188 protein-coding genes and 1 pseudogene (1 of these 189 running past the window's edge) are annotated in these 230,686 nt (G+C 72.3%); 124 read left to right on the top strand and 65 right to left on the bottom strand.

Annotated features, from left to right (window positions below; all coding sequences use genetic code 11):
* Window positions 1-55 precede the first annotated feature (55 nt).
* On the top strand, window positions 56-1,285 hold the full coding sequence (locus tag BLV05_RS31350) for an IS256 family transposase (protein ID WP_083421475.1): 1,230 nt from the start codon (window positions 56-58) through the stop codon (window positions 1,283-1,285).
* A 68-nt stretch (window positions 1,286-1,353) separates the two neighbouring features.
* Window positions 1,354-2,040, top strand: a complete 687-nt coding sequence (locus tag BLV05_RS31345) for a transposase (RefSeq protein ID WP_083421447.1) — start codon at window positions 1,354-1,356, stop codon at window positions 2,038-2,040.
* Between the two features lie 49 nt (window positions 2,041-2,089).
* Here BLV05_RS31345 and BLV05_RS31340 read toward each other — a convergent pair whose 3' ends face one another.
* Window positions 2,090-2,641 (bottom strand): hypothetical protein, encoded by a 552-nt coding sequence (locus tag BLV05_RS31340; protein WP_152691174.1) that lies wholly within the window; start codon window positions 2,639-2,641, stop codon window positions 2,090-2,092.
* A 163-nt stretch (window positions 2,642-2,804) separates the two neighbouring features.
* Between BLV05_RS31340 and BLV05_RS31335 the strand changes: the two genes are divergently transcribed.
* The 7 genes from BLV05_RS31335 (at window position 2,805) to BLV05_RS31305 (ending at window position 10,455) form a co-directional block, all read left to right on the top strand.
* The gene (locus BLV05_RS31335; protein WP_083421331.1) at window positions 2,805-4,211 is read left to right on the top strand and encodes an IS1380 family transposase; all 1,407 of its coding nucleotides are present in this window, start codon (window positions 2,805-2,807) and stop codon (window positions 4,209-4,211) included.
* A 303-nt stretch (window positions 4,212-4,514) separates the two neighbouring features.
* Entirely contained in the window at window positions 4,515-5,702 is a 1,188-nt protein-coding gene (locus BLV05_RS31330; RefSeq protein ID WP_046773052.1) for a polysaccharide pyruvyl transferase family protein, read from the top strand.
* Between the two features lie 209 nt (window positions 5,703-5,911).
* Window positions 5,912-6,595, top strand: a complete 684-nt coding sequence (locus tag BLV05_RS31325) for a response regulator transcription factor (protein WP_046773051.1) — start codon at window positions 5,912-5,914, stop codon at window positions 6,593-6,595.
* Between the two features lie 4 nt (window positions 6,596-6,599).
* A complete protein-coding gene (locus tag BLV05_RS31320; protein ID WP_046773050.1) occupies window positions 6,600-7,895 on the top strand; it encodes a sensor histidine kinase in 1,296 nt (431 codons plus the stop codon).
* A gap of 85 nt (window positions 7,896-7,980) precedes the next feature.
* Window positions 7,981-8,574 (top strand): PepSY domain-containing protein, encoded by a 594-nt coding sequence (locus BLV05_RS31315; protein WP_052763224.1) that lies wholly within the window; start codon window positions 7,981-7,983, stop codon window positions 8,572-8,574.
* Window positions 8,575-8,635: 61 nt separating this feature from the next.
* On the top strand, window positions 8,636-9,160 hold the full coding sequence (locus BLV05_RS31310) for a SigE family RNA polymerase sigma factor (RefSeq protein WP_046773049.1): 525 nt from the start codon (window positions 8,636-8,638) through the stop codon (window positions 9,158-9,160).
* Window positions 9,157-10,455, top strand: a complete 1,299-nt coding sequence (locus tag BLV05_RS31305) for a WD40 repeat domain-containing protein (RefSeq protein ID WP_046773048.1) — start codon at window positions 9,157-9,159, stop codon at window positions 10,453-10,455. Before BLV05_RS31310 ends, BLV05_RS31305 begins: the two co-directional genes overlap by 4 nt.
* Before the next feature lie 21 nt (window positions 10,456-10,476).
* Here BLV05_RS31305 and BLV05_RS31300 read toward each other — a convergent pair whose 3' ends face one another.
* The 5 genes from BLV05_RS31300 to BLV05_RS31280 are packed head-to-tail and all read right to left on the bottom strand — an operon-like array spanning window position 10,477 to window position 15,834.
* Window positions 10,477-11,352 (bottom strand): SDR family oxidoreductase, encoded by an 876-nt coding sequence (locus BLV05_RS31300; protein WP_046773047.1) that lies wholly within the window; start codon window positions 11,350-11,352, stop codon window positions 10,477-10,479.
* Window positions 11,353-11,392: 40 nt separating this feature from the next.
* Entirely contained in the window at window positions 11,393-11,833 is a 441-nt protein-coding gene (locus BLV05_RS31295; protein WP_046773046.1) for a nitroreductase family deazaflavin-dependent oxidoreductase, read from the bottom strand.
* On the bottom strand, window positions 11,796-13,907 hold the full coding sequence (locus BLV05_RS31290; protein WP_046773045.1) for an iron ABC transporter permease: 2,112 nt from the start codon (window positions 13,905-13,907) through the stop codon (window positions 11,796-11,798). Before BLV05_RS31290 ends, BLV05_RS31295 begins: the two co-directional genes overlap by 38 nt.
* Window positions 13,908-13,920: 13 nt before the next feature.
* Window positions 13,921-14,955 (bottom strand): ABC transporter substrate-binding protein, encoded by a 1,035-nt coding sequence (locus BLV05_RS31285; RefSeq protein ID WP_046773044.1) that lies wholly within the window; start codon window positions 14,953-14,955, stop codon window positions 13,921-13,923.
* A 42-nt stretch (window positions 14,956-14,997) separates the two neighbouring features.
* Window positions 14,998-15,834, bottom strand: coding sequence for an ABC transporter ATP-binding protein (locus BLV05_RS31280; protein WP_046773043.1), 837 nt, complete (start codon window positions 15,832-15,834; stop codon window positions 14,998-15,000).
* Between the two features lie 576 nt (window positions 15,835-16,410).
* On the opposite strand from BLV05_RS31280, the gene BLV05_RS31275 reads away from it, so the two are divergent.
* From BLV05_RS31275 to BLV05_RS31260, 4 genes are all read left to right on the top strand, one after another.
* Window positions 16,411-17,606, top strand: a protein-coding gene (locus BLV05_RS31275; RefSeq protein WP_407717070.1) for an IS3 family transposase whose coding sequence is annotated in 2 segments (ribosomal slippage) — window positions 16,411-16,672 and window positions 16,672-17,606 — 1,197 coding nt in all. Because the reading frame shifts where the segments join, the coding sequence is not laid out codon by codon here.
* A gap of 159 nt (window positions 17,607-17,765) precedes the next feature.
* Window positions 17,766-19,334 (top strand): 3-hydroxyacyl-CoA dehydrogenase family protein, encoded by a 1,569-nt coding sequence (locus tag BLV05_RS31270; RefSeq protein WP_046772985.1) that lies wholly within the window; start codon window positions 17,766-17,768, stop codon window positions 19,332-19,334.
* Window positions 19,335-19,453: 119 nt separating this feature from the next.
* A complete protein-coding gene (locus BLV05_RS31265) occupies window positions 19,454-20,074 on the top strand; it encodes an HNH endonuclease family protein (RefSeq protein WP_046772986.1) in 621 nt (206 codons plus the stop codon).
* A gap of 12 nt (window positions 20,075-20,086) precedes the next feature.
* On the top strand, window positions 20,087-20,320 hold the full coding sequence (locus BLV05_RS31260; RefSeq protein WP_046772987.1) for a hypothetical protein: 234 nt from the start codon (window positions 20,087-20,089) through the stop codon (window positions 20,318-20,320).
* Window positions 20,321-20,454: 134 nt separating this feature from the next.
* Here the strand turns inward: BLV05_RS31260 and BLV05_RS31255 are convergent, their stop codons facing one another.
* The 11 genes from BLV05_RS31255 to BLV05_RS31205 form a co-directional block, all read right to left on the bottom strand.
* On the bottom strand, window positions 20,455-21,378 hold the full coding sequence (locus BLV05_RS31255; RefSeq protein ID WP_052763213.1) for a carbohydrate ABC transporter permease: 924 nt from the start codon (window positions 21,376-21,378) through the stop codon (window positions 20,455-20,457).
* On the bottom strand, window positions 21,362-22,240 hold the full coding sequence (locus tag BLV05_RS31250; protein ID WP_046772988.1) for a carbohydrate ABC transporter permease: 879 nt from the start codon (window positions 22,238-22,240) through the stop codon (window positions 21,362-21,364). The genes BLV05_RS31255 and BLV05_RS31250 overlap by 17 nt, the downstream gene beginning before the upstream one ends.
* A 38-nt stretch (window positions 22,241-22,278) precedes the next feature.
* On the bottom strand, window positions 22,279-23,622 hold the full coding sequence (locus BLV05_RS31245) for an ABC transporter substrate-binding protein (protein WP_046772989.1): 1,344 nt from the start codon (window positions 23,620-23,622) through the stop codon (window positions 22,279-22,281).
* Between the two features lie 69 nt (window positions 23,623-23,691).
* Window positions 23,692-24,663, bottom strand: coding sequence for a dihydrodipicolinate synthase family protein (locus BLV05_RS31240; protein ID WP_082155860.1), 972 nt, complete (start codon window positions 24,661-24,663; stop codon window positions 23,692-23,694).
* Window positions 24,664-25,453: 790 nt separating this feature from the next.
* On the bottom strand, window positions 25,454-26,185 hold the full coding sequence (locus BLV05_RS31235; protein ID WP_046772990.1) for an amidohydrolase family protein: 732 nt from the start codon (window positions 26,183-26,185) through the stop codon (window positions 25,454-25,456).
* Window positions 26,182-27,063 (bottom strand): amidohydrolase family protein, encoded by an 882-nt coding sequence (locus BLV05_RS31230; protein ID WP_046772991.1) that lies wholly within the window; start codon window positions 27,061-27,063, stop codon window positions 26,182-26,184. Before BLV05_RS31230 ends, BLV05_RS31235 begins: the two co-directional genes overlap by 4 nt.
* Window positions 27,060-28,166 carry a mandelate racemase/muconate lactonizing enzyme family protein gene (locus tag BLV05_RS31225; RefSeq protein WP_046772992.1) on the bottom strand — a complete coding sequence of 369 codons (1,107 nt, stop codon included), beginning with the start codon at window positions 28,164-28,166 and terminating at the stop codon, window positions 27,060-27,062. Before BLV05_RS31225 ends, BLV05_RS31230 begins: the two co-directional genes overlap by 4 nt.
* Window positions 28,163-28,921, bottom strand: coding sequence for an amidohydrolase family protein (locus BLV05_RS31220; RefSeq protein ID WP_046772993.1), 759 nt, complete (start codon window positions 28,919-28,921; stop codon window positions 28,163-28,165). The genes BLV05_RS31225 and BLV05_RS31220 overlap by 4 nt, the downstream gene beginning before the upstream one ends.
* Window positions 28,922-28,928: 7 nt before the next feature.
* On the bottom strand, window positions 28,929-29,669 hold the full coding sequence (locus BLV05_RS31215; RefSeq protein ID WP_046772994.1) for a creatininase family protein: 741 nt from the start codon (window positions 29,667-29,669) through the stop codon (window positions 28,929-28,931).
* Window positions 29,666-30,676: a Gfo/Idh/MocA family protein gene (locus tag BLV05_RS31210; RefSeq protein WP_197683421.1), complete on the bottom strand. Its 1,011-nt coding sequence runs from the start codon at window positions 30,674-30,676 to the stop codon at window positions 29,666-29,668. The genes BLV05_RS31215 and BLV05_RS31210 overlap by 4 nt, the downstream gene beginning before the upstream one ends.
* Before the next feature lie 77 nt (window positions 30,677-30,753).
* Window positions 30,754-31,566, bottom strand: coding sequence for an IclR family transcriptional regulator (locus BLV05_RS31205; RefSeq protein WP_046772996.1), 813 nt, complete (start codon window positions 31,564-31,566; stop codon window positions 30,754-30,756).
* A 104-nt stretch (window positions 31,567-31,670) separates the two neighbouring features.
* Here BLV05_RS31205 and BLV05_RS31200 point away from each other — a divergent pair, with 104 nt between their 5' ends.
* From BLV05_RS31200 to BLV05_RS31190, 3 genes are all read left to right on the top strand, one after another.
* A complete protein-coding gene (locus BLV05_RS31200) occupies window positions 31,671-32,135 on the top strand; it encodes a RidA family protein (RefSeq protein WP_046772997.1) in 465 nt (154 codons plus the stop codon).
* 104 nt (window positions 32,136-32,239) lie between these two features.
* Window positions 32,240-34,729 carry a hypothetical protein gene (locus BLV05_RS31195; RefSeq protein ID WP_152691141.1) on the top strand — a complete coding sequence of 830 codons (2,490 nt, stop codon included), beginning with the start codon at window positions 32,240-32,242 and terminating at the stop codon, window positions 34,727-34,729.
* 9 nt (window positions 34,730-34,738) lie between these two features.
* Window positions 34,739-36,505, top strand: a complete 1,767-nt coding sequence (locus BLV05_RS31190; protein ID WP_046772999.1) for an FG-GAP repeat domain-containing protein — start codon at window positions 34,739-34,741, stop codon at window positions 36,503-36,505.
* Window positions 36,506-36,726: 221 nt separating this feature from the next.
* Here BLV05_RS31190 and BLV05_RS31185 read toward each other — a convergent pair whose 3' ends face one another.
* Both BLV05_RS31185 and BLV05_RS31180 read right to left on the bottom strand, forming a co-directional pair.
* On the bottom strand, window positions 36,727-38,133 hold the full coding sequence (locus BLV05_RS31185; RefSeq protein WP_083421331.1) for an IS1380 family transposase: 1,407 nt from the start codon (window positions 38,131-38,133) through the stop codon (window positions 36,727-36,729).
* 860 nt (window positions 38,134-38,993) lie between these two features.
* Window positions 38,994-40,265 (bottom strand): coiled-coil domain-containing protein, encoded by a 1,272-nt coding sequence (locus BLV05_RS31180; protein ID WP_160312843.1) that lies wholly within the window; start codon window positions 40,263-40,265, stop codon window positions 38,994-38,996.
* Window positions 40,266-40,612: 347 nt separating this feature from the next.
* Between BLV05_RS31180 and mce the strand changes: the two genes are divergently transcribed.
* From mce to BLV05_RS31155, 6 genes are all read left to right on the top strand, one after another.
* Complete coding sequence (gene mce / locus BLV05_RS31175) at window positions 40,613-41,047, top strand: methylmalonyl-CoA epimerase (RefSeq protein ID WP_046772892.1); 435 nt, start codon at window positions 40,613-40,615, stop codon at window positions 41,045-41,047.
* Between the two features lie 28 nt (window positions 41,048-41,075).
* Complete coding sequence (locus tag BLV05_RS31170) at window positions 41,076-42,245, top strand: acetyl-CoA C-acetyltransferase (protein WP_046772893.1); 1,170 nt, start codon at window positions 41,076-41,078, stop codon at window positions 42,243-42,245.
* A complete protein-coding gene (gene meaB / locus BLV05_RS31165) occupies window positions 42,242-43,204 on the top strand; it encodes a methylmalonyl Co-A mutase-associated GTPase MeaB (RefSeq protein ID WP_231948642.1) in 963 nt (320 codons plus the stop codon). Before BLV05_RS31170 ends, meaB begins: the two co-directional genes overlap by 4 nt.
* Window positions 43,205-43,306: 102 nt before the next feature.
* Window positions 43,307-43,459: a hypothetical protein gene (locus BLV05_RS36760; RefSeq protein ID WP_169790522.1), complete on the top strand. Its 153-nt coding sequence runs from the start codon at window positions 43,307-43,309 to the stop codon at window positions 43,457-43,459.
* A gap of 10 nt (window positions 43,460-43,469) precedes the next feature.
* Window positions 43,470-44,168, top strand: a complete 699-nt coding sequence (locus BLV05_RS31160) for a PH domain-containing protein (RefSeq protein ID WP_052763193.1) — start codon at window positions 43,470-43,472, stop codon at window positions 44,166-44,168.
* Between the two features lie 11 nt (window positions 44,169-44,179).
* A complete protein-coding gene (locus tag BLV05_RS31155) occupies window positions 44,180-44,686 on the top strand; it encodes a MarR family winged helix-turn-helix transcriptional regulator (protein WP_046772894.1) in 507 nt (168 codons plus the stop codon).
* Here the strand turns inward: BLV05_RS31155 and BLV05_RS31150 are convergent.
* Window positions 44,676-45,284, bottom strand: a complete 609-nt coding sequence (locus BLV05_RS31150; protein WP_046772895.1) for a TetR/AcrR family transcriptional regulator — start codon at window positions 45,282-45,284, stop codon at window positions 44,676-44,678. The genes BLV05_RS31155 and BLV05_RS31150 overlap by 11 nt on opposite strands.
* A gap of 102 nt (window positions 45,285-45,386) precedes the next feature.
* Between BLV05_RS31150 and BLV05_RS31145 the strand changes: the two genes are divergently transcribed.
* Window positions 45,387-46,394, top strand: a complete 1,008-nt coding sequence (locus tag BLV05_RS31145; RefSeq protein ID WP_046772896.1) for an ABC transporter permease — start codon at window positions 45,387-45,389, stop codon at window positions 46,392-46,394.
* 334 nt (window positions 46,395-46,728) lie between these two features.
* Here the strand turns inward: BLV05_RS31145 and BLV05_RS31140 are convergent, their stop codons facing one another.
* Window positions 46,729-47,184, bottom strand: a complete 456-nt coding sequence (locus BLV05_RS31140; protein WP_046772916.1) for an RrF2 family transcriptional regulator — start codon at window positions 47,182-47,184, stop codon at window positions 46,729-46,731.
* A gap of 71 nt (window positions 47,185-47,255) precedes the next feature.
* On the opposite strand from BLV05_RS31140, the gene BLV05_RS31135 reads away from it, so the two are divergent.
* The 3 genes from BLV05_RS31135 (at window position 47,256) to trxA (ending at window position 50,195) form a co-directional block, all read left to right on the top strand.
* Entirely contained in the window at window positions 47,256-48,965 is a 1,710-nt protein-coding gene (locus BLV05_RS31135) for an acyl-CoA mutase large subunit family protein (protein WP_046772897.1), read from the top strand.
* Window positions 48,966-49,033: 68 nt separating this feature from the next.
* The gene (locus BLV05_RS31130) at window positions 49,034-49,213 is read left to right on the top strand and encodes a hypothetical protein (protein ID WP_046772898.1); all 180 of its coding nucleotides are present in this window, start codon (window positions 49,034-49,036) and stop codon (window positions 49,211-49,213) included.
* Between the two features lie 46 nt (window positions 49,214-49,259).
* Window positions 49,260-50,195, top strand: coding sequence for a thioredoxin (gene trxA / locus BLV05_RS31125; protein ID WP_046772899.1), 936 nt, complete (start codon window positions 49,260-49,262; stop codon window positions 50,193-50,195).
* Here trxA and BLV05_RS31120 read toward each other — a convergent pair.
* Window positions 50,192-52,318 carry an alpha/beta hydrolase-fold protein gene (locus tag BLV05_RS31120; RefSeq protein ID WP_052763194.1) on the bottom strand — a complete coding sequence of 709 codons (2,127 nt, stop codon included), beginning with the start codon at window positions 52,316-52,318 and terminating at the stop codon, window positions 50,192-50,194. The genes trxA and BLV05_RS31120 overlap by 4 nt on opposite strands.
* Before the next feature lie 383 nt (window positions 52,319-52,701).
* On the opposite strand from BLV05_RS31120, the gene BLV05_RS31115 reads away from it, so the two are divergent.
* The 13 genes from BLV05_RS31115 to BLV05_RS31055 are packed head-to-tail and all read left to right on the top strand — an operon-like array spanning window position 52,702 to window position 66,924.
* On the top strand, window positions 52,702-53,700 hold the full coding sequence (locus BLV05_RS31115) for a LacI family DNA-binding transcriptional regulator (protein ID WP_046772900.1): 999 nt from the start codon (window positions 52,702-52,704) through the stop codon (window positions 53,698-53,700).
* Window positions 53,697-54,635: a carbohydrate ABC transporter permease gene (locus tag BLV05_RS31110; protein ID WP_046772901.1), complete on the top strand. Its 939-nt coding sequence runs from the start codon at window positions 53,697-53,699 to the stop codon at window positions 54,633-54,635. Before BLV05_RS31115 ends, BLV05_RS31110 begins: the two co-directional genes overlap by 4 nt.
* On the top strand, window positions 54,635-55,471 hold the full coding sequence (locus BLV05_RS31105) for a carbohydrate ABC transporter permease (RefSeq protein ID WP_046772902.1): 837 nt from the start codon (window positions 54,635-54,637) through the stop codon (window positions 55,469-55,471). Before BLV05_RS31110 ends, BLV05_RS31105 begins: the two co-directional genes overlap by 1 nt.
* Window positions 55,472-55,499: 28 nt before the next feature.
* Window positions 55,500-56,804 (top strand): ABC transporter substrate-binding protein, encoded by a 1,305-nt coding sequence (locus tag BLV05_RS31100; RefSeq protein ID WP_046772903.1) that lies wholly within the window; start codon window positions 55,500-55,502, stop codon window positions 56,802-56,804.
* Window positions 56,804-57,760 (top strand): ADP-ribosylglycohydrolase family protein, encoded by a 957-nt coding sequence (locus BLV05_RS31095; RefSeq protein WP_046772904.1) that lies wholly within the window; start codon window positions 56,804-56,806, stop codon window positions 57,758-57,760. The genes BLV05_RS31100 and BLV05_RS31095 overlap by 1 nt, the downstream gene beginning before the upstream one ends.
* Window positions 57,757-58,860 (top strand): ADP-ribosylglycohydrolase family protein, encoded by a 1,104-nt coding sequence (locus tag BLV05_RS31090; protein WP_063932661.1) that lies wholly within the window; start codon window positions 57,757-57,759, stop codon window positions 58,858-58,860. Before BLV05_RS31095 ends, BLV05_RS31090 begins: the two co-directional genes overlap by 4 nt.
* Window positions 58,857-60,002: an ADP-ribosylglycohydrolase family protein gene (locus BLV05_RS31085; RefSeq protein WP_046772905.1), complete on the top strand. Its 1,146-nt coding sequence runs from the start codon at window positions 58,857-58,859 to the stop codon at window positions 60,000-60,002. The genes BLV05_RS31090 and BLV05_RS31085 overlap by 4 nt, the downstream gene beginning before the upstream one ends.
* Window positions 60,002-61,351, top strand: a complete 1,350-nt coding sequence (locus BLV05_RS31080) for an ADP-ribosylglycohydrolase family protein (protein ID WP_046772906.1) — start codon at window positions 60,002-60,004, stop codon at window positions 61,349-61,351. Before BLV05_RS31085 ends, BLV05_RS31080 begins: the two co-directional genes overlap by 1 nt.
* A complete protein-coding gene (locus BLV05_RS31075) occupies window positions 61,348-62,232 on the top strand; it encodes a ribokinase (RefSeq protein ID WP_046772907.1) in 885 nt (294 codons plus the stop codon). The genes BLV05_RS31080 and BLV05_RS31075 overlap by 4 nt, the downstream gene beginning before the upstream one ends.
* Entirely contained in the window at window positions 62,232-64,148 is a 1,917-nt protein-coding gene (locus tag BLV05_RS31070) for an SUMF1/EgtB/PvdO family nonheme iron enzyme (RefSeq protein ID WP_046772919.1), read from the top strand. The genes BLV05_RS31075 and BLV05_RS31070 overlap by 1 nt, the downstream gene beginning before the upstream one ends.
* Window positions 64,145-65,332, top strand: a complete 1,188-nt coding sequence (locus BLV05_RS31065; protein WP_082155851.1) for a CaiB/BaiF CoA transferase family protein — start codon at window positions 64,145-64,147, stop codon at window positions 65,330-65,332. Before BLV05_RS31070 ends, BLV05_RS31065 begins: the two co-directional genes overlap by 4 nt.
* The gene (locus BLV05_RS31060; RefSeq protein ID WP_046772909.1) at window positions 65,329-66,150 is read left to right on the top strand and encodes an HpcH/HpaI aldolase/citrate lyase family protein; all 822 of its coding nucleotides are present in this window, start codon (window positions 65,329-65,331) and stop codon (window positions 66,148-66,150) included. The genes BLV05_RS31065 and BLV05_RS31060 overlap by 4 nt, the downstream gene beginning before the upstream one ends.
* A 12-nt stretch (window positions 66,151-66,162) precedes the next feature.
* On the top strand, window positions 66,163-66,924 hold the full coding sequence (locus BLV05_RS31055) for a putative protein N(5)-glutamine methyltransferase (protein WP_152691135.1): 762 nt from the start codon (window positions 66,163-66,165) through the stop codon (window positions 66,922-66,924).
* Between the two features lie 275 nt (window positions 66,925-67,199).
* Here BLV05_RS31055 and BLV05_RS31050 read toward each other — a convergent pair whose 3' ends face one another.
* A complete protein-coding gene (locus tag BLV05_RS31050) occupies window positions 67,200-69,728 on the bottom strand; it encodes a M14 family zinc carboxypeptidase (protein WP_046772911.1) in 2,529 nt (842 codons plus the stop codon).
* A 297-nt stretch (window positions 69,729-70,025) separates the two neighbouring features.
* Between BLV05_RS31050 and BLV05_RS38325 the strand changes: the two genes are divergently transcribed.
* Window positions 70,026-72,755, top strand: coding sequence for a S8 family serine peptidase (locus BLV05_RS38325; protein ID WP_052763195.1), 2,730 nt, complete (start codon window positions 70,026-70,028; stop codon window positions 72,753-72,755).
* A 199-nt stretch (window positions 72,756-72,954) separates the two neighbouring features.
* Window positions 72,955-74,328, top strand: a complete 1,374-nt coding sequence (locus BLV05_RS31040; RefSeq protein ID WP_172860667.1) for an IS4 family transposase — start codon at window positions 72,955-72,957, stop codon at window positions 74,326-74,328.
* 39 nt (window positions 74,329-74,367) lie between these two features.
* On the opposite strand, the gene glgB is transcribed toward BLV05_RS31040, so the two are convergent.
* Window positions 74,368-76,236: a 1,4-alpha-glucan branching protein GlgB gene (gene glgB / locus BLV05_RS31035; RefSeq protein ID WP_082155221.1), complete on the bottom strand. Its 1,869-nt coding sequence runs from the start codon at window positions 76,234-76,236 to the stop codon at window positions 74,368-74,370.
* A 43-nt stretch (window positions 76,237-76,279) separates the two neighbouring features.
* Here glgB and BLV05_RS31030 point away from each other — a divergent pair, with 43 nt between their 5' ends.
* Window positions 76,280-77,293 (top strand): hypothetical protein, encoded by a 1,014-nt coding sequence (locus BLV05_RS31030; protein ID WP_152690743.1) that lies wholly within the window; start codon window positions 76,280-76,282, stop codon window positions 77,291-77,293.
* Window positions 77,294-77,302: 9 nt separating this feature from the next.
* Here the strand turns inward: BLV05_RS31030 and BLV05_RS31025 are convergent, their stop codons facing one another.
* From BLV05_RS31025 to BLV05_RS31005, 5 genes are all read right to left on the bottom strand, one after another.
* Window positions 77,303-77,575 carry a hypothetical protein gene (locus tag BLV05_RS31025; protein WP_046768775.1) on the bottom strand — a complete coding sequence of 91 codons (273 nt, stop codon included), beginning with the start codon at window positions 77,573-77,575 and terminating at the stop codon, window positions 77,303-77,305.
* A 9-nt stretch (window positions 77,576-77,584) separates the two neighbouring features.
* Window positions 77,585-79,597 carry a hypothetical protein gene (locus BLV05_RS31020; RefSeq protein ID WP_046768776.1) on the bottom strand — a complete coding sequence of 671 codons (2,013 nt, stop codon included), beginning with the start codon at window positions 79,595-79,597 and terminating at the stop codon, window positions 77,585-77,587.
* Window positions 79,598-79,645: 48 nt separating this feature from the next.
* Complete coding sequence (locus BLV05_RS31015; RefSeq protein ID WP_052762445.1) at window positions 79,646-81,046, bottom strand: maltokinase N-terminal cap-like domain-containing protein; 1,401 nt, start codon at window positions 81,044-81,046, stop codon at window positions 79,646-79,648.
* Entirely contained in the window at window positions 81,043-82,767 is a 1,725-nt protein-coding gene (gene treS, locus BLV05_RS31010; protein ID WP_046768777.1) for a maltose alpha-D-glucosyltransferase, read from the bottom strand. Before treS ends, BLV05_RS31015 begins: the two co-directional genes overlap by 4 nt.
* A 232-nt stretch (window positions 82,768-82,999) precedes the next feature.
* A complete protein-coding gene (locus BLV05_RS31005; protein ID WP_082155222.1) occupies window positions 83,000-83,668 on the bottom strand; it encodes a DUF305 domain-containing protein in 669 nt (222 codons plus the stop codon).
* Window positions 83,669-83,861: 193 nt separating this feature from the next.
* Here BLV05_RS31005 and BLV05_RS31000 point away from each other — a divergent pair, with 193 nt between their 5' ends.
* Both BLV05_RS31000 and glgP read left to right on the top strand, forming a co-directional pair.
* The gene (locus BLV05_RS31000; protein ID WP_046768864.1) at window positions 83,862-85,373 is read left to right on the top strand and encodes an LVIVD repeat-containing protein; all 1,512 of its coding nucleotides are present in this window, start codon (window positions 83,862-83,864) and stop codon (window positions 85,371-85,373) included.
* A gap of 216 nt (window positions 85,374-85,589) precedes the next feature.
* Window positions 85,590-88,139, top strand: a complete 2,550-nt coding sequence (glgP, locus tag BLV05_RS30995; protein WP_046768779.1) for an alpha-glucan family phosphorylase — start codon at window positions 85,590-85,592, stop codon at window positions 88,137-88,139.
* 19 nt (window positions 88,140-88,158) lie between these two features.
* On the opposite strand, the gene BLV05_RS30990 is transcribed toward glgP, so the two are convergent.
* The 3 genes from BLV05_RS30990 to glgX all read right to left on the bottom strand — a co-directional run bounded on the left by BLV05_RS30990 (window position 88,159) and on the right by glgX (window position 92,033).
* Complete coding sequence (locus BLV05_RS30990; RefSeq protein WP_046768780.1) at window positions 88,159-89,235, bottom strand: hypothetical protein; 1,077 nt, start codon at window positions 89,233-89,235, stop codon at window positions 88,159-88,161.
* 110 nt (window positions 89,236-89,345) lie between these two features.
* Entirely contained in the window at window positions 89,346-89,822 is a 477-nt protein-coding gene (locus BLV05_RS30985; protein WP_172860732.1) for a COG4315 family predicted lipoprotein, read from the bottom strand.
* 90 nt (window positions 89,823-89,912) lie between these two features.
* Window positions 89,913-92,033, bottom strand: coding sequence for a glycogen debranching protein GlgX (gene glgX / locus BLV05_RS30980; protein WP_046768781.1), 2,121 nt, complete (start codon window positions 92,031-92,033; stop codon window positions 89,913-89,915).
* Between the two features lie 88 nt (window positions 92,034-92,121).
* Between glgX and BLV05_RS30975 the strand changes: the two genes are divergently transcribed.
* Window positions 92,122-92,907, top strand: coding sequence for an enoyl-CoA hydratase/isomerase family protein (locus BLV05_RS30975; RefSeq protein ID WP_046768782.1), 786 nt, complete (start codon window positions 92,122-92,124; stop codon window positions 92,905-92,907).
* On the top strand, window positions 92,904-93,854 hold the full coding sequence (locus BLV05_RS30970) for a class I SAM-dependent methyltransferase (protein WP_046768783.1): 951 nt from the start codon (window positions 92,904-92,906) through the stop codon (window positions 93,852-93,854). Before BLV05_RS30975 ends, BLV05_RS30970 begins: the two co-directional genes overlap by 4 nt.
* A gap of 4 nt (window positions 93,855-93,858) precedes the next feature.
* On the opposite strand, the gene BLV05_RS30965 is transcribed toward BLV05_RS30970, so the two are convergent.
* Window positions 93,859-94,428: a GNAT family N-acetyltransferase gene (locus BLV05_RS30965; RefSeq protein WP_052762447.1), complete on the bottom strand. Its 570-nt coding sequence runs from the start codon at window positions 94,426-94,428 to the stop codon at window positions 93,859-93,861.
* Between the two features lie 66 nt (window positions 94,429-94,494).
* On the opposite strand from BLV05_RS30965, the gene BLV05_RS30960 reads away from it, so the two are divergent.
* The 8 genes from BLV05_RS30960 to BLV05_RS30925 all read left to right on the top strand — a co-directional run bounded on the left by BLV05_RS30960 (window position 94,495) and on the right by BLV05_RS30925 (window position 104,869).
* A complete protein-coding gene (locus BLV05_RS30960; RefSeq protein ID WP_046768784.1) occupies window positions 94,495-95,184 on the top strand; it encodes an acyltransferase in 690 nt (229 codons plus the stop codon).
* Between the two features lie 229 nt (window positions 95,185-95,413).
* Complete coding sequence (locus BLV05_RS30955; RefSeq protein ID WP_157524355.1) at window positions 95,414-97,849, top strand: choice-of-anchor G family protein; 2,436 nt, start codon at window positions 95,414-95,416, stop codon at window positions 97,847-97,849.
* A 729-nt stretch (window positions 97,850-98,578) separates the two neighbouring features.
* Complete coding sequence (locus BLV05_RS30950; protein WP_052762448.1) at window positions 98,579-99,988, top strand: choice-of-anchor G family protein; 1,410 nt, start codon at window positions 98,579-98,581, stop codon at window positions 99,986-99,988.
* Between the two features lie 151 nt (window positions 99,989-100,139).
* Window positions 100,140-100,904, top strand: a complete 765-nt coding sequence (locus BLV05_RS30945; protein ID WP_046768786.1) for a DUF5819 family protein — start codon at window positions 100,140-100,142, stop codon at window positions 100,902-100,904.
* Window positions 100,901-101,980: an HTTM domain-containing protein gene (locus BLV05_RS30940; protein ID WP_046768787.1), complete on the top strand. Its 1,080-nt coding sequence runs from the start codon at window positions 100,901-100,903 to the stop codon at window positions 101,978-101,980. The genes BLV05_RS30945 and BLV05_RS30940 overlap by 4 nt, the downstream gene beginning before the upstream one ends.
* A 29-nt stretch (window positions 101,981-102,009) precedes the next feature.
* Window positions 102,010-102,795 (top strand): DUF5819 family protein, encoded by a 786-nt coding sequence (locus BLV05_RS30935; protein ID WP_052762449.1) that lies wholly within the window; start codon window positions 102,010-102,012, stop codon window positions 102,793-102,795.
* The gene (locus BLV05_RS30930; RefSeq protein WP_046768788.1) at window positions 102,792-103,808 is read left to right on the top strand and encodes an HTTM domain-containing protein; all 1,017 of its coding nucleotides are present in this window, start codon (window positions 102,792-102,794) and stop codon (window positions 103,806-103,808) included. Before BLV05_RS30935 ends, BLV05_RS30930 begins: the two co-directional genes overlap by 4 nt.
* A gap of 110 nt (window positions 103,809-103,918) precedes the next feature.
* Window positions 103,919-104,869 (top strand): type IV toxin-antitoxin system AbiEi family antitoxin domain-containing protein, encoded by a 951-nt coding sequence (locus BLV05_RS30925; RefSeq protein ID WP_046768789.1) that lies wholly within the window; start codon window positions 103,919-103,921, stop codon window positions 104,867-104,869.
* Between the two features lie 300 nt (window positions 104,870-105,169).
* Here BLV05_RS30925 and BLV05_RS30920 read toward each other — a convergent pair whose 3' ends face one another.
* Window positions 105,170-106,459 (bottom strand): glycosyltransferase family 4 protein, encoded by a 1,290-nt coding sequence (locus tag BLV05_RS30920; RefSeq protein WP_046768790.1) that lies wholly within the window; start codon window positions 106,457-106,459, stop codon window positions 105,170-105,172.
* Window positions 106,460-106,684: 225 nt separating this feature from the next.
* On the opposite strand from BLV05_RS30920, the gene BLV05_RS30915 reads away from it, so the two are divergent.
* From BLV05_RS30915 to BLV05_RS30895, 5 genes are read left to right on the top strand one after another with little or no spacing between them, the layout of a single operon-like run.
* Complete coding sequence (locus tag BLV05_RS30915; RefSeq protein ID WP_046768791.1) at window positions 106,685-107,470, top strand: electron transfer flavoprotein subunit beta/FixA family protein; 786 nt, start codon at window positions 106,685-106,687, stop codon at window positions 107,468-107,470.
* A 9-nt stretch (window positions 107,471-107,479) separates the two neighbouring features.
* Window positions 107,480-108,433 carry an electron transfer flavoprotein subunit alpha/FixB family protein gene (locus BLV05_RS30910; RefSeq protein ID WP_046768869.1) on the top strand — a complete coding sequence of 318 codons (954 nt, stop codon included), beginning with the start codon at window positions 107,480-107,482 and terminating at the stop codon, window positions 108,431-108,433.
* Window positions 108,434-108,445: 12 nt separating this feature from the next.
* A complete protein-coding gene (locus BLV05_RS30905) occupies window positions 108,446-109,651 on the top strand; it encodes a cysteine desulfurase family protein (protein ID WP_046768792.1) in 1,206 nt (401 codons plus the stop codon).
* A 2-nt stretch (window positions 109,652-109,653) separates the two neighbouring features.
* Window positions 109,654-110,748 (top strand): tRNA 2-thiouridine(34) synthase MnmA, encoded by a 1,095-nt coding sequence (gene mnmA / locus BLV05_RS30900; protein WP_046768793.1) that lies wholly within the window; start codon window positions 109,654-109,656, stop codon window positions 110,746-110,748.
* A gap of 34 nt (window positions 110,749-110,782) precedes the next feature.
* Window positions 110,783-111,421: an arsenate-mycothiol transferase ArsC gene (locus BLV05_RS30895; protein WP_152690746.1), complete on the top strand. Its 639-nt coding sequence runs from the start codon at window positions 110,783-110,785 to the stop codon at window positions 111,419-111,421.
* Here BLV05_RS30895 and BLV05_RS30890 read toward each other — a convergent pair.
* Genes BLV05_RS30890 through BLV05_RS30880 form a run of 3 tightly spaced genes read right to left on the bottom strand, consistent with a single transcriptional unit; the run spans window position 111,411 to window position 113,719 of the window.
* Window positions 111,411-112,298: an alpha/beta fold hydrolase gene (locus BLV05_RS30890; RefSeq protein ID WP_046768794.1), complete on the bottom strand. Its 888-nt coding sequence runs from the start codon at window positions 112,296-112,298 to the stop codon at window positions 111,411-111,413. The genes BLV05_RS30895 and BLV05_RS30890 overlap by 11 nt on opposite strands.
* A 32-nt stretch (window positions 112,299-112,330) precedes the next feature.
* Window positions 112,331-112,945 (bottom strand): TetR/AcrR family transcriptional regulator, encoded by a 615-nt coding sequence (locus tag BLV05_RS30885; protein ID WP_046768795.1) that lies wholly within the window; start codon window positions 112,943-112,945, stop codon window positions 112,331-112,333.
* 51 nt (window positions 112,946-112,996) lie between these two features.
* A complete protein-coding gene (locus BLV05_RS30880) occupies window positions 112,997-113,719 on the bottom strand; it encodes a VIT1/CCC1 transporter family protein (protein WP_046768796.1) in 723 nt (240 codons plus the stop codon).
* A 273-nt stretch (window positions 113,720-113,992) separates the two neighbouring features.
* On the opposite strand from BLV05_RS30880, the gene BLV05_RS30875 reads away from it, so the two are divergent.
* Both BLV05_RS30875 and BLV05_RS30870 read left to right on the top strand, forming a co-directional pair.
* A complete protein-coding gene (locus tag BLV05_RS30875) occupies window positions 113,993-114,796 on the top strand; it encodes a GAF and ANTAR domain-containing protein (RefSeq protein WP_052762450.1) in 804 nt (267 codons plus the stop codon).
* On the top strand, window positions 114,793-115,521 hold the full coding sequence (locus BLV05_RS30870; RefSeq protein WP_046768797.1) for a GAF and ANTAR domain-containing protein: 729 nt from the start codon (window positions 114,793-114,795) through the stop codon (window positions 115,519-115,521). The genes BLV05_RS30875 and BLV05_RS30870 overlap by 4 nt, the downstream gene beginning before the upstream one ends.
* A gap of 17 nt (window positions 115,522-115,538) precedes the next feature.
* Here the strand turns inward: BLV05_RS30870 and BLV05_RS30865 are convergent, their stop codons facing one another.
* From BLV05_RS30865 to BLV05_RS30850, 4 genes are read right to left on the bottom strand one after another with little or no spacing between them, the layout of a single operon-like run.
* Complete coding sequence (locus BLV05_RS30865) at window positions 115,539-116,357, bottom strand: carbohydrate ABC transporter permease (RefSeq protein ID WP_046768798.1); 819 nt, start codon at window positions 116,355-116,357, stop codon at window positions 115,539-115,541.
* Window positions 116,354-117,214, bottom strand: coding sequence for a carbohydrate ABC transporter permease (locus tag BLV05_RS30860; protein WP_046768799.1), 861 nt, complete (start codon window positions 117,212-117,214; stop codon window positions 116,354-116,356). The genes BLV05_RS30865 and BLV05_RS30860 overlap by 4 nt, the downstream gene beginning before the upstream one ends.
* Before the next feature lie 19 nt (window positions 117,215-117,233).
* On the bottom strand, window positions 117,234-118,535 hold the full coding sequence (locus BLV05_RS30855; protein ID WP_046768800.1) for an ABC transporter substrate-binding protein: 1,302 nt from the start codon (window positions 118,533-118,535) through the stop codon (window positions 117,234-117,236).
* A 1-nt stretch (window position 118,536) separates the two neighbouring features.
* Complete coding sequence (locus BLV05_RS30850; RefSeq protein ID WP_052762451.1) at window positions 118,537-119,382, bottom strand: MBL fold metallo-hydrolase; 846 nt, start codon at window positions 119,380-119,382, stop codon at window positions 118,537-118,539.
* A gap of 137 nt (window positions 119,383-119,519) precedes the next feature.
* Between BLV05_RS30850 and BLV05_RS38320 the strand changes: the two genes are divergently transcribed.
* Window positions 119,520-120,392 carry a LysR family transcriptional regulator gene (locus tag BLV05_RS38320; RefSeq protein WP_046768801.1) on the top strand — a complete coding sequence of 291 codons (873 nt, stop codon included), beginning with the start codon at window positions 119,520-119,522 and terminating at the stop codon, window positions 120,390-120,392.
* Window positions 120,393-120,527: 135 nt separating this feature from the next.
* Window positions 120,528-121,541, top strand: coding sequence for a methionine synthase (locus BLV05_RS30840; RefSeq protein ID WP_046768873.1), 1,014 nt, complete (start codon window positions 120,528-120,530; stop codon window positions 121,539-121,541).
* Window positions 121,542-121,545: 4 nt separating this feature from the next.
* Here BLV05_RS30840 and BLV05_RS30835 read toward each other — a convergent pair whose 3' ends face one another.
* The 8 genes from BLV05_RS30835 to BLV05_RS30800 form a co-directional block, all read right to left on the bottom strand.
* Window positions 121,546-125,664 carry a glycosylhydrolase-like jelly roll fold domain-containing protein gene (locus tag BLV05_RS30835; RefSeq protein WP_063932548.1) on the bottom strand — a complete coding sequence of 1,373 codons (4,119 nt, stop codon included), beginning with the start codon at window positions 125,662-125,664 and terminating at the stop codon, window positions 121,546-121,548.
* A 9-nt stretch (window positions 125,665-125,673) separates the two neighbouring features.
* On the bottom strand, window positions 125,674-129,672 hold the full coding sequence (locus BLV05_RS30830; RefSeq protein ID WP_152690749.1) for a family 78 glycoside hydrolase catalytic domain: 3,999 nt from the start codon (window positions 129,670-129,672) through the stop codon (window positions 125,674-125,676).
* Between the two features lie 99 nt (window positions 129,673-129,771).
* Window positions 129,772-131,223, bottom strand: coding sequence for an L-fucose/L-arabinose isomerase family protein (locus BLV05_RS30825; protein WP_046768802.1), 1,452 nt, complete (start codon window positions 131,221-131,223; stop codon window positions 129,772-129,774).
* Between the two features lie 16 nt (window positions 131,224-131,239).
* The gene (locus BLV05_RS30820) at window positions 131,240-132,223 is read right to left on the bottom strand and encodes a substrate-binding domain-containing protein (protein ID WP_152690750.1); all 984 of its coding nucleotides are present in this window, start codon (window positions 132,221-132,223) and stop codon (window positions 131,240-131,242) included.
* A gap of 101 nt (window positions 132,224-132,324) precedes the next feature.
* Window positions 132,325-133,395: an ABC transporter permease gene (locus BLV05_RS30815; RefSeq protein WP_052762453.1), complete on the bottom strand. Its 1,071-nt coding sequence runs from the start codon at window positions 133,393-133,395 to the stop codon at window positions 132,325-132,327.
* Window positions 133,385-134,401 (bottom strand): ABC transporter permease, encoded by a 1,017-nt coding sequence (locus BLV05_RS30810; RefSeq protein ID WP_052762454.1) that lies wholly within the window; start codon window positions 134,399-134,401, stop codon window positions 133,385-133,387. The genes BLV05_RS30815 and BLV05_RS30810 overlap by 11 nt, the downstream gene beginning before the upstream one ends.
* Window positions 134,398-135,933: a sugar ABC transporter ATP-binding protein gene (locus BLV05_RS30805; protein WP_052762455.1), complete on the bottom strand. Its 1,536-nt coding sequence runs from the start codon at window positions 135,931-135,933 to the stop codon at window positions 134,398-134,400. The genes BLV05_RS30810 and BLV05_RS30805 overlap by 4 nt, the downstream gene beginning before the upstream one ends.
* 159 nt (window positions 135,934-136,092) lie before the next feature.
* A complete protein-coding gene (locus BLV05_RS30800; protein WP_160312741.1) occupies window positions 136,093-137,370 on the bottom strand; it encodes a sialidase family protein in 1,278 nt (425 codons plus the stop codon).
* A 154-nt stretch (window positions 137,371-137,524) separates the two neighbouring features.
* Between BLV05_RS30800 and ligA the strand changes: the two genes are divergently transcribed.
* The 4 genes from ligA to BLV05_RS30780 all read left to right on the top strand — a co-directional run bounded on the left by ligA (window position 137,525) and on the right by BLV05_RS30780 (window position 145,790).
* Complete coding sequence (gene ligA / locus BLV05_RS30795; RefSeq protein ID WP_046768805.1) at window positions 137,525-139,780, top strand: NAD-dependent DNA ligase LigA; 2,256 nt, start codon at window positions 137,525-137,527, stop codon at window positions 139,778-139,780.
* Window positions 139,781-140,366: 586 nt separating this feature from the next.
* Window positions 140,367-142,892: a ThuA domain-containing protein gene (locus BLV05_RS30790; RefSeq protein WP_052762457.1), complete on the top strand. Its 2,526-nt coding sequence runs from the start codon at window positions 140,367-140,369 to the stop codon at window positions 142,890-142,892.
* A 165-nt stretch (window positions 142,893-143,057) separates the two neighbouring features.
* The gene (locus BLV05_RS30785; RefSeq protein ID WP_046768806.1) at window positions 143,058-143,471 is read left to right on the top strand and encodes a hypothetical protein; all 414 of its coding nucleotides are present in this window, start codon (window positions 143,058-143,060) and stop codon (window positions 143,469-143,471) included.
* A gap of 204 nt (window positions 143,472-143,675) precedes the next feature.
* Window positions 143,676-145,790, top strand: coding sequence for a RecQ family ATP-dependent DNA helicase (locus tag BLV05_RS30780; RefSeq protein ID WP_046768807.1), 2,115 nt, complete (start codon window positions 143,676-143,678; stop codon window positions 145,788-145,790).
* A gap of 76 nt (window positions 145,791-145,866) precedes the next feature.
* On the opposite strand, the gene BLV05_RS30775 is transcribed toward BLV05_RS30780, so the two are convergent.
* Window positions 145,867-146,988, bottom strand: coding sequence for an alpha/beta fold hydrolase (locus tag BLV05_RS30775; RefSeq protein WP_082155227.1), 1,122 nt, complete (start codon window positions 146,986-146,988; stop codon window positions 145,867-145,869).
* Between the two features lie 44 nt (window positions 146,989-147,032).
* Between BLV05_RS30775 and BLV05_RS30770 the strand changes: the two genes are divergently transcribed.
* The gene (locus BLV05_RS30770; protein ID WP_046768808.1) at window positions 147,033-147,638 is read left to right on the top strand and encodes a TetR/AcrR family transcriptional regulator; all 606 of its coding nucleotides are present in this window, start codon (window positions 147,033-147,035) and stop codon (window positions 147,636-147,638) included.
* Window positions 147,639-147,663: 25 nt separating this feature from the next.
* Here BLV05_RS30770 and BLV05_RS30765 read toward each other — a convergent pair whose 3' ends face one another.
* The 4 genes from BLV05_RS30765 to BLV05_RS30750 all read right to left on the bottom strand — a co-directional run bounded on the left by BLV05_RS30765 (window position 147,664) and on the right by BLV05_RS30750 (window position 151,568).
* Window positions 147,664-148,347 (bottom strand): ACT domain-containing protein, encoded by a 684-nt coding sequence (locus BLV05_RS30765; RefSeq protein ID WP_046768809.1) that lies wholly within the window; start codon window positions 148,345-148,347, stop codon window positions 147,664-147,666.
* A gap of 53 nt (window positions 148,348-148,400) precedes the next feature.
* Window positions 148,401-149,048, bottom strand: a complete 648-nt coding sequence (locus BLV05_RS30760; RefSeq protein WP_046768881.1) for a response regulator transcription factor — start codon at window positions 149,046-149,048, stop codon at window positions 148,401-148,403.
* 41 nt (window positions 149,049-149,089) lie between these two features.
* Window positions 149,090-150,826 (bottom strand): ABC transporter substrate-binding protein, encoded by a 1,737-nt coding sequence (locus tag BLV05_RS30755; protein ID WP_082155228.1) that lies wholly within the window; start codon window positions 150,824-150,826, stop codon window positions 149,090-149,092.
* Window positions 150,827-150,971: 145 nt separating this feature from the next.
* A complete protein-coding gene (locus BLV05_RS30750) occupies window positions 150,972-151,568 on the bottom strand; it encodes a PadR family transcriptional regulator (protein ID WP_046768810.1) in 597 nt (198 codons plus the stop codon).
* Window positions 151,569-151,817: 249 nt separating this feature from the next.
* Here BLV05_RS30750 and BLV05_RS30745 point away from each other — a divergent pair, with 249 nt between their 5' ends.
* From BLV05_RS30745 to BLV05_RS30675, 15 genes are all read left to right on the top strand, one after another.
* Window positions 151,818-152,105 (top strand): hypothetical protein, encoded by a 288-nt coding sequence (locus BLV05_RS30745; RefSeq protein ID WP_046768811.1) that lies wholly within the window; start codon window positions 151,818-151,820, stop codon window positions 152,103-152,105.
* Between the two features lie 9 nt (window positions 152,106-152,114).
* On the top strand, window positions 152,115-153,125 hold the full coding sequence (locus tag BLV05_RS30740; RefSeq protein WP_197683418.1) for an MvdC/MvdD family ATP grasp protein: 1,011 nt from the start codon (window positions 152,115-152,117) through the stop codon (window positions 153,123-153,125).
* A complete protein-coding gene (locus BLV05_RS30735; RefSeq protein ID WP_052762461.1) occupies window positions 153,122-154,327 on the top strand; it encodes a methyltransferase domain-containing protein in 1,206 nt (401 codons plus the stop codon). The genes BLV05_RS30740 and BLV05_RS30735 overlap by 4 nt, the downstream gene beginning before the upstream one ends.
* A gap of 233 nt (window positions 154,328-154,560) precedes the next feature.
* Complete coding sequence (locus BLV05_RS30730) at window positions 154,561-155,220, top strand: ABC transporter ATP-binding protein (RefSeq protein ID WP_063932550.1); 660 nt, start codon at window positions 154,561-154,563, stop codon at window positions 155,218-155,220.
* 204 nt (window positions 155,221-155,424) lie between these two features.
* Window positions 155,425-155,610: a hypothetical protein gene (locus BLV05_RS30725; protein WP_046768812.1), complete on the top strand. Its 186-nt coding sequence runs from the start codon at window positions 155,425-155,427 to the stop codon at window positions 155,608-155,610.
* 15 nt (window positions 155,611-155,625) lie between these two features.
* Complete coding sequence (locus tag BLV05_RS30720; RefSeq protein WP_052762462.1) at window positions 155,626-156,567, top strand: MauE/DoxX family redox-associated membrane protein; 942 nt, start codon at window positions 155,626-155,628, stop codon at window positions 156,565-156,567.
* Window positions 156,564-158,414: an ABC transporter ATP-binding protein gene (locus tag BLV05_RS30715; protein WP_046768813.1), complete on the top strand. Its 1,851-nt coding sequence runs from the start codon at window positions 156,564-156,566 to the stop codon at window positions 158,412-158,414. The genes BLV05_RS30720 and BLV05_RS30715 overlap by 4 nt, the downstream gene beginning before the upstream one ends.
* On the top strand, window positions 158,398-161,223 hold the full coding sequence (locus tag BLV05_RS30710; protein ID WP_046768814.1) for an ABC transporter permease: 2,826 nt from the start codon (window positions 158,398-158,400) through the stop codon (window positions 161,221-161,223). The genes BLV05_RS30715 and BLV05_RS30710 overlap by 17 nt, the downstream gene beginning before the upstream one ends.
* A gap of 240 nt (window positions 161,224-161,463) precedes the next feature.
* Window positions 161,464-163,347 (top strand): LamG-like jellyroll fold domain-containing protein, encoded by a 1,884-nt coding sequence (locus tag BLV05_RS30705; protein ID WP_046768815.1) that lies wholly within the window; start codon window positions 161,464-161,466, stop codon window positions 163,345-163,347.
* Window positions 163,348-163,529: 182 nt separating this feature from the next.
* Window positions 163,530-164,396, top strand: coding sequence for a glycerophosphodiester phosphodiesterase (locus BLV05_RS30700; protein ID WP_046768816.1), 867 nt, complete (start codon window positions 163,530-163,532; stop codon window positions 164,394-164,396).
* Between the two features lie 229 nt (window positions 164,397-164,625).
* Entirely contained in the window at window positions 164,626-165,651 is a 1,026-nt protein-coding gene (pstC, locus tag BLV05_RS30695; RefSeq protein WP_082155230.1) for a phosphate ABC transporter permease subunit PstC, read from the top strand.
* A 10-nt stretch (window positions 165,652-165,661) separates the two neighbouring features.
* Window positions 165,662-166,915 carry a phosphate ABC transporter permease PstA gene (gene pstA / locus BLV05_RS30690; RefSeq protein ID WP_197683417.1) on the top strand — a complete coding sequence of 418 codons (1,254 nt, stop codon included), beginning with the start codon at window positions 165,662-165,664 and terminating at the stop codon, window positions 166,913-166,915.
* Window positions 166,912-168,729: a phosphate ABC transporter substrate-binding protein PstS gene (locus BLV05_RS30685; RefSeq protein WP_046768817.1), complete on the top strand. Its 1,818-nt coding sequence runs from the start codon at window positions 166,912-166,914 to the stop codon at window positions 168,727-168,729. Before pstA ends, BLV05_RS30685 begins: the two co-directional genes overlap by 4 nt.
* A complete protein-coding gene (locus tag BLV05_RS37345) occupies window positions 168,729-171,392 on the top strand; it encodes a hypothetical protein (RefSeq protein ID WP_046768818.1) in 2,664 nt (887 codons plus the stop codon). The genes BLV05_RS30685 and BLV05_RS37345 overlap by 1 nt, the downstream gene beginning before the upstream one ends.
* A 155-nt stretch (window positions 171,393-171,547) precedes the next feature.
* The gene (locus BLV05_RS30675) at window positions 171,548-172,648 is read left to right on the top strand and encodes a substrate-binding domain-containing protein (RefSeq protein WP_046768819.1); all 1,101 of its coding nucleotides are present in this window, start codon (window positions 171,548-171,550) and stop codon (window positions 172,646-172,648) included.
* A gap of 94 nt (window positions 172,649-172,742) precedes the next feature.
* Here BLV05_RS30675 and BLV05_RS36750 read toward each other — a convergent pair whose 3' ends face one another.
* Complete coding sequence (locus tag BLV05_RS36750) at window positions 172,743-173,021, bottom strand: hypothetical protein (RefSeq protein ID WP_160312742.1); 279 nt, start codon at window positions 173,019-173,021, stop codon at window positions 172,743-172,745.
* A gap of 109 nt (window positions 173,022-173,130) precedes the next feature.
* On the opposite strand from BLV05_RS36750, the gene BLV05_RS30670 reads away from it, so the two are divergent.
* The 10 genes from BLV05_RS30670 to BLV05_RS30625 all read left to right on the top strand — a co-directional run bounded on the left by BLV05_RS30670 (window position 173,131) and on the right by BLV05_RS30625 (window position 184,179).
* A complete protein-coding gene (locus BLV05_RS30670; RefSeq protein ID WP_160312743.1) occupies window positions 173,131-174,498 on the top strand; it encodes an Ig-like domain-containing protein in 1,368 nt (455 codons plus the stop codon).
* A 354-nt stretch (window positions 174,499-174,852) separates the two neighbouring features.
* Window positions 174,853-175,641, top strand: a complete 789-nt coding sequence (locus BLV05_RS30665; protein WP_046768820.1) for a hypothetical protein — start codon at window positions 174,853-174,855, stop codon at window positions 175,639-175,641.
* Window positions 175,642-175,665: 24 nt separating this feature from the next.
* Window positions 175,666-176,760, top strand: a complete 1,095-nt coding sequence (locus BLV05_RS30660) for a type 2 periplasmic-binding domain-containing protein (protein WP_152690751.1) — start codon at window positions 175,666-175,668, stop codon at window positions 176,758-176,760.
* A gap of 18 nt (window positions 176,761-176,778) precedes the next feature.
* Window positions 176,779-176,961, top strand: coding sequence for a hypothetical protein (locus tag BLV05_RS30655; RefSeq protein WP_152690752.1), 183 nt, complete (start codon window positions 176,779-176,781; stop codon window positions 176,959-176,961).
* Complete coding sequence (locus BLV05_RS30650) at window positions 176,958-178,085, top strand: sortase (protein ID WP_152690753.1); 1,128 nt, start codon at window positions 176,958-176,960, stop codon at window positions 178,083-178,085. The genes BLV05_RS30655 and BLV05_RS30650 overlap by 4 nt, the downstream gene beginning before the upstream one ends.
* Window positions 178,086-178,112: 27 nt before the next feature.
* The gene (gene pstB, locus BLV05_RS30645; protein WP_082155232.1) at window positions 178,113-178,976 is read left to right on the top strand and encodes a phosphate ABC transporter ATP-binding protein PstB; all 864 of its coding nucleotides are present in this window, start codon (window positions 178,113-178,115) and stop codon (window positions 178,974-178,976) included.
* The gene (locus BLV05_RS30640) at window positions 178,973-179,746 is read left to right on the top strand and encodes a lytic transglycosylase domain-containing protein (protein WP_052762466.1); all 774 of its coding nucleotides are present in this window, start codon (window positions 178,973-178,975) and stop codon (window positions 179,744-179,746) included. Before pstB ends, BLV05_RS30640 begins: the two co-directional genes overlap by 4 nt.
* Before the next feature lie 2 nt (window positions 179,747-179,748).
* Window positions 179,749-181,689: a Stk1 family PASTA domain-containing Ser/Thr kinase gene (gene pknB, locus BLV05_RS30635; RefSeq protein WP_046768822.1), complete on the top strand. Its 1,941-nt coding sequence runs from the start codon at window positions 179,749-179,751 to the stop codon at window positions 181,687-181,689.
* On the top strand, window positions 181,686-182,957 hold the full coding sequence (locus BLV05_RS30630; RefSeq protein ID WP_046768823.1) for a hypothetical protein: 1,272 nt from the start codon (window positions 181,686-181,688) through the stop codon (window positions 182,955-182,957). Before pknB ends, BLV05_RS30630 begins: the two co-directional genes overlap by 4 nt.
* 100 nt (window positions 182,958-183,057) lie before the next feature.
* A complete protein-coding gene (locus tag BLV05_RS30625; protein ID WP_046768824.1) occupies window positions 183,058-184,179 on the top strand; it encodes a lysylphosphatidylglycerol synthase domain-containing protein in 1,122 nt (373 codons plus the stop codon).
* A gap of 1 nt (window position 184,180) precedes the next feature.
* On the opposite strand, the gene BLV05_RS30620 is transcribed toward BLV05_RS30625, so the two are convergent.
* Window positions 184,181-185,623 carry an MFS transporter gene (locus BLV05_RS30620; protein ID WP_046768825.1) on the bottom strand — a complete coding sequence of 481 codons (1,443 nt, stop codon included), beginning with the start codon at window positions 185,621-185,623 and terminating at the stop codon, window positions 184,181-184,183.
* A 135-nt stretch (window positions 185,624-185,758) separates the two neighbouring features.
* Between BLV05_RS30620 and BLV05_RS30615 the strand changes: the two genes are divergently transcribed.
* Complete coding sequence (locus tag BLV05_RS30615; RefSeq protein ID WP_046768826.1) at window positions 185,759-186,319, top strand: TetR/AcrR family transcriptional regulator; 561 nt, start codon at window positions 185,759-185,761, stop codon at window positions 186,317-186,319.
* 574 nt (window positions 186,320-186,893) lie between these two features.
* On the opposite strand, the gene BLV05_RS30610 is transcribed toward BLV05_RS30615, so the two are convergent.
* From BLV05_RS30610 to BLV05_RS30600, 3 genes are read right to left on the bottom strand one after another with little or no spacing between them, the layout of a single operon-like run.
* Window positions 186,894-188,105 carry a sensor histidine kinase gene (locus BLV05_RS30610; protein WP_046768827.1) on the bottom strand — a complete coding sequence of 404 codons (1,212 nt, stop codon included), beginning with the start codon at window positions 188,103-188,105 and terminating at the stop codon, window positions 186,894-186,896.
* The gene (locus BLV05_RS30605) at window positions 188,102-189,400 is read right to left on the bottom strand and encodes a sensor histidine kinase (protein WP_046768828.1); all 1,299 of its coding nucleotides are present in this window, start codon (window positions 189,398-189,400) and stop codon (window positions 188,102-188,104) included. The genes BLV05_RS30610 and BLV05_RS30605 overlap by 4 nt, the downstream gene beginning before the upstream one ends.
* Window positions 189,397-190,371 (bottom strand): hypothetical protein, encoded by a 975-nt coding sequence (locus BLV05_RS30600; protein WP_046768829.1) that lies wholly within the window; start codon window positions 190,369-190,371, stop codon window positions 189,397-189,399. The genes BLV05_RS30605 and BLV05_RS30600 overlap by 4 nt, the downstream gene beginning before the upstream one ends.
* A gap of 219 nt (window positions 190,372-190,590) precedes the next feature.
* Between BLV05_RS30600 and BLV05_RS36275 the strand changes: the two genes are divergently transcribed.
* From BLV05_RS36275 to gatB, 11 genes are all read left to right on the top strand, one after another.
* Entirely contained in the window at window positions 190,591-190,755 is a 165-nt protein-coding gene (locus tag BLV05_RS36275) for a hypothetical protein (protein WP_157524353.1), read from the top strand.
* Window positions 190,752-190,841 (top strand): K(+)-transporting ATPase subunit F, encoded by a 90-nt coding sequence (gene kdpF / locus BLV05_RS30595; protein ID WP_046768830.1) that lies wholly within the window; start codon window positions 190,752-190,754, stop codon window positions 190,839-190,841. The genes BLV05_RS36275 and kdpF overlap by 4 nt, the downstream gene beginning before the upstream one ends.
* Entirely contained in the window at window positions 190,841-192,502 is a 1,662-nt protein-coding gene (gene kdpA, locus BLV05_RS30590; RefSeq protein WP_046768831.1) for a potassium-transporting ATPase subunit KdpA, read from the top strand. Before kdpF ends, kdpA begins: the two co-directional genes overlap by 1 nt.
* Window positions 192,499-194,616 (top strand): potassium-transporting ATPase subunit KdpB, encoded by a 2,118-nt coding sequence (gene kdpB, locus BLV05_RS30585; RefSeq protein WP_082155234.1) that lies wholly within the window; start codon window positions 192,499-192,501, stop codon window positions 194,614-194,616. Before kdpA ends, kdpB begins: the two co-directional genes overlap by 4 nt.
* Before the next feature lie 34 nt (window positions 194,617-194,650).
* A complete protein-coding gene (kdpC, locus tag BLV05_RS30580; protein ID WP_046768832.1) occupies window positions 194,651-195,223 on the top strand; it encodes a K(+)-transporting ATPase subunit C in 573 nt (190 codons plus the stop codon).
* Window positions 195,220-197,736, top strand: a complete 2,517-nt coding sequence (locus BLV05_RS30575) for a sensor histidine kinase (protein ID WP_046768833.1) — start codon at window positions 195,220-195,222, stop codon at window positions 197,734-197,736. The genes kdpC and BLV05_RS30575 overlap by 4 nt, the downstream gene beginning before the upstream one ends.
* On the top strand, window positions 197,733-198,416 hold the full coding sequence (locus tag BLV05_RS30570; protein WP_046768834.1) for a response regulator: 684 nt from the start codon (window positions 197,733-197,735) through the stop codon (window positions 198,414-198,416). The genes BLV05_RS30575 and BLV05_RS30570 overlap by 4 nt, the downstream gene beginning before the upstream one ends.
* A 789-nt stretch (window positions 198,417-199,205) precedes the next feature.
* Window positions 199,206-199,505 carry an Asp-tRNA(Asn)/Glu-tRNA(Gln) amidotransferase subunit GatC gene (gene gatC, locus BLV05_RS30565; protein WP_046768895.1) on the top strand — a complete coding sequence of 100 codons (300 nt, stop codon included), beginning with the start codon at window positions 199,206-199,208 and terminating at the stop codon, window positions 199,503-199,505.
* Window positions 199,502-201,028, top strand: a complete 1,527-nt coding sequence (gatA, locus tag BLV05_RS30560) for an Asp-tRNA(Asn)/Glu-tRNA(Gln) amidotransferase subunit GatA (protein WP_046768835.1) — start codon at window positions 199,502-199,504, stop codon at window positions 201,026-201,028. The genes gatC and gatA overlap by 4 nt, the downstream gene beginning before the upstream one ends.
* Entirely contained in the window at window positions 201,028-201,249 is a 222-nt protein-coding gene (locus tag BLV05_RS30555; protein ID WP_046768836.1) for a hypothetical protein, read from the top strand. Before gatA ends, BLV05_RS30555 begins: the two co-directional genes overlap by 1 nt.
* Window positions 201,246-202,745: an Asp-tRNA(Asn)/Glu-tRNA(Gln) amidotransferase subunit GatB gene (gatB, locus tag BLV05_RS30550; RefSeq protein ID WP_046768837.1), complete on the top strand. Its 1,500-nt coding sequence runs from the start codon at window positions 201,246-201,248 to the stop codon at window positions 202,743-202,745. The genes BLV05_RS30555 and gatB overlap by 4 nt, the downstream gene beginning before the upstream one ends.
* Before the next feature lie 7 nt (window positions 202,746-202,752).
* On the opposite strand, the gene BLV05_RS30545 is transcribed toward gatB, so the two are convergent.
* The 3 genes from BLV05_RS30545 to BLV05_RS30535 all read right to left on the bottom strand — a co-directional run bounded on the left by BLV05_RS30545 (window position 202,753) and on the right by BLV05_RS30535 (window position 205,274).
* Window positions 202,753-203,592, bottom strand: a complete 840-nt coding sequence (locus tag BLV05_RS30545) for a phytanoyl-CoA dioxygenase family protein (protein ID WP_052762468.1) — start codon at window positions 203,590-203,592, stop codon at window positions 202,753-202,755.
* 63 nt (window positions 203,593-203,655) lie between these two features.
* A complete protein-coding gene (locus tag BLV05_RS30540) occupies window positions 203,656-204,510 on the bottom strand; it encodes an AraC family transcriptional regulator (protein ID WP_157524351.1) in 855 nt (284 codons plus the stop codon).
* Window positions 204,507-205,274, bottom strand: coding sequence for a GntR family transcriptional regulator (locus tag BLV05_RS30535; RefSeq protein ID WP_052762469.1), 768 nt, complete (start codon window positions 205,272-205,274; stop codon window positions 204,507-204,509). Before BLV05_RS30535 ends, BLV05_RS30540 begins: the two co-directional genes overlap by 4 nt.
* Before the next feature lie 179 nt (window positions 205,275-205,453).
* Here BLV05_RS30535 and BLV05_RS30530 point away from each other — a divergent pair, with 179 nt between their 5' ends.
* The 9 genes and pseudogenes from BLV05_RS30530 to BLV05_RS30495 all read left to right on the top strand — a co-directional run bounded on the left by BLV05_RS30530 (window position 205,454) and on the right by BLV05_RS30495 (window position 213,600).
* Window positions 205,454-206,281, top strand: a complete 828-nt coding sequence (locus BLV05_RS30530) for an N-acetylglucosamine kinase (protein WP_046768839.1) — start codon at window positions 205,454-205,456, stop codon at window positions 206,279-206,281.
* On the top strand, window positions 206,278-207,489 hold the full coding sequence (locus BLV05_RS30525; RefSeq protein ID WP_046768840.1) for a hypothetical protein: 1,212 nt from the start codon (window positions 206,278-206,280) through the stop codon (window positions 207,487-207,489). The genes BLV05_RS30530 and BLV05_RS30525 overlap by 4 nt, the downstream gene beginning before the upstream one ends.
* A complete protein-coding gene (locus BLV05_RS30520) occupies window positions 207,486-208,235 on the top strand; it encodes a sugar isomerase domain-containing protein (protein ID WP_046768841.1) in 750 nt (249 codons plus the stop codon). The genes BLV05_RS30525 and BLV05_RS30520 overlap by 4 nt, the downstream gene beginning before the upstream one ends.
* Before the next feature lie 8 nt (window positions 208,236-208,243).
* Window positions 208,244-209,629 (top strand): hypothetical protein, encoded by a 1,386-nt coding sequence (locus BLV05_RS30515; protein ID WP_046768842.1) that lies wholly within the window; start codon window positions 208,244-208,246, stop codon window positions 209,627-209,629.
* A gap of 12 nt (window positions 209,630-209,641) precedes the next feature.
* The gene (locus BLV05_RS30510; RefSeq protein WP_052762470.1) at window positions 209,642-210,385 is read left to right on the top strand and encodes a M50 family metallopeptidase; all 744 of its coding nucleotides are present in this window, start codon (window positions 209,642-209,644) and stop codon (window positions 210,383-210,385) included.
* A 95-nt stretch (window positions 210,386-210,480) separates the two neighbouring features.
* A pseudogene (locus BLV05_RS38915) lies at window positions 210,481-210,747 on the top strand (DUF4279 domain-containing protein); the annotation flags it as partial.
* A gap of 94 nt (window positions 210,748-210,841) precedes the next feature.
* Complete coding sequence (locus BLV05_RS37970) at window positions 210,842-211,081, top strand: hypothetical protein (protein WP_231948641.1); 240 nt, start codon at window positions 210,842-210,844, stop codon at window positions 211,079-211,081.
* Complete coding sequence (locus BLV05_RS37965; RefSeq protein ID WP_046768843.1) at window positions 211,078-211,764, top strand: hypothetical protein; 687 nt, start codon at window positions 211,078-211,080, stop codon at window positions 211,762-211,764. Before BLV05_RS37970 ends, BLV05_RS37965 begins: the two co-directional genes overlap by 4 nt.
* A 27-nt stretch (window positions 211,765-211,791) precedes the next feature.
* Window positions 211,792-213,600, top strand: a complete 1,809-nt coding sequence (locus BLV05_RS30495) for a TNT domain-containing protein (protein WP_052762471.1) — start codon at window positions 211,792-211,794, stop codon at window positions 213,598-213,600.
* A gap of 3 nt (window positions 213,601-213,603) precedes the next feature.
* Here BLV05_RS30495 and BLV05_RS30490 read toward each other — a convergent pair whose 3' ends face one another.
* The gene (locus BLV05_RS30490; protein WP_046768844.1) at window positions 213,604-214,743 is read right to left on the bottom strand and encodes a mandelate racemase/muconate lactonizing enzyme family protein; all 1,140 of its coding nucleotides are present in this window, start codon (window positions 214,741-214,743) and stop codon (window positions 213,604-213,606) included.
* Between the two features lie 189 nt (window positions 214,744-214,932).
* Here BLV05_RS30490 and BLV05_RS30485 point away from each other — a divergent pair, with 189 nt between their 5' ends.
* Genes BLV05_RS30485 through BLV05_RS30450 form a run of 8 tightly spaced genes read left to right on the top strand, consistent with a single transcriptional unit; the run spans window position 214,933 to window position 227,192 of the window.
* On the top strand, window positions 214,933-215,922 hold the full coding sequence (locus BLV05_RS30485) for a LacI family DNA-binding transcriptional regulator (protein ID WP_046768845.1): 990 nt from the start codon (window positions 214,933-214,935) through the stop codon (window positions 215,920-215,922).
* Window positions 215,923-215,976: 54 nt separating this feature from the next.
* Window positions 215,977-217,362 carry an ABC transporter substrate-binding protein gene (locus BLV05_RS30480; RefSeq protein WP_160312744.1) on the top strand — a complete coding sequence of 462 codons (1,386 nt, stop codon included), beginning with the start codon at window positions 215,977-215,979 and terminating at the stop codon, window positions 217,360-217,362.
* A gap of 17 nt (window positions 217,363-217,379) precedes the next feature.
* Complete coding sequence (locus BLV05_RS30475; protein WP_046768847.1) at window positions 217,380-218,327, top strand: carbohydrate ABC transporter permease; 948 nt, start codon at window positions 217,380-217,382, stop codon at window positions 218,325-218,327.
* Window positions 218,324-219,193 (top strand): carbohydrate ABC transporter permease, encoded by an 870-nt coding sequence (locus tag BLV05_RS30470; RefSeq protein ID WP_046768848.1) that lies wholly within the window; start codon window positions 218,324-218,326, stop codon window positions 219,191-219,193. Before BLV05_RS30475 ends, BLV05_RS30470 begins: the two co-directional genes overlap by 4 nt.
* A 50-nt stretch (window positions 219,194-219,243) precedes the next feature.
* On the top strand, window positions 219,244-221,547 hold the full coding sequence (locus BLV05_RS30465) for a hypothetical protein (protein ID WP_046768849.1): 2,304 nt from the start codon (window positions 219,244-219,246) through the stop codon (window positions 221,545-221,547).
* 11 nt (window positions 221,548-221,558) lie between these two features.
* Window positions 221,559-223,880 carry a hypothetical protein gene (locus BLV05_RS30460; protein ID WP_046768850.1) on the top strand — a complete coding sequence of 774 codons (2,322 nt, stop codon included), beginning with the start codon at window positions 221,559-221,561 and terminating at the stop codon, window positions 223,878-223,880.
* Complete coding sequence (locus tag BLV05_RS30455; protein WP_046768851.1) at window positions 223,880-226,087, top strand: FAD-dependent oxidoreductase; 2,208 nt, start codon at window positions 223,880-223,882, stop codon at window positions 226,085-226,087. The genes BLV05_RS30460 and BLV05_RS30455 overlap by 1 nt, the downstream gene beginning before the upstream one ends.
* A 37-nt stretch (window positions 226,088-226,124) precedes the next feature.
* Entirely contained in the window at window positions 226,125-227,192 is a 1,068-nt protein-coding gene (locus BLV05_RS30450; protein ID WP_046768852.1) for an NAD(P)-binding domain-containing protein, read from the top strand.
* 21 nt (window positions 227,193-227,213) lie between these two features.
* Here the strand turns inward: BLV05_RS30450 and BLV05_RS30445 are convergent, their stop codons facing one another.
* The gene (locus BLV05_RS30445; protein WP_152690755.1) at window positions 227,214-228,719 is read right to left on the bottom strand and encodes an HNH endonuclease signature motif containing protein; all 1,506 of its coding nucleotides are present in this window, start codon (window positions 228,717-228,719) and stop codon (window positions 227,214-227,216) included.
* A 314-nt stretch (window positions 228,720-229,033) separates the two neighbouring features.
* On the opposite strand from BLV05_RS30445, the gene BLV05_RS30440 reads away from it, so the two are divergent.
* A complete protein-coding gene (locus BLV05_RS30440) occupies window positions 229,034-229,873 on the top strand; it encodes an LLM class F420-dependent oxidoreductase (protein ID WP_197683415.1) in 840 nt (279 codons plus the stop codon).
* Window positions 229,874-229,939: 66 nt separating this feature from the next.
* On the top strand, window positions 229,940-230,326 hold the full coding sequence (locus BLV05_RS30435) for a hypothetical protein (RefSeq protein WP_046768854.1): 387 nt from the start codon (window positions 229,940-229,942) through the stop codon (window positions 230,324-230,326).
* Between the two features lie 10 nt (window positions 230,327-230,336).
* On the opposite strand, the gene BLV05_RS30430 is transcribed toward BLV05_RS30435, so the two are convergent.
* On the bottom strand, window positions 230,337-230,686 hold the 3' end of the coding sequence (locus tag BLV05_RS30430; protein ID WP_046768855.1) for an ABC transporter permease. It continues 1,468 nt past the right edge of the window; 350 of the gene's 1,818 nt are visible here — the last part of the coding sequence; its start codon lies beyond the right edge, outside the window; it ends in the stop codon at window positions 230,337-230,339.

The raw sequence follows: 230,686 nt of genomic DNA, 5'->3' as shown, positions 1-230,686 counted from the left end.
CTTTGTGTCGGAGCAGGAGAAGGTTGTCGATTCCTCGGATGAGGCAGCTCGTCGGTTGGCGGCGGTGTTGCCGGATGAGGCGATTGATAATCTGTTGGCGGATGCCGAGTCGTCCGGGACACCGGTTGATGGTGTTCATGGGTTGTTGAATCGGTTGACGTCGAGAGTTCTGGAGCGGGCGTTGGAGACCGAGATGACCGATCATCTCGGTTATGAGCCCGGTGATCCGGCTGGGCGCGGATCGGGGAACTCCCGGAATGGGCGTTCGGCCAAAACGGTCGCGACGACGGCCGGCCCGGTGAACGTGACCGTGCCACGAGACCGGAATTCGACATTCGCCCCGCAGATCGTGCCGAAACACTCCCGGCGTGTCGGCGCGATCGAGGACATCATTCTGTCGTTGTATGCGCGCGGGCTATCGACCCGGGAGATCGAGGCGCACCTGAAGGAGATCTACGACATCAACACGTCGCCGGCGCTGATCTCCAAGATCACCGACGTGGTCGTGGACGAGATCACACTGTGGCAGAACCGGCCGGTCGACGAGGTCTACCCGATCGTCTACGTCGACGCCATCCGGATCCGGGTCCGCGACCGCGGCTCGGTCACGCTGAAGTCCGCACACCTGGTCGTGGGCGTCGACGTCGACGGGTTGAAGGACGTGCTGGGGATCTGGATCGCCGCGGAGGAGGGCGCGAAGTTCTGGGCGCACGTGCTCACGCAGCTGCGCAACCGGGGCCTGCGCGACGTCCTCATCCTGTGCTGCGACGGGCTCACCGGGCTGCCTGACGCCGCGCGCAGCGTGTTCGACAAGGTCACCGTGCAAACCTGTGTCGTGCACGTCATCCGCAACACGATGCGATTCATCTCCTACGGCGACCGGAAAAAGGTCGCCACGGCGATGCGTCACATCTACACCGCTCCCGGCGTCGCCGCGGCCGAGATCGCGTTGAAAGAATTCGAGCAGAACTTCGGGCAGCAGTATCCCGGCGCGATCGAGGTGTGGAAGAATGCGTGGAACGAGTTCATCCCGTTCCTGGATTACCCGGCCGAGCTACGCCGAATCGTCTACACGACGAACCTGATCGAATCAATCAACTACCAGCTGCGGAAGATCACCAAGACCCGCGGCCACTTCCCCGACGATGACGCCGCCATGAAGCTGCTCTTTCTCGGGATCCGTAACATCAGCCGGAAACGAGGAGGAGCATCAGGCACCGGAACCCATGGATGGAAGAAAGCACTCAACTTCCTGGTCGTGGAATTCCCCGGAAGACTCACCTAGAAAAGTCACATCAAGGTAAAGGTTTGCCCTGTCTTACACGAAAAACTTGACAGGCCGACTTCCCCGCCATGAAGATCCTCGACGACGGCTCCTACCTGTCAGTGATCACCGCGCAACGCTACAAGAAGCGCTGGCGCACCGCCGCCCGGCGGGGCTGGCCGGAGCCTCCGATGCCCGGGCACCCGGTGCGTATCGTCGACTACCGAGTCACCACCCACGTCGGCGATACCGTCACCATCAGCGATATCAGGCTCGTCACCACCCTGCTCGACCCGGCCGAGGCGCCCGCCCGAGCCGTCGCCGAGGCCTACCACCAGCGGTGGGAATCGGAGAACAGCTACCAGGAACTCAAGACCCGACTGCGTGGCGCCGGGTTCATCCTGCGCTCGAAGTCACCCGACCTCGTCGATCAGGAGATCTACGCCCTGCTCGTCACCTACCAAGCCCTCTGCACCCTGAGAACCGACGCCGCGGACACCGTCGGCGTGGACCCGCGCCGGATCTCCTTCACCATCACCATCCGCGTCACCCGAGACACCATCACCGCCGGCCGACTCGACCAGAACACGCGCGTCCTGGCCATCGCCGCCATCAGCAGCGACCTCAACCCGCCACGACGAGCCCGCGTCACGCAGCGCGTCAAGAAACCACCCCGGAACACCTTCAAAGCCAAACGACGAGACCAGACCCGCCCACCCAGCCACGCCACCCACAAGATCAAAGTTCGCCGGGCCAGCAAAACCGCCCTAACTTAACGGCATTGCGTGATAGCAGCACGAAAGGTTGATGATCATGGGGCGCGGGTCAGTCGTCGGTCTTCTGCTCGATCTCGGGTGTGACGACGCCGTCGATGCAGCGGAGGCGGACCTCGACCTCGACGTCGTCGCCCTCGAACTTGATCTGGGGGTGGTCGTCGCGCTCGTCGTCGTCGCTGTCGACCTCGAAGCCCTGGTTCGCAATGGCGCTGACGACGGTCACCGTGCCGTCGGCGTTGCACCGGGCGATGACGGTGCCGGCACCGTCGGCGGGGATGCTGACCGGTGCGGAGACCGCGGGGGTGGTCGGCTCCACCTCGGGCTCATCGGACGGCGGGTCCGTCGGCGTGGGGGCCGGGGTCTCCGAGCCCGACGGGGACGGTGACGGAGACCCCGACGGCACACCGGCCGGGTCGCCGGTCGGGTCGGGGGTCGCGAGCCGTTGCTCGACCTCGGCCTGGGTGAGCGGCTCCTGGGACGACCCGAAGATGTCGCTGCCGATCATGCCGACTGCCGCCATGCCGACCGCCGTCGCGGCGGCCGCGGCGGCGAGCCACAGCAGCACACCGGTCCCGATGCGCACCGTCCGTGTCCTGACCACCTCCCCACTATGCCTGCCGGCCGGTTAAGGGATCCCTAAGCCTCGATCCACCGACAGGTGGAGTGTCGTGGTAGGGCGTGGGAGCGTGAGAATGCGCTTCTGAGCTGGGAGGATACGACTTGTCTAAGGCACGTATCGCCAGCTCAAGAAGGGCATCTCGTAGATGCAACTCTCTCACACCCGACCGGTCGTCTCGGCGGCCTTCGATGAGCCCAACCTCGTGTCGTCGGCGGGCCTGGTCCCGGCGATGGCCCTGGCCGGCGAGGCACGGCTGCGCGAGCTGGGCGATGAGCACCTGAGCGTGCCGACGGACAAGGGCGCCAACGCCGGGCTGAAGCTGTCGGGCCTGGTCGCCGGCATGACCGCCGGCGCGGACAGCATCGACGACATGGCCCTGCTACGCCACGGCGCGATGGGGAAGGTCTTCGCCGGCATCTACGCCCCCTCCACACTTGGCTCGTTCCTGCGCGCCTTCACCTTCGGCCATGTCCGCCAAGCCGACGCGATCGCCTCTCGGTTTCTGATCAACCTGACCCAGCGCACGGCCCTGCTGGGCGAGACCGCAGACACCGCGACGGTGATGGTCGACATCGACGACACCATCGTGGAGGTACACGGCTATCAGAAGCAGGGCGCGGGGTTCGGGTACTCCGGGGTGCGGGGCCTGAACGCCGTGCTGGCCACCGTTTCCAGCCAGACCTTCGCGCCGGTGATCGCCGCCCAGCGCCTGCGCAACGGCTCGGCCGGGTCCCCACGCGGGGCGACGCGTCTGGCCACCGACGCCCTCGCCCTGATCCGCCGCACCCACCTGGCCGGCCGAGACGTGCTGGTCCGGGCGGACTCGGCGTTCTACTCCCACGCCCTGGTCACCGCAGCGTTGAAGGCCGGCGCGAACGTCTCGATCACCGTGCGGATGGACCCGGCGGTCAAACGCGCCATCGCCGGCATCGCCGAGACCGCCTGGACCACGATCAAATACACCGACGCCGTCTACGACGAGACCACCAGAACATGGAACTCTCGTGCCGAGGTCGCCGAGGTTCCCTTCACCGCGTTCACCTCCAAGAACAAGACCGACCAGATCCCCGGCCGGCTCGTGGTCCGCCGTATCCCCGATCTCAACCCCCGCAACAGCGAAGGCCAGGACACGTTGTTCGATTCCTGGCGCTTCCACGCCTTCTTCACCACCACCGACACCACCGAGATGGACACCGTCGCCGCGGACCAGACCCACCGGGCCCACGCGGTCATCGAGAACGTCCACGCCGACCTCAAGGCCTCCGCGCTGGCCCACCTGCCCTCCGGGGTGTTCAACGCCAACGCGGCCTGGCTCGTCTGCGCGGTCATGGCGTTCAACCTCACCCGCGCCGCCGCGACCCTGACCAAGACCCCCACTCTGACCAGGGCGACCACCGCGACGATCCGCCGCAAACTCATCACCGTCCCCGCCCGGATCGCCACCTCCGCCCGGCGTCTGACCCTGCACCTGCCGACCAACTGGCCCTGGCAGACCGCGTGGTCCACGCTCTACAACGCCCTCTTCCCCCGGCCCGCCACGACACACACCTGACCACCAGCCCCCGCCGGCACGAGAAGGAACCCCAGTGGAAAGCCGGGCAGACCGGCAACTCACTCACACCCAACGTGATCACAACCACCTCGCCTGAAACCAGACGACGTCACCAAGCTGGTCGGTGGATCGAGGCTAAGGCGAGGCAGTGGTCTTCCCATCCGGCGCCTGCGGTAGATTCAATTCACGAAACGACTATTTCGCTTGGTGATAGATGGCGGCAGAACACGCCGTCTCGTCACTCGGCTCGTCTCCGGCTAGCTTGACACGGTCATCGGTTCGGTGGAATCGAAGGGGAGCGACATGAAGGTCGGGATCATCACCCTTCCGTTGAACGTCAACTATGGCGGCATCGTTCAGGCATTCGCGCTGAAGAGGGTGTTGGAACGACAGGGTCACGATGTCTGGTTCATCGACCGGGACGGCTGGCCGAGATTCCCGGCCACGAAGAAGCCGATGGGCTACGTCGACGGACTGCGCGCGGCCTACCTGCTCAGGAAGAAGCTCTCGTGGCGCGGCCTCCGGGAGCGCGACGACCTGGTGCGTCGCACGCGCGAGAACACCCGGCGGTTCGTCGACGACCACCTCGAGCAGAGCGTCGCGCTGGCCGACCTGGACCCTTCGGGGCGGGACGGGTTCGACGCGCTGGTGGTCGGCAGCGACCAGATCTGGCGCCCGGCCTACGAGATCGTGACGTCCCAGTCGTTCGACAACGTCTTCTTCTCGTTCGCGGAGAACTGGGACGTGACGAGGTTGTCCTATGCGGCGTCCTTCGGCGTCGACGAGTGGGAGTTGTCCGAGAGCCAGACCCGGCGGTGCTCCGAGCTGCTTCAGCGATTCGACGCCGTGTCGGTCAGAGAGCAGAGCGGGGTCGCGCTGTGCCGCGACCGGCTGGGGGTGATCGCTGAGCAGGTGCTCGACCCGACGATGCTGCTCGATCCGTCCGACTACGCCGACGTCATGGCGGACGACGCGCCCTCCGGCGGGGGCCGGGTCTTCACCTACGTTCTCGACGCCAACGAGGACAAGGACCGGGTCGTCGGCAAGGTGGCGGCCTTCGTCGGCGCGGAGGTCGCCGGCCTCGAGATCGGCCGGGTCTCCGAGCGGCTGAACTACGCCGTCCGCATCGGCCTCGACCGGACCGGGCCCGGCGCGGCGACGTGGGACTCGATCGTGGTGCCCCCCATCGAGACGTGGCTGGCCGCGTTCCGGGACGCGAGCTTCGTGGTGACCGACTCGTTCCATGGCAGCGTCTTCGCGATCCTCTTCCGGAAGCCGTTCATCGTGTACGCGAACGGGAACCGCGGCCTGACCAGGTTCAAGTCCCTGCTGGGTCTCTTCGGGCTGGAGGACCGGCTGATCACGTCGTCCAGCGAACTGAGCGACGCGAAGCTCGCGGACGAGATCGACTGGGTCAAGGTCGACGAAGTGCTCGGCAAGGAGCGGGACCGGTCTCGTCGCTTCCTGGACGCTGCCCTCCGGCCGGGTTAAGGGACGGCTAAGGCAACCTCAACGGACGCCCCGGGGAGGGGCGAACCGGCAGGTGAGCGGCCGCCGGTGGCTTAGGGTCGCTGTGGAGGGCCTTGCACACCGGCGATGACCGGGGGCCGGAGGCTCCCGCGAGTCGTCGGTCGAGACCGCAAGGCGTATGGAGAGCGGAACGGGTCGTGCGAGGCCCGACACGTAGAGGATTGTCTGCCATGGCCCAGGTACTCGTCGTCGAGGACGATGCGACGATCAGGTCCGCGCTGATCCGCGGGCTGACCGAGCGCGGCCACGCGGTGCGATCGGCGCCGACGGCGATGGCGGGGCTCGAGCAGGCGGTGGGGGACCGGCCCGACGTCGTCGTGCTGGATCTGGGGCTGCCGGACCTGGACGGGACGGCGATGCTGCGCATGCTCCGCGGCGTCAGCGATGTCCCGGTCATCGTCGCCACGGCGCGGGACGACGAGAGCGAGGTCGTCGCCGTCCTGGACGCGGGGGCGGACGACTACGTGACGAAGCCGTTCGGCGTCGCCCAGCTGGACGCGCGCATCCGGGCCGTGCTCAGACGCGGCGGCGAGGAGCAGCGCGACCAGGCGGTCACCGTCGGCGGCCTGCGGGTCGACCCGCGCTCCCGCGAGGCCGCGCTCGACGACACCAGCCTCGAGCTGACGCCGCGCGAGTTCGACCTGCTGCACTACCTGGCCGCCCGCGCCGGCGAGGTGGTCAGCAAGCGCGAACTGCTGACGGAGGTCTGGCAGCTCCCCTACGGCGGCGCCGACAAGACCGTCGACGTGCACCTGTCCTGGCTGCGCCGCAAGCTCGGCGAGACCGCGCAGGAGCCCCGCTACCTGCACGCCGTCCGCGGCGTCGGGGTGCGGCTGGCCGCGCCGGAGGACTGAGCAGGTGCGCCGCCGGCTCCTCGTCCTCGTCGCCGCCACCACGACGCTGGTCCTGGTGGCCTTCCTCGTGCCGCTGGCGCTGCTGGTCAACGACGTCGCCGCCGACCGCGCGGTGCAGGCGGCCACCGTCGAGGCGCAGGCGCTGACGTCGGTGGTCGCGACGGCGGAGGGGGACCCGCTGGCGCTCACCGTCGCCCAGGTCGACGCGACGTCCCGGTTCGACGTGACGGTGTTCCTGCCTGACGGTGAGCGGCTGGGCGCCGAGGCGGACCGGTCGCCGCTGGTCGAGCTGGCCGAACGCGGCTCCAGCGCGTCCGCCGAGGCCGACGGCGGTCGCGAGATCGTGTTCGCCGTCGACGGACCGGACAGCACCAGCGTCGGCGTCATCCGCACGTTCGTCCCGGACGCGGAGCTGCGCCAGGGCGTCGCCCGCGCCTGGCTGGCGCTGGCCGGGCTCGGCGTCGCGTTGCTGCTGGTCGGCCTGGTCGTCGCGGACCGCCTCGGCCGGCGGCTGGTGCGCGGCGCGACCGACCTCGCGGCGGTGTCGCACCGGCTCGGCCGCGGCGAGCTGGACGCGCGCGCCGACCCGTCCGCGCCGGGCGAGCTGGGCGTCACCGCGACGGCGCTGAACGGGCTGGCCGGGCGCATCACCGACCTGCTGCGCGAAGAGCGCGAGACCATCGCCGACCTCTCGCACCGCGTCCGCACCCCGCTGACGACCCTGCGGATGGACGCCGAGGCGCTGCCCGCCGGCGAGCAGTCCGAGCGCATCGTCGCGAGCGTCGACGCCGTCGACCGGGCGGTCACCGACGTCATCCAGCAGGCCCGGCGGCGCGGCACAGGCCCGGAGGGGGTGACGGCCGACGCCGCCGACGTGGTCCGCGAGCGGGCCGCGTTCTGGGCGGTGCTCGCCGAGGACACCGACCGCGAGCTGACGGTGGACGTCGCGCCCGGCCCGCTGCCGGTCGCGCTGGCCCGCGGCGACCTGGAGGCGTGCGTCGACGCGCTGCTCGGCAACGTGTTCGCGCACACCCCGAACGGGACGGGGTTCACGGTGCGGCTGGAGCCGCGCGACCGCGGCGGCGCCCGGCTGGTCGTCGCGGACGAGGGGCAGGGGCTGCCGTCCGGCCAGACCACAGGCGTGCTGCGGCGCGGCGTCAGCGGGTCCGGGTCGAGCGGCCTGGGGCTGGACATCGTCCGGCGGACGGCCGAACAGTCCGGCGGCGGTGTGCGGCTGGACAGCCCGCCGAGCGGCGGCCTCACCGTCGTCGTCGACCTCGGCACCGGGCCGGAGGCTTAGCCGGGCGTTAACCGTCGCCCAGCGCGGCGCTAGGGCGGCCGGCGGGAACGTGGTGGCATCGCACCGCACTAGGAAGGAAGCCATCATGAACCGGAACCGACTGGTCTCCGCCGCCGCTGCCGCGGCCGCCCTGCTCATCACCGGCGGCGTCGCGTACGCCGTCAGCACCGACGACGTCGACAGCGGCCCGCGCTCGTCGGTCACCGACACGCCGTCGCCGTCCACGACGCCGGACGACTCGCCCTCGCCGTCGGCCTCGGCCACGCCCTCGGCCACGCCGGACGACACGCCGTCGCCGTCGGCCTCCGCGACGCCTGACGACTCGCCGTCGCCCGACGACACTGCCACCAGCGCGCCGAGCACGGGCGCCGAGATGGGCAGCGGCGAGGCCGAGCAGATCGCGCTGGCGCACGTCGGCGGCGGCACGGTCACCGAGGTCGAGCGCGAGTGGGAGCACGGCCGGCTGGAGTGGAAGGTCGAGATCCACCTCGACGGCGTCGAGCACGACGTCCGCGTGGACGCGGTCTCCGGCGAGATCACCCGCGTCGACGTCGACGACGACCGCGACGACCGTGACGATGACGACCACGACGACAACAGCGGCCGCGACGACGACCACGATGACGACGACCGCGACGATGACGACCACGACGACGACAAGGGCGGCGACCGCGACTGACATAGTGAACCCCTGCTCGTGCGTCTGTGAGTGAGGAAGCAGCGCCGACGAGAGGGACGAGATGGATTCTCGAGCCGAGAGCGAGTTCCGGGAATTCGTCGAGTCCCGCTCGTTGGCGCTGCGGCGTACCGCCTACGCGCTGACCGGTGACCTGCACGTGGCCGAGGACCTCGTCCAGGGCGCGCTGGTCAAGCTGGTGCGCCGCTGGCACAAGGTGGATAACCCGGAGGCGTATGTCCGGCGCACGATCTATCACGACCACGCCAGCCGCTGGCGCCGCCGGAAGATCGTCCGCGAGGACACGGTCGCCGACCTGCCGGACCGCTCCGTCGGCGACGGCGCCGGCCAGGTCGACGACCGGCTCGACCTGCGCCAGGCGCTGCTCCGGCTGACGGCCCGGCAGCGGGCCGTCCTGGTGCTCAGGTTCTACGAGGACCTGCCCGAGCGCGAGGTGGCCGAGATCATGGGCTGCTCCGTCGGCACGGTCCGCAGTCAGACCGCCCGGGCGCTGGCCCGGGTGCGCGTGCTCGCCCCTGAGCTGGCCGCCGACGCCGCTCTGCCCACTCCTGAGGAGGCCTCAGCATGATGCTCGAAGACCAGATGCGCGATGCCCTGGACGATCTCGCGCTGCGGGTTCCGCCCCGAGCCGGCCTCGCCGACACCGTGCTCCGTGAGGCGCGCAGGCGCCGGGCCAAGGTCCGGCTTGCGACCGCCGGCAGCACCGTCGTCGCCGTCGCCGCCGGGACGATGTTCGTCGTCGCCGACCCACTCGCCACCGACGGCCCCGACCTGGACACCGTCGGCCCGGCGGCCGGCGAGCCCGCAGAGGACCAGGGCCAGGACGCCCCGGCGGGGCCCATCACGGTCGATGTCGACCAACTGCCCGCGGGGCCCGCGCCCTCGGTGCCCTGGTACGCCGACGGCGTGCTGCACAGCGGCGACGTCGAGGTCCCGCTCGAGGGCGACTTCAGCGGATTCCGGGCGTTGTCCGAGGTCGCAGGCGGCTTCGTGGTCCTGTTCGTCGAGTCCGGCGTCGACAACACGGACGGGAACCAGCTCGCCCTGATCTCGCGCGACGGTCAGCGGACCGTCCTGGACGACGGCGCCGTCTACGACGTGGCCGTCTCCGGAGACGGCACCATGATCGCCTGGGCGGTGCACGACTGGGCCACCCATGGGCCCGGCGACGGCCCGGGGCGCACGCTGCTCCGCGTGGCCGACGCGCGGACGGGGGACGTGGTGTACGAGCGCGAGCAGACGGGCGCCGAGGGCTCCGTCGGCGTGGCGAAGGGCTTCCTCCCCGACGGCCGCATCGTGCTGGACAAGGCGACGAACGCACCGGGGGGCATCTTCCTCTGGGACCCGGCCGCCGACACCGTCACTCCGTGGACCGACTACGGATTCACCAACACGGTCGCGCCCGGCGGCGAACTGGCCGTGCTGACGCCGCCGAACGAGGCCGCGGACACCGCGCCGGGCGTTGTCGACACCCTCACCGGCGAGCTGCTCTGGACGGTCTCGCCGGACCACTACGTCGGCACCCAGGCCTTTTCGTCGGACGGGCGGCACCTCGCGGTCATCGCCGCACCGGGTCTGCCCGGCGCAGAGGAGTTCGAGGACGCGGAGAGGATCGGCGCGGGGGTCGACGGCGAGCTGGACGTGCCGCGCTCGGTCGTCGTACTCGACGCGCGGTCCGGCGAGCCAGTGCTCACGGTCGCGGACACCGGGCCCGGGAACATCACCTGGGAGAGCGACGGCAGCCTCGTGTTCGAGGTCTGGGACGAGGCCAGCGCCACCCACAGCCTGGTGCGCTGCTCGCTCGACGGACGCTGCGAGCTCGCGGCCGCGACGGGCCAGGTCGTCTGGGGCGGGACGCCCTGATCGGCGCCGGCGCCTGAGTGGTCAGAAGACCGGCTTGCCGCCGGTGACGCCGAGGACGGTGCCGGACACGTAGCTCGCGTCCCGCGGGGAGGCGAGGAAGACGAAGGCCGGCGCCACCTCGGCGGGCTGGCCGGCCCGGCCGAGCGGGGTGTCCTGGCCGAGCTTCGCGACCTTCTCCGGCGGCTGGGTGGCCGGCTGCAGCGGGGTCCAGATCGGGCCGGGCGCGACGGCGTTGACGCGGATGCCGCGAGGGCCGAGCTCGGCCGCCAGGTTGACGGTGGCGTTGTTGATCGCGGCCTTCGTTGAGGCGTAGTCCAGCAGCGACACCGACGGGTCATAGGCCTGGATCGACGAGTTGTTGATGATGCACCCGCCGGCCTTCAGGTGCTTCACGGCCTCCTGCGTCATCCAGAACAGCGCGTAGAGGTTGGTCTTGAAGACGCGGTCCAGCCGCTCGGGGTCGATGCTCTCGATGCCGCCCTCGCGGGCCATCTGGTAGCCGGCGTTGTTCACCAGGACGTCCAGGCCGCCGAGCTCCCCGACCGCCCGCGCGACGACCTCGACGCAGGCGTCGTGCGTGCGCAGGTCCGCGACGTAGGCGAACCCGCGGCGTCCGGCGTCGTGGACCAGCCCCACCGTCGCGTCGGCGTCGGAGCGCTCCTCGGGCAGGTACGTGAAGGCGACGTCGGCGCCCTCGCGCGCGAACGCGAGCGCGACCGCCCGGCCGATGCCGGAGTCGCCGCCGGTGATCAGAGTGCGCAGCCCGGTCAGCTTCCCGGAGCCCTGGTAGCTCTGCTCGCCGTGGTCCGGCGTCGGGGTCATCGCCGCGGTCGAGCCGGGCGGCTCCTGCTGCTGCGGCGGGAACTCGGTGGGGCGGTCGGCCTGGTCGGTGGTCATGGCTGGCTCCTACCCGCCGGCCGCCGGAGGAAACGCCCCGTCAGTCGACCAGCCGGGTCAGCACGAACACCGGAATGACCCGGCTGGTCCTCGTCTGGTAGCCCGCGTAGTCGGGCCACACCTCGAGGGCGCGCGCCCACCAGAGGGCGCGCTCGTCGCCGGTCGCCTCGCGGGCGAGGTAGTCGTGCTTCTGGTCGCCGTCCTGCAGCTCGACATGCGGGTTGGCCACGAGGTTGTGGTACCAGACGGGGTGCGCCGGCTGGCCGCCGTCGGAGGCGACGACGGCGTACTCGCCGTCGTGCTCGACCCGCATGAGCGGCGTCTTGCGGAGTTTGCCGGTCTTGGCGCCGACCGAGGTGACGATGATGACCGGCTGACCCCGCAGGGTCTCGGCCACGGTCCCGCCGGACTCCTCGTACAGCTCGGTCTGCTTGCGGGACCGGCTACGCGTGCTCGGTACGTACTCTCCGCTGAGTGGCATGTCCACGCCAACTCAGCCGCCGCGGCGCGGTATTCCCCCGTACCCGGGTGCGGTAGAGCAGCCAGACGAAGTACGGCGCGCCGACGATCGCGGTGACCAGCCCGGCCGGCAGCTGGGCCGGCGCGATCACCGTCCGGCCCAGCGCGTCGGCCAGGCAGACCAGTGACGCGCCGAGCAGCGCGGCCACCGGAAGCATGCGCCCGTGCCGCCGCCCGACGAGCGCGCGGGCGGCGTGCGGCGCGACCAGCCCGACGAACCCGATGACGCCGACGCCGGCGACGGCCGCGCCGGTCAGCAGGACGGCGCCGGCCAGCAGCGCCAGCCGGGCCCGAGGCACGTGCACGCCGAGGACCCGCGGCGTGTGGTCGTCGACGGAGAGCAGGTCCATCGTGTGCCGCATGCCGTACAGCAGCGGGATCACCGCGACGACCGCCAGCGACATCGGCACCAGGTGCTCGAACGAGCGCCCGTAGGTCGACCCGGCCAGCCAGGTCAGCGCCTTGGTCTCGTTCCACGGGTCGGTGAGCGTGATGAGCACGACGATCAGCGACTGCGCGCCCGCCGACACCGCGACGCCGATCAGCACCAGCCGGTCGCTGGCGAAGCCGCCCCGCGCGGCCAGCGCGAACACCAGCGTCGCGGCCAGCGCCGCGCCGGCACCGGCCGCCCCGGCCAGCGCCCAGAAGCCGGCCAGCGGCACCAGCGTGATCATCGTGACGGCGCCGACGCCCGCGCCGCCGGCCACGCCGATGATGCCCGGCTCGGCCAGCGGGTTGCGGGCGACCGACTGGATGATCGCGCCGGCCAGCGCCAGCGAGGCGCCGGCCAGCAGCCCGGCGACGACGCGGGGGAGCCGGGTGTCCATGACGGTGCTGACGATCGGCCCGGCCTGCCCGGACAGCCAGTTGACGACGTCGCCGAGCAGCAGCACGGAGTCGCCGAGCAGCGTGCCGCCGACGGTGACGGCGATCGTCACGACCACCATCGTGCCCAGCACCAGGCCGAAGCGGCGCCGCGTCACGCCGCCGCGCACCCCTGCGGCGGGCGGCTCGCCGACGGTGTCGGCGGCGCGGATGCGCCGGGCCAGCGCGATGAGGAAGATCGCCCCGAGGATCGTGGTGACGACGCCGGTGGGCACCTCGAGCGCGCCCTGCGACCCGATCGCGGCCCGCAGCCCGACGTCAGCCGCGAGCAGCATGAGCACGCCGGTCGCGGCCGACACCGGCAACAGGACGGCGTGCCTGTGCAGCCCGGGCACGACCGGCGTGGCCAGCCGCACGACGGCGGGCGCGGCGAGGCCGACGAAGCCGATCGGCCCGGCCAGCGTGACGGCGCAGCCGGACAGCATGACGGCGAGCACGATCGAGCCGGCGCGGACCCGGCGCACGTTGACGCCGAGCATGCGGGCGTGGTCGTCGCCGATGAAGACGAGGTCGAGCTTGCGGCCGAGCAGCAGCAGCCCGGCCAGCACGACGGCGACCACTGGCGCGATGGTCTGGACGCCGCCGAGGCCGTTCTGCCCGAGCGATCCCTCGCCCCACGCGAACAGGCCGCGGGTCTCCTCGGAGAACAGGATGATCATCGCGCTGGTCGTCGACTGGATCGCCAGCGCGATGGCGGTGCCGGCCAGCACCAGCCGCACCGCGCCGGAACCGCCGAGCCCGGACAGCGCCAGCACCAGCGCCGCCGCGCCCAGGCCGCCGATGAAGGCCAGCCCGGCCCCGCCCAGCAGCGGCAGCGTGACGCCGGCCGTCGCCGCGGCGACCAGAGCGAAGTGCGCACCGGCGTTGACGGCGAGCGTGTCGGGCGAGGCCATGACGTTGCGCGACACCGACTGCATGACCGCGCCGGCGGCACCGAGCGCGACCCCTACGACGATCGCGGCCAGCAGCCGCGGCAGCCGCGAGGCCAGCACGATCGCGCCGGCCTGGTCATCGCCGCCGCGTCCGGCCGCCCAGCGCAGCACCTCGCCGGCGCCGACCTGCGCGGTGCCCTGCATGAGGTGGACGACCGCCAGGCCCGCGATCAGCACCGCGAGCCCGACGGCGACCACGCCCAGGCGGCCGGACCTCACTTGCGGGACCGTCTCAGCCGAGCGCGTCGACGGCGGCGTCGACGTACTGCATCATCGACGTCGGGCCGCCGAACTGCCACAGCGAGTCGGGGAACCGGACGACATTGCCGGCCTGGACGAACGGCAGCGCCTCCCAGATCGCGTTGCCGGCCAGGCCGTCGGCGAACGGGTCGCCACCGTCGGCGGAGTTGGCCATGTACCAGAAGCGGACGTCCGCCGGCAGCGCCGTCAACCCCTCGACGTCGGCCTGAGCCAGGCCGTAGGCGGGGTCGCCCTCCAGGCCCCACGGGTTCTCCAGGCCGATCTCGGCGAAGACGTCGGAGACCAGCGAGCCGTCGGCAAACGGGCGGACGCTGACGTTGCCGGCGTCGATCCAGCCGTCGGCGAAGGCGACCTGGTCGCCGGTGGCGCCGGCCGCCTCGACGGCCTCCGCGCCCTCCTCGACCTTCGCGTCGAACTCGTCGCGCAGTTCCTGGGCGCGGTCCTGGGTGCCGGTGAGCTCGGCGATCAGGTCGAGGTTCGCGAACATCTGCCCGATGTTGTCCTGCACGTCGCCGCCCGGGATGACGACGACCGGCGTGGTCGCCTCGACCTGCTCGATGGCGCCCTCGATCAGGCTGTCGGTGACCACCACGAGGTCGACATCGAGGGTGGCGAGGGTGTCCATGCTCGGCTCGCCGCGGGTGCCGATGTCGGTGACGGTGTCGTCGAGCGGCGCGCTGCTGACCCAGTTGTCGTAGCCCTGGATGTCGGACACCCCGACCGGCATGACGCCGAGCGAGACGAGGTTCTCGACGGCGTTCCACTCGGTGGCGGCGACCCGCACGGCGGGCTCGTCCAATGTGACCTCGACGCCGCGGGCGTCGGTGACGGTGATCGGCCCGCCGGCGGTCTCGCCGCCGCCGGGACCGCCGTCGCCGTCGGACGTCGGGTCGCTGGTCGTCCCGGCTTCAGTGGAGTCGTCGGACGAGTCCTCCGTCGTGCCGCAGGCGGTCGCGAGCAGCACGAACGCGACGGACAGGCCCGCGAGGGCGCGCGCTCTTCTCATGGTGTACCTCGTGATCGTGGGTTCGATGGGGTGGAACGGGCCTCAGGCCGTCGCGCGCGGCCGGACGTCGTTGTGCCGGCCGACGGCGCGGGTGGAGATGCGGCCGTCGACCGGATCGACGTCGACCTCGACGCGGATGCCGTACGCGCGGCTCAGGTTCTCGGGGGTCAGCACCTCGGGCGGGGGACCGTCGGCGGTGACCGTGCCGCCCTCGAGCAGCAGGACGCGGTCAGCGATGGCGGCCGCCTGGTCGAGGTCGTGCAGCACCAGGCCGACGCCGATGCCGTGGTCGTCGGCCAGCTCGCGCACGACGTCGAGGATCTCGATCTGGTAGCGCAGGTCGAGGAAGGTCGTCGGCTCGTCGAGCAGCAGCAGGCCGGTGTCCTGCGCCAGGCAGCTGGCCAGCCACACCCGCTGCGCCTGCCCGCCGGACAGCGCCTGTACCGGCCGCTCGGCCAGCGCCTCGATGCCGGTGAGCGACATCGCCCGGGCGATGGCCTCGTCTGCGCCCGGGTCGCGGCCGCTCCACCGCGCGCGGTGCGGGTGCCGGCCGTACTCGACCAGCTCGCGGACGGACAGCCCGCCGGGCGTGCTCCGGCTCTGCGCGAGCAGCGTGACGCGCCGGGCCAGCTCGCGCGGGTCGAGGCTGAGGACGTCGGTGCCGTCGTGGAAGCTGATGGCGCCGGCGGACGGCAGGTGCAGCCGGGCCAGCGCCCGCAGCAGCGTCGACTTGCCGCTGCCGTTCGGCCCGATGAGCGCCGTGACCATGCCGGACCGCAGCTCGATCGACGCGGCCCGCACGACAACGTCGCGCCCGTACGCGAGGTCGACGTCGCGCGCGGCGAGCCCGTCGACGGGCAGAGTGGGCGAAATGGTCACCGCAGCAACGTAAGGTACGCCTAAGCTAATTCGCAACCTGCGGAACCGCCGGATGCGTCACGCCGTCGCGCCCGGGTGTTCGCCGCGTTCGCGGCGTTTCCCGTCCCCTGATGCCCGATTTTCTTGGCCGTGGGGTCGCGCCTCAAGTCCGCGCCCGGCTGCTGGGTGCTCTTGGGTTGTGGTCAGGGGGCTTGGACTTGACCCGCGACCCCACGGTCAAGCGCGGGCATCCATCAGGGGGACGGGGGGAGTGTGGCGGCGGTCCGCGGCGGCGTGGTGTCTTTCTGGGTGGCGTTCGTTGGGCTGGCGAAACGATGTGGGATTGCTGCGTTTTCGGTGTGAGAGAACTGTCGCTCCCGCGACAGTTCTGCCGCATCGTCTCCGCAGTGATCTCACATCGATCGCCTCGGGCAGCACTGTGTGGGATCACTGCACCTACTGGGCGGCAGCACTGTCGTTCCGACGACAGCAACGCCACCCATACCGCGCAGCAGACTCACGCGGTGATCACTGGCGTGCCTCCCACTTTCCGGACTGCGGACCTCATAAGGTCCGATCCGGAAAGGAGAAGTGTTCGTGGCGAGGAAGAAGGCAACATTCACGCCTGAGTTCCGCGAAGAGGCTGCTCGACTGGTGGTCGAGAATGACCGTCGTATTGCCGATGTGGCGCGTGAGATCGGCGTGGGTGAGACCACTCTCGGCAATTGGGTGAAGAAGTACCGAGAGGACCACGTCGGCGACGAGCCGCCGCTGGGGTTGTCCGAACGTGCGGAGTTGGCCGAACTGCGACGGCGGACGCGAGACCAGGAGATGGAGCTCGCGTTCCTGAAAAAAGCTGCCGCGTACTTCGCGAAGGAGCAGCGGTGAGCGAGAAGTACGAGTTCATCGCCGCCGAGTACGCGCACAATAGCGCCGACAATGTCAACGACGCTCCGTCTCTCAAGCAGATGTTCACCTGGCTGGGTGTGTCCAGGTCCGGCTACTACGACTGGCGGGACCGGCCACCGTCGGCGACCACGCGGCGGCGTGAGGAGTTGAAGCTCAAGATCGAGGCGTTGTTCGACCACAACGACCGCACCTACGGGTACCGGCGCATCCACGCCGAGCTGCTCCGCGGCGGCGAGCAGACCGGGCCCGAGCTGGTCCGTGACCTGATGCGTGAGCTGGGCCTGGTGCCGTGCCAGCCGCGCCCGTACAAGATCACCACTATCCAGGGCGACGACCGGCCGGCCACCCCAGACCTGGTGCGCCGCGACTTCACCGCCGACGCGCCGGGAACGAAGCTGGTCGGCGACATCACCTACATCCACACCTGGGAGGGATGGCTGTACCTGGCGACCGTGATCGACTGCTTCAACAAAGAAGTCATCGGGTACGCACTCGCCGACCACATGCGCACCGAACTCGTCACCGACGCGCTCGACATGGCCGCCAGGAATCACGATCTCGCCGACCGCTGCATCCTTCACTCAGATCGCGGGACGCAGTACACATCGACTGACTTCTCAGCGAAGATCAAGCAGCTCGGGATGCGCGCTTCGCTCGGCAGGACCGGCATTTGCTACGACAACGCTCTGGCCGAATCGTTCAATTCCATGTTGAAGGTCGAGCGCGTCTACCGCACCGTGTACCCGACACGGAAGAAAGCCCGCGAGGATGTTGCGAACTACATCGAACTCTTCTACAATCGCAGACGAATCCATTCAGGGCTCGGCTACCGGACCCCGCACGAAGTCCGCAACGAACACCTGAATGGCCAGCTCGCAGCATAAGAGACCGCAAACGAAGCGGTCCGGAAAGCTCGGGGCAGCCCAACACCGGGCGGGTCGACGGTGGGGCGACGGAGAGGTGTGCCCACATCTTCCCCAGCAATCCCGGCGACGCGGCGCACGCCGGACCCGGCGCACGGACGCGTGCCTAGACTGCGCGGCATGAGTGTGCGGATCGCCAGGGTGGGCGTCGTCGGGCTGGGAACCATGGGTGCGGGCATCGCGGAGGTGTTCGCACGCGCCGGCCTCGACGTCGTCGGCGTCGAGCGCGACGACGCGGCCCTCGACGCCGGCCGCGGGCACGTCAGCACCTCCACCGGACGCGCGGTCCGCCGCGGCAAGCTCACCGCCGCCGAGCAGGCCGAGCTCACCTCGCGCATCGAGTTCACCACCGACCTCGCCGCGCTGAGCGACGCCGACCTCGTCGTCGAGGCGGTGCCGGAGCGGCTGGACCTCAAGCGCGACCTGTTCGGCCGCCTCGACGGCATCGTCGGCGCCGAGACGATCCTCGCCACCAACACGTCCTCGCTGTCGGTGACCGAGATCAGCGTGGCGGTGTCCGGGCCGCAGCGGGTCGTCGGCCTGCACTTCTTCAACCCGGCGCCGGTGCAGGAGCTGATCGAGGTGGTCCGCACCGTCGTCACCGCGCCCGAGGTCGCGGCCGCCGTCACGGGCCTCGCGCGACGGCTGGGCAAGACGCCGGTCGAGTGCGGCGACCGCGCCGGCTTCGTCACCAACGCGCTGCTGTTCGGCTACCTCAACCGGGCGGCGGCGATGTACGAGAGCGGGCACGCGAGCCGCGAGGACATCGACGCGGCGATCACGGCCGGGCTCGGCTACCCGATGGGGCCGCTGGCGCTGCTCGACCTCATCGGGCTGGACACGGCCTACGAGATCCTGGGGACGATGTACCGGCAGGGCCGCAACCGGCTGCACGCGCCGGCGCCGGTGCTGGGCGAGCTGGTGACGCTGGGGTTCCTGGGCCGCAAGACCGGTCGCGGCTTCTACGACTACTCCGGAATCGACGATATCGGCGCGAGCTCCGCTGTGGTCGCCCCCGAGGACAGCCGGACCCGCCGCGTCGCGTTCCTCGACCCGTCGCCGGGACCGCTGGCCGAGGCGCTGGCGAAGGCCGGCCACGACGTCGTCCGGTCCGGCGGCGCCGACCTCGCCGGCGCCGACCTGATCGTCGCGCCGGGGGAGCCGGAGACGTTCGCCCGCGTCGTCGCCGGCGCACCGTCCGGCGCCGTCCTCGCGGCGACCGGCGCCGGACCGGTCGTCGCCAGCGCCGCGGCCAGCGGCCGGCCCGCCGACGTCGTCGGGCTGCACCTGGCCGGGACCGGCGGCGCCGTCGCCGAGGTCGTCCGCACCGTCGTCTCGTCGCCGGGCGCCGTGGCCACCGTCGCCGAGGTCGCCGCGTCCGCCGGGCTCACCTCCGTCGTCTGCGCCGACCGCGCCGGCTTCGTCGTCGACGCGTTGCTGGTGCCGTACCTCAACGACGCCGTCGCGATGCTGGAGACCGGGTACGCGTCGGCGGCCGACGTCGACACCGCGATGCGGCTGGGCTGCCGGCTGCCCGCGGGGCCGTTCGAGCTGCTGGACGCGCTCGGCCCAGCCGCCGCGCTGGCGACGCTGGAGCGGCTGCAGGACGAGGTCCGCGAGCCGGGCCTGGCGCCGTCGCCGCTGCTCACCCAGCTGGCCGCCGCGGGGCTGCGGTTCGCCGACCTCTGACGACGAGGTCCTGTGATCCCGAAGTGAAGTCTCGGTGAAGGGGAGACCGCACACTCTGGTGCAGTCCGGACATCCTTGACAGTCTTGGTGACCACCGGCCAATTGGGAGGTCACCCGTCATGCGCCGAGCCGTCCTCACTCTCCTCGCCACCCTCGCCCTCGTCCTCGGGCTGGTCAGCGCCGCCCACGCGTACCCGCCGGACGCGCCGTCGCCATCGGAGTCCGCCGGCCAGCTCGCCGAGCTCACCGTCGCCCCGCCCGGATCCAGCGACGGCTACTCCCGCGACCGGTTCCCGCACTGGAGCCCGGCCGAGGGCAGCTGCAACACCCGCGAGATGGTGCTGGTCCGGGACGGCTCGGGCGTCAGCACCGGCGCCGACTGCTACCCGACCGCGGGCAGCTGGTACAGCGTCTACGACCAGGTCTGGATCGAGGAGCCGAGCGACGTCTCCGTCGACCACATGGTGCCGCTGGCGAACGCCTGGCGCTCCGGTGCCAGCGCGTGGACCGAGGACCGGCGCGAGGACTTCGCCAACGACCTCGCCCGCGGCCAGCTGATCCCCGTCACCGTGTCCAGTAACAGCTCGAAGGGCGACAGCGACCCGTCGGAGTGGAAGCCGGCCAACGAGGGCTGGTGGTGCTACTACGCGCGGCACTGGACCGACGTGAAGTACGACTGGGACCTCACCATCACTGCGGCGGAGAAGGGCGCGCTGCAGGAGATGCTGGGCACCTGCTGAGACCATGGACCCGTGCACGAGAGCATCGAGTCCGGCCCCGACGGCGAATGGGTGGTCCGCCGCATCACCGGCAGCGCGTCCACGAAGGCGTACCGCTGCCCGGGCTGCGACCAACTGATCCGCCCGGCCACCCCGCACGTCGTCGCCTGGCCGACGGTCAGCCTGTCGTTCACCGGCGAGGGCATCGACGAGCGGCGGCACTGGCACACCGGCTGCTGGCGCTCGCGGGCCACGCGCCGCCGCTGACACGTTGATCTTGGAGTTCTTCGGCCATCTAGCGGACATATCGCCCCCGAATTGCCGAACAACTCCAAGATCAACTTCGGTGGGTGGCTAGGGTCGCCCGCGGCGCTCGGCGCTGGAACGACCCGGCGCCGTCCTCAGCCCTTGAGCGCGCCGGCCGTCAGCCCCTTCGTCACCTGGTTCTGCAGCAGCGCGAACACCAGCAGCACCGGCACCACCGTGATCATCATGCCGGCGAACAGCGTGACCCAGTTCGTGCCGTAGTCGGCGGCCTGGCCGAGCTGGAACAGCCCGAGCGGCAGCGTCATCCGTTCCGGCGAGTGGATCAGCACCAGCGCGTAGAAGAACTCGTTCCAGTTCTGCAGGAAGCTGATGATCGACACCGACGCCAGCCCGGGGCCCATCAGCGGCAGGATGATCCGCAGGAACGTCGTGACCGGCCTGGCGCCGTCGACGGCGGCCGCCTCCTCCAGCTCGCCCGGCAGCGTCCGCATGAACCCGACCAGCACGAACACGTTGAACGGCAGGTTGTACGTCGCGTAGACGAGCGCCAGTCCGAGCCGGCTGTCCAGCAGCCCGAGGTCCTGCATGGTCACGTACAGCGGGATGAACGTCACCATCCACGGCACCATCAGGCCGAGCAGGAAGACGCTGAGCACCATGCCGCTGCCGCGGAACGGGATGCGCGCCAGCGGGTAGGCGGCGAACGCCGCGAGCACCACGCCGAGCACCGTCGCCGACACGCTGACGATGACGCTGTTGCCGAAGAACGAGCCGACGTTGGCGCTGGACCACGCGTCGCTGTAGTTCTGCCAGCGCCAGTCCTCGGCGATGGTCCACGGGCGGGTGCCGATGAACTCGCTGTTGGTCTTCATCGACACGTTGAAGACCCAGGCGAACGCGCCCGCCGTCGAGAACGCGACGGCGCCGAGCAGCAGGTAGATGATCAGGTGGAACCGGCGGAACGGCGCGCGGTCGCTGCCCCGGCGCCGTGGTCGCGACGGCGGCGGGGTGGGCGCGCCGGCGGCCGGCGCCGGGCGGACGTCAGTACTGGAGCTCATCGCGCTTCATCACCTTGTTGACGATCTGCGTCACGATCAGCATGATCACGACGAGGACGACGCCCATGGCGGCCGCGTAGCCGAACTCGTAGCGCTCGAACGCGACCCGGTACATCAGCGTCCCGACGATGTCCGTCGACCCGTACGGACCGCCGCCGGTCATGATGAACACGAACGCGAACGCCTGCATCGACTGCACGATCCACAGCACGACCAGGATCCGGAACAGGTCGCGCAGCATCGGCAGCATGACGCTGCGGAACAGCCGCCACTCGCCGGCGCCGTCGATGCGCCCGGCCTCCAGCACGTCGGCCGGCAGCCGCTCGAACCCGGCCGACAGCAGCACCACCCAGATGCCGATGCCGTGCCAGACCGTGGTGAACGCGACCGCCGGCAGCGCCGTCGACGCGTCGCCCAGCCAGGTGCGGGCCAGCGCGTCGACTCCGAGCCCCTCCAGCGCCGGGTTGATCAGCCCGAGCGTCGGGTGGTACACGAACTTCCACATCAGCGCGACGACCGCCGCGCTCAGCACCACCGGCGCGAACACCACGAACCGGAAGAACCGCTCGCCGTGGATGCGCTGGTTCAGCGCCCACGCGATGGCGATCGCCACCGGGAACAGCATGCACCCGCCGACCAGCGTGAACAGGAACGCGTTCTTCAGAGCGTTGAGGTAGCCGGGGTCGTCGAACAGCCGGGTGTAGTTCTCGCCCCCGACGTAGCTGTAGTCGCCCGTGCGGGTCCACTCGGTGAACGAGATGTCGACGGTGCGCACCAGCGGATAGAGGAAGAACACCCCGAGCAGCAGGAGCGCGGGCAGCAGGAACGGGATGATGATGCGACGTTGCGCGGCTCGATGCATCGTGTCTCCTCTCGTCCTGCTGCCCGCGGCTGCGGAGCCTAGTTGCCGTGCACCCGGCGCAGGCCCTCGTCGAGCCGCTCCAGTGTCTGCTGGGCGTCCTGCTCGCCGAAGAGCAACCGGGCGATCTCCGGGTAGATCACCTCGTTGGCCGGGCTCTGGGTGATGCCGTAGTCGCGCGGCTCCAGCGCATCGGCGTCGGCGACGACCTGGTCGATGCCGGGGATGCCGGGCGGGCTGGGCACGTCCACGACGGCCGACACCTCGCCGATCTCCTCAGCGCGCCGGGTCTGCGTCTCGACGCTGGTGAGCCGGCGGGCCCACTCCAGCGCCAGCGGGATGTTCTCGCCCTCGGCGGCGACGGAGATCTCCTGCAGCGCCGCCATGACGGCGCCCTGGTCGCCGGCACCGCCCTCGACCGCCGGGAACGCGACGACGCCCAGCTGGAAGTCCGGCGGGATGACGTCGGCCATCTCGCTGACCAGCCAGGTGCCCATGAGGATCATGCCGGCGTCGCCCTGGAAGAACTGCGCCTGGGCGGCGGTGAAGTCGGTGCCCTCGAAGCCGGTGAGGAACGCGCCGTCGTCGCGCAGTTGCTGCAGCATCTCCAGGCCCTCGAGGAAGCCGGGGTCGTCGGTGATGTGCCCCTCGCCGCCGGTGAGCACGGCGCGTGCCTTGTCGTAGCCGACGGTGCGCAGCCACAGGTGGTCGCTCCACATGCCCATGTACGGCTCGAACAGCCCGGTGACGGCGATCGGGTCGACGCCGGCCGCCTTCAGCGCGGTGTTCGCGGCCAGCAGGTCGTCCCAGGTGCTGGGCGGCTCGATGCCCAGCTCGGTGAACAGGCCGGCGTTGTAGAACAGCACGTGCAGCGACAGCTCGGACGGGACGCCGTAGATGCCGCCGTCGGACGGGTTCTCCATGAACTCGCGGACGGTCGGGCTGAAGCGGTCCAGCCACGGCGTGCCGGTCTCGGGGTCGTTCTGCTCGAGGTAGGGCCGCAGGTCGAGCAGCGCGCCGTCGTCGGCCCACACGGTCAGCGCCGGGTTGGTGCCGTCGAACATGCCGTAGTCGACGTCGAGCGGGTCGCCGGAGCGCCAGCGCTGCTCGATGCCGGGGCGGGCGTCGGTGTTGGCGAACGTCAGCGTGACGTCGGTGCCGTCGTAGTCGGCCGCCAGGCCGTCTGCCAGCTCCTGCAGGATCGCCAGCCCGGGCGTCCCCTCGGCCGACAGCACGCCGACCTCCAGCGGGCCGCCCTCGATCTCCTCGTGCCAGCTCGCCGCCTCGGGCCCGGCGTCCGTCGTGTCGTCGTCGCCATCGCCACCGCACGCGGCGAGCGCGAGGCACCCGGCGGCGAGCGGGACGGCGAATCGCAGCGTCTTCATGTGCCTGCCTTCCGTGGGTAACTTCAATATCTCGAAGATAGTTACGCCAATTCGGAGAATATACTCCGGTCAGCCGAGATGGGGAAGCATGGTGTCGAACTCGGCGAGGAACCGGTCGACCATGCCGATCTCCTCGGCATCGAGCCGGTGGGCCGGCTCGCGGCAGTAGGGGTCGGCGAACAACCCGCGGCGCACCGAGATCAGCTTCTCGGCCGCGATGATCAGCTCGGTGTCGAGCATCCAGTACGAGATGTAGGGCAGCAGCCGGCGGTGCAGCTCGTCGCCGCCCGCGTGGTCGCCGGCCTCGTAGCGGCGCCAGAGCTCCACGTAGATCTCGGTGAACGAGCAGCCCGGCTGGGTGCCGACGGCGCCGCGGCGGACCGCGTCCGGGAGCTGCACGCCGGCGTAGCCCTCGACCGCCGGCAGTGCGGGCCGGCCGGCGGCGAGCTCGGCGATGAGCCGTCCCGGCGGGCTCGACTCGACCTTGACCAGCCGCAGGTTCGGGTGCTCGGTGGCCAGCTCGCGCAGGGTCGCCGCGTCGAGGCTGGTGCCGGTCTCGGACGGTGCGTACTGCAGCACCACCGGGGTCGGCGCGACGGCGGCCAGGACGGCGCCGACGTGCTCCTGGACGGCCCGCCGCGACGGCGACAGGTAGTGCGGCGGCAGCAGGTTGATCAGGTCCGCCCCCGCGTCGACGACCGCCCGCGCCCGCTGCGCCGCCAGCCGCGTCGCGTGGTCCTGCACCGCGACGATCGCCGCGACGTCGGCGCGGCCGCGGGTGCGCGACAGCAGCACCTCGGTCAGCTCGGCCCGCTCGGCCTCGGCCAGCTTGTGGTACTCCGAGGCGAAGCCCGGGAACATCACACTGGTGACGCCGGTGCTCAGCACGTGGTCGACCACCCGGCTGAAGCCGGCCACATCGACCGCGCCGTCGGCGTGGAACGGCACCTCGAGCACCGGCGAGACGCCGCGCACCAGCAGTGCCGCATCGCCGGTCGCCGTCCCGCCGTCCGGCGTCGGCCGAGTGTCCAGTGCTGCCATGCCACCCTCCGCTAACTTCGGTATTTCGAAATCATCTTCTGAATATAGACGATAGATGACGGGTGTCGACTTGTCGACAGCGGGGTGGGGTGGTGAACGTGATCGTCTCGGGCGGTTCGGCGGGGGTGTTGCCTAGTCGGGCGGGGGTGTGACAGTTGGCCGTCCCCCTGCTGCCCATTTTCTTAGCCGCGAGGGTGCGCCTCAAGTCCGCGCCCGCTGTGGTGCTTCTTTGGTTGTGGTTGGGGGCTTGGACTTGACCCGCACCCTCGCGGTCTAAGTACTGGCAGCTATCAGGGGGACGGGGGAAGAGCGGGCACAGCCCGCGTGGGGTGAAGCCGACGCTGCGGGTCCTGGTCTGGCGTTACGTCGTGGTCTGCGGTTACGCAAAACGGCGGATTCGGGGCTCGTAGCGTGACTGGGGACCAGGACGTGACGGCAGACCAGGATCCCGACGGACACCATCCTGGGTGTGGAGCGCGTCCTGGGTGTGAGTCGCGGTTTCGGGCCCGTTTCGCCGTTTCGGCGCGACTCACGCCCAGGACGCGCCTCAGACCCAGGATGCCGACGCCGCAGGGTCCGGCGAACGGTGCATATCGGGCGCGGCTGTGCCCGGTTCTTCCCCGTCCCCCTGGTAGCTGCCAGTTCTTAGGCCGCGTGCGCGCGGGTCAAGCGGTCATCGTCGCGCGAAGCGCCATCAGTCCGCTTGAGGCGCGGGTGCGCGGCTAAGACAATGGGCAGCAGGGGGACGCCCAACTAGGCAACCCCCTGGCCCACTCGGCAACCCGAGCCGCTAACCGAGCAGTCCGGCCAGCGTGCCGCCGAGGACGGCGGCGCGATCGGCGTCAGGGATGGGCCAGTCGGTGATCCGGGCCAGCTCGGCAGTGGGCGCCGTGTATGGAGCGTCGGTCGAGAAGACCAGGCGGCCGGCGCCGATCTCGGGGTCGCGGGCGAACTCCGACAGCACGGTGTCCCACGGCGCGTAGCTGGTGTCGGCGTACAGGTTCGGCGCGTGCCGCAGCGCCGGCGCGGCGTCGATCCAGAAGTCGGTCGCGCCGCTGCGGCCCATGACGAACGTCAGCGACGGCCAGCGCCGGGCCAGGGACGCCAGCGGCAGCGGGACGGCGTGCGGCGGCGTGCCCGTCCGGACGTAGACGAGCCAGCCGGCGTCGCGGGCGAACGCCAGCAGCGGGTCGACCAGCCCGTCGAGCAGGTCGAACCCCTGCAGCGCGGGGTCGACGGCGAGGGCAGCGGCGCCGCGGTCGCGGGCCCGGGCCAGCTCGGCGACGGCTTCGGCGCCGGCCCAGGGGTTGGCGACGGCGTAGGCGATCAGCCGGCCGCCCGACGCCGCGGCGGCGGCCGTCACGAGGTCGTTGCCGCCGCGGTTGTCCCAGGCGGTCGCGTACTCGCCGGGCGCGACGAGGGCGCGGTCGATGCCGAGCCGGTCCATCGTCGCGGTCAGCTCGGCGACGTCGAGCGCGGCGGACCGGCCGGGGCCGAGCCGCACGTGCGCGTCGATGATCACGGTGTCTCCTTCAGCGACAGGCCCAGCGCGCCCAGCGCGTCGGCGTGGATGATCTGCTCGACCACCTCGTCGGGGATCCGCGGCAGCGCGGTGCCCTCGGTGATCGCGTTGACGCGGCGCAGCCCGGCCATCGCCTCGCCGGTGTTCGCGATCGGGAAGTCCGACCCGAGCAGCAGCTTGTGCGTCGCGCCCCACTCGACCGCGGCCAGCAGCGACTCGTAGCAGACCCAGGGGCGCAGGTAGATGGACGAGACGTCGGCGTAGACGTGCGGGTGCTTGCGGATCGTCACCACCGTCTCCTTGCCCCACGGGTGGCCCATGTGCGCCATGACGATGCGCAGCTCCGGGAAGGCCAGCGCGATCTCGTCGGTGACCAGCGGGTACGTGTAGCGCAGCGGCGCGTGCCGGATCGGCGAGGCGCCCTGGTGGAACACGATCGGCAGCCCTTCGCGCTGGCAGTACCCGTAGAACGCGGTGGCGCGCGGCGACAGCGGGTCGAAGTCCTGGTAGTTCGGCCCCAGCTTGACGCCGACGAGGCCCAGGTCGCGGCAGTGCTCGGCCTGCTCGACGGCGTCGGCGCGGGTCGGGTCGACCGACATGAAGCCGATCCGCCGGGCCGGGTCGGCCGCGACGAACGCGGCGGTCGACGTGTTGGTGTCCTCGGGGCGGTACGGCAGCCCGGTGGCGGCCTCGGGGTCGTCGACGGCGATGTTGAAGACGATCGAGACGTCGGCGGCGGCCATCGCCTCGTCGTAGTCGGCCCACGAGTTCGTCGTGGTGACCGGGCGGTCGGTGCGCCAGCCGGTGTAGACGCGCCGCTCGTCGTCCGGCACGGCGTCACGGTGCGTGGGCGTGTGCGCGTGGACGTCGACGATCATCGGAACTCCCGCAGCAGGTCGGCTCGGAGGGTGACGCCCAGGCCCGGCTCCGGCCTGAGGCGGACGATCGTCCCGTCGCCGGCCAGCGGCTCGGCCAGGATGTCCTCGGCGTAGTAGTGCGCGCCGATGATGTCCGACGGGATCGCCGACAGCCGCGGCAGCGCGGCCGCGACGTGCAGCTGGGCGGCCGCGCCCAGGCCCAGCTCGCCGTTGGACCCGATCAGCACGTCCAGCCCGGACGCATCGGCCAGCCCGGCCATCGCGACCGCCCGGCCCGGCCCGCCGCTCTTGCCGACGTAGAGGCTGACGACGTCGGCGGCCCCGGCGTCGATGACGCGGGCGAGGTCCGTGGTGCCGAAGACGGACTCGTCGGCCACCACCGGCAGCCCGAGGTCGCGCAGCGATCGCATGCCGGCGAGGTCGTCCGGCCGCACCGGCTGCTCGGCGAACGCCGGCTCGTAGGGCGCCAGCGCCCTGATCGCCCGGGCCGCCTCGGACCGCGACCAGCCGCCGTTGGCGTCCATGCCGAGGAACGCCTTGTCGCCGACGAGGGACCGGGCGTGCGCGAACCGCTCGACGTCGCCGTCGACGCCGAGCCCGACTTTCACCTTGAAGGCGCCGAACCCGGCGGCGACGGCGGCCGCGTGTGCCCGTTCCAGCTGCTCGCCGTCGCCGGACAGCGACAGCTTGATCGGCACCTCGGTGCGGTACGGCCCGCCCAGCGCGACCGCCAGCGGGACGCCGAGTGTGCGCGCCCACGCGTCCCACAGCGCGATCGAGACGCCGGCCTTGGTGAACGGGTTCTGCGCGAGCACGGTGTCCATCAGCGCCTCGAGCCCGCGGACCGGCGTCAGCGGCCGGCCGACCAGCGCAGGCGCGAGGATCGTCTCGATGAAATGCCGCGCGCTGACGCCGTCCTCGCCGCTCCACAGCGGCGTCGCGCTGACCTCGCCGTAGCCTTCGACGTCGTCGCTGGTGACGACGCGGACCAGCAGGAAGTCGGAGCGGTCGTGCGCGCCGCGGGCGCCGCGGACCACCAGGTCGGGATGGGCGGCCAGGCTGACCGCGGCGGTGTGCACGGCCGCGACGGTGACCGCCGTCATGCCGCGTCCAGCAGCCGCGCGGGGTTCTCGACCAGCATCGCCCGCCGCTGCGCGTCCGTGATGCCCCAGCCGTCGATCTCGCGTACCCGCGCCACCGCGTAGTCCTGGCTGGCCTGGTCGGACAGCCCGGCGTCGGTGCCGAACAGCACCTTGTGCGGCGGCGCCTCGGCGAGGATCGTCCGCGCGGCGTACGGCGGGGTGCCGCAGATGCACAGGTAGAGGTTCTCCGTCTCCTGGATCATCGCCAGCGCCTCGCGCCACAGGTCGTGCAGTCCGCCGTGGCCGAGCACGACGGGCAGCCGCGGGTGCCGCCGGGCCAGCGCGGCGATCTGCGACGGCGTCGAGTACGGCGGGGTGCCGTCGTGGCTGAGCAGGATGCCGCCGGCCCCCGCGATGACCTCGCAGATCGGGTCCAGCGCGGGCTCGTGCATGCTGAACCCCTGCAGCCACGGGTGCAGCTTCATCCCCTTGAGCCCGAGGGCGCCGAACATCCGCTCGGTCTCGGCGACGGCGTTCCGGTCGCGCGGCGTGACGGTGCCGAACCCGGCCAGCCGGTCGGGGAACGCGCGGACGAAGGCCGCGAGGTCGTCGTTGGCCTCCGGCCGGGCGTCGAACAGGCCGTCGTGGCTGAGGACGACGGCGCGGTCGATGCCGATGGCGTCCATGAACCCGACGAACTCCTCCGCGCCGAACGTCGCGCCGCCCAGCCAGCTGGTGGTGCGCCACAGCGGCGTGTGGGTGTGGAAGTCGATCACACGGTCCTCACAGGGTCTCGGTCAGCTCGGCGAAGCAGGCGGCCAGGCCGGCGACGACGGTGTCCAGCCGGGCGGCGCCGTCGGCGGCGGTGGCCCGCTCGGGGTGGTCGGTGTAGCCGTCGATGGACGTCCACAGCGCGGCGTCGTGGACGGTGACGCCCTTCGGCTTTGCCGTGGCCGGCTCGGGCAGCGGGCGCGCACGCGGCGGGACGGGGCCGGCGGCGTCCGGGCGGACGGCGGCGACCAGCGACGTCTCGAACTCGCCGGCGTGACCGGGCACGCCGCCCGCGGGGTCGTCGGCGGCGAAGCGCCAGTAGTCGACGTGCGCGACGGCCAGCCGGTGCCGGGTCGAGGCGGCGGCCGCGGCGGCGTGGCAGACGCCGACGTTGCCGCCGTGCCCGTTGACCAGCACCACGCGAGCGCCGCCGTCCTCGGCGACGGAGCGGAGCAGGTCCAGCAGCACCGCGAGCAGCGTCTCCGGCGTCAGCGACAGCGTGCCGCCGAACGGCAGGTGGTGGTCGGACGCGCCGAACGGCAGCGCCGGCGCCAGGACCTGGGGCCGGGCGGCGGTCTCGGCGGCGAGCGTCGCGGCCCGCTCGGCCGCGGTCGCCGCCAGCAGCGCGTCGGTGCCGGTGGCGAGGTGCCGGCCGTGCTGCTCGGTGGCGCCGATCGGCAGCACGACCAGTGCCTCCGGCAGCACCTCGTTCAGCGTCTCGCGCGACGCGTCGGCCCAGCGCAGCAACGTCATGTGGTGACTCCGTCCATGGCAAGGGTCGCGACCTGCTCGGCGAGGGCGAGCGCCGCCAGTCCGGCCGCGAGGTCGGGGTCGGGCGCCGCCACTTCGCCGCGGACGAGCGCGGCGAACCGGGCCAGCTGCAGGTCGAAGTCGCGCGGCACCCGCTCGCCGGGGAACTCGACGGTCTCCTCGCCGGCGGCCGTGGCCAGCCGCAGCGCGAACGTCACGCCGTCCAGCGTGGCCAGCCCGCGCGGGCCGAGGAAGGTCAGCTCGCAGCGGGGCAGCGCGTCGGTGAGCCAGCCGAACTCCGCCAGCACCCGGTGCCCCGCCGGATGGTGCAGCCGGGCGCCGGTGAGGTTCGGCGCGGGCAGGTCCGTGTCGGTGCGCAGCGCCCACGCGTCGTCGACGACCAGCCCGCCGGGACCGAGCAGGTGCGCGAGCCAGTCGAAGACGTGCGCGCCCTCGTGCACCACCGGCATGCCGTGCTCGAGGGTGCGCCGCATCCGGGCCAGGTGCGCGGGGTCGGCGGCGTCGCGCCGCTCGTCGTAGATGTGCGCCCGGACCAGCAGCGGCCCGCCGAGCACGCCGTCGTCGATCCAGGTCTTGAGCCGGCCGATCGCGGGGTCGTGCCGGTAGGTGAGGCCGATCTGCAGCCGGGCCCGCTCGGCGGCGGTGAGGCCGGTGTAGACCGAGGCCGCCGCGACCGACGTGGCGACCGGCTTCTCGGCGAGGACGAACCGGCCGGCCCGCAGCGCGGCGATGGCCAGCTCGGGGGTGGCCCACGGCGGTGTGGCCAGCACGACGCCGTCGGGGGCGGCGGCCAGCGCGTCGTCGAGGCTCGCGCCGACGGTGACACCGTCGCCCACCAGCGGCGTCACGGCCTCGCGGTGTGCGGCGACCGGGTCGGCGACGGCGACCAGGCGCACGTCGGGGGAGCGCAGCAGCGCAGGCAGGTGCGCGCCGAGGCCGATGTCACCGAGGCCGACCAGCGCGACCGCGACCATCGTCCCTCCCGTCAAGGTTTCGCTATATCGAAACTATAAACGCGAATACGAAGATAGGGCACCGCATCGCACCCGGGCAAGAGGACGCGACGTCAGCGCAGGTCGTCGAAGCCGAGCTTGCGCGAGACCGTCCGGCCGATCTCGACGACGCCGGCGATGGCCTCTTTGCGGCGCTGGCCGGCGAGGTCGCGGGAGAACCCGGTGACGCCGACCGCGCCGCCGACCAGCCCGCCGGCGTCGAAGAACGGCGCGGCGACGCAGGCGATCTCGGCCTGCTCCTCCTCGTCCTCGACGGCATAGCCGCGCTTGCGGACCCCGGCCAGCTCGGAGAGGAACGCCTCGCGGGTCGGCTCGGCGGCGCGCGGGCCGCGGCCGGGCGTCAGCTGGGTCAGCAGCGGCTCGAGGTCGCGCTCGGGCAGGTGGGCGGCGATCGCCTTGCCCAGCGCGGTGAGGTTGAACGGCGCGACCTTGCCCGGGTAGGTGTCGAACTGGATGAACCCGGGCGTGGCCGCCTTGGCGACGTAGACCACCGAGGCGCCGGTCAGGACGCCGATGTGCACCGGCATGCCGACGACGTCGGCCAGCTCGCGCAGCTCGCGCTGCGCCACCGACGACAGGTCGACCTTGCGGACCAGTTGCGTCGCCAGGCCGTACAGCCGCAGCGTCGGGCGCCAGAAGTGGCTGCGTCCGACCACCCGGCGCTGCGCGTAGCCGCGCTGTTCGAGCGTGTAGACGATGGAGGCGCAGGTGGCCAGCGGGATGTTCGTGCGCTTGGCCAGGGCGGTGAGGGTCATGCCCTCGTCGGACTCGACCAGCGTCTCGAGCACGGTCAACGCCCGTGCGACCGCCGGCGACGGTGCGCGGTCCTGGCCCGCGGTGCCCTCGTTGACGTCATTGCCCGGCATTCGTGCTCCCTGCGTCCGAGGCCCCGAGCCTACGGGATCTGCCCCGTGTCACTCTATCTTCTGTTTGCCGTAGTCAAGTTCGACAGTCTGAAGGAGCCGTCTACGTGACCAGCGACTACCGCCACGCGTCCGCACCCGCCACCCCGCCGCCGGCCGGCCCGCAGCGCCCGTCCATCGCGGCGACCCGCCGGCTCGGTGACCTGCTGGTGACGTCCGGCAAGACCGCCAACGGGCCGGACGGCGCGCTGATCGCGTCCGGCCGGGTCGGCGACCAGGTCGATCTCGAGACCGCACGGCAGTGCGCCTGGCAGTGCGCCGCCAACGTGCTCGAGACCGTCCGCGCCGAACTGGGCAGCTTGGAGCAGGTGGCGGAGGTCGTCAAGCTGACCGTCTACGTCGCCAGCGCGCCCGGCTTCATCGAGCAGCACCTGGTCGCCGACGCCGCCACCGCCTACGTCCAGCACGTGCTCGGCGCGGAGGCCGGGCAGCACGCGCGCGCGGCCATCGGCGTCGCCGAACTGCCCACCGGCAGCCCCGTCGAGGTGGAGGCGCTGATCCGCGTGCGCTGACCCGCCGACCCCTTGTCGGGTCCGTCGTTCGTCGCTATTGTCTCGGTTATTCAGAAGATAACTTCGATATTTGGAAAGATCGATTCGACTTCTGAGGAGACGCCGTGGCGCCACACGTGACCCGAAGGACGGCTCTGACGCTCGGCGGTGCTCTCGCCGGCGGCCTGATCGCGAACCCGGGGGTGGCCACGGCCGCCCCTGGCCCGGCCCCGGCGACCGCCGCCGGGCCGCACGGCTCCGGCGAGCCGACCGCCGCGGAGGCGAGGACCTGGTGGACGCCGCAGCGCCAGGTCTGGACCCCGATCGGCTGGAAGGGACACCTCTTCCGGTTCGACGTGTTCTACAACGGCACGACGGTGTGCCAACCGGCCATCGCGCTGCCGCCGAGTGGGGCACCGACGCTGAAGCCGTACCTCGCCCAGTACCGCGGCAAGGACTTCCAGGTGACGCCGGTGCTGCCGTCCGGCGGCGGCATCCCGCCGCTGGCCGACGAGCCGTCCTACCTGCACCGCTCCGACTTCGGCGTCGGCATCCAGGGCTGGCGCGAGGACACCGAGACGCCGGTCCTGTGGACCGAGTGGCGCCGCCAGGAGGGCCTGGTGCTGCGCCAGTACGCGTTCGCGCACGTGCCGGGCGGGCAGCCGATCGACGAGCCCGGCGGCCCGATCCACGCCTGGCAGCGCTACGCCGTCGAGTGGGTCGACGCGCACGACCGGCCGGACACCTTCGAGTTCGCGCTGCGCCTGAGCCGGGTCTACCTGCAGCACTTCATCGGCCCGCCGGAGCAGCAGGAGGCGTTCGTCACCATCCAGGCGACACCCGCCGCGGCGCCGCTGGCCGGCCCGCTGCGCACCGACCGCATCTGGAACCCGGACGGCCGGCCGCTCACCGTCCGCGTCTACGACGACACCGGCGCCGTGCGGATGGTCGTCGAGACGCCGGCCGGCGCCACCATCGCGCTGGTCGAGGCCGATGGCCACCCCGGCGTCTACGACCTGCGGCTGTCCGTCCCGGCCGTCGAGGGGACGCATCTCGACGTGCTGCTGCCGATGCTGGCCCAGCCGGTCGCCGACGCCGACGCCGAGTGGGCGCTGGGCTGGGACGGCGCGCTGGCCGAGTGCGAGGCGTTCTGGTCGCCGCGGCCGCCGACGGCGTCGGCCATCTCGACGGGGGAGCACCAGGTCGACCAGTTCTTCCGGCGCAGCGTCCAGCTGGCCGAGATCATCGCGGAGAAGAGCCCGGACACCGGGCAGTTCACCTTCCTCACCGGGTCGTTCGGCTACGACCTGCTGTGGAGCACGCCGACGTCGATGGTCAGCCACATGTTCCTCGACCTGCTCGGCCGGCACGAGGTGGTCGACCGGCACACCGACCTGTTCCGTGCGGTGCAGGGCGTGCGGCAGCCGCCCGGCGCGGCCTACCGCGAGCTGCCCACCGACGGGTTCTTCGCGACGCCGCTGTCGCTGCAGTCGTTCGACTGGCTCGGCGATCACGGCGCGATCCTCGAGGGCGCCGCCCGGCACGCGCTGCTCAGCCACGACGACGCGTTCCTGGAGCGCTGGCTGGACCCGATCGTCGCCGCCTGCGACTTCATCAAGCGTGCCTGCGAGCACACCGGGCACGACGGCGTCCACGGCCTGATGCCCGCGGCGGCGTCCAACGACACCGGCGTCGAGCAGCAGTCGATCTGGATCCAGGCGTGGAACTACAAGGGCCTGGCCAGCTCCGTCCGGCTGCTGCGCCGGCTCGGCCACCCCCGGGCGGACGAGTTCGCCGCCGTCGCCGACCGGTTCCGGACGGCGTTCGGCGACGCTCTGCGGGCCGCCGCCGCTGACGCGCCGACCTGGACCGATCCCGGCGGCGCCGAGCACCCGATCCTGCCGACGAAGTTCACCGGGCCGGACAGCCCGTGGCCGTTCCTGGAAGCGTTCGACACCGGCGCGCTGACGGCGGTCTGGGCCGGCCTGCTGCCCGCCGCCGACCCGCTGATGCGCTCGTATGTCGAGTTCTTCCGGGTCGGCCCGAACACCCGCGTCTTCGACCCGCACCACCACACCGCGCTGGACCGCGTCGTCCTCGACCACGAGCAGAGCAGCGGCGAGCCCTGCTACAGCTGGAACCTGTTCCACACCTGGCAGCTCGGCGACCGCGACCGGTTCCTCGAGGGCATGTACGGCCTGATCAGCGGCGCCGTCTCGCCGGACACGTACATCTCCGGCGAGCACCGCAACGCGATGTACGGGTCGCTGTTCGTGCAGCCGCTGATCACCTGGGCCGCCCGGCACGCCGTCATCGACGACAGCCTCGTCGACGACGAGATCCAGCTGCTCCGGCTCTGCCCGCTGGCCTGGGTGAGTGCCGACCACGAGACGACGTTCGAGCGGATGCCGACGCTGCACGGCCCGGTGTCGCTGCGGTTCAGGCTGTCCGCGGACGGCCAGTCGTTCACCGTCTCCTACGAAGGCGACTGGGTCGACCGTGGCCCGCGCCGCACGCTGCTGCACCCGCCGGCGCTGCCCGGCCTGAAGTGGGTCCTGGTCAACCGGCAGCGCTACGCCGCCGATGACGTCATCGTCCTCAAGCCCGGCCGTTAGGGGTTCCTCATGAGACGTTCCCTCCCGCTGGCGCTCGCCGCGGTGCTGATGCTCGGCGCCGCCGCCGTGCCGTCGTCCGCCGCGCCCCGGCTGCGCCCGCACCGGGTCGCCGACCTCGACGTCGCCTGGTCGGCCTCGGCGCGACCCCAGGCGGCGCGGGCGCTCGCCGTCCCCGCGCCCGGCGACGTCACCGGCGACGGGCTGGCCGACGCCGTCGTCCGCGACCCCGGCCCGGACAGCGGCAGCCTGCGCGTCTACGCCCACGACGGCAGCCCGGCCGGCGCCAACCCGTGGCCGTCGTTCGACGTCACCAGCGGCGACTGGGACTACGCCGACGTCCTGCAGCTGGCGGACGTCACCGGCGACGGCCTGCCCGACGTCGTCGCCCGCGACCCCGACGCCGGCAACGGCACGCTGTGGATCTACCCGAACGACGGCTCCGGCGGGTCCGACCCGTGGCCGTCGCGCGTCTCGGCCGGGACGAACTGGAACACCTACGACCAGATCCAGCTCGGCGACGTCACCGGCGACGGCCGGCCGGACCTGCTGACCCGCGAGCCCGGCGCCGCCGCGGGGACGCTGTGGATCCACCCGCACAACGGCACGACCGCCGGGAACCCGTGGACCCGGCCGCGGTACTGGGCCGGCACCGGCTGGAACCTCGCCACCGTCATGACCCCGGCCGACGTCACCGGCGACGGCCACGCGGACATGGTGGTGCGCGACGGCGGCGGCGCGCTGTGGGTCTACCCGCACAACGGCACCACCACCGCCAACCCGTACACGTCGCGCTACGGCGCCGGCACCGGCTGGAACCTGGCGACGATCCTGCTCACCGCCGACGCGACCGGCGACGGCCGGCCCGACGTCGTGATCCGTGACGGGTCCGGCGCGCTGTGGGTGTACCCGCACAGCGGGGCGGCCGCCGGGACCAACCCGTACACCGTCCCCCGCTACGCCGCCGGGACCGGCTGGGACGCGTCCGACGCGCTGCTGGCCGGCGACGTCACCGGCGACGGCCGCGCCGACCTGCTCGGGCGGGCACACGCCGGCGACCTGTGGGTGTACCCGACCGACGCCGACGCCCCCGGCGGGCCGTGGCCGGAGCGGTTCGCCGCCGGCACGCGGTGGGCGTTCGAGAACGCGCTGCTGCTCGGCGACCTGACCGGCGACGGCCGGCCGGACCTGCTCGCGCGGGACCGGGCCGCGACCAACGGGACGCTCTGGATCTACCCGAACACCGGCGCCACCGACGCCGACCCGTGGACGGCGCCCCGGTACTTCGCCGGCACCGGCTGGAACACCGTCACCGAGCTGGTCCTGGGCGACCTCACCGGCGACGGACGCCCCGACGTCCTGGCCCGCGACCGGCGCGGCGAACTGTGGATCTACCCGCACAACGGCTCGACGTCGTCGAACCCGTGGACCGTCACCCGGCGCTGGGCCGGCAGCGGCTGGTCCACCGCGGCGACGCTGAAGCTGGCCGACGTCGACGGCGACGGCCGCCCCGACCTCGTCGACCACGAGCGGGACGGCACGCTGTGGGTCTACCCGACCAGCGGCGCCGCGCCGGTCCGGATCGGCGGCGACTGGTCGGACACCGACGTGCTGGCCGCCGGCGACGTCACCGGCGACGGCCGGCCCGACCTCGTCAGCCGCGACGCCGCCGGCGACCTGTGGCTGCACCCGCACGACGGCGCCACGGCCACCGACCCGTGGACCGCTCGCGAACCGGCCGGCTCCGGCTGGGAGTTCGCCTCCGCCTTCCTCCTCTGACCACCCCCGCCCCGGAGGGAGAGTGCCAGGAGTTGTAGCGGGGGAGACTGCCGAGTTGGCCGTCCCCCTGCTGCCCATGGTCTTAGCCTCGATCCACCGACCAGCTTGGTGACGTCGTCTGGTTTCAGGCGAGGTGGTTGTGATCACGTTGGGTGTGAGTGAGTTGCCGGTCTGCCCGGCTTTCCACTGGGGTTCCTTCTCGTGCCGGCGGGGGCTGGTGGTCAGGTGTGTGTCGTGGCGGGCCGGGGGAAGAGGGCGTTGTAGAGCGTGGACCACGCGGTCTGCCAGGGCCAGTTGGTCGGCAGGTGCAGGGTCAGACGCCGGGCGGAGGTGGCGATCCGGGCGGGGACGGTGATGAGTTTGCGGCGGATCGTCGCGGTGGTCGCCCTGGTCAGAGTGGGGGTCTTGGTCAGGGTCGCGGCGGCGCGGGTGAGGTTGAACGCCATGACCGCGCAGACGAGCCAGGCCGCGTTGGCGTTGAACACCCCGGAGGGCAGGTGGGCCAGCGCGGAGGCCTTGAGGTCGGCGTGGACGTTCTCGATGACCGCGTGGGCCCGGTGGGTCTGGTCCGCGGCGACGGTGTCCATCTCGGTGGTGTCGGTGGTGGTGAAGAAGGCGTGGAAGCGCCAGGAATCGAACAACGTGTCCTGGCCTTCGCTGTTGCGGGGGTTGAGATCGGGGATACGGCGGACCACGAGCCGGCCGGGGATCTGGTCGGTCTTGTTCTTGGAGGTGAACGCGGTGAAGGGAACCTCGGCGACCTCGGCACGAGAGTTCCATGTTCTGGTGGTCTCGTCGTAGACGGCGTCGGTGTATTTGATCGTGGTCCAGGCGGTCTCGGCGATGCCGGCGATGGCGCGTTTGACCGCCGGGTCCATCCGCACGGTGATCGAGACGTTCGCGCCGGCCTTCAACGCTGCGGTGACCAGGGCGTGGGAGTAGAACGCCGAGTCCGCCCGGACCAGCACGTCTCGGCCGGCCAGGTGGGTGCGGCGGATCAGGGCGAGGGCGTCGGTGGCCAGACGCGTCGCCCCGCGTGGGGACCCGGCCGAGCCGTTGCGCAGGCGCTGGGCGGCGATCACCGGCGCGAAGGTCTGGCTGGAAACGGTGGCCAGCACGGCGTTCAGGCCCCGCACCCCGGAGTACCCGAACCCCGCGCCCTGCTTCTGATAGCCGTGTACCTCCACGATGGTGTCGTCGATGTCGACCATCACCGTCGCGGTGTCTGCGGTCTCGCCCAGCAGGGCCGTGCGCTGGGTCAGGTTGATCAGAAACCGAGAGGCGATCGCGTCGGCTTGGCGGACATGGCCGAAGGTGAAGGCGCGCAGGAACGAGCCAAGTGTGGAGGGGGCGTAGATGCCGGCGAAGACCTTCCCCATCGCGCCGTGGCGTAGCAGGGCCATGTCGTCGATGCTGTCCGCGCCGGCGGTCATGCCGGCGACCAGGCCCGACAGCTTCAGCCCGGCGTTGGCGCCCTTGTCCGTCGGCACGCTCAGGTGCTCATCGCCCAGCTCGCGCAGCCGTGCCTCGCCGGCCAGGGCCATCGCCGGGACCAGGCCCGCCGACGACACGAGGTTGGGCTCATCGAAGGCCGCCGAGACGACCGGTCGGGTGTGAGAGAGTTGCATCTACGAGATGCCCTTCTTGAGCTGGCGATACGTGCCTTAGACAAGTCGTATCCTCCCAGCTCAGAAGCGCATTCTCACGCTCCCACGCCCTACCACGACACTCCACCTGTCGGTGGATCGAGGCTTAGCCGCGAGGGCCCGCCTCAAGTCCGCGCCTCTGCTGTTCATTGTTCGCTGTGCTTCCGGGCTTGGACTTGACCCGGACCCTCGCGGTCTAAGTACTGGCAGCTATCAGGGTGACGGGGGAAGAGCGGGCACGGTCCGCGTGGGGGATGAGTCGACGTCGATGGCGCCGGCCGTCTTCGATGTCGGTGACCGTCTTGGATGGGGTGCGAGGACGGTTTCTGCCATCGAGGACGGCGGTGCGGGTCCTGGTCTGGTGTGACGTCGTGGTCTGCGGTTACGCGAAATGGCGGATTCGGGGCTGGCGGCGTGACGGGGGACCAGGACGTGACGGCAGACCAGGACCCGGCGCTTACCAACCTGGTGTGAGGCGCGTCCTGGGTGTGAGGCGCGTTTCCGGGCCCGTTTCGCCGTTTCGGCGCGCGTGAGACCCAGGACGCGCCTCACACCCAGGAAGCCAACGCCGCAAATCGGGCGAACGGCGCGAACGGTCCGGGCTGTGCCCGGTTCTTCCCCGTCCCCCTGATAGCGCCCTTGGGCCGGGGGCGGACCCGCGGGTCAAGCGGTCATCGACGGCGCGAAGCGCCCATCAGTCCGCTTGAGGCGCGCGTGCGCGGCTAAGAGAATGGGCAGCGGGGGGACGCCCAACTCGGCGAAACCCCCGACCAACGCAGCACGACGGCCGGTCGCGTCCTGCCTCGAAAGAGGACGCGCCCGGCCGTCGGTGGTCGTTCTGGTTACTTGTCCCCAGCGGGGTCGTCGACCAGTTCGGCGTCGACGACGTCGTCGGACTTGGTGGAGCCGCCGACCGCGGGGGTCGGGTCGACCGGCGCCAGGCCGCCCAGCAGGCTGCGCAGCTGGCTGAGGTGCGCGGTGATGCTGTCGCGCTGCCGGTTGAGCTCGGCGACCTCGCGCTTGGCGGCGGTCAGCGTGGACGTCGCCTCGGACTTGGCCTCGGAGACCGTGTTGTCGGCGTGTGCCTTGGCCTCGCCGACCAGCTGCTCGGCGTTGCGCTTGGCGCCGGCCACCAGGGCCTTGGCCTGCTCGTCGGCCTCGCGGCGGACCTTCTCGGCGCGATCGTGCGCAGCGGCCGCACGGGCCTCGGCGTCGGTGGCGCGGTTCTCGGCGTCGTGCACCAGCTTCTGCGTCTCGGCCACGGAGGCCTCGTAGCGCTCGTTGATCTCGCGCTCGAGCTCTTCGCGCTTGGCGACCAGGCGCAGCTCGTGCTCGGTGTTCTCCTTCTCGGCCTTCAGCTGCGTCTCGTCGAGGATCGCCTGGGCCTTGGCGCGCATGGTCTCGGCCTCGCGCTTGGCGGTGGTGCGCTGGTCGTCGACCTCGCGCTTCGCCGTGGCGCGCATCTCGGTGACCTCGCGCTCGGCGACGGCACGGAGCCGGCTGAGCTCGCGCTCGGCCTGCGCCCGGCGCTCGCTGGTCTCGTGGTCGATGGCCGAGCGGACCTTGGCGGCCTCGCGCTTGGCGGTCTCGACGAGGTTCGACGCCTCGCGGTTGGCCGCCGAGCGGACCTCTTCGGCCTCGATGCGCGCCTCGTCGATGAGCTCGTCGGCGCCGCGCTTGGCGTTCGCCTGCAGCTCGCTCGCCTCGTTCTCGGCGGCGGTGCGCAGCTCGGTGGCGATGACCTGCGCCTCGGCGCGGGTCTCGCTGGCCTCGGCGTCGGCCTGGGCGATCAGCTCGCTGGCCTGCTCCTCGGCCAGACGGAGCAGCTGCTCGATCCTGGCCCCGAGTCCGGAGTAGGTCGGACGTTCGACCTCGCGGAGCTCGGTGCTGGCCTCGGCCAGCTCCTGACGGAGCCGGACGACCTGCTTGTCGAGCTCGTTGGCGCGGCCGCGCGTCTGCGCGAGCGTCGCCTCAAGTTGCCGTACGTGCTGTTCGACCTGGACCCGGTCGTAGCCACGCATCGCGATGGTGAACCCGCCCGTCGGCGAGCCGTCGAAGATCGACAGGCCGTCCGCGCCCGTCTCCCTGACCGCCACTTCCCTAACCTCGCTCATGTTCTCCCTCATAGGGGGTGCCACCCCGAGGGGCAGGCACACGTCACTGGTTGTCGAAATCCGTCGAGGTGCTTGCCCGGGTCTTCCCCGTCACGGACGCCGAGCCCCTCGGATAGCAACGCAGAGTACTCCGAAACTGCGTCAGTGCCGATGGCGGTGGACGTCCGCACACCGCGGGCTGACGGCTCTAAGGGGTTCGGTGGGGTAGTCGGGCTGGGGCATCCCTCCGGAGGTCGACCTCTGGCCTCCAAGGAGCACACGTTAGTTGTCCAAATGCGAACTCACCACCGGTTGGGACAGATCCGCCGAATTCTCGTCCGGACGGCCGTCGCCGTAACCTTCTGGACATGGCGCTGTTCACGACGATCGACCACGTCGGGGTGGCCGTCGCCGACCTCGACGCCGCAGTCGAGTGGTACCGCGAGCACTTCGGCATGGAGCTCGAGCACGAGGAGCGCAACGAGGAACAAGGTGTGCGCGAGGCCATGCTGCGGGTGTCCGGCGGCGACGACGGACCACGGCTGCAGCTGCTCGCGCCGCTGCGTCCCGACTCCGCCATCGCGAAGTTCCTCGACACCCGCGGACCGGGCATCCAGCAGCTGGCCTACCGCGTCGACGACGTCGAGGCCGCGGCCGCGACGCTGCGCGCCCAGGGGCTGCGGCTGCTCTACGACACCGCCCGCCGCGGCACCGCCGGCTCGCTGGTGAACTTCGTGCACCCGAAGGACGCCGGCGGCGTACTGGTCGAACTGGTCCAGCCGGTCCAGCCGGTCCGGGGATAATCGAGAGCAACGACGTCGAGGAGGACGCATGGCCGTCATCGCCGGTGGGGCACGCACCCCGATCGGGAAGCTGCTGGGATCGCTGTCCGGGTTCTCGGCCACCGACCTCGGGGGGTTCGCCATCGAGGCCGCGCTGGCGCGCTCCGGCGTCGCGCCCGGCCAGGTCGACTACGTCATCATGGGCCAGGTGCTGCAGGCCGGCGGCGGCCAGATCACCGCGCGCCAGGCGGCGGTCAAGGCCGGCATCCCGATGACCGTGCCCGCGCTCACCATCAACAAGGTGTGCCTGTCCGGGCTCGACGCCATCGCGCTGGCCGCGCAGCTGATCCGGGCCGGCGAGTTCGACGTCGTCGTCGCCGGCGGCATGGAGTCGATGACGAACGCGCCGCACCTGCTGCCCAAGTCGCGGCAGGGCTTCAAGTTCGGCGACGTCACGCTGCTCGACCACATGGCCTACGACGGCCTGTACGACGTCTTCACCGACCAGGCGATGGGCGCGCTGACGGAGTCGGCGAACCGCACGCTGACGCGTGAGGAGCAGGACGAGTTCTCGGCCGCGTCGCACCAGCGCGCGGCCGCCGCGTGGAAGAACGGCCTGTTCGCCGACGAGGTCGTCGCGGTCGAGGTGCCGCAGCGCAAGGGCGACCCGCTGGTCGTCGATCGTGACGAGGGCATCCGCGCCGACACCACCGCCGAGACGCTGGCCCGGCTCAAGCCGAGCTTCCGGCCCGACGGCACCATCACCGCCGGCTCGGCGTCGCAGCTGTCCGACGGCGCCGCCGCTGTCGTCGTCATGAGTGAGGCGAAGGCGGCCGAGCTGGGCGTCACACCCATCGCGCACGTCGGCGCGCACGGTGTCGTCGCCGGCCCCGACTCCACCCTGCAGAGCCAGCCGGCCAACGCCATCCGGGTCGCGTGCGCCAAGGAGGGCATCGACCCGAAGGACCTCGACCTCGTCGAGATCAACGAGGCGTTCGCGGCGGTCGGCATCGCCAGCACCCACGAGCTGGGCATCGACCCTGGCAGGGTCAACGTCAACGGCGGCGCCATCGCGCTCGGCCACCCCATCGGCATGTCCGGCGCGCGGCTGGTGCTGCACCTGGCGCTGGAGCTGGGCCGCCGCGGCGGCGGGGTCGGCGCCGCGGGGCTGTGCGGAGGCGGCGGCCAGGGCGACGCGCTGGTGCTGCGGGTGCCGTGACGGGCTCGGCGGCGGTGTCCGCGTCCGGCCTGGTCGAGCGGGCGGTGAACGGCGACCCGCGCGCCGTCGCCCGGCTGGTCACGCTGGTCGAGAACGGCGCGTCCGACCTGCGCGAGCTGACCGCCGAGCTGGTCGCGCACGCCGGCTCGGCGGCCGTCGTCGGCATCACCGGAGCGCCCGGCGTCGGCAAGTCCACCATCACGTCGGCGCTCGTCGGCGCGTACCGCGCGCAGGGCCTGCGCGTCGGCGTGCTGGCCGTCGACCCGTCCTCGCCGTTCACCGGCGGTGCCCTGCTGGGCGACCGCGTCCGCATGCAGGACCACGCGACCGACCGCGGCGTGTTCATCCGGTCCATGGCCACGCGCGGGCACCTCGGCGGGCTCGCGTGGGCGACGCCGCAGGCGGTGCGGGTGCTCGACGCCGCCGGCTGCGACGTCGTGCTGGTCGAGACCGTCGGCGTCGGGCAGTCCGAGGTCGAGGTCGCCGCGCTCGCCGACACCACGCTGGTGCTGCTCGCGCCCGGCATGGGCGACGGCGTCCAGGCGGCCAAGGCGGGCATCCTCGAGGTCGGCGACGTGTTCGTGGTCAACAAGGCCGACCGCGACGGCGCCGACCAGGTCGTCCGCGATCTGCGCAGCACCGTGCGGCTGGCCCAGCGGGCGCCGGGGGACTGGCGCGAGCCGATCCTCAGCACCGTCGCCGCCCGCGGTGAGGGCATCGACGAGCTGGTCGAGGCCATCGCCACGCACCGCGACTGGGCCCGCGAGAGCGGCGAGGCGCAGCGCCGCCGGGTGCGCCGCGCCCGCGACGAGATCGAGGCGATCGCCGTCACCGACCTGCGCCGCCGGTTCGCCGGGCTGCACGGCGACGAACGGCTCGACGACCTCGCCCGCGGGGTCCTGGCCGGCGAACTGGACCCGTACGCCGCGGCGGAGAAGATCGTCGCGGCCGTGTCATGATCCGGCGTGGCGCTGGGGTCTTTGGGGCAAGGTGAGGTACAAAGTCAGGAAGCAGCGCGTGGCGGGCCTCGTCCGCGCGCCCCGGTTTGAAAGGATGATGCAGTGAGGAAAGCGCTCATCATCCTGGGTATCGCGTTCTTGGTGTACTTCGTGCTCACCGAGCCCGAGGGTCTCGCCGACCTGCTCAGTGAGCTCGGCGGCGGCATCGCCGACTTCTTCGACGGCGTCATGACGTTCTTCACCGAGCTGTTCTGAGTCCTGGGCCATGTGGACCCCCAGGAGGTCGGTCGACGGGCTCACCGACGGGTTCGTCCGCTGGCTCGACCGCGTCGCCGAGGACGGCCTACTGCGGCTGTTCTGGCGCAACTTCACCTCGTGGTTCGGGCACCGGCTGGTCAAGCGCAAGCTGGTGGCCGGCGAAGAGATCGTCGCCGAGTGCAAGCACAGCGCGATCCTGTACGCGTTGCCCGCGGCGGCCGCGCTGGGCGGCATCCTCATGCTCGTCGTCGCGCCGTTCATGCAGGCCCGCACGGCCTGGCTGCCGCTGGCCGCCGCCGCCGGGCTGCTCGGCTGGGCGCTGATCAAGTCGCTGTACGTCGCCCGCGACCGGTTCGTCGTCACCGACTCCCGGGTGTTCCGCGTGTGGGGGCTGTTCTCCCTCAACGAGGCCGAGATGGAGATCGTCCGGCTGCTCGACATCACCGTCGTGCGCCCGTGGTGGCTGCGGCCGTTTCGCTCCGGCCACCTGGTGCTCGAGAACGCCGCGCAGGAGCAGGGCGTCCGCGACATCCACTACATCCCGCGGCCCAACGACGTCGCCCGCGTCATCCACGCGCTGCGCCGCGAGGCCACCGGCGCGTCGGCGCCGGCGGCCGAGGAGCCCAAGAAGAAGAACCCGCGACGTCCGGACCATCCGCGCAGCCCGGGACCGGCCAGCGCTCGCCGCCGCCAGGGCGTCTACTAGGTTGGGTGCCCATGGCGGAGCCATTGGACCTGGACTTCGACCCGATCGACCGCGCCGCGTCGATCTGGCGGGAGCGGTTCGGCCCGTCCGAGGCCATGGCCGCGGCCACCTCGATCATGCGCGTGCAGCAGCTGCTGATCGGTGAGTTCGACCGCATCTGCCGGCCCTACGGCCTCACCTTCGCCCGCTACGAGGCGCTGGTGCTGCTCAGCTTCAGCCGCACCGGCGCGCTGCCGATGGCCAAGATCGGCGAGCGGCTCATGGTGCACCCGACCAGCGTCACCAACACCATCCAGCGGCTCGAGGGCGCCGGCTTCGTCACCCGCGAGCCCAACCCGCGCGACGGCCGCGGCACGCTGGCCCGCATCACGCAGTCCGGCCGCGACGCAGTCGGCCGGGTCACCACCGAGCTGATGGAGGCCGAGTTCGGCCTGCGCGCGCTCGGCGGCGACGACCGCAAGCAGGTGTTCGACATCCTGCGCGGGCTGCGGGTGGCCGCGGGCGACTTCAGCGACTGAGGACCGGCGGCCTGGTGAGTGCGGCGAACCCGTCGAGGTAGTCGTCGATGCCGAGGCCGATCATGTGCCGCTGCGCGACGAAGCCGATCATGACGCCGTACATCGTGCGGGCGACCTGCCGGGTGTCGGCGTCGGCGGGGAGGTAGCCGGCGTCGCGCCAGCGCTGGGCCAGCTGTGCCCACCGGTCGGCGATGCGGTCGGCGACGATCGTCACGATGCCGCGGATCTCCGGGTCGCGGACCGCCTCGGACCACACGTGCAGCGCGATCTTCGTGCGGTCGAGCTCATGCGACGTGGTGAGTTGCGTGACGTGGAGGAGGACGCGGCGCAGCGACTCGTCCGGCCGGGGCACCGGGTCCTCGGCCAGCAGCTCCTGGAACGCGTCCTCGGCGATGCCTGCGATGCCCTCGGCGGTCGTGCGGACGAGGTCGGCCTTGCTGGGGAAATACCGGTAGACCGCGCCGGCCGACATGCCCGACTCCGCGAAGACGTCCTGCATGGAGGTGGCGTGGAAGCCCTGGCGGCTGAAGCAGCGCCAGGCGGCCTCGAGGATCTGCTGGCGCCGAGCGGCGAGGTGGGCTTCGGAGACACGGGGCACGAACTCATCATAAAACGAACGGTCGTTCTTGACACGCGGGCGCGTCGTCGGCACAGTGGAGGTGTAGGAGAACGGTCGTTCGTTTTACAGTGGAGGAAAGCCATGCGCAGGGTCATCGGCATCGCGCTGGGCCTGTCCGTCGTCCTCGGGGTCCTGGTCACCGCATTCGTGTGGCCGAGCTCCGAGATCGCGCCCCGCGACGTCCCCGTCGCCGTCGCCGGACCGCCCGAGGCCGTCGCCCAGGTGTCCGACCAGCTCGACCAGGCCGTGCCCGGCGGCTTCTCCGTCGAGGCCGTGGCGTCCGAGCAGGAGGCGCGCGACGCGATCGCCGACCGCGACGTCTACGGCGCCGTGGTCCTGGCGCCGTCCGGCCCGCCGTCCGTGCTGACGGCGTCGGCCGCCGGCCCCTTGGTGGCGCAGCTGCTGCAGGGCGTGGCGACGTCGATGGCGGCCGGCTCGTCGGGCACCGAGCCCGCCGGACCGGTCGTCGAGGACGTCGCACCGCTGCCCTCCGGCGACCCACGGGGCAGCGGGTTCAGCTCCGGCGCGCTGCCGATGGTGATGGGCGGCCTCGCGGTCGGTGTCGCGATGACGCTCCTCGTGACCGGCGTCTGGCGGCGGGTGCTCGGCGCCCTGCTGGCCGCCGCCGGTGGCGCCACGGCGGCGATGCTGGTGATGCAGACGTGGCTCGGCGTGCTGGAGGGCGACTGGGTGGCCAACGCCGGCGCGTTCGCCCTGACCATCGCGGCGGTGTCGCTCACGATCATCGGGCTGCACTCGCTGATCGGCACGGCCGCGGTCGGCTTGGGTGCGCTGCTGTTCCTGATCGTCGGCAACCCGCTGTCCGGCGTGACGTCGGCGCCGGAGCTGCTGCCGTCCGGCTGGGGGACGTTCGGCCAGTACCTGCCGCCCGGCGCGGGCGGGACGCTGCTGCGGTCGACGTCGTTCTTCGACGGGGCGGCCGCGGCCCAGCCGCTGCTCGTCCTGACCGGGTGGGTGCTGCTGGGCCTGCTGCTCGCAGCCGCCGGCTCGCGGCGCGCCCAGGCGCGTACGGCCGGCGGCGGTGACGCCGACGTCGTGGAGCAGGTGTCGTTCGCCCCCGCTCGCTGACACCTGATCATCGGAGGCTCTCGGACCGGATCCGTGGGTCGTCCGCGTCTGGTTCGCCGCGTTGGCTCGGCTGCCCCGCTCCATGATCATCAACCTTCCGTGTCGTGATGGCAGCCAGAAAGGTTGATGATCATGGGAATGGGGTTGGCGCCCTGGGTGTCAGGCGCGTCCTGGGTCTGTGTCGCGCGAAACGCCGGATTCCGGCCCGCGAACGTGACAAGAGACCAGGACGTGACACCAGACCAGCAGGCCAACAGCACAGTGAGGCGAACCAGTTCGCCGAGCGACCCGACCCGGCTCCACGGATCGATCGACGAGTCTCGGTGGAAGGGTGTCAGCGGCGGGTCCAGGAGTCGGGGCGCTTCTGGAGTTCCACGACGTTGTCGGGAAGGTGGTCGGCGATGACGTCGGCCACCGTGGTCTGCTCGAGGACCTCGCGCAGGCTGGCCCGGACGGCGACCCAGACGCGGGTGAGCGGCTGGGCCGGGCCCGGGTAGATGGTGTCCTCGGGCGGCATGCCGCGCACGGCGGCCAGCGGGCCCTCGGTGGCCCGGACGATGTCGGCGAGGGTGATCTCGGCCGCGGGTCTGGTGAGGCGGTAGCCGCCGGTCGCGCCGCGCTGGGCGTCGAGGATGCCGGCCCGGCGCAGGTCGCCGAGGATGGTCTCGAGGAACTTGCCGGGGATGTCCTGCGCCTCGGCCAGCTGCTGCCGGGTGGCCGACGCCGGCTGCAGTGAGGCCAGCTGGACCACCGCCCGGACGGCGTAGTCGGCGCGCGCTGTGATGTGCACGAGCCCGATCATCCCACTGCGGGTACGATGGAGCCAGTTACTAGGACGTCCAACTAAATGGAGATCCCATCATGGATGCCTCCCAGATCGCCGAGGGCCGTCAGCGCTGGCAGGCCCGCCTCGACGCCGCCATCGCGGCCGGCAAGGTGCGCGACGCCGACTTCACCACGCTGTCCGGCACCGAGGTCGACCCCGTCTACGGGCCGCCCGAGGGCGCCGACGACCCGCGGTTCGAGCGCATCGGCTGGCCGGGCGAGTACCCGTTCACCCGCGGCCTCTACTCGACGGGGTACCGCGGGCGGACGTGGACCATCCGCCAGTTCGCCGGGTTCGGCAACGCCCGCCAGACCAACGAGCGCTACAAGATGATCCTGCGCTCCGGCGGCGGCGGGCTGTCCGTCGCGTTCGACATGCCGACGCTGATGGGCCGCGACTCCGACGACGCGCGCAGCCTCGGGGAGGTGGGCCACTGCGGCGTCGCCATCGACTCCGCGGCCGACATGGACGAGCTGTTCGACGGCATCCCGCTGGGCGACGTCACCACGTCGATGACGATCAGCGGGCCGGCGGTGCCGATCTTCTGCATGTACGTCGTTGCGGCCGAGCGGCAGGGCGTCGCCGTCGGCGACCTCAACGGGACGCTGCAGACGGACATCTTCAAGGAGTACATCGCGCAGAAGGAGTGGCTGTTCGAGCCCGAGCCGCACCTGCGCCTGATCGGCGACCTGATGGAGTACAGCGCGGCGAACGTGCCCGACTACAAGCCGCTGTCGGTGTCGGGCTACCACATCCGCGAGGCGGGGTCGACGGCCGCGCAGGAGCTGGCCTTCACGCTGGCCGACGGGTTCGGCTACGTCGAGCTGGGGCTGTCGCGCGGCCTCGACGTCGACGTGTTCGCACCCGGGCTGTCGTTCTTCTTCGACGCGCACGTCGACTTCTTCGAGGAGATCGCCAAGTTCCGCGCGGCGCGCCGCATCTGGGCCCGTTGGCTGCGCGACGTCTACGGCGCGAAGACCGAGAAGGCGCAGTGGCTGCGCTTCCACACCCAGACCGCCGGCGTCTCGCTGACCGGGCAGCAGCCGTACAACAACGTCGTCCGCACGGCGGTCGAGGCGCTCGCCGCGGTGCTCGGCGGCACGAACTCGCTGCACACCAACGCCCTCGACGAGGTGCTGGCGCTGCCGACGGAGTCCTCGGCCGAGATCGCGCTGCGCACCCAGCAGGTGCTGATGGAGGAGACCGGCGTCGCCAACGTCGCCGACCCGCTCGGCGGCTCGTGGTACGTCGAGGCGCTCACCGACCGGCTCGAGGCCGAGGCCGAGGAGATCTTCGACCGCATCCGCACCATGGGCGAGCGGGACCGCCGCTGGCACGACGCCTACGGCCCGATGACGGCGGGCATCCTGCGCGGCATCGAGGACGGCTGGTTCACCGGCGAGACCGCCGAGTCGGCATTCCAGCACCAGCAGCGGGTCGAGAAGGGCGACAAGCGCGTCGTCGGCGTCAACGTCCACACCGACACCGTCACCGGCGCGCTGGACATCCTGCGGGTGTCGCACGAGGTCGAGGACGCCCAGCGCGACGTGCTGGCCCAGCGGCGCGCCGCGCGCGACGACGCCGCCGTCCGGGCCGCGCTGGCCGCCATGGTCGAGGTCGCGCGCTCCGACGAGAACATCATCCCGGCCATACTCGACGCGGTCCGGGTCGAGGCGACGCTGGGCGAGATCTGCGACGTCCTGCGCGCGGAATGGGGGGTCTACTCCGAACCCGCCCGGTTCTGAGGTGGGGTGGACGGCCCGCCGGTGATCTGTCACCATGCGGGCAACAGCGCTCCGACCAGGGAGGCCGCATGTTGGTGCCGATCCTGCTGGCCGCCATGATCGCCGTCCTGCTGGCGCTCGGATGGTTGCTGCGTCGCCGGGCCGGTGCCGACGAGCCCGCCCGGCCGGCGGCGTCCGCACCGCTCGTCCCGCTGCCCCGCACGCACGCCGTCGACGCGCGGCACTGGAACAGCGCCTACTGGGACTGAGCCACCCGTGTGGCACGTGCGCGGATGATCGGGGGAGGATAGGGGCATGAGCTCGCAGAGTTTCAGCCGCCCCGGCGCCATCGACCTGTCCGCGCTGAACGGCGGCGGGCAGCCGCAGGCCGCGCCGGGCGCCGCCGGCGGCGGCTTCGTCATCGACGTCAGCGAGGCGACGTTCCAGTCCGAGGTGCTCACCCGGTCCATGTCGGTGCCCGTGGTCATCGACTTCTGGGCCACCTGGTGCGAGCCCTGCAAGACGCTCTCGCCCATCCTCGAGCGCATGGCCACGCAGTACGACGGCCGGTTCGTCCTCGCCAAGATCGACGTCGACGCCAACCAGGCCATCGCGCAGGCCGCGCAGGTGCAGAGCATCCCCACCGTCGTCGCCGTGCTGCGCGGGCAGCTCGTCCCGATGTTCCAGGGCGCCATCCCCGAGGCGCAGGTCAAGCAGGTCCTCGACCAGCTGCTCGAGATGGCCGTCGCCAACGGCGTGGCCGGCCGGTCCGACCCGATACCGGGCGCAACGCAGCAGGCTGAAGGGGCGCCAGAAGCTGAAGTCGAGGAAGAGCCGATCGACCCGCGGTTCGAGGCCGCCTACGACGCCATCAACGCCGGCGACTTCGACAAGGCCGCCGCGGCCTATCAGCAGGTGCTGGCCGAGGCCCCGGCCGACGCCGAGGCGAAGGCCGGGCTGGCCCAGGTCGAGCTGCTGCGCCGCACGTCGGGCAGCGACCCCGGCGCCGCCGTCGCGGCCGCCGACGCCGACCCCGCCGACCTCGACGCCCAGCTGCTGGCCGCCGACATCGAGGTGGTGTCGGGCCGGGTCGACCAGGCGTTCAACCGGCTCATCGGCACCGTGCGCCGGGTGTTCGGCGACGACCGCGAGCGGGTCCGCGCCCGCGTGGTCGAGCTGTTCGACATCGTCGGCGGCGCCGACCCGCGCGTCGTCAAGGCGCGGTCGGCGCTGGCCAGCGCGCTGTTCTAGCTGACTGGCGGAAGCGGGCCGGTGAACACGTCACCGAGCCCGCGGCCGCCGCCGAACGTCAGGCCGGTGATCAGCAGGCCGCCCGCGCCGTCGCCGCCGAGGTAGAGGTTCGACTCGTCCCACTCGTCGGCGCCGTCGCGTTCCGGCGTGCCGAACTGGGTCCGGTCGCGCACCTGGCCGCGGCTGCCCAGTGTGCTGACGACGACGTCCACGCCGCCGGCGCTCACTCCGACACGGCCGTCGGTGTGCCCGGCGACGGTGATCGTGCCGTCGTCGGCGACATGTACGGCGGCGGCGCGGTCGTCGCCGTCGGTGCCGTCCTGGGTGAGCCAGCGGGCCCGGCCGCTCGACGTCACCGCCACGGCCAGCTGGTCGTTGCCGCCGGCGCTCGCCACGCCGAGGGTCCCGCCGGTGTGGCCGGCCGCGACCACGCCCTGGGTCGGGAGCGGCGCGAGCGCGGTGAACTGGTCGGACTCGGTGGTGCCGAACTGGCTCAGCCAGTCCTGCCTGCCGTCGGCGCCGAACCGGGCCACCCACGCGTCCAGCCCGCCGTTGGCCGTCCCGCCCGGCATCGCCTGTGAGGTGACGCCGGCGACGTAGACGCGGCGGTCGGCGCCGATCGTGACCGCCAGTGCCTTGTCCTCGCCGGCGCCGCCGAGTTGGCGGGTCCACAGCAGCTCGCCGTCCGGGCCGAGCCGGGCCAGCAGGGCGTCCTTGTCGCCGGCGTTCGCGGTGCCGCCGACGCTGCCGCTGGTGTAGCCGGCGACGTACAGGCCGCCATCGGGTGCGGGGACGCTCGCGTAGGCGCGATCGGCCGCTGCCGGGTCGCCGAACTGTGTCAGCCAGACTCGTTCGCCGGTGCTGGTGACGCGGGCGGTGAAGGCGTCGTCACGGGCGTTGCCGGGGTGCTGTCCGTCGAGGTCGCCGCGGGTGTAGCCGGCCGTATAGAGGTCGCCGTCCGGGCCGGTGTGCAGGCCGTAGACGCGGTCGGCGGCGGGGCTCGCGAGCGGCAGCGTCCAGCCCTGCTCTCCGTCCGCCGTGAGCACGGCGTCGGCGCCTTGGTTGACCGCCGTCACGGTGCTGGTGCCGGTCACCGCGACGCCGCCGGCGCGGTCGTCCGCCTCGGTGCCGGTGACGTCGCCGGGCAGGGGGAGCGGGTCGGTGGTGCGCAGGTGGCCGGCGAGGTCGGTCAGGCCGTCGCGGAACGCCGGGCGCCAGACGTCCCAGTCGTGCCCGCCGTCGAGGATCCGCAGCTCCGCGGTGACGCCGTCGACGCGGCGGGCGGCGTTGTAGAGGCGGGCGGACTCGAAGTCGATGTCGTGGTCGGCGTCCTCGGGCGCGGGGTTGGCCCACTCGTCGTCGCCGACCGCGATGAACAGGTGCGTCGGCAACTCCGGGTCGGCGGCGTCCAGCAGCGCCGGGTAGTTGAGCTGCGTGTACCTGGCGTCGTCGAACAGCGCGTCGCCGACGCCGAAGCCGCCGAACTCCCGCGTCGACGAGTCGGCCGGCGGCAGCGGCACGTACACCGCGGGGCTGAGCACCATGCCGGCGGCGAAGACGTCCTGGTGGGCCAGGGCGTACCGCAGCGCGCCGTAGCCGCCCATCGAGTAGCCGCCGACCGCCCGCGCGTCCCGGTCCGCGACCGTCCGGTAGGTCGCGTCGACATGGGCGACGAGGTCGGTGGCGAGCGCCGTCTCGACAGCCGCGCCGTCGACGTGCTGGGAGTCGACGTACCAGTTGCCGCGCTCGCTCCACGGCGCGTCCGGCATGACCGCGATGACCGGCGGCACGTCGCCGTCGGCGATCAGCTGGTCGAGGTCGGCCGTCACCTGCTGCCAGGCGGCCATCGTGTCGCCGCGGCCGTGCAGCAGGTAGATCGTCGCGTACTCCTCCGTGCCGTCGTCGTAGCCGGCGGGCAGGTAGGCGGCGTACTCGACCGGCACGCCCGCCGCCCCCGCCGGCGCCGTCCCCGTGACGACGGTCCCTCGGGCCGGCTCGGCGGCCGGCGTGGTGGCTCTGGCGGCATCGTCAGGCTCCGGAGCGGAGCCCGATCCGGCGACGTGCACCGCCGCGAGCAGCAACGATGCCGCCGCCACCGTGCCGGCCCGATTCCATCCCGCCATCTGCCGCTCCTTTGCGCCCGTGGACCTCGGAAACGTTTCCGCGTCGTGCCGAGAACGGCCCGCGGTCGCGATCCGGGAATCGGCGCTACTCCAGCACGCCCCCCGACACCCCGTCAAGACCGCCCGCGCACCCCTCCGAAGTTGATCTTGGAGTTGTTCGGCCATCTATCGGGCGAAGCGGACGGCAATTGCCGCACAACTCCAAGATCAACGCGGGCGGGGGTGCGGGGCCGGTGGGGTCACGGGTTCGTATCGGTACTTGACGCGACCGGGGCGGGCGCGGTCCAATGTCACCCATCCCGGAAACGTTTCCCTCTCTATCACGATGTCACTCGGAAACGGTTCCGACCCCGATGCCACAAGGAGGTGGACACACCGTGACGATGCGCCGCCGGCCGACCATTCACGAGGTCGCCAGGGTTGCCGGGGTCTCGATCTCCTCGGTGTCGCGGGCGCTCAACGGCAACACCTCCAACGCGGACATGGTTGCCCGGGTCAACGCGGCCGTGCGGGAGGTCGGCTACGTCCCGAGCGTGGTCGCGCAGTCGCTGAAGACGCGGCACACCGGGCAGGTCGCGTTCGCCATGGAGGACATCGGCAACGCCGCCTACCTGGAGATGGTGCGCCGCATCCAGCCGACGCTGCGCGAGGAGGGCTACCGGCTGCTGCTGCACAGCACCGGCGCCGACGTCGAGGACGAGCTCGGCGTGCTCGCCAGCCTCAGCCAGAACTACGTCGACGGGCTGATCCTGTGCCCGCTGCGGGTCACCGACCGGCACGTCGAGGCGCTGCGGCAGACCGCCGTCCCGGTCGTGGTCATCGGCCTGCTGCCGGACGACGTCCCGGTCGACAACGTGCGGGCCGACTCGCGGGTCGGGGCGCGGCTGGCGGTCGAGCACCTCGCCGAGGCCGGCGCACGCCGCATCGCGTTCATCGACGGCCCGCTCGACACCGTCCCCGGCCGGGCCCGCTACGACGGCTATCGCCGCGGACTGGCCGCCGCCGGCCTCCCGGAGGACGACGCACTGGTCCGGTTCACCGACTTCCAGTTCGACGCCGGCCGCAAGGCCGCGCGCGAACTGCTGACCGTGCACCCCGGCATCGACGCCGTGCTGGGCGCGAACGACCTCATCGCGATGGGCGTCCTGCACGCGCTGCGCGAGCTGGGCCGCGACGTCCCCGGCGACGTGCGGGTGGTCGGCATGGACGACACCCCGCTGGCCGCGACCAGCTTCCCGCCGCTGTCCAGCGTCTCGCTCGGCTCGGCCGACCGCGGCCGCATCGCCGCGGAGCTATTGTTGCGCCGCCTCGAGGGCGACGACGCGCCGGCCGAGCGGGTCACCGTCCCGCCGTCGCTGACCGTCCGGGAGAGCAGCCGATGAGCGCCACGACGTTGACCGAGCGGCCGCAGCCGACCCGCCCGGCCCGCAAGCCGCGCCGCGTCCTCGGCCTGGACCGCGACGGCCTGATGCTCGCGGTCCCCGCGCTGATCCCGGTCGTGCTCTTCAGCGTCTACCCGCTGCTGCGCGGCATCTACCTGGGCTTCACCGACGCGCAGGCCGGGGCGAACGCCGAGGTCAGCTTCACCGGCTTCGAGAACTACCAGAACCTGCTCGACGACTCGTACTTCTGGGACTCGTTCCGCATCGGCCTGATCTGGGCGTTCTCCGTCACGATCCTGCAGTTCTTCGCCAGCCTCGGCCTTGCGCTGCTGCTCAACCAGAAGCTCCGGCTGCGCTGGCTGGCGCGGACGCTGGCGCTGGTGCCGTGGGCGATGCCGCCGGTCGTCATCGGCATCATGTGGCGGCTGGTGTACCACCCGAACGCCGGCATCCTCAACGACGTCCTGCTGGACCTGCGCATCATCGACGAGAACGTCGACTGGCTGTCGTCGTTCTCGGTGGCGCTGCCCGCGGTGATCGTGGTCGGCGTCTGGGCGGGCATGCCGCAGACGACGGTGGTGCTGCTGGCCGGTCTGCAGAGCGTCCCGAAGGAGCTGCACGAGGCGGCCGCGATGGACGGCGCCAACGTCTGGCAGCGCTTCCGCAGCGTGACGTGGCCGGCGATCAAGCCGGTGGTCATCGCGATGACGACGCTCGACTTCATCTGGAACTTCAACTCGTTCAGCCTGGTCTACGTCCTGACCGAGGGCGGGCCGGGCGGCGAGACGCGGCTGCCGCTGCTGTTCGCCTACGAGGAGGCGTTCCGGTACGGCAACTACGGCTACGCGGCGGCGCTGGGCAACGCGATGGTCGTCGTGATCGCGGTGTTCGTCGTCTTCTATCTGCGCCAGCGGGTCCGGGAGGCGAACGCCTGATGAACCGCTCCACGCCCGTCGCGACGACGTTGAAGTACCTCGCGCTCACTGCCTACCTGGTGTTCCTGGCGTTCCCGCTGTTCTGGCTGGTCTCGACGGCGCTGAAGACGCCGCAGGAGCTGGCGCTGATCGAGCCGACATGGATCCCGAACGACATCACGTTCGAGAACTTCCGGGCCGCGTTCGACGAGCAGCCGATCGTCCGGTCGATCTTCAACACGCTGCTGGTCGCCGGGGTGTCGTGCCTGGTGACGGTGGTGCTGTCGATCCCGGCGGCGTACGTGATGGCCCGGTACCGGTCGGTGCTGAGCCGGCTGACGCTGGTCTGGGTGCTGCTCAGCCAGATCTTCCCGTTCATCCTGGTGATCATCCCGCTGTTCCTGCTGCTCCGCGACCTCGGCCTGTACGACACCTACATCGGGCTGATCGCCGTCTACGTCGTCTGGAGCATGCCGTTCGCACTCTGGATGCTGCGCAGCTACGTCGAGACGATCCCGATCGAGCTCGAGGAGGCCGCGTCCATGGACGGGGCGTCGAAGGTGCGGACGCTGCGCAGCGTCATCGCGCCGCTGCTGGCGCCGGGCGTCGTCGCGGCCGGGCTGTTCGCGTTCGTATCGGCCTGGAACGAGTTCCTGTTCGCGCTCGTGCTGATCCGCGACCCGGAGCTGCAGACGCTGTCCCTGACGCTGGTGAAGTTCATCGGCGCCGAGGGCGTGGCCCGGCTGGGCCCGCTGGCGGCGGCGTCGCTGGTCGCGACCATCCCCAGCCTGATCTTCTTCGCCTTCATGCAGCGCCGGCTCACCGGCGGGCTGCTCGGCGGAGCCGTCAAGTCCTGAATCAAGGACCTCGAGGAGGAGGAACCCCATGCGTTCGATGCGAATCGTCGCCCTCGCGGCGGCCGCGGGCCTGGTGCTCGCGGCGTGCGGCGGCGGTGACGACGAGACCGGCGGCGACGGCGGCAGCGGGAGCGGCGGCGAGCCGGTCGAGCTGACCTTCCAGACGCTGGCCTGGCAGACCGCGAGCGTCGAGGCCAACGAGGCCATCGTCGCCGCCTGGAACGAGGCGAACCCGGACATCCAGGTCGAGCTGCTGCAGGGCGACTGGAACAACGTCCAGGACCAGCTGATGACGTCGTTCGAGGGCGGCACCGCGCCGGACGTATTCCATTACGAGTCCACGGTGCTGCAGGACTTCGGCGACCGCGGCAACGTCCTGGACCTGTCGGAGTACCTGTCCGACGAGATCCGCGACGACATCCGCGCAGGCGCCTGGGACACCGCGACGTTCGGCGACGCCGTCTACGGCGTGCCGTTCCTGCAGGAGTCGCAGGTCGTGTTCGCCAACCGGACGCTGCTCGACGCGGCCGGCGTCACGCTGCCGACCGTCGACGACCCGTGGACGTGGGACGAGTTCGCCGACGTCGCCGCGCAGCTCACCACCGAGGGCCAGTTCGGCGCCGTCGTCCCGCTGAACGCGCCGGCCAACCGCATCCTCAACCTGGCCCGCAACTTCGGCGGCGACTACTTCACCGACCCGACGGGCGAGGTGCAGGCGGTCTTCGACGAGGCCGACCAGGAGGTGCCGCGGCGCATCCACGAGATGCTCTACACCGAGAACACCGCCGCGCCGGACGGCGTCGGCATGTCGTCGGCCGACGCGCTGCCCGGCTTCTTCGCCGGCCAGTACGCGATGCTGCCGGGCGCGATCTGGCTGCGCCAGCAGATCATCGAGCAGGCGCCGGACGGGTTCGACTGGGTGACGCTGCCCGCGCTCGAGGGCGACAGCAGCGCGCAGGGCGCCGTCAGCCAGACCCTCTCCGTGTCGGCCGAGACCGAGCACCCGGAGGAGGCCGTCCAGTTCATCGAGTACTTCCTCAATGCCGAGAACCAGGTCCAGCTGGCCGCCGGCGACTGGCTGCTGCCGACCAGCCAGGAGGCGGCGCAGAGCCCGGAGCTGAACGACCCGGCCACCGGCTGGGACGTCGCGACGGCCACCGCCGCCGACCTGGAGATGGCGCCGTTCCAGCAGGTCAAGGGGTTCGAGGAATGGAAGTCGCGGATCGCCAACCCGGCGTTCCAGGAGTACTTCAGCGACCAGATCTCGCTGGAGGAGCTGGGCGCGAAGCTGGTCGACGAGGGCAACGCGGTCCTCGAGCGCTACCAGCGCTGATGAGGGACCGCGCGCGGGGGTGCCTGCTCGGGCTCGCCATCGGCGACGCCATGGGCGCCCCCGCGGAGAACCTGACGGCCGAGCAGATCGCCGCCCGCTGGGGCACGGTCTCCGGGTTCCTCACCGACCGGCCGTCGGGTACCGACGACACCGAGTACGCGGCGTTCAGCGCGCTGCTGCTGCTCTCGCACGGCGCCTCGCTGACCAGCGACGACGTGGCCGACGCGTGGATCGCTGAGTTGGCCGGGCGTGAAGGCGGCTTCCCGGGCGCCGGGTTCAGCGAGCTCGGCACCATCGAGAACCTGCGCGCCGGGCTGCGGCCGCCGGCCAGCGGGCGGCACCTGCACTCGTGGAGCGACGGGCTGGCCATGCGGTCCGCGGTGCACGGGGTGTACGCGGCGGGCGACCCGGCGCTGGCGGCGCGGCTGGCGGCCGTCGACGGCGCGGTCAGCCACTCCGGTGAGGGCGTGCACGCCGGTGTCGCGGTGGCCGCCGCGGTCGCCGTCGCGATGACGGGGACGGCTTCGGTGGGTGAGATCGCGGCCGCCGCGCTGGCCGCCGTCCCTCCTGATTCGTGGACGGCGCGGTCGTTGCGGTCGGCGCTGGTGCACGCCGGGGACGTGCCCGCGCTGCTGGACGCGGTCGTCGTCCGTGCGTATCCGTGGACGGACCTGGCGCCGGAGGCGGTCGCGCTGGCGTTCGGCGCCTTCCTGGCCGCGTCCGGCTCGTTCGCGGACGCTGTGACGGGCGCGGTGTCGATGGGGCGCGACGCCGACACGACGGCCGCGATCGCCGGTGCGCTCGCGGGCGCCTTCGGTGGCCTCGGCGCCGTCCCGGCGGACTGGCAGGACCAGATCGGGCCGGTCACCGGCCGCTGCCTGGGCGAGGTGGTCGCTGGCCTGCACCCGCTCGATCTCGCCGACCGGCTGGCCGACCACCTGGAGACGGCGACGTGAACGAACGGCAGAACCGTGCGGCCGGGGCGCTGCTCGGGTTGGCCATCGGCGACGCCGCGGGATGGCCCGCCGCCCGGCACCGCGCCCGGCTGTTGCCGCCGTGGACCCGCCGGCTGCACCGCGAACTGGACGCGTTCGCCGAGAACGAGCAGGTGACGACGCTGCCGGTGCCGTTCGCGCTGAACCAGCCAACGGCGGCGCTGCGGCTCGGTCCGAGCGACGACGCGGAGTGGGCGGCGTGGACGCTGCGGTGGCTCGGCGCCGCCGCGCCCGGCCGGCTCACCCGCGAGGACGTGCACGCGCACTGGCGGACGGCGGCCGCCGAGGGCGCCATGCCGCTCGGCCGGATCAGCGTCGCCACCGCGGCCGACGCGCTGCGGCGGGACGTCGACCCGCCGGTCACCGGGCACGACAACCCGCACCACTTCGACGACGCCGCCGCGGTGCGCGCAGTCGCGATCGGGCTGGTCGCCGCCGACCCCGCGCAGGCCGCCACGCTGGCCGGCTGGGACGCCGAGGTGACGAACGCCGGCGACGGCGTGGCCGCGGCGCAGGTCGTCGCCGAGACGATCGCCCGGCTGGTCCGCGGCGAGCCACTGGCCGCCGCCTGGGCCGCGGCCGCCGCGCACCTCCCGGAGGACGGGCTGCTGACCGACGCCATCGCACGCGCCCTGATCGCGACGAAGGACGCGGGCGGCGCCGCCGACGCCGTCCCGCTGCTGGACGAGCCGGCCGGCCACGTCTACAGCTACGGCGTCGCCGCCGCGCAGACCCTGCCGGTCGCCGTCGCGCTCGCGCACGCCGCCGGCCGCGCGGCCGAACCGCCCATCGCCGCGATCACCGCCGCCGCGTGCCTGCCCACCCTGGCCGACAGCGCGCCCGCGCTGACCGGCGCGCTCACCGGTGCGGCGCACGGGCTGAACGCGCTCCCCACGACCTGGGTCGAGCGGTGCCGGCGGCTCGCCGGCTGCTGCGCGCCCGATCTGGCCGGCATCGACCTGGTCGAGCTGGCAGGCTCCATCGAGGAATGGGACCGCCAAATCCGACCGCGAGGTTCCAGGCGGCGGCGAGTCCAACGAGGGAAAGGAAAAACAGCGTGACGGGTGACGCACTCATCGATACCGCGGTCGGGTGCCTGACGGGAGCCGCCGTCGGCGACGCGCTCGGTGGTGCGACGGAGGGCTGGTCGCCGCAGCAGATCCGGGAACGGTGGGGCGGCTGGGTCGAGGGCATCGTGCCGCCGTACTACGAGGACTGGCGCACCGCGCGGCCCATCGCGCCGTACCACAAGGGCGACGGCCACATCACCGACGACACCCTGATGACGCACCTCATGGTCGACGTGTACGAGCAGGCCGGCGCCCACCTGACCGCGTACGACGTGGCCGAGCGGCTGGTGCCGCTGATGATCGGCCGGCAGGTCTGGATCCCCGAGCTGGAGGCCGAGGCGCTGCCGCTGCAGCGGGTCTTCCTGGCGGAGAAGTTCATGGCGCTGCGGCTGCACTGGGGGCACGCCGACCCACGCGAGGCGGGCGTCGGCAACGCGGTGAACTGCGGCGCGGCGATGTACATCGCGCCGGTCGGCGTCGTCAACGCGGCCGACCCCGACGCCGCCTACGCCGAGGCCGTCGACGTCGCCGGCGCGCACCAGTCGTCCTACGGGCGCGAGGCGGCCGGCGTCATGGCCGCCTGCGTGGCCGCGGCGGCGGCTCCTGGAGCGATGGTCGACGACGTGCTGGCCGCGGCCGTCCGGCTGGCCAAGGACGGGACGAAGGCCGGCATCGAGGCCGTGCTAGACACCGCGAGCTCGATCGGGCACTGGACCGAGGCGGTCGAGTCGGGCAAGCTGCGCGCCGCCGTCGCGCCGTACGACACCGTCGGCGAGGACTACCGCAACCAGGGCCTCGGCGCCCGGCGGCCGAGCCGGCTGCACACCATCGAGGAACTGCCGGTCGCGCTCGGCTTCCTGGCCATCGCCGGCGGGGACTGGCGCGACGCCGTCATCGGCGGCGTCAACTACGGCCGCGACTCCGACTCGATCGCGTCGATGGCCGGGGCGATCGCCGGCGCGCTCGGCGGGCGCGCGGCGGTGCCGGCCGACCTGGTGACGACGGTGGCGGCGGCGAGCAAGGTGGACATCGTCGGGCCGGCCGAGCGGCTGGCGGCGGTGACGGCGCAGGTGCGGGCGGCCGACGCCGCCCGGCGAGCGGCTGTTGACACGGCGTTCGGAGGGCTGGCCTGATGCGGCTCACCTGGGTGCAGCCGGAGGACCTGGTCGGGCACGCGTTCGCCCAGGCGGCCGAGGACGGGGTGGACGTCGCCGACCTGCGCTCGCGCTGGACCGCGGCCGGCGGCGACGACGCACCGGTGCGCACCGGTGCGTCGGACGTCCCGGCGCCGGAACTGCGGGCGCTGGCCGCCGAGTTGCTGGACGAGGTCGACGCGCGGCCGTCGCCGTTCGACGCGTCTGAGCCGACGGCGCTGGACGAGCTGCGGGCGGCGTGGCCGGCGGGCGGGCGCGCCGCCGGGCACGTCGCCGGCTCGCCGTCGTTCGACCGCGTGCACGGCGCCTGGCTGGGCCGGGCGGCCGGCTGCCTGCTCGGCAAGCCGGTGGAGAAGGTGTCGCGCGCCGGGATCCGGGAGATCCTCGAGGCGACCGGCCGCTGGCCCCTCGACGACTGGTTCACGGCGAAGGGGCTGACGGACGACGTCGCCGCCCGCTGGCCGTGGAACCGGCGCAGCGCGACGACCAGCCTGGCCGAGAACATCGACGGCATGCCCGAGGACGACGACCTCAACTTCCCGATGCTCAACCTCGCGCTGCTGGAGACCCGCGGCGCCGACTTCACCACCGAGGACGTCGCCGAGGCCTGGCTGGCGTCGCTGCCGGCCGGCCGGGTGTTCACCGCCGAGCGGGTCGCGTACCGCAACCTGCTGCTCGGCCACCTGCCGCCGGCCACCGCGACGGTGCGCAACCCGTTCCGTGACTGGATCGGCGCGCAGATCCGCGGCGACGTGTTCGGCTGGGCCCGTCCAGGCGACCCCGCCGGCGCGGCCGCGCTGGCCTGGCGCGACGCCGTCCTCAGCCACACCCGCAACGGCGTGTACGGCGAGCTGTTCGCGGCTGCCGCCTGCGCCGCCGCGCTGGTCGCGTCGTCTGTCGACGAGGTGCTCGACGCCGGGCTGTCGGTCGTCCCGGCGTCGTCGCGGTACGCCGAGGCGGTGCGGTTCGCGCGGTCGGCGGCCGCGGCCGAACCCGACTGGGAGGCCGTCGTCGACGCCGTCGAGGCGCGGTACGGCCACCTGCACTGGGTGCACGTGCTGAACAACGCCGCGCTGGTCGTCGCGGCGCTGGTGCACGGCGGCGGCGACTACGAGCGCTCGATCACCGCCGTGGTCAGCGGCGGCTGGGACACCGACTCCAACGGCGCCACCGTCGGCTCGATCGCCGGCGCGCTGACCGGCGCCGCCGCCCTGCCGTCGCGGTGGATCGCGCCGCTGCGCAACCGGGTGAGCACGACACTGGCCGGGTTCGACGGCATCGGCTTCGACGCGCTCGCGGCCCGCACGATGACGGTGAGCGTGCCGTGATCGCCGTCCTGGGCAGCGCCAACCTGGACCTGGTCGTCACCGTCGACCGCGCGCCCGGACGCGGCGAGACCGTCACCGGCCGCACGTTCACCACCGTCCCCGGCGGCAAAGGCGCCAACCAGGCGCTCGCGGCCGCCCGGGCCGGCGGCGACGTCACCCTCCTCGGCGCCGTGGGCGACGACGAGTTCGGCCGCCGCATCGCCGCGCTGCTGACGGCGTCCGGCGTCGACGTGTCCGGGCTGGCCGTCAACGAGCTGCCGACCGGGACCGCGCACATCACCGTCGACGGGACCGGCGACAACTCGATCGTCGTCGTGCCGGGTGCCAACGGGACGGTCGCGAGGCTGACGGACGCGCACCGGACGGCGATCGACGCGGCCGAGGTCGTGCTGCTGCAGCTGGAGCTGCCGCTGCCGCTGGTCGAGGAGGCGGCGGCCTACGCCCGGTCGCGTGGCGTGCGGGTGATGCTCACCCCGGCGCCGGCCGTGCCGCTGCCGCCGTCGCTGCTCGCCGCGGTGGACGTCCTGGTGCCGAACGAGCACGAGGCGGTGCTGCTGGCCGGCGTCGCCGACCCGGTGGCGGCGGCCCGCGCGCTGGCCGCGAGCGGCGACGTCGTCGTCACGCTGGGTGCCCGCGGGGCGCTCCGGGTGAACGGGGCAACGACCACGGACGTGCCGGCGTTCGCCGTCGAGGCGGTCGACACGACGGCCGCCGGCGACACGTTCGCCGGGGTGCTCGCGGTCGGCCTCGCGGCGGGCCTGGAGTGGCCGGACGCGCTGCGACGGGCGTCGGCGGCGGCCGCGCTGTCCGTGCAGCGGCCGGGCGCGTCGTCGTCGATGCCTGACCGCGGCGAGATCGATGCGTTCCTGGCGGAGGCGTGATGCTCAACCCGTATGTGCCGCGCCCGATCGACCGGCCGGCGGCGGTGCCGCTGGACCCGTCCGCCGACCTCTCGGTGCTGGACGAAGCGAAGATCTTCGCCGCGCCGGACGACCCGGCGGACTGGCCGGCCTGGCGGGCGGCGCTGACGCGCTGGCGCGACGGCGCCCGCGCCGGCTACGACGGCTCGCGCTACGACGCCGAGCGGACCGACGGGTTCGTCGTCGCGCTGGCCTGGCTCTGGGACGAGCTGCTGTACGACCACGCGACCGGCCGGTTCGACGTCGACGGCTACCTGGCCGCGGCCACGCGCGAGTTCGGCGGCTTCGACGGGGTCGTGCTCTGGCACGCGTACCCGAACGAGGGCATCGACGAGCGGGACCAGTTCGCGTTCTTCGACGTGCCCGAGCTGCCTGACGTCGTCGCCGCCTTCCAGGCCGCCGGCGTGCGGGTGTTCGTGTCGTACTACCCGTGGGAGGCTTCCGCCCCCGCGTCGGTCGTCGCGCTGGTGGAGCGGCTGGGCGCGGACGGCGTCTTCCTGGACAGCTCGAAGGAGGGCAGCGCCGAGGTCCGGGCCGGGCTGGACGCGCTGCGGCCGGGGCTGTCGATGGAGGGCGAGTCGCGGTTGCCGCTGGCCCGCGTGCACGACCACACGATGTCCTGGGCGCAGTGGTTCGCCGACTCGCCGGTGCCGGGCGTCCTCCGTGGCACCTGGTTCGAGCGCCGGCACGTCCTGCACCACACCCGCCGCTGGAACCACAGTCATCTGGAGGAGCTGCAGTCGGCCTGGCTGAACGGCTCCGGCGTCCTGGTGTGGGAGACGGTGTTCGGCGTCTGGGTGGGCTGGAGCGCGCGGGACCGGTCGCTGCTGCGCTCGATGCGCCGGGTGCAGCGCGAATACCGCGCCTGGCTGCAGAGCGAGGACTGGACGCCGCTGGCCGACCATCCGGGCGGTGGTGCGCCGGTGTACGCGTCGCGGTGGGTCCATGACGGCGTGGCCTTGTGGACCGTGGTGAACCGGAGCGACGCGGAGTGGTCCGGGCCGTGGCTGGTCGTCGACGCGCCGGGCGCGTTCACCGAGCTCACCACCGGTGCCGAGCTGTCGGTGGGCAAGGACGACGACGGGCGGACGGTGATCGGCGGCCGGTTGCCCGCGGGCGGGGTCGCGGCGGTGCTGGCCGCTTCGGTTGCCGCGGGGGACACCGTCGTCGACCCCGACTCGACGTTCCCGCGCCGGCCGGCCGCGCGCGTGCGTCCCGCCGAGGCCGAAGCCGACACCGTCCCTCCGGGGATGGTGCGGGTCGACGGCGGCCGGTACGACCTGGTGGTCCGGTACCGCGTCCGCGAGACCGGCCTGTACGACGAGGCGCCGTACGTCGACGAGTGGAAGCCGCTGCCGCGCCGGCTGCACGCCGACGGCACCGCGCACCGCCGGGCCGAGCTGACGCCGTTCGGCATCGGCCGGACCGAGGTGACCAACGACGAGTTCGCCGCGTTCCTCGCCGCGACCGGCTACCGGCCGGTGCGGCCGGAGCGGTTCCTGGCGCACTGGCGCGACGGCGAGCCGCGCGGCGCGGACCCCGTCACGTACGTCGACCTCGCCGACGCCCGCGCCTACGCCGCATGGGCCGGGCTGCGGCTGCCGACGGAGGACGAGTGGCAGGTCGCCGGCGAGGCCGGGCTGCTGGAGCGCGGCGCGCCCGCCGTCTGGAACCTGACCGAGAGCGAGCACACCGACGGCCGGACCCGGTTCCTGATCCTCAAGGGCGGGTCGGCGTTCGTGCCGACGGGGTCGGACTGGTACTTCGACGGCGGCGAGCGGGCGCCGTCGTTCTCGGCGAAGTACCTGCTGATGGGTGCTGGGCTGGACCGGTCGCCGTCGATCGGCTTCCGTTGTGCCGTGGGGGTGAAGACGTGAGCGGGCCGCTGGCCGGTCTGCGGGTCGTCGACGCCGCGACGCTGTTCGCGGGGCCGATCGCCGCGATGCACCTCGGTGACATGGGCGCCGACGTCGTCAAGGTCGAGCACCCGCGCCGGCCGGACCCGTCTCGCGGGCACGGGCCGGCGAAGGACGGGCAGAACCTGTGGTGGAAGACGCTCGGCCGGAACAAGCGGACGATGACGCTGGACCTGTCGCACGAGCGTGGCCAGGAGGTGTTCCGGCGGCTGGCGCGCGAGTCAGACGTCGTCATCGAGAACTTCCGGCCGGACACGCTGGAGCGGTGGAACCTCGGGTACTCCGTTCTCTCGGCCGACAATCCGGGGCTGATCCTCGCGCGGGTGACCGGGTTCGGGCAGGTCGGCCCGTACCGGCGGCGGCCCGGGTTCGGCACGCTGGCCGAGGCGATGAGCGGGTTCGCCGCGCTGACCGGCGAGCCCGACGGCCCGCCGACACTGCCGCCGTTCGGGCTCGCCGACGGCATCACGGCGCTGGCGACGGCGTTCGGCGTCACCGCCGCGTTGCACGCGCGGTCGGTGAGCGGGCGGGGGCAGGTGGTCGACCTCGCGATCGTCGAGCCGATGCTGTCCGTGCTCGGGCCGCAGCTGACCCGGTGGGACCAGCTCGGGACGATGCAGCCGCGGACCGGCAACCGGTCGGCCAACAACGCGCCGCGCAACACCTATCTGTGCGCCGACGGCCGATGGGTCGCGGTGTCGACCAGCTCGCAGAGCATCGCCGAGCGGGTCATGCGGCTGGTCGGCCGGCCCGACGTCGTCGACGAGCCGTGGTTCGCGACCGGTGCCGGCCGGGCCGCGCATGTCGAGGAGCTGGACGCGGCGGTTGCGGCGTGGGTGTCTTTGCGGTCGCGGGACGAGGTGGTCGCGGAGTTCGAGAAGGCGGAGGCCGCCGTCGCGCCCGTCTACGACGCGTCGGACCTGGTCGCGGACCCGCAGCTGGCCGCGTTGGGGACGGTGCTGCGGGCGGCCGATCCGGATCTCGGCGAGGTGGCGATGCAGAACGTGCTGTTCCGGCTCTCCGAGACGCCGGGCGCGGTGCGGTGGACCGGGCGGGCGCACGGCGCCGACACTGATAGTTTGCTGGGCGAACTGGGCTATTCGGTGGCCGACATCGGTGAGCTGCGCTCCGAGGGAGTCGTATGAGCCTGGTCCTGACCCTGTTGTACGTGCCCGCCGACCGGCCGGACCGCGCCGAGAAGGCGCTGGCGTCGTCCGCCGACGTCGTGATCCTCGACCTGGAGGACGCGGTGGCGCCGTCGGCGAAGGCCGCGGCCCGGGACGGAGCGGCGTCGGTATTGGCCGCCGACCCGGGCCGGGACGTGCAGGTGCGGGTGAACGCCCCGTCGACGCCGTGGGGCGCCGACGACCTCGCGCTGGTCGCCGGGCTGCCGCCGTCGGTGTCGGTGCGGGTGCCGAAGGTGTCCTCGCTGTCCGACGTCGCGGCCGTGCGGTCGGTGCTTGGGGGCCGGCCGGTGCACGTGCTGCTGGAGACGGCCGCCGGGGTCGAGGCGGCCTATGCGATCGCGTTGGCTCCGGGCGTGGCGTCGGTCGCGTTGGGCGAGGCCGACCTCGCGTCCGACCTGGGCTTGTCCGGCGACGGCGTCGAGGCCGGGCTGACGTGGTGCCGGCAGCGACTCGTCGTCGCCGCGCGGGCGGCCGGGCTGCCGCCGCCGGCCATGGCCGTCTGGACCGACCTCGCCGACCTGGACGGCCTGGCCGAGTCGTCCCGGGCCGGGCGGGCGCTGGGCTTCGTGGGGCGCGCCGCGATCCACCCGAAGCAGCTTCCGGTCATCGAGGCCGCCTTCCGCCCGTCGCCGGACGAGGTCGCCCACGCCACCGAGGTGATCGCCGCTGTCGGGGCCGGCGGCGTCGCCGTCCTCCCCGGCGGCCGCTTCGTCGACGTCGCGATGGTCGAGCAGGCCCGCCGGGTGCTCGCCCTCGCCGCCCGGGTGCCCCTCTAGAGTCGCAGTGTGGTGGACCAGGGGGTCGTCGCGCGGTTGCGGGTGGCGGGGTGTGTGTTCGCGGAGGACGAGGCGCGGCTGATCGGGGAGACCGCGCGTAGCCCGGCCGAGGCCGAGACGATGATCGTCCGCCGGGTCGCCGGTGAGCCGCTCGAGCATGTCCTGGGCTGGGCGGAGTTCGCCGGGCTGCGGGTCGAGGTCGGCCCCGGGGTGTTCGTCCCGCGGCACCGCAGCGAGCTGCTCGTCGACCTCGCCCGGCGGTGGGTGCGGCCTGGCGCCGTGGTCGTCGACCTGTGTTGTGGGACGGGGGCGCTCGGCCTCGCCGTCGTGCGCCGCCTGGACGGCGTCGAGCTGCACGCCGCCGACGTCGACCCGGCGGCGGTCGCGTGCGCGCGCCGCAACGTCGAGCCGGCCGGGCGCGTCCACCAGGGCGACCTGTACGCCGCGCTGCCGGCCGGGCTGCGCGGGCGGGTCGACGTGCTGCTGGCGAGTCCGCCGTACGTGCCGACCGCGGCCATCGCGCTGATGCCGCCCGAGGCCCGCGACCACGAGCCGCGCACCGCCCTCGACGGCGGCGGCGACGGGCTGGGTCTCGTGCGACGGATCGCCGCCGGCGCGCCCGGCTGGCTGGCCACCGGCGGCGTGGTGCTGCTGGAGCTGAGCGCCGCCCAGGCCGCGGCCGCCGTCGACGCGGTGAAGGACGCCGGCCTGGCCGACGAGGAACACCACGACGACGACGGCGAGTCGACCGTCGTGACGGGTCAGCGCGGCTAGCTCGGGCCTACCCGAACGCCGGGCCGGGGCCGCGGGGGCAAGCGGCCTTTGCAATGAGTACCGATACGCACCACCTGGCGAACGGGTGAGATCGGCGCGCCGAACGGTGTGAGTTCGCTGCTGTCTGGACCACAGCGGAGCCGCACCGTTTGCGCAGCGATCTCACCCCGGAAGGTCACTGCCCAGCCCGGCCGTTGGCGTCCCCTTGCAGAGCCGGAAGAAACGGGGAGTCGTCACCTCCGCAGTGGATGACGACTCCCCGCCGGAGCAGGTCGCTACTGCCAGAGGGCGTTCGCAACCTGCGGGAACAGGCCTTCCGGATGAGATCGGTAGAGCGGTTCGGTGGCGAACAGCGTGACGTCGGCGCCGCCGGCCACGCCGCTGACGACGACCGGCTGACCGGCTGCCGCCTCCTGCCCGATCCAGTGGCCGGCCAGGAAGAAGTCCCCACCGCCCAGTCGCTGGTCGACGCGGACGCCGGCGCCCGGGGTGGTGAAGTGCTGCGGGTTGCTGACGAACGACGACGGCGACGCGCCGCCGGTCACCGGCGAGGCCGGGTCGTTGTCGACCGCGACGATGCCGTTGGCCATGTTCCAGTCGGTCGGGTTCACCAGCCCGACGTCCAGCAGGTCGGCCCGGTCGCTGAACGTCCAGCCGCTGGCGCCGCGCCCGACGATCGTCCCGCCGGCCGCCCGCCACGCCGTGAACGCCGCCTGCTGGGTGGCGTTCAGCTGCTGCGGGTTGAACCCGGTGGTCGAGACGTAGAAGGCGTCGAAGTCGGCGAAGGCGTACGTCCCGGCGTTGAACCCGGCCGCGTTGACGTTCGTGGTCGCGAAGCCCATGCGGGCCAGCGCGTGCAGCTCGTCGGCGGGTGCGCTGGTACCGACCCGGCCGATGCCGACGGGGACGGCGCCGCGCACCGCCGCGCCCGTCAAGGCCGAGAACTCCAGCCCGTACGTCGCCGCCGCGTCCTCGACCAGCGCCCGGGCCGAGCCCGGCACCGTGAAGACGCCGGCGGCGGTCCGCCGCACCGGCACACCGGCCGCGACGAACGCGTTCACCGCCTGGATACCGGCCAGCGTGGCGGCGTCGAAGCCGTAGTGCGCGGGCCGCCCCGGCGCCACCCAGCCCGTCGGCGCCACCGCGTCCAGCTCGGACAGCGCCCGGGTCTCCAGCGAACCCCCGGCGGCCACCGTCTCCACCGTCGCGCCCCAGAGACTGCCCTGGCTCCACGCGGAGATGTCGTACATGGTCGGGAAGGTCGTCGTGACGTCGGCGCCGACGTCGAGGATGGTGTTCGCGAGGCCGCGCTTGGCCTGGAACATGTCGACGACGTACGAGCCGGCCGGGTACCGCTCGCCACCGGCGGTGAACGGCCGCCGCGCCTGGTGCACCTCGACGTCGTTGTCGAGGAGGAACTGCGCCAGTCGCGCGGCGGCCGAGTCTCCGCGCCGCTCGGCCGGGATGACGTAGGCCCGCGGGTAGTCCTGCAGGAGCGTCTTCCCGTTCTCGCCGAGCGCGAGCGACAGGGCGAGCTCGTCGTCGATCGGCCGGGACGACTCGCCGGCCTCACCGCGCCGGAAGATCTCCAGCTGGTCGGCGAGCAGGCTCAGCCGGTTCTCGTGCGCCCACGCGAAGTTGGCCTCGATGCTGGCCCGGGACACGGCGGTGTTGATGCGGGTCAGCTCGTGCCGCTGCGCCGGCGTCAGCCTGGGGTCGCGCGGGTCGTGCGGGATCTCGACGGTGTGCCCGACGGCGCCGTGGTACATCGCGTACATCGGGGTGAAGATCGGCGGCCAGTCGTCCCAGCCGCTCTCGAAGTCACGCCATGGGATGTCGACCTCGGTGACGCTCGGCTCGCCGAGCGCGAGCACTGCCTGCTCCATCGCCAGGCCGTTGCGGATCGCCTGGCGGATGTAGAGGTCGTACTCGTAGTTCTCGCCGTGCGGGCCGGTGGTCGGCTCGATCAGGGTGACCTCGGTGTAGCCGTGCTCGTCCAGCATGGTCAGCGGCTCGTACCGGATCAGCTGGGACCGGACGGCGCGCGACTCGGGCTGCGAGGTGGTGATGTAGTCGCGGTTGATGTCGAACCCGTTGCCGTTGGCGCGAGTGCCGGCGATGCGGCCGTCGGGGTTGTTCGTGACGACCATCGCGACGACGTGCTGGTCGAGCAGCTCCACGGTCTCGGGGTCGTCCGAGAACGCGAGGTCGTCGAGCACCTGCAGCGACGCGTCGGTGCCCTCCCACTCGTTGCCGTGGATGTTGTTGTTGACGAACAGCGGCGACTTCCAGTCGTCGTACTCGCCGGCCTCGAGCGCGGCGAGCGCGGCGTCGGGGTCCTCGGTGCGCAGGTCGGACAGCCGCTGCCACTCGGCCCACTCGGCGTCGGTCATCGGCGACGTGACGACGACGAGGTGCAGGTCGCGGCCGCCGGCGGACTGGCCGATGATCTCGACGCTGACCCGGTCGCTCTCCTGCAGCGCGCGCAGCGCCGGCGCGATCGCGTGGTACGGCGTCAGGTTCATCGGGATCGACGCGTCGTTCGGGTTCACCGGGACGTCGACGATGACGTCGTCGCGCGGCTTGCCGGGCAGGTCGGCGGTCGTGACGGAGAACGGCGACAGCAGCGCCCCGGCGCCGGGCGCGTCGACCGACGGCGTCAGCGAGGACGCCTGCGTGCGGTCCTCGGGTTCGCGCAGCACCGGGCCGCGCAGGTCGTCAGGCGCCGCCGGCGCGGACAGCGCCATGGACATCGTCAACACGGCTCCGGCGAGACCGGCGGCGGGCAGCGTGCGAGTCCACATACGGCCTCCCGGGGCGTGCGCGGGCTGAGGTGCTGGTCATCCTGTCGTCTCGGGGCGGGCGGTGACAAGAGGTTGCGGGCGGCAAGATCCGTCCGGTATGAGCCGGTCGATCCCGGTGTGATTTCTCCCGATTCACGGTGACTCGCCCGGCCGACTTGCCGTCAAGTCTTCCAATCGAGGCGAAAACGGCCATAGGTTACGGGTCTACCCCGTCTGACCGGCGGGGTCTTGTCATGCCGTACGACTGAACGAGGAGCCCCGATGACACGACCATCGAGAGCGCCGGGGAGGCGGGCCGTGACCCGGCGCGCCGGACTCGCCGCCACCGCCGCGGTCGCCCTGGCCGCCGGGACGCTCGGCACCGTCGCCGCGGGCTCCGCCGCACCCGCGACGACCGCCGCGGCGGAGGACGGCTACCTGGGCACGCTGTCGGAGCTGGCCGGGCTGCCGGAGCCGTCTGACGAGCTGGTCCACGAGCCCACCGGTGCGTGGTTCGTCGAGCTGACCGCGAAGCCGGTCGCCGACGGCGGCACCAGCGCGGCCGCCCGGCGCCAGCAGGACCGCGTGCTCGCGGAGGCAGACGCGCTCGGCGCCGACCTGGACGTCCGCTACACCTACGACCGGCTGTGGAACGGCTTCTCGGTGTCCGCGTCCGAGACCGACATCAGCAGCCTGGCCGGCTCGGCCGACGTCGCCGCGGTGTACCCCGTCGTGACCATCGACGCGCCCGACCCGGCGACGTCTGAGCCCGCGATGGACTCCGCGCTCGGCATGACCGGCGCCGACATCGCGCAGAGCGAGCTCGGCTTCACCGGCGACGGCCTCAAGGTCGGCATCGTCGACAGCGGCATCGACATCGACCACCCCGACCTCGGTGGCGGCGGCACGCCCGGCGGGACGGCGTTCCCGACCGAGCGGGTCGTGGCCGGGTACGACTTCGTCGGCGACGACTACAACGCCGACGACAGCTCGGCCGGCTACCAGCCCACGCCGCACCCCGACGACAATCCGGACGACTGCTATGGACACGGCAGTCACGTGGCCGGGATCGTCGGAGCGGACGGCGACAGCGCGGCCGGCGGCGTGCTCGGTGTGGCGCCTGACGTCGAGTTCGGCGCCTACCGCGTGTTCGGCTGCGCGGGCTCGACGACGTCGGACATCATCCTCGCCGCGCTGGAGCAGGCGCACGCCGACGACATGGACGTCGTCAACATGAGCCTCGGCGCCGGCTTCGTCACCTGGCCGGAGTACCCGACGGCCACGGCCAGCGACGCGCTCGTCGACGACGGCGTCGTCGTGGTCGCCTCGATCGGCAACAACGGCGCCGCCGGCACCTGGTCGGCCGGCGCCCCCGGCGTCGGGGACAAGGTCATCGGCGTCGCGTCGTTCGACAACCTCGAGTACGACGCGCGGATGTTCACCGTCACCCCGGACGGCCGCGAGTTCGGCTACGCCGAGGCGACCGGCGCGCCGAGCGCACCGACGTCAGGCGACCTGCCGCTGTCGCGCACCGGCACACCCGACGCGACCCAGGACGCGTGCACCGCGGCCGGGCCGCTGCCCGACCTGAGCGGCACCGTCGCGCTGATCGAGCGCGGGACCTGCCCGTTCTACGAGAAGGCCCGCAACGCGCAGCAGGCCGGCGCGTCCGCCGTCATCCTCTACAACAACGTGCCCGGCGCGCTCGCGCCGACGGTGGCCCCGCCGTCGCCGGCCGACCCGCCGATCACCATCCCCGTCGTCGCGCTCTCGCAGGGTGACGGCGTCGAGCTGAACAACCGCATCGCGGCCGGCACGACGACGCTGACCTGGACCGACGAGACGACCACCATCGAGAACACGACGGCCGGGCTGATCTCGTCGTTCAGCTCCTACGGCATGGCGTCGGACCTGTCGCTGAAGCCCGATCTCGGCGCACCGGGCGGGCTGATCCGCTCGACCTACCCGCTCGAGGACGACGGGTACGCCGTCGTCTCCGGCACCTCGATGTCGTCGCCGCACGTGGCCGGCGCGGTCGCCCTGCTGCTGCAGGCGCACCCGTCGCTCACTCCGGCGCAGGTTCGCGACCTGCTGCAGAACAGCGCCGACCCGGCCGACTGGTCGCTGATCCCCGACGCCGGGTACGTCGAGCCGGCGCACCGGCAGGGCGCGGGCATGCTCGACATCGACGACGCGATCCTGGCGTCGACGGCGGTGACGCCGGGCAAGCTGTCGCTCGGCGAGAGCGAGGCCGGCCCGTCGACCCGGACGCTGACCCTCACCAACGACGCCGACGCGCCGGTGACGTACGAGCTGTCGCACACCGACGGCATCAGCACCGCGGGCGCGCCGAACAACCCGCAGTTCTTCGAGGGCGGCGCGACGGTGGCGTTCTCGGCGCCGTCGGTGACGGTGCCCGCGGGCGGGTCGGCGACCGTCGACGTGACGGTGACCGCGCCGGCCGAGCCCGCGCTCGGGCAGTACGGCGGCTGGGTCGTCCTGACGCCCGCCGACGGTCAGCCGCTGCGGGTGCCGTTCGCCGGTTTCGCCGGCGACTACCAGCAGCTGCCGATCCTGACGCCGGCCGGGGCCGGGCTGCCGTCCCTGGGCGACGTCACGGCCTGCGGCCGCTACATCGGCGTCAACTGCACCATGGGTGGCGTGTACGATCTGCTGCCCGAGGGTGCGACGTTCTCGATGACCGAGGGCGACTACCCGGTGGTCCTCGCGCACCTGGAGCACGCGCCGCAGAACGTGTCGCTGCAGCTGTTCCACGCCAAGGCCGACGGCACGGCCGGCCGCCCGTACGGCCGGTGGAACACCGTCTTCTCCGAGGACTTCGTCGGCCGGAGCAGCACGGCGACCGCGTTCAACGCCTACACCTGGGACGGCACCCGGCCGCGCGGGTCCGGCACCGACCGCCGGGTCCCCGTGCCCGACGGCCGCTACGTCCTGCGCCTGACGGCCACCAAGCCGCTGGGCGACCCGTCCAACCCGGACCACGTCGAGACCTGGGACTCCCCGGTCGTCGTCGTCGACCGGAACTGACCGGCCGGCACCGAAGGCGTGAGGGGCGGTTTGCTGGGGCTATAGCACAATGCCGTTAAGTTAGGGCGGTTTGTGCTGGTCAGCGGCGTGTCGGTGGGGTTCGTGGGCAGGGCCCTCCGTTAGAACGGTGATTGTCGAAGATCATCGTCTGCCGGAGGGCCCTGTGAGTTCTGAGTCTGCCACGTGGCGATCGGGCGAGGTGAGTCTGGGCGCACTGGAAAGTGATCTTTGTCCGGAGCTGCTGGACGAGGTGATCGAGCAGGCCGGTGTGCGCGAGCAGCGGCGGCGGCTGTTGCCGGCCCGGACGGTGATGGTCTTCGTGCTCGGGTTATGCGTGTTCTGCGGCGCCGACTCGCATTCCCCGCCGGGATACCGCATGGTGATGTGCTGGCTGACCAGCACGTTCGGGTACCTGCGGGGGCTGGTCGTGCCGAGCGCGTCGGCGCTGTGCCAGGCCCGCAAACGCCTGGGCGTCACGCCGCTGCGGCTGCTGTTCGACCGGGTCCGAGGCCCACGCGCGGCGCCCGACGCGGCGGGAGCGTGGCTGTTCGGGCGGCGGCTGGTCGCCTTCGACGGCACCGCCCTGGACCTGGCCGACACCGCGGCCAACGTGGCCGCGTTCGGCCACATCGGCACGCCCTCGGGGTTCGCACAGGTGCGGCTGGTCGCGCTGATCGAATGCGCCACCCACGCGATCATCGACGCGGTGTTCGACGCGTGCCGGCACAGCGAGCAGGAACTGACCCAGCGGCTGATCGGTGCGATGCGTCCGGGGATGCTGGTGCTCGCCGACCGCAACTTCGGTCACCGGTTGTTCGCCCAGATCGCCACCAGCACCGGCGCGGACCTGATCTGGCGGATCAAGGGCAACGCCGACTTCCCCGCCATGAAGATCCTCGACGACGGCTCCTACCTGTCAGTGATCACCGCGCAACGCTACAAGAAGCGCTGGCGCACCGCCGCCCGGCGGGGCTGGCCGGAGCCTCCGATGCCCGGGCACCCGGTGCGTATCGTCGACTACCGAGTCACCACCCACGTCGGCGATACCGTCACCATCAGCGATATCAGGCTCGTCACCACCCTGCTCGACCCGGCCGAGGCGCCCGCCCGAGCCGTCGCCGAGGCCTACCACCAGCGGTGGGAATCGGAGAACAGCTACCAGGAACTCAAGACCCGACTGCGTGGCGCCGGGTTCATCCTGCGCTCGAAGTCACCCGACCTCGTCGATCAGGAGATCTACGCCCTGCTCGTCACCTACCAAGCCCTCTGCACCCTGAGAACCGACGCCGCGGACACCGTCGGCGTGGACCCGCGCCGGATCTCCTTCACCATCACCATCCGCGTCACCCGAGACACCATCACCGCCGGCCGACTCGACCAGAACACGCGCGTCCTGGCCATCGCCGCCATCAGCAGCGACCTCAACCCGCCACGACGAGCCCGCGTCACGCAGCGCGTCAAGAAACCACCCCGGAACACCTTCAAAGCCAAACGACGAGACCAGACCCGCCCACCCAGCCACGCCACCCACAAGATCAAAGTTCGCCGGGCCAGCAAAACCGCCCTAACTTAACGGCATTGGGCTATAGCACCAGCAAACCGCCCCTCACGATCACGCCGGGCGGAGCCAGAGGGTGGCCAGCGGCGGCACCCGCAGCGTGACGGACGCCGGCCGGCCGTGCCAGGGCTCGTCGACGGCGACGACCTCGCCGAGGTTGCCGACCCCGGAGCCGCCGTACACCTCGGCGTCGGTGTTCAGCGCCTCCTGCCAGGGTCCGGCGTGCGGCAGCCCCAGCCGGTAGCCCTCGTGCGGCATCGCGTTGAAGTTCGCGACGCAGGCCAGCAGCTCGCCGTCGGGGCCGTGGCGGAGGAACGAGAACACGTTGCCGGTGGCGTCGTTGGCGTCGATCCACTCGAAGCCGGCCGGGTCGGAGTCGAGCGACCACAGCTCCGGCGCCGACCGGTACACCCGGTTGAGGTCGGTGACCAGCCGCTGCACGCCGGCGTGGCCGGGGCGGTCGAGCAGCCACCACTCGAGCTCGCGCGACTCGGCCCACTCGGACTCCTGGCCGAGCTCGCCGCCCATGAACAGCAGCTGCTTGCCGGGGTGCGCCCACATGTAGGCGTAGAACGCGCGCAGCGTGGCCAGCTGCTGCCAGCGGTCGCCGGGCAGCTTGCCGAGCAGCGAGCCCTTCCCGTGCACGACCTCGTCGTGGGAGAGGGGGAGGACGAAGTTCTCGCTGAACGCGTACATCATCGAGAACGTCATCTGATGGTGGTGGAACTGCCGGTGGATCGGGTCGCGGGACAGGTAGGCCAGCGAGTCGTGCATCCAGCCCATGTTCCACTTCAGCCCGAACCCGAGGCCGCCGAGATGGGTGGGACGGGTGACGCCGGGCCAGGCGGTCGACTCTTCGGCGACGCTGACGATGCCCGGCACCGACCGGTACGACGTGGCGTTGGTCTCCTGGAGGAACGCGATCGCGTCGAGGTTCTCGCGCCCGCCGTGCGAGTTCGGCAGCCACGCGCCCTCGGGCCGGGAGTAGTCGAGGTACAGCATCGACGCGACCGCGTCGACGCGCAGGCCGTCGACGTGGTACTCCGTCAGCCAGTACAGGGCGTTGGCGACCAGGAAGTTGCGCACCTCGGGGCGGCCGAAGTCGAAGACGTACGTGCCCCAGTCGGGGTGCTCGCCGCGGCGCGGGTCGGCGTGCTCGTAGAGCGGGGTGCCGTCGAAGCGGGCCAGCGCCCAGTCGTCGCGCGGGAAGTGCGCGGGCACCCAGTCCAGCAGCACGCCGATGCCGGCCTGGTGCAGGGTGTCGACCAGGAACTTGAAGTCGTCGGGGTGGCCGAACCGGGCCGTCGGCGCGTAGTACGACGTCACCTGGTAGCCCCACGACCCGCCGAACGGGTGCTCGGCGACCGGCAGGAACTCGACGTGGGTGAAGCCCAGCTCGGTGACGTACTCGGCCAGCTCGACGGCCAGCTCGCGGTAGGACCGGCCGCGCCGCCACGACCCCAGGTGCACCTCGTAGACCGACATCGGGTGCGCGTGCAGCGAGTTGGGCCGCTGCGCGAGCCACACCTCGTCGTTCCACTCGTGGCGCGACTGGTGGACGATCGACGCCTGCGCGGGTGGCACCTCGGTGCGGAAGGCCATGGGGTCGGCCTTGTCGCGCCAGTGGCCGTCGGCGCCGTGCACCTTGAACTTGTACACCGCGCCGGCGCCGACACCCTGGGCGAACACCGCCCACACGCCGCCGCCCACCTGGGTCATCGGGTGCCAGCCGCCGTCCCAGCCGTTGAAGTCGCCGGCCACCTGCACGTGCCGCGCGTTGGGCGCCCAGACGGTGAACGCGGTGCCCTCGACGCCGTCGATGGTCGTGACGCGGGCGCCCAGCACGTCCCAGAGCCGCTCGTGCCGGCCCTCACCGATGAGATGCAGGTCGACCTCGCCCAGGAGCCGCTGTGCGTCGATCATCCGCCGAGCCTATCGGGCCGCCGACGCTATAGCGTTGTGTCTCGTGCGTGCTGCGAGAGTGACGGCGGTCATGGCCGCGATCCTGCTGACGGCGACGACGGCAGCATGCGACGGCGGGGGTGACGGCGACGAGCCGAGCCCGACGTCGTCCGGTCTGCCCGAGCCCCAGGAGGGCCGGCTGACCAGGCTCCTCGGCGACGGCACCGGCGAGCCGCTGACCGGCACTCAGCCGGTCCCCGGCGCCCCCGTGGCGCTGCCCGTCTTCCTGACCGTCGAGCCCGGCGGCGACCTGCTGGGCAGCCAGTGGCGCCGCAGCCTGTTCACGCTCGCGCCCGGCGGCACCGCCGAGGCGCTCGGCGACGAGGGCGACCGGCCCTGGCACGCACCGGTCACCGCGCTCGCCGGCGACGAGACCGTCCTGGTGCTCGTCGACGAGACCGACACCGCGACGCTGGGGACCGTCAGCCTCGACGACGGCGGCTTCACCGAGGTCGCCACCCTGACCGACGGCGTCGAGAACGTGCCGGTGTCCGGCCTGCTCGAGCTGCCTGACGCCACCTACATCCAGTGGGCCGGCACCTGGTGGACGATCACCGGCGGCGCCGCCGACCCGACCGGCGCCGAGCCGTCGACGCCGCCGGTCGAGGGCATCGTCGCCAGCGCCCGCACGGACGCCGGCGTCGCCGTGCTCACGGACACCGAGCTGGTGCTGCTCGACGAGTCGCTCCAGGAGACCGGCCGGTCCTCGTGGTCGCTGCCCCCGGAGCTGGACGGCCAGACGCTCACCGCCGTCGTCGGCGACGGCGCCGACGGGCTCTATGCCACCACGGCCACCGCGGCCTCCGACGGCGGCGGGGTCGTGCACATCACGCCCGACGGTGTCGACCTGCTCGCCGCCGGGGCGCGCCCGGACGGCGACGACACGGACTGCGACGACGCCGACACCGAGGCCACGGCCGCGCACCTGGCGCTGCCGATCGCGGTCGCCGTCTGGCAGGAGCGGCTGGTCGTCGCCGACCAGGTCTGCAGCAGCCTGCTCCAGTTGCCGCTGCCCTGACGGCCGGCGTCAGCGGGCGCCCGTGCCCGCGCTCTCCGCCTGCCACTCGGCGGCGTTGTCGCGGCAGGTCTGGATCGCCTCGTCCAGCGGGGTGCCGAGGCTGTTCGTCGCCGGGGTGGCGAAGCCGTCGAACTCGGTCTCCCAGGCGGTGGCCTGGGAGCCGGTCCACGTCTCGGTGCCGAGCAGGTCGCGGACCACCTGGATGGCCTCCTCGATGTCGCCGGCCGCTGTGCGCACGAGGCTCATCGACGTGTTGCACTCTTCGACGTAGGGGACGGGCATGGCGAACTCCTATTTCGGCGGGTCGTCGAAGCGGTCGTCGTTGGGCGCGAACACGTTGGTGGCGTCCTCGAAGCCCTCCTGCGCGTTGTCGGCGGCCGGGAGGTTCTGCGGCCGGTTGTTCCACCAGTCGTCGAACGCGGCCATCTCGGCGTCGCCCTGCGGATCGATGATCCCGTTGGTCGCGAACGACGCGTCCTCCGGCAGCGGGTAGGCGCCGGAGTTGACGTAGCCCTGCGCGACGTAGGTGCGCATCTCGGCGATGTCCGTCAGCATCGTGTGCTGGACCTCGCTCTCGACCTGCTGTGCGCCGTCGGTGGGGAACAGGCTCTCCTTGCTCAGCCCGGCCGAGGCGACGGCGGCCGAGCGGATGAACTCGTAGGACTCCTTGCCCAGCGGCACGGCGTCGAGGATGCCCGACGCGGCGTCGAAGTAGGACTGCGCCTGCTGGTTGGCCGCGTCCTGGGCCTCGGCCTCGGTGAAGTCCTGGTCGGCGAAGGCGATCGACACCATGCCGTTGAGGTAGCCGTAGTCGGTGAGCATGTCGGCGGCCTCGGGGTTGGTGGACTGCAGCTCGGCGGCCGCCGTCATCTGTGCCAGCACCGAGCCGCGGAAGGCGCCCGCCGCCTCGGGGTCGGTCATGAACGTCTTCAGGAAGCCGTTCATGAGGGTCGTGTTGCTCTGCACCACCCAGAAGCCCTGCTCGTTGCGGATGACCTCGTTGATGTCGACGTTGGGCTGCGAGGTCGAGTTCGCCATGTCCGGCGCGTACGCCGTGGCGACCACCGACATCGCCTCGGCCAGCGACGAGGGCAACCCCGGGAGCTGCTCCTTGTCGTAGTCGTCGCGCTCGCGTGTGCTGAGGTCGTAGCCGGCCTGGAAGATGTTCGCGGCGGCGGTCGCGGACTCCTGGCCCTGCTCGTCACCGCGGTCCTGGGTGGCGGCGATCAGCACGCTGGCCGCCGGGCCGCTGTCGTCGTGCGGCACGGCGCCGGGGGACTGCCAGTCGTAGTCGATCAGCCGCTGGGCGTTCTCGAGGCCGTCGGAACCGTTGAGCAGCTGCCGGCTCGCCTCGGGGTTCTGCCCGGTGCGGTTCAGGATCGAGTTGACCGGGTCGAACTGCTGCATCAGCTCCATGCCGTTGGCGGCGTCCTCGATGTTGTTGTCGAGGTAGTCGACGTCGATGCCGATGCGGGTCCACCAGTCGTCGTCGTTCTGGACGTAGCCACCGGGCACGTAGCTGGTGCCGGCCACCATCGGCGCGCTGTAGGACGGCCGCGGCGGGTCGTTGTCCTCGCGCCACTGCAGCGCGTTGTCGGCGACGGTGCGCAGGAACGCCGAGCCGTACTGGTCGCCGCCCGGCCCGTACATCATCATGATGCCGTTCTGGAGGGTGTTGTCGACCGAGCTCAGCGGGTCGAGCGCCCCCTGATTCAGCGTCACCTCGCCGCTCTCGGAGAACCGGCTCACCGCGGCGACACCGGTGGCGAACAGCCGCAGCCGGTTCTGGTTCTGCTCCGACGGCGGCACGCCCTGCTCGGCGATCTGCCGGCTCATCGTCGTGATGACCTCGGCGCCGCCGTTGTTGTAGAACGCCTCCAGGTAGGCGGGGTCGTCGGCGTGTGCCTCCATGGCCTCGGCGGCCTCGCGCTGCGCCTCGTTGCGGATGGCCTCGTCGTCGCTGTTCATCGCCTCGTGCAGGTCGAGGGCGTCTTGGCGGCCCTCTTCGGCGAGGTCCTGCTCGGTGATGTCGAACGGGACGGCGTACATCACGTTGCCGGGCGTCGAGTACGACGGCTGGTTGGCCGCGGTGGTGGCGAGGTCGGCGCGGTCGAACATCGGCTGCCACTGGTCGTCGAGCCAGTCGGCGAGCTCGGTCAGCTTCGCACCGCTGAACGACCCGTCCCAGCCCTCGATGCCGCTGACGATGCCAGGGGCCTTCTCACGTACGGTGCTCGCGGCAGCCTGCAGCTTGCGAGCAAGATCACGTAACCGGTCCGGGTGGACGGACACGTACTCCGTCATCCACTCTCCTTCGAGGTCAGGTGCCCGGAGAAGAGCCTACCTCGACGCTCAGACCGGTCGCGCCAGCCGTTCCACCGCGGCCAGCGGGATGGGCAGCCAGGTGGGCCGCCGGCGCGCCTCGAAGACCACCTCGTACACCGCGGTGTCGGACTCGTACGCCGCCAGCAGCTCCGGCTCGTCGCGGGGGTCCAGCTGCGAGGCCGACGCGTAGCCGTTGCAGAACGCCTCGCTGTTGCGCTGGGTCCACTCCTGGGCGCGATAGGCGAGCTGGTCGTGTGCGGGGTCCTCCGGCGGGTGGTCGGTGATCAGCAGGTGCCTGGCCGCGTAGTCGAACGAGCGGAGCATCTGCGCGGCGTCGCGGACGGGGGAGTGCATGGCCCGCCGCTCGGCGACCGGCGCCATCAGCTCGCCCTCGAAGTCGACCAGCTTCCAGCCCAGGACGGTGCGCAGCACCTGCCCCAGGTGGTAGCTGCCGTGGATGCGCTGGACGGCGACCGGGTCGCGGCGCTCGCGCAGGACGTCGTAGTGCGCCCGCAGCCCGGCCGCGAAGCGCTCCAGTTCGGGGACGACGGCGACGGCGCGCTCCAGCCGCCCGGTCATCGTGTCGGCGAGGGCGTTCAGGTCCGCCGGCGCCATGGTGCCGGTGGGCAGCACCTCGGCCAGCGTCTCGTGCACCCGCGCCGTGGACATGCCCAGGCGGTACGCCTCGGCCGCGAAGTCGCCGCCCACCTCGTCGGCGTGCAGGTCGCCCTCGGCGTAGAGGTCGCGGACGCTCGCCGTGGCCAGCGCCCAGCCGTCGGACGCCGTCGTCAGGTAGCCGCGCAGCATCGCCAGGCTGCCCGTGACGCTGCCGCCGTCGTCGCCGGTCCAGTCGCCGTCGATCCAGCCGAGCAGCGGCGCGACCAGCGTGCAGCCGGCGTCGCTGAGCGCCTCGTGCAGCTCGACGTCGGGGTTCAGGCCGGAGTGCACCCGGCGGAACACCTTGAGCAGCGCGGAGTCGCCGTAGGCCAGGCTGGTGTTGTGGTGCTCGCCGGGCAGCACCAGCGACGACTCGCCGTAGGGCACCTTGACGTCGGGCCGCACATGGAACCGCACGCCCTCGACCGGCGCCGCGTCGTCGGCGAAGTGGTCCAGCAGGACCGCTGTCGCCTCCTTGTCGTGCAGGGCGTCGTACACGTGGCCGTCGGCGGTGTGGCCGAGGTGCACGTGGTCGAGGCGGTCCGAGCGCCGGCTGTGCACCGACAGCGGCACCTGGTAGACGTCGGCGCCGTCGTCGTGCGTGACCTCGGCCAGCAGATGCCACACCCGCGGCTCGCCGTCGTGCAGCAGCGTCGTCGCCACCGGGCGCACGCCCAGCGGCCCGGTGCGCCCGCCGGTGAACCAGTGCTGGTGGCGCAGCCACTCGGGCAGCAGCGCCACCGCCTCGGACAACCGCTGGTCCGGCGTCACGGCATCGACTCCTCCGGCAGCCTGGCCAGCCGGAACCAGTAGAAGCCGTGCGAGCCGAGCGTCAGCAGGTACGGCAGCTCGCCGATGGCGGGGAACCGCACGCTGCCGAGCAGCTCGACCGGCTGCATGCCCTCGTACCGGCGCAGGTCCAGCTCGACCGGCTGCGGGAAGCGGGACAGGTTGTTGACGCACAGCACGATGTCGTCGCCGAACGTGCGCACGTACGTGAGCACCGTCGGGTTGGACCCGCCGAGGTCGACGAAGTCGCCCAGCCCGAACGCCGGGTTCTGCTTGCGCACCTCGATCATCCGCTGGGTCCAGTGCAGCAGCGACGACTTGTTCGCCAGCTGCGCCTCGACGTTGGTGACCTGGTAGCCGTAGACGGCGTCCATGACGACCGGGAGGTCCAGCCGGCCGGGGTCGGCGGTGGAGAATCCGGCGTTGCGGTCGGGCGTCCACTGCATCGGGGTGCGGACGGAGTCGCGGTCGCCCAGCCAGATGTTGTCGCCCATGCCGATCTCGTCGCCGTAGTACAGGACCGGCGAGCCGGGCAGCGACAGCAGCAGCGCGTTGAACAGCTTGATCTGGTTGACGTCGTTCTCGAGCAACGGCGCCAGCCGCCGGCGGATGCCCAGGTTGGCCTTCATGCGCGGGTCCTTGGCGTACTCGGACCACATGTAGTCGCGCTCTTCGTCGGTGACCATCTCGAGCGTCAGCTCGTCGTGGTTGCGCAGGAACACGCCCCACTGGCAGCCGGACGGGATCTGCGGCGTCTGCGCCATGATCTCGCTGATCGGGTAGCGCGACTCGCGCCGCACCGCCATGAAGATGCGCGGCATGACGGGGAAGTTGAACGCCATGTGGCACTCGTCGCCGCCGACGCCGGGGTCGCCGAAGTACTCGACCACCTCGCTGGGCCACTGGTTGGCCTCGCACAGCAGCACGGTGTCGGGGAACTCGTCGTCCATCACCTTGCGCACCTTCTTCAGGAAGGCGTGCGTCTCGGGCAGGCTCTCGCCGTTCGTGCCCTCCTTCTCGTAGAGGTACGTGACGGCGTCGAGCCGGAACCCGTCGACCCCCAGCCGCAGCCAGAACCGGACGACGTCGAGCATCGCCTCGTGCACGGCCGGGTTGTCGAAGTTGAGGTCGGGCTGGTGACCGAAGAACCGGTGCCAGAAGTACTGCCGGCGCACCGGGTCGTACGTCCAGTTCGACGCCTCGGTGTCGCCGAAGATGATGCGGACGTCGGGGTAGCCGGTGTCGTCGTCGGCCCAGACGTAGAAGTCGCCGTAGGGGCCGTCCGGATCCTCGCGGGAGGCCTGGAACCACGGGTGCTGGTCGCTGGTGTGGTTCATCACGAGGTCGGTCATGACCCGCATGCCGCGGCTGTGCGCGGCGGCCACGAACTGCGAGAAGTTCTCGAGCGTGCCGAACTCGGGCGCGACGTCCATGTAGGCGGCCACGTCGTAGCCGCCGTCGCGCAGCGGTGACGGGAAGAACGGCGGCAGCCACAGGCAGTCGACGCCCAGCCACTGCAGGTAGTCCAGCTTGCGGGTGAGGCCCTCGAGGTCGCCGATACCGTCGCCCTGGGAGTCGTAGAACGACCGCACCAGGACCTCGTAGAAGACGGCGCGCTTGAACCACTCGGGGTCGGTGCCCCGGGCGGGCAGCACCCAGCCCTGCCGCTCGGCCTGGACGTCCGGCGGCCGGATCTCGCTCATCGCCGGCACCCTTCGATGGTAAGGGCGGCGCAGACGGCGGCCCCAGCGCTCGGTTCGGTACGCACGATGACCTCTCGTGACGTCGTTGTCGGGGGACGTGGGTGGTGCGAGATGATCAGCCGCGTGAGCCGATGAGTGGTGCGCGCAGGTCGGCGACGCTGCCGTTCCGGGCGGTTCGTCCCATTGTTCCCAGTTGCCGCGCGGCCGTGCAAACCCGTCTCATCCGGGCTGGTCAGAGGCTGTCGAGGAGCTCGCTCATGCGGTCGATCTCGATGCCCTGCGTGACGCTCACATCGGTGGCGAGCTCGAGCGCCGGCTGGTCCATGCCGCCGGTCAGTGCGGCGTCGGCCATCTCGATCGCGCCGGCGTGGTGCTGGCTCATGTAGGTGAGGAACAGCTCGTCGAACTCGGCGCCCTCGGTGTTGCCGAGCTGCTCCAGCTGCAGCGGCGTGATCATGCCGGGCAGGCCGTGGTCGTGCTCGGTGTCGGCCGGCGGCACGGGCAGGTCGCGGTCGGTGAGCCAGGCCTCGAGCGCGGTGATCTCCGGGCCCTGCCCGGCCGCGATGCGGTCCGCCACCAGGATGACCCGCTCGTCCTGGGCACGCTCCTGGGCCAGTTCGGCCATCGCCAGCGCCTGCCGATGGTGCGGGATCATCTGCTCCACGAACCGGACGTCGGTCTCGTTGTAGCCGCCCTCGACGATCTCGATGTCCTCGCCGGGCTCGATGACGGTCGCCGTCTCGCCCGGCCGGCCGGGCTCGATGACGCGGGTGTCCGAGGTGGCCGTCGTCGTGCTGGCCGGGACGCCGCGGCCGGTGCCGCTGTCGCCACCGCAGCCGGCCAGTGCGAGCAGGGCGGCGACCGCTGCGGCCGCCGCCGTGCCGATGGTCACGCGGGGCATCGTTCCTCCTGGTCGCCGGGGTGGATCGGCCCAGCGTACGGCCGGATCACAGGGAGTCGAAAGGGTGTCATCAAACGGACACGTCGATGTTTCGCGGGAATGTGACAAAAGTATGGCTAATCATGTTGCTAGTCGTTATTGTCACCCTTGACCATGATCGGGTCATCCTCTCTACCCCCGGTGAGGTGTGCGCATGATCGGACATCGTTGGAGAAGGACGGCGGCCGGCTTGGCCGTGACCGCCCTGGTGAGCAGCGGTCTGGCCCTCGGAGCGATCGGGACCTCCGCCGCGGACGACGCCGACCTGCTGCGTGACTCGTCGGCGGAGGAGTGCGCGAACGCCGAAGCCCTCGAGGGCCTGGGCGACAACTTCGAGGAGAACTGCCTCACCGAGGCCGAGTTGGCGCAGATCACCGAGGCGCCGGCTGCGGCGAGCATCCTGGAGCCGGGCGAGACGGCCGGCTCGCCCAACCTGAGCCTCGTGTCGACGCTGCCCAAGGTGGGTCCGTTCACGCCCGCCAACGCGCTCAACTCCGACCTGGCGTTCCAGGGCAAGTACGCCTTCGCGGGCAACTACAACGGGTTCACGATCTACGACATCTCGAACCCGCGTAAGCCCGAGCAGGTGACCCAGGTGCTCTGCCCGGGCTCGCAGAACGACATCACCGTCTACGGCGACCTGCTCTTCCTGTCCACCGACTCGCGCTGGACCGACGAGTCCTGCAGCGCGACGAACCTGCCCAACATCAGCGACACGGCAGGGCGGGACTACTGGGAGGGCATGAAGATCTTCGACATCAGCGACGTGCGCAACCCGCGCTACATCGCCGCGGTCGAGACCAAGTGCGGTTCGCACACGCACACCCTGGTGCCGGCCGAGGAGAGCGTGTACATCTACGTCTCTTCGTACGGGCCCAACGTGGGGCTGGCCGACTGCCAGCCGCCGCACGACAAGATCTCGATCATCGACGTCCCGCTCGACGAGCCGACGGCGGCGGCCGTCGTCGCCGAGCCGGTGCTCTTCCCCGACGCCGCCAACCAGGGCGGCAACACCGCCGGCTGCCACGACATCACCGCCTACCCGCACCTCGGCCTGGCGGCCGGCGCTTGCATGGGTGACGGCGTCGTCTTCGACATCAGCGACCCGGTGAATCCGGTGATCCTCGACCAGGTGCGCGACCCGAACTTCGCGTTCTGGCACTCGGCGACGTTCAACAACGACGGCACGTCGATCATCTTCACCGACGAGCTGGGCGGCGGCAGCGGCGCGACCTGCAACCCGACGACCGGTCCGAACCGCGGCGCCAACGCCATCTACACGTGGGACGGCGACTCGCTGGAGTTCGCGTCGTACTACAAGATCCCGCGCGAGCAGGCGAGCACGGAGAACTGCGTGGCGCACAACGGCTCGCTGATCCCGGTGCCGGGCAAGGACATCTTCGTCCAGGCGTGGTACCAGGGCGGCATCTCGGTGTTCGACTTCACCGACCCCTACAACCCGACGGAGTTCGCCTGGTTCGACCGGGGTCCGTGGACCGGTCAGTCGATCGCCGGCGCGTGGTCGACGTACTACTACAACGGCTACATCTACTCCAACGAGATCCAGCGCGGCTTCGATGTCTTCAACCTGCGTGATCCGAGGGTCGCGCCGGCCAAGGGCCAGCGCGACGACGAGCTGAACCCGCAGACGCAACCCGTCTACTGACGCGCACGGCAGACGAGCGGACGGCGACCGATCGCCGTCCGCTCGTCGGCTTGGGCGAGCCCCAGGAACGGGCACTCGGGTCCTGCGTCTCGCGCCGACGACTTCGATGGGACCTCCGGCCCCGTCTCGCCGCCGGCCTCGCCCGACCCTCCGGGGTCGCCGTCCGCTCGTCCGTCGGTAAGGCTCGTGTAACAGTCAGGCACTAGCGTGGGGCGCGTGCGTGCGATTCGACGACTCATGGTCCGTACCGTCCTCCCCGAGCCGCTCGCCGCGCTCGGCGATCTCGTCACGAACCTGCGGTGGTCGTGGCATCAGCCGACGCAGGAACTGTTCTCCGCCGTCGAACCGCGGCTGTGGGCCGAGGTCGGACACGACCCCGTCCGGCTGCTCGGCGAGGTGCGGCCCGAACGACTGGCCGAGCTGGCCGCCGACCCCGCCTTCCTGGGCCTGGTCAGGGCGGCCCACGACGACCTCCAGCAGTACCTGACCGAGGCGCGTTGGTACCAGGACCACGACGGACGCGCGCCGCGGGGCGTCGCGTACTTCTCGCCCGAGTTCGGCATCACCCACGTGCTGCCGCAGTACTCCGGCGGCCTCGGCATCCTGGCCGGCGACCACCTGAAGGCGGCCAGCGACCTCGGCGTGCCGATCATCGGCGTCGGGCTGCTCTACCGGCACGGGTACTTCGTGCAGTCGCTGTCGCGCGAGGGCTGGCAGCAGGAGCGCTACCCCGTCGTCGACCCCGACAACCTGCCGCTGGTCAGGCTGCGCGAGCCGGACGGCAAGCCGGCGCACATCACCGTCGGCATGCCCGGCGGGCGGGTGCTCACGGCGGCCGTCTGGGTGGCGCAGGTAGGCCGGGTGCCGCTGCTGCTGCTCGACTCCTACATCGACGACAACGGCCCGGCCGAGCGCGACGTCACCGACCGGCTCTACGGCGGCAGCCGCGAGCACCGGCTGCTGCAGGAGATGCTGCTCGGCGTGGGCGGCGTGCGGGCGGTGCGGGCGTACTGCCGCATCACCGGCGCAGCGGCGCCCGAGGTGTTCCACACCAACGAGGGGCACGCCGGCTTCCTCGGCCTGGAGCGCATCCGTGAGCTGGTCGAGGAGCGCGGGCTGACGTACGAGGCGGCGCTGGAGTTCACCCGCGCCGGCACCGTCTTCACCACGCACACCCCGGTGCCCGCCGGCATCGACCGGTTCCCGCTCGACCTCGTCGAGCAGCACTTCGGCGGCGACAACGCCAGCCCGGGCCTGCCGGTCGAGCAGATCCTCGCGCTCGGCACCGAGGACTACGAGGGCGGCGACCGGTCCGTCTTCAACATGGCCGTCATGGGGCTGCGGCTGGCGTCGCGCGCGAACGGCGTCAGCACGCTGCACGGCGAGGTCAGCCGCGGCATGTTCGCCGGGCTGTGGGCGTCGTTCGACCAGCGCGAGGTGCCGATCGGGTCGATCACCAACGGCGTGCACGCGCCGACGTGGGTGGCGCCGGAGATCCTGCGGCTGGAGGAGAAGGCGATCGCCGGCGGCGGCTGGAAGGCCGCCACGGCCACCGTCTCCGACGCCGACCTGTGGTCGACGAAGCGCGCGCTGCGGGCTCGGCTGGTCGAGTCGGCCCGCACGCGGCTGCGCTACTCCTGGCACGGCCGCGGCGCCGGCGAGGCCGAGCTGGGCTGGATCGACGACGTCCTCGACCCCGGCATCCTCACCATCGGCTTCGCCCGCCGGGTGCCGTCGTACAAGCGGCTCACGCTCATGCTGCGCGACGCCGGCCGGCTGAAGGCGCTGCTGCTGCACCCGGAGCGTCCGGTCCAGTTCGTCATCGCCGGCAAGGCGCACCCGGCCGACGACGGCGGCAAGAGGATGATCCAGGAGATGGTCCGCTTCGCCGACGACCCGGAGATCAGGCACCGCATCGTGTTCCTGCCGGACTACGGCATCGGCATGGCGCAGGCGCTGTACCCCGGCTGCGACGTGTGGTTGAACAACCCGCTGCGCCCGTATGAGGCGTGCGGCACGTCCGGCATGAAGGCGGCGCTCAACGCCGGGCTGAACCTGTCCATCCGCGACGGCTGGTGGGACGAGTGGTCCGACGGCGTCAACGGCTGGGACATCCCCTCGGCCGAGGGCGTCGACGACCCGTCGTACCGCGACGAGCTCGAGGCGACCGCGCTGTACGAGCTGCTCGAGAACGAGATCGGCCCCCGCTTCTACGACGTCGACGGCGACGACATCCCGCGCCGCTGGGTCGAGCAGTTGCGCCACACGCTCACCACGCTCGGCCCGAAGGTGCAGGCCACCCGCATGGTCCGCGACTACGTCGAGCAGCTCTACACCCCGGCCGCCGACTCCAGCCGCTCGCTGAACTCCGACTTCGACGGCGCCGTGTCGCTGGCCGACTGGAAGGAGCAGGTCCGCGCCGCCTGGCCGCTCGTCCGCGTCGACCACGTCGAGACCACCACCGTCGACACCTTCGAGCGCGGCCAGACGCTCCAGGTGCACGCCTTCGTCACCCTGGGCACGCTGACGCCGTCGGACGTTTCCGTCCAGGTCGTCCACGGCCCCGTCGACGACGGCGACAACCTGCGCGAGCCCGCCGTCACCCCGATGACCATGAGCGAGCGCCAGGACGACGGCGGTTACCGCTTCGACGGCGAAGTCCCGCTCGACCGCACCGGCGCCTTCGGCTACACCGTCCGCGTCGTGCCCAAGCACCCGCTCCTCTCGGACGACAGCGAGCTCGGCCTCGCCGCCCTCCCGGAGTGAGAGTGGCGGTTCGGTGGGGTCATGGCACCACCGAACCGCCACTCAGATAGGCCGACTCGATCTCACGCAGCACCTCCTGGGGCTCGCCCCGCAGCCGGGCCGGCGACAGCGGCAGCACCCGCCAGCCGAGAGCGGCATAGCGGGCCCGGCGTTGTTCGGTGCGTTCGGGCGCGTCGCCGAAGCCGTGGAAGCTGCGCGAGTCGACCTCGGCGACCAGGCGCGCTCGTTCCCAGCACGCGTCCGGATAGATGCCACGCTGGCCGGGGAGCGCTTGGTTCCAGCGTGGTTCTGGCAGTACCCGGCTCGTCCGGACGAGGTCGCGCAGCTCGCACTCGGGTGCCGACCGGCAGCCGGCGTCGATGTCGCGCATCGCGTGCCTGACCAGCGCACCGCCGCGATGAGGCGCGGCCGCCACCTCGGTCCGCAGCACCGGCAGGGAGGTGCGGCGCCGCTGGACGACCTCGCACATCAGGGCGCGGACGTTGCGCAGCGCGAGCACGCGGTGCCCCGGCCCGTCCCAGCAGTCGGGGCAGCCGTCCCGGCGGGCGCAGGCCGGCCGCCAGCTCGGCGGGAGGAGCGCCGTCCGGACGACCGTGTCGACGACGGCGTGAGCCGCGGAGACGACCGGGATGACACCCGGCGCCGGGCCGGCGTCCAGCGAGTCCAGGAGGTCGGCGATCGGCCGGCCGGAGTCATCGATCCCCGTGTCGTCGACCCAGTGCTGCGCCTCTGGTCGCCGTCTGGCGCGGTGCACCCGGACGAACCCGAGGCTCCGGCGCCCGGAGGCCCAGCCGACCACCACGTCGACCTCGTCGCCTGCGGGCGGACCGTACCGAAGACCGGCCAGGTCGCAGCCCCAGGCACCCGTGACGAGAGCGTCCTCGCCGGAGTGCAGGACCGCGGCGCGTAGCCGCTGGATCGTCGTGAGCGGCCCGTTCGACGCCGAGTAGAGCCCAGGCAACACCGATGACCACGGTCCGCCGGGCCGGATGGCGTGCCGGATCGCGTCGGGCGAGAGACCGGCCGCCAGCGCCTGCTTGCGGGTGATCAGGCCGTCCTGGCTCTTGGCGACGGCCAGCGCACGTTCACGAGACACCAGGAGATCCTGTGCGAAATTCGGCGCCTCGCCAAAAGCCGCCTGTGGACAACTCCTGAGTGGCGGTTCACTGGCGTCAGGGCACCACCAAACCGCCACTCCGGGATCGGTCAGTAGGTGTAGCCGCCGCCTTGGTCGCTGTCGGACGTCGAGCCGTCGGTGGTGACGGCGTGCCAGACGAAGTGGGTGCCCTGGAAGTCGTCCTCGAAGCCGTCGCCGACGAACGAGCCGGGGCCGGAGTCGTCGGCGAAGGTGTAGAGGGGGCGGCCGTCGAGGGTGAGCTGGTCGGAGCCGTCCGGCCGCGCGATCACGCCGAACTCGCCGTCCACGCCGTCGACGCCGGACGGGACCTCGGAGGCGGTCATCTCGAGGGGCGGCCAGAAGTCCACGCAGCCGTCGACGCACAGGATGGTGCCGTCGGCCTCGGCGTCCGTCGTGTAGAGCGTGTTGCCGTCGGCGTCGGTGAGGACGGTCGCGAAGTCCGGGATCTCCCGGGTGCCGACGATGCCGTCCACCGTCTGCGTGTCGTCGCCGCCGGAATCGGAGGACGACTCGGAGCCGCACGCGCTCAGTGCAAGCAGGGCCACCGCGGCGACGCCGATCAGGCGCGCTCGGCGGGACCCGGTGTGAAACGAAGTGTTCATATCAGTTGGTACGAACAACCACCCCGGAGGGATTCAGTCGATCACGCGCAACAGCAGACAGCTGCGCCCGGCCAGCCGCACCCGGGCGGCTGCGCGGTGCCGCCGGCCGTCCGTCCCGGCGGCCGCGGTGTCCAGCACGACCTCGTACGACGTCGCCCAGAACCGGCCCGGCAGCCGCACGTCGAGGTCGTCGGCGCCGGCGTGGACGTACAGCAGGAACGACTCGTCCAGGATCGGCTCGCCGCGCACCCCGCGGGACCGGATGCCCTCGCCGTTGAGGTACATGCCGAGCGTGCGCAGCGACCCGTCGTGCCACTCGGCCTCGGTCATCTCCGCGCCGGACGGGGCGAACCAGGCGATGTCCTTGCGGCCGCCCTCGACGACCGGGACGCCCTCGAAGAACCGCCGCTGCCGGACGACCGGGTGGGCGCGGCGAAACCTCAGCAGCCGGCGGACGTGCTCGAGCAGCTCCGGGTACTCGGCCGCCAGCGACCAGTCGATCCAGCTGATCTCGTTGTCCTGGCAGTACGCGTTGTTGTTGCCCCGCTGCGTGCGGCCCAGCTCGTCGCCGGAGAGCAGCATCGGCACGCCGGTCGACAGCAGCATCGTCGTCAGCATGTTCTTCACCTGACGCGACCGCAGCTCGCGCAGCGCCCCGTCGGCGTCGCCTTCGACGCCGTGGTTCCACGAGCGGTTGTCGTTCGTCCCGTCGCGGTTCTCCTCGCCGTTGGCCTCGTTGTGCTTGCGGTCGTAGGAGACGACGTCGCGCATGGTGAAGCCGTCGTGCGCGGTGACGTAGTTGATGGACGCGTACGGGCGGCGGCGGTCGTCGGCGTAGAGGTCGGACGAGCCGGACAGCCGGTAGGCGAGGTCGCGGACGCCGGCCGCGGCGCCGCGCCAGTGGTCGCGGACGGAGTCGCGGTAGCGGTCGTTCCACTCGGTCCACAGGTGCGGGAACTCGCCGACCTGGTAGCCGCCGGGGCCGATGTCCCACGGCTCGGCGATCAGCTTCACCTCGCGCAGCACCGGGTCCTGCCCGATGACGGTCATGAACGAGCCGAGCATGTCGACGTCGTGCATCGACCGGGCCAGCGCCGACGCGAGGTCGAAGCGGAACCCGTCGACGTGCATCTCGCCGACCCAGTACCGCAGCGAGTCCATGACCAGGCCGAGCACCTGCGGGTGGGCGACGCGGAAGGTGTTGCCGGTGCCGGTGTAGTCGAGGTAGCGGGACCGGTCGGCGGGGTCGACGTGGTAGTACGCCTCGTTCGCGATGCCGCGGTAGGACAGCGTCGGGCCGCCGTCGCCCTGCTCGGCGGTGTGGTTGTAGACGACGTCGAGGATGACCTCGAGCCCGGCCTCGTGCAGCGCGCGGACCATCGCCTTGAACTCGTCGACCTGCTGGCCGCGCGTGCCCGACGCCGAGTAGGCGTTGTGCGGCGCGAAGAACGCCAGCGTGTTGTAGCCCCAGTAGTTGAGCGAGCCGCGGTGCAGGAAGTCGGGCTCGCTGACGTACTGGTGCACCGGCAGCAGCTCGACGGTGGTGATGCCGAGGCTGGTGAGGTACTCGATGGCGGCCGGGTGGGCGAGGCCGGCGTAGGTGCCGCGCAGTTCCTCGGGCACGTCGGGGTGGCGCATGGTGAAGCCGCGCACGTGCGTCTCGTAGAGGACGGTCTCGGCCCACGGCACCCGCGGGGGAGCGTCGCCGCGCCAGTCGAACGGGTGGACGTCGACGACCACCGACTTCGGGACGTACGGGGCGGAGTCGCGGTCGTCGCGGACACGGTGGTCGCCGCCCTCCTCCATGGACGGGCGGACGTGGCCGTACACCGCCGGGTGCGCGGTGAGCGCGCCGTCGACGGCGCGGGCGTGCGGGTCGGTGAGCAGCTTCGCGGGGTTGAACCGGCGGCCGGTGGCGGGGTCCCACGGGCCGTGCACCCGGAACCCGTACCGCTGGCCGAGGCGCACGCCGGGGACCGCGCCGTGCCAGATGTCGAAGGTGCGGTTGGGCAGCACCAGCCGGGTCTCGGCGCCGTCCTCGTCGAACAGGCAGACCTCGACCTGCTCCGCGTCGGGCGCCCAGAGGGCGAAGTTCGTGGCCGCCACGTCGTAGGTGGCTCCGAGCGGGGTCCAGTGACCGGGCCAAGGCTCCATCGCGACATCCACGCGGGGCATTGTTGCTCATGGTCCCGACAAGTTCCCCTTCGTCCAGCTAGACGCGGGGTCGGGGTACGGTGCCGGGATGAGTGAGAACCTGGTGCGGCTGGAGGTCGCGGACGGCGTCGGGACCATCCGGCTGGACCGGCCGCCGATGAACGCCCTGGACGCCGCCATGCAGGACGGCCTGCTGGCGGCCGCGGCCGAGGTGACCGAGCGGCGCGACGTCCGCGCCGTCGTCGTCTACGGCGGCGAGAAGGTCTTCGCGGCCGGCGCCGACATCAAAGAGATGGCCCGCTGGTCCTACACCGACATGGTCGACCGTTCGGTGGCGCTGCAGGCCGCGTTCACCGCGATCGCCCGCATCCCGAAGCCGACCGTCGCCGCCGTCACAGGCTACGCGCTGGGCGGCGGCTGTGAGCTGACGCTCGCCTGCGACCTGCGCTTCGTCGCCGCCGACGCGAAGCTGGGCCAGCCCGAGATCCTGCTCGGGCTGATCCCCGGCGCCGGCGGCACCCAGCGGCTGGCCCGGCTTGTCGGCCCGTCGAAGGCGAAGGACCTGATCTTCACCGGCCGCATGGTCGGCGCCGACGAGGCGCTGGCGATCGGCCTGGTCGACCGCGTCGTGCCCGCGGGGGAGGACGTCTACGCGGCGGCCGTCGCATGGGCGGCGAAGTTCGCCTCAGGCCCCGCGTACGCGCTGCGGGCGGCCAAGGAGGCCATCGACCGCGGCCTGTCGACCGACCTCGACACCGGCCTGGAGCTGGAGCGCCAGCAGTTCGCCGGGCTGTTCGCCACCGACGACCGCACCACCGGCATGCGCTCGTTCATCGAGAACGGCCCCGGCAAGGCCGCGTTCGAGGGCCGATGATGACGGGGGACGCGCGCGAGCCGGCGTCGGCGGAGGACGTCGAGCGGGCCTGGTCCGACACCAAGCTCGCCCAGGTGCTCTACCACGACTGGGAGGCGCAGACCTATGACGACAAGTGGTCGATCTCGTTCGACGATCGCTGCATCTCCTACGCCCGCGACCGGTTCACCGCCGTCGCCGGCCCGCCGCTCGCGCCGTACGAGCGGGCCCTCGAGATCGGCGCCGGGACCGGGTTCTTCTCGCTGAACCTGCGCCAGGCCGGCGTGCTCGACGACGTCACCGTCACCGACATCTCGCCGGGCATGGTCGAGGCGGCGCAGCGCAACGCCCGTCAGCTCGGCTTCGAGATCGCCGGCGAGGTGGCCGACGCCGAGAAGCTGCCGTTCCCCGACGAGACCTTCGACGTCGTCGTCGGGCACGCCGTCATCCACCACCTGCCCGACGTCGAGCAGGCGTTCCGCGAGATGCTGCGCGTGCTGAAGCCGGGCGGGCGGGTCGTCATCTGCGGCGAGCCGACGAAGTACGGCGACAAGATCGCCCGCGCGCTGTCGCGGGCCACCTGGTGGACGGCGACCCGCGCCACCCGGCTGCCGGGCCTGTCCGGCTGGGCGCGGTCTCAGGAGGAGCTGGACGAGTCGTCCCGCGCCGCCGCGCTGGAGTCCGTCGTCGACCTGCACACGTTCGACCCCGGCGATCTGACGGTGCTGGTCACCCGGGCCGGGTTCACCCGCGCGAAGGCGGTCACCGAGGAGCTGACGGCGGCCTGGTTCGGCTGGCCGGTGCGCACGCTCGAGCACGCCGTCAACCCCGACCGGCTGGGCTGGGGCTGGGCGATGTTCGCGTACAAGAGCTGGCTGCGGCTCTCGGCCGCCGACCGCGTGCTGGCCCGGGTGGTGCCGCGCGAGCTGTTCTACAACGTGTCGGTAACGGCGGTCCGGCCGGAGTAGCGGCTCACGCGGCCGCCGTCGCGCCCAGTTCCTCGGGCAGCCGGGCCAGCGCCGGTCGCAGCGACAGCCGCATCGCGTCGTAGCTGTCCGACCGCTCCAGCCGGGCCCGGCCGTGCCGGGCGAGCGTCTGGCAGTACCAGTGGTTGCCGGGCAGCCCGACGGTGAAGACCTCGCGGTAGCCGACCAGCCGGGCCATGCTGACCAGGTGGTCCAGCAGCATCGACCCGAGGCCGGCCCGCTGCCAGCGGTCCTCCACGATGACGGCCAGCTCGCCGGCGTCGCCCTCGTCGCGGCCCAGGTTGGCCAGCGCGACGATCGCCTGGTTGGGCGCCACGGCGACCAGGGCGATGTCGGTGCCGAGGAGCTGGGAGAGGAACCGTCCGGTCATCGACGGGACGGAGTGGTAGCGGTGCCGGACGGTCTCGGTGGAGCACCGTACGTGCATCGCGCTGACGTCACCGGCGTCGCGCGGCGTGGCGGCTCGGATGGTGACCGAGCGCCCGTCGCGGAGTCGTGTCGTGACGCCCGCGCCTGAGAAAAGGTGTGCCGATTCGGCCAGTCGCGTCGTCTTCATGCTTCGAGGCTCCGCCGCGGGTGTTTCGCGGCCGTCTCCGCCCCGTAACGGCCTGATCAGGACCGCATGACATACCGTGTGGCGGTGCTGTTCCGCCGTCGCGACCCCCGGCAGGCGCGGTATCTGACGCCGTCGTCGCTGCGCTGGGTGGTCCGGCACCGGGCGTGGACGTGGTGGTACCTGGTCCGGTACCTGCGGCTGGCGCGGCTGCGGCTTCTGCACCCCGAGGTGGTCACCGAGGGCATGGTGTTCCTGGGCCGGCGGGTCCGGGTCTCCGGCCGGCGCGGTTACGGGCGCGTGGTGCTGGGCCGGTGGGTGCACCTCGGCGACGGCACCCGCCTGATGGCGCACGAGGGGACGCTGCGGGTCGGCGACAAGGCGGTGTTCGGCTCGGACAACACGGTGACGTGTTACCTGGACGTCGAGATCGGCGCCCGGACGCTCGTGGCCGACTGGGTCTACGTCACCGACTTCGACCACCGCACCGACGATCTCGCGCTGCCGATCAAGGACCAGGGCATCATCAAGTCGCCGGTGCGGATCGGTCCGGACTGCTGGCTCGGGGTGAAGGTGACGGTGCTCCGCGGCGCCGTCGTGGGCCGCGGCTGCGTGCTCGCCGCGCACGCCGTCGTCCGCGGGACCGTCCCCGATCTGGCCGTGGCCGGGGGAGTTCCGGCGAGAATTCTCAAGCACCGCGGGAATCCGGCGGTTTCCATGGAAAGCGACCAGGACGATTGTCCGGATCGGCGGAATTGACGCCGGTCTGTCGGTACGGGTCTGCCCTTTTTCTCCGCTACGAAGCGTTCGCTCGCTTTTCTCACTCCGCCGCGAGTCAATACTGAATTCTCGTGGTCAAGAGACATGTCGTGCGTTGTAGCATCGCACTGTCAAAGGCCCGGTCCATCGACCTACGTCGCGCCCATCGTCCGCCCATTCTCGGCGGCGGCGCGGAGGCAACGTCCCCGAGCAGTACAAGGAGATCAGGATGACTTCCTGGGAAAGACATCGTCGGCGTCGGGTAGCTGCTTCTCTCCTGGCGGCCGGACTGGCCCCGGTAGTCGCCGCCGGCGCGTGGCTCGTGCCCGCATCGGCAGCCGAAGGTGACGAATCCCGCGCGGCCGCGCGATTCCTGAGCGGTGAGGTCCTCGGGACCGATTTGGATGCCGTCGCCGAACTGGCCGGCGTCCAGGTCGAGAATCTCGGTACACCCGACCCGGTCACCGAGGCGAACCCGCTCGATCTCACCGTTCTCGACACCCTCAACGTGACGGTTCCAGGCGGTGTGCAGTTGCCGCTGAGCGACCTCATCCAGCTGGGCGCCGTCAACCAGTGGGCGTCGGCGGAGGACGGCGGCGCGTCGCACGCGGCGACCGGCGCGGTCGCCGACAGCGGCGGCATCGGCACGGGCGTCGAGGCCGGGTTCCCCGGCAACGCGACGTTCGACCTCACCGACGTGCTGGGCGAGGCGCTCACCGACCTGATCGCCGACCTCGAGCTCGAGCTCGGCGCCATCTCGTCGGAGGCGCACCTCGTGCCGGCCGGCGAGGCGTTCGAGTTCACCAACGACTACGAGATCGCCGGTGGTCAGCTGCGGCTGACCGTTCCCCTGCTCGCCGATCTCCTGCCCCAGGTCCAGGACGCCGTCGCGACCGTCGACGAGGTCGTCAACGGGCTGGCCGGCCCCGAGGGCACGATCGCCCAGACCCTCTCGACCGTCGAGGGGCTGCTCAACCTGCTGTCCGTCGCCGGGGTCGAGAACCCCGACATCACGGTCTCGCTGGAGACCGACCTGGCGGGCGCGGTCGACGAGCTGCTCGCGACGCCGCTCGGCGAGGGCACCGGGGTCGAGCTGAACCTGGCCGAGGGCACGCTGGTCGTCGACCTCGACACGCTGCTCGGCGGCCTGAACGACCAGGCGCCGAACACCGAACTGCTCAGCCCCGAGGTCATCTCGCAGCTGGCCGAGACGATCGGCAGCCTGCTCGACTCGCTCGTCACCGACATCGTCGAGACGGTCGAGAACGCGCTGCGGGCGGCGACGCTGGACGTCAAGATCTACGCCGAGGTGGGCGGGCTGCTGCCCGGCACGCTGGACCTCCAGCTCACCGGTTCGCTCGGTGACGTGCTGACCGGCGAGGCCTCGTTCGTCAACAACAGCACCGGCGTCGTCGTCGGGCTGATCTCGGCACTGATCGCGCCGGTGCTCGACACGCTGATCTCCACGATCGGCGGGGTCGTCGAGGACCTGGTGTTCGCCGAGGGCGGTCCGCTCACCACACTGGGCGAGACGGTCGCCGGCCTGGTCAGCTCGCTGGCCGACGCCCTCACCCCGGTCGGCGACCTCCTGGCGTCGATCCTGTCGATCAAGCTGAACGTCCAGCCCGAGCTCGTGATCGAGCCCATGGATGCCGGCGTCGGTCAGCTGCGGGCGACGGACGGCCCGTACAGCGTGGCCGCTCTCGAGGTGACGGCGCTGCCGGACGCTCCGGTCGCCGTGGTCACCCTCGCCGAGTCGACGGTCGGCCCCAACACCGCCGGCGACGACGGTGGCGAGACCGAGGTCGAGGGCACTGAGGTCGAAGGGACCGAGGTCGAGGGCACTGAGGTGGACGGCACCGAGGTCGAAGGGACCGAGGTCGAAGGGACCGAGGTCGAGGGCACTGAGGTGGACGGCACCGAGGTCGAAGGGACCGAGGTCGAAGGGACCGAGGTCGAGGGCACTGAGGTGGACGGCACTGAGGTCGAAGGGACCGAGGTCGAAGGGACCGAGGTCGAAGGGACCGAGGTCGAGGGCACTGAGGTGGACGGCACCGAGGTCGAAGGGACCGAGGTCGAAGGGACCGAGGTCGAGGGCACTGAGGTGGACGGCACCGAGGTCGAAGGCACCGAGGTCGAGGGCACCGAGGTCGAGGGCACTGAGGTGGACGGCACCGAGGTCGAAGGCACCGAGGTCGAAGGGACCGAGGTCGAAGGGACCGAGGTCGAGGGCACTGAGGTGGACGGCACCGAGGTCGAAGGGACCGAGGTCGAAGGCACCGAGGTCGAAGGGACCGAGGTCGAGGGCACTGAGGTGGACGGCACCGAGGTCGAAGGGACCGAGGTCGAAGGCACCGAGGTCGAAGGGACCGAGGTGGACGGCACCGAGGTCGAAGGCACCGAGGTCGACGGCTCGGAGACCGACGGGGTCGAGGTCAACGGCGTCGAGACGGCCGGGGGCAACGACCCGGACCCGGCGATCGAGACCAGCGGCGACGACGACAAGAGCCACGAGGTCAGCGCCGCTGACGATGACGACGACGAGCACCTGCCCGACACCGGCGCTGGGTCGAACCAGCTCCTGGTCGTCGGCATCGGGCTGATGCTCTCCGGTGGTCTCGCCGCCTTCGCGGTGAGCCGTCGCCGCGGCGTCGGTCAGGGCTGACCCGGCCGTCGCAGCAGCGATCGACACACGACCGATGGCCGTGGATCCGCGATCCGGATCCACGGCCATCGGCCCGTCCCGGCCCCTTAGCCGGCCCTCACCCGGCCGCGGCCGGACAACGCCGCCGAGCGCCATTCCGCGACCGGTCGCATTCGCATAGTCACAACGCCCAGCGCCATCAGCCGAATGGGTGATCCGCGTTCCGCTCAATGGCGCTGTGACCAGGACATTGGGCGGAAAAACCACCCCACTCCAACACGCCCGCGTGTCGCCCCTCGGTAACGATTCGGTCACGGCGAGCCGGCCCGCGGTTTAGACCAGTGGTTCCGGTTTGCACACCCCAACCTCGACCCTTTCGCCCGATTCACCCCAGTTCAATGCGCCACTCCGTACCGCTATGTCTGACTTGCACCCATAAGTACCAACAAAAACAATCTCCCCAGCTTGGGGTAAAAGATGTTGATCAACCGATTCGAGGCATAGCGACCAGCGCGAGGCGAATGGGCGGTCGGTGACGCGGGAGGCAAATTCGCCAAGTACGAGACACGTCTCTGGACCAGTTGTAGGTTCATGATCACGCTTCGCCGGCCAAGGCATATCTGATGGCCGCGAAGGAGCCCGCCATGAAATGCAAATGCCAGAGGAGAAGGCATGCCTGCAACACCTGTTATGCGCCGGCGTCGCGCAGCGGCAACGCTGCTCGCAGCTGGTATTGCCCCGGTTTTCGCTGTGGGTGCGTGGCTGACGCCCGCCGCAGCGGCCGAGGGTGACGAGTCGCGCGCCGGCGCGCGGTTCCTCGACGGCACCGTTCTGGGTACCGACCTGGACGAGATCGCCGAGCTCGCCGGCGTCGACGTTGAGAACCTGGGCGACCCGGAGGCCGTCACCGACGCCAACCCGCTGGACGTCACGCTGCTCGACTCGATCAACATCAACATCGATCCCAACCTGCAGATCCCGCTGAGCGACATCATCAAGCTCGGCGCGGTGAACCAGTGGGCCACCGCAGAGGACGGCGCGGTGTCGCACGCGGCGACCGGCGCGGTCGCCGACAACGGCGCCATCGGCACCGGCGTCGACGCCGGCTTCCCGGCCAACGCGACGTTCGACCTCACCGACCTGCTCGGTGAGGGCCTGACGGACACCATCGCCGACGTCGAGCTCGAGCTCGGCGCCGTCTCGTCCGAGGCGCACCTCGAGCCGTCCGACGACGACTTCGAGGTCTCGCGCGACTACGAGATCGCCGGTGGCGAGCTGCGGGTCACGGTTCCGCTGCTGAGCGGCCTGAACCTGTCGCTCGGCGACGACGCCGCGATCTGGATCGAGGACGGCACCATCGTCATCGACCTCGACCTGCTGTTCGAGAGCCTGAACGACCTGCCGCCGAACAGCGAGCTGATCGGCCCGGGCCTGTTCGACATCCTCGACGACCTGCTGGGCGAGCTGCTCGGCGACCTCGGCGAGGACCTGGGCGACCTGCTCGGCGACCTGGGCATCGACGACCTCACCAACGGCCTGGCCGAGGCCCTGACCGACATCCTGTCGATCAAGGTCAACGTCCAGCCGGACCAGCCGGAGGCCGGCACCGCCACGCCGACCACCGCGCGCGCCGCCGCCAACGTCGAGCGGGCCACCACGTCCGAGACGTACAGCGTCGCGGCCGTGCAGGTCACCGTGCTCGGCGGCCTCGAGAACGGTGGCGTCTCGGTGACGCTGGCCGAGTCGCACGTCGGCCCGAACACCAAGGACGACGGTGAGGAGACCGAGGTCGAGGGCACCGAGACCGAGGTGGAAGGCACCGAGGTCGAGGGCACCGAGGTCGAAGGGACCGAGGTGGAAGGCACCGAGGTCGAGGGCACCGAGGTGGAAGGCACCGAGGTCGAGGGCACCGAGGTCGACGGCACCGAGACCGAGGTCGACGGTACCGAGACGGAGGTCGACGGCACCGAGGTCGACGGCACCGAGAACGACGGTGACGACGACGGCGCGGCCGACGCCAACGGCAACGAGGACGGCGACGAGCTGCCCGACACCGGTGCCGGCTCCAGCCAGCTGCTGATCCTCGGCCTGGGCCTGGTCCTCGCCGGTGGCATCGCGGCCTACGCGGTCAGCCGCCGCCGGGGCCTCACGGTCGAGTGACACCCAGCACCACCTGCACCACCGAGGAGTAACGCACCAAGACTCCCGGCCGATCACGGTGGGTCCGCTCCCAGCCAGGGCGCGGACCCACCGGATCGGCGTTTCCGGGGGTCGGTCGAACCGGGCGGTCGACACACGAGGGCAGGCACGAATGCACGACCACGAGACAGAGACGACGACGCCGGCGCGGCAGGAGCCGCGGCCGACGTGGATCAAGGTGCTCGCCGGAGGGCTCGCCGCGCTGCTGTGCGCGCACCTCTTCGCGACGGCGGTGTTCGTGGGTCCGGCCAACGCGGCCAAGGAGACCCTGGGCACGACGCTGACGAACTACATGCAGCCCTACTTCCAGCAGGAGTGGAGCCTGTTCGCGCCGACGCCGATCAGCGTCGAGTACTCCATGCTGGTACGCGGCTGGTACGACGCCGACACCCCGACCGAGTGGGTGGACGTCACCGAGCTCGAGGTCGAGGGCAACATCCTGCACAGCCTGGCGCCGTCGCGCGCGGGCATCGTCACCCGCCGGCTGGCCGGGAACATGCGCAAGCAGTATCGCCTCATCTCGCGCGAGGAGCAGGCCGTGCTGGCCGGCCACTACCACGAGAACGCCTGGGCGCGCATGGAGGAAGCGATGCTGGCGACCCCCGACCCCAGCTCCGACGCGCGCATCTCCTACGTGCTGCGCCTCGACCGCGCCATGGCGGCGTACGCGACGCAGTTCGCGTGGGCCTGGTGGGGCCGCGACTCCGGCATCCAGTACGTCGAGGTGCAGATCCAGGAGACCCGCGCTCCGAGCTTCGACGACCGCGGCGACGACCCGTCGGTGACGACGCGCGAGTTCGGCCGCCGCCCGCTCTACCTGTACGACGACCAGGACAGCGCCGCGTTCGCCGACGCCATCGGGAGGTTCCGGCCATGATCGGGTCCGCCGTCGACCGCGCGCTCGACGCCTTCGCCGTCACCGTCGGCAAGGGCGAGGAGTGGTTGCTGGGCGTCAAGCGCGCCACCTACGGCCTCGCCGTCGTCCGCATCATCTTCGGCCTCGCGGCCTGCTGGTTCCTGCTGGCGAACTTCAGCAACCGGCACTACCTGTGGGGCGACGCCGCGCAGTGGATGACGCCGCTCGAGCGCAACGGCGGCTTCGGCTTCCCGTTCACGCTGTTCGAGGGCGGCAGCGACCCGACGACGCTGACGGTGAAGATGCTGGTCGTCCTCGCGCTGGCGATCCTCTTCACGCTCGGCTGGCGCACGCGGTTCGTCGCGCCGGCGCTGCTGATCTGCTGGGTCAGCCTGATCGAGTCGAACCCGCTCTACGGCGACCAGAGCGACAACATCTTCCGCATCCTGCTCATCTACCTGTGCTTCGCCGACCTGTCCGGACGGTGGTCGCTGGACGCCCGGCGGCGGGCGCGGCAGGAGCAGGGGCTGAGCCGGCGGCTCTGGCCGCGCCGGTTCACCCCCGAGGGCCTGCGCCGCGGCGCCGGCCGGCTGGGCATCCTGATCCACAACCTCGCCGTCGTCGCGGTCGCCGCGCAGATCTGCATCATCTACGTCGCCTCGGCGCTCTACAAGGTGCAGGGCGAGGCGTGGCAGGACGGCACCGCCGTCTACTACCCGATGCAGGTGTCGCAGTACCGGCCGTGGCCGTGGCTGAACGACCTGCTGTCGGCGAACCCGCTCGGCGTGCTCGTCGTCTCGTACTTCTCCGTCTTCATCCAGCTGTTCTTCCCGCTGATGCTGCTGCGCCGCGGCACCCGCGTGGTCGCGCTGCTGGGCGTCCTCGGCATGCACGCCGGCATCGGCATCATCATGGGGCTGCCGTTCTTCTCGCTGTTCATCATGGCCGGCGACCAGATCTTCATCCGCGACTCCACCTACCAGGGCATCGCGGCCCGGGTGCGGTCGGCCTGGGAGGAACGACGTCGACGGCGGCGGCCCGGCGCCGCGCAGCCCGCGCCCGAGGACGCCCCGGCCGAACCCGTGCCCACGAGGTAGCGTCGCGCCCACGCGATACCCTGACCCGCGTGCCGAACGACAGCCGGGGCGCCCCGGTGCCGCCGATCGCGAAGGGCGTCGCGTTCTTCCTGGTCGGCGTCGTGGCGCTGCATTTCGTCGCGACGTTCCTCTGGAACGCGCCGAGCAACCCGATCAAGGAGTCCGTCGGCGACCAGGTGTCGGGGTACATGCGGCCGTTCTTCCAGCAGAACTGGAGCCTGTTCGCGCCCAACCCGGTGAACGCCGAGGACGAGCTGCGGGTCCGCGCGCAGGTCGAGGACCCGCAGACCGGCGAGGTCACCACCACCGAGTGGGAGGACCCGACCCGGCTCGAGTGGACCCTGATCACCCACGACCCCGCGCCGTCGCGGGCCAGCCGGCTGACGTCGAACCTGCACCGTCGCGTCAACACCGCCTGGGACGCGCTCACCGACGACCAGCAGGCGATCCTCGGCACGGACTACCAGGACATGGCCGACTGGCGGCCGCTGGCCGACGACCTCATCGCCTCGCAGGGCGGCGAGACGTCCAACCGGGTCGCCAACATCGTCCGCGCCGACCGCGTCACCACCGGCTACGCCACCCAGTTCGCCAAGGCACTGTGGGGTGAGGACGTCGTCGCCGTGCAGTTCCAGCTGGTGCGCACGCCGGTGCCGCGCTGGGACGTCCGGTTCGATCCGCCGCCGGAGAACCCGCAGCAGACCGTCCGCGAGTTCGGCTGGCGCCCCGCGCTCGTCGACCCGAATCAGGACGAGGCCGCCTTCGCCGACGTCATGGACGGCCTGGTCGAGAACAGGGACGGGGAAACGCCATGATCGGCGACGCGATCCGGGTCGTCACCGGCGCCGTCGGGCGGACCGTCGACTCCGGCGAGCGCTGGCTGTTCGACCGCAAGAACGCCACGTACGGGCTGGCCGCGATGCGCATCCTCATCGGCGTCGCGATCCTCGGCTCGCTCGCGGTCAACTTCACCAACAGGCACTACGTGTGGGGCCCGGGCGCGCGCTGGCTCACCCCGTGGCTCACCGTCGACGAGTACGGCTTCCCGTTCACCTCGGTGTTCGCCCTGGACGACGGCACCACGGCCTTCACGATCAAATACCTGCTGCTGGTCGCGCTCGCCGTCGCGTTCACGATCGGCTGGCGCACGCGGGTCGTCACGCCGGTGCTGATGATCGCGATCGCCAGCCTGATGCGGCTCAACCCGCTGGGCGACGACGCCGGCGACAACATCGTCCGCATCATGCTGCTGTTCCTCTGCTTCGCCGACACCTCGATGCGGTGGTCGCTGGACGCCCGCCGCCGCGCCCGGCCCGACTACCGGCCGCTGGTGCCGCTGCCGCCGTGGGTGGGCACCCTCTTCCACAACGTCGCCCTCGTCGCCGTCGCCACCCAGGTGTTCATGATCTACATGACCTCCGGGCTGTCGAAGGTCCAGGGCAGCATGTGGCAGGAGGGCGTCGGGCTCTACTACCCGCTGCGCATCGGCCAGTACGCGCCGTGGCCCGGGCTGAACGAGCTGGTCTACACCAACGGCGTGTTCGTCACGATCGGCAGCTATTTGACGGTGTTCGTGCAGGTGCTGTTCCCGCTGCTGCTGTTGCGACGGGGCACGCGGGTGCTGGCGCTGCTGGCGATCTTCGCCATGCACGTCGGCATCGCCGTGACGATGGCGCTGCCCTGGTTCTCCCTGGCGATGATCGCCGCCGACATGGTCTTCATCCGCGACGACACCTACCAGGCGGCGATCCGCTGGGCTCGACGCTCCCGCCAGAAACAGCCCGCTGAGCCCTCACCCGCCGAGCCCGAACCCGCCGAGGTCCCATGATCATCGGCGATCACTGGTGGTCAGACGCCAGGGATCGCCGGTGATGACGGCTGTCCACAGACCGGGAATTCGGGCTGGCGCGACCGTCCCGGCTCGCGCAGGCTGGTGGGGTGGATCTCGAGCAGCTCGTCGCCGCCCAGGACGGCGTGGTCAGCCGTGCGCAGGCGCTGGCGTGCGGCCTGACCGAGGACGCGCTGACGTGGCGGCTGCGTTCGGGCCGCTGGCAGCGCGTCCATCCCGGGGTGTACGTGACGTTCAGCGGGCCGCTGCCGTTCGCGGCCCGGGTTTGGGCGGCGATCCTGCGAGCGGGCCGCGGAGCTGTGGCCAGCCACCGCACCGCCGCCCACCTGGACGGCCTCTGCGACGATCCCGGTCCGGTCGTCCACGTCACCGCACCGGGCGATCGGCACGTCCGCGGCAAGACCGACGGCGTCCGGGTCCACTACGCGCACCGGTTGCCGCGCAGCCGTCATCCGGCGAGGAACCCCCCGCGGACCCGGGTCGAGGACACGGTGCTGGACCTCGTCGACGTCGCGTCGCACCCGCGTGAGGTCGAGACCTGGGTGACGGCCGCCTGCCAGCGGCGCGCGACGACGCCGGAGCGGCTGGCCGACGCGCTGGGGCGGCGGAAGAAGATCCGCTGGCGCGCCGTCGCCGTGGCGCTGCTGGCCGACGTCGTCGACGGCGCACATTCGCCGTTGGAGCTGCGCCACCTGCGCCGGGTCGAACGTGCGCACGGCCTGCCCACCGGCTGCCGGCAGCGGCGGGTCGCCGGGGAGCGCGTCATCTGGATCGACGTCGATTACGCCGAGTTCCACCTGCGGGTCGAGCTCGACGGACGCATCGGCCACACCGGCGAAGGCCGCTTCCGCGACCGGCGCCGGGACAACCACGCCACCGTCGGCGGCCATGCCACGCTGCGCTACGGCCACGCCGACGTCTTCGGCGACCCCTGCGGCGTCGCCGCGGAACACGTGCGGGTGCTCAGAGCCCGCGGCTGGACCGGCACGCCGCTCTCCTGCCGGCCCGGCTGTCCCGTTCCGGCCTGTGGACGTCCGTGATCATCCGCGATCGCTGGCGTCAGAGGGCCTGTTGCGGAATGGGGTGCGGTGCGGGCGTTGCCGAAGAATCTTCGGCGGGCGCCGTTCTCGCCGCGACGTCCGACCGCCTTGGCTCGCCTGGCCACGCTGCAGGCCGGGCATATCGGGCGCCGTCACGACGACCAGCCTTGCCAAGGGCGGCACCGGCCGTCGGCGCGTGACGCGGGCAGGAAGATCTCCGGCTCCAGCGCGTCGACCGCCGAAAGCGCAACAGGCTCCAGAACCCCAGCGATAGCCGATGATCACCGCGCGCAGCGCGCGCTAGACCTCGCCGCGGACTCGGCGCCAGGCTTGCTGCACCGCCGCCGGGCGGTCGGCCAGGATGTTGCCGTCGGCCGCGGGCGCCGGACGCGGGCGGGGCTCGCGCGGGTCGGCGACGGCGGCCGCGTAGACCTTCTCGGTCTCGCGGGCGACCGCCGTCCAGACGAACTCGGTGGCGATGCGCTGGTGGGCGGCGCGGACCAGCCGCTGCGACAGCCCGGGCTCCTCGAGCAGCCGCATGGCCGCGGCCGCGAGATCGCCGGGGTCACGCGGCGGCACCAGCAGGCCGGTGACGTCGTGCTCGATCACCTCGCGCAGGCCGCCGCTGTCGCCGGCGATGACGGGGGTCCCGGCCGCGCAGGCCTCCAGGGCCACGATGCCGAACGGCTCGTACGACGACGGCACCATGGCGACGTCGGCGGCGCCGAACAGGGCCGCGAGGTCGGGCTGGTCCATGCGCCCGGCGAACTGCACGACGTGGTCGATCTGCAGGCGCTGGGCCAGCCGCCGCAGGTTGACCTCCTGCGACCCGGCGCCGGCCAGCACCAGCCGCGCGTCGTGGTGGCGCTGCCGGACCAGCGAGAGCGCCTCGACGCAGACGTCGACGCCCTTCTCCCACTCCAGCCGGCCGCCGAACACCAGCAGTGGGGTCTTCGGCGGGATGCCGAACCGCTCGCGGGTCGCCCGTCGCGCCTCGGCCGTGGTGCGCCAGGCCGGCTGGTCGACGGCGTTGCGGATGACGGTGAGGTCCTCGGGCGGGACGTCGAAGGCGGCGGCCGCCTCGACCCGCATCGCCTCGGAGCAGACGATGGAGCGCGTGGCCTCGGCGACCAGCCAGGCCTCGATGTCGTGCCGGGCCCGCGACAGCGGCGTCGACAGCCAGCCGTCCCACAGGCCCGCCTCGGTGGCGTGCACGGTCGCGACGAGCGGCGCGTCGATGGCGCGGGCGACGTTGATGCCGGCGTGTGCGTCGACCCAGTCGTGCGCGTGGACGACGTCGGGCATCCACTCGCGGGTCAGCCGATGGGCGGTGCGCATGAGGCTGGTGTTGAGCGCCAGCACCCACGGGACGAGGTCCTCACCGCGCTCGCCGGCCGGCGGATCGGGCGGCGCCCGGAACACGCGCACACCCTTGTCGTCCTCTTCCTCGGGCATCCCAGGAGCGGACTGGGTGACGACGGCGACGTCGTGTCCGTCGGCCACGAGACCCTCGGTCAGGCGGTGGACATGACGCCCGAGTCCGCCGTAGATGACGGGCGGGTACTCCCACGAGACGACAAGTATCCGCATCGCGCGATCATTTCACAGCGGGCCCAAGATCGGGACCGAGTGAGGACGGCGAAAACGGGTATCGGCGGCCGTCCCGGACTGTGACGTGTTGCACGTCAACCGGACTGGAGCCCGTGGTTACCTGCCGGTAACATCGGGACAGTCGTCAGCCCCGGAGAAGCCGGGGGACTAGCCTCACGTTGGACGCCACGCAACCCGCCCGGCCTAGGAGGTCGCACCCCGGCCATGAAGATCGTCACTCTGGTCAAGCACGTTCCGGACGCCACCGCGGACCGGACCTTCAACGCCGCCGACAACACCACCGATCGTGCTGGTGTCGACGGCCTGCTGTCCGAGCTGGACGAGTACGCCGTCGAGGAGGCGCTGAAGATCTCCGAGGCCGGAGACGGCGTCGAGATCGTGGCCCTGACGATGGGCCCGGACGGCGCCGACGCCGCGCTGAAGAAGGCGCTGCAGATGGGTGCGGACTCCGGCGTGCACGTCGTCGACGACTCGCTGCACGGGTCCGACGCGCCGGCCACCGCCCAGGTGCTGGCGGCCGCGATCAGGAAGATCGGCGACGTCGACCTCGTCCTCACCGGCATGGCCTCGACCGATGGCGGCATGAGCGTCGTCCCGGCGATGCTGGCCGAGCACCTCGGGCTGGCGCAGGTGGGCTTCGTCGGCGAGCTGACGGTGTCGGAGTCGGCCGTGACCGCGCGGCGCGACGGCGACGTCGCGTCCGAGACGATCGAGGCGGCGCTGCCCGCCGTCGTCGCCGTCACCGACCAGATCAACGAGCCGCGGTACCCGTCGTTCAAGGGGATCATGGCGGCGAAGAAGAAGCCGGTCGAGACGTGGACGCTGGCCGACCTCGGGGTCGACGCCGGGGCCGTCGGGCTGGGTGCCGCGTTCTCCGTCGTGCGCGAGGTGACGAAGCGGCCGGAGCGCGCCGCCGGCACGGTCGTCACCGACGAGGGCGACGGCGGCACGAAGCTGGCCGAGTTCCTCGCCGCGCAGAAGTTCATCTGAGGGGTTGTGATGGCTGAGATCCTGGTCCTGGTCGACCACGTCGACGGCACCGTCCGCAAGACCACGCTGGAGCTGCTGACGCTCGCGGCCCGCGCGGGTGAGCCCGCCGCCGTCTTCCTCGGCTCCGGCTTCGACGCGGCCCGCGACACGCTGGGTGAGTACGGCGCGGCGAAGGTGTACGTCGTCGAGGCGCCCGAGTTCGAGCAGTTCCTCGTGGTGCCGAAGGCCGAGGCGCTGGCGCAGCTGGCGCAGTCGTCCGGCGCGGCCGGGGTGCTGATCACCTCCTCGCCGGAGGGCAAGGAGATCGCGGCCCGGCTGGCCGTGAAGCTGGGCTCCGGCGTCCTCACCGACGCTGTCGATGTTGCCGCCGACCTGTCCACCACGCAGTCCGTCTTCGCCGGCGGGTACACCGTCACCGCACAGGTCACCACGGGCACGCCGGTCATCACGGTGAAGCCGAACGCGGTCACCCCCGAGGCGGTGCCGGGCGGGACCGTCGCCGCGGAGGAGAAGGTCGCGGTCGCGTTCTCCGACGCCGCCACCAATGCCCGCATCGTCGACCGCAGCCCGCGCGCGGCCACCGGGCGGCCGGAGCTGACCGAGGCGTCCATCGTCGTCTCGGGCGGACGCGGCACCGGCGGCGACTTCGCACCCGTGGAGGCGCTGGCCGACGCTCTCGGCGCGGCCGTCGGCGCGTCCCGGGCCGCCGTCGACTCCGGCTGGTACCCGCACGCCTACCAGGTCGGGCAGACCGGCAAGACGGTGTCGCCGCAGCTCTACCTCGCCGCGGGCATCTCCGGCGCCATCCAGCACCGGGCCGGCATGCAGACCTCGAAGACCATCGTCGTGGTCAACAAGGACTCCGAGGCGCCGATCTTCGCGATGGCCGACTTCGGCGTCGTCGGCGACCTCCACACCGTCCTGCCGCAGGCGACGGCAGAGATCGAGAAGCGCAAGACGTAAACTGGACGGGAGATGTCTGACCGCCGCGTGTACCTCGACCATGCGGCGACGACCCCCGTCCTCCCCGCAGTGATCGACGTCGTCGCCGGGACCATGGCTACCCTCGGCAACCCGTCGTCGCTGCACGCGTCCGGCCGCAGCGCCCGCAAGCTGGTCGAGGAGGCGCGCGAGTCCGTCGCCGCCGGCCTCGGGGCACGGCCCAGCGAGGTCGTGTTCACGTCCGGCGGCACCGAGGCCGACAACCTCGCCGTCAAGGGCCTCTACTGGGCCCGGCGCGCCGCCGACCCGCGCCGCGTCCGCATCCTCGCCTCGGCCGTCGAGCACCACGCCGTGCTCGACTCCGTCGACTGGCTGGCCGCGGAGCAGGGCGCCAAGGTCGAGTGGCTGCCGGTCGACCACCGCGGCCGGCTGGACGTCGAGGCGCTGCGCCGCGTCGTCCGCGACGACCCCGAGTCGGTCGCGCTGATCACCGTCATGTGGGCCAACAACGAGGTCGGCACCGTGCAGCCGATCGGCGAGGTGGTGGCCGCCGGGCACGAGTTCGGCATCCCGGTGCACTCCGACGCCGTGCAGGCGGTCGGCGCGCTGCCGGTGCACTTCGGCGACTCCGGGCTGGACGCGCTGACGGTGTCCGGGCACAAGGTCGGCGCACCGGTCGGCGTCGGCGCGCTGCTGCTGCGCCGCGAGGTCGACGTCGTGCCCGTCCTTCACGGCGGCGGCCAGGAGCGCGACGTCCGCTCCGGCACCCTCGACGCCCCCGGCGTGGCCGGGCTGGCCGAGGCGCTGCGGTCGACGTTGGCCGACGTCCCGGACCGGGCGGCGGAGCTGGCGACGCTGCGCGACCGGCTGGTGACCGGCCTGCGGCGCGTCGTGCCCGAGGCGATCCTCAACGGCGACCCGGCGAACACGCTGCCCGGCATCGCGCACTTCTCCTTCCCCGGCTGCGAGGGCGACGCGCTGCTGCTCCTGCTCGACGCCGCCAGCATCGACTGCTCGACCGGCAGCGCCTGCACGGCCGGCGTGCCTGAGCCGTCGCACGTGCTGCTGGCCATGGGCGCGCCGCACGAGCGGGCCCGCGGCTCGCTGCGGTTCTCGCTCGGCTCGACGTCGACGGCCGGCGACGTCGACGCGCTGGTCGCGGCCATCGGCCCGGCCGTCGAGCGCGCCCTCGCCGCCGGCATCGTCAACGTCTCGACCGGCTCGACCAGGGGGAACTGACCATGCGCGTCCTCGCCGCGATGTCCGGGGGAGTGGACTCGGCGGTCGCCGCGGCCCGGCTGGTCGAGGCCGGCCACGACGTCACCGGCGTGCACCTCGCGCTGTCGGCCAACCCGCAGTCGTTCCGCACCGGCGCCCGCGGCTGCTGCACCATCGAGGACTCCCGCGACGCCCGCCGTGCCGCCGACGTGCTCGGCATCCCGTTCTACGTGTGGGACCTCGCCGAGCGGTTCCGCGCCGACGTCGTCGAGGACTTCGTCGCCGAGTACGCCGCCGGCCGCACGCCCAACCCGTGCCTGCGCTGCAACGAGAAGATCAAGTTCGCGGCGGTGCTGGACCGCGCGCTCGCGCTGGGCTTCGACGCCGTCGGCACCGGGCACTACGCGCGGGTGCTGGACGGGCCGCGCGGCCGCGAGCTGCACCGTGCCGCCGACCCGGAGAAGGACCAGTCCTACGTGCTCGGCGTCCTGACGGCGACCCAGCTGGAGCACGCCCTGTTCCCGCTCGGCGACACCGTCAAGGCCGACGTCCGCGACGAGGCGGAGCGCCGCGGGCTGGCCGTCGCCCGCAAGCCCGACAGCCACGACATCTGCTTCATCGCCGACGGCGACACCGCCGGGTTCCTGCGCGACCGCCTCGGTTCCGAGCCAGGCGAGGTGGTCGACACCGCCGGCGCCGTCGTCGGGACGCACGACGGCACTTACGGGTTCACCATCGGGCAGCGCAAGGGGCTGCGCATCGGCACGCCGGCCGCCGACGGCAAGCCGCGCTACGTCCTCGACATCTCGCCGGTCGACCGCCGGGTCACCGTCGGGCCGCGCGAGGCGCTCGCGGTCGACGCGGTCACCGGCGTGGCGCCGCGCTGGTGCGGCGCGCCGCCGCCGGCGTCGTCGCGGCTGAGCTGCCTGGCGCAGTTCCGGGCGCACGGCACACCGGTCGAGGCGGTCGCCACGGTGTCGGACGCTGGCGTCGTCGACGTGGCGTTCGCGGCGCCGCAGCAGGGCGTCGCACCCGGTCAGGCGATCGTGCTCTACGACGGCGCCCGCGTCGTCGGCTCGGCGACCATCGACACCACGGGATCCGCCGTCAGCGCCTGATTCGAGCCGGCCGTCCCTGGGTACGGGCCCGGGCATGAGCATGCCGTCGTCCCCCGAGACCCCCGCCATCGACCGCGAGCTCGCCCTCCGGATGGCCGGCGAACGCCTCGACAAGGAGTTCACCGGCATCGGCCGCGAGACCATCGACGAGTTCCTCACGACCAGTTACGGGCACTTCGCCGCGAGTGCCCGCATCCCCACGTTCCTGCCGCTGATGGCCGAGCGGTTCGCCCGGCAGCGGCTGCGCGCGCTGGCCCGCGTCGAGGGCGAGCGCGACAAGCCGACCGTCCTGTTCCTCGACCCCGACAACGCCGGCCGGTCGCTGCTGGCGCTCGGGCTGTTCGAGGACCTGGCCGGCGACGGCGCCGTCGGCTGGTCCGGCGGCGCGGACCCCGCGACCGACGTCGACGCGGTGGTCGCGGTCGCCATGCGCGAGCGCGGCATCGACCTCGTCGACGAGTTCCCGAAGCCGTGGACCGACGAGATCGTCGACGCCGCCGACGTCATCGTCACCATGGGCGGCGTCACGGCGCCGGACCTGCCCGGCCGGCAGTACGAGGACTGGGACCTGCCCGATCCGGCCGGCCAGGACCTCGACACCGTCCGGGCGATCCGCGACCAGACCGAGCAGCGGGTCCGCGAGCTGCTCGCCCGGATAGGCGTCAGCGCGTGACGTAGTCCACCACGAGCCGGATGACGTCCGGGTCGCGCAGGATCCGCTGGTGCCCGAGCCCGTCGGTGCTGGCCAGCTCCGCCTCCGGCCAGGTGGCCGCCAGCTCGGCGCCGTCGTCGTAGGGGACCTCCTTGTCCTTGCGGTCGTGCACGACGAGGGTGGGCGGCAGCTCCGTGCGCCGACCCAGCCCGGTGACGTCGAAGTCGGCCAGCGGCCGGCCGGCCTTGCGCTCGAGCAGCGCCAGCATGCGGGTGCGGGTGCGCTCGCCGAACCCGACCGTCCGCTGGAACGCCGCCAGGCCGTCGCTGAGCTTGGTGCTCGGCGCGACCAGCACCAGCTTCGCCGCGGGCAGCCCGTCCAGCACCGCGACCGCCGTGGCCGCCGCGCCGAGCGAGTGCGCGACGACGGCGGCCGGCTTGCCGTGCTTGCCCGCGGCCGCCGTCAGCGCCTCGGCGAACTCGACGCCTGTCGCCTTGCCGCGGCCGAGGCGCCCCGGCCCCGACTCGCCATGGCTCGGCGCGTCGACCGCGACGACCCGCCGCCCGGCGTCGACCAGCGGCTGGACGAACGCGCCGAGCTGCCCGCGCCAGCCGCCCCAGCCGTGCATCAAGTAGACCGGCGGGCCGAACCCCCAGCTCTCGACCGCGACGACCCGGCCGTCGGGCAGCGTCAGGGTGCTCGCGTCGCCCGGCCGCGGCCGCTCGTCGCGGCGCCGGCCGCCGGTGTTCGGCAGCGTGCACCACAGCCTGGCGGCCCAGCGCGCGCCGATGCCGGGTGCGACGCGGTCGAGCGTCCGGAACGCGACCCGGATCGCGCGGAGCTTCGCACCAGCACGAACGATCGTGCGATTCTGCGGCGAGGTGGTGGTCGTGGTCATGGCCGTCCCTTCGGGGTGCTGCGTGGGTCTAGCTAGGTGAGTCGACGGGGGGCGGTATCAGGGACGCGGGCGTCGGCGAGCAGCCGCTCGAACGCGTACCGCGCCCTGGCCTCCGCCCGCTCATCCTCGAGCAGCCGGTGGGCGTGGTAGAAGCCGAGCATGATGCCGTCGAGGTCGGCGGCGAACTGCATCGGATCGGCGTCCTCGCGGAAGTGGCCCTCGGCGATGCCGCTGGCGAACATGCGCGCGCAGGAGTCGTAGAGGTCGATGTGGTCGCGGACCAGCTGGTCGCGCACCGGCCCGTCCTGCTCGTCGAGCTCGGCGGAGGCCTTGACGAACAGGCAGCCGCCCGGCATGCGGGTGCGGCCGCACTCGACCCAGCGCTCGAACAGCTCGCGTACCCGCGGCTCACCCCGCGGCGTGAGGACGGCCGGCCGGATGACGGTGTCGATGAACTCGGTCCGCGCCTCGCGCAGGACCTCCATCTGCAGCAGTTCCTTGGACCGGAAGTGCGCGAACAGGCCGCTTTTCGACATGCCCGTGGCGGCCGCGAGGTGCCCGATGGTCAGCCCGCCCAGGCCGACGCGATAGGCGGTCTCGACTCCCTTGCTGAGGATGACCTGCCGGGTCTCAGCGCCTTTCGTCACTCCCTCAAAATAGCACGACCGTTCGTACGGTCAAGAGCGGGTGAAGGCGGGCTACGACACGCTCACGCCGAGCGCGGAGCCGACGGCATAGGTGACCGCCATGGTGAGCAGCCCGACGACCACCGCACGCGCCGCGGCACGCGAACGCCGTCCGCCGCCCAGCTGCGCGCCGGCGTAGCCGGTCAGGGCCAGGGCGACCACCACCGTCGCCATCGTGACGGGCACGCGCACGCTCGTCGGCGGCAGGACGATGGCCAGCAGCGGCAGCGTGGCACCCAGCGCGAACGAGACGAACGACGAGAACGCCGCGGACCACGGGTTGGTCTGCTCGTCGGCGTCGATACCGAGCTCGGCCTCGGCGTGGGCGGCCAGCGCGTCCTCGGCGGTCAGCTCGCGCGCGACCTGCTCGGCCAGCGGCCGGGAGAGCCCCTTCTGCACGTAGATGTGGGTGAGCTCGGCCAGCTCCTCGTCGGCCAGGTGCTCCAGCTCCCACCGCTCCCGCGCCAGTGCGGCGCGCTCGGTGTCGCGCTGGGCGCTGACCGACGTGTACTCGCCGCCGGCCATCGAGAAGGCGCCCGCGACGAGGCCGGCCAGGCCGGTCAGCAGCAGCCAGTCGCGGTCGGTGGTGGCGCCGGCGACGCCGACCACGAGGCCCGCGGTGGAGATGATGCCGTCGTTGGCGCCCAGGATGCCGGCGCGCAGCCAGTTGAGCCGGCCGGCCAGCTTGCCGTGCCGGTGCTGTTCGCCCTCGTGCGGCGTCGTCGCCTCGGCCACTATTGACTCCTGACATGTCGGCCCGCGCACGCAACCCTCACTCGCTCCAGGCCTGTCCCGGCCTCGACCGACGACTCGTGGGAGCCTCCGGCCCCCGGTCGCCGCCGGTGTGCGCGGCCCTCCATAGGCGTCAGCGTAGCCAGGACGGACGGGGCCCGGGGCGCCTTGCCCTACAGCGTCGATAGGCACTGGCGCCGGGCCGGGCGGCCTGCCAGAGTTGCCCGGGGATGCGGGGAGGAGCGATCGAGGTGGTGTGCGGATCGGTGGGGACGTTTGTCCACTGAGCGCCAGGACGATCTCGTCTGGGGGGCGATCACCGAGCGAGCGCGTGCCGACGGGACCGACCCGTCCCTCAGGCACGTGCTGGATGCCTGCGCCGCGACGGTCGAGGCGGACGGGTGCGGGTTGTCGATGGTGGGTGCGACCGGCGCCCGCGAGCCGGTCCTGGCCGTCGGCGAGCACAGCGACGAGCTGGAGGAGCTCCAGTTCACCCTTGGCCAGGGGCCCGGGGTCGACACGGCGGCCGGCGCCGGCGTGGTGCTGGTGCCCGACCTCGCCGCCGGACCGGCCGTGCGGCGGTGGCCGATGTTCGCCCCCGCGGCCACCGAACGGGGTGTGCGGGGGCTGTTCGCGTTCCCGGTAGCCGCCGGCGCAGTCCGCATCGGGGTCCTGGACGTGTACCGTCGCGACCCTGGTGCTCTCGGCGCGACGCACCTGGCGACGGCGCTGGCGTTCGCGGACGCGGTGCTCGTCATGGTGCTGGACCAGCGTGGAGCGGTCCGGGGTGGTACTGACCACCCCGAGGGCGCGATGCTGCCGGAGCGGCGGGCCGAGGTGCACCAGGCGGCGGGCATGGTGAGCGTGCAGCTCGGCGTCCAGGTGAGCGAGGCGCTGGTCCGGTTGCGGGCCTACGCCTTCGTCCACGACCGGCGATTGGCCGACGTTGCGGCTGACGTCCTGGCGCGGCGGCTGAGATTCGGTCCGGACCGGCGCGGCATGGACGAGACGGAGTGGGGAAACGAGATGATGGACGCGCCTCCGAACAGCGACCCCGACCACCCGGAGAGCGGCGCATGAGTTCCACCGACCGGCGAGTCCGCGAGACCTTCGTCGAACTGGCCGACACGCTCGTCGACGACTACGACGTGCTCGGCTTCCTCGACCTGCTCGCGCACCGGGTGGTGGAACTGCTCGACGTCGACGCCTGCGGCGTGGTGCTGGCCGATCACCACGGCACGCTCAATCTCGTCGCGGCCTCCAGCGAGGAGACCCGCATGCTGGAGCTGTCGCAGCTGCAGAACTCCGAGGGCCCGGGCCTCGACGCGTTCCGCGCCGGCCTGCCGGTGACCTTCGACGACCTCGCGGCCGGCGGCGACGAGCGCTGGCCGCGGTTCGCGCCGGCCGCCCGCAGTGCCGGGTTCGCCGCCGTCCACGCGCTGCCGATGCGGCTGCGCGAGATGGTCGTCGGCGCGATGAACATGTTCGGCCGGGCGCCGGGATCGCTGGCCGGCGAGTCGCTGGCGCTCGGCCAGGCGCTGGCCGACGTCGCCACCATCGGCATCCTGCACGAGCGCGGCGCCCGGCACCACGAGGTGGTCGCCGGGCAGTTGCAGTCCGCCCTCGACAGCCGCATCCTCGTCGAGCAGGCCAAGGGCGTGCTGGCCGAGCGGCTCGCCGTTTCCGTCGACGACGCGTTCGCCCTGCTCCGCGGCCACGCCCGGTCCACCAACAGCAAACTGCGCGACGTCGCGGCCGACGTCGTCGACGGGACGATCACCGACCTCGGAAACGCCGGGCACTGAGCTCTTGACCACGCCCGTCACCCCAGCCCGGAGCGCAGGAACGCGTCGGTCACCCGGCGCTGGGCGAACGCGTACGCCACCACCAGCGGCGCGGCCACCAGCGTGGCGGCGGCCATCAGCGGACCCCACGCCGTGCCCTGCTCGGTCTCGAAGATCCGCAACCCCACCTGCACCGTCGCCCGCTCCGTCCCGCTGGTCGCCAGCAGCGGCCACAGGTACTCGTTCCACGTCTGGATGAACACGACGATGCCGACGGCGACCAGCACCGGCCGCAGGTTCGGGACGACGATGCGCCACAGGATCAGCCGGTCCGTCGCGCCGGCCAGCTGTGCGGACTCGATCAGCTCGGCCGGGAACGCCGCCAGCTGCTGGCGCAGCAGGAACACCGCCAGCGCCGACGACGCCAGCTGCGGCAGCACCAGCCCGGCGTAGGAGTCCAGCAGCCCCAGCCGCGACACCATCAGGTAGTGCGGCACGACCAGCGCCTGCTGCGGCACCAGCGCCGTGCCGATGAGCAGCCCGAACGCCAGTCCCTTCGACCGGAAGCGGTACCGCGTCAGCCCGTACGCCGCCAGCGTCGCCACCGTCAGCTGGCCCAGCGCGACCGCCAGCGACATCACCGCGGTGTTCAGCACCAGCCGGACGACGGGGAGCGCGTCCAGCGCGCCGCGGTAATGGTCCAGCGTCGGGGCCGCGGCCAGCGGGTTCAGGTCGTACAGCACGGCGGTCGGCTTCACCGACGTCACCACCGCCCACAGGACGGGGAACGCGATGGCCAGCGCGATCAGCAGCAACGGGACGTGTGCCAGCGCCCGCAGGCCGGGCCGCCGGCTCACCGGGTCGCCCGCAGCTGCAGGGCGACGATCGCGCCGAAGCCGACGGTGATCAGCACCGACAGCGCCGCCGCCGGGCCGCCGTCGAAGAAGCCGAACCCGTACTGGTAGAGCAGGTAGTACACGTTCGACGTCGCACCCGCCGGCCCGCCCCCGGTCAGCACGTCGATGACGCCGAACGTCCACGGCCCGGCGAACACCACCGTCGCGAACAGCACGACCGTCGTCACCGGGCGCAGCAGTGGAAGCACGATGTGACGCACCAGCTGCCACTCGCCGGCCCGGTCCAGCCGCGCGGCCGCCATGACGTCGTCGTCGATCGTCGTCAGCCCGGCGGTGAACAGGATGAAGCTCAGCCCGAACACCTTCCAGCCGCTGACGACGGTCACCGCGGCGAACGCGCCGGCGCCGTCGGACAGCCAGTTCACCGGCTCGAACCCGAGCAGCCGCAGCGGCTCGTCGGTGATGCCGAGCACCGGGTTGAGGATCCACTCCCACATGACGGCGCCGACGGCCGGTGGGATGAGCACCGGCAGGAAGAACACCGTCCGGTAGAAGCCGACCAGCGGCCCGCCGAGCCGCCACACGGCGATCGCCGCCAGCGCCGGCGCCACGACCGACAACGGCAGGATCGCCACCAGGTAGCCGAGCGTGTTCCACAGCGCCCGGGCCGCGTCGGGGCGGGCGAACACCTCGGCGTAATTGGCCGTGCCCACCCACTCAGGCGGGCGCGTCGTCAGGTTGAAGTCGAACAGGCTGAGGACGGCCACCGCGAGCAGCGGGCCGTACACCGTCAGGACGACGGCGAGCAGGGCCGGGGCCAGGTACGGCCCCGGCCGCGCCCGGGTGAGTGCCGTCATGGCGCGGTTGCTGTCGCGGTCATGGCTCGAGCAGCTCCCGCATCTGCCCGGCGATGTCGGGCAGCGTCGTCGCCGGGTCGGCGCCGGACACCATGATCGGGGCGATCGCGTTGTCCTGCATGAGCAGCAGCGCCTGCTGGCCGTTCTCGCCGGGCAGCACCTGGTAGGGCACCACGGCCTCCAGCTGCTCGACGGTGGGCAGCAGCCGGTCGTCCGCGGCGAAGAAGTCGGCCAGGTACTCCGGGTCGTCGATGATGTCCGGCCGCAGCGGCAGGTAGCCGATCGTCGACGCGAGGATGGTGTAGCCGCGCTCGCTGGTGGCGAACTTCACGAACTCCCACGCGGCCCGCCGCTTCTCCTCGTCCTGCGAGAACACGAAGATGCCGGCGCCTGACACCGTCGGTGCGAGCTCCTGCCCGTCGTAGGCCGGCAGGCCGGCGGTCTCCAGCTCGAACACGCCCTCGGTGTCGGCGGCCATCCCGGCGAGCAGCGCGCTGCTGGTGACCAGCATGCCGAGCTGGCCGGCCTGGAACATGGCGATCGCCTCGGCCTCGCCGACCCGCGGCTGCGCGCCGCTGGCGCTGAGGTCGGCCAGCATCTCCATGGCCTCGACGGACTCCGGCTGGTCCAGCTGCAGCGACCCGTCGTCGCCGAGCAGGGCGCCGCCGTTGGAGTTGATCAGCGACTGAGTCAGGAAGTCCGACTTCGCGTCGCCGGCGGCGTCGACGAAGATGCCCTGCGCGCCGGTGTCGACGATCGCCTGCGCGGCGGCGTTCGCCTCGGTCCACGTCGTCGGCGGCTGCGCCGGGTCCAGGCCCGCGGCGCGGAACAGGTCGGCGTTGACGAACAGCGTCGGCGTCGAGACCGTGAACGGCAGGCCGGCCAGTTCGCCGTCGTGCCGGGCCAGCTCGACCGCGGCCGGGTACATGCCCTCGAGGTGCTGGTCCAGCTCGCCCTCGGGCGCGACCTGCTCGATCGGGACGTAGGGCAGGTTGTCCAGCAGGAAGCCGAACTTGCTCCAGCCGATCTGCGCGATGTCGGGCGGGTTGCCCGCGGCCGCCTGCGCATGCACGCTGGTGTGGATCTCGGCCGTCGGGGTGCCCTTGGGCTCGATCCGGATGTCCGGGTGCGCGGCCTCGAACTCGTCGATGAGCTGTTGCATGCCCTCGCCGCCGATGCCCTCCGTCCCGTAGTTGTACGACTCGAAGACGAGGGTGACGGGCTCGCCGTCGCCGGGCTCGTCGGCCGCCGTGCCGGTGCCGCCGCAGGCCGCGGTGACGAGGCCGGCGGCGACCACCAGGGTGAGCAGGGTGGAACGCATGTCAGTGCTCCTGAGTGTCGGTGTCGACGTGGAAGGTGTGGTCGGGTACGGCGACGTCGATGCGTCCCCGGTAGTGCTCGCGGGCGCGCTCGACCTGCGCGTCGATCCAGGCGCGGTCGGTGTAGGCCCAGTGGGTGAGCAGCAGGGCGCGGGCGCCGAAGCGGGCGGCGAGCTGCCCGGCCTCGGCGGCGCACAGGTGGCCGTGCCGGGTGCGGTCCGGCTGATCCAGCGTCGCCTCGGCCACGAGCAGGTCGACGCCCGCGACCAGCGGCTCGAAGGCGGAGCCAGGCCCGGTATCGCCGGTGTAGGCGAGCGTGCCGTGCGGTGTCGTGACGCGGAAGCCGCAGCACGGCTGCCTGTGCGCCATCGGGACGGGGAGGACGGTGGCGCCGGCGGCCCGGATCGGCCGGAGCGGCTCGTACTCCACGACGTCGAACACGTCGCGGAAGACGTGGTCGGTCGGGTGCGCGCCGGGACCGTCGGTGCCCAGCGGGAACAGCTCGTTGAACCGGCGCAGTGTGGTGGCCGCGCCCGGCGGGACGTAGAGCGGGATCCGCGTCTCCGGTGCCGTCGTGTCGTCGGCGTCGAGGCCGCGCAGCGCCAGCGCCTTGCCGAGGATCAGCAGGTCGAGGCAGTGGTCGGTGTGCATGTGGCTGATGAAGACGGCGGACAGCTCGGCGGCGCGCGCGGCCGCCTTCGCGGCGACCCCCGGGCCGCAGTCCAGCAGGATCGCGCCGTCCGGGGCGTGCACGAGATACCCGGAGCTGGGCCAGCCGGGTTCGGGCATGCCGGCCCGGCAGCCGAGGACGGTCAGGCGCAGGTCCGCGTCGTGGTCGGTGGTCGTCACAGGAGGCGACGCTAGGTAGCGCAGGCATGAACGATCTGTCGCGACGGCGACCGCGGCCTGAACGATCGTCCCTCGTTCGGCCGGGATCGTCCCGCGGCCGTTCACGGCCGTGTGTTGCCGGGTTAGGTTGTGCGGTGATGGACCCCAGGCTCAGCTGGCTGACCTCGTTCGTCGCCGTCGCCGAGGAACTCCACTTCGGCCGGGCGGCCGACCGGCTGCACCTGAGCACGTCGGCCGTGAGCCGGCACGTGCGCTCGCTCGAGGACGAGTTCGGGGCGCCGCTGTTCGACCGGACCAGCCGGTCGGTGCGGCTGACGCCGTCCGGCCGGAGCCTCTACGGGGAGATCGCGGTGCCGGTGGCGGCGCTGCGGTCGGCGTTCGTGCGCGGCGACGGTGCGGCCGCCGGGCTGTGCGTGGCGTACGTGAGCGCGCCGGGCGAGCGGATGGTCCCGGAGGCGGCCGCCCGGTTCGGCGCCGACCCGCTCGCCCTGCCGCTGCGGCTGCTGCCGGCCAGCTCCAGCGAGCAGCGGATCGGGCTGCTGGACGGCCGGGTCGACGTCGGGATCCAGTGGGTATTGCCCGGGTCGCCGGCCCCGGCCGACCTCGAGATGACGCCGATCCGCAACGAGCCGCTGGTCGCCGCGCTGCACCTGGAGCACCCCTACGCGTCGAGCAGCGGCCTGCGGCTGGTGGACCTCGCCGGCGAGTACTGGCTGATGGCGGTCGACTCGTCCGACCTCGTCGTGCGGCAGGGGCTGATCGCCGCCTGCCAGCGGGCCGGCTTCCTGCCCCGCATCCGCAGCGAGGCGAACGGGTTCAAGGCCCAGCTCAGCCTGGTCGCGGCCGACCGGGGCATCTGCTTCGCGCCGGCGGTGGCGCGCGACTACGGCGACTTCGAGGTCGCCTACGTCCCCGTCCACGACCTCTCGGTCGACCTCGTCGCCGTCACGCGGCCGGCGCCGGACCGGCATCTTCGGCGCTTCATCGAGCTGCTGCGGGCGATCGCCTAGGCGTCGCCAGCAGCCGATGATCATGGAGAAGGTCGGGTTTGCGGCGCGCTGGGAGCCTCCTTTCTCCATGATCAACGGTGAGGGGACCGCCGCCGACCACCAAGGATCGGACCCACTCGCCTAGGGTTGGCGTCCGTGGACTTCGTGTGGGGGCCGGCGACGGCGACAGGTATCGGATCGCTGCCGTTGGACGACCGCGACGAGGCCGCGCGCATCGTCGTCGGCGAGTTGCCCGACTTCCCGCACCTGCCCGAGCTGCCCGGGCGCGGGGCAGGGGCGGACATGATCGGGCGGGCCGCGTCCCTGCTGGTGGACCTGCACGTCGACCTGCAGCCGTCGGGCTGGCGCCTGGTCGACCGCCAAGGCGCCGACGAGCGGCGGGCCGCGTCCTTCCTCGGCGCCGACCTCGATGCGCTGGAGATCGCCGCCTTCGGGTACGAGGGGCCGCTGAAGGTGCAGGTCGCCGGGCCGCTGACGCTTGCGGCGTCGGTCGAGCTGAACCGTGGCGGCCCCGCGGTCTCCGACGCGGGCGCGCGGCGGGATCTCGCGGCGTCGCTGGCGGAGGGGATCGCCGGGTTCGTGGCCGACGTCGCGCGGCGGGTGCCGGGCGGGTCGGTGGTCCTGCAGCTGGACGAGCCGTCGCTGCCCGCCGTCCTGGCCGGCTCGATCCCGACGGTGAGCGGGTTCGGGCGGCTGCGTGCGGTCGATACGCCCGAGGCGTCGGCGCTGGTGGGCGCGGTCGTGTCGGCGGTCGGTGACGTGCCGGTGGTGGTGCACTGCTGCGCGCCGGCCGTGCCGGTCGACGTCGTGCGGTCCGCCGGCGCCGTCGGCGTCTCGCTGGACGTCGCGCTGCTGACGTCGTCCAAGGAGCTGGACGCGCTGGCCACGGCGGTGGACGCCGGGCTGGCGGTGTGGCCGGGCGTGGTGCCGTCGCTGCGCCCGTCGACGCCGCCGGCCGACCGCGAGCTGGCCCAGCGCATCGTCGGCCTCTGGCGGCGGCTCGACCAGGACCCCGCCGCCATGGCCGCCCGCACCGTCGTCACCCCGTCCTGCGGCCTCGCCGGCGCCGACCCCGCCTGGGCCCGGCGCGCCTACACCCTGGCGAGGACGACGGCGCGCGCCTTCGCCGAGCTGGCCGGCACCTCGTAGGTCGTCAGGCCGGCCTCGCCTCCACCTCGATCACGCGTGAGTACGTGGCGCGCGAGGCCAGCACGCTGAGCCGGACCGCCTCGGCCCGCACCGCGGGGAAGGTGACCTCGACGAGACCCTGGTCGTTGCCGCGGATCTGGCCCGCCGTTCGCCACGACCCGTCGACGAGCACCGACACGTCGGCGTCCATGATCCCGAACCGGGCGGCCGGGTACTGGGCGGAGTCGAGCGTGAACACCCGCACCCGTCCGACGGTGGCCGGCAGGTCGAACGTCACGGTGAGATCGTCGGGGTGCGCGTTCGGGGTGTTGTCGTTCCACCCTTGCCCCCACTCCCACAGGGTCGAGTCGACGATGCCGTCGATCGCCGTCGCCGCCGGGTGGGCGGGATGGGTCGACGACGCCGTGGCCGTGCCCAGCCGCGTCGCCGGCACCAGGGCGACGGACAGCCGCCGCTCGACGCCCTCGGCCCGAACCACCAGCGTCGCCTGCCCGGGCAGCGGCGAGTCCAGCGGTGCGTCCAGGGTGATCTCGGCGCTGCCCACCCCGCTGCGGTCCAGCCGCACCGGCACCGACGCAGGCGACACCGCGAGGCCCTCGCCGGAGACCTCCAGCGTGACGTCGCCGGACCGCCGGGAGAGGTCGCTGACGCGCACGGTCACCGGTCGCGGCTGGCCGGGTGCGACCGCCGGCGCGGCCGCGTCGACGTCCAGGACGCGCCCGCGGACGGAGGACAGCGGCACCTCGACCAGAACGTGCGGCCGCAGGATCACCGGTCCGAGCAGCCCGGACGCCAGCGCCTGGCCGCGCACGTTCGCGCCGGTGTTCGTGACCCGGACCCGGACGGCGTTGCGCCCCGGCCGCAGGAGGTCCGTGACGTCGGCCCGGTAGGGCGCCCACAGCATGGTGGCGACGGACTCGCCGTTGACGGAGACCTCGGCGACGTCGAGGACCGAGCCGAGGTCCAGCGTCCAGGACCGTCCGCCCAGCGTCGCCGCGTCGAGGTCGATCTCCGTCTCGTAGGTGGCCGAGCCCGAGTGCCGCGGGTCGAGGTCGGTCCAGGACCCGAGCGGCCGCGGCACCGCTGTGGCGCCGTCGCGCTCGAACCGGAACGTCCAGTCGCCGTCCAGGGCCACGGCGGCGAGCGGGTCCTCGACGGTGACCTCACCCCGGTAGAGCCGGCCGCTCACCTCGGCGACGACGGAGACCGGCCCCGGCGCCGCGGCCGACACGGTGGCGAGCGGACCGGCCGCGTCGCGGCTCACCTCGACGACCGGGGCGGAGGCGTAGACCGCGTGCGCGACGTCGCCGCCGCTTCCGTCGCGGAAGACGACCAGGACCGTCGCCTTCGGCCCGAGCCGGAGCGGTACCGCGGTGCCGCCGCGCGGATCGGCGGGGAACGGCGCCAGCCGCCACACGCCGGCCATGACGGCGTCGCCGGTGTCGGGGTCCCAGACCTCCGGGACACCCGTCGCGGGGAACGTCGCCGTGACCGCGACCTCCTCGGCCCGCTCGTTGACGACCAGGAAGCCCGGTTCGCCGCCGCGGTCCAGCCGCAGGACCCGGACCTCGCCCACGGGCGGGAACAGGGCCGCCGCGGCACCTCCGGCCGCGGCGACCGCCGCCGCGGCCTCGGCGGCGTCTCCGGCGCGCGTCGCCCGGCCCGCGCCCGGGTCGGAGAACAGCCGCTGCAGCGCGCGGCCGAGCCCCGCGTCGTCGCCGCCGGCCTCCTCGGACGGCAGGTCACCGACGGCCACGAGGACGCCGCCGCCGCGGACGAAACCGGTCAGCGTCCGGACGGCGCCGAGCGACAGGATCGGCGTCTGCGACAGGACGACGATCCGGTACTCCTGGCGCCCGACCACCAGGCGGCCGCCGCGGGCCTGCGCGTGCTCCAGCAGCGCCGGATCGGCGTCGAGGGCGCCCTCGTCGACCAGGTCGAAGTCCACCTGGGCGTCCTCCAGCGCGTGGACCGCGCCGACGAAGGCGGTGTCGAGCTCGGCCATGGCCGGGGTGTCCTGCGACGACTCGGCCGCCCGCTGGGGCTGCAGGAGCGCGGTGCGCGCCGGTGCCGTGGCGCGGCCGGCCTCCATCGCCCGTCCGATCCACTCGTTCAGCGGCCGCGAGAGGTTCCACCACGGGTTGACGGGCTGGAACGGCGGCGGGTAGAAGATCGTGGCCGAGTCGGTGAAGGTCGCGTGCAACAGGGTCTGGTTCACCCCGCGGGCGGCGAAGGCGCCGATCACCTCGCGGACGAGCGACGGCGTGACGCCCCAGCCCATCGCGCCCATGCCCTCCAGGTAGACGCGTTCCAGGCCGAGCTGGTGCGCGGTGCTGGCGGCCCACCGCGACAGCGTGCGGTGGTACCCGCGCTGGTAGTGGTCGAAGACCAGGTCGGTGCCGGGCACCTGGGCCCACTGGTTGGCGGTGTTCAGATTCCCCGTGCTCTTGAGCTGCTCCGCCGGGCCGTACTCGTCATAGAGCGGGTTGGAGATGAACGCGACGTCGTGATCGGCCATCCACCGGCCCTGCTGCTCGTAGTACGCCGACGCGAAGCGGTTGGACACCGCCCGCCAGAACACCCCGCGCAGCCGCCGTCCCTCCCGGCCCAGCTCGTCGTGCACCGCGCTCAGCGCGACGGCCGGGGTCGTCCCGAGGCGTTCCAGCTCCGCCTCCAGCGACCGCGACCAGGGGACCAAGTGGAAGTGCGCGTCGGCCGACGCGATGAACGGCTCGTCGTCGGCGAACCCGCGCAGCACCCCGCCCACCGCCCACCCGAACCGCCGCAGGTACTCGCCCGGCACGATGTCGAGGAACAGCCCCATCGCCTCGTCGTCCAGAACGTCGAGGTAGTTGCGGCGGAAGTTCCCGCTGTGGTCGGCCAGCTCCCGGCCGGTGAAGACGTCGACCTGCCACCGACCGGCCGGGGCGTCCCAGCCCCGGCCCTCCCGGGCGAGCGCGGTCAGGTCGACGACGGCGGCGGCGTCGGACCCCGACTCGGGCCGGGCAGCGACGGCGACCAGCGGCGTCTCGTCGGGCGGCAGGTCGAAGGCGTCCAGCGCCGAGGCGTCGTCGAACTGCGATGCGTAGAGCTGCGCGCCGTCGGCGCCGGTGACCGCCAGCGCGTCCCACAGGGAGTGCTGCGTGGCGGTGGCCCGCACCCCCACGCGGCCGCGGGCGAACGTCGCGTCGACGACCTCCGGCAGCGCCCTCCCGTCGAGCGAGGGCAGGATCCGGTCGCCGCGCACCTGGACGCGCAGCACGTGGTAGGCGGCGGGATCGTGGCCGCCGGCCGCCTGGCCGACGCGCAGCAGCGTGAAGCGGCCGTCGACCTGCCGCCAGACGTCGACGCCGCCGTCGGCCCGCAGGTCCGTCAGGTAGCCGTTCGCCGCGTCCGCGCACCGGACCAGCAGCCCGGCGTTGTTGTCGACCGTCCGGACCGTCGCGGTGACGTCGTAGTCCTGCCACTCGGCGCCGTCGCGCAACACCGTGACGCCGTCGCGCCGCCGGGCGTCGACCACGAGCTTGCCGTCCTGCACCGCGAGGCCGCGGTTGCGCAGCGCGTCCAGGTCGACCGGGCCGCCGCCGTCGACGACGGTGGTCGCGCGGACGATGCCGTTCGGGCGCAGGTCCGGCCGCGGCTCGTAGACGCGGTCGCCGACCTGCCCGCCGTTGACCACGAACCCGCCGGCCCGGCCGCTGGGGAAGAGGTCGTCGTTGAACAGCCAGATGTGCATGCCGTGCCGGTCGGCCTCACGCAGGGTGTGCTCGATGATGGCGAACCACTCCTCGGTGAAGAAGTGCGGCCGCAGCGCGGTGGTGTCGAACGGGAAGACCAGCACCTCCTCCACGCCCTGCGAGCGCATGTCGGCCAGCTGCGCGTCCACCAGGGCGGGCGTGACCGGGCCGTTCCAGAACCACAGGATCACCGGGCGGCTGTCGGCCGGTGGGTCGGCGAACCGGCCGGCGTCGAAGCCGGTGCCGGGCTCGGGCGGCGCCGCGAAGACCGGGATGAGCGTCCCGGTGCCGAGGCCGGCGGCCGCCGCGGCGGCGGTGGCGATGGCCAGCACCGTCCGCCGCGACACGACGACGCCGGTGCTGGGGTCGGGCAGGTTGTCGTTCATGTCGACTCCTCAGGAGTAGGCCTCGAGCTCGACGACGCGGGAGAAGGCGCCGTCGTTCGTCCCTTGGATCACCAGCCGCAGCGCCGAGACGGCGACGGTGCCAAACGTCGTCTCGGCCGTGCCCAGCGTGTTGCCCCGCACCGAAGCGAGCCGCACCCAGGCGCCGTCCACCAGGCCCTCGACGTCCCAGTCGCGCAGGCCGAACCGGGCGGCCGGGTAGGCGGCGGCGTCGAGCGTGTGGACCCTGACCCTGGAGACGTCCTGCTCCCGCTCCCAGGTGGCGGTCAGCGTGTCGGGGAACTGCGAGGCGGTGTTGTCGTTCCAGCCGCCGCCGCTGTCCCAGCGGGCGAAGTCCGTCGACGGCGCGGTGTCGCCGTCGTTCGCCTTCGCGGCGGAGAACCGGGGATAGGTGCTGGACGCGCTCATCGTCGCAATGCGGGCGACGTTGTCGGTGCGCTCCAGCCGGATCGTCGTCGCCCGGCCACCGACGTCGACGACGACGCTGCCGCTGGTCGCCGCCGGGTCCACGGCACGCACGGTCAGCTCCAGCGTGGCGGTGCCGCCGGCCGGCACGACCAGCCGCGACGGTGCCGCCGACGCCACGAAGCCCTCGCCGGCCGTGACCCGCACCGGCACGGACACCTCGCCGGCCTCGATGCTGCGCACCGTCAGCGGGACCACCCGCTCGCCGTCGCCCACCACGGCGACCTCGGCCGGGGCGGTCAGGAACAGCATCGGCGCGGGGTCGGCGGCCGGCTCCGGCAGCCGTGACCGGAACGTCCACGATCCCGAGCCGACCTCGAAGACCGCGCGGTCGCCCTCGATGCCGGCGAAGCGCGCCCCGGGTGAGGCGATCGGCTGCCAGCGCGGGTCGTCCGGGTCACCGAAGACCGGCACCAGCACCCGGGCGGTCGACCCGACGGGCACCTGGACGTCCAGCTCGAACAGGCGGTTCCGCTGCTGCCAGCTGGAGACCACCTCGCCGAACGGCGTCGCGTACCGGCCCTCCACCTGGGTGAGGTCGCCGACGACCGAGGGCGCGATCTCGAGGTCGCGGTACGACGTCGACCCCTCCCGCTGGCCGATGCCGGCGAGCGCCCCGGTGAACCACTCGTCGATGGCGCCGAGCATGAAGTGGTTCTGCGAGTTGCCTGACGTCGGCCCGTCCCAGTTCTCCGTCAGCGACGTCGCCCCGTTGAGCACCTGGTACCCGTAGCTCGGGCTGGTGACCTGGGTGGCGATGCGGTACATGACGTCGTCGTGGCCGTTCTCGTGCAGGACCCTGATGACCGACGGCAGGGCGATCTCGCCGACGGTGAGGTGGTGGTCCGCGGCCTGGATCGAGGCCAGCAGGTGCGCCAGCACCCGCTCGCGGTCGGCCGGCGGGACGACGCCCATGTCCAGCGCCAGGGCGTCGCTGGCCTGGCTGCCGCTGGCGTACGTGCCCCGCTCGGCGTCGAAGTACTCGGCGTGGAAGGCCGCGCCGATGTCGTCGGCCAGCTGCGCGTACCGCCGCGCGTCGTCGTCCTCGCCGAGCACCTCGGCGATCCGGGCCATGGTGCGGGCGGCCTGGTGGTACCCGAAGGTCGCGGTGACGCCGACCGGCGTCGACGGGTCGAAGGTGATCCAGTCGCCGAGCCCGTAGTCCAGCAGGTGTTCCTCGGCCTTGCCCGCCAGGTAGTCCAGGTAGCGCTGCATGCTGGGGTAGAAGGGGCGCAGGCCGGAGGCGTCGCCGTAGCTGGAGTACATCTTCCACGGGACGTGGATGATCGCGCTGCCCCAGTTCGGGTCGTCGCGGAAGCCGCCGCTGAACACGGTGTACTCGGGCGCGATGTCGGGCACCAGGCCCTCGGGCGTCTGGGCGTCGGCCATGGTGCGGGTGAGGTCGCGGCCGTAGGCGGCGACGTCGTAGCCGCGCGCGACCGTCTCCCACACCAGGTGGGTCTCCTCCAGCCAGCCGAGCTTCTCGCGGTGCGGGCAGTCGGTCAGGACGCTGTACATGTTGCCCTGCACCGCCCGGTCGATGATCCGGTGGATGCCGTTGAGCAGCGCGTTGGAGGACGTGAACGAGCCGGCCTCCTCGTTCGCCGCGCGCAGCACCAGACCGGCCACCGTGTCCAGCGGCGGCGTGGCGCCGGCGGGCCCGCGCACCTCGACGTAGCGGAACCCGTGGTAGCTGAACTCCGGGTGCCAGACCTCCCGGCCCGTGCCGGCGGCGGTGTAGGTGTCCCAGATCGGGGCGCCGGTCGTCGACTGGCTGACCCGCCCGTCCGCCGTGAGCTGCTCGCCCGGCCACAGCTGGACGCTGGTGCCGGCCGGCACGTCGACCGTCAGCTCCGGCCACCCGGCGATGTTGACGCCAAGGTCGAAGACGTGGACGCCGGGAGCGGGCGTGGTCACGGACGCCGCCTCGATGCGATCGACCACCTCGATGCCCGGGCCGTAGCGGGCGGACAGCTCGGTCGTCTCGGCCGGCGGTCCGGTCAGTTCGACCTGCTCCCAGTCGCCGCGGTCGGTTCCCGGCACGTCCCAGCCGGCCGGCACCTTGCGGGCGTCGAAGTCCTCGCCGCCGTACCAGCCGGAGAACGTCGTGCCGCCGAAGGTCGTCGACCAGTCCTCGCCGGAGTCGACCGTGATCACCCGGCCGTCGTCCAGCACCACCTCGAGCTGGGCGATCAGCTTGGGCGGGCCGTATGAGGCCACCAGCTTCTGGTACCGGCCCGGCGTGCTCGGGACGTTGTAGATGCCGTTGCCGAGCCTGACGCCGAGGACGTTCTCGCCTTCGCGCAGCGCGTCGGTGACGTCGAACGTGCTGTAGGTGACCCGGTCCTCGTAGTCGGTGTTGGCCGGGTCGAGGACGGTGTCGGAGACCGGCTCGCCGTTGAGGCTGGGCGTGAAGACACCGAGGCCGGTGACGTACAGGCGCGCGCTGGCGACGTCGCCGGGCAGGTCGAAGCCGCGGGCGAAGATCGGCATCGTGGCGGGCTCCGGCGCGCGCGGCGCGGGCGGTTGCTGGCCGGTGACCGCCGCGACGACGACGGCCCCCGTCCCGCCGGGCGCGTCGGCGGCCAGGACCCGGTAGTCGACCGGGAAGTTCGGCGTGCGGCCGTCGGCGGTCAGCGTGTCCGTGCGGGGATACAGCACGATCTGGTCGAAGGCCCGCGTCGCGCCGAGGTCGATCTCGACCCACATCGGGTCGGCGCCGACGTCGGGGTCACGCGTCTCCAGGCTGGTGTAGCCCAGCGGCGCCCCGTCGGTGTCGAGCTTGCCGTCGGTGAGGAACCGCGGCTCCCAGCTGCCCGCCACGACGTACGAGCGGTTCGCCGTCACCGGGCGTCCGGCCGCGAGGTTGGTGTCCGGCGCCGCGGCCTCGCGCACCCGCAGCTCGGCCAGCTGGAGGCGCGAGACGTCGTACGGGAACCCCTCGCGCAGCGGCAGCCCGAGCCGGCTGACCTCGAGCCGGACGTACCGGGCCGACGTCGGTGTTGTCGGGACCACGACTGGGGTGGCTGACGGTGGGTCGAAGCCGGGATGCATCACCCAGTCGGCGCTCCAGTCCGACGGCTCCAGCAGCCCGACCTCCCAGCTGCCCGGGGCGCTCCACCGCGAGACGCCGCCGTCGCCGTCCCAGACCCGCACCCGCCAGACCGCGCGGTCGCGGCTGCCGAGCGGCTCGCCGCCGAAGGTCACCGACTGGGCCGGGCCGATCACCCGGCCGCTGGCCCACAGGTCGGGCTCTCCGCTCGTCAGCAGCTCCTCGGTGGAGGCGACCTGGATCTCGTAGGCGGACTGCCGCTCGGAGCGCCGGTCGGACTCCAGCCGCCAGCTGAGGGTGGGCGCGCCCACCCCGGTGCCGAGCGGGTCGGCCATGCCGTCGACCTCGAGGCCGCCGACGGTGACGTGCGACCGCGGCGCCGCCGTCGCTTCCTCAGTGGCCGGGACGAGCAGGCTCAGCAGCACGGCACCCGCGGCCAGGCCCGGTAGCGCGCGACGACTGAAACGGTTCATGAGCAGGCACTCCAATACGGCGGTGGACTGGAAGTGTGTGGCTGTCCTGCTGGTCGCGTGCGCCCGGGCCGCGGCCCGCGCGCACGTCTGGTGCGAGGCTCAGACCTCGCGGAACTCGAGGTCCAGCAGCTCGGCGACGGCACGCAGCTCGGCCACCCGGTGGCCGGTCCCGAGGGCCCAGTGGTGGCCGACGCCCGACGCCGACCACGCATCGGCCCACTCGCCCGGGTCGCGGCCGAAGTCGACCCGGGACGTCGTGTTGCCGATCTGGAGCAGCGGGCCGTCGACGACGCGGCCCTCAGCGGCGATGAAGCGGTAGGCGCCGTCCCTGCCCTGGCCGACGCCGAACGCCGTGACGGCGCCGTGCGCGACCGCGGTCTCGACGGACACGCCCCAGCCGCGCTTGCCGTGGTAGACCCCCAGCCCACGCAGGAGCGGGCGGCCCGAGCCGATCGCCAGGTGCGCCGGCCCGTCGTGGCCCATCTCGACGACGCCGTCGCGGAAGTTCAGCGCCTGGAACTCCGTGAACGACCCGCCACTGCCGAGCCGGTCCATGACCAGCATGGCCAGCGATGTCCGCAGCTCGTACTCGCCCGCGGCGGGGATGCCCCGGGCCGTCAGGAGGGACGCGCCGAGGATCAGCCCCGCGCCGAGCCGCTCGTGCGTCTCGCCGTCGAGGCCACGGTGGTAGTAGGCGAGGCTGTCGAGGGCGAAGTCCTCGACCATGCGGTCCATGCCCACCGACACCCGCGCCGCCCAGCGCAGGTCGTCGCCGTCGACCGAGTCGTCGAGGGAGAAGATCGACTTCGTCAGCTCGACGCGATCGTCGGTCTCCGCGTCGGTGACGTGCTCGACGCGGACGCGCAGGTCGTCGATCTCGAGGACCTCCATGTGCCCGCCGAGCTGCGCGGACACCGAGGTGAGGTCGGTCGAGACGTCGAGCATGCCGGGATAGAGGTGCCCCATCAGCCCGTGCCGGCCGTGGCGCAGCGCACCCCGCACACCGGCCGCGTCGACCCAGCGGGCGATCCGCGCCCAGGCCCGCTCGTCCTCGACGTAGCCGGAGACCGACCGGAACGGGATGCCGCACCGTTCGAACGCGTTGGCCATCTCCGGCAGCGGGCAGGCACCGCAGTAGGCGAGCCACGCCCCGGTGTCGAATGTCGCGTGGTCCATCGCCTCGGTCGGCTGGAGGTTGATCAGCAGCACCGGCGCCCCGCTGCGCTGGGCGACCGGCACCAGCATCGTCGCGGTCATGTACGTGGTGAGGAAGCCGACGATGATGTCGCACCCCTCCACGCGCAGCTGCTCGGCCGCCTTCGTGCCGTCCTCCGCGTCGGAGATGAAGCCGGCGTCGACGACCTCGTGGCCGAGTCCGCGCAGCCGTTCGGCGACCCGGTCGGCCGACCTTCGCAACTGGGGCAACAGGTCCGGGAACTGGGGCCAGTAGGCGCCCAGCCCGCCGGACACCAGCCCGACCCTGGTGGGACGTGCGGCGATACGGGGAAGAAGCGGGCTCACCTCGGGCGAGCTCTCGATCGGCGTCGGCATGTCACGGACCTCCCGTTCAGTTCGTGAAGTCCGCGAGGTTCTCCGACGTCACCAGGGTGACCTCCTGGTAGACCTCCCGCTCGGCCTCGTTGTCGAAGTCGGGCGTCTCGCCGTTCGCGAGCTGCTCGGCGAGGTCGACCGTCAGCGCGCCCATGCCGGCCGGGTCCTGTGCCACGGTGGCGGAGAGGCCGCCGGACTCGATCGCCGTCAGCGCCTCGGGGTCGCCGTTGAGCCCGACCGTGACGATGTCGTTCACCGGGTCCATCCCCGCGTCGATGATCGCGTTGCCGGCGGCGACGGCCATGGGGTCGTTGCAGGCGAAGACTCCGGCGACGTCGGGGTCCCGGGCGAGGGCGTCGTTCATGATGTCGTAGGCGTCCTCGGCCCTGGAGTTGCCGGACAGCTCGGTGACGACCTCGTAGCCGGCCGCCTCGATCGCGGTCCGGAAACCCTCGTTGCGGCGGGCCGCGTAGAACGCCGACGGCTCACAGGTGATGGAGACGACCTTCCGGCTCGTGACGCCGTTCGCCTCGATCTGCGCCGCCATGTACTCGGCCGCCTGGACGCCGCCGTCCTCGTTGTCGGAGATGACGATCGCGTCGTAGGGCGTGCCGCCACCGCCGATGTCGTCGACGACGACCGGGATGCCCATCTCCTGGGCCTTGTTGACGATCGGCCCGAGCGCCTCGGGGTTGACCGGGCTGATGATGAGCACGTCGATGTTCTGGTCCAGGAGCGCCTGCGCACCCGTCACCATCTCGTTCTCGTCGCTGCGCTGGTCGTGCAGGACGAACTCCCACCCCTTCTCCTCGGCGGCCTCCCGGGTGCCTCGCTCCATCTCCTGGAAGAACTCGAACTGCATGTCGTAGACGGAGAACCCGACGGTCAGCGCTTCGCCGTCGTCGGCCCCGCTGGTGGCCGGCTCCTCGGACTCCGAGCAGGCGGTGGTCAGGGCGATCATGGCCGCCAGTGCGACGGCGGAGAGTCGTGTGCGGTTCACTGTGGTGCCTTTCCGGGGCCGGCGGCCGCCTGTTCGGGGTCGACGTGATGACGGACCTGTGCTGCGGATGTGGCCCGGGACGTGCCCGCCCGGCAGAACGATCAAGAGGACGACCTCACCTCCGTGGAGCGGCGCAGGACGGCGCGGCGGAAGGATCCAGGGGCCGCGAACCGGGTCCGGAGCCCGTCGATCGCCAGAGCCGTGATGAGGACGGTCCCGAGGACGATGCGCTGGTAGGAGGCGCCGACGCCCTGGCTGACCAGGATGTCGTTGAGCACGGCGACCAGGAGCACGGCCGAGAACGTCCCGATCAGCGTGCCCTTGCCACCCTTGAGGCTGGTGCCGCCCAGGACGACGACGGTGATGACGCTCAGCTCGAAGCCGTCCTGCGCCGAACCGTCCGCAGTCCAGACCCGGGTGACGTAGGTGAGTGCGGCGATGCCGACACACAGGCCCACCAGGGTGAAGACGAACAGGCGGACGCGGGTCGCCGAGACACCGCAGAACCTCGCCGCCTCGGGTGACGAGCCGAACGCCACGACCTGGCGGCCGGTCGTCGTCCGCCGGAGCACCACCCAGGCCGCCGCGTAGACGGCCAGCATGATGACGAACGGTACCGGGATGCCCGCCAGGTTCAGGCTGCCGATCTTCACGAACGACGAGTCGGCCTGGTCGTAGGGCAGCGTCTTCGGCCCGTCCTGGGTGAAGATGTACGCGATGCCGCGGAAGACGAACAGCATGCCCAGCGTGGCCACGAACGGCGGCACCCGCAGCGCCGTGACCAGCGCCCCGTTCACCAGCCCGCACCCCACGCCGGTGGCCACCGCGGCCGCCACGGCCAGCAGCGTTCCGCCGGCGGAGAAGCCGGCCAGGGTCGCGACGCTGACGAGGGCGAGCTGGCCGCCCACCGAGAGGTCGAACGTCCCGTTCATGATGGCGAAGGTCATGCCGGCCGCCACGATGCCCAGGTAGGCGCTCTCGCGCAGCACCGACTGCAGGTTCGCCTGCGTCAGGAAGTCGGGCGCGATGAGCGGCGAGAGCGCCAGCAGCGCGATCAGCACGACCGTGATGCCCCAGGTCTCCCAGAGCCGTCCGAGCGTCGGCCGCGGCCTGCTTCGGCGAGGTCCGCCCTGGTCCGCGCCCGAGGGGCGCAGCACGGTGTCAGACGTCATCGAGGGCCTCCGTCGGCGCCTTCCGCCGGATGGCCTGCACGGCGAGCGCCGCGACCAGCAACAGCCCGACGCTGATGCGCTGGTAGGCGGCCGGCGTGTTCAGCAGGTTCAAGCCGTTACGGATGGTCTCGATCAGGATCGCCCCGAGCAGGGTGCCGATGACCGAGGCGCTGCCGCCCAGCAGGCTGGTCCCGCCGATCACCACGACCGTGATGGCGTCGAGCTCGAAGCCCGCTCCGAGCTGCCCCGACCCCTTCTGCAGCTGGCTGGAGATCAGCACGCCCCAGACGCCGCCGGCCAGGCCGACGAGTACGTAGACGGCGATGCGGATGCGGTCGACCGGAAGGCCCGAGATGACGGCCGCCTCGCGGTTGCTGCCGATGGCGCAGACCCAGCGGCCGAACCGCGTGCGGTTGACCGTCCACCACGCGAGCACGGCCGCGAGCACCGCGAGGACGATCGGCATGGGCACGCCGAGCGGCCGGCCGGCCACGAGGTACTTCAGCGCTTCGTCGTTGACGATGACGTCCCGGCCGTCGGTGTATACGAGGGACAGCCCGCGGACGATGACCAGTGTTGCCAGGGTGGCGATGAACGGCGTGACGCCGAGTTTGGTGATCACCAGCCCGTTGGCCAGGCCGACGGCCGCGCCGACGACGAGGCCCGCCACCACGGCGACGAGCGTGGGCCGGCCGTCGACCAGCCAGGTGCAGGTGACAGCCCCCGTCAGCGCGACGGTGGAGCCGACCGACAGGTCGAACTCGCCCATGGCGATGCACAGGGTCATGGCCAGGCCGGGCAGCGCCACGATGCTCGCCGCGACGAGGACGTTCTCGAGGTTGCCGGTGGTCAGGAACCGGTCGGTGGCCAGCGTCAGGACGAGGCACACCAGCAGCAGCGGCACGGCGAGCGGGGCGGCGACCAGAGCCTGGCGCACGCGGTCGGCCGGGGCGCGACGCGTCCCGCGCGCCTCGGCCGGCGCCGGCCCGGGGGACTGGCCGCTCATGCGTCGACCGCGATCTTGCGGCCCATCGTCGCGCAGGCGATGACATTCTCCTCGGTGCGGTCCGCACCTTCGAGGCGGCCGACGACGCGGCCACCCGCGAGGACCACGATGCGGTCGCTCATGCCCAGCAGCTCGAGCAGGTCGCTGCTGACCAGCAGCACCGCTACACCGGCGGCCGTGAGCTCGTTGACGAGCTGGTGGATCTCCGCCTTGGCGCCGATGTCGACGCCGCGGGTCGGCTCGTTGAGCACGAGCAGTCGTCCACCCGGGGCCAGCGCCCGGCCCAGGAGGACCTTCTGCTGGTTGCCGCCGGAGAGCTGGCTGATGAGCTGGTCCGCGCCGCTGGCCTTGATGCGCAGCCGGTCGCTGTACTCGCGGTAGACACCGCGCTCCGCCGCCGGCGACAGCAGCCGCAATGGCCCCGTCCGCAGCCGTCGCAGCACGGACATGCCCAGGTTCTGCAGCACGGAGAGGTCGGGCAGGATCCCCGCCGCCTTACGGTCCTCGTGCAGGAAGCCCACGCCCGCGGCGATGGCGTCGCGCGGGCTGGACGGCGCGTGGTCGTGGCCGTCGAGCCGCATGCCGCCGCTCTTGAGCCCGATGGCTCCGAACACGGCCTGGGTGAGCTCGGTCTGACCGGCGCCGGCCACGCCGCCGATGCCGAGCACCTCGCCGGCCCGCACCTCGAGATCGACGTCGCGAAGGTGCCGGCCGGCCGACACGCCGTCCAGGGCCAGCACGACCGCGCCCTCGTCGGTGCTCTCGCGGTGGAAGACGGACTCGACGTCGCGGCCCACCATGAGCCGGACCAGGTCGTCCTCCGTCGTCTCCGTGATCACCTCGGTGGCGACGTGCCGGCCGTCGCGCAGGACCGTGGCGCGGTCGGCGACCTCGAAGACCTCCTCGAGGTGGTGGCTCACGTAGATGACCGCCTTGCCCTCCTGGCGCAGCCGCCGGACGACGTCGAGCAGCCGGCGGACCTCGGTGCGCGCCAGCGCGGCCGTCGGCTCGTCCATCACGATGACCCGGCCGCCCACCGACAGCGCCTTGGCGATCTCGACCAGCTGTTGTTCGGACACCGCGAGGTCGCGGACCCGCGCGTCGGGGTCGATCCGCACGCCGAGCACGTCGAAGATCTCGCGGCACCCGCGGCGCATCCGGGCGTAGTCGAGGCCACGGGTCAGCCGGCCGTGCGGCTCGCGGCCGACGTAGACGTTCTCGGCGACCGAGAGGTCGGGGAAGAGGTTGAACTCCTGGTAGATGACGGCGATGCCGGCGGCGATGGCGTCGTGCGGCCGATGCGGGCGGAACGGCTCGCCGCCGAGGGTCAACGACCCGGCGCTGGGGGTGTTCACGCCCCCGAGGACCTTGAGTAGGGTCGACTTCCCTGCGCCGTTCTCGCCGACGATCGCGTGCACCTCGCCGGGGCGAACGTCGAGGTGGACACCGTCCAGTGCCCGCACCCCCGGAAAGTCGACGGTCAGGCCGACGACTTCGAGGAGCGGGCTCGACTTCGCTGTCGCGCCGTCCAAAGGACCTTCGCAATCGTGAATCGTTTCAAGGGTGCGCATACCGTATGACACCGGTCACAACGTGTCAAGGTCGCCGTCGCGCGCCACCGACTCGCCCCTGCGGCCCTCGTCGGTGCCTCGCAGTACCGCCTGTGCGTGATGGCGGTTGTCGCGCTCGGGTCAGGCGGGAACGATCCAGTTCGGGTCGAACCGGCGGAGCGCCACGGCACACGGTGAGTTGTGGTTCACGTCATAAAGTGACGGGTTGTCGTACTGCAACCTGCGCGCCTCGACCAGCGCAAGAATGATGCCGCTACCGGTAGAGGCCAACGCCGAGTAGCCGCCCTCGCGCAGATCGCCGGCCAGATCTCCTTCGTTCGCCAGCGGGGCATGGCTCAGCGGTCGCTGGTATGTGCTCCACGTCTCGCCGTCGTCGGCACTTGCGCGCAGCGTCATCGCGTAGCGATCGTCCCGCTCCGGGCTGTTGGAGTTGAGGTGGACCAGGAACGGGTTGCCGTTGATCGAGTGGGAGATCAGCGCGGCGTGCGAGCCAGGGTCGATGATCTGGGTGCGCCAGTGCTCGTCGCCGAACAGCCGCCAGCTGCCCGGATTCCCGATGGCGATGCGGCGGGCGGCGGGGAAGCCATTGTTGAGTTCCGCGTTCAGGGCGCGGTAGTTCAGGATCAGCTGCCCGTCCGAGCGCTCCGCGACAGTCCCTTCGCCGTACGGCAGCCGGTTCCCGTTCTCGACCTCATACAGCCCGTCGGGGACATCATGATTGGCCCAGTCGCCGCCCAGCTCCTTGATGATCAGGCGGCCTTTCGCCGGGACCACGAGGGCTCCGCCGGAGCGCTGGATCCCGTTGCCGGGCCCGATGAAGTCGTTGGTCGTGCCGCCGCTGGGGAGTCGCCGGTTCAGATCGTTGCGCACGACCGGGTCGGTCCACGTCGCGCCGTTGTCGTCCGATGTCGCGAGGTAGACCTTGGGATCCTTGTCGTGAAGGTCTCCGGGCTGCCGACGCAGCATGAAGCAGTACAGCCGGCCCGTGGTCCGGTCGTGGACCATGGTCGGGTTCGCCCAGCTGTAGAGGGTCGCCGCGGCGAGCGAAGTGGCGGCGCTCCAGGTCAGCCCGGCATCCGTCGACCGGCGCATCAGCAGGTTGAAGTTCCCGGAGGCATCACTGACCTCATCCGGTCGGCCCTCCACAACGGCCATGACGACGCTCGAACCCGGGACCGCGAAGATCGACGGGATCCGGCACGAGTGGTAGTTGCCGTTGCCGCTCGGCTTGGGGACGGCTGCGGGCCCGGCCTGCGCGTCCCCGAAGAGCATCTTGCTCTCCATCACGAGGGGACCGAGGGCGAACGCCCGTTGCGGTGACGCCACCCCCGCTCCCGTGAGTCCGAGCGCGGCCACACCGGCCGCTCCACCGAGAAACATCCGACGCGACGACGTCATGACCCATTCCTCACAGACCTCGTAGGACGGCCGACTCAAGCGGGTCCTGCCCCGTCGGCCGCGGTCAACGTAGCCAGGAGCGCTCATTCGCGTCAAGGTAAGGCGCGGGGCAGGTTCCGGCACATCGTCGGTGGTGGGCGCTACCGTCTGTGCTGTGACCGAGCCAGCCGACATCAACGACGTCCCGGGTGACGTTCGCGAACGCCACGCCACGCTCTCGCAGGAGATCGAGGACCACCGCCAGCGCTACTACTTCGCCACGCCCACCGTCAGCGACGCCGAGTTCGACCAGCTGATGCGCGAGCTCGAGGGCATCGAGGAGCAGTACACGTCGCTGCGCACCCCCGACTCGCCGACGCAGCGGGTGGGCGCGCCGGTGGCCGAGCCGGGCGCGGGCGTCGAGGCGTCCTGGCCGCCGGTCGAGCACCTCGAGCGCATGCTCAGCCTCGACAACGCGTTCTCCGCCGACGACATCGCCGAGTGGGCCGCCCGGGTCGAGCGCGAGGTCGGCACCGGCGCGCGCTACCTGTGCGAGCCGAAGGTCGACGGGCTGGCGGTCGACCTCACGTATCGCGACGGCAAGCTGGTCACGCTGGCCACCCGGGGCGACGGCCGCACCGGCGAGGACATCACGTACAACGCGGCCTTCGTCGACGCCATCCCGGCCGAGCTGACCGGCACCGACGAGTACCCCGTCCCGTCCGTGGTCGAGATCCGCGGCGAGGCGGTCTTCCCGACGGCCGAGTTCGAGGCGGTCAACGCCGAGCGGGCCGACCTCGGGCTGCCGCTGTTCGCCAACGCGCGCAACTCCGGCGCCGGCGTGCTCCGTCAGCGCATGGACCGCCGTCGCGAGAAGCTCGACGCCGCGAAGGCGAAGGCCGACGCCGCGGGCAACGAGGGCCGGTCGCAGGTCGCGTACGAGAAGGTGCTCGAGGAGCACGAAAGGGCCCGGCGCAACCTCAACCGGATGATCCTGGTCTGCCACGGCATCGGCCGGCGCGACGGCTTCGACATCAGGTTCCAGTCCGAGGCGTACGAGGCACTGCGGGCCTGGGGACTGCCGGCCAGCGACCGGCCGAAGGTGGTGCCCGACCTCGAAGAGGTGCAGAAGTACATCGACCACTACGGGCAGCACCGCCACGACATCGGGTTCGAGATCGACGGCGTCGTGGTCAAGGTCGACCAGGTCGACCTCCAGCGCCAGCTCGGCTCCACGTCGCGCGCGCCGCGCTGGGCCATCGCGTTCAAGTACCCGCCCGAAGAGGTCACCACCAAGCTCCTGCGCATCGAGGTCAACGTCGGGCGTACCGGCAGGGTCACGCCCTACGGCGTCATGGAACCCGTGAAGGTGGCCGGCTCGACGGTCGAGAACGCCACGCTGCACAACGCGTCCGAGGTCAAGCGCAAGGGCGTGCTCATCGGCGACACCGTCGTGCTGCGCAAGGCCGGCGACGTCATCCCCGAGATCCTCGGCCCGGTCGCCGAGCTGCGCGACGGCACCGAGGTCGAGTTCGTCATGCCCACCGAGTGCCCGGCCTGCGGCACGACGCTGGCCCCGGCCAAGGAGGGCGACGTCGACATCCGCTGCCCGAACAGCCGGTCCTGCCCGTCGCAGCTGCGCGAGCGGCTGTTCTACCTGGCCGGGCGCAGCGGGTTCGACATCGAGGCGATGGGTTGGGAGGCCGGCATCGCGCTGATCGAGTCCGGCGTCGTCGTCGACGAGGGCGACGTGTTCGCGCTCGACGCCGAGAAGCTGCGGCGGGTGCCGCTGTTCACCAACGCCGACGGCGAGCTGACGGTCAACGGCCGCCGGCTGCTCGACAACCTCGAGAAGGCCAAGCAGCAGCCGCTGTGGCGGGTCCTCGTCTCGCTGTCCATCCGCCATGTCGGCCCGACGGCGGCGCGGGCGCTCGCGGGGGCGCTGCTGTCCATGGAGGCCATCAGGGCGGCGAGCGAAGAGGACCTGGCCGGCACCGACGGCGTCGGCCCCACCATCGCCGCGTCGGTCACCGAGTGGTTCGCCGTCGACTGGCACGTGGCGATCGTCGACAAGTGGGCGGCGGCCGGCGTCCGCATGGTCGACGAGCGCGACGAGTCGACCCCGCGCACGCTCGAGGGCCTCACCGTCGTCGTCACCGGGTCGCTGCAGGAGTTCTCCCGCGACGACGCCAAGGAGGCCATCCTGGCGCGCGGCGGCAAGGCGTCCGGCTCGGTGTCGAAGAAGACGTCGTTCGTGGTCGCGGGCGAGAACGCCGGGTCCAAGCACGACAAGGCGCTGGAGCTGAAGGTGCCGGTGCTCGACGAAGCGGGCTTCCGGGTGCTGCTCGAGTCGGGGCCTGATGCGGCCGCGGAGGTCGCCCAGGTCGGCGCCGGCGACGAGGGCGACGACGCCGGCGAGGCGCAGGAGTAGTCGCGGGCCGCGGACGCGCGAAGGGCCCGGCGAATGCCAGACCCTTCGTGTCCATGGACGTTCGCCCGCCGCCCGTGGGCGTCGTGCGAGCTGCTCCGTGGAACTGGAGACAGAGGACGCCTCACGCCCGAGCCGAGAATCGGCCCGCGACCGCGGCGTAAGCCTGCAGCCGCAACTTGGCGAGGTACCGGCTAGCTCGTAGCCGGCTGAGGTGTCTCCGTCCGTGCTGACGACTCATGGGGGGTCCTCTCGCTTCTACGAGGTTCCGCACAGCCGTCATACGACCGCTCGGGAACCACATGACGTGCCGGTGCCCCGAGCGGGACTCCAGTGTTCAGTTGTCCCTCCATGATCGATCCGTCCCGGAGGGTGGTCAAGTGGGTCTCCTGTATGCGTCGTATAGCCGGTTTGAGGTGCGGTTTCACCTCCGCGAGGAAAGTCCGCTCCGTCCGAACCAATCCATCGGCCCGGTTCGGCCGTAAGATCAGTCAGCCACCCGACAACTCCACAAGGGCCGAGAGACCCCGGGGCCGACGCCCCGGGGCCAGGAGCGCGTGTTCCTCCGATCACCGACAAGGAGACTGCGGTGAAACACGTCACCTGGCGCCCGCGCACCACGCGCACCCGCGCCATCGCGCTGCTCGCGGCCGGAGCCCTCGCGCTCCCGCTCGTCGCGGCGATCCCCTCCGTGGCCCAAGAGATCGAGCCCCAGCAGGAGGACGAGGACTACTCGATCCTGGTGGTGGGCCGGACCCTCGGCTTCCGGCACGGCAGCATCGTGCCAGGCACCACGGCGATCATCCAGCTCGGCCAGGAGAACGGCTTCGACGTCGACGTCTGGGACCCGGCCCAGGCGGACCGGACGCTCCCGAGCACCCCCTTCACGTCGGCGGCGAACCTGGCCCAGTACGACGCCGTGGTCTTCCTGTCGCCGGTCGACGGCACCAACAACCCGGCCAACCCGCCGCTGCTGAACGACACCGAGTTCGCGGCCTTCCAGGGCTACATCCGCAACGGCGGCGGCTTCGCCGGCATCCACGCCGCCAGCGACACCATGCACAACCGGCCCTGGTACGGCCAGCTGGTCGGCGCGTACTTCCGCAATCACCCGGCGAACCAGGACGCGAAGCTCGTCGTCGCCGACAAGTCGCACCCGTCGACCGCGCATCTGGAGACGGTCTGGAATCGTCACGACGAGTGGTACAACTTCACCGCCAACCCGCGCGGCAACGTGCACGTGCTGCTCACCATCGACGAGAAGTCGTACAGCCCCGGCGGCGGCACCATGGGCACCGACCACCCGATGGCCTGGTGTCACGCGTTCGAGGGCGGCCGGTCCTGGTACACCGCGCTCGGCCACACGAACCAGTCCTACACCGAGCCGGCCTTCCTGCAGCACATCCTGGGCGGCATCGAGTGGGCGGCCGGCGCGGCCGGCGGCGACTGCGGCGGCACGGACTGGGAGCACTTCGAGAAGACGACGATCGACGCCGACACCCGCTTCCCGAGTGAGCTCGACGTCGCCGGCGACGGCCGGGTCTTCTTCATCGAGATGGGGGAGCGGCGGCTGGCCACGACCCCGGCGAACCTCAAGGTGATCGACCCCGCAACCCAGGCGACCACCGTCGTCGACACCCTCGACGTCTACACCGGCATCGCCACGGGCAACGCCCAGGAGGACGGGCTGCTGGGGCTGGCGCTGGATCCGTCGTTCGACACCAACAACTGGCTGTACCTGTTCCGCTCCGTGCCGGGCCCGGTGGCCTGTCCGCTGAGCGATATCACCGGCGGGAGCTGCGGCGTCAACCGGCTGTCGCGGTTCACGCTGGGCGCCGAAGGGCTGACCGAGGAGAAGGTCATGCTCGACGTCACCGTGCAGCGCGAGCAGTGCTGCCACGAGGCCGGCTCGCTCGAGTTCGACAAGGACGGCAACCTCTACATCTCCACCGGCGACGACACCAACCCGTTCGAGTCGCAGGGCTACACCCCGATCGACGAGCGGCCGGGCCGGCAGCCGTTCGACGCGCAGAGATCGTCGGCCAACACCAACGACCTGCGCGGCAAGATCCTCAAGATCACACCCACGGCGTCGGGCGGCTACACGATCCCGGCGGGGAACCTCTTCCCGCCGCGGACGCTGGGTGCCCGGGCGGAGATCTACGCCATGGGCTTCCGCAACCCGTACCGGATCCAGGCCGACCCCGAGACGGGGCAGCTGTACGCGATCGACTACGGGCCCGACGCCGGCGGCCCCAACGCCGACCGCGGTCCTGAGGGGCGGGTCGAGTGGAACGTCATCACCCCGAGCAACTATGGCTGGCCGTACTGCCACGGTGGCGCCGCCTACCGCGACTGGGCCTACCCGAGCGGACCGGCCGCCGGGACGTTCGACTGCGCCAACCCGATCAACGAGTCGCCGAACAACACCGGCATGACGGCTCTGCCCCCGGTGGTGGACCCGGAGGTGTTCTACGGACGGCTGCCGTTCGCCAGTGGCGGCGCCAACCAGCCGGACATCGGCACCGGTGGAGCGCCGACGGTCGGGCCGGTGTACCGGTACGTGCCCGACGAGACGCCGGTGCTGTCCGGGAGCCGCAAGTGGCCGGAGTCGTACGACGGCCAGGCGTTCTTCGGCGAGTGGGGCCGCACCAGCAACAACATGTACAACTTCATCCTCGACGAGGACCAGCAGGTGCAGGAGATCAGCCCGCTGTTCCACGGGGTCTTCAACCCGTGGACGCGGCCGCACGAGATCGAGTTCGGTCCGGACGGCGCGCTCTACGTCATCCAGTGGGGCCACACGTTCGGGACGACCGGCATCTCGACCATCCAGCGGATCGACTACACCGGCGGGCCGACCTGTACGGCGCGTGACGTCGGGGCCAGCACCGTCGTGATCGGCGAGGTCGACTCCGGCGTGCCCAACCGGGTGGCCGGGGCGAGCTGCTCGATCAACCAGCTCATCGACGACGACCCGGACTCCTGGTCGAGCAGCGGCGACTTCGTCCGCCACGTCGGTGAGGTGGCCGACTACTACGTCGAGCGCGGCGTGATCACCACGCGGCAGAAGGGAACGATCGTCCGAGCGGCGACGCAGTCGGGCGTCGGCTGATCCTTTGGTTCTGTGCCGATAGGAGGCGGCCCGTCGTCCCCGTGTGGGGGCGGCGGGCCGTCTCGCTGGGTGCTGTCGTCTGTGGCCGGGCGAGGAGTCGTGTATCGCCAGTATTCATTCCCGCGTGGTGGCTTCGGTTCCGCGGTGACCGCTAGCCTCGCACCCGTGAATCCGGTGAAGCGGCTGCTCCTCGGGTCCGGGCGGATCTCCGACGCACTGCGGGGCGAGCTCGCCGCCGAGGGCATCGTGTTCGCCGAGGAAGGGCTGGCCGGATCGGTCCGGTACCGCGACTACCGCGATCACCGGATGAACCTGGGGAACGAGATCGAGGGCACGGCTGGCGCGATCGTGCTGACGGCCGGCCGTCTCGTCGTGTGGATCAGCCGCGGCCCGCATCGCGGCAAGCACATCGACGTGCCGCTGAGCGACGGGCGGCCGGCGGGCATCGACGTCCGCGCCGAGCTCGGGCGCGTCGTGTTCGGCTACGACCCCGGACGGTTCCATCCGGACCGGTCCGGGCGGGTCGAAGTGCACCTCAAGACGCCGTCGGCGCCGGAGCTGGCCCAGCGGCTCGGGTGACCACGTCACTCCACTCGAAGTTGATCTTGGAGTTGTTCGGCCTATCCGGTCCGATTCGTCCGATAGATGGCCGAACAACTCCAAGATCAACTTTGTCGGGCGGGACGGTTCGTCGGTCCACAGGGCCGGCGAGTTCGGGGAGTTGTCCACAATCGAGCCGAGCGCGGTGGCGGGCTGTCGGCGCCGGGGGCTAGCGTCGCGGACATGGTGGAACTGAAGGACGAAGCAGAAGCGCTCTTGCGGCGGCTGGTCGGCAACGACACGGCCGAGTTCCGTGACGGCCAGTGGGACGCGGTACGTGACCTGGTGGAACACCGGCGTCGTGTGCTGGTCGTGCAGCGGACCGGCTGGGGCAAGTCGGCGGTCTACTTCGTCGCGACGGGTCTGCAGCGGGCGCGCGGCGCGGGGCCAACCGTCATCGTGTCGCCGCTGCTGGCGCTGATGCGCGACCAGGTCGCGGCCGCCGGCCGGGCCGGGGTGCGGGCCGTCACCATCAACTCCGCCAACGCCGACGAGTGGGGCGAGGTCGCCAAACAGCTCGCCGACGACGCCGTCGACGTCCTGCTGGTCAGTCCCGAGCGGCTGAACAACCCGCGGTTCCGCGACGAGCAGCTGCCCACGCTGGCGGCCAGCGCCGGGCTCATCGTGGTCGACGAGGCGCACTGCATCTCCGACTGGGGCCACGACTTCCGGCCCGACTACCGGCGCATCCGCGACCTCCTCGGCACCCTCCCGGCCGGCACCCCGGTGCTGGCGACGACGGCGACGGCGAACGCCCGCGTCGTGGCCGACGTCGCCGAGCAGCTGGGCGCCGGGGGAGCCGAGGTCACCACCATCCGCGGTTCGCTGGCGCGCGAGAGCCTGCGGCTGGGCGTGCTGTCCCTCGACGACGCCGAGCACCGGCTGGCCTGGCTGTCCGCGCACCTCGGCGAGCTGCCCGGCAGCGGAATCGTCTACGCGCTCACGGTGGCGGCGGCCGAGGACACCGCGGCGCTGCTGCGCGAGGCCGGCCACCACGTCATCGCCTACACGGGCCGCACCGACCCCGCCGACCGCGTCGAGGCCGAGCGGGCGCTGCTGCACAACGAGGTCAAGGCCCTGGTCGCCACCAGCGCGCTGGGCATGGGGTTCGACAAACCCGACCTCGGCTTCGTCGTGCACCTCGGCGCGCCGTCCTCGCCGGTCGCGTACTACCAGCAGGTCGGCCGTGCGGGCCGGGCAACCGAGCGGGCCGACGTGCTGCTGCTCCCGGCCGCCGAAGACCAGGCCATCTGGCAGTACTTCGCCACCGTGTCGATGCCGCGGCAGGAGCAGGCGTCGGCGGTCATCAGCACCCTGTCCGCGGCCGGCGACGCGATGTCTACGGCGGCGCTCGAGACCGTGGTCGACGTCCGGCGGACGCGGCTCGAGCTGCTGCTCAAGGTGCTCGACGTCGACGGCGCGGTGCAGCGGGTCCGTGGCGGCTGGCAGGCCACCGGGCAGGAGTGGGTCTACGACGCGGAACGGTACGAGCGGGTCGCCGCCGCCCGCGATGCCGAGGCCCGGTCGATGCTGGCCTACCAGCGCGGCGAGCAATGCCGCATGGCGTTCCTGCAGGCGGCCCTCGACGACCCGAGCGCGGCGGCGTGCGGCCGCTGCGACGTCTGCACCGGGCCCTGGTTCACCGACGAGGTCCCGGCCGGTGCCCGGGCGGCGGCGCGCACCACGCTGGCCCGGGCCGGGGTGCTGCTCGAACCACGCGTGCAGTGGCCGTCCGGCATGGGCCGGCTCGGCGTCGACGTCAAGGGCAAGATCGGCCCCGACGAACGCCTCGAGCCCGGCCGTGTGGTCGCCCGGCTCACCGACCTCGGCTGGGGTCAGCGGCTGCGGTCCCTGCTCGACGCCGACGACGCGCCCGCGCCCGAGTCGCTGCTGGAGGCGTGCATCGACGTGCTGCGCGAGTGGCGCTGGGACCGCCGCCCCGACGCCGTCATCAGCGTGCCGTCGCGGCGGCATCCCCAGCTCATCGGTTCCGTCGGTCGCTACCTCGCGGCGCGGGGCCGGCTGGCCGACCTCGGCGAACTCGAGGCGACCGGCGCCGGTCCGGCCGAGGGCGCCGAGCCGGGCGGCAACAGCGCCTTCCGGCTGGCCTCGGTCTGGGGCGGCTGGCGGGTGGGCCCCGCGGCGGCCGAAGGACTGGCGGCGCTCGGCCCCGATCCGGTCGTGCTCCTGGTCGACGACCTCGCCGACTCCCGCTGGACCCTCACCGTCGCCGGACGGGAGGTGCGCCTGGCGGGCGCGGGCCAGGTCCTGCCGTTCGCCCTCGCCAGCGTCGGCTGATGCGCTGAGCCGGCCGCGGATGGTTGGGGGATCCGGGTAGCCAGGGCAACCCGCATCCCTCAACCACGAGGTGTCGTTACTCGACTGTGGCGACGAGCGCGGCGATGTCGGCGGCGATCTCGTCGGGGTGCTCGCCGTTGACCGCGTGCGAGGCGTCCGGATACACCCTGACCATGGCGTCGGGCAGCGCGCGTTCGGCGGTCTCGGCGGCGGCCTGCGAGTCGTGCATGACGGAGCGGCCGGCGATGATCGCGAGCACCGGCAGCTCGATGGTGGCGAGCCGCTCCTCGCTGATCCGGGTCGGTTGGGGGAGCTTCAGGCGGTAGTGCTGCATGCCGGCCTCGATCATGTCCGCGACAGGCTCGTCCTCGACCGGCGCGCCGCCGGCGGTGTAGGAGTTGAAGCTGTCGCGCCACGACCTCGGCAGCCACGACACCGACGCCGGCAGCGACCGGACGATCGTCTCGAACGGCATGCCGGCGAAGACGTAGACCGGGTCGATCAGCGTGAGGCTGGCGACGTGGGCGGGCTCGTGCAGCACGAGGTTCGCCGCCGTCCAGCCGCCGATGGACAGCCCGACGAGGTGGAACGACTCCTCCGGCAGCGCGTCGAGGGTCTGGTGCAGCCAGGCCGCCTGGTCGGCGTCGCTGGTGATCGGGCGTTCCTGGACGCTCATGCCCGGTTCGCCGAGCAGGTCGATCGTGTAGACGTCGCCGATCCGCAGCAGCGAGGGCAGGTTGTCCGCCCACACCGGTGAGGCCGACGCGCGGCCGGGCAGCAACACCAGCGGCGGCCGGGCGGTCGCGGCGCCGGTGCCGGCGAACCGGTACACCCGCACGATCCCGAACTCGGTCCGGACGTCGATCGTCTCGGCCGGCTCCGGCAGGTCGGCGAACGCCGCGTCGTAGGCGGCCAGGAACCGGTCCTGGCCCTCGGCACTGTCCCAGTGGCCGACCGGCGAGGGCGAACGGAGCGCGAACGCCGCGGCCACGACGACGCCGCCGACGATGACCAGGGCGATGCGGACGCGCCGCCAGCGCCGCCGACGCCGCGGCTTCCGGTCGCCGGACTCGTCGGCCTCGGCCGGCTCGCCGCCCTCGGCAGGAGCACTGACCTCGTCGGGTGCGAGGGCCGTGGTGGTCTGGGCGTGGGCGTGGGCGTCGGGGCGGTCGCGGTTGGCCCCGGAAGTGATGGCCATGCGGACTCCTAACCGATCGGTAAGTATTTCTACCGTACGGTAGGATGGCATCCGTGGCAACGCGAAGGGGTTCCGGCGGCGACGAGCGCCGGCTGACGCTGACCGAGCAGGCGCGCAGGGGGCAGCTGATCGAGATCACGATCGAGCTGGTCGCCGAGAAGGGCTACGGGGGGACGTCGCTGGCGCGCATCGCCGAGGCCGCCGGCATCACGAAGGCGGCCGTGCTGTACCACTTCCCGACGAAGGACGCGCTGGTCGAGGCCGCGTACGAGCACGTGCTGGTGGCGCTCACCACCGAGGTCGGCGAGGCGGTCGAGGCGGCTGACGCGGCGGGCGGGCCGGGCGCCTACGTTCGCTCGATGATCGGGCACCTGCACGAGCATCCGCGGCACACCCGGATGATCGTCGAGGCGCTGGTCCACGGCGGCGCCGACCACGCCCCGGAGGCGCGGTGGGGGCCGTTGGCCCAGCTGATCGAGGCGGCCGCCGAGGCTCGCGCCGGTGGAGAAGTGGACGCGCGGACGCTGGCGATCATCGTCGGCGGCGGGATCGACGCGATCGTGTCCGAACGGCTGCACGACCCGCGGTACGACACGAGGGCGGCGGCCGACCTGCTCACCGAGCTGCTGGAGGCGGCGCTGTCGCGCTGATCGCACCGACCGGCCGGCGACGACGTCAGCCGGTGGCGGCCTCGTCCGCCTCGGCGGCCGGGGCGGCGCGCCGGATGGCCTGGGCCAGCGCCACCAGGTGAGCGAGCCGGGCCAGTTCGGAGTCGAGGATGCGCGGCCCGCCGTCGCGGCCGAAGATGATGGCCTGGCCGGTGTCGTCGACCGGGACGCCGACCGCGACGACGTCCTGCCAGGGCTCGGGGGCGTCGGGGCCGACGGCGATGCGGGTGGCCTCGGTCAGCGGCAGCCAGGGCGCCTCGTAACCGTCGTCCTCGGGGGCGCCGCCGCTGGCCCGCTGCACCTTCAACGTCGACCCGGACGCCGGCAGCAGCAGCCCCCAGCCGGACCGGAAGATGCCGGGCACGAGATCGACCAGGATCTCCTCGGCGCGGTCGGGCTCGTCGGTCATCGCCTCGACGGCCTCGAGGTCGCGGTGCAGGCTGGCGCCTGGCGAGTAGTGCCCGATGAACTCGACCGTGACGTCCTCGACCGTGCGGCACGCCGTCACCAGCGAGTCGGGCAGCCGGCCTCCCGGCAGGTCGACCAGGAAGTCGTCGACGACGAAACCGTCGGCGCGGTGCTCGACGACGTCGACGCCGACGATGTCACCGCCGGCGGCACCGACCGCGGACGCGACGGCGCCGAGCGAACCGGGACGGTCCGGTACGACCACACGCAGGAGAAACGACATCAGAACAGAGTGACACAGATCCTGTCACGAACGTATTGCGCTCTCGCGATGCCTCAGTGTTCGGCGCGCAGCCACGCCAGCACCGCCAGCACCCGCCGGTGGTCGTCGTCGGACGGGGGGAGGTCGAGCTTGGTGAGGATCGACGAGATGTGCTTCTCGACCGCGCCCTGGGTGACCACCAGCAGCCGGGCGATCGCGACGTTCGTCCGGCCCTCCGCCATCAGCGCCAGCACCTCGCGCTCGCGCGCCGTCAGCGTCTGCAACGGGTCGCGCCGCCGCCGGGCGAACAGCTGCGCCACGACCTCCGGGTCGAGCACCGTCCCGCCCGACGCCACCCGATCGAGGGCATCGGAGAGGTCGGCCAGCGCCGACACCCGGTCCTTCAGCAGGTAGCCGACCCCGCCCGCGCCGTCGGCCAGCAGGTCGCCGGCGTAGGACTCCTCGACGTACTGCGACAGCACCAGCACGCCGGTCCCGGGCACCGCCGACCGCGCCGCCAGCGCGGCCCGCAGTCCCTCGTCGGTGAACGTCGGTGGCATGCGGACGTCGACGATCGCGACGTCGGGGCGGTGCTCCTGCACCGACCGCACCAGCGTGTCGCCGTCGCCGACGGCGTCGACGACGTCGGCGCCGGCCTCGCCCAGCAGACGAACCAGGCCTTCGCGCAGCAACAGGGAATCCTCGGCAAGTACGACACGCACCCGCACAGCATGCCAGGTGGCCCCGACGCCAGTACTCGCGGTCAGTCTTCGGGCTCTACCCACACCGCCCCGAACGCGACCGACCCGTACGGCGCCCACGCGTGTGCGTCGCGCACCTGCGATCCCACGAGCCGCAGCTGCTGGTCGAACCGCAGCGGCACGACGACGGCGTCGGCGACGGCACGCGCGTCCAGCTCCGACCACGCCGCGGCCCGGGCCGCCGGGTCCAGCTCGCCGGACGCCGCGTCGGCGTCGGCGGTGAACGCGGCGTCGTCGTAGCGGGACAGGTTGGCCGCGCCGCCGGCCGGCGTGAGCAGGTCGGCGACGGTGGCGCCGTCCATCCACGTCGGCGCCCAGCTGCCGAGCATCAGCGCGTGCGGGCTCTGCGGGTCCTGGATCGCCGGGTAGTACTCGGCCGGACCCATCGGCACGGTGTCCAGGGTGATCCCGGCCGTGCCCAGCGACTGCTGCAGGACGGTGGCGGCGGCCTGGTTCGCGGGGGTGTCGAGGAAGGCGAAGCTGAGCGGCGGCATCGGCGCGCCCGCCTCGGCCAGCAGCGTCTGCGCCCGTGCGGGGTCACCGGCCGGCGGGCCGGCGCCGGGCGAGCCGGACGCCGCGGCCGCGTCCTCGGAGCGCAGGCCGTGCGGCAGCAGCCCGTCAGCGGGCGTCCCGCCGACGTCGCCGCCGAGCGCCTCGTGCAGGGCGGCGCGGTCGACGGCGGCCGCGATCGCCCGGCGGTGGCCGGTCAGCGGGACCCGGGCGGTGTTGATCGCCAGGTAGCGCACGCCCAGCCCGGGCCCGGTGACGGTGCGGTCGTCGAGTGCGTCGTCGCGCGGGAACGCCGAGGCGGCCGCCGGGTCGACGGCGGCCGCGATCGCCGTCCGGTCCGCGCCCGAGTCGGCGATCATCCGCTGGTCGAGCTCGTCCGGGTCGAGGTCCAGCTGCACCTCGACGCGGTCCGGGTAGGCCGGGCGCAGCGGGTCGGTGTCGCGGTCCCAGGCGTCGTTGCGGACCAGCGTCAGGTGCTCGCCGGCGTCCTGGTCGACCCGGTACGGGCCGGACGACACCGGCGCGGTGTCGTAGCCGACGCCGGCCGGCGTGCCCTCCGGTACCGGGCCGAACGCCGGCGTGCTGACGGCGTCGCCGAAGTCGCCGGCCGGGCGGGCCAGCCGGAACGTGACCGTGCGGTCGTCGCCGGAGCAGCTCACCGCGCGGTCGAACGCGGCGACGTCGCCGGGGTCGGTCGTGTACGGCCCGGTGTAGACGGGGTTGCCGTCAGGCCCGGCGGGGACGTCGAGCAGCCGGATCGCCCGCGAGATCCCGCTGGTCAGGATGAACTCCGGGTCGAACGCCCGCGAGACGCCGAACTTCACGTCCGTGCAGGTGATCGCCGAGCCGTCCTCGAACGTCACGCCGTCGCGCAGCGTGAACGACCACTCGGTCGCGTCGTCGTTCGCGCTGCCGGTGTCGGTGGCGAGGTCGGCGACCAGCTGGACGTCGGCCGGGTCGGCGTCGTACGAGTACGCCGTCAGCGTCCGCTGCAGGAACGACGTGGCGAACGCGATGTCCTCGGGCAGGTACATGCGCTGCGGATCGAGGTGGGTGAACTCCGGCTGGCTGCTGAGGTAGTGGAGCGTGCCGCCCGCGGCCGGCTCGTCGCTCTGCGTCGTCGCCGAGCAGGCCGCCGCGACCAGTGCTGTCGCCAGGGCCGCCATCAGCGCTGGCGCCCGTAGCGCGCCCTGCCGCGATCGGACCGGTGTCTGGGCACCATCGATCATCACGTCACGCTCACCCCCTGCACCTAGCCGTCGCGACCGGCTCAGACTGAGCCGCGAGTGTGGCGGCGCGGTTGCGCGCGGGCGAACACCGGGTGTCCTGCGTCGGACATGGAACTACGTCGCCGTGATCTTGGGTGGACCGGGGTCAGGACGCGTGCCGGGCCTTGCTGGGCTGGTCGTCGGCGTCCTTCGCCTGGGCGCCGGGCGCCTGGGCGGCGGGCATCAGCGGCTCTCCGGCGCGCGACTCGACCGCCTCGATCAGCTTGATGTCGGCCTGCGTGTGCAGGATCGCCGCCTCGATGGTGAGCGCCGCGAGCGCGTCGTGCTGGTGCGTGCGCCGGCTGGTGCGCAACGTCTGCAGCTCGGCCAGCCGGGCGTCGTGCTGGATACGGCAGACCTCGCGGATGTCGTCGGGGCCGCGGCGGCCCGCGGCGAGCACCTTGAGGATGAAGTCGTCGCGATAGCCCGACGTGCGCGTGGTGGGCGTGGCCAGCCACTCGTCGAGGTCGCTGCGGCCCGCCGACGTGATGAGGTACACGGTGCGGTCGGGGCGGGAGTCCTGCGGCACCGTGTGCGAGCTGACCATGCCGTCGCGGTGCAGACGGTCGAGGATCTGGTACACGTGGCCGATGTTCAGCCCACCCCACTGGGGTCCGACGGCCTTCTCGAAGTTCGCCTTGAGCTCATACCCGTAGCTGGGTCCGTCGGCCAGCAGGGCGAGAACGGCATGCTGAAGCGGCACCCTCACACTGTACGGGTGAACGGGCCGTTCCATCGACATTCACGGCCCGTAATCCAAGGTCGTGGCGAGTGTCATGTACCGCCGGCAGGGGTCGCGCGGCGTCCAGCGCGGGCGGAAAGCGCATGCTCGACGAGCTGGAAGCCGTCGCCGGCGGCGTCCGGGGGTTGACCCGCCGAGATCCGGGACCCTTGCGCTCTGCTCGACCATCGGTCACGCTTGAGGTCACGCGATGGGCTGTGGAGGTAGGTCATGACGACGCCCGTGATCGAGCCCGATGGTGGCCTGGATCTGGCTTTGCATTCCCCGGACGCGGAATCTCGCGCTGTTCTGGCGCGCGTGGGTGACGTGTTCCCCCTGGATCCGAGCGGGCACCTCCTGATGGCCAGCGGAGAACGTCCGTCGCAGATGCGCCCGTGGGGGCTGAGATTCTCCCGTCAGGCTCAGCCACGGGCCGGTCAGCACGAAGGCCCGACGAACGAGACGTCAGGCCATCCCGACGGCCAGCCCGGCAGCCCCGAAGAGATGTACCGGGACTGACCTCAACCGGTGATCAACGCGCCGACCGACGGTGAACGCAGCTCTGTACTCATCCTGACGCACGACGAAGATCGGACCGCTGAACGCGTGGCGGCCGAGCTTGCCAGCCGTGGTGTCCGCGTCATTCAGATGGACGCCGCCGACTTCCCCACGCGGGTCGCCATGGCCGCGGAGTTCGACCAGGCCACCGCGCTGTGGCGTGGACGTCTGAGCGGGTCCACCCGCGCGGGACGGCCGGTCTCGGTCGATCTCGAGGATGTCGCCGGGGTGTATTTCCGCCGGCCGACACAGTTCGAGCTGGCCGATGGCATGTCCGGTCCGGAGCGGGTCTTCGCCTACGGCGAGGCGCGGCGCGGCCTCGGTGGCGTCCTGATGGGTGCCGGGTGCACGTGGGTGAACGACCCGGCGCACGCGATGGCCTGTGAGTACAAGCCGGTTCAGCTGGCTGCAGCCGCCGCGAGCGGGCTGCGGGTGCCGAGGTCGGTCGTCACCAGCGACGAAGATCACGCCGTCCGCTGGGCGAAACGACTGGGCCGGCCGGTCGTGTACAAGCCGCTCGGCGGCATGTGGGTCCCGGAGGAGGGACAGGTCCGCGTGCTGTACACCACGGTGGTGGACGACCTCGCAGCCCTGAACGAAGGCGGCCTGGGGCTGACGGCTCATCTGCTTCAGGAGTGGATCGACAAGGCATACGAAGTACGCGCCATCGTCGTCAGGGACCGCGTGTTCGCCGTCGCCATCCACTCCGACACACCAGCCGGCCGTACGGACTGGCGGGCCGACTACGACTCCCTGCGCTATGACGTTGCCGACCTTTCCGCAGAGGTGACGGCCAACCTGATCACGCTGCACAGAAGGCTTGGACTGGCCTATGGTGCGTGCGACCTCATCGTCACACCTGATGATGAGGTGGTGTTCCTCGAGACGAACCAGGGCGGCGAGTGGGGTTGGCTAGCTGCCGCGTGCGACCTGCCGATCGCCTCGGCGCTGGCCGACGTCCTGCAAGGAGGCCCGTCATGACGGCCGTTGTCGCCGAGGAGGACTGGCGCCCGCGGGCCGTCCAGCTGGCTGACGAACTGGTCAGGAGTGGTTCACTCACCGACCAGGCGTGGCGGGATGTCTTCGCGGCCGTGCCGAGGCATGTCTTCGTCCCGCACTTCGCCCGAACGGAGCTCACCCCGAACGGAACGAAGTACACACTCGTCAACGGTGACGACCCGGACCAGCGCGAGTCGTGGCTGAGGGCCGCCTACTCCGACACGACACTGCTCACTCAGGTCGACGGACAGCCGGTGGAAGAGGCATTCGCCACCGCGAGCGGATATGGACGACACACCAGCTCGGCGACAGCTCCGGGGCTGATGGGCTGGATGCTCGAGGACCTAGGCGTGCGCGACGGGGATGACGTGCTCGAGCTGGGCGCCGGCACCGGCTACAACGCAGCGCTGCTCTCCGTCCGGCTCGGCGACCAGCACGTGACATCGGTCGACATCGATGCGCAACTCGTCGAGACCGCGCGGTGGCGGCTGGCCGAGGTGGGGCAGCGTCCGACCGTTGAAGTCGGCGATGGTCGCAGCGGGTGGCTGCGCCGCGCGCCCTATGACCGCGTCATAGCGACGTTCGCGCTGCCGTACGTGCCTGAGTCTTGGATCGACCAGACCAGTCATGGCGGGGCGATCCTCACCAACGTGTCCGGATCCGTCGGCGGCGCCATGCTTCTGGCGGAGGTCACCGGCCCGGGAACGGCCACGGGCACGTTCGTGTCGCGATGGGCGGGATTCATGCCGTCCAGACACCAGCCGTTGACCCGTCCGGACTCGGCGGCGGACTACGTCGCAGGGCACACCATGCTGGCGGCGGACGCGCTGGACGACCGTGCGTTCGCGTTCCTGGCGCAGCTCCATCTCCCCGGGGCTCGGGTCTACCACGCGGTCCGAGACGACGGGCGCAGGCTACGCGGCCTACTCGCGCCGGACGGCTCGTGGGCCGAGGTCTACGAGCCCGATCCGGCCGGTGAGTGCGCCGTCGAACAGGGCGGTCCCCAACGGCTGTGGGACGTCGTCGAGACCGCGCACCACCTCTGGATCGACGCGGGCCGCCCCGACTGGACCAGCTATGGCTTCCACGCCGAACCCGGCCGTCAAACGGTCACCCTCGGCGATCACAGCGGCTGGGAGCTCACCGACGGGACGGGCGTCAGAAGGCCAGAGCGGCCTTCGTGACTACGGCGTCAGGCAGACGGCTTCGGGGAGAGCGGGAATGCCCGGAAGATGAGAGAATGTCGGCGGCTGTTTGACTGCGCTGAGCCGAAGGTCATGATGATCACATGAGACGGCACGGTCCCAGCGACGCTGCGGACGTCCGGTCGGGGGGTCACGACCGGTTCCCGGGTGCGCCCATTTCGCTGCACGAGGTCACCCGGTTCTACCGGCAGGGTGGCGCCCACGTACCCGCACTGGTCGACGTCACCCTCGACATCCACGCAGGTGAGACCGTCGCGGTCGTCGGCCCGTCCGGGTCGGGCAAGTCGACGCTGCTGCACGTCATCGGCGGCATGGACCGGCCCGACTCCGGCACCGTCGTGGTCGGCGGCACCCGGGTCGAGCAGCTGTCGCGGCGCGCGGCGGCAGCGTTCCGGCGCGGCGTCGGCGTCGTCTTCCAGCACTACCACCTGCTGCCCCAGCTGACCGCGCTGGACAACGTCGTGGTGCCGCTGATGCCGATCCAGGTCGGCTTCGACCGCCACGAGCGGGCCCGCGAGCTGCTCGACGCCGTCGGGCTCGGCGCCCGGGCCGCGGCGCGCGTCGGCGACCTCTCCGGTGGCGAGCAGCAGCGGGTGGCGATCGCCCGCGCACTGGTGGCGCGGCCGAAGCTGCTGCTGGCCGACGAACCGACCGGCGCGCTGGACTCCCGCACCGGCGACGAGGTGCTCGACCTGCTGGCGCAGGTGCAGTCCGACTACGGCATGACGCTGATCCTGGCGACGCACGAGGCGGCGGTCGCCGCTCAGTGCTCCCGCATGATCAGCCTCCGCGACGGCGCCGTCGTCGCCGACCACGCGGTCTGGGATCCGCAGCCTGACGAGACGCTGCGCCGGGCGACCGGCCTCGGCTGAGCCGGCGGGCGAAAACGGCCTCCTGCCCAAGGGCGGAACATGATCGTACGGTGTCCTGCGGGGGGCGCTGAGGCGTCGCAAGTGAGCGATGCGCCGCGTCCAGGCGAACAGTCCGTGACAGTCCGGTCGGCATGGGTGTCAACTACCTAGGCGCAAGGTAGAAATAAGGACATACCACCAGAAGTTCGACTCGGGGAGCCTGCCATGGCCACCATGCTCATGTCCGCAGTGAAGTCCGTGTTCGCGCCGGTCAGCGCCGTCCGCGATTGCCCGCCCGACTGCCAGTTCGAGACGACCTGCGCCGGCGGGCTCCTCCTCCGCCGGCAGTGCTGCTTCCGGCCTGACTGCGTGTACCAGTGCGGCAGCTGGCAGCAGATCGGGACCTGCTGACGGGCGCGTGAGGAGATGATCGGTTTCCTCGCCGAGCTGACGCGGTGGGCACTGATCCTGGTGTTCGCCGCGGCGGTCGTCGGCAAGCTGGTCTGGCCTGATGGCCTGACCGGCCTGGGCACCACGCTCAAGGCGGGTTTGCACGTGCCCGCCCGGCTGGCCGTTCCGGCCGCGACCGCCCTGGTCGTGGCCGAGGCGGTCGTCGCGGTCCTGCTGGTCGTGCCGGTGACGCTGACGGCGGGCCTGCTGGCCGCCGGGCTGCTGAGCGCGGCGATGACCGCCGGCACCGTCGTGCTGGCCCGGCGCACCGAGGCGCTGCCGTGCCGCTGCTTCGGCTCCGGGTCGACCCCGGTGACGTGGTCGACGGTCCTGCGCAACGCCGGTCTGACGGCGGTCGCTGCGGGCGCGCTGGCGCTGTCCGGTCTCGAGGACGGCCGCGACGCCGGCCTGGCGGTCAGCCTGGCCGCGCTGATGACGGCGGCCGCCCTGCTGCTCGCGGGGCGCCAGCTGGCGCTGCGCGCGCCGCGCGGGCACTCGGGACACCAGCACGGCGCCGCCGGCCGGCCGGTGACGCTGCCGCCGAACGGCCCGGACATCGGGTCGCCGGCGCCGGCCGTGCCCGGGACGGTGCCGCCGCGGGCCGGCGGGATCAGGCTGATCGCGTTCGCCTCGGCCACCTGCCAGGGCTGCCGGGACGGGCTGCCCAAGCTGGTCGCGTACGCGCGGCTGCTCGGCGGTCGTGACCGCGTCGTCGTGGCGATCGTCGGCGACTCCGTCGCCGGTGCGGATATCGAGGCCGCGGTCTCCGGCGTCGCGCGGGTCATCGCCGACGAGCGCGCCGACGGACTGGCCGGTGTCTACGGCATCGCGGTGTTCCCGACGTACGTGCTGGTCGACGACGGGCTGGTCGAGGCCGTCACCCTGTCGGTCAACGAACTCCCACGTCCGGTGCGGTGACCGGGCCGGAGGCCGAGCGCGACACCCGCGTCACCCTCCGGACCGTCGTCCGCGCTCTCGGCCTGTTGTGGTCGGCCGCCCCCGGGTGGTCGGCCGGGTTCGCCGCGCTGTCGCTGCTGGCCGGCGTCCTGGTGCCGCTCGACGCGTGGCTGCTGGCCCGCGCGCTCGACACCGTCGTGGACGGTTCCGGCCGCGGCGCCGCCGTGTCGGCCGTTGCGCTGCTGGGCGCCGCGGCCGTCACGACCGCGGTCGTCGCCGCGGTGACCAGGTACGCCGAGAGCGAGCTGGCCCGCCGGGTCGCGCTGCGCGCCAAGGGCACGTTGATGCGGGCGGTCGCCCGGATCGCCGGCCTGGAACTGCTCGAGCGGCCGGCCTTCCTGGACCGGCTGCGGCTGGCCGAGCAGGCCGGGTCCGGCGCTCCGCAGGTGCTGATCCAGGCGGTGTTCGGCGCGCTCCGGGCGGCGGTCGCCGCCGCCGGCCTGATCGTGGTGCTGGCCGCGGTCAGCCCGTGGCTGGTGCTGCTGACCGTCGCCGGCAGCCTGCCCGCGGCCGTGGCCGCCGTCGCCGAGAGCCGCGACCGCGCCCGGATGCTCTGGGGGATCACGCCCGGGTTCCGGCGCGAGATGTTCTACGGCACCCTGCTCACCGACGCCGGCGCGGCGAAGGAGCTGCGCGTCTTCGGCCTCGGCGACCTGCTGCACGACCGGATGACGACCGAGCTGCGCGCCATCGCCCGGGCCCAGCGCGCGGTCGAGCGGCGTGCGGCGCTGGCCCAGGGCGGACTGGCCGCGGCGAGCGCGCTGCTCGGCGCCGGCGCCCTGGTGTGGGGCGCCGTCCAGGCGGTGGCCGGCACGATCACCGTCGGTGACCTCAGCATGCTGGTCACCGGGCTGGCCGGGTTACGGGCGGCGGCGGCCGGCCTGGTCCGGTGTTTCGGCGACGGCCACCACAGCGCGCTGGTCTTCGGGCACTTCGAGGCGGTGCTGGAGACCGCGGCCGCGGCCGCCGTCCCGACGCCGCCACCGCCCGGGCCGCGGCTGCACACCGTCCGGCCAACCGGCGTTGAGCTGCGCGACATCACCTTCCGTTACGCTGCGGGCCATGCGCCGGTATTGCGTGGCGTCTCGTTCACCATTCCGCCCGGCGCCATGGTCGCGCTGGTCGGGGCCAACGGCGCAGGCAAGTCCACCATCGTCAAGCTGCTGTGCCGGCTCTACGAGCCGACGTCGGGCAGCATCCGCTGGGACGGCCGCGACGTCGCCGGCCTGCCGCCCGACGCCGTCCGGCGCCGCATCGGGGTGCTGTTCCAGGACTTCGTCCGCTACGACCTCACCGTCGCCGACAACGTCGGGTTCGGCGACGTCCGGCGGCTCGGCGACGAGGCGGCGCTGCGCGCGGCCGTCCGCCTGGCCGGGGCCGACACCGTCGTCGAGCGGCTGCCGCAGGGATACCGGACCATGCTGAGCCGCGTGTTCGGCGGCACCGACGACGCCGACGGCGTGCAGCTGTCCGGCGGGCAGTGGCAACGGGTCGCGCTGGCGCGGTCGCTGCTGCGCGACGACGCCGACCTGATGATCCTCGACGAGCCCAGCTCCGGCCTCGACGCCGACGCCGAAGCCGCGCTGTACGAGCACCTGCGCACCGAGCGGGGCGGCCGGTCGTGCCTGCTGGTGACACACCGGCTGAGCGCGGTCCGGCACGCCGACGCGATCGTCGTGCTGGCCGGCGGACGGGTCGTCGAGCAGGGCGGCCACGACCAGCTGCTGGCCGCCGGCGGCGAGTACGCCCGGCTGTACCGACGCCAGGCGGACGGGTTCGGGAGGCCGGCCGATGCCGCCGCCGGCTGACCCGGGCCGCCGCGGCCTGCTCGGCCGGTGGCGTCGTGGCGACGCCGCGGGCGGGCGGCCCGGCGTCGCCCCGCTGGTCCGCGCCCAGCTGCGCGCCCACTGGGGCCGGGCGCTGGCGCTCGGTCTCGGCGTCGTCGCCGCGACCTCGGTGTTCACCGTGCTCACCGGTGCCTCGGAGGTCGAGCGGCTGGAGCTGCGCGGCGAGGTGGCCGCCGCGCCGAGCCAGTACCACATCCTGGTCCGCCCGCCCGGAACCCGTACCGACCTCGAGGCCGAGCACGGGCTGGTCCGGCCGTACCAGCTGTCCGGCCAGTTCGGCGGCATCTCGCTGGCCGACTACGACGCCATCCGCGGGCTCGGCGGCGTCGAGGTGGCCGCGCCGGTCGCGATGGTCGGCTACATCATGACCGCGACGCAGGTCGCCGTCGACGTCGGCCCGCGCACCGACGCGAGCCGCGAGTTGCTGGTCGCCGACGTCGTGTACACCAGCGACCGCGGGCTGACCGAGATCGAGCAGCCGGCCGCGTCGTACTCCTACGTCACGCCCAACGCCGTCTCCGTGGTGGGCCAGCTCAACGACACCGGCGCGCCGCATGGCGTGGCCGAGACGATGCCCGACGGGTCCGCCGTGCTGGTCTGCCCCGCCCGGGTCTACGGCGCGGGTGTCGCGGACTCGCCGGCCGCCGCGGCCCGCGAGCGCAGCAGCAGCTGCCTCACGACCCGGCCCGGCAGCGACCCGGCCACCCGCACCCTGCAGGCGCCGTCGCGGCGCACGGTCACGCTGGAGTGGTCTTTCCCGGTGCTGGTGGCGGCGGTCGACCCGGAGCAGGAGGCCCTGCTGACCGGCGACGGCGACGTGCCGGCCGCACTTCAGGCGCTGGCCGGCTCCGCGTCCGCCACCGGCACCGGCAGCCGTCCGGTCCCGGTCGTCGTCGGCGCCCAGGCGGGCGTCGACGCGCAGGCCGAGGTGACGGTGCGCCGGCTGCCCGACGACGCCGCGGACCGGTTCGCGGCGGGCGTGCCGTTGGAGCAGGTCGGCGACCTGCTGGCCACGCCCGGGCTGGTCGTCGGCGCCGACACCGTCACCGCGCAGCAGGCCTACCAGGAGCTCATCCGGGAGGCGACCGAGCGTCCGGTGAGCATCCTGGTCGACAGCTTCTGGACCACCGAGCCGACGGCCTACGACGTCGGCGCCGGCGGGGTGCTCAAGCCGCGGCCGGTCGGCAACCCGCAGGACGTCTGGCAGTCGTCGGTGCGCATCGAGGGCTACGTGCCGGCGCCGCCGGTGGTCGCCGACACCGGGTTCCGCGCCGTCCGCCCGCACCCCGGCTCGGCCGTCTCGCAGACCGGTGCCACGCTGCCGCAGCTCGGGATCGTGGGCGTCTTCGAGTCCAGCGACTTCGAGGCGGCCCAGTTCGACGGCGCGTACGGCCTGGCGCCGGCCGACGCACGCAGCCGGGAGCTGCTCGGCGACCAGCCGCTGCTGCCGTCGGGCAGCCCGGCCGCCTACCACCTCGGCCCGCCGACGGCGTTCGTCCGGCTGTCCGACCTCGAGACGTTCACCGGGTCGGGCATCGAGCTGGCCGACCCGGACGCGCCGGTCAGCGCCATCCGGGTCCGGGTGGCCGGGGTCGAGGGCGTCAGCGCGCTCGAGCGCGAGCGGGTCCGGCTGGTCGCCGACCAGATCCGCGCCGCCACCGGCCTCGACGTCGACATCGTCCTCGGCAGCGCGGCCACCGAGCAGACCGTCGAGCTGCCGGCCGGCGCGTTCGGCCGCCCGGAGCTGGCGCTGGCCGAGACCTGGATGCGTCAGGGCGTCGTCGCCGCCGTCATGCAGGCCGTCGACCACAAGAGCGTGACCCTGTTCGTGCTGGTCCTGGCCGTCAGCACGCTGTTCGTCGCGAACGTCTCAGCGGCGTCGGCGCGGTCTCGTCGGGGAGAGCTGGAGGTGCTCAGCCGCATCGGCTGGAGCCGCGGGCACCTGCTGCGGCTGCTGCTGGCCGAGGTGCTGCTGGTCGGCGGCGCCGCGGGGATCGCCGGCGCGCTGGTCTCGGTGGCGGTCGGGTGGGTCACCGGCCTGGAGGTGACGGTGTCGCGCGCCCTCGTCGCCGTGCCGGTCGCGGTGTTCGTCGCGCTGGTCGCCGCGGCGTGGCCGGCGTGGCGGGCGTCGAAGCCGTCCGTCGCCGGGATGGTGCAGCCGCGGACGGCGCCCGGCCAGCGCGCGTCCGGGATGCGCGGCGTCCGCTCGCCGGTCGTCCGCGGGGTGCGGTCGCTGGCGGTGGCCAACGTGGTCCGCTCGCCGGGGCGGACCGGCCTCGGCGTGCTCGCGGTCGCGCTCGGGTGCGCGGCGCTGACCGCGCTGCTCGGCATCACGCTGGCGTTCAACGGCGCCGTCGTCGGGTCCGTGCTGGGCGACGCGGTCTCCGTCCGCGCCCGCGAGATCGACTACGTCGCCGTCCTGGTGACGATCCTCCTGTCCAGCATCGCCGTCGCCGACGTCGTCTTCCTCAACATGCGCGACCGCCGGGCCGAGTTCGCCGTCCTCCAGGCCGTCGGCTGGGGCGACGGCCGGGTGCGCCGGGTCGTGCTGGCCGAGGCGGCGCTGATCGGCTGCACCGGCGCCGTCTGCGGCACCCTCGCCGGCCTGGCCGTCGCCGCGGGACTGGCCGGCGAGCTGCGCGCCGAGCTACTGGTCGCCGCGGCGCTGACGGTGACCGGCGGCACGGCGATCCCGGTGCTCGCCAGCCTCGTCCCGGCCGCCGCGCTGCGCCGCATGACCGTCGCCTCGACCCTGACCCGCGACGCCTGACCCGAACCGCCCGCCCCGCCGCCCCGTCCTCCGCGCCCCGCCTCCGCCTCCGCCTCCCAAAGTTGATCATGGAGAAGGTCGGCCCTGGAGGCGATCTGGAGCCGACTTGCTCCATGATCAACGGGGCGGGGGTGGAGCGTTCGTTCGTCCGATCTCATGGCGTCACGTGGGCGCCGCCCGTCGGCCATCTGCGATTGGTCCGATAAGTGCGATTCAGTGCACCCATCGGAGGTTCCGCAGATGTCCGACACCCGTACCGGCGGCGTCGCCCGACGCCGTCTCCTGCAGGGCGCCATCGCCGCGCCCGCCGCGCTCGCCGTCCCCGGTCTGATCGGCGCCGCCGGCACCGCCCAGACGGCCGCCGCCGCGCCCGTCGTCCCGCCGGCATCGGCCGGGTTCGACCCGGACAGCCCGCGGTTCGCGCTGGCCGTCCTGCCGGACACGCAGTACCTCTTCGACGAGGACCGCTCCGACCCCGTGCCGCTGGCCACGACGTTCCGCTACCTCGCCGAGCAGCGCGGCCTGGCCAACGTCGCGTTCATGACGCACCTCGGCGACATCACCGAGCACGGCACGCAGGACGAGATCGACCTCGCCGACCAGACCTTCGAGGCCCTCGACGGCGTCGTGCCGTTCAGCGTGCTGGCCGGCAACCACGACATCCCCGGCGGCAACGACCAGCGTGGCGACACCCCGTACCTGCGCGCGTTCGGCCCGTCGCGGTTCACCGGCAGCGACACGTTCGGCGGCTCGTCGCCCGACGGCTACAACAGCTTCCACGTCATCCCGGCCGCGGGCCGCGAGTGGCTGGTGCTGGCGCTGGACTGGCGGGTCTCCGACGCCGGCCTGGCCTGGGCCCGCGGTGTCGTCGACGCGCACCCGAAGCTGCCCGCGATCGTCACCACGCACGACCTCGCCTACGCCGACGACGAGGGCGCCGCCACCCTGTCCGGCAACGGCCAGCGGCTGTGGGACGGGCTGATCCGCGCGAAGGACCAGATCTTCCTGGCGCTCGGCGGGCACTACTGGCCGCCGGGGCGGACCGTGCTGCGCAACGACGCAGGGCACGACGTCCACGTCCACATCACGAACTACCAGGACCGCTACTACGGCGGCGCCGGCATGATCCGGCTCTACCAGTTCGACCTGGTCCGCAACACCATCGACGTCGAGACGTTCGCGCCCTGGTTCCTGATGCGCGACGCGGGGGAGCGGCCGCCGCTGGGCTCCGAGGTCATCGAGCTGACCGACGACGTGGACCGGTTCAGCCTGCCGGTCGACTTCGAGGCGCGGTTCGAGGCGTTCGCGCCGGCGCCGAAGCCGCCGCAGGTGCCGCCGACCCGCGTCGTCGGCAAGGACACCGTCGCGTACTGGCGCTTCGACACGCTCGGCCTGCGCGGCCGGGTCGAGGAGGGCGCCACCGTGGCGAACGGCGCCGTCGCCCAGGACCTCACCCGCAAGGGCAACGACCTGGTCGTGCGCCGGCTGCACTCGACCGCCGCCGGCCTGCTCACCCGGTCGGTCGAGCACCACGACGGCGCGCCCGCCCACGCCAGCCTCCGCTTCGACGGTGGCCAGTCGCCCGACCGCGGCGCCGTCCTCGAGGCCGTCGCGAACGCGCCGATCAACTCCGAGAAGTTCCTCGGCGGCTACACCATCGAGCTGTTCGTCAAGCTGCCCGAGCCGTTCGAGGGCAACCACGCCTGGATGGGCATCTTCAGCTGGCAGGGCCGCGCCGGCGACGCGGGCAAGACCGCGGGCTACTCGCCGCTCGAACCGACCTGCAGCCTCAACGTGTCGCCCGAGCGCTTCCTCCAGTACGTTCTCTACCCGCACGTCGAGGACGCCTCTCCGACCTCCTGGAGCCACGCCCTCCCCGTCGGCCGCTGGTTCCACGTCGCGGTCGTCAACGACGGTGAGCAAACGGTCGTGTGGGTGGAGGGCTCGCCGATCACTCGCAACCCGAAGCAGCCGGCGCACGGCATCGCCACACTGGGCCGGCCGTTCACCCTCGGCGCGACGGGCTGGGACCTCGGTTTCGGCCAGGGCTTCTACGGCCTGCTCGGCGACGTCCGGATCAGCAAGCGCGCGCTGGAGCCGTCCGAGTTCATGTCGCCGTTCTGACGGTCCGCTGCACCCACGACGGGGTGACGCTCCTGGCGAGCGTCACCCCGTCGTCATGCGCACAAGTGACGGTGCATTGTGCCACGCTATTGTGTGACAATTCAGGACATAGACACCTGGCCGACACCGGCTGCCGGGAGGCTCTGATCTTGTCAGTTCCTTCCAGCCCGAAAGGCAGCCAGATGTCGAACTCTCTGCTCAAACGGACCCTCGTGGTGTCCGCGCTCGTCGCCGTGGCCGGTGCGACCGCAGTCGCCCCGGCTCAGGCCGGCGGCAGCTACCACGACGAGCCCGACAACATCGCCCACCACGGTGCGGCGGGCGAGGCGCCCGAGAACACGCTGGCCGCGATCGACCTCGCCCTCGACCAGGACGCCGACTTCGTCGAGGTCGAGGTCCAGCGCACCTCCGACGGCAAGCTCGTCGCATTCGAGGACATCACGCTCGCCCGGACCACGAACGCGGAGGAGGTCTTCCCCGAGCGCAACCCGTGGTTCATCTCGGACTTCACCCTCGCCGAGCTGCGGCAGCTGGACGCCGGCTCCTGGTTCGGGCCGGAGTTCGCCGGGGAGCGCATCCCCACGCTGCGTGAGGTGATCCGTGAGGTCACCTACCGCGACGGTCTCCTGATCGACATCACCAACCCCGGCATCTACCCGGGCATCGAGGCGGACATCCTCGAGGAGCTCTCGGCCGACCGGTGGTACTTCCTGCTCGCGCAGCGCCTCGGCACCATCGTCGTCCAGTCGTGGGACGCGGAGTCGGCGCGGACGTTCTCGACCCTGGCGCCGGCCGCCGTCCCGGTGGGCGCGGCGTACGGGTACCGCCCGGGCGTCGACGAGCTGACGGCCGTCAGCGAGTGGGCGGACTTCGTCAGCGTCTTCCAGGGCACCTTCGAGGACGCGCTGGTCGGCGAGGCGCACGGGCTCGGTCTCGACGTCAACGTCCACACCGTGAACACGCCGGCGCAGATGGACGCGCTCGCCGACCTCGGCGTCGACGGCATCGTGACCGACTTCCCGGCCGTGCTCGACGACGTCCTGGACTAGTCGCCACCTGAGTCCAGTCGGGATGCGGGCCGGTGCCGAGTCAGTGGGCGCCGGCCCGCGTTTCAGTTCGCGTCGGCATGGTTCACCGAGCGTTCACTCCGACTCGGTTGGCCAGCCTCCTACATCATGGCAATGTGGACATGATGCATCGTCTTGATCTAAATCGGGCCAACGTGCCCGGCGGGGATGTACCTGTGCAGGGGGAGCGAGTGACGGAGAGCTCTGGCTGATGTCGACCACCACGACGACGCGTGTCGAGCCCGAGGGTGAGGTCGCCGAGGACGCGCCACGTGCGTTGAAGGCTGCCATCGGACCCAGCGACCGCATCTTCCGAGGCATCTCCCGAGGCGGCGGTTTCGCCGTCCTGGCGATCATGTCGCTCATCGGGGTGTTCCTGACCTTCCGTGCGCTGGAGGCGTTGCGCGAGGCCGGCTGGTCGTTCGTGACCACCGAGGCATGGGCGCCCGACTCCGGCGAGTTCGGCATCGCGGCCGTGCTGGTGGGCACGGTCCTGATCGCGATCGTGGCGATCTGCATCGCCGTCCCACTGGCCATCGGGACGGCCCTGTACATCTCGGAGTACGCTCCCGCGCGCTTCAAGTCGACGCTGATCGGCATGGTCGACCTCATGGCGGCGGTGCCGAGCGTCGTGTACGGGCTCTGGGGCGCGTTCTTCCTGCAGTGGAACATCCTCGGCGTGTCCCGGTGGATCTCCACCTGGTTCGGCTGGATCCCGTTCCTGGACGTCGAGTCCGCCGACCCGCGCGACCCGCTGGCCACCATGACCGTCTATACGGCGTCGACCTTCATCGCCGGCATCGTCGTCGCGATGATGGTCACCCCCATCGCCTGCTCGGTGATGCGCGAGGTGTTCTCGCAGGCCCCGGCCGGTGAGCGCGAGGGCGCCTACGCCCTCGGCGCGACGAAGTGGGGGATGATCCGCTCGGTCGTGCTGCCGTACGGCAAGGGCGGCATGATCGGCGGGACGATGCTCGGCCTGGGCCGGGCTCTCGGCGAGACCATCGGCGTCTACATGGTCATCTCGCCGGTGTTCGTCATCCAGCCACGCATTCTCGAGAGCGGCGCCAACTCGGTGTCGTCGCTCATCGCGCTGCGGTTCGGCGAGGCGTCGCCCTTCGCCTTGTCCGCCCTGATGGCCGCAGGCCTCGCACTGTTCCTGATGACGCTGGTGGTCAACTTCGCCGCGTCGTCCATCATCGCCCGGTCGCGCTCCGGCGCCGTGAGTGACGCGTAGAGGAGACACGATGACCGCTCTCGACACCCGGAACCCTGGTCCGGTCACCGACACGCCCTCGCCGGGCGGCACCACGTTGCCGCCGCCGGTATCGCCGGGCGGCCCGGAGGAGACGCGTCGCAACCTGGTGATGCTTCGTACGTCGGACGTCTTCGCGCTCCTCGGCGCGATGTCCGCGGCGCTGGCGATCACCTTCCTCCTGTTCACCCAGCTGTTGCCGATCGACGGCGGCATCGGCTTCGTGATCATCGCCTATGTCCTGTTCCTGGTGATCTACGCGCTGCTGGTGTCGCTGGACGAGGACGGCCCAGCGGTCCGCGACAAGGTGGCCGCCGTCGCCGTGCACGGGATCGCCGTGCTCCTGGGCATGGCCCTGGTGTTCGTCGTCGTGTACACCATCGCGCGCGGGCTCGAGGCACTGCCGAACCTGAACTTCTACACCGAGGACATGCGCAGCACGGGTCCGCTCGACCCGCTGACGCAGGGTGGCATCGTTCACGGCCTGGTGGGCACCCTGATCATGATCTCGATCGCGCTGGCCATCACCATCCCGCTCGGCGTCACCTGCGCGGTGTTCCTGACCGAGATCCCGGGCCGCTTCAGCCGGCTGGTGCGCACCATCTGCGAGGCGATGACGGCGCTGCCGTCCATCGTGGCGGGCCTGTTCATCTACGCGACCTGGATCACGATGCTCGGGTTCGACCAGTCCGGTTTCGCGGCCGGCCTGGCGATCACGGTCATGATGCTGCCGATCGTCATCCGCGCCGCCGACGTCGTCCTTCGTCTGGTGCCGGGGACGCTGAAGGAGGCCTCGTACGCGGCCGGTGCGGGGCAGTGGCGCACGGTCTGGCACGTCACCCTTCCGACGGCCCGCTCCGGGTTGATGACGTCGCTGATCCTCGGGACGGCGCGCGGCATCGGCGAGACCTCGCCCGTGCTGCTGACGGCCGGGTTCACCACCGCGATGAACACCGACCCGTTCAACGAGCCGATGGTGTCGATGCCGCTGCTCGTCTTCGACAGCGTCAAGAACCCGCAGCCGGAGATGATCGCCCGCGGCTTCGGCACGGCCGCCGCGTTGATGGTGCTCGTCCTGGTGCTCTTCGCCGTCGGCCGTGCGATCGGGGGTCGTGGCCCGGGCCAGCTGACCCGCCGCCAGCAACACCGCCGCGTCCTGGCATCACGCCGCGACGCCGAGCGATTCCGTGCCCTTGAGGCCGCCCGTCCCCAGCTCGCGACCAATGAGGAAGGAAAGAGCCAATGACGCCGACGTCTCCGCGCTGGACCGTGCTGCGCTGGGTCGGTGGCCTGCTGGCAGTGGTCCTGATCGGCCAGGCCGTCATCACCGGTGCCGCTCGCGAGGCGGCAGCGGCCGAGTTCGCGCCTGTCTCCGGCTCCGGCTCCACGTGGAGTTCGAACGCCGTGGCCGCATGGGCGGCCAACGTCTACCAGCAGGGCATGAGCATCAACTTCGCCGCCCAGGGCTCCTCGATCGGACGCACTCAGTTCAAGGAGGGCACGGTCGACTTCGCCGTCTCGGAGATTCCCTACGGGATCCAGGACGGCAACAACACCGACCCGCCGCCCAGCCGCGGCTACGCCTACATGCCGATCGTGGCCGGCGGCACCGCGTTCATGTACAACCTGTCGATCGGTGGCCAGCGGGTGACCAACCTGCGGCTCTCCGGCAACGTCATCGCGGGCATCTTCACCGGGCAGATCACCCAGTGGAACGACCCCGCGATCGCGGCGGACAACCCGCTGCTGACGCTGCCGGCCATCCGGATCGTGCCGGTGGTCCGGTCCGACGGCTCGGGCACGTCGGCCCAGTTCACCGCCTGGATGTTGGACCAGCATGCCGGCGCCTGGAACGCCTACTGCGCGGAGACCGGGCGCAACCCCTGCACCCAGACGTCGAGCTACCCCACCATCCCGGGGATGATCAGCCAGGCGCAGTCGAACGGCGTCGCGGGCTATGTCACCCGGGCGGCCGGCGCGATCACCTACGTCGAGTACTCCTACGCGCTGCAGTCGGGGTTCCCGGTGGCGAAGGTCCGCAACGCGTCGGACTACTACGTCGAGCCGACCGACTACGCCGTCGCCGTAGGCCTGCTAGGCGCCGAGATCGACGAGAATCCCGCCTCGGCCAACTATCTGACGCAGAACCTCGACGGCGTCTACGGCAACGGCGACGACCGCGCGTATCCGCTCTCGTCGTACTCCTACATGATCCTGCCGACCGAGCTGGAGAACGGCTTCACCGAGAACAAGGGCTACACACTGGGTTCGTTCGCCTATTACTTCCTGTGCGAGGGACAGAGACAGGCGGGTCCACTCGGGTATTCCCCACTGCCGATCAACCTGGTGCAGGCCGGCTTCGATCAGGTGCGCAAGATCCCCGGCGTCGAGGCCCAGAGCATCGACATCGCCGGCTGCAACAACCCGACGTTCTCGAACGACGGCACCAACACGCTCGCGATCAACGCGCCGCAACCACCGGCCTGCGACGCGGTGGGGCCGACGCAGTGCACGACCGGCACCGGCGGCAACGACGACCCGACCCCGCCGAACCCGCCCGGTGGGGGTGGTGACGAAGGCGGCGGCGGAACCGACGGCGGTGGCGGCACAGATGGCGGCGGCGGAACCGACGGTGGCGGCGGAACCGACGGCGGCGCCGCCACAGGGACCGACACCGGTGGCGCCGCGACCGGCACCGACACCGGTGGCGCCGCCACGGGCACCGACACCGGCACGGCGACCGGAACGGCCACGGGCACCGACACGGGTACCGCGGCCGGCACGGATACCGGCACCGACACCGGTACGGACACCGGCGGGCAGGTGATCGACCCGGAGACCGGCGAGATCATCAGCGGTGGCGACGCCACCGGCGCCGACGGCGGATCGGGGCAGAACGTCGCGGCCGTCCCCGTGTCGTTGCAGGCGTCGTCCGGCTGGGGATTCCAGCACACGCTGATGGTCCTGGCCGGCGCCCTGCTCCTCGGCGTGGTCATCGGCCCGCCGGTGATCTCCCGAACGCTCGGGAACCGCAACAACGCTGCCGGGAGGACGTCGTGATGGTCTCGTCTGCTCTGCGCATCAGGGCGGTATCGGCAGCGCTGGCGCTGGTCGCCGGGATGGGTCTGCTGGCCTACGAGCCGGCCGCACCGGCCGCGAACGCCGCCGACAACGAGCTCACCGACTCGGCGGTGACGCTGAGCTGGTCCGACGGCATCGTCGGCGCCGACAACTCGACGGTCGTCGAGGAGCGCGATCCCGAGCACTTCATGTACGACGACTTCGACGGCCTCGAGGTCACGGTCTCGCAGACCGACGACATCCAAGCCCAGGCTGTGGATGTCACCTGGTCGGGCTGGAACCCGACCCCCGGTACGGCGGACTTCATCGGCAACTACCTGCAGGTGATGCAGTGCTGGGGCGACCAGGAGACCGGGCCGCTGCCGGAGAACTGCGTGTGGGGTGCCGAAGGTATGCCACTGCCCGGGAAGATCGAACTCGGTAGCCTCTTCCGCGGCGTTTCGGCTAGCGATCCTCTTGCGGGGGGCGTGCCACCGCATTACCAGAATCCCGCCGGCGGGGTTCACGTGCCGTTCCGGCCGGCGAATGCCGAGGACGAGCTGGTTTATCCGCCCAATATCGAGACGCTGTTCGACCGGTGGACCACCAATGAGGTCCGCGGCGTGCGTACCGACGCCGACGGGAACGGTGAGGCCATCTTCACCGTTCAGAACGCGATCGACGCACCGCATCTCGGATGCGGCAGCCCGGTCGAAGGGCCCGATCAGGCGGTGGACGGCCGGGACTGCTGGCTGGTCATCGTCCCGCACGGCATGCACCAGGTGGGCGGAACGCTAGTGGATCCCGCCGCCACCCAGGATGCGCAGTTCGCCGACGGATCGCCGCTGACCCCGACGCTCTGGAACCAGCGCATCCAGGTGCAGCTCGACTTCGCGCCCGTGAGCGGTACCTGCCCGGTCGGCGCCGAGCAGCGGGCGACGATCGGGTCGGAACTGGTGGCCGAGGCGATGTTCTCCTGGCAGCCAGGGTTGTGCGCCGGTGACGGTGCCACGTTCTCGTACCTGTCGATGGCCGATTCGGAGGGGAGACGACAGGTCACCTCGGACGTAGAAGGCGCAACCGGCCTGGCCTATACCTACTCACCCGTTACCCCGGTCGAGGGCGGCCCGGAGATCGTGCATGCGCCCGTCGCTGTGTCGGGCTTGGCCATCGCGCTGAACATCGAGGAGCTCGACGGCACGGTCGTACGCGATGTCAGGCTCACCCCCCGGTTGGTGGCGAAGCTGCTGACCCAGAGCTACCTGCATGACGTCCCCGGCGGTTACCAGCTCTTCGCCGGTTTCGACGAATCCGAGATTCCGGAATGGCAGGTGGAGAACCCCGAAGACCTGAGTCGCGATCCGGAGTTCACCGAGCTCAACCCGGAGGTTCCGCCGAAGATCCGGTCGCAGTGGGGCGCGAATATGCTTCGCATCGCCGGTCCGTACCCGGCCGATGCCTGGCGGGAGTTGTGGCGTTGGATTCAGGCGGACGACGAGGCCGTCGCGTGGCTGAATGGAGAACCCGACGAGCACGGGATGGTGATCAACCCGGCTTACCAGGAGTTGAACCTCGATGAGCCGCCGGCACCGGACTCAGTGTTGCGGAACGTCGAGAACTGCTACCACAATCCGGAGTCCTCGATTCCCGAACCGGGGTACTGCACGCTCGACCTGCTGCCCTTCGCCACGAGCTTTGCGGACAGTGCTCATCGCGCGCGCCTCGGCCAGAGCGGGAACCGGGCGGACTGGGACGGTTACGCCACGAGCCCGTCGGGCGGCTTGGGCTGGTGGTCGGAAGTAGACCCGCAAGGACCGGGATGGCGCTGGCAGTTGGCGGTGACCGATACGGCGTCCGCGGACTTGTACAGTCTCCCGACGGCGAGCCTGCGCAACGCGGCCGGCGAGTTCGTCCAGCCCGACGAGGCGAACCTTGCCGCCGGGGTCGAGGCGATGGTGCCGACGGACGTCGACGGCGTGCTGCAAATCGACCCGGAGACCGACAACGCGGCCGCCTATCCGCTGACGATGATCACCTACGCAGCTGTGCGCGAGGAGCAGGACGAGGAGGCGCTGGCCGACTACGCCGCGTTGCTCACCTACGCGGCCGGGCCGGGACAGACGCCCGGACTCGCGGCGGGTCAGCTGCCGCCCGGCTACCTGCCGCTGAACGACGACCTGCGCGCCCAGACGCTGGCCGTTGCCGAAGACCTGGTGACGCCCGACGAACGGGACGATCCGCCCGGCCTGAACCCCAACGGACCTGGCGGCGGTGACGACGGTGGCACCGAGGGCGGTGGCGACGGCGGCGTCGACGGCGGCGACGGCGGCGACGACTCGGGTGGCGGTCTCGACGGGACGGGCGCCGACGACGGACTCCCGCCCGGAAGCGGTGACGCGCCCGATCCGGCGGCACTCGCCCCGAACGGCGGCAACGAGTCGACCGGTGACCCGACTCAGCCGCCGGCGGACGGCGCCGCGGCTGGCGGACCCGACGACGGTACGGCACCGGGGGTCGACGACCCGAGCACTCCGGTGGCTCAGTCGACGCCGGGCGAACCGATCGGCCCGATGCAGTACGCGCTTCTCGTCGTGCTGATCGTCGGCCTGCTCGGAGCCACCGCCGGACCGGCCGTGCTCAAGCTCGGTCCGCGAGCCGCATAGTCATCGCCGTTACCGTCCGTTAACTCAAAGACGACTAGAAGACATCTTGATCTTTACCGAATATATATAGATTGAGTCAATCTAGGACAGCAAGACTGGAGCTGCCTCCAAACAGGAGGCGAGAATCCCTTCCCGAGTCCTGAAAGGGGACACACATGAAGGTCAAGACCTTCGGGAAGACCGCCGCGTTCGGGCTGGCAGCCGCCGCGCTGACGCTCGGCGCGTTCAGCGCTCCGGCCCAGGCCGACCCGCCGCCGGAGGGCGTGCGCGTGGGCGCCGGCTCGGACACCACCCAGGACGTGCTGCAGGGCATCTCCGTCGCGTCCGGTGGTCTGCTGGAGTCGTGGCACGCGTCGCCGAACGTCCACAGCTCCATCACGCCCAAGCCCGGCTTCACGGTCACCCGGCCGAACGGCTCGAGCGAGGGCCGGGACGCGCTGCGTCGCTCGCGCGGCACCAACGTCAACACGCCGTGGGCGACCCAGCCGGTTCCGCTCGGCTCGGACGTCTTCGACTTCGCGCGTTCGTCCAGCGGCCCGGGCACCAACGCCAGCCTGACCGGTCAGCTCGTGTACGTGCCGTTCGCGCTGGACGCCGTCACCACGGCGACCGGCCCGAGCAGCACCATCGACGCTGACCAGTTCACCCTGGCGCAGCTGCGCACGCTCTACCGCGATGGCGCCTCGGTGACGGTCGGCGGCACCACCTACACGCCGGACGTGAACATCACGCTGCTCATCCCGCAGTCCGGCTCGGGCACGCGCCAGTTCTGGGCCGACCAGATGCAGATCAACGCCACCACGCTGCCGGCGTGGGTGCACGACAACATCGGCGGGGCCCCGTTCCAGGAGCACGACGGCTCGCTGCTCGCGGCGAACCCGAATGCGATCGGCCCGTACTCGATCGCCCAATGGATCGCCCAGGGCAACAGCCTGGCCGGCGTGCCGGACCGTCGCAACGGCGCGGACCTGCACAACATCAACGGTGTGGCGCCGTACACCGAGGCCACCCCGGGCAACGAGGTGCTCAACACGGCCTTCCCGATCACCCGGCAGGTCTACAACATCGTGTCCTACGACGAGGTTCGCACCGGCGGCACCGACGCCACCCTGCGCACCGCGTTCAACGGCCCCAACTCCCGTGCGTGCACGGCGACCACCGGCGGCCAGCTGACGATCACGACCTACGGCTTCGGCTCCCTCGGGAGCGGCTGTGGCGCGATCCTCGAGACGCTGCGGGCCTTCCCCAACGGCTGATGCCGGCAACTGAACAGCACTAGCTCCGACGAGGTCGGGCTCGCCCACCAGGCGCGCCCGGCCGCGTCGGAGCATACGAGCACATCTGACCCGATCAAGGATTGAGGAGCCGTTCGATGAGGACTACGACGACCGTGGCGCGGCCCGGTACTCGGTGGATGTTGGCGGTGGCCGCTGCGCTGATGCTGGTGATGGCGTTCGTCGTCGCCGGTCCGTTCGGTGCGGCCGACGCCTCCGAAGAACCCCCTCTGCCGAGGTTGACAGCTGACCCAAGCAGCGGACTGATCGCCGAAGCGACGGTCATCGGGTGGACCAAGCTCACCGCGCCGGAGGCGTGTCCGGACGGCCACATCAGCATGACCGCGGCGGTCATTGCCGATCAGTCCGACCGGACATTCGAAGGCAACGTGACCTACGGGGCGAGTGAGGACGTGGGACCTCCATTTGCCGAGGGGCTCTTCGGGGATCCGTTCGTTGCCTTTGTGTGGGGCTCATTCATCGGTCATCCCGCGTTCCAGGAGCCGGGGAGCTATGAGATCCTGGCGTTCTGTCACACCGACCTTCCGGCGACCAACGCGAACACCGTCGCCGCGTTCTCCGCATGGCTGACATTCAACGATCTCAGCTGGCAGATCACCGCGGAGCCGCCCTCGGCGACGCAGACGAGTGTGACCCTGGATGCCACCGTCGATGACGAGCCGGTCACTGACGTTGAGGCCGGCACCGAGGTCGAGCTCACCGCGACGATGGACCCGTCGGAGGCGACTGGTTCGGTCGAGTTCTTCGACAGCCACCCGGACCTCGACGAGCCCGTGTCGCTCGGCGAGGCCGACGTCTCGTCCGGGACCGCAACGATCGCATTGGACGATCTCGACGCCGGCGAGTACGTCCTGACTGCGGCGTTCAGCCCCGAGGACCCCAACGAGTTCGCCGAGTCGCAGACGGCCGCCGGGATCCCGCTGACCGTGAACGACCCGGCGGCGGTGCAGACCACCACGACGTTGACCGTGGCGCCGGAAAGCCCGGTCGAGGCGGGCGCCGAGGTGACGATGACGGCAACGGTTGCGCCGGGTGAAGCCGCGGGCACGGTGCAGTTCCGGGCCGGCACCGAGACCGTCGGCGAGGCCGTGCCGGTCGAGTCGGGAACCGCGGAGCTGACCACGACGGAGCTGCCCGAGGGCGAGCTGTCGCTGACCGCGTCCTTCTCGCCGACCGACCCGGCGGCGTTCACGGCGTCCACCTCGACCTCGGTGCCGTACACGGTGGGCGACACCGGTCCGCAGGTGACTGCCGTCGACGCGGACGGCAACCCGCTCGGCGACAACCCGGTGCTGCAGGACGGCCAGGTCGTGACGCTCACCGCCCCCGGCTTCCAGGCGGAGGAAGAGGTCACCGTCACGCTCGACGCGGGCACCGACACCGAGGAGGTGCTCGGCGACCCGATCCCGGCCGACGACGAGGGGTCCGTGGTGACGGAGTTCACCGCGACCGCGATGGAGCCGGGTCAGCACCAGCTCGACTTCGCCGGCGCCGGCCAGACGCTCGAGTGGCCGTTCCAGCTGGCCGGCGAGACGGGCGAGGAGAACGGCACCGAGACCGGCGAGGAGAACGGCACCGAGAACGGCGACGACACCGGCGCGGCCGGCGGGACTGACGACGGCACCGCTGGCGCTGCCGGTGGCACCGCCGGCGGGAACGCCAACCCGTCCGGCAACCTCGCGCAGACCGGCGCCTTCATCGTCGGGCCGGCGCTGCTCCTGGGCCTGGCCGCGGTCAGCGCGGGCTACGCGTTCGTCCGCCGCAGCCGACGCGACGAGCTGCTGACCTTCGACGACGCCGCTGGCTCCTGACGGCCGTCCGGGCCACTGAGAGGACATGATGAAGCTCATCACAAGAACGGTCGCCGTCAATCTTTGCGCGGCGGCGCTGGCCGTCGGTGCGCTCAGTGGCCCGGCCCAGGCCGATCCACCGCCGGAGGGGATCCGCGTGGGCGCCGGCTCGGACACCACCCAGGACGTGCTGCAGAGCATCGCGGCTGCGTCCGGCGGCTTATCGAGTCATGGCACGCGTCGCCGAGCATCCACAGCTCCATCACGCCGAAGCCCGGCGTCACCGTCACCCGGCCGAACGGCTCCCTGGAAGGGCTTGCTGCGCTGCGTCGCTCGCGCGGCACCAACGTCAACACCCCGTGGGCGACTCAGCCGGTGCCGCTGGGTGCGGATGCGTTCGACTGGGCGCGTTCGTCCAGTGGCCCGGGCAGCAACGCCAGCTCGACCGGCCAGCTCGTGTACGTGCCGTTCGCGCTGGACGCCGTAGCGATGGCGACGGGTCCGGCAAGCACCATCCCGGCTGACGACTTCACGCTGGCGGATCTGCGCACGCTTTACCGTGACGGCGACTCGGTCACCGTGGGCGGCACGACCTACACGCCGGACGTCAACATCGCACTGCTGATCCCGCAGTCCGGCTCCGGTCTGCGCCAGTTCTGGGCCGACCAGATGCAGATCAGCGCCACCACGCTGCCGGCGTGGGTGCACGACCAGATCGCCACGCTGCCGTTCCAGGAGAACGACGGCACGCTGCTGGAGGGGAACTCGAGGGCGATAGGGCCGTTCTCGGTCGCGTCATGGATCGGCCAGGGGAACGGACTGCCCGGGGTCGTCGACCGCCGGGAAGGCGTCGATCTCCATGCGATCAACCGCATTCAGCCGTACACCGAGGCGACGCCGGGCAACGAGGTGCTCAACCCCGTCTTTCCGGTGACCCGGCAGGTCTACAACGTCGCGGCCTACAACGAGGTCCGCACCGGTGGCACCGACGCCTCGTTGCGCGTCGCGTTCAACGGCCCGACCTCGCGGTCGTGCACCTCGACGACCGAGCATCCGGCCGGGTCGGGGACGTTCGTCTCGACCATCGAGCTTTACGGCTTCGCCTCGCTCGGGAGCGGCTGCGGCGCGGTGCTCGAGTCCCTGCGGGCCTTCCCCAACGGCTGACACCACGAGATTGACGGAGGAGCGATGACAACGAGAAGGTTCGGCCGGAGGGCAGCCGCGGCGTTGGGCCTCGTCGTTCTGGCGACCGGCGCACTGACCGGGTCGGCACATGCCGATCCGCCACCCAACGGTGTGCGGCACGGCGCGGGCGCGGCCATCACCGAGCAGGTGATGCAAGGCATCTCGGAAGCATCCGGTGGCCTGCTGACGTCGTGGCACTCGTTCGGCCCGGACCCGATCGTCGTCAAGGGGATCACGGTGAACCGGCCGAGCGGATCCGTCGAAGGCGTGAACGCCTTGCGCCGCTCGCTGGGCGTCGCCGCACCGGTGCCCCCGGGCGACCAGCACCCGGTACCCGTGGGATCGGACGTCTTCGACTTCGCGCGTTCGTCCAGCGGTCCGGGCACCAACGCCAGCCTGACCGGTCAGCTCGTGTACGTGCCGTTCGCGCTGGACGGCGTGACGACCGCGACCGGTCCGACCAGCGCCATCAACGCTGACCAGTTCACGCTGGACCAGTTGCGCACGCTCTACCGCGACGGAGCTTCCGTGACGGTGGGTGGCACCACCTACACGCCGGACGTGAACATCACGCTGCTGGTTCCGCAGTCCGGCTCGGAGACGCGTCAGCTCTGGGCCGAGCAGATGCAGATCAACGCCACCACGCTGCCGGCGTGGGTGCACGACTCGATCGGCGGCGTGCCGTTCCAGGAGCACGACGGTTCGCTGCTCGGGGCCGACCCGAACGCGATCGGCCCGTACTCGATCGCCCAGTGGATCGCTCAGGGGAACGGGCTGCCCGGCGTTCCGGACCGTCGCAACGGCGCGGACCTGCACAACAACAACGGTGTGGCGCCGTACACCGAGGCCACGCCCGGCAACGAGGTGTTCAACTCGGCGTTCCCGATCACACGGCAGCTCTACAACGTCATGTCGTATAACCAGGTTCGCACGGGCGGCACCGACTCCCTCCTGCGCATCGCGTTCAACGGCGCGAGCTCCCGTGTGTGCACCGCGACCACCAATGGGCAGCCGACGATCACGCTCCACGGCTTCGGCTCGCTGGGAAGTGGCTGCGGCGCGATCCTCGAGACGCTGCGGGCGTTCCCCAACGGCTGACAGGACATGGACGCATCGATGACGAAGAACAGCGAGCGCCGTGCCGCGGGTTCCCTGGAGGACCGCGGCACGACGGCTGTTCACCTGGATGTCCATCTGGCGTTCAAGCGGGCGAAGACATCGGTTCGCGACGCCCTCATGAGCAGCACGCACGGTGACCTGAGCGTCACCGGGCCCGAGATGCGAAAGAGCGGTACATGACGACGCTGATGCCGCCAGGCACCACGGACAGGACCGAGCCGGCCGATCCCGGCCCGGTCCATGGTGGCGCGCCGGAGCCCGAGCGCGTGCCGCCGGTCGCCGCGCCGCCGCCTCCCTCCGTTCCCGGTGACCCGCCCGGGGACGGAGAGGGCGGTGGGCGCGGCGGCGTGCCACCGTCCGGCCAGGCCACCCCACGGCCCGGGCAGCGCAAGCGCACCCGCGTTCCGTCGGCCGCCGCGTACGTCCCGGCCGTGGCGTTGCAGATCCTCGCGATCGTGGCGCTGGGCTTCATCGTGCACGTCGTGCTGTTGTCGCAGATCCAGCACGACCGCGACCAGCAGACCGCGTACGCCGACTTCCGCGCGGACCTCGCCAACGCCGTCGCGCCGGTCGGGCAGCTCGCGCCGCCGGAGCTGCCCGAGGTCGGTCCGCCAGGCGAGGAGACCCAGGAGGAGGCACCCGACCGGCTGATGGCGTTGGGCACCCCGGTCGCTCTGCTGGAGATCCCGGCGCTCGGCGTGAGCGAGGTGGTGTTCGAGGGCACGACGTCCGACGTCATGCGGTCCGGGCCGGGGCACCGGCGCGACACCGTGCTGCCCGGTCAGCAGGGCACCAGCGTGGTCATGGGCCGCCGGACCACCTACGGCGGGCCCTTCAGCCGCATCAACACGTTGAGCGCCGGCGACCAGATCACCGCCGTCACGGGACAGGGCGAACACGTCTACCGCGTCATCGGGGTGCGCCGCGAGGGTGACCCGCTGCCGCAGCCGGCGGCGGAGGGAGAGGGCCGGCTGACCCTGGTCACGTCCGACGGGCGGCCCCTGCTGCCGTCGGGCGTGCTGCGGGTCGACGCCGAGCTGGTGTCGGACGCGCACCCGGCGCCGCCGCGATCGCTGACCACGCCCAGCCTGCCGCTCAGCGAGCAGACCATGGCCACCGACGAAGACGCGTGGTACCCGCTGGTGCTGCTCGGCCAGGGACTGCTGCTGGCGGTCGCCGGCACCGTCTGGGCCCGCAACCGTCTCGGCCACTGGCAGGCCTGGGTGGTCGGCATCCCCGTCATCGCCGCGTTCGGGTTGACGACCGCCGACCAGGTCGCCCGGCTGCTACCGAATCTGCTCTAGAACGACCGACAACGAGAAGGACACCCGATGACCGCACAGGCCGACCACACCACCGCCCTGCCCGCCGTCCACGCGAGCCGTCCGTCGCCGAGTGATGCGGCGCAGAACGTCGCGTCGCTGGCCGGGCTGGACGCGCGGTCGATCTCGGCCTGGTTCGGCACCCACAAGGTGCTGGACCGGGTCTCGCTGTCCATGCGCGCCGGCGAGGTCACGGCGCTGATCGGGCCGTCCGGGTGCGGCAAGTCGACGTTCCTGCGGATCCTCAACCGCATGCACGAGCTGATCCCGTCGGCGTCGCTGGCGGGGGAGGTCATGCTGGACGGGCAGGACATCTACGCGCCGAACCGGCGGCTGACCGACGCGCGGCGGCAGATCGGGATGGTGTTCCAGAAGCCGAACCCGTTCCCGGCGATGTCGATCTACGACAACGTCGTGGCCGGGCTGAAGCTGACCGGGCTGCGCACGTCGAAGCGGAGCCGGGACGACCTCGTCGAGACGTGCCTGACGAAGGCCGGCTTGTGGAAGGAGGTCCGCGACCGCCTCCGCCAGCCCGGCGGCGCGCTCTCCGGCGGCCAGCAGCAGCGTCTGTGCATCGCCCGGTCGCTGGCCATCCAGCCGCGGGTGCTGCTGATGGACGAGCCGTGCTCGGCGCTGGACCCGACGTCGACGCGGCGGATCGAGGAGACGATCGCGGAGCTGGTGTCCGAGGTGACGATCGTCATCGTCACGCACAACATGCAGCAGGCGGCTCGCGTGTCCGACCGGTGCGCGTTCTTCCTCGCCTCGCACGGCACGCCGGGCGTCATCGTCGAGCACGGGCCGACGTCGGTGATGTTCGAGAACCCGCAGGACGAGCGGACCAGCGACTACGTGCACGGGCGGTTCGGGTGACCGGCCCGGGGCGCGGTACGACGATCCTCTCGGCGCTGGCGATCGTCGCCGTCGCCGGGCTGGTCCTCACCGTGTCCCGGACCGTGCCCGACGGCGCCGAGCGGCCGCTGGTCGTCGCCCCGGCGGTGACGGACGGCGTCGTCGGCGAGCCGCCGGCGGACGGCACGCAGGCGGAGGCCGTGGCGGCTGACAACGCGTCGGTCCTGGGCGTCTCGCCGGAGTGGGCGCTCGACGTCGGCGGGCGGACGGGCATCCCGGCCCGCGCGTTGGTCTCGTACGCCGCGGCCGCGCTGCGGCTGGCCGACGAGCAGCCGGAGTGCCGGCTGGGCTGGCCGACGCTGGCCGGCGTCGGCGCCGTCGAGTCGCACCACGGCACGTTCGGCGGCACCCACGTCCGGGAGGACGGCCGCACCGCCGACCCGATCATCGGCATCCCGCTCGACGGCGGCGAGGGGGTCGCGGCCATCGGCGACACCGACGGCGGCGAGCTGGACGGCGACACCGAGTGGGACCGCGCCGTCGGCCCCATGCAGTTCATCCCGTCGACGTGGAGCCGGTGGGGCGCCGACGGGAACGGCGACGGCGTCAGCGACGTCCACAACCTCGACGACGTCGCGCTGGCGGCCGGGCGCTACCTGTGCGCCGACGGCGGCGACCTCAGCGACGGCGCCGACTGGCAGCACGCCGTCCTCACCTACAACCGATCGACGGAGTACGCCGCGAAGGTGCTCGAGACCGCCAACGGCTACGCCCGCGCCAGCTGGAGCTGACCATGACCACCCACGACCTCGCCATCCCGCCGCTGGTCCCGCCGGGCACCGTGCTCGGCGGCCGGTTCGAGGTGGGCGAGATCCTGGGCACGGGCGGATCGGCGACGGTGTTCGCCGGCCGCGACACCCGGCTGGGCCGGCCGGTCGCCGTCAAGGTGTTGCGGCCCGACCTCGCCGCCGACGCCTCGGCGCAGGCGGCGTTCCAGGTCGAGGCGACCGCGGCGGCCATGCTGAGCCACCCGGGCATCGTGACGGTGCACGACGTTGGGTCGGACGAGGTAGAAGGCCCGGCCGGGCGGTCCTTGATCTGTTGGATCGCGATGGAGCGGATCCGCGGCCGGACCGTCCGCACGTTGCTGAGCAGTGGCGCGATGCCGCCGCTGGATCCCGTCGACGCGCTGGAGCTGACGGCGCACGTGCTGGGCGCGCTCGAGCACGCCCACCTGCGCGGCGTCGTGCACCGCGACATCAGCCCGGGCAACGTCATGATCACCGACGACGGCGCGGTCAAGGTGCTCGACTTCGGCATCGCGGCGGTCGGCGAGCAGAGCGGCGAGTCCGAGGTCGTCCACGGCAGCGTCTCCTACGTGTCGCCGGAGCAGGCGCAGGGCCTGCGGGTCGACCGCCGCAGCGACCTGTACGCCGTCGGCTGCCTGCTGTTCGCGCTGGTCACCGGCGGTCCGCCGTACGTCGCCGACGAGGTGCGCGACGTCGCGCTGATGCACGTGACCGCGGTGGTGCCGCTGGCGTCGTCGCGGCTGCCGGGGGTGCCGGCGGTGCTGGACGCGCTGCTGGTGCGGACGCTGGCCAAGCGGCCGGGGGACCGCCCGGCGACGGCGGGCGAGCTGCGCGCCGAGGTGCTCCGGGTGGCCGGCGAGCTGCGGGCCGCCGGGCCGGACCACAGCACCACCCAGGTGATCCCGCGGGTCTCGACGACGACGACGTTCGCGCCGGTGCGGCGCCCGGCCGGCCCGGCGTCGGTGCCGGTCCCGATGGCCCGCGAGCTGGCCGAGCGGCGGCGGCAGGAGCCGGCCCGCATCGTCCAGGCGCAACCGATGGTCGCGCCGCGCCCGCCGGAGCCGCCGGAGCGGCGGTCCGTGCTCTGGCCCGTCACGCTGCTGGTGATGACGCTGGCCGGGCTGGTCGCGCTGCTGCTCTGGCTGTTCGCCGGGCCGGAGCAACCCGCGGCCGCCTCCGTCACCGTCCCCGACGTCGCCGGCCAGACCGCCGAGGCCGCCCAGCAGGCACTGGACACCGCCGGCCTGCGCGACGGCAGCGTCCGGACCGAGCCGCACGACACCGTCGCGGCCGGGCTGGTCGTGCGGACCGACCCGGCGGCGGGCGAGTCGGTGCCCGAGGAGTCCACGGTGCTGATCGTCGTGTCCGGCGGGCCGCAGGCGCGCCCGTCGGTCGCGGTGCCGCAGCTGGACGGCGCCACCCTCGCCGAGGCGCGCGGGCTGCTCGACGGGGCCGGGCTGGCGCTCGGCGAGCTGCGGCGCGAGGACTCCGCGCGGCCCGCGGACACCGTTCTGGCCAGCGACCCCGCCGCGGGGGCGGCGCTCGAGCCGGGCGCCGTCGTCACGCTGACGCTGGCCAGCGGCAACCAGGTGGTCCCCGACGTGACGGGCCTCGGCATCGGCGACGCGCGAGCCCGCGTGCAGGACGCCGGGTTCACCGTCGAGGAGTCGCCGTCCGAGGCGGCCGGCCAGGCGCCCGGGACGGTGCTCGGCGTGCAGCCGGTCGCGGGGACCAGCCTGCGGCTCGGGTCGACGGTGACGCTCGTGGTGGCGGTCGGCCCGCCGCCGACCGAGGAGCCCGACCCGTCGCCGACGGCCTCCGAGACGCCCACGCCGACGGACACGCCGTCGCCCACCCCGACCGGGCCGTCCATCGGCCCGCCCACCGACACCCCCACGGATCCCACCGGAGGTGAGCAGCCGTGAACCGTGCCCTCGGCGCCGTGCTCGCGATCCTGACCGTGGCCGCGGCCGTCGCGTTCTACGTCTCCTCGAACGACCGCCCGCCGCTGCCCGACGTGCCGTCCGCCGCGCATCCGGTGACGGCGCACACCGCCGACGGCGCCGTCGCACCCGTGCCGACGCCGCTGACCGCCGACCCGTCCGCGCCGGACGGGCCGGCAACCGGCGCCGAGACGGGCGGGACGGACGCGCCGGTCCCCGCGCCCACGCCGTCCGGGCCGGCCGCGCCGACGCCCACGCCGTCCACGCCCGCCGAACCACCCGCCGCTCCGCCGGAGACCGAACCCGGCGCGCCGGCCGGGCCGAAGCCGACCGAGCTGTACCTCACCGCGCCCGGGCTCACCGACCCCGGCGCGACCGAGGTGTTCACCGCGACCTGGATCGACACCGACGGCTACGGCGTCGACGGCGTCGTCCTGCTGCAGCGCGCCGAGGGCGCCAGCTGGGTCACCGTCGCCGAGCTGACCACGTCGACCGGCCGGGCCTCGACCAGCGTGACGGTGGCGACGTCGGCGATCTACCGGCTCGCCTACCCCGGCAGCGACGAGCTCGCCCCGCAGGTGTCCGCGGAGGTCGCCGTCATCGCCGAGACGCGGCTGGAGTCGGCGCTGACGCTGTCCGCGGCGCCCGCGCAGGTGGTGGCCGGCGGCGGCTCGGTGCTGACGATCGGCTGGCACAACACCGAGGACGTCCCGATCATCGGCGACGTGCAGGTGCAGGCACTCGTCGACGGCGCGTGGGCCGTGGTGACGACGCTGACGACGTCGGCCGAGGGCGCCGCGACCACCACCGTCGCGCCCACGACGTCCACCGCCTACCGCGCCGTGTACCCGGGCGGCACCCGCTACCTCCCGGTGACCAGCACCGACGTGACGGTGACGGCGATCGAGGCGGCGACGATCCCGGTGGGCTCGTGCGCCACCCAGGCCGAGGTCGACGCGCTGCCGCACGGCGTCGGCTGCCACTACACGTCGGTGGACGCCGGCGTGTTCGTCGTCGGACACGACTTCCTCGGCAACGCCTGGTGGAACGAGCTGCCGATGCAGTCGTACGTGCAGCTCACCGGCGAGCAGGCCGGTCTGTACGAGGTCGTCGACCGGGTGATCGCGCCGGGCCGGGCGTCGCAGCTCGGGCCGGCCGAGCAGTGGACCTGCGGCGACCGGTGCGACGTGATCCTGCAGACCTGCCTCGGCGAGAACACCGGTTTCACCTGGCTCCGGCGCGTCGGCTGACGAACTTTCCGTGTCAAGTGCGCTGGTGAGAGGGCGAATCGATGCCAGTTGTACGCCTCTACTACAGACTATGGACGTTTCGGTAGGTCACTATAGGGACGTGGCGATCGAGGAACGGACCACCACACAGGCCCGGCGGCGTGCGATGTTCGGCAGCACTCGCCGGGTTGTCGGTCTCTTGGCCGTGCTCGCGATCCTGGTGGTCGTGGGCCTCGTCATCCTGCCCTCGGTACTTCCCAACCTCATCTCGGCGATGCGCAGCAACCCGTGGGTGCCGCTGCTGGTCGCGGTCTTCTGGATCCTCGCGACGACGGCGTCCATCGCCGGCAAGCGGGCCATCGCGGCCGGCTACCTGACGTGGTCCGGCGCGGCGACGGCGCACATCGGCGGCACGGTGGCCAACCGGGTCGTCCCGGCCGGCGTCGGTGCCGCCGGGGTGTTCGGCGCGGCCCTGTGCCGCGGCGGCGCCTCGCACACGGCGGCCGCGGGCGTCATCGCGCTGTGGGCGGTGGCGGGCGCGCTGGCGCACGGCTCCGGGCTGCTGCTCGGCGTCGCCTGGCTGCGCGAGGGCTGGAGCGGGCTGCTCACCGTCGTCGTGGTGGCGACGCTGGTGGTGGTCGTGGTGCGGCTGCTGGTCCGCCGGCTGGCCGCTCGGCGCGCCGCCCGCGCGGTGCCCGACCCGGTGCCGGTGACGGTGCTGCCGGCCGAGCAGACCAAGCTGCAGCGGGTGCGGGCGACGGCACGCGACGTCGTGGCATCGGTGCGGGCCCGGCCGATCCTGGCGCTCGCCGCGCTGGGCGCCCAGCTGACCGCCGCGGCCTGCCTGGCGACCGGCTTCGCGCTGGCCGCGGCCGGCTTCGGCGTCGAGATCAGCATCGGCGTCGGCATGGCCGCGTACCTCGCCGGCACCGCGCTGTCCGCCGCCACCCCGACCCCGGCCGGCATAGGCTCGGCCGAGACCGCGCTGATCGGCGCCCTCATGCTGGCTGGCGCCGGCCTCGGTGAGGCGCTGCCGGTGGTGTTCCTCTTCCGCGCCGTCATCCTGGTCGCCCCGGTCGTGGCGGCGGCCGTCATGGCGGCGGCGTGGCTGTTCGTCCGGCTGCTGGCCGCGGCTCGCGCCCGCCGGCGCACCGCACGCATGCCGCACGTCCCGCACCCCCTGCTGCCCGCCGTCGTCCTGGCCATCGAGCCGGCCCCGGCCCCCGACGCCGCCGCCCCCTGACTCACACCGGGTCCGCGCGGCGCTGGCTGCGGAACGTCAGGGCCACCAGTACCGCCGTCGCCGCGATCAGCGCGCCCGCCACGAACGCGTCCGTCATGCCGGCCACCAGCACCTGGTCCGGCGCCGCGCCCGCCGCGGCCGCGTCGCGGGAGCTCGCGCCGAAGACCGTCACCAGGATCGCCAGTCCCAGCGTGGCGCCGGCCTGCTGCATCGTCTGCAGCACGCCGCCGGCCGCACCCGCGTCGGCGGGCGGGACGCTGGTCATGACGACGACGTTCAGCGGCGCGATCGCGAGCCCCATGCCGAGGCCCATGAGCAGCATCGACGGCAGCAGCCCGGCGGCGTAGGCGCTGTCCACGTCCAAGCGGCTCAACAGCGCGATGCCGGTGCTCATCAGCACCGCGCCGGTCAGCGCCAGCGGCTTCGGTCCGAACCGGGGCAGCAGAACGGCGATGAAGCGTGTCGTCGTGAACAGCACCAGCGCCATCGGCAGGAACGCGACGCCGGTGGCCAGCGCGCCGTAGCCGTGCACGTCCTGCAGGTACTGGGTGAGAAAGAAGAACATCGACATGCCGGCCATCGGGCCGAGCAGGAAGTTGACGAACGCCGCCGCGCGGTTGCGGTCGGCGAACAGCCGCAGCGGCAGCAGCGGCTCCGCCGTCCGCGCCTCCACCAGCAGGAACGTCGCCAGCAGGACGACGCCGGCCACGAGCGAGCCGGCGGTGAGTCCGTCGCCCCAGCCGTCCGAGGCCGCGCGGATGAAGCCGTAGACCAGCGCCGCGATGCCGGCCGACCCCGTCGCCGCGCCGAGCAGGTCCAGTCGCGCCGGGTGCCGGGCCGGCTCGGGCACGTACAGCAGCGCCAGCACGACGATCAGCGCGCCGACCGGCACGTTGATGAACAGCACCGACCGCCACGACAGCCACTCGGTGAGCAGCCCGCCGGCGATCAGGCCGACCGCGAACCCGGCGCTGGCCATGCCGGAGAACAGCGCGAGCGCCCGCATGCGCGCCCGTGGGTCGGTGAACGACGTCGCCAGCAGCGCGAGCGTGCTCGGGCCGGCCATCGCCGCGCCCAGACCCTGCGCGATGCGGGCGGCGACCAGCGTCGCCGGGGAGTCCGCGAACCCGCCGGCCAGCGAGGCGACGGTGAACACGGTGACGCCGGCGATCAGCAGCCGCCGCCGTCCGAGCAGGTCGCCGGCGCGGCCGCCGAGCAGCAGCAGGCCGCCGAAGACCAGCGTGTACGAGCTCATCACCCACGACAGCCCGGTGGCCGAGAAGCCGAGGTCGTCGCGGATGCGGGGGAGCGCCACGTTCATCACCGTGACGTCGAGGATGATCATCAACTGGCAGGTCAGCAGTGCGGTGAGCACCAGTCCGGGCCGGTGCGGCCCGGTCGTGGGCTCGGCGGTGCTGGGGGCGAGCAGGGTGGATCCAGGCACGAAGATGCTCCCGGGATCGAGGTGTGGAATAAGCGGACAGAGTCTCCGCTTCGACACGAGCTAGCATATGGAGAGCTTCTCCGGTTTGACAAGAGTAACCGGAGAGATTGTCCGGATAGCTTGCGAGGGGGGCCGATGACGACGTCCCGGCCGATGCGCGCCGACGCACGCCGCAACCACGAGCGCATCGTCACGGCCGCCCGCGACGCGTTCGCCGAGCACGGCCCCGTCGCACCGCTCGACGACATCGCCCGCCGCGCCGAGGTCGGCCCCGGCACCCTCTACCGCCACTTCGCCGGCCGCGAGGCCCTCATCGAGGCCGTCTACCGCGCCGACGTCGAACGGCTCAACCGGCGTGCCTCGGAGCTGGCAGCCGAGCTGCCGCCGCTGGACGCCCTGGCCGCCTGGCTGCGCGAGGAGGTCCTCTACGTGTCGCAGGACCGCGGCCTCGGCGCCGCGCTGAAGGCGGCGATCGACCAGGACTCGGAGACCTACGCCCTGTGCAAGCGGCTCATGCGCGACGCGGCGGCGGCCGTCCTGGTGCCGGCGCAGGAGGCGGGCGTCGTCCGGGTCGACCTGGAGCCGCGCGACCTGCTGCTCCTCGGCCACGGGCTCGGGGTCGCCGCCGAAGCCGCGCCCGACTCGTTCGAGCGGCTGTTGTCGGTGACGATCGCCGGGTTGGGTCCGGTTCGCTGAGGTTGTTGCCTAGTTGGGCGTCCCCCTGCTGCCCATTTTCTTAGCCGCGAGGGTGCGCCTCAAGTCCGCGCCTCTGCTGTTCATTGTTCGCGGTGGTTGGGGGCTTGGACTTGACCCGCGCCCTCGCGGTCTAAGTACTGGCAGCTATCAGGGGGACGGGGGGAGTGTGGCGACGGTCCTCACTCGGGTGGGGAGTACCTCACCCGCGTGAGGACCGGATGGCGGCCGGTTCGGTGCCGGGTGCGGTCCTGCCGCGGGTGAGGTCACGCCGTCGTGCTGGTGAAACCGGCGGATACCCGAATTTCCGGCGCGTACTGCCCGGATCAGGCCCGCACTCGCCGGAAATTCGGGTATCCGCCCGTTCTGCGGGCATCCGGCGACCTACTGAGATCGGGCTGTGCCCGGTTCTTCCCCGTCCCCCTGATAGCTGCCCGTTCTTAGGCCGTGTGCCCGTGGGTCAAGCGGTCATCGCCGGCGCGAAGCGCCCAAATAGTCCGCTTGAGGCGCGGGTGCGCGGCTAAGAAAATGGGCAGCAGGGGGACGGCCAACTCGGCGACCCCCCGCCGAACTGGCGTCACTCCGCGGGCGGGAGCGGGAGCTCGGCGGCGACGGTGGTGCCGGCACCGGGTGGGCTGGCGACGTCGAGGCGGCCGTCGACACCGGCCAGGCGGTCGGCGAGGCCGGCGAGGCCATGGCCCTTGCCCACGTGGGCGCCGCCGCGGCCGTCGTCGATGATCTGGACGTGGAGGGCGTCGCCGGAGCGGATGACGGACACGGCGCAGGCGGAGGCGTCGGCGTGCTTGGCGACGTTCGTCAGCGACTCGGTGACCACGAAGTAGGCGGCGTTCTCGATCGCGGGCGGCAGCCGCTCCCCGTCGAGAAGGTCGACGTCGAGAGTGGTCGGCACCGGGCAGCGAGCGGTCGCGGCGGCCAACGCGGCGGGCAACCCACGGTCGGTGAGGATGGGCGGGGCGATGCCGCGCGAGACGGCGCGCAGCTCGGCCAGCGCCTCCTTGGTCTGCAGCACGGCCTCTTCGACGAGGGGACGCGCGGCCTGCGGGTCGTCGTCGAAGCGGCGCTGGGCGGACTCGAGGTCCATGGTGAGGCGGACGAGGCGCTGCTGCGGTCCGTCGTGGATGTCGCGCTCGACCCGGCGCAGCATCTCGGCCTCGGCGGCGACGACGGACTGACGGCTGCGGCTGAGCTCCTCGGTGCGGGCCCGCAGCGCGGCCGTCTCGTTCGTCAGCAGCCCCCAGGCCAGCGACGACTCCAGCACCGCGATGCCGCGCAGGATGTGTGCCAACGCCAGCGGCAGCCCGCGGAACCCGCCGCCACCGGCGATGACCCAGGACAGCACGATCAGCGGCGACAGCCCGATGGTCAGGCCCAGCCAGACCATCGTGACCGACCAGGTGAACACCCGGACCGGCAGGATGAGCACGTTGAACAGCCAGTCCCGCCACGACTGGCGGTCGCGCATGACCTCCAGCACCCGGGACAGACCGCTTTCACGGCGCGGCTGGTAGTACACCGGCCCGACCTCGCGCCGCTCCATCCAGCCGACGCGTGCCCGTTCGGCCCGGGCGAACCCGCGGGCCGTCAGCAGCATCGCCATCAGGATGAACAGCCCGACGAAGGCCAGCACGATCAGGCCGACGCCGACGGAGAAGCCGACGATCATCAGGGTGAAGGAGGCGACGGCGATGGGCATGCCCGGCAGCAGATAGCCGAGGTCTCGGCCGATCTGCCGCCAGGTCACCCGGGGCCGAGGTGCGTCGTCGCTCATCGCGCAGTGCTCGCGGCCTGGATGGGCAGTTCGGCGGTGACGGTGGTGCCGCCGCTGGGCGGGCTGACGACGTCGAGGCGGCCGTCGACGCCGGCCAGCCGGTCGGCGAGTCCGGCCAGGCCGTGGCCTTTGCCCAGGTGCGCCCCGCCGCGGCCGTTGTCGGCGATCTGGACGTGCAGCACGTCGCCGACCCGGATGACGGACACGGCGCACTGCGTCGCCTGCGAGTGCTTGGCGACGTTCGTCAGCGACTCGGTGACCACGAAGTAGGCCGCGTTCTCGACGGCCGACGGCAGCCGCTCGGCGAGGTCCTGGCCGACGTCGAGCGTGGTCGGGACGGGGCACCGGGCGGTCGCGGCGGCCAGGGCCGCAGGCAGGCCGCGGTCGGTGAGGATGGGCGGGGCGATGCCGCGGGAGACGGCGCGCAGCTCGGCCAGCGCCTCCTTGGTCTGCGTGACGGCGCCCTCGAGCAGCGGGCGGGCGGCGTCGGGGTCGTCGTCGAAGCGGCGCTGGGCGGACTCGAGGTCCATGGTGAGCCGGACGAGGCGCTGCTGCGGGCCGTCGTGGATGTCGCGCTCGACCCGGCGCAGCGTGTCGGCCTCGGCCTGCACGACGGCCGTGCGGCTGCGGCTCAGCTCGTCGGCCCGGGCCCGCAGCGCCGCGTTCTCGTTCGTCAGCATGGCCCATGCCAGCGACGACTCGGTGAGCGCGAAGGCGCGCAGCAGGTACGGCAGGGTGACGAGGAAGACCACGCCGATGCCGGTGTTCAGGGCGACGTCGGCCAGCCGGCCGTCGCCGAGGCCGATCAGCTCGGCCAGCGTCTCGTTGTCGTCGTTGTCGCGCGGCAGCGCCCACTCCCACAGCACGTACGAGGTGCCGCCCAGCGCGGCGGACGTCCACGCGACCGTCATGCTCCAGGTGAAGCAGCGGATCGGCAGGATGAGGATGCCGAAGCCCCACTCGCGCCAGGCCAGCGGGTCGCGCAGGTAGCTGAACAGCCGGCCCAGCCCCTTGCCCGAGGCGGGCCGGTGGTAGGCGGGACCGACCGGGCGGTCTTCCATGAGGGCGACCCGGGCGCGCTCGGCGACGGCGAAGCCGCGGGCGGTGCCGAGCATGGCGATCCACACGATCAGCCCGAGGAACGCCAGCACGAACAGCCCGGCGCCGAGGGCGAATCCGGTCACCATGATGGTGAAGGAGGCGATGGCGATGGGGAGCCCGGGCAGCAGGTACGCGAGGTCGCGGGGGACCTGCCGCCAGCCGGCCCGCGGCCGGTCGGTGATCTGCGTGTTCATGCCTCCAGCCTTCCTTGTGGTTGCAGGGTAGACGAGCCGGACACCCGGTGAGTGCGAGGTAGGGCTGTCCCCACCCGGCCGATGAGGTGCACCGCCAGGACCAGCGTGATCGCGGACCAGAGCAGCCACCACGGCAGGTCCGACCGCCACCGTTGGTCGAACGTCGTCGGCGGCACGTACCCGGCGACCCGGACGGTGACGGCGGCCACCAGCGCCACCGCGGGCAGCTGCCACAGATAGGCGGTGACCAGCCGCGGCGCCAGCCAGGCCAGCCCGCCGGCCACGGGCCTGACGTCCGTCCACCGGTCGATCAGCGGGCGCGCGGCCAGCGCCAGTCCCAGCTGCGCCGCCGTGAACCCGAGCAGCACCGCGGCCGACGGCAACGCTGCGCCGTCCTCGCCGGACAACGCCGACAGCACCAGGCCGCTCGCGCCGACCGCCGTGCCCGCCAGGGCCGCCGTCAGGGCATGGCCCGGGCGCAGCCGGTCCAGCGTGCCGGCCCGGACGAGGACGCCGGTCTGGTAGGCGCCCAGCCACACGGCCGCGACCGTCGCCACCGGCGAGCCGGCGAGGTCGGCGGCCACCGCCGCGGCCACCGTCGCCGCCAGTTCCGCGCCGCGCCAGCGCGCGTGCAGCCGGACCAGCGTCGGCCGGCCCGCCGTCAGCGCGACCAGCGCCGCGGGCAGCCACAGCAGCCGGTCCGCGCCGTCGGTCAGCGGCAGCGCGACGACGGCGAACGGCAGCGCCGCCCGCGCGACGGCCGGCAGCCCGCCGGTCCCGGTGAGCCCCGCGATCCCGGCCGCGAGCAGCCCGAGCGGCGCCGCGAGCACGACGGCCGCCGCTGCCGCAGTCGTCACCCGCCCGGTCTGCGGATCGGTCACCGGCAGCATCCAGTGCAGGGCGACGACGAGCGCCACCGCGGCCAGGCCGAGCACGGTCGCGAACCGGGCCGGCGCAGCGGTGGAAGGCACTCTCCCAGCCTGGTCCGCGACGGCCGCCGGCACAGCGATGCCTGCTCCACTCTCGGGGGTGGGGACAGCCCCACCCCGGCGCCGGCGCTAACGAGGTGTGAAGACAACCGCCCGCACCCGCTAAGAGGCCGCTAACCACCGCGCGACCAGCGCCTTCAGGTGGTTGTGTACCTACGCTGGCCCCGATCGGCGGGGCCTGAGCTTCCCTCAGGGGTGTCCATGCAAGACGTCGCCTTCATCGGCCTCACGGTGCTCTTCTTCGTCGTGATGGCCCTCCTCGGTGCAGGCGTAGACCGGCTGGGGCGGCGGCACGGCATCGACGCCGACGCCACACCGTCCGACGCCGCCGCCGAGGCGCCGACCGCTCGGGAGGTCCGTCCGTGACCGCCGAGAACGTCGTCGGCCTGATCGTGGCCGTGCTGCTCGTCGGCTACCTGCTGGCGGCGCTGCTCTTCCCGGAGCGCTTCTGATGAGTGCCACCGCAGCGGGTCTGCTGCAGATCGCTCTTCTCCTCGTCCTGCTCGCCGTGGTCTTCCGGCCACTGGGCGACTACATGGCGCGCGTGTTCACGTCGACCAAGCACCTCGCCGTGGAACGCGCCTTCTATCGGATCGTCCGGGTCGACCCCGAAGCGGACCAGCGCTGGAGCACGTACCTGCTCTCGGTGCTGGGCTTCTCCGCGGTCTCCGTGCTGCTGCTCTACGCGATCCTGCGGCTGCAGGACGTGCTGCCGATGTCGCTCGGCTTCGACGGCATGGCGCCGGACCTGGCCTTCAACACCGCGACGTCGTTCGTCGCGAACACGAACTGGCAGTCCTACGCCGGTGAGGCCACGCTCGGCTACACCGCGCAGATGGCCGGCCTCGCCGTCCAGAACTTCCTGTCCGCGGGCGTCGGTCTCGCGGTCGCGATCGCCCTGATCCGCGGGTTGACGCGGCACCGCACCGACCGGCTCGGCAACTTCTGGGTCGACCTCACCCGCGGCGTCATCCGCATCCTGCTGCCGATCGCGTTCCTGTTCGCGCTGGTGCTGGTGGCCGGCGGTGTCATCCAGAACTTCCACGACACGCGCGAGTTCACGACGCTGACCGGCGCGGTGCAGTCGATGCTCGGCGGGCCGGTGGCCTCGCAGGAGGCCATCAAGCTGCTGGGCACCAACGGCGGCGGCTTCTTCAACGTCAACTCCGCGCACCCGTTCGAGAACCCGAACGCGTTCACCAACCTGCTGGAGATCCTCCTGCTGCTGATGATCCCGGTCGCGCTGCCCCGCGCGTACGGCGTCCTGGTGAAGGACAAGCGCCAGGGCTATGCGGTGCTCGCGGCGATGGCCGTGCTGTGGGGTGCCGCGCTGGTCGCGGTCACCGCGGCCGAGGTCAACCACGCCGGCACCGTTACACAGGCGGTCGGGTCGTCGTTCGAGGGCAAGGAGGTCCGGTTCGACGTCTGGGCGTCGGCCTTGTTCGCGAACTCGACCACCGGCACCTCCACCGGCGCCGTCAACTCCATGCACGGCAGCTACACCGGAGCCGGCGGCGGCGTGGTCATGCTCAACATGATGCTGGGCGAGGTCTCGCCCGGTGGTGTGGGCAGTGGTCTCTACGGCATGGTCGTGCTGGCCATCCTCGCCGTCTTCCTGGCCGGTCTGATGGTCGGGCGGACGCCGGAGTACCTGGGCAAGAAGATCGGCCGCTACGAGATCTCGATGGTCGCCCTGTACATCCTGGCGATGCCGTTCGCGCTGCTCATCGGCGCGGCCATCGCGGCATCGTTCGACACCACCAGAGCGTCGCTGCTCAATGACGGTCCACAGGGGCTGTCCGAGATCCTGTACGCGTTCGCGTCCGGCGCCAACAACAACGGCAGCGCGTTCGCCGGCCTGACGGCCAACACGGATTACTACAACACGGCGCTGGGCCTGGCCATGCTGGTCGGCCGGTTCATGACGATCGTGCTGGTGCTCGCGCTGGCCGGCGCACTGGCCCGGCAGACGCCCACCCCGGTGACCGCCGGGACGCTGCCGACGCACCGCCCGCTGTTCGTCGGGCTGCACTCGGCCACGGTGGTCATCGTCGCCGGCCTGACGTTCTTCCCGGCGCTGGCGCTCGGGCCCATCGCGGTGGCGCTGGCATGAGCAACCTCAGTCCCGACCTGGAGCAATCAGTGGCCCTCGAGGAAGCCGTTCCCACCCAGCCGGATCAGTCCGGCAGCCGGATCGGCGCCGGCCTGTTCGACCCGAAGCTGCTGGTGTCGTCGCTGCCGGACGCCGTCCGCAAGCTCGACCCGCGGCGGATGGTCAAGTCCCCGGTGATGTTCGTGGTCGAGATCGGCGCGGTCTTCACGACCGTGCTGGCCATCACCGACCCGAGCTCGTTCTCGTGGTGGATCGCCATCTGGCTGTGGATCACCGTGATCTTCGCCAACCTGGCCGAGGCCGTCGCCGAGGGGCGCGGCCGGGCGCAGGCCGCCACGCTGCGCGCGACCAAGCAGGAGACGCCGGCTCGCAAGCTGGCCGGCGGGCTCGACGCGCGGGAGGAGGTCATCAGCAGCTCCGACCTCAAGCTGGGCGACCTCGTGGTCGTCGAGGCCGGCGAGGTCATCCCCGGCGACGGTGACGTCGTCGAGGGCGTGGCCAGTGTCGACGAGTCCGCCATCACGGGCGAGTCGGCGCCGGTCATCCGCGAGTCCGGCGGTGACCGCAGCGCCGTCACCGGCGGCACCAAGGTGCTGTCCGACCGCATCGTCGTCAAGATCACCGCGAAGCCGGGCGAGAGCTTCGTCGACCGGATGATCGCGATGGTCGAGGGCGCGTCGCGGCAGAAGACGCCGAACGAGATCGCGCTGAACATCCTGCTGGCGAGCCTGACGATCGTGTTCCTGCTCGCCGTGGTGACGCTGCAGCCGTTCGCCGACTACTCCGGCGAGCTGCAGTCGATGGTGGTGCTGGTGGCCCTGCTGGTCTGCCTCATCCCCACGACGATCGGCGCGCTGCTGTCGGCCATCGGCATCGCCGGGATGGACCGGCTGGTGCAGCGCAACGTGCTGGCGATGTCGGGACGCGCGGTCGAGGCCGCCGGCGACGTCAACGTGCTGCTGCTGGACAAGACCGGCACCATCACGTTCGGCAACCGGCAGGCGGTCGAGCTGATGCCGGTCGACGGCGTCGACGAGAACGCTCTCGCCGACGCCGCGCAGCTGGCCAGCCTCGCCGACCAGACGCCCGAGGGCCGCTCCGTCGTCGTCCTGGCGAAGCAGCGGTACGGGCTGCGCGAGCGGCACACCGGCGAGCTGCCGGGCGCGACGTTCGTCGAGTTCACCGCGCAGACCCGGATGTCCGGCGTCGACCTCGCCGACGGCCACCAGGTCCGCAAGGGCGCCGCGGGCGCCGTCCTGGCCTGGGTCCGCGACCACGGCGGCCGCCCGGACATCGCCGTCGACGCTCTGGTCGACGGGGTCGCGGCGGCCGGCGGCACCCCGCTGGTGGTGGCCGAGCTGCGCGACGCAGAGGCGCGCATCCTCGGCGTCATCCACCTGGCCGACGTCGTCAAGCAGGGCATGCGCGAGCGGTTCGACGAGCTGCGCGCGATGGGCATCCGCACCGTCATGGTCACCGGCGACAACCCGGTCACGGCCAAGGCGATCGCGGAGCAGGCCGGCGTCGACGACTTCCTCGCCGAGGCCAAGCCCGAGGACAAGATGGCGCTGATCAAGCGCGAGCAGGCCGGTGGCCGGCTGGTCGCGATGACCGGTGACGGCACCAACGACGCGCCCGCGCTGGCCCAGGCCGACGTCGGCGTGGCGATGAACACCGGCACCTCGGCGGCCAAAGAGGCCGGCAACATGGTCGACCTCGACTCGGACCCGACGAAGCTCATCGAGATCGTCGAGATCGGCAAGCAGTTGCTGATCACCCGGGGCGCGCTGACCACGTTCTCGATCGCCAACGACGTCGCGAAGTACTTCGCCATCATCCCGGCGATGTTCGCTGCGGTGTACCCGCAGCTGGACACGCTGAACATCATGGCGCTGTCCTCGCCGCGCTCGGCGATCCTGTCCGCGGTCATCTTCAACGCCCTGATCATCGTGGCGCTGATCCCGCTGGCGCTGCGCGGCGTCCGGTACCGGCCGTTGTCGGCAGCGGCGATGCTGCAACGCAACGCCCTGGTCTACGGGCTGGGCGGCATCGTCGTGCCGTTCATCGGCATCAAACTCGTCGACCTCGTGGTGTCGGCCTTCCCCGGCCTCTAGTGGAGTGTGAATTGCTGTGAATCTCGTTGGACTGATGCGGCAGAGCTGGGCCGGGCTGCGTGTCCTGCTCCTGTTCACCGTCATCCTCGGTATCGCCTACCCGCTGGCCGTCACCGGCGTCTCGCAGCTGGCCTTCGGCGACCAGGCCGACGGCTCGGTCATCGAGCGCGACGGTGAGACCGTCGGCTCGTCGCTGATCGGGCAGACCTTCGACGGCGAGGAGTGGTTCCACTCCCGCCCGTCGGCGGCCGGTGACGGATACGACACGCTCTCCTCCAGCGGCTCGAACCTGGGCCCGGAGAGCGCCGACCTGCTGGCCGCCGTCGAGGAGCGGCGGGCGGCGGTGGCCGAGGAGGAGGGCATCGACCCGGCCGACGTGCCGGCCGACGCGCTCACCGCGTCGGGCAGCGGTCTGGACCCGCACATCTCCCCGGAGTACGCGGACATCCAGGTCGACCGGGTGGCCGACGCGCGCGGCCTGGACGTCGACACCGTCGCGGGCCTCGTCGACGACCACACCCAGGGCCGGACCCTCGGCTTCCTGGGCGGCGAGCGGGTCAACGTGCTCGAGCTGAACCTCGCCCTGGAGGATCTCGGCGGCTCATGACACGTGGACGACTGCGGGTCTACCTCGGTGCCGCGCCCGGCGTCGGGAAGACGTTCGACATGCTCTCGGAGGGACACCGGCGGGCGTCTCGCGGCACCGACGTCGTCGCCGGGCTGGTCGAGACGCACGCCCGGCCGCACACCGCCGAGCTGCTCGAGGACATCGAGGTGATCCCGCGCCGCACCGTCACCTACCGCGGCACCGAGTTCGAGGAGATGGACCTCGACGCGATCCTGCACCGCCGCCCGCAGGTCGCGCTGATCGACGAGCTGGCGCACACCAACGTGCCCGGCTCGAAGAACGCCAAGCGGTGGCAGGACGTCGACGACCTGCTGGCCGCCGGCATCGACGTCATCACGACCATCAACATCCAGCACCTGGAGTCGCTCAACGACGTCGTCGCGTCGATCACCGGCGTGACGCAGCGCGAGACCATCCCGGACGAGGTGGTCCGCCGGGCCGACCAGATCGAGCTGGTCGACATGTCGCCGGAGGCGCTGCGCCGGCGGCTCGCGCACGGCAACGTCTACGCGGCGGAGAAGGTCGACGCGGCGCTGGCGAACTACTTCCGGGTCGGGAACCTGACGGCGCTGCGCGAGCTGGCGCTGCTCTGGCTGGCCGACCGGGTCGACGACGCACTGGAGAAGTACCGCGTCGACGAGGGCATCGAGGCGCCGTGGCACACCCGCGAGCGGGCCGTCGTCGCGCTGACCGGCGGACCTGAGGGCGAGACGCTGCTGCGCCGGGCCGCCCGCATCGTCAACCGGGGCGCCGGCGGTGAGCTGATCGCCGTCCACGTCTCCCGCAGCGACGGCCTCACCGGCGCCCCGCCGGGCGCGCTGGAGAAGCAGCGCGCGCTGACCGAGACGCTCGGCGGGACGTTCCACCAGGTCGTCGGCGAGGACGTCGCCGAGGCGATCCTCGACTTCGCCCGCGGCGTCAACGCGGCGCTCGTCGTCGTCGGCGTGAGCCGGCGGCCGCGCTGGCAGCTGTCGCTGCGCGAGGGCGTCGGCGCCCGGGTCGTCCGCGAGTCCGGGCCGATCGACGTGCACGTCGTCACCCACGAGCGGGCCGGGCAGGGCACGCTGCCGCAGCGGGCGGAGGTGCTCAGCCGGAACCGGCGGATGCTGGCCTGGGTGGTGGCGCTGCTCGGGCCGATCGCGCTGACCGGGGCGCTGGTGGCGCTGCGCGAGATCCACGAGCTGCCGATCGACATCATGATGTTCCTGTCGCTGACCGTCGGCGTCGCGCTGATCGGCGGGCTGTGGCCGGCGGTGACGGTCGCCGTCTTCGGCAGCCTGCTGCTCAACTGGTTCCTCACCCCGCCGTACTACGAGTGGACCATCGCCGACCCGCAGAACGCGTTCGCGCTGCTGGTATTCGTGCTGGTCGCCGTCGGGGTGGCGTCGGTCGTCGACCTCGCGGCGCGACGGACGATCCAGGCCGCGCGGGCCGGTGCCGAGGCCGAGACGCTGAGCGCGCTGGCCGGTTCGGTGCTGCGGGGCGAGAACACCGTCCTGGCGATCCTGGAACGGCTGCGGGAACGCTTCGGGATGGAGTCGGTGACGTTGCTGGAACGGCACGACCCGCACGAGCTGTGGACGACGGTCGAGTGCGCCGGCGGCCGGCCGTGCTCGTCGCCGGAGGAGGGCTCGTCGGAGGTGATGATCTCGGACACGCTGGCGCTCGCGCTGCGCGGGCCGGTGCTCGAGGCCGGCGACCGGCGGGTGCTGGAGGCGTTCGCCGCACAGGCCACCGTCGTGCTCGAGCGGGAGCGGCTGCGCGAGCAGGCGCAGGACGCCCGCCGCCTCGAGGAGGGCGACGCGATACGCACCGCCCTGCTGGCCGCCGTCTCGCACGACCTGCGCACCCCGCTGGCCGCGATCAAGGCCGGCGTCACCAGCCTGAGCCAGGACGAGGTGGTGTTCGACCCGGGGGACCAGGCGGAGCTGCTGGCCACCGTCGGCCAGGCGACCGACTCGCTGGAGCGGCTGATCGACAACCTGCTCGACCTGTCCCGGCTGGAGACCGACACCGTCCGCCCCGTGACCCGCCCCGCGGCGCTGGACGAGGTGGTGCCGAGGGCGGTCTCGTCGGTGCCGGCCGAGTCTGTGCAGCTGGACGTGCCCGAGTCGCTGCCGCTGCTGACGACCGACGCCGGGCTGTTGGAGCGGGCGCTGGCGAACATCGTGGAGAACGCGGTGCGGTACTCGCCGGCCGGCGAGCCGGTGACGGTGTCGGCGGCGGTCGTGCGGTCCGAGGTGGAGATCCGTGTGACCGACCGCGGCCCCGGCGTGAACGAGGCCGACAAGGGCTCGATGTTCCGGCCGTTCCAGCGTCTCGGCGACGGTGGCTCGGGCTCGGGTACGGGCGCGGGCGGCTCGGTCGGGCTCGGGCTGGCGGTGGCGCGCGGCTTCGTCGAGGCGCTCGGCGGCACGCTCACCGCCGACGACACGCCCGGCGGCGGGCTGACGATGGTGCTGCGCCTCCCGCTTTCGGCAGGTGAGGCGTGACCGGGCCGCGCGTCCTCGTCGTCGACGACGTCCCGGCGCTGACCCGGGCGCTGGCGATCAACCTGAAGGCGCGCGGCTGGGAGGTCGTCACCGCCGCCGACGGACGGGGCGCGCTGGAGGCCGCCGCCCACCGCCACCCCGACGTCGTCGTGCTCGACCTCGGCCTGCCCGACCTCAGCGGCATCGAGGTGATCGCCGGGCTGCGCGGCTGGACCAGCGTGCCGATCATCGTGCTGTCCGCGCGGCAGGACTCGGCGGACAAGGTGCGCGCGCTGGATGCCGGCGCCGACGACTACGTCACCAAGCCGTTCGACATGGAGGAACTGCTTGCCCGCCTGCGCGCCGCCTGGCGCCGCTCCCTGCCCGTCGCCGAGGGGGCCGCCGTCGTTCGTGCGGGCGAGTTGGAGATCGACCTCGCCCGGAAGAAGGTGTCGCGGTCCGGTTCTGACGTGCGGTTGACCCCGACCGAGTGGCACCTGCTGGAGGTGCTGGTCCGCAATGCTGGGCGGCTGGTGTCACGGCAGCAGCTGCTGCAGGAGGTCTGGGGGCCGGCGTATTCGAAGGAGACGGGGTATCTGCGGGTCTACGCGGCTCAGCTGCGGCGCAATCTGGAGCCGGATCCGGCGCATCCGGTGCACCTGATCACCGAGCCGAGCATGGGTTATCGGTTCGAGCCGTGAGTTCGCTGGGGGTTGCCGAGTTGGGCGTCCCCCTGCTGCCCATTTTCTTAGCCGCGAGGGTGCGCCTCAAGTCCGCGCCTCTGTGGTGTTTCTTCGCTGTGCTTCCGGGCTTGGACTTGACCCGCACCCTCGCGGTCTAAGAACTGGCAGCTATCAGGGGGACGGGGGGAGTGTGGCGACGGGTCGGGCGTCGATGCCGGCTGTCGTCTTCGATAGCGGCGACCGACTTCGATGGGGCGCGAGGACGGTTTCTGCCATCGAAGACGGTCCTGGCCATCGAGGACGACGGTGCGGGTCCTGGTCTGGTGTGACGTCGTGGTCTGCCGTAACGCGAAATGGCGGATTCGGGGCTCGCGGCGTGACTGGGAACCAGGACGTGACGGCAGACCAGGACCCGGCACTCACCAACCTGGGTCTGACGCGCGTCCTGGGTGTGAGGCGCGTTTCCGGGCTCGAAACGGGTGTTCGGCGCGCGTGAGACCCAGGACGCGCCTCACACCCAGGACGTCGACGCTGCAGGGTCCGGCGAACGGTGCATATCGGGTGCGGGCTGTGCCCGGTTCTTCCCCGTCCCCCTGATAGCTGCCAGTTCTTAGGCCGCGGGCCCGCGGGTCAAGCGGTCCCGTCGGCGCGAAGCGCCTCCATAGTCCGCTTGAGGCGCGGGTGCGCGGCCAAGAGAATAGGCAGCAGGGGGACGCCCGAGGTTGCAATACTCAACATCGAACCTGGCGAGCGAGCAGCGCGGCCGTCGCCATAGGATCGGACCGTTCCCCGACCATGGAGTTCGCCATGCCCTCGATCAGCCGCGAGGAGGTCGCGCACCTCGCGCACCTCGCTCGCCTCGACCTCGCCCCCGACGAGCTGGACCATCTGGCCGGCCAGCTCGACCAGATCCTCGGTGCGGTCGCGCAGGTCACCGAGGTCGCGGCCGACGACATCCCGCCGACCTCGCACGCGTTGCCGCTGACGAACGTGTTCCGCGAGGACGAACCGCGCGCCTGCCTGCCCGCCGAGGCCGTCCTGGCCCAAGCGCCCGCCGCCGAGGACGGCCGGTTCCGGGTGCCGCAGATCCTGGGGGAGGAGGCATGAGCGGCCTCACCCGCAAGACGGCGGCCGAGCTCGCGACCGCCATCCACCAAGGCGAGGTCAGCGCCGTCGAGGTCGCGCAGGCGCACCTCGACCGCATCGCCGAGGTCGACGGCACCGCCGAGGCGGGCGTGCATGCGTTCCTGCACGTCAACACCGACGGCGCGCTGGCCGCGGCCGAGGCCGTCGACCAGAAGCGCGCGGCGGGCGAGACCCTAGGCCCGCTGGCCGGCGTCCCGCTGGCGCTGAAGGACGTCATGACGACGTCCGACATGCCGACCACGGCGGGGTCGCGGCTGCTCGAGGGCTGGCGCCCGCCGTACGACGCGACGGTGACGCAGCGGCTGCGCGACGCCGGCATCGTGATCCTGGGCAAGACCAACCTCGACGAGTTCGCGATGGGCTCGTCGACGGAGAACTCGGCGTTCGGCACCACGCGCAACCCGTGGGACCTCACCCGCATCCCGGGCGGCTCCGGCGGCGGGTCCGCCGCCGCGCTGGCCGCGTTCGAGGCGCCCTTGGCCATCGGCACCGACACCGGCGGCTCGATCCGCCAGCCGGCTGCCGTCACCGGCACCGTCGGCGTCAAGCCGACCTACGGCGGGGTCAGCCGCTACGGCCTCATCGCCTGCGCGTCCAGCCTCGACCAGGCCGGGCCGTGCGCCCGGACGGTGCTCGACGCCGCGCTGCTGCACACCGTCATCGCCGGCCACGACCCGATGGACTCCACCAGCATCGCCCAGCCGGTGCCCGACGTCGTCGCGGCGGCCCGGCGCGGTGCCGAGGGCGACCTCACCGGCCTGCGCGTCGGCGTCGTCAAGGAGCTGGGCGGTGAGGGCTACCAGGCCGGCGTCGAGGCGAGGTTCAACGACGCCGTCGCGCTGCTGTCGAAGCTGGGCGCCGAGGTCGTCGAGGTCTCCTGCCCGCACTTCACCTACGGCCTGGCCGCGTACTACCTGATCCTGCCCAGCGAGGTGTCGTCGAACCTGGCCCGGTTCGACGCCATGCGCTTCGGCCTGCGCGTCGGCGACGACGGCACCCGCAGCGCCGAAGAGGTCATGAGCCTCACCCGCGGCACCGGCTTCGGCGCCGAGGCGAAGCGGCGCATCATGCTCGGCACGTACGCGCTGTCGTCGGGCTACTACGACGCCTACTACGGCCAGGCGCAGAAGGTCCGCACGCTCATCGCGCGCGACTTCGAGGCCGCGTTCGCGCAGGTCGACGTGCTGGTGTCGCCGACGACGCCGACCACGGCGTTCCCCATCGGCGAGAAGGTCGACGATCCGCTGGCCATGTACATGAACGACCTGTGCACCATCCCGAGCAACCTCGCCGGCAACGCGTCGGCGTCGTTCCCGGCCGGACTGGCCGACGAGGACGGCCTGCCGGTCGGCCTGCACGTCATGGCGCCGGTCATGGCCGACGACCGCCTGTACCTCGTCGGCGCGGCGGTCGAGAGCGCATACGCCTCGCAATGGGGGGGAACGTTGCTCGAGCAGGCACCCGCGTTGGAGGGGATCCGATAGTGAACGTCAAATACCTGGCCAAGTTCGGTGGCAGCGCGCTGGGAGCGGTGGGCGCCGCGCGCAGCCTGGGCAAGGCGCGCCGCGAGGGCGACAAGCTGCGCATGGTCGACGCCGTCCTCAGCATCCTGTCGGTCGCCATCACCATCGCGATCGTCGTGCGCGAGATCCGCGAGTCGCAGGAGGAGAACAAGCCTCTGGTCGAGCTGAAGGGCGACGAATGACCGTCACCACCGCGCTGCCCTCGTTCGACGCTGCCATCGCGACGTACGAGCCCGTCATGGGCATGGAAGTGCACGTCGAGCTCGGCACCGCCACGAAGATGTTCTGCGGCTGCTCGACGACGTTCGGCGGCGAGCCGAACTCGCAGGTCTGCCCGGTCTGTCTGGGCCTGCCCGGCGCGCTGCCGGTGGTCAACCGCACCGCCGTCGAGTCGGCCATCCGCATCGGCCTGGCGCTGAACTGCAGCATCGCCGAGTGGTGCCGGTTCGCCCGGAAGAACTACTTCTATCCGGACATGCCGAAGAACTTCCAGACCTCGCAGTACGACGAGCCCATCGCGTTCGACGGCTGGCTCGACGTCGTGGCCGGCGGCGAGACCTACCGCATCGAGATCGAGCGGGCGCACATGGAGGAGGACACCGGCAAGTCGCTGCACGTCGGCGGAGCCACCGGCCGCATCCACGGCGCCAGCCACTCGCTGCTCGACTACAACCGGTCCGGCATCCCGCTGATCGAGATCGTCACCAAGCCGATCTACGTGCCGGCCGCCGTCGCGCCGGCCGTCGCACGGGCCTACGTCACCGAGCTGCGCGAGCTGATCCGGGCCCTGGGCGTGTCCGAGGCGCGCATGGAGCTCGGGCAGCTGAGGTGCGACGCCAACGTGTCGCTGCGGCTGCCCGGCGACCCGCTCGGCACCCGCACCGAGACGAAGAACGTCAACTCGCTGCGGTCGGTCGAGCGCGCGGTCACCTACGAGATCCGCCGCCAGGCCTCGGTGCTGTCGTCCGGCGGCACCATCGTCCAGGAGACCCGGCACTGGCACGAGGACACCGGCGAGACCACCGCCGGCCGCGTCAAGGAAGAGGCCGAGGACTACCGGTACTTCCCCGAGCCCGACCTCGTCCCGGTCGCGCCGTCGCGTGAGTGGGTCGACGAGCTGCGCGGCACGCTGCCCGAGCCGCCGTCGGTCCGACGTGCCCGGCTGCAGGCCGACTGGGGCTTCACCGACCTCGAGATGCGCGACGTCGTCAACGCAGGCGCGCTGTCGCTGGTCATCGAGACGGTGGCCGAGGGCGCGTCCGCGGGCGGCGCGAAGAAGTGGTGGCTGGGCGAGGTCGCCCGGGTCGCCAACGAACGCGGCGAGGCGCTCGAGGACGCCGGCATCACGCCGGCCCAGGTCGCCCGGGTCGAGACGCTGATCGCCGACGGGTCGCTCAACGACAAGCTGGCCCGCCAGGTGGTCGAGGGCGTGCTGGCCGGCGAGGGGACGCCTGACGAGGTCGTGGCCGCGCGCGGTCTGGTGCTCGTCAACGACGACGCCGCACTGGGCGCCGCCGTCGACGACGCCATCGCCGCGCAGCCCGACGTCGCGGAGAAGATCCGCGGCGGCAACCTCGGCGCCGTCGGCGCGCTGATCGGCGCGATCATGAAGTCGACCAAGGGTCAGGCCGACGCCAAGCGGGCCCGCGAGCTGATCCTGGAGCGCCTGCAGGGCTGACCCCTCGTCAGCAGCTGACGTCCTTGCCCTCGCTGCCGAAGATCGCCAGCCGGGCAGCGTCGTCCAGCCGTACGGTGTCGGCCGCGGTGTAGTGGAACTGCAGCGCCCGCCGCCGGGTCGCCGTGCGGTTGGCGGGCGTGCCGTGGTGCAGCAGGCCGTCGAAGAACAGCGCGCCACCCGGCGGCAGCGGCACCGTCGCCGCGCGCCTGACCTGCACGTCGGTGTCGCAGAGCTGCCAGTCGCGGCGGCGGAAGTGCACGACCGGCCCGTCCCGGTGCGAGCCGGGGATGACGTGCATGCAGCCGTTCGCGGGCGTGGCCGCGTCCAGCGCGATCCACACGCCGACGACGCGCGCGTCGGCGGCGTAGGGGAAGAACGCCTTGTCCTGGTGCCACGGCTTCTCCCGGCCGGCGCCGGGCGGCTTGAGCAGCGCCATGTCCTGGAACAGGACGACGTCCTCGGCGCCGAGCAGGCGCCGGACCACGTCGAGCATGGCGTCGTCGTGGGCGAGCGCCCCGATGCGGGGCTCGTGATCGACGAACCGCATGAGCCGCCGGACCCGGTCCAGCCGGACCGCCGGGCCGGCGTCGTCGGGCGTCCCCGCCTCGAACTGCAGGTCGAGGTCCGCGGTGCTGGTCATGAGCGCGAGTAGGCCGTCGAGGGCGTCCTCGATCCGGGCGCTCTCGAAGGCGCGCTCGACCGCCAGGAAGCCGCCGGCCGAGTAGGCCGCCGGCGCGTCGTCGCCGACGTGGGCGAGGCCGGGGAGCGTGCGCACCGGCTCGGCCGCGCCGTAGAGCCAGTCCGGGTAGTCGCCGCCGGTCTCCGCGTCGATGCTGATGGTCGCCATGTCCATCGATGCTGCCGGTGCGGGCCGGCCGGTTCCATGGCCCGACCCCGCCGATCCTTGCACCTATCCGCGGGCCCGTGTGGGTGGGACGCCGAACCGGCGGCGGAACTGGCGGCTGAACAGGGCGACGTCGGCGTAGCCGAGGGCGCGGGCGATCTCGCCGACGGACATCGTCGTCTCCGACAGCAGGCTGCGGGCCCGGGCCAGCCGCGTCTGCAGGACGAACTCGCGCAGGCTGACGCCCTGCTCGCTGGTGAACAGCCGCGAGAAGCGGTGCGGCGACAGCCCCGCCAGCGCGGCCGCGTCGGTCAGCGACAGCCGCCGGCCCGGGTCGGCGAGGACGTGGTCGACGACCGTCCGGACGCGCGGGTCCAGGCCGGCGACGGCGTGACCGCGCTGGTAGGCGTCCTGCCGGAAGATCTCGGCGAACGCCGACAGCAGCCGGGACCGGATCTCCAGCGTGCTGAGCGGGTGCCGGTCGCGGGACAGCTCGACGATCCGCTGCAGCTGGGCGCCGAGCGGTCCGTGCCGGTCGCCGAGCTGGAGGACGCGCGGCGGCAGCCACTCGTCGCCGACGTCGGCCGGCCGCCCGCCGGCCGGGTCGACGAACGCGACGTGGCAGTAGACGACGGTCAGCCGGACCTGCGGGTCCTGAGTGGCGAAGACGTCGTCGCCGGGCCGGTACGTCAGCAGGGTGCCGGGCCGCAGCGGATGCTCGTCGGCGCCCAGCCGGACCCGGCCGCGGCCGCCGAGCACCAGCCACAGGTCGTGGTCGGTCAGCGCCGGCCGCCACAGCCAGCCCGGCTCGCAGGTGACCCGCCCGCACGGCCCCAGCTCGGGCGGGTGCCGCCGGGTCAGCCGGTCGGTCAGCTCGCGCCAGGCGGCCGGATCGGCGTAGTCCATGCCCGCGCCGCTCACGTGCCGGCCGGACGGCTGACCTGCATCTGGATGGCGTAGCGGTCGCCGCGGTAGAGCGACCGGCCGAACTCGACGACATTGCCCATCGCGTCGAGCGAGACCCGCTCGATGAGGAACGCGGCCTCGTCCTCGGGGACCTCCAGCCGCCTGGCTTCGGCCGGGCGCAGCCGCGCGATGGACACCGTCTGCTCGGCCGACTCCAGGCGCACGCCGAACACCCGGGCCAGCACGGCGTACAGCGACTCGTCGCGGTTCATCACCGTGAGCAGCTGCGCGAACCGCTCGGCCGGGAGGTTGGTCCGCTCCAGCGCCATCGGGACGCCGTCGGCGGTGCGGACGCGCTCGATCGAGTGCACCGGCGTGCCCGGCTCGACGCCGAGCCGGTCGGCGACGTCGCGGGTCGCCGGGCGGGTGCGGGCCCGGTAGTCGCGCGAGCCGGGCGTCATGCCGCGGTCGTGCATGTCCTCGCTGAACGACCGGAAGATCTCCGAGTGCGTCAGGGTCGGCCGCCGCACGAACGTCCCGCGGCCGGACACCCGGCGGACCAGGCCGCGGGCCACGAGGTCGTCGATGGCGCCGCGGACGGTCATGCGGGCCACCCCGAACCGCTCGGCCAGCACCCGCTCGGACGGCAGCAGCGAGCCGTCGCGGGACCGCTGCACCAGCGCGGCCAGCACGTCCTTGATGTGCGCGCCCTTCGCCCGGCCGATGCCGGTGAACACGTCGGGCGCGACACCGTCGGGTTCGTGTCGCGGCCTCGGCACGGTGCGCTCCTTCGCTCGACCAGAGTGGGGACATCCTACGGATTGACTGCGGTCTAGACCGGTATTACGGTCGGGCTCGTGGCCACGCCCGACACGTTCGTCAGCATCGACGGGGGCAAGTCGGCGCTACGGCTGCTCGCTGTCACGGCGAGCGCCGTCAGACGGGGACCGGCCCGGGCATGAGCTACCAGCCGGGCGAGGACGGGGTCGAGCGCATCGCCGCGGCCGTCCGGGCGGCGGCCGCCGGGCTCGAACTGCCGGATCGGGTGGCCGGGGTGATCGCGGGCCTGACGGGGCTGCCCGGCGAGGCCGGACCACGGCGCGAGCTGGCCCTCCGGCTCGGTGAGCTGCTGGGCGGCCCGGCCCTGGTCGCCGAGGACGTCCATCTCGCGCACGCGGGCGCCTTGAGCGGCCCCGGCACCGTGCTGTGCGTCGGCACCGGCACGAACGTCCTGGCCGTGGGCGCCGGCGGCACATACAGCGGCGTCGACGGCTGGGGCCCAGCGCTCGGCGACCGCGGCAGCGGGTACGCGATCGGCCTGGCCGGGCTGCGCGCAGCGACGGCGGCGCTGGACGGCGTCGGCCCGGCCACCGCACTCACCGAGCCGTTCCCGGACGCCGTCGGCGGCACCGACCTGGCCGCGCTGCAGCGGTTCTACCGCGACCCGCACGTGGTCGCGCGGATCGCCGGCTTCGCGCCGGTGGTCGTCGAAGCGGCCGCCCACGACCCCGTCGCGCTGGCGGTCTGCGACGCGGCGGTGGACGACCTCGTCGCGCTGGCCGCGTCCGCCGCGGCCCGGCAGCCGGACGCGGGGCGGCGGGTCTCGTGGTCAGGACGGCTGCTCGACGCCGGCCCGCAGCTCCGGGCGCAGCTGGCCGACCGGCTGCGCGAGCGCGGCCTGGACCTCGTCGAGCCGGCTGGGTCGCCGCTGGACGGCGGCCTGACGCTGCTGCGCGGCGCGGCGCCGTACGAGCGCGTGCTGGAACGTCTGCGGGGCGACGGGTGAGGGTCGGGCACGGGGTACGGGTCCTCGAGGTGGTGCCGGGCGAGCCGATGGGCGGCTACGCGGACCGGTCGCACGGGGTCGGCGGGGTGCTGGACCCGCTGGAGGTCCACGTCGTGACGTTCGCCGCCGGCGGGCACCGGTTCGCGCTGGTCGTGGCCGACCTGATCTGCGTGAACGCCGACATCGCCGGTTCGGTCCGGGCGGCCTTGCGGGAGCTGTCGATCGACTCCTGCTGGGTCGCCGCCACGCACACGCACGCGAGCCCGGAGGCCGGCTGCGTGCCGGGCGGTGCGCCGACCCCGCCGGACGTCGGGCGGCGGCTGCTCGCGGCCGCGGTCGCGGCGGCAGGGGAAGCCGTCGCCGCCGAGCAGGACGCGTCGCTCATCAGCACGCGGACGGACGTCGACGGCCTGGCCGGCCGCCGCACCGCCGGCGACGCGGAGCCGGTCGCCGTCCCGGTCGACGCGCTCGTGGTCACGACCGCGGCGGGCGTCGCCGGCGTCGTCACCGTCACGCCCGTGCACCCGACCGTGCTGCCCGCGGACAACAGCGACGTCAGCGCGGACCTCAACGGCGCGATCCGCCGTGCACTCGCGGCGCCGGGGCGCTGGGTGGTCGCGGCGACCGGCGCCGCGGGCGACATCAGCACCCGGCACACCCGCCGCGGCCACGGCGCCGCGGAACTGGACCGGCTCGCGGCGCTGGTGGCCGGCGGCCTGCGGCTGGAACCGGCCGGCGAGCCCGGCCCGGACGCCGTCCACCCACCCTTGTCCCAGAGGCTCAGCCTGGCGCCGAAGAGCGCCGACGAGGCGAGCGCCGCGACCCGGGCCACGGCCGCCGACGCCGCCGACGCACGCACCCGGCAGGTCTTCGAGCAGGGCCGGCGCATCGCGCGCGACCTCGCCGCCCACCGCCGCGGCGAGCCGTACGACGTCGACGTCCAGGCGGTCCGGCTCGGCGGGGTCACGCTGGTGGCGATCCCGGGCGAGCTGTTCCTGGAGCTCGGCGAGGCGATCCGCGCGGGCGCCGGGCCGGACGTGGTCGTCGTCGGCTACGCCAACGGCTACCTCGGCTACCTGCCCAGCCTGGCCACGCCCCCCACGTACGAGACGCTCGTCAGCCCGGTCCGGCCGGGCAGCGGCGAGCAGGTCGCCGACGCCGCCGCCGAGCTGGCGCGGTCCGCCGCACACGCCGAGGAGAGCACGTGACCGCATCCGAGTACGCCGCCCGCGCCGCCGGGCTGGTCGAGCACGTCGTCGAGACCCAGCTGCCGGCGATCGAGCGGGCCGCGTCGATGGTGGCGGAGTCGATCGCCGCCGGCGGCGTGCTGCAGGCGTTCGGGACCGGCCACTCGCGCATCGTGACGCTCGAGCTGGCCGGCCGCGCGGGTGGGCTGGTGCCCGTCGGCATGCTCGCCGTGAAGGACCTGGTGATGTTCGGCGGCGAGGACCCCGCGGCGATCCTCGACCCCACCTACGAGCGCGAGTCCGGTCTGGCCGAGCGGATCTACGCGCTGGCCCGGCCGCGGCCCGAGGACGTCTTCGTCATCGTGTCGAACTCCGGCCTCAACGCCGCCGTCGTCGAGATGGCCCGGCTCGCGCGCGACCGCGGGCACGGCCTGGTGGCGATCACGTCGCTGGCACACACGCGGTCGGCGGCAGCCCGGAGCACGGACGGGCCGCGGCTGGCCGACCTCGCCGACGTCGTCATCGACAACGGCGCGCCCGAGGGCGACGCCGCCGTCGAGCTGACGCCCGGGGTGCGGATCGGCGCGGTGTCGTCGCTGACCGGGGTGCTGGTGGCGCAGATCCTCACCGAACTGGTCTGCCGGCGGCTGCTCGAACGGGGGGAGCAGCCGCCGGTGTACGTCTCGGCCAACCTCGCGGCGGGCGACGCGCACAACCGTATGATCCTGGAGCGCTACCGCGACCGGGTGCGCCCGATCGAGCCCTAGGAGTACAGATGCAGGACGCCCGGACGGTGCCGGTCGCCGGGGACGGCGCCGGTCTCATCGCCCGGACCGGCTGGCTGCTGTTGCTGGCGATGGTCTGGCTGACGCTGGCCGTCCCGCTGGGGTGGCTGAGCGAGTGGGACCCGGGCGAGATGTGGGACTCCGACACCCGCGGCCTCGCGATCGGCACCGTGGTGCTCGGTGTGCTGCTGGTGGTGCTGACGGCGCGGACGGTGCACCGGCTGCCGGGCAGCACCGCGCGCCGGGAGATCGTCGTCGACGGCGGCGGGCTGCTCGTCACCGAGCACCCGAAGTGGTGGCACCGGGGCGGCTGGGCCCGCATCGGCTGGGACGGCGTCCAGGTCGTCAACGCGCCCGGTCCCGGCGAGCTGCTCGAGCTGTACCTCGACCGCGAGGTGCCCGGCCTGCCCGCGTTCGCCGCGACCGACGTCGCCGTCGAGGCGGACACCGAGATCGACGGCGTCCGGATCCCGGCGCCGCGGCTGCGGCTGGGCGAGCCGGTCTCCCGCGAGGTGGCCGAGGCGGTGGCGGCGTGGCGGCCGGACCTGTTCTACGCCGGCAGCGGCGTGGACCAGTGGTTCACGCCGCCGGAGGCGGCCGGGCCGCGCGCCGTCCCGCTGACGGACGTCGCCGCCCCGCCGGAGGGGGAGGCCGCACCGGCGCCGCCGGACGTTCCCCGTCCGGCCGGGCCGGTCTGGCTGGAGCACGGCGAGTCGTGGCCGCGCGTGCTCGCCGCGATGGTGGTGCAGGTCGCCGTCCTGGTCGGCGGCATCTACCTGATGAACGACCCGTTCGGCCTGCCGACGGCGGCGGCAGCGCTGATCGCGCTGGTGTTGCTGGTGCCGGTGCTGTTCTGCTGCATCACACTGCCGGCCTCGCTGTGGCTGCTGCCCCGGTTCACGGCGGGCGTCGGCATCCTGGTCTCGGCCGACGGGCTGGAGCTGGTCCGTAAGCGGCGCTGGCGGCCGCGGGCGCTCGTCCGCACGAGCGTCAGCTGGGACTGGGTGCAGGTCGCCGTCACGCGGCGCGCGTTCGACCTCGCCACCCCGGCTCGCGGCCGCCGGGTGGTGGACGTCTACCTCCACGAGAACGCGCGGCTGCCGGTCCCGGTCCCGGGGGTGGGCGCCGACGTCACGGCGTCGAGGCACGAGGGGCCGGACGCCATCGGCACCGGGCGGCTGGTCCGCTACCCGGCGATCCGGCTGCGCCTGAGCTACCGGCACGACCTGGAGGCGCGCGGCCGGGAGCGGTGGAGCGCCGCGGTCGCCGGCGGGCGGTCGCCGGTCCGGCTGCCGTCGCACCAGCTTCGGCCGGCGCTGCTGGCCTTCCGGCCGGACCTCTGCCACGGCTTCGACGACCTGTGGCGGGCGGGTTAGGGTCGGGCGGTGATGGCGGAGTCGAGCGGCGGGGTCACCGACGGAGTGCGCGACTGGTTCGCCGACGTGCGGGTCGACGAGACGCTGGCGACGATGCCGTCGTCCGTCGTGCTGGGGTTCGCGCTGGCCGGCGTGGTGCTGGCGGTGTACGGGCCGGCCTGGCGGCTGGCCGGGTACCCGGTGACGCTGGTGCACGAGCTGGGCCACGTCGTCGCCGCGTTGACGGCCGGGTTCCGGCTGCGCGGGGTGACGGTGCGCGGCGACCTGTCCGGCGCGACGAACTTCTGGTCACACAGCACGCCCGGCACGTTGTGGACGATGTGGTGGGGCTACCCGGCGCCGGCCGTCCTCGGATGGGGGCTGGTGTGGGCGGCCACGCAGGGCTGGGCCCGGCTGGCGCTCGGCGTCCTGGTGGTCTGCCTCGCGCTGGTGTTCCTGCTGTCCCGCAGCTGGCTGACGGTGGCCGTCGTGCTCACGACGGGGGTCGCGTTCGGACTGGTCGGCTGGTACGGGTCCGAGTGGCTGTGCACGGTGGTCGTGTACGCGTTCGCCTGGCTGCTGACGGTCGGCGCGGTGCGCGGGCTGTGGGCCGTCGTCCGGACACACACCACCGGCCGCGGCGTCCAGCAGTCCGACGCCTACCTCATGGGCCGCCGGTCGGCCGTCCCCGGCGGCGTCTGGCTGCTGACGTTCGTCCTGGTCATCGGCGCGTGCGTCTGGTTCAACGTCGCCTCCGTCGTCACGGCGCTCGACTAGCGTCCCAAGGTGCCGCGGGTGCCGCACGACAGTCACCGTGCGGCCACCTTTGCAATGAGCACCTCTACGCACCACCCACCTGCCGGTGCGTATAGGTGCTCATTGCAAACGGCCGGGTCGCCGTTGCCAAGGCCGACCTGTCTCCACCTGGACGCCGTTCGCTACGGCCGAGCCTAGGAGGCGCACCCCTGCCATCTAAGCTGTCGCGGGTGCGTGTCCTCCAATACGCCTACTTCGCCGTGGCCTCGACGCGCCTGCCGGCGACGGAGATCACGGCTCGGCTGGGGGTCGAGCCGGACGACGTGCTGGTCCGCGGCAGCCGGCTGGCCGAGCCGCCCCGGCCGGCCGCCCACAAGTGGCGCGTCGTCTGCCGCGAGCCCGGTCTGACGGTGGACGCGCAGCTCGGCCGGGTCGTGGACCCGGCTGGAGGAGCACGCCGGACGCATCGGCGCGCTCGTGGCCGAGCTGCAGGAGCTCGACGACTGGCCGTCGGTCAGCACGCTGCAGGTCGTCCGGATCTTCGACCATCCCGACGGCGAGGAGGAAGCGGTGCCGCCATCGGTCGACGGCCTGACGAAGCTCGCCGGGCAGCACCAGTTGCTGGGCTGGCACCTCGACGCGCGGACGCTGGACTTCCTCCGCACGACGCGCGCGGAACTGGACGTCGACGAGTATGCCGAAGCGGAGCGTGGATGAGCGACGGAGGGCTGGTCGCCCTGCTGCTGGTCGGCGCGGCGTTCGTGATCGCGCTGGCGGTCCTGGTCCCGATCAGGGTGCGCAAGCGGCAGAGGCTGGAAGGCACCGCCGCGGTGCTGGCCGACTTCGCCGCGCGCAACGGGATGCGGTTCGGCCGCTCCGAACCGAACCTGCCGGCCCGGGCGCCCAGCATCAACGACCTCGTCGGCGACCGCATCGTCCTCGTGGACTTCCACCTCGACGGAACGCTGCGCGACATGCCGTTCCAGGCGTTCCAGGTGCGGCGTCCGCCACCTCGCCGGGTCTGGAGCACGCTGAGCGTCTCGACCCGCACCCCCGAGTACACGGTGGTGCTGGTGCCCCGCCCGGCGCCCGGACCGGAGCTGCGGCTGGCGCCGCAACGGCTCTCGTGGGCCACCGTGCTCCGCACGGATACCGAGGTGGGCGACCCGGCGTTCGACGCCGCCTTCCACGTCAGCACCGACGCGCCCGACTTCGCCCGGCAGGTGCTGCGCCCGCCGCTGACGACCTGGCTGGCCGCCGACGTTCGTGCGGCCGCCGCGATCATCGTGTTCGAGCCGGCCGAGCTGATGGCCGTCGTGCCGGGACCGCTCACGCCCGATAGCGCGATGTCGCTCGCGGACCTGATGACCGACCTCCGGCACCGCGTGCCGTGGACGTGACGAAACGAACCAGGAGAGCAGCAGACCATGTCCGACCCGAGCTCCATGGACGCCCGGCAGCAACGGTACGACGAGCTGCTGCAGCGGATCGGCGGCACCCTGCTCGACGTCGCGCCGCCGGGGTGGCGGCGGCTGGACCTGATCGCGACCATCGACGACGGCATGCAGGACGTCGGCCTCACCGTGATCATGTCCGACTTCTCCGACGGGCTCGTGCCACCGCCGGAGCGGCTCGCCACCGACTTCGCCGAGTTGCGCGGGGTGATGCGCGACGAGCAGCGCGGCGTGTGGCGATCGGCCCGCTACACGGTCGACCCGCTGAGCGCGTTCCAGGTCTTCTACGCCTACGACCCGCCGGCCCCGGACGGATCCGGGCGCACCGGCATCGAGGAGCAGCGCGTCCTGCACCGCGCGATCGCCGACCTGCTGGTGGCGGGCGCGCCGGCCGATCGCGACCAGATCCGGCTGATGTACAACGCCGTCGGCGGCCACGAGGAGGTGGTCGGGCACGTTCTCGGCATCGACGGGCAGCTGCGCGAGTGGACGCCGCCGGGCGAGGTGGCGCCGTACTACCGGCGGCTGCGCGCCGGGATGTACACCGACGGCGTCGGCACGTGGACGTCGGCCAGCACCGTCGTCGAGTACCCGATCAGGCTCTCGATCGACTACCGGAACGAGGCGCGCTGGCACCAGGCGCCGTCGCGCTGGGACGTGCTCGACGAGCTGGAGCGGTACCCGCGAGCGGCCGAGCACGTCCCCGACTGGATGACGACGGCGCTGCCGAACGCGCGGCAGGCGGCCGAGGTGGCCGGCCGGTTCCGTCGCGCCCGCATCTTCGACCGCCGCGACGAGACCGGTCGGCCGGTGGTCGAGCGGCCGCCCGTGCCCGACGCCGAACGGCAGCGGCTGCTGGACTACCTGAACACCGCGCCGGTGATCGTGAGCGGCCGCGGCTTCGAGCCCGACCTGTTCGACCCCGACGGCGGTCAGGACACCCCGTCCGCCCATCACACGGACGGCGTGTGGATGTGGACCGCGTCGGTCCCGCACTACCTCGCCAAGCACGGCGTCGCGCCCGAGCCCGACCTCGTCGAGCACGTCCGCCGCAACGGCTTCGCGCTGCCGGAGGTCGGCCGGGAGGCCAGGGACGCCGCCTACCTCGCGCTCACCGGCGAGCTCCCGGCGCCGGTCCCGGGGCCGCCACCGCCGCCGTCGCTGCCCGACCGCGACCGCCGGGTCCTCGCGATCATCGAACGGCAGCTGAGCGAGGCAGGCGTGCTGCCCGCCGTCTACCGGCTGCTCGACTCCGCCGAGGGCGCGACGTGTCTCGAGCGGGTCGGCGACGAGTGGCAGGTCGCCGGCTACGAGCGCGGCAAGCCACGTGGCCCGCAGCGGTTCGCCCAGCTGTGGGACGCGGGCGCGTTCCTGCTCGGCAGCCTGACGATCAGCCCGTTCGGCCTGCGCGGCGGGACCAGGGACCGCAACACCGCGGCGGCGCTGAACGACTGGCCGGTCCAGCCGCTGCCCGGCGAGCCGCCGCTGACCCTCCTCGCCGAGAAGCGCATCGCGGTGCTGATGCCGGGGCGCGAGCTGGTCCGCTACGGCGCGCCCGCCGGCAACCTGACCTTCGCGGCCGGCACTGAGTTCGCCGCCATGTCGCTGCGGCCGGAGCGGGAACAGCAGGGCCCGCGGCGCTACCGCGTGGAACGCGAACTGCGCGTCCTCGCCGGCCAGACCGTTTCCTGGCACGACCAGCCCGGCGGCGGCCCCGCCTACCTGCTGCCCAAGGCCGTCGCCGACCACGTGGCGGACGGCAGCCTCACCGCCCTCGACTAGCCGTCACCAGTTGGTGTAGGCGCCGTCGGGGGTGCGCAGGTGGGGGCGCTCGGCCGGGGTGGCGCGCAGCTTCCGGGCGGCCTCGCGGTCGATGTCGACGCCGAGGCCGGGGAGTTCGCTGCGCTCGACCCAGCCGGGCCGCACGGTCGGGCGGACGGTGAACAGCGCGGCCGTGGCCGGCTCGGGCGCGACCTGGTGCTCCTGGACGCCGACGTTCGGGCAGGCGAGGTTGAGGTGCAGCGACGCCGCCGCGGTGACGGGGCCGAGCGGGTTGTGGGTGGCCAGCTTGACGTAGTGGGTCTCGGCCAGTGCGGCGATCTTCTTCGCCTCGGTCAGCCCGGCCGCCACCGCGACGTCGACCCGGGCGTAGTCGATGAGGTCGCGCTCGATCAGCCGCTGGAACTCCCACTTCGAGCCGTACACCTCGCCGGTGGCCAGCGGCACGCCGGTGCGCAGCCGCAGCATCTCGTAGCTGTCCAGCGACTCCGCCCGCAGCGGGTCCTCGACGAAGTAGGGGCGGGCCGCCTCGATCTCGCGGCACAGCGTGACGGCCTCGGGCGGGTCCAGCCGGGTGTGCACGTCGAGGATCAGCTCGATCTCGTCGCCCAGCGCCTCGCGCGCGGCGTGCATCATCGCGATCGACGCGCGCATGGCGGCGCGCTGGTCCAGGACGCCGTCGTCGTGCGGCGTGGCGAAGCGCAGGTGCCGCCAGCCGTCGTCGACCAGCTGGCGGCACCGGTCGAGGAAGGCCGGCAGCTCGCGGTACTGGTCGCCGACGTGGACGTAGCAGGGGACGGCGTCGCGGACCTGGCCGCCGAGCAGCTCGTACACGGGCACGCCGAGCGCCTTGCCGCGGATGTCCCACAGCGCGACGTCGATGGCGGCGATGGCGGCGGAGAGGAACCGGTCGGACGGAAAGAAGCCGCGCCGGAACATCACCTGCCACAGGTGCTCGATGCGGGTGGGGTCCTCGCCGACGATCAGCTCGGCCAGCGCCTCGATGCCGCCGGCGACCGCGCGCTGCCGGGTCCGGATGCCGACCTCGCCCAGGCCGTGGATGCCCTCGTCGGTGTCGACCACGACCAGCATCATGCTGTCGCCGTGGTCGGGCAGGGTGAGCACTTCGCACCCGGTGATCTTCATGGGCTGCGGCGTCCCTTCGCTTCGTATGAAAACGATCCCGCAAATCACTCATCGCGGCGATCAGAACCGTAGCGTATGTCGGAGTTCCCAGGGAAGGCATCACTGGGAAGACACCTCTTGACATACTTCAGAAACGTTTGCAATGCTGCCGCAGCGCCACCGTCCACCCCACCGTCGAGGAGGAGCCACATGGCCGTCACGATCGGCGCGGTCGCCAAGGCCGCCGGCGTCTCCGTCTCGACGGTGTCCCGCGCGCTGAACACGCCCGACCTCGTCAACGCCGTCACCCGCGAACGGGTCGTGGCGGCGGCCGACCGGCTGGGCTACTCGCCCAACCCGGCGGCGCGGTCGCTGCGCGACGGCCGCACCGAGACGCTCGGGCTGCTGATCCCCGACATCACCAACCCGTTCTTCCCGCCGATCTTCAAGGCGATGCAGGAGCGGGCCCGGCGGCAGGGCTACACCCTGCTGGTCGCCGACAGCGACGAGCGCGAGGCGGACGAGCTGGAGACCATCGCGGCGGTGTCGAAGAAGGTCGACGGCCTGGTGCTGTGGGCGTCGATGCTGACGGAGGACCGGCTCGCCGAGCTGGCCGGACGGACGCCCGTCGTGCTGGTCAACCGGCAGGTCCCGGAGGTCTGCGAGGTGCACGTCTCGCTCACTGATGGCATCGCCCAGGCGGCCGAGCACCTCAAGGCGTACGGCCACCAGGTGTGCGTCTTCGTCGACGGCAACGGCAACCGGCCGGACCAGTCGCGGTCGAAGTCGATCCGCGAGGCGTTCGACGCGCACGGCCTGTCGCTGATCGAGATCGGCCCGTACGAGCCCCGGTTCGAGACCGGCGTGCACGCCGCGCCGCTGGTCCTCGCCCACGGGGCGACCGCCGTGCTGGCGCACAACGACCTCGTCGCGATGGGCGTGCTGCACCAGCTGGCGGCGCTCGGCGCCTCGGTGCCGGGCGACATCAGCGTGGTCGGCATCGACGACACGCTGCTGGCGTCGGTGTCCACGCCGTCGCTGACCACCATCCGCATCGACCCGGACGAGGTCGCCAGCCTCGCGATCGACCTGCTGATCGGACTGGTGCACGAGCGCCCGCCCGCCGCGCAGGTGGTCCAGGTCGGGTCGCGGCTCATTCCCCGCGGCACCACGGGACCCGCTCGGCGCGAGCCCCGATAACCCGGTTCCGTTTCTCCAGGTACGAGGAAGTTCTTGGGAGCTCACATGACATCCATGGCCAGACCACGCCCATTTCGCCTCGGCGTGCTGCTGCTGAGCGGCATCGCTGTGCTCGCCGCCTGCGGCGGTGACGACAACGCCGGCGGGAGCGGCGGGGACGACGGCGGCACCGTCACCATCCGCGTCCAGGGCCTGCCGCCGGGCACCGACCAGGCCGGGCAGGACCAGTTCAACGCGAAGATCGCCGAGTTCGAGGAGCAGAACCCGGACATCCAGATCGAGGCGTCCACCAACGAGTTCGACCCGCAGACGTTCTCCGCGCTGCTGGCCGGCGGCGGCGTCGAGGACGTCATCCGGGTGCCGCTGACCGAGCCGCAGGGCCTGATCCAGCGTGGTCAGGTGCAGCCGATCACCGGGTACCTGGACGAGTGGGAGCACGCCGACGAGATCAACCCGCAGGTGCTGGAGCCCATCTCCGACGCCGACGGCGAGGTCTACGGCATCCCGCGCTCGCCGTTCGCGCTGGGCCTGGTCTACAACCGGGCGCTGTTCGAGCAGGCCGGCCTCGACCCGGACGCCCCGCCGGCAACCTGGGAGGACGTCCGCACGGCCGCGCAGGCGATCAGCGCGGCGACCGACGCGGCCGGGTTCGTGCACGAGTCGAAGGACGGCACCGGCGGCTGGCAGCTGACGATGATGGCCTACGCGCACGGCGGCGAGCTGGAGCGGGCCGACGGCGAGACTTACGTCGCGGACTTCCAGAACGCCGCGGTACGCGACTCGCTCGAGCTGCTCGGGCAGATGCGCTGGACCGACCAGTCGATGGGCGAGACGCAGCTGCTCAACCAGGACGACGTCATCCGCCAGTTCGCGGCCGGCCAGGTCGGCATGTTCATGGGCACGCCGGGCACCTACCGGGTGGCCAAGCAGAACTTCGGCATGGAGGACACCGCGAGCTACGGCGTCACGTCGATGCCGCAGGCCGGCGGCAACGCCACCATGAGCGGCGGCGAGATCTTCATGGTCCCGGCGTCGGTGCCGGAGGACCGCGCCGCGGCGGCGGTGAAGTGGATGGTGTTCTACTACGCCGAGCCGCAGTACGACCCCGAGACCGCGGCCACCGAGGCCGAGGCGCTCTCGCAGGACCCGGCCGCCGCGGTCGGCGTCCCGGTGCTGCCGATGTTCGACGACGCCCAGCAGCAGCTGATCAACGACGCGATCGCGCCGTTCGTCAACGTCGAGCTGGAGAACTTCCAGCCGTACCTGGCCGGCACGCCGGAGCTGGAGCTCAAGCCCGAGCCGCCGCTCAACGCGCAGGCGCTCTACCAGGTGCTCGACCCCGTCGTGCAGGCCGTGCTGACCGACCCCGACGCCGACGTCGACGCGCTGCTGGCGTCGGCCGAGGACGAGGCCAACCGCCAGCTCGCGGCCGCGCAGTAATCCGGAGGTTCTTTCCAGTGACGACGGCGACGGTCACCCGTCCCACCGAGGAGCAGGCGGCCCAGCAGGGCCGGGCCGCCCGCTCCCGCCGGTGGCGGGCCGGCGGGCGCAGGGAGCTCATCGGGCTGCTGTTCCTGCTCCCCGCGATCCTGATCTTCGGCATGTTCGCGTGGTGGCCGATCGTCCGCGGGCTGATCATCAGCTTCCAGCGGACCGACCTGATGGGCACCAGCGAGTGGGTCGGCCTGGCGAACTTCGAGGCGCTGTTCGCCGACCCGCTGCTCGGCACCGCGGTGATGAACACGCTGCTGTTCGTCGGGCTGGGCGTGCTGATCGGGTTCCCGGCGCCGCTGATCCTCGCGTCGGTGCTGTCGACGGTGCGCCGCTACGGCGGGGTGTACCGGTTCCTCGTCTACCTGCCGGTGGTGATCCCGCCGGTGGTGTCCGTCCTGCTGTGGAAGTGGTTCTACGACCCCGGCGCCGGGCTGTTCAACGAGCTGCTCGGCACGGTCGGGCTGGGACCGTACCCGTGGCTGGAGTCGCCGGACACCGCGATGCTCAGCCTCGTCCTCGAGTCGACCTGGGCCGGCATGGGCGGCACCGTCCTCATCTACCTGGCCGCGATGGTCGGCATCCCGCAGGAGCTGTACGAGGCGGCCGAGATCGACGGCGCGAACCTGTGGCAGCGCATCTGGCACGTCATGCTGCCGCAGCTGCGCACCGTGATCGCGCTGCTGCTGCTCTGGCAGCTGATCAACACCGTGCAGGTGTTCACCGAGCCGTACGTGTTCACCGGCGGCGGGCCGCAGAACGCCACCACGACCGTCCTCCTGCTGATCTTCCGGTACGGGTTCCAGCAGGGCAACTACGGCCAGGCCGCGGCGCTGGCCTTCCTGCTCGCGCTGTCGCTGGCCGTGCTGTCGGCGGTCTACCTGCGGGCCACCCGGAGCTGGAGCAAGTCATGAGCGGATTCGTCTCCGAGACCAGCCGGCGCCGGCCGGGCACCCGCGGCGCGCTGTTCACCGTCCACAGCCTGACCCTGGTCGCGCTGGTGCTGATCGGCCTCGGGCCGCTGTTCTGGGCGGTCAAGGGCGCGATCTCGTCGCCGACGGAGCTGGTGACGAACCCGCTCGCGCTGTGGCCGGTCGACGCGCGGTGGGGCAACTTCTCGCTGGCGTGGGACGACCTGCAGGTCGGCCGGTACGTGCTGAACAGCTTCTGGATCGTGCTCGGCTCGTGGGCGGTGCAGCTGTTCGTCGCCGCCACCGCCGGGTTCGCGCTGTCGGTGCTGCGGCCGCGGATCGGGCCGTACGTCTACGGCGCGATCCTGGCGACGATGTTCGTGCCGTACACGGTCTCGATGGTCAGCCTGTTCCTGACGATCATCGACCTGCCGTTCCTGGGCATCAACATCGCCAACACGTACTGGGCGATCTGGCTGCCGGCCGGCGCCAACGCGTTCAACGTGCTGCTGGCGAAGGGGTTCTTCGACGCGCTGCCGCGCGAGCTGTTCGACGCGGCGAAGGTCGACGGCGCCGGCACCTGGCGGCTGCTGTGGAGCATCGTGCTGCCGATGAGCCGGCCGATCCTCGCCGTCATCAGCCTGCTCGCGGTCATGCACGCGTGGAAGGACTTCATCTGGCCGCTGGTCGCGATCGCCGACCCGCAGAAGCAGCCGATCGCCGTCGCGCTGACGGTGCTGGCCGGCCAGGCACCGCAGGACCAGCTGATCGCCGCGATGGTGCTCGCGCTGGTCCCGCCGGTGGTCGTCTTCCTGATCTTCCAGCGCCACATCGTCGCCGGTCTCGGCTTCACGGGGGTCAAGGGCTGAGCCTTTTGCATCGATACGTCCGCACTTCGACGAAGAAGAAGGGACGCACCATGCCCGAACTGTCCAGACGAACGTTCGTCCGCGGCTCGCTCGCGGCCGGCGGCACCGGCCTGCTGTCCACAGCGCTGCCGGGCACCGCGCACGCCGCGGAGCTGACCGTCACCGACCCGGCCGGGACCGTCACGCTGGCCGCCGACACCGCGTCCGGCGCGATCCGGGTGCTCGACGCCGGCGGCGTCCACCGGCTGACGCTGACCGAGTTCTGGTACGCGAACGGCATCCGCACCCGCGGCGCGTCGTCGGTGACCAAGATCGGCCCCACCGAGCTGCACGTCGAGTACGTCACCCAGCACTCGGACGTCAGCGTGACTGCCGTGGTCGTCGCCGGACTGCGCAAGGCGCGGGTCCGCTGGCAGGTCGCGGGCCCGGCCGCCGTCCCCGCGCAGTTCCTCATCGGCCAGGCCGTGGTGAACGGGACCGTGCGGTACGACCCGCTGGCGCTCTGGAACCGCGACGCCGGCGGCGGGATCCCGTACGAGACCAGGCACGGCGCCTGCTATGCGATGACGTACGCCGACAGCCGGCTGCTGCTGCGGGTCCGGGAGAGCACGCCGGCGTTCGGCGGCGGGGTCACCGCGGTGCACGCCCCGGGTGTCGTCGACCCCGACGGCGGCTACGTCACCGAGGCGGTGCTGGTGCCCGGCTTGATGCGGCCGCACTCCGCCGGCGTCATCGCCCGCGACGTCGTCACGCCGCTGGGCGTCGACCTGTGGGCCGACCAGCCGTTCCACGTCTGGAACACCGGCGGCGCGAAGACGGTGAACGCGCAGGTGGTGAACCAGGACGCGACGGAGCGGGAGGTGCTGGTCACCTGGAAGGCCCGGACCTGGGACGGGGCGGAGCAGAGCGGCACGAGAGGCCCGGCGACGGTCGCCGCGCGGTCGATCTGGAACACGTCCTTCCCGGTCACGTTGGGCGGCCGGGACATCGCGTTCGTCGAGGCGGTGGTCACCGACGTGGCGGCCCCGGCCGTCACGGCCTTCTCGCGCACGAACCTCGCCGTGCTGTCGTCGTACAGCTACCAGGCGGGCGAGGCCAGCATGTTCGGGCTGGCCAACTACCCGTACCTGCTCACCGGGCCGACGGCCGACCAGGTCGCGGCGCTGATGAAGCTGATCGGGATGAAGTGGGTGCGCACCGCCTACGAAGGCGCGCTTGGCATCCCGCCCGGCGACCTCGACGGCCACCAGCTGCTGCACAACGTCCAGCTCGGCGACTTCGAGGACGGCACACCCGCGGACCCGGAGGCCTGGGCCCAGGACATGGTCGATCTGTGCGTCGCCGCCGGCGCGCGGTACTACGAGTGCGGCAACGAGCTGAACCTCACCGCGCCGGCGGTGACGCCTGCGGCCTACGTCACCGGCGTGCTGGGCCCGCTGCGCGACGTCATGGCGAACCGGCCCGACGCCACCTTCAAGGTGATGACCTGCGGGCTCGCCGGCCTCGACTCGGTCTGGCTGGACGGGTTCGGCGCGGCCGGCGGGTGGCCGGAGGTGGACGTCCTCGCGTACCACCCCGGCCGGGGCAACTTCGTCGCCGACTACGACCCGCCGGAGCCGTGGCTGGAGCCCGACGGCCGGCGCAAGCCGGTGTTCTGGAACTTCATCGGCTCGCTGCGCAAGGCCGACGCGGCCCGGGCGGCCGACGGCGGCAAGGAGCTGTGGCTGACCGAGGCATACGCGTCGACGCAGCCGAACCGCTGGCAGAGCGACACCTATCGACACGCCGCCGAGAACGTGCTGCTGCAGCTGATGTTCGCGCGCGTGCACGGGGTCCGCTGCGTCACCTGGTACACGCTCGACGACGGCATCGAGCAGCAGCCGCGGGAGGCCGAGCCCGGCGACATCGAGTACCACTTCGGCCTGCTGGGCCGCGACCGCGGGCCGAAGCCGTCGCTGCTGGCCTTCGCCACCGCGGCCCGCTTCCTCGACCAGGCCGAGTACCTCGGGCGGGTCACGTTCTCCGACCCCGCGGTCAAGGGGCTGCTGTTCGACACGCCCACCGGCCGGTTCTCGGTGCTGTGGACCCGGCACGACGGCTACATCCTCAACGCCGGCCACGACGAGGGCGCCTACTACCCGCACCCCGAGCCGTGGCTGGACCCGTGGCCGGCCAAGACCTCGGTCTCGCTGCCCACCCCGGCGGCGACGACCACCGTCCGCGAGCTGAACGCCATCGGCCAGGAGACGCTGCGCACCGCCGCCGGGGGCCGGGTGAGCGTCACCCTCGACGGCGCGCCGCGCATCTTCGTCGGCCTCGACCTCACGACCACCGACACCTACCCGGTCAACTGAAGGGACCTGACATGGCTGAGTACCACCTGACCCGGCGGACGTTCGTCGGCGGCGCCGCGGGATCGGTGGCCGTCGGCGCCGGGCTGCTGCCGTCGCTGGCCACGAGCGCGGCCGCGGCCGACGCCGTCACCATCAGCGCCGACGGCATCGTCGTCACCGCGGGCACGGACGGCGCCGTCACCGTAGCCGACGGCAACGGCGTGCAGCGGCTGCGGCTGGCGCACTTCATGGTCAAGGACACCGTGCTCGGGCAGCAGCGGACCTACAGCGGCACCCCGTCGGCCATCACGCTGCCGGACGGGCGGCCCGCGATCCGGGTCGACTACCGGATGGGCAGCACCGGCGTGGGCATCGCCGTCCGCGGCACCTTCGACGTCACCGCGCGCCGGCTGCACGCCCGCTGGGAGGCCACCAGCGGCAATGAGATGTACCTGAACTCGCAGTTCCACCGCGTGGCGCTCGGCTCGGCCGGCCCGGAGAGCACCAAGGCGCTGACCCGCTGGAACCGTGACAGTGGCGGCGGCGTGCCGTACGAGACCAACGACGGCGTCATCTACGCGCGCAGCTGGTCCGACACCGCCGGCTTCCTGCGCATCGCCGACAGCAACCCGGCCTGGAGCGCCGGCGACTGGGTGCACGTCGCCGGCAAGTACGAGGGCGACGTGCTGGTCCACGACGTCGACGTGGTGATCGGCGCGCTGCGTCCGGCAGCGGCGAACGCGCTGGCCCAGGCCCGCCCGCTCGGCATCGACATCTGGACCGACCAGCCGTTCAATCTGTGGGACGGCGCCGGACACGCGATGGCGGTGCGCGCACAGGCCGTCAACGGCGGCGCCGCCGCCCGCGACGTCGAGCTGAGCTGGTGGGGCCGCGACTTCGACGGCGCCGTGGTGGCCAGCGGCCAGGAGACCCTCCGGCTGGGCGCCGGTGGCGTCGCCGAGCGCACCGTCGAGTTCCCGTCGCCCGAGCAGGGCATCGTGTTCGTCGAGGTCAGGGTGGCCGCCGGCGACGACGAGGCGTTCGCGCGCACCACGCTGGCGTCGCTGCGGCCGTACGAGTACCAGCCCGGCGGGATGTTCGGCGTCGCCAACTACCCGTGGCTGCTGCAGCCGAGCAAGGAGGCCGTGGCCGAGCTGCTGCTGCGCATCGGCGTCGCGTCGGTGCGCATCGCCTACAACGGCGCGCCCGGCATCCCGCCGGCCGAGCTGGAGGCGCTGGGCATCATGCCGAACATCCAGCACGGCGACGTCGTGTTCGGCGCGACGCCGGAGGCCGCGAAGGCCTGGGCGGCCGAGCTGGTCGACGTCGTCGTCGACGCCGGCGCGCACTACTTCGAGGTCGACAACGAGCGCAACCAGCCGTGGATGTCCGGCCAGTTCACCGAGGAGTACATCCGCGACGGCCTGCGCCCGGTGGTCGAGCGGCTGGCCGAGGTCGGCTACGACGTCAAGGTGATGAACACCGGCCTCGGCGGCATGGACGTCAACTGGCTGGACAACTTCCACGCCAACGGCGGCTGGGACCTCATCGACGTGTTTGCGTTCCACCCCGGACGCGGCAACTTCACCCCCGACTACGCGCCGACGCCGGACGAGTGGGAGCAGGGCAGCAACGGCAGCTACTGGAACTTCCTCGGCGGCCTGCGCGAGGCCCGGCGCCGGCTCGACGAGTACGGTGGCGACAAGGAGCTGTGGCTGACCGAGGCGTACTCGTGCACCCGGCCGAACCACTGGTGGAACGACACCATGCGCCAGTCGGCCGAGAACGTGCTGCTCACGCTCGCGCTGGCGAAGTCAGAGGGGGTCGACGGCGTCAACTGGTACCAGCTGCACGACAGCATCATCCACCAGCCGCAGAAGGCGAACCCGACGAACACCGAGTACCACTTCGGGCTGATGAACCGCGACACCAGCGCGAAGCCGTCGCTGCTGGCCTACGCCACCGCGACCCGGCTGCTGGAGGGTGCGGAGTTCGTCCGCTGGCTGTCCTTCGACGACCCGGACGTCAAGGGCCTGCAGTTCGACACGCCGTCCGGTCCGATGTCGATCCTGTGGACGCGCACCGACGGGTACTTCCTCAACGCCGGCCACGGCGAGGAGGCGTACTACCCGCACCCGGAGGCGTGGGAGGACGACTGGCCGACCAAGACCGACGTCGTGTTCCGCGCCGCGCGGCTGCGTGAGGTCGACGTGCTCGGCCGCGAGCGGACCGTCACCGGCGCCCGCGGCACCGTCGACGTCCGGCTCGACGGCACGCCGCGGGTCTACTACGGCCTCGGCGACCAGCCGGAGCGCCGGGTCTCGTCGATCACGCACCGTTCCGTGGAGGGTTGATGCGGGAACAGCAGGTCCGGCACGACGTCACCGTGGTGGGCGGCGGGCTGGCGGGCGTGTGCGCCGCCATCGCCGCCGCTCGCCTCGGGCGGTCCGTCGCGCTGATCAACAACCGTCCGGTGCTGGGCGGGAACTCGTCCAGCGAGATCCGAGTGTGGGTGGTCGGCGCGACCGCGCACGGCCGCAACCACCACGCCCGCGAGACCGGCATCATGGGCGAGCTGTTCGTCGAGAACCAGTACCGCAACCCCGAGGGCAACCCGTACTACTGGGACGCGGTCGTGCTCGATGCGGTGCGGGCCGAGCCGAACATCTCGCTGTATCTCAACACCGACGTGCGGTCGGTCGCCGCGTCCGACGGCCGCATCGAGTCGGTGACCGGCTGGACCATGGGGTCGGAGCTGCTGACGACGTTCACCGGGCCGGTCTTCCTCGACTGCACCGGCGACGGCTTGGTCGGCTATCTCGCCGGTGCTGAGCATCGCATCGGTCACGAGGCCCGGTCGGAGTACGACGAGCCATGGGCGCCCGACGAGGCGAGTCGGCTGACCATGGGGAGTTCGCTCTTCTTCTACTCCAAGGACGCCGGCGAGCCGGTGCGGTTCGTCCCGCCGGACTTCACCAAGGACATCACCGCGACGTCGATCCCGCAGCGGCGGATCATCCGGGCCGAGGACAAGGGGTGCGCCTACTGGTGGATCGAGTTCGGCGGCGAGCTGGACACCGTCCACGACAACGAGGCGATCCGCGACGAGCTGTGGGCCGTCGTCTACGGGATCTGGGACCACATCAAGAACTCCGGCTCGTTCCCGGGCGCGGAGAACCTGACGCTGGAGTGGGTCGGCGCCGTGCCCGGCAAGCGGGAGTACCGGCGCTTCCTCGGCGACTACGTGCTGACGCAGCACGACGTGCTCGGCCAGACCGAGTTCGACGACCGCGTCGCGTTCGGCGGCTGGTCCATCGACCTGCACCCGCCCGGCGGCATGTACGCGCAGGAGGAGGGCGCGAAGCAGCGCTACGCCGACGGCATCTACCACATCCCGTACCGCATCCTGTACTCGAGGAACGTGACGAACCTGCTGCTCGCGGGCCGCAACGTGTCCGCGTCGCACGTCGCCTTCGGCACCACCCGGGTGCAGGCGACCACCGCGGTGATGGGCGAGGCGGCCGGGACGGCGGCGGCGCTCAGCGTCGCGGCCGGGGTGCCGCCGCGGTCGGTGGACGTCGGCGAGCTGCAGCGGACGCTGCTGCGGGCCGACGCGTCTGTGGTCGGGCTGCCGTTGGTCGATCCGCTGGACCTGGCGTCGGCTTCGGGTGTGACGGTGACGGCGTCGGGTTCGCTGCCGGCGCTGTCCGTCTCGGACGGGTCGTCGCTCTGGCCGCTGGACGCCGATGCCGGCCTGGTGCTGCCGGTGGACCCGGCGCTGCCGGTGCTGGAACTGCTCGCCGACGCCGCCGACGACACGTCGCTCACGGTCGAGTTGTACGACCCGGGGCCGGGGCAGAACTACGTGCCCCGGCTGCTGGTGGGTACGGCGACCGTGCCGGTGCCCGCCGGGTCGAAGCAGTGGGTGCGGTTCGACCTGGACTGGTCGCCGTCGTCGCCGCGGAATGCGTTCGTGCTGGTGAAGGCCGCTTCCGGGGTGGCGTTGTACGTCGCCGACCGGCCCACGCCGGGGGTGCTGAGCTTCACCCGGCGGCCGCTGCGCCCGCAGGACGAGCGGCCGCAGCCGCTGCGCGAGTGGACCAACCGCGACCTGCTGCGGCGGACGTTCTGCTTCCGGGCGGGTGCTTCCGCAGCGTTCGCGCCCGAGAAGGCGGTGGACGGCTACCTGCGGCCGTTCGCCGGGCCGCGGATGTGGGTGTCGTCCGGTCTGCCGGCCTGGGTCGCGTTGACCTGGCCGTCGCCGGTGACGGTCGGGCGGGTCGAGCTGATCGGCGACGACGACGTCGACGAGGACCTCATCAACCTGCACCGGCATCGCACGCCGTTCCCGGTGCCGCCGCCGCTGGTCCGCGACTACGTGGTCGAGGCGCTGGTCGCCGATGCGTGGACGCCGGTGGTGTCGGTAACCGAGAACCGGCGGCGCCGGCGGGTGCACGAGCTGGAGGTGCCGGTGACGTGCACCGCGCTGCGGGTGGTCGTCACGGCGACCAACGGCGCGCCCGCCGCGCACGTCGTCGCGCTGCGGGCCCACGCGCCCTGACGGGAAGCCGGCGGCCGGCCGCGTCGTTGTCGTTGGTATGAGCGAGGTGGACGTTGTCGTGATCGGTGCCGGGCAGGCCGGCCTGTCGACGGCGTACCACCTGTGGCGGCTCGGGGTGTCGTTCGTCGTGCTGGACGGCGCCGCCGCGCCCGGCGGGGCGTGGGCGTCGCGGCCGCCGACGCTGACCATGGCGAAGGTGCACGGGGTGTTCGACCTGCCCGGCGCGCACCGTACTGCCTCTCCTGGCGAGGCCGACCGGCCCGCGTCGGAGGTGGTCGGGCGGTACTACGCCGACTACGAGCGGCGCTTCTCGCTGCCCGTGCTGCGGCCCGTGCGGGTGACGTCGGTCTCGTCCCTCGCTGATGACCGGCTGCTCGTCGAGGCTGCCGACGGCCGGACGTGGACGGCGCGGGCCGTCGCGAACGCGACCGGCACCTGGACCCGTCCGCACTGGCCGTACTACCCCGGCGCCGCCTCGTTCCGCGGCCGCCAGCTGCACTCGTCGGAGTATCGCGGGCCGTCGTCGTTCGCCGGTCTGCGGGTCGTGGTGGTGGGTGGCGGGCACTCGGCGGCCCACGTCCTGTCCGAAGTCGCCGACGTCGCCGCGGCGGTGACCTGGGTGACCCGGCGGCCGCCGGAGTTCCGCTCGGGCGAGTTCTCGCCCGAGATCGGCCGCTCGATCATCGCCGACGTCGAGGCGCGGGTGCGGGCCGGCCTGCCGCCGCTCAGCGTCGTCGCCGTCACCGGGCTCGGCTACACCGAGGTGGTGCGCGAGGCGATGGAGAAGGGCGTGCTGAACCCGCGGCCGATGTTCGTTCGCGTGCTGCCCGACGGCGTCGAGTTCGCCGACGGCTCGGTCGAGGCGGCCGACGTCATCGTGTGGGCGACCGGCTTCCGCGCCGCGCTTGGCCACCTCGCCCCGCTCCACCTGCGCGAACCCGGCGGCGGCGTCCGCATGTCCGGCACCCGCGTCGCCCGCGACGCGCGGGTGCACCTCGTCGGCTACGGCCCCTCCGCCAGTACCGTCGGCGCCAACCGCGCCGGCCGCGACGCCGCCCTGGAGATCAAGGAGTTCCTGGCAGCCGCAGCGCAGCCGGCCGCGTGATCGTCCGGCGGCTAGGACGCATCAAAACGGCACGGGCTCGGGATGTGCGTCTCCGGCTGGTCGTCGTTCGGGTGGTCGTCGTTCGGGTGATCGGGTGTGGATCGGGCCGACGACCTTGGGTTCGACGCGGTACCGGTGGCCGGCGGGGGTGATCCACCAGGTGACGCTGGCGAGGTCCGTGACGATGCGGTAGCCGTGCCAGGTCTTCGCGCGGTGGTGGCCGTCGTGCAGGGCCCAGGTGTTGTCCGGGTCGGTCGTGCCGCCGTGCGCGTAGGGCACCAGATGGTCGATTTCGGCTTCGGTGGCCGGCCGGTGGCATGTGGGGAACCTGCACGTGCGGTCGCGGGCGATGACGTGGGCGGCAAGGTCGGCGGGCGGGGCGTAGGTGGTGCGGCCGTAGTCGAGCAGCCGCCCGTCGGAGGGGTCGGTGAGCAGTCGGCGCAGGGTGGCGTCGGCGGTGATGCGGCGCACGGCGGTGGCGGTGATGGGGCCGTAGCCGTCCAGCTCTCCGGGCACGTCGTCGTGGCCGAGGTACGCGCCCGCGGGCACGACGACGTGCACGGCTGCGGCCCGGCCGCGTCGCCGCCCGAGCTCGACCGGCCCGGCCGCAGCGCCGCCCGTGCCGGCGTGGTGAGGTGCTGCGGCGTAGGCCGGTGTACTGGGTGGGTCGTCGTGGCGCTGTTCGGCCGGCTTGCCGGCGCCGGTGGTGCGGTGGGGACTGCAGCAGCCGAGGTGTCCGGACTCCAGCGCGGTCCAGGCCAGGCCGGTGAGGAGGTCGAAGCGGAGTTGGTCGAGGGTGCGCGGGTCGCCGCTGGTGCGGGTGTGCCGGGCGGCGGCGTCGGTGGCGATCCACAGCGCGGTGACGTCTTCGGCCGGCCCGTACAGGGTGAGGGTGGCCATGCCGTCCTCGCCCCCTGGGCTGGCGGGCTCGGGACGCCCGACGTGCCGGTGTTCGGCGGACCGGCGGCGCCGCTCCTCCGCCCCAGCGGGATCGGCGGCGATCACCTCACGGCGCAGCCGTTGGTCCAGCGCCCACCGGGTCCGGGTCTGCGCGACCGGCAACACGGTCTGCTCAACCCGCCGGCGCGATGCGAGATCGGCGAGGCAGCGGGTGCGCTCGGCGATCAGCCGTGCCTTGTCAGCATCGATCCGGCCCGCGGCGAGCGCGTCGAACGTGTCGGGGAGGTCCTCGAGCAGCTCGACGGCCAGCGCGACCCGTCCAGTCGCGCGGCCCGGGCTCCAGCGCAACGCCAGCGACACCTCGTCACCGGCCGCCTGCGCCGCACGATGCGCGTGTCCCGAGCCCAGGTCCTCCGGCGCATCGCACCTGCTGTATTCCGGGCGGGCGGCCAGCTCGGCGAACACCCGCAACAGCGCGGCCTCCTCGTGCGCGAGCTGACGCTGCCGCGCCACCGCCACCACGATCAGGTCGTGCGCGGACAGCACCGCGGGATCGACGCACGCGAGCAGCGCGGCCAACTCGGCACCCGGCGGAGCCGCGGCCAGACGGTCGATCGGATCAGACACGCGCACGTCTCCTTCGTCCACGATGCGGCGCTCCTGCGTCAGAGCGCGTGCCACCCCGTTGACCCGCGGCGGGCTGGGGTGGACGACCGCAAGCACGCTGATCGGCTGCGACCGTGGACGAGGTGGGACACCTGGCGTGATGTCCTGCTTCGATGCCCGGGAACCCGCTGCTGCCGCTCCCGGTGACGGCGTGTCCTTCTGATGCGAATCTTATCGAACAGGCGTCCGGTTCGCAACCGAAAGGCTGGGTGTCAGCGCCACCGAGGATGACCTCCATGGAGCCTTCCCCCGGCGCCACGTGGTTGACTGGCGCGGTGCGCTACGGACTGAAGCTGAGCCAGCAGGCCCCCATCGACGAGTACCGAGCGGTCTGGCGCATTGCCGACGACGCGGGCTTCGACCATGTCTGGAACATGGACCACTTCGCCACCATCGGCGCCGACCCGTCGGGCGACATCTTCGACGCGTGGACGCTGCTGGCCGCGATGGCCGAGACCACCACGCGCGTCCGCATCGGGTGCATGGTCAGTGGCAACACGTACCGCCACCCCGGCGTGCTGGCCAAGCAGGCCGTCACCGTCGACCACCTGTCCGGCGGCCGGCTCGAGTTCGGCCTCGGCGCGGCGTGGGCGGAGTACGAGCACACGATGTTCGGCCTCCGGTTCGGCACGGCGGGGGAGCGGCTGGACCGCCTCGAGGAGGCCTGTCAGATCGTCCGCTCGCTGTGGACCCAGGAGCGCACGACGTTCGCCGGCCAGCACTACACCCTCGACGACGCCGTCGCCGAGCCGAAGCCGGTCCAGTCGCCGTACCCGCCGATCTGGATCGGCGGCACCGGCCGCAAGCGGACGCTGCGGATCACCGCCCTGTACGCGGACGTCTGGAACGCGACCGGCGACTCCAGCCCGGACGAGTTCGCCGAGCTGTCCGGCGTCCTCGACGCGCACTGCGCCGACGTCGGGCGCGACCCGGGGCAGATCAGGCGGACGGTCCAGCTGCGGCTGCGCGACCGCCCCGACGACGTCCTCGCCGACGTCGACTCCTACGCCCGCGCCGGCGCCGACGACGTCGTCCTCATCACCCGGGCCGGCACGGCCGAGGCCCAGGCCGCCGCGGCCGCCGAGCTGCTGCCGCGGCTGCGCGACATCGGCTGACCAGCCGGACGGCCGCCGACGGGAGTACCTTGGGCGCGAGGGCTCCGGTCGTAGGAGGTGAGCGCCATGAGCGCCTTCACCGTCGAGTTCCAGAACCAGCCGGGCGGGCTCGCGGAGCTGTGCGAGGTGATGGCCGCGCGCGGCATCGACCTGGTGATCTGCGGGGTGGCGCACGGTGCTGCAGGCACGGTCGCGTTCATCGCCGACGACGAGTCGGCGGCGCGGTCGGCGCTGCAGGACACCGGCTTCGACGCGGCTGAGCGCGAGGCGCTGACGGTGCGGCTGACGAACGCGCCCGGCGCCGGCGCCGCGATGTTCCGCAAGCTGGCCGACGCCGGGGTGAACGTCGAGGTGTTCCTGCCGGTGCGGGTCTCCGACACGCGGTTCGTCGCCGTCCTGTGCGTCGACGACCAGGACGCGGCCAGAGCGGTGCTCGGCAACGCTGTCGCCTGAGCGGGCCTGCTCAGGCCAGCTCGGCCTGCAGGATCGGCGCGACCGGCCGGCGCGCGGCGAGGCGCGCCGGGATCACCGTCAGCGCCGCGACGGCCAGCACCACGCCGGGGACCAGCGCGACCAGCCACCAGGCCGGCGGCATCGGCACCTCGTCGGGGTCGACCGCCGTGTAGAGCGCCAGTCCGCCGCCGACGCCCAACACGGCGCCGACGAGGGCAGGCAGCACCTGCGCGACCGAGAGACCCGCGCTGAGCTGCGCCGGCGTGGCGCCGAGCGCCCGGGTGAGCGCCGACGCGTGCCGCGCGTCTAGCACGGTCGCCCAGGTGACGACGATCGTGTTGACGGCGGCGAGCGCGATCA

It is taken from the genome of Jiangella alkaliphila, from assembly GCF_900105925.1.
In the GTDB taxonomy this organism is placed as follows: domain Bacteria; phylum Actinomycetota; class Actinomycetes; order Jiangellales; family Jiangellaceae; genus Jiangella; species Jiangella alkaliphila.
Note: the sequence above shows the minus strand (reverse complement) of the source record. Positions and strands in the feature narration are given on the sequence as shown.

Excerpts from the sequence above, each read along its gene's own strand:
- BLV05_RS31345 (WP_083421447.1), top strand. The coding sequence starts at position 1,354 with ATGAAGATCCTCGACGACGGCTCCTACCTGTCAGTGATCACCGCGCAA.
- BLV05_RS31335 (WP_083421331.1), top strand. The coding sequence starts at position 2,805 with ATGCAACTCTCTCACACCCGACCGGTCGTCTCGGCGGCCTTCGATGAG.
- BLV05_RS31330 (WP_046773052.1), top strand. The coding sequence starts at position 4,515 with ATGAAGGTCGGGATCATCACCCTTCCGTTGAACGTCAACTATGGCGGC.
- BLV05_RS31325 (WP_046773051.1), top strand. The coding sequence starts at position 5,912 with ATGGCCCAGGTACTCGTCGTCGAGGACGATGCGACGATCAGGTCCGCG.
- BLV05_RS31315 (WP_052763224.1), top strand. The coding sequence starts at position 7,981 with ATGAACCGGAACCGACTGGTCTCCGCCGCCGCTGCCGCGGCCGCCCTG.
- BLV05_RS31310 (WP_046773049.1), top strand. The coding sequence starts at position 8,636 with ATGGATTCTCGAGCCGAGAGCGAGTTCCGGGAATTCGTCGAGTCCCGC.
- BLV05_RS31305 (WP_046773048.1), top strand. The coding sequence starts at position 9,157 with ATGATGCTCGAAGACCAGATGCGCGATGCCCTGGACGATCTCGCGCTG.
- BLV05_RS31300 (WP_046773047.1), bottom strand. The coding sequence starts at position 11,352 with ATGACCACCGACCAGGCCGACCGCCCCACCGAGTTCCCGCCGCAGCAG.
- BLV05_RS31295 (WP_046773046.1), bottom strand. The coding sequence starts at position 11,833 with ATGCCACTCAGCGGAGAGTACGTACCGAGCACGCGTAGCCGGTCCCGC.
- BLV05_RS31285 (WP_046773044.1), bottom strand. The coding sequence starts at position 14,955 with ATGAGAAGAGCGCGCGCCCTCGCGGGCCTGTCCGTCGCGTTCGTGCTG.
- BLV05_RS31270 (WP_046772985.1), top strand. The coding sequence starts at position 17,766 with ATGAGTGTGCGGATCGCCAGGGTGGGCGTCGTCGGGCTGGGAACCATG.
- BLV05_RS31265 (WP_046772986.1), top strand. The coding sequence starts at position 19,454 with ATGCGCCGAGCCGTCCTCACTCTCCTCGCCACCCTCGCCCTCGTCCTC.
- BLV05_RS31255 (WP_052763213.1), bottom strand. The coding sequence starts at position 21,378 with ATGAGCTCCAGTACTGACGTCCGCCCGGCGCCGGCCGCCGGCGCGCCC.
- BLV05_RS31250 (WP_046772988.1), bottom strand. The coding sequence starts at position 22,240 with ATGCATCGAGCCGCGCAACGTCGCATCATCATCCCGTTCCTGCTGCCC.
- BLV05_RS31245 (WP_046772989.1), bottom strand. The coding sequence starts at position 23,622 with ATGAAGACGCTGCGATTCGCCGTCCCGCTCGCCGCCGGGTGCCTCGCG.
- BLV05_RS31240 (WP_082155860.1), bottom strand. The coding sequence starts at position 24,663 with ATGGCAGCACTGGACACTCGGCCGACGCCGGACGGCGGGACGGCGACC.
- BLV05_RS31230 (WP_046772991.1), bottom strand. The coding sequence starts at position 27,063 with ATGATCGTCGACGTCCACGCGCACACGCCCACGCACCGTGACGCCGTG.
- BLV05_RS31225 (WP_046772992.1), bottom strand. The coding sequence starts at position 28,166 with ATGACGGCGGTCACCGTCGCGGCCGTGCACACCGCCGCGGTCAGCCTG.
- BLV05_RS31215 (WP_046772994.1), bottom strand. The coding sequence starts at position 29,669 with ATGACGTTGCTGCGCTGGGCCGACGCGTCGCGCGAGACGCTGAACGAG.
- BLV05_RS31205 (WP_046772996.1), bottom strand. The coding sequence starts at position 31,566 with ATGCCGGGCAATGACGTCAACGAGGGCACCGCGGGCCAGGACCGCGCA.
- BLV05_RS31190 (WP_046772999.1), top strand. The coding sequence starts at position 34,739 with ATGAGACGTTCCCTCCCGCTGGCGCTCGCCGCGGTGCTGATGCTCGGC.
- BLV05_RS31185 (WP_083421331.1), bottom strand. The coding sequence starts at position 38,133 with ATGCAACTCTCTCACACCCGACCGGTCGTCTCGGCGGCCTTCGATGAG.
- BLV05_RS31180 (WP_160312843.1), bottom strand. The coding sequence starts at position 40,265 with ATGAGCGAGGTTAGGGAAGTGGCGGTCAGGGAGACGGGCGCGGACGGC.
- mce (WP_046772892.1), top strand. The coding sequence starts at position 40,613 with ATGGCGCTGTTCACGACGATCGACCACGTCGGGGTGGCCGTCGCCGAC.
- BLV05_RS31170 (WP_046772893.1), top strand. The coding sequence starts at position 41,076 with ATGGCCGTCATCGCCGGTGGGGCACGCACCCCGATCGGGAAGCTGCTG.
- BLV05_RS31160 (WP_052763193.1), top strand. The coding sequence starts at position 43,470 with ATGTGGACCCCCAGGAGGTCGGTCGACGGGCTCACCGACGGGTTCGTC.
- BLV05_RS31155 (WP_046772894.1), top strand. The coding sequence starts at position 44,180 with ATGGCGGAGCCATTGGACCTGGACTTCGACCCGATCGACCGCGCCGCG.
- BLV05_RS31145 (WP_046772896.1), top strand. The coding sequence starts at position 45,387 with ATGCGCAGGGTCATCGGCATCGCGCTGGGCCTGTCCGTCGTCCTCGGG.
- BLV05_RS31135 (WP_046772897.1), top strand. The coding sequence starts at position 47,256 with ATGGATGCCTCCCAGATCGCCGAGGGCCGTCAGCGCTGGCAGGCCCGC.
- BLV05_RS31130 (WP_046772898.1), top strand. The coding sequence starts at position 49,034 with ATGTTGGTGCCGATCCTGCTGGCCGCCATGATCGCCGTCCTGCTGGCG.
- trxA (WP_046772899.1), top strand. The coding sequence starts at position 49,260 with ATGAGCTCGCAGAGTTTCAGCCGCCCCGGCGCCATCGACCTGTCCGCG.
- BLV05_RS31120 (WP_052763194.1), bottom strand. The coding sequence starts at position 52,318 with ATGGCGGGATGGAATCGGGCCGGCACGGTGGCGGCGGCATCGTTGCTG.
- BLV05_RS31115 (WP_046772900.1), top strand. The coding sequence starts at position 52,702 with ATGCGCCGCCGGCCGACCATTCACGAGGTCGCCAGGGTTGCCGGGGTC.
- BLV05_RS31110 (WP_046772901.1), top strand. The coding sequence starts at position 53,697 with ATGAGCGCCACGACGTTGACCGAGCGGCCGCAGCCGACCCGCCCGGCC.
- BLV05_RS31105 (WP_046772902.1), top strand. The coding sequence starts at position 54,635 with ATGAACCGCTCCACGCCCGTCGCGACGACGTTGAAGTACCTCGCGCTC.
- BLV05_RS31100 (WP_046772903.1), top strand. The coding sequence starts at position 55,500 with ATGCGTTCGATGCGAATCGTCGCCCTCGCGGCGGCCGCGGGCCTGGTG.
- BLV05_RS31095 (WP_046772904.1), top strand. The coding sequence starts at position 56,804 with ATGAGGGACCGCGCGCGGGGGTGCCTGCTCGGGCTCGCCATCGGCGAC.
- BLV05_RS31080 (WP_046772906.1), top strand. The coding sequence starts at position 60,002 with ATGCGGCTCACCTGGGTGCAGCCGGAGGACCTGGTCGGGCACGCGTTC.
- BLV05_RS31070 (WP_046772919.1), top strand. The coding sequence starts at position 62,232 with ATGCTCAACCCGTATGTGCCGCGCCCGATCGACCGGCCGGCGGCGGTG.
- BLV05_RS31060 (WP_046772909.1), top strand. The coding sequence starts at position 65,329 with ATGAGCCTGGTCCTGACCCTGTTGTACGTGCCCGCCGACCGGCCGGAC.
- BLV05_RS31050 (WP_046772911.1), bottom strand. The coding sequence starts at position 69,728 with ATGTGGACTCGCACGCTGCCCGCCGCCGGTCTCGCCGGAGCCGTGTTG.
- glgB (WP_082155221.1), bottom strand. The coding sequence starts at position 76,236 with ATGATCGACGCACAGCGGCTCCTGGGCGAGGTCGACCTGCATCTCATC.
- BLV05_RS31025 (WP_046768775.1), bottom strand. The coding sequence starts at position 77,575 with ATGCCCGTCCCCTACGTCGAAGAGTGCAACACGTCGATGAGCCTCGTG.
- BLV05_RS31020 (WP_046768776.1), bottom strand. The coding sequence starts at position 79,597 with ATGACGGAGTACGTGTCCGTCCACCCGGACCGGTTACGTGATCTTGCT.
- treS (WP_046768777.1), bottom strand. The coding sequence starts at position 82,767 with ATGAGCGAGATCCGGCCGCCGGACGTCCAGGCCGAGCGGCAGGGCTGG.
- BLV05_RS31005 (WP_082155222.1), bottom strand. The coding sequence starts at position 83,668 with ATGCCCCGCGTGACCATCGGCACGGCGGCGGCCGCAGCGGTCGCCGCC.
- BLV05_RS31000 (WP_046768864.1), top strand. The coding sequence starts at position 83,862 with ATGATCGGACATCGTTGGAGAAGGACGGCGGCCGGCTTGGCCGTGACC.
- glgX (WP_046768781.1), bottom strand. The coding sequence starts at position 92,033 with ATGGAGCCTTGGCCCGGTCACTGGACCCCGCTCGGAGCCACCTACGAC.
- BLV05_RS30975 (WP_046768782.1), top strand. The coding sequence starts at position 92,122 with ATGAGTGAGAACCTGGTGCGGCTGGAGGTCGCGGACGGCGTCGGGACC.
- BLV05_RS30970 (WP_046768783.1), top strand. The coding sequence starts at position 92,904 with ATGATGACGGGGGACGCGCGCGAGCCGGCGTCGGCGGAGGACGTCGAG.
- BLV05_RS30965 (WP_052762447.1), bottom strand. The coding sequence starts at position 94,428 with ATGAAGACGACGCGACTGGCCGAATCGGCACACCTTTTCTCAGGCGCG.
- BLV05_RS30960 (WP_046768784.1), top strand. The coding sequence starts at position 94,495 with ATGACATACCGTGTGGCGGTGCTGTTCCGCCGTCGCGACCCCCGGCAG.
- BLV05_RS30955 (WP_157524355.1), top strand. The coding sequence starts at position 95,414 with ATGACTTCCTGGGAAAGACATCGTCGGCGTCGGGTAGCTGCTTCTCTC.
- BLV05_RS30945 (WP_046768786.1), top strand. The coding sequence starts at position 100,140 with ATGCACGACCACGAGACAGAGACGACGACGCCGGCGCGGCAGGAGCCG.
- BLV05_RS30940 (WP_046768787.1), top strand. The coding sequence starts at position 100,901 with ATGATCGGGTCCGCCGTCGACCGCGCGCTCGACGCCTTCGCCGTCACC.
- BLV05_RS30930 (WP_046768788.1), top strand. The coding sequence starts at position 102,792 with ATGATCGGCGACGCGATCCGGGTCGTCACCGGCGCCGTCGGGCGGACC.
- BLV05_RS30920 (WP_046768790.1), bottom strand. The coding sequence starts at position 106,459 with ATGCGGATACTTGTCGTCTCGTGGGAGTACCCGCCCGTCATCTACGGC.
- BLV05_RS30915 (WP_046768791.1), top strand. The coding sequence starts at position 106,685 with ATGAAGATCGTCACTCTGGTCAAGCACGTTCCGGACGCCACCGCGGAC.
- BLV05_RS30910 (WP_046768869.1), top strand. The coding sequence starts at position 107,480 with ATGGCTGAGATCCTGGTCCTGGTCGACCACGTCGACGGCACCGTCCGC.
- BLV05_RS30905 (WP_046768792.1), top strand. The coding sequence starts at position 108,446 with ATGTCTGACCGCCGCGTGTACCTCGACCATGCGGCGACGACCCCCGTC.
- mnmA (WP_046768793.1), top strand. The coding sequence starts at position 109,654 with ATGCGCGTCCTCGCCGCGATGTCCGGGGGAGTGGACTCGGCGGTCGCC.
- BLV05_RS30895 (WP_152690746.1), top strand. The coding sequence starts at position 110,783 with ATGAGCATGCCGTCGTCCCCCGAGACCCCCGCCATCGACCGCGAGCTC.
- BLV05_RS30890 (WP_046768794.1), bottom strand. The coding sequence starts at position 112,298 with ATGACCACGACCACCACCTCGCCGCAGAATCGCACGATCGTTCGTGCT.
- BLV05_RS30870 (WP_046768797.1), top strand. The coding sequence starts at position 114,793 with ATGAGTTCCACCGACCGGCGAGTCCGCGAGACCTTCGTCGAACTGGCC.
- BLV05_RS30860 (WP_046768799.1), bottom strand. The coding sequence starts at position 117,214 with ATGACGGCACTCACCCGGGCGCGGCCGGGGCCGTACCTGGCCCCGGCC.
- BLV05_RS30855 (WP_046768800.1), bottom strand. The coding sequence starts at position 118,535 with ATGCGTTCCACCCTGCTCACCCTGGTGGTCGCCGCCGGCCTCGTCACC.
- BLV05_RS38320 (WP_046768801.1), top strand. The coding sequence starts at position 119,520 with ATGGACCCCAGGCTCAGCTGGCTGACCTCGTTCGTCGCCGTCGCCGAG.
- BLV05_RS30835 (WP_063932548.1), bottom strand. The coding sequence starts at position 125,664 with ATGAACGACAACCTGCCCGACCCCAGCACCGGCGTCGTCGTGTCGCGG.
- BLV05_RS30830 (WP_152690749.1), bottom strand. The coding sequence starts at position 129,672 with ATGAACCGTTTCAGTCGTCGCGCGCTACCGGGCCTGGCCGCGGGTGCC.
- BLV05_RS30825 (WP_046768802.1), bottom strand. The coding sequence starts at position 131,223 with ATGCCGACGCCGATCGAGAGCTCGCCCGAGGTGAGCCCGCTTCTTCCC.
- BLV05_RS30815 (WP_052762453.1), bottom strand. The coding sequence starts at position 133,395 with ATGACGTCTGACACCGTGCTGCGCCCCTCGGGCGCGGACCAGGGCGGA.
- BLV05_RS30810 (WP_052762454.1), bottom strand. The coding sequence starts at position 134,401 with ATGAGCGGCCAGTCCCCCGGGCCGGCGCCGGCCGAGGCGCGCGGGACG.
- BLV05_RS30800 (WP_160312741.1), bottom strand. The coding sequence starts at position 137,370 with ATGACGTCGTCGCGTCGGATGTTTCTCGGTGGAGCGGCCGGTGTGGCC.
- BLV05_RS30780 (WP_046768807.1), top strand. The coding sequence starts at position 143,676 with ATGGTGGAACTGAAGGACGAAGCAGAAGCGCTCTTGCGGCGGCTGGTC.
- BLV05_RS30775 (WP_082155227.1), bottom strand. The coding sequence starts at position 146,988 with ATGGCCATCACTTCCGGGGCCAACCGCGACCGCCCCGACGCCCACGCC.
- BLV05_RS30770 (WP_046768808.1), top strand. The coding sequence starts at position 147,033 with ATGGCATCCGTGGCAACGCGAAGGGGTTCCGGCGGCGACGAGCGCCGG.
- BLV05_RS30765 (WP_046768809.1), bottom strand. The coding sequence starts at position 148,347 with ATGTCGTTTCTCCTGCGTGTGGTCGTACCGGACCGTCCCGGTTCGCTC.
- BLV05_RS30755 (WP_082155228.1), bottom strand. The coding sequence starts at position 150,826 with ATGATCGATGGTGCCCAGACACCGGTCCGATCGCGGCAGGGCGCGCTA.
- BLV05_RS30745 (WP_046768811.1), top strand. The coding sequence starts at position 151,818 with ATGACGACGCCCGTGATCGAGCCCGATGGTGGCCTGGATCTGGCTTTG.
- BLV05_RS30735 (WP_052762461.1), top strand. The coding sequence starts at position 153,122 with ATGACGGCCGTTGTCGCCGAGGAGGACTGGCGCCCGCGGGCCGTCCAG.
- BLV05_RS30725 (WP_046768812.1), top strand. The coding sequence starts at position 155,425 with ATGGCCACCATGCTCATGTCCGCAGTGAAGTCCGTGTTCGCGCCGGTC.
- BLV05_RS30720 (WP_052762462.1), top strand. The coding sequence starts at position 155,626 with ATGATCGGTTTCCTCGCCGAGCTGACGCGGTGGGCACTGATCCTGGTG.
- BLV05_RS30710 (WP_046768814.1), top strand. The coding sequence starts at position 158,398 with ATGCCGCCGCCGGCTGACCCGGGCCGCCGCGGCCTGCTCGGCCGGTGG.
- BLV05_RS30705 (WP_046768815.1), top strand. The coding sequence starts at position 161,464 with ATGTCCGACACCCGTACCGGCGGCGTCGCCCGACGCCGTCTCCTGCAG.
- BLV05_RS30700 (WP_046768816.1), top strand. The coding sequence starts at position 163,530 with ATGTCGAACTCTCTGCTCAAACGGACCCTCGTGGTGTCCGCGCTCGTC.
- pstC (WP_082155230.1), top strand. The coding sequence starts at position 164,626 with ATGTCGACCACCACGACGACGCGTGTCGAGCCCGAGGGTGAGGTCGCC.
- pstA (WP_197683417.1), top strand. The coding sequence starts at position 165,662 with ATGACCGCTCTCGACACCCGGAACCCTGGTCCGGTCACCGACACGCCC.
- BLV05_RS30685 (WP_046768817.1), top strand. The coding sequence starts at position 166,912 with ATGACGCCGACGTCTCCGCGCTGGACCGTGCTGCGCTGGGTCGGTGGC.
- BLV05_RS37345 (WP_046768818.1), top strand. The coding sequence starts at position 168,729 with ATGGTCTCGTCTGCTCTGCGCATCAGGGCGGTATCGGCAGCGCTGGCG.
- BLV05_RS30675 (WP_046768819.1), top strand. The coding sequence starts at position 171,548 with ATGAAGGTCAAGACCTTCGGGAAGACCGCCGCGTTCGGGCTGGCAGCC.
- BLV05_RS36750 (WP_160312742.1), bottom strand. The coding sequence starts at position 173,021 with ATGACCGCCGCGGTCATGCTGATGTGGCCGTCCGGACACGCCTCCGGC.
- BLV05_RS30660 (WP_152690751.1), top strand. The coding sequence starts at position 175,666 with ATGACAACGAGAAGGTTCGGCCGGAGGGCAGCCGCGGCGTTGGGCCTC.
- BLV05_RS30655 (WP_152690752.1), top strand. The coding sequence starts at position 176,779 with ATGACGAAGAACAGCGAGCGCCGTGCCGCGGGTTCCCTGGAGGACCGC.
- BLV05_RS30650 (WP_152690753.1), top strand. The coding sequence starts at position 176,958 with ATGACGACGCTGATGCCGCCAGGCACCACGGACAGGACCGAGCCGGCC.
- pstB (WP_082155232.1), top strand. The coding sequence starts at position 178,113 with ATGACCGCACAGGCCGACCACACCACCGCCCTGCCCGCCGTCCACGCG.
- pknB (WP_046768822.1), top strand. The coding sequence starts at position 179,749 with ATGACCACCCACGACCTCGCCATCCCGCCGCTGGTCCCGCCGGGCACC.
- BLV05_RS30615 (WP_046768826.1), top strand. The coding sequence starts at position 185,759 with ATGACGACGTCCCGGCCGATGCGCGCCGACGCACGCCGCAACCACGAG.
- BLV05_RS30610 (WP_046768827.1), bottom strand. The coding sequence starts at position 188,105 with ATGAGCGACGACGCACCTCGGCCCCGGGTGACCTGGCGGCAGATCGGC.
- BLV05_RS30605 (WP_046768828.1), bottom strand. The coding sequence starts at position 189,400 with ATGAACACGCAGATCACCGACCGGCCGCGGGCCGGCTGGCGGCAGGTC.
- BLV05_RS36275 (WP_157524353.1), top strand. The coding sequence starts at position 190,591 with ATGCAAGACGTCGCCTTCATCGGCCTCACGGTGCTCTTCTTCGTCGTG.
- kdpA (WP_046768831.1), top strand. The coding sequence starts at position 190,841 with ATGAGTGCCACCGCAGCGGGTCTGCTGCAGATCGCTCTTCTCCTCGTC.
- kdpB (WP_082155234.1), top strand. The coding sequence starts at position 192,499 with ATGAGCAACCTCAGTCCCGACCTGGAGCAATCAGTGGCCCTCGAGGAA.
- kdpC (WP_046768832.1), top strand. The coding sequence starts at position 194,651 with ATGCGGCAGAGCTGGGCCGGGCTGCGTGTCCTGCTCCTGTTCACCGTC.
- BLV05_RS30575 (WP_046768833.1), top strand. The coding sequence starts at position 195,220 with ATGACACGTGGACGACTGCGGGTCTACCTCGGTGCCGCGCCCGGCGTC.
- gatC (WP_046768895.1), top strand. The coding sequence starts at position 199,206 with ATGCCCTCGATCAGCCGCGAGGAGGTCGCGCACCTCGCGCACCTCGCT.
- gatA (WP_046768835.1), top strand. The coding sequence starts at position 199,502 with ATGAGCGGCCTCACCCGCAAGACGGCGGCCGAGCTCGCGACCGCCATC.
- gatB (WP_046768837.1), top strand. The coding sequence starts at position 201,246 with ATGACCGTCACCACCGCGCTGCCCTCGTTCGACGCTGCCATCGCGACG.
- BLV05_RS30545 (WP_052762468.1), bottom strand. The coding sequence starts at position 203,592 with ATGGCGACCATCAGCATCGACGCGGAGACCGGCGGCGACTACCCGGAC.
- BLV05_RS30530 (WP_046768839.1), top strand. The coding sequence starts at position 205,454 with ATGAGCTACCAGCCGGGCGAGGACGGGGTCGAGCGCATCGCCGCGGCC.
- BLV05_RS30515 (WP_046768842.1), top strand. The coding sequence starts at position 208,244 with ATGCAGGACGCCCGGACGGTGCCGGTCGCCGGGGACGGCGCCGGTCTC.
- BLV05_RS30510 (WP_052762470.1), top strand. The coding sequence starts at position 209,642 with ATGGCGGAGTCGAGCGGCGGGGTCACCGACGGAGTGCGCGACTGGTTC.
- BLV05_RS37965 (WP_046768843.1), top strand. The coding sequence starts at position 211,078 with ATGAGCGACGGAGGGCTGGTCGCCCTGCTGCTGGTCGGCGCGGCGTTC.
- BLV05_RS30495 (WP_052762471.1), top strand. The coding sequence starts at position 211,792 with ATGTCCGACCCGAGCTCCATGGACGCCCGGCAGCAACGGTACGACGAG.
- BLV05_RS30490 (WP_046768844.1), bottom strand. The coding sequence starts at position 214,743 with ATGAAGATCACCGGGTGCGAAGTGCTCACCCTGCCCGACCACGGCGAC.
- BLV05_RS30485 (WP_046768845.1), top strand. The coding sequence starts at position 214,933 with ATGGCCGTCACGATCGGCGCGGTCGCCAAGGCCGCCGGCGTCTCCGTC.
- BLV05_RS30480 (WP_160312744.1), top strand. The coding sequence starts at position 215,977 with ATGGCCAGACCACGCCCATTTCGCCTCGGCGTGCTGCTGCTGAGCGGC.
- BLV05_RS30470 (WP_046768848.1), top strand. The coding sequence starts at position 218,324 with ATGAGCGGATTCGTCTCCGAGACCAGCCGGCGCCGGCCGGGCACCCGC.
- BLV05_RS30465 (WP_046768849.1), top strand. The coding sequence starts at position 219,244 with ATGCCCGAACTGTCCAGACGAACGTTCGTCCGCGGCTCGCTCGCGGCC.
- BLV05_RS30460 (WP_046768850.1), top strand. The coding sequence starts at position 221,559 with ATGGCTGAGTACCACCTGACCCGGCGGACGTTCGTCGGCGGCGCCGCG.
- BLV05_RS30455 (WP_046768851.1), top strand. The coding sequence starts at position 223,880 with ATGCGGGAACAGCAGGTCCGGCACGACGTCACCGTGGTGGGCGGCGGG.
- BLV05_RS30450 (WP_046768852.1), top strand. The coding sequence starts at position 226,125 with ATGAGCGAGGTGGACGTTGTCGTGATCGGTGCCGGGCAGGCCGGCCTG.
- BLV05_RS30435 (WP_046768854.1), top strand. The coding sequence starts at position 229,940 with ATGAGCGCCTTCACCGTCGAGTTCCAGAACCAGCCGGGCGGGCTCGCG.